General features: G+C 46.8%; 225 protein-coding genes, 2 pseudogenes and 1 other annotated feature. Of the genes and pseudogenes, 205 read left to right on the plus strand and 22 right to left on the minus strand.

Annotated features, from left to right (window positions below):
* Positions 1-88: 88 nt before the first annotated feature.
* From smc to MUG84_RS02330, 11 genes are all read left to right on the plus strand, one after another.
* On the plus strand, positions 89-3,658 hold the full coding sequence (gene smc / locus MUG84_RS02280) for a chromosome segregation protein SMC (protein WP_244719059.1): 3,570 nt from the start codon (positions 89-91) through the stop codon (positions 3,656-3,658).
* Between the two features lie 23 nt (positions 3,659-3,681).
* Positions 3,682-4,698 (plus strand): signal recognition particle-docking protein FtsY, encoded by a 1,017-nt coding sequence (ftsY, locus tag MUG84_RS02285; protein ID WP_244719063.1) that lies wholly within the window; start codon positions 3,682-3,684, stop codon positions 4,696-4,698.
* Positions 4,699-5,138: 440 nt separating this feature from the next.
* Positions 5,139-5,786 carry a PAQR family membrane homeostasis protein TrhA gene (gene trhA / locus MUG84_RS02290; RefSeq protein ID WP_244719066.1) on the plus strand — a complete coding sequence of 216 codons (648 nt, stop codon included), beginning with the start codon at positions 5,139-5,141 and terminating at the stop codon, positions 5,784-5,786.
* A gap of 162 nt (positions 5,787-5,948) precedes the next feature.
* Entirely contained in the window at positions 5,949-6,305 is a 357-nt protein-coding gene (locus MUG84_RS02295; protein ID WP_244719070.1) for a putative DNA-binding protein, read from the plus strand.
* A 24-nt stretch (positions 6,306-6,329) separates the two neighbouring features.
* Positions 6,330-7,712, plus strand: a complete 1,383-nt coding sequence (gene ffh / locus MUG84_RS02300; protein ID WP_244719073.1) for a signal recognition particle protein — start codon at positions 6,330-6,332, stop codon at positions 7,710-7,712.
* Between the two features lie 157 nt (positions 7,713-7,869).
* Positions 7,870-8,142, plus strand: a complete 273-nt coding sequence (gene rpsP / locus MUG84_RS02305; protein ID WP_127599456.1) for a 30S ribosomal protein S16 — start codon at positions 7,870-7,872, stop codon at positions 8,140-8,142.
* A 22-nt stretch (positions 8,143-8,164) separates the two neighbouring features.
* A complete protein-coding gene (locus tag MUG84_RS02310; protein ID WP_244719076.1) occupies positions 8,165-8,395 on the plus strand; it encodes a KH domain-containing protein in 231 nt (76 codons plus the stop codon).
* Positions 8,396-8,581: 186 nt separating this feature from the next.
* Positions 8,582-9,100, plus strand: coding sequence for a ribosome maturation factor RimM (gene rimM / locus MUG84_RS02315; RefSeq protein WP_244719079.1), 519 nt, complete (start codon positions 8,582-8,584; stop codon positions 9,098-9,100).
* Between the two features lie 4 nt (positions 9,101-9,104).
* The gene (trmD, locus tag MUG84_RS02320; RefSeq protein WP_244720891.1) at positions 9,105-9,848 is read left to right on the plus strand and encodes a tRNA (guanosine(37)-N1)-methyltransferase TrmD; all 744 of its coding nucleotides are present in this window, start codon (positions 9,105-9,107) and stop codon (positions 9,846-9,848) included.
* Positions 9,849-9,897: 49 nt separating this feature from the next.
* Positions 9,898-11,253 carry a dipeptidase gene (locus MUG84_RS02325; RefSeq protein WP_244719082.1) on the plus strand — a complete coding sequence of 452 codons (1,356 nt, stop codon included), beginning with the start codon at positions 9,898-9,900 and terminating at the stop codon, positions 11,251-11,253.
* A gap of 373 nt (positions 11,254-11,626) precedes the next feature.
* On the plus strand, positions 11,627-12,586 hold the full coding sequence (locus MUG84_RS02330; RefSeq protein ID WP_244719086.1) for a GNAT family N-acetyltransferase: 960 nt from the start codon (positions 11,627-11,629) through the stop codon (positions 12,584-12,586).
* A gap of 113 nt (positions 12,587-12,699) precedes the next feature.
* Here MUG84_RS02330 and MUG84_RS02335 read toward each other — a convergent pair whose 3' ends face one another.
* Together MUG84_RS02335 and MUG84_RS02340 are read right to left on the minus strand one after the other, a co-directional pair.
* On the minus strand, positions 12,700-13,251 hold the full coding sequence (locus tag MUG84_RS02335) for a winged helix-turn-helix domain-containing protein (RefSeq protein WP_244719092.1): 552 nt from the start codon (positions 13,249-13,251) through the stop codon (positions 12,700-12,702).
* Between the two features lie 97 nt (positions 13,252-13,348).
* Complete coding sequence (locus tag MUG84_RS02340) at positions 13,349-14,638, minus strand: MFS transporter (protein ID WP_244719095.1); 1,290 nt, start codon at positions 14,636-14,638, stop codon at positions 13,349-13,351.
* A 285-nt stretch (positions 14,639-14,923) separates the two neighbouring features.
* Between MUG84_RS02340 and rplS the strand changes: the two genes are divergently transcribed.
* The 9 genes from rplS to MUG84_RS02385 all read left to right on the plus strand — a co-directional run bounded on the left by rplS (position 14,924) and on the right by MUG84_RS02385 (position 23,036).
* The gene (gene rplS / locus MUG84_RS02345; RefSeq protein WP_127599436.1) at positions 14,924-15,268 is read left to right on the plus strand and encodes a 50S ribosomal protein L19; all 345 of its coding nucleotides are present in this window, start codon (positions 14,924-14,926) and stop codon (positions 15,266-15,268) included.
* Positions 15,269-15,418: 150 nt separating this feature from the next.
* Complete coding sequence (lepB, locus tag MUG84_RS02350) at positions 15,419-16,039, plus strand: signal peptidase I (RefSeq protein WP_244719098.1); 621 nt, start codon at positions 15,419-15,421, stop codon at positions 16,037-16,039.
* Between the two features lie 52 nt (positions 16,040-16,091).
* Positions 16,092-16,958 carry a ribosome biogenesis GTPase YlqF gene (gene ylqF / locus MUG84_RS02355; RefSeq protein WP_244719101.1) on the plus strand — a complete coding sequence of 289 codons (867 nt, stop codon included), beginning with the start codon at positions 16,092-16,094 and terminating at the stop codon, positions 16,956-16,958.
* A gap of 324 nt (positions 16,959-17,282) precedes the next feature.
* Complete coding sequence (locus MUG84_RS02360) at positions 17,283-18,452, plus strand: polysaccharide deacetylase family protein (RefSeq protein WP_244719104.1); 1,170 nt, start codon at positions 17,283-17,285, stop codon at positions 18,450-18,452.
* A 110-nt stretch (positions 18,453-18,562) separates the two neighbouring features.
* On the plus strand, positions 18,563-19,183 hold the full coding sequence (locus MUG84_RS02365; protein WP_244719107.1) for a ribonuclease HII: 621 nt from the start codon (positions 18,563-18,565) through the stop codon (positions 19,181-19,183).
* A gap of 78 nt (positions 19,184-19,261) precedes the next feature.
* Entirely contained in the window at positions 19,262-21,229 is a 1,968-nt protein-coding gene (locus MUG84_RS02370; RefSeq protein ID WP_244719111.1) for a hypothetical protein, read from the plus strand.
* The gene (locus tag MUG84_RS02375; protein WP_244719114.1) at positions 21,226-21,531 is read left to right on the plus strand and encodes an EscU/YscU/HrcU family type III secretion system export apparatus switch protein; all 306 of its coding nucleotides are present in this window, start codon (positions 21,226-21,228) and stop codon (positions 21,529-21,531) included. Before MUG84_RS02370 ends, MUG84_RS02375 begins: the two co-directional genes overlap by 4 nt.
* Positions 21,525-21,911, plus strand: coding sequence for a YraN family protein (locus MUG84_RS02380; protein ID WP_244719117.1), 387 nt, complete (start codon positions 21,525-21,527; stop codon positions 21,909-21,911). Before MUG84_RS02375 ends, MUG84_RS02380 begins: the two co-directional genes overlap by 7 nt.
* Positions 21,912-22,427: 516 nt before the next feature.
* Positions 22,428-23,036 carry a hypothetical protein gene (locus MUG84_RS02385; protein ID WP_244719120.1) on the plus strand — a complete coding sequence of 203 codons (609 nt, stop codon included), beginning with the start codon at positions 22,428-22,430 and terminating at the stop codon, positions 23,034-23,036.
* Between the two features lie 104 nt (positions 23,037-23,140).
* Here the strand turns inward: MUG84_RS02385 and MUG84_RS02390 are convergent, their stop codons facing one another.
* The gene (locus tag MUG84_RS02390; RefSeq protein WP_244719123.1) at positions 23,141-24,730 is read right to left on the minus strand and encodes a YifB family Mg chelatase-like AAA ATPase; all 1,590 of its coding nucleotides are present in this window, start codon (positions 24,728-24,730) and stop codon (positions 23,141-23,143) included.
* A 551-nt stretch (positions 24,731-25,281) separates the two neighbouring features.
* On the opposite strand from MUG84_RS02390, the gene sucC reads away from it, so the two are divergent.
* The 78 genes from sucC (at position 25,282) to MUG84_RS02775 (ending at position 105,434) form a co-directional block, all read left to right on the plus strand.
* Complete coding sequence (gene sucC, locus MUG84_RS02395) at positions 25,282-26,442, plus strand: ADP-forming succinate--CoA ligase subunit beta (protein WP_244719126.1); 1,161 nt, start codon at positions 25,282-25,284, stop codon at positions 26,440-26,442.
* A 257-nt stretch (positions 26,443-26,699) separates the two neighbouring features.
* A complete protein-coding gene (sucD, locus tag MUG84_RS02400) occupies positions 26,700-27,629 on the plus strand; it encodes a succinate--CoA ligase subunit alpha (protein WP_244719127.1) in 930 nt (309 codons plus the stop codon).
* Positions 27,630-27,741: 112 nt separating this feature from the next.
* A complete protein-coding gene (gene dprA, locus MUG84_RS02405) occupies positions 27,742-28,860 on the plus strand; it encodes a DNA-processing protein DprA (RefSeq protein WP_244719128.1) in 1,119 nt (372 codons plus the stop codon).
* Positions 28,861-28,907: 47 nt separating this feature from the next.
* A complete protein-coding gene (gene topA / locus MUG84_RS02410; protein ID WP_244719129.1) occupies positions 28,908-31,010 on the plus strand; it encodes a type I DNA topoisomerase in 2,103 nt (700 codons plus the stop codon).
* A gap of 34 nt (positions 31,011-31,044) precedes the next feature.
* A complete protein-coding gene (trmFO, locus tag MUG84_RS02415) occupies positions 31,045-32,391 on the plus strand; it encodes an FADH(2)-oxidizing methylenetetrahydrofolate--tRNA-(uracil(54)-C(5))-methyltransferase TrmFO (protein WP_244719130.1) in 1,347 nt (448 codons plus the stop codon).
* Positions 32,392-32,405: 14 nt separating this feature from the next.
* Entirely contained in the window at positions 32,406-32,948 is a 543-nt protein-coding gene (gene hslV / locus MUG84_RS02420; RefSeq protein ID WP_244719131.1) for an ATP-dependent protease subunit HslV, read from the plus strand.
* Positions 32,949-32,964: 16 nt separating this feature from the next.
* Positions 32,965-34,368 carry an ATP-dependent protease ATPase subunit HslU gene (gene hslU, locus MUG84_RS02425; RefSeq protein WP_244719132.1) on the plus strand — a complete coding sequence of 468 codons (1,404 nt, stop codon included), beginning with the start codon at positions 32,965-32,967 and terminating at the stop codon, positions 34,366-34,368.
* Between the two features lie 581 nt (positions 34,369-34,949).
* Positions 34,950-35,357: a flagellar basal body rod protein FlgB gene (flgB, locus tag MUG84_RS02430; protein ID WP_244719133.1), complete on the plus strand. Its 408-nt coding sequence runs from the start codon at positions 34,950-34,952 to the stop codon at positions 35,355-35,357.
* 6 nt (positions 35,358-35,363) lie between these two features.
* Entirely contained in the window at positions 35,364-35,816 is a 453-nt protein-coding gene (gene flgC / locus MUG84_RS02435; RefSeq protein WP_244719134.1) for a flagellar basal body rod protein FlgC, read from the plus strand.
* 42 nt (positions 35,817-35,858) lie between these two features.
* Complete coding sequence (fliE, locus tag MUG84_RS02440) at positions 35,859-36,167, plus strand: flagellar hook-basal body complex protein FliE (RefSeq protein ID WP_244719135.1); 309 nt, start codon at positions 35,859-35,861, stop codon at positions 36,165-36,167.
* A gap of 38 nt (positions 36,168-36,205) precedes the next feature.
* Complete coding sequence (fliF, locus tag MUG84_RS02445) at positions 36,206-37,789, plus strand: flagellar basal-body MS-ring/collar protein FliF (RefSeq protein WP_244719137.1); 1,584 nt, start codon at positions 36,206-36,208, stop codon at positions 37,787-37,789.
* A gap of 11 nt (positions 37,790-37,800) precedes the next feature.
* Complete coding sequence (gene fliG, locus MUG84_RS02450) at positions 37,801-38,817, plus strand: flagellar motor switch protein FliG (RefSeq protein WP_244719139.1); 1,017 nt, start codon at positions 37,801-37,803, stop codon at positions 38,815-38,817.
* Positions 38,810-39,658: a FliH/SctL family protein gene (locus MUG84_RS02455; RefSeq protein WP_244719154.1), complete on the plus strand. Its 849-nt coding sequence runs from the start codon at positions 38,810-38,812 to the stop codon at positions 39,656-39,658. The genes fliG and MUG84_RS02455 overlap by 8 nt, the downstream gene beginning before the upstream one ends.
* Positions 39,645-40,964, plus strand: a complete 1,320-nt coding sequence (gene fliI, locus MUG84_RS02460; RefSeq protein ID WP_244719157.1) for a flagellar protein export ATPase FliI — start codon at positions 39,645-39,647, stop codon at positions 40,962-40,964. The genes MUG84_RS02455 and fliI overlap by 14 nt, the downstream gene beginning before the upstream one ends.
* 9 nt (positions 40,965-40,973) lie before the next feature.
* Positions 40,974-41,417: a flagellar export protein FliJ gene (gene fliJ / locus MUG84_RS02465; protein WP_244719160.1), complete on the plus strand. Its 444-nt coding sequence runs from the start codon at positions 40,974-40,976 to the stop codon at positions 41,415-41,417.
* 47 nt (positions 41,418-41,464) lie between these two features.
* A complete protein-coding gene (locus MUG84_RS02470; protein WP_244719164.1) occupies positions 41,465-42,394 on the plus strand; it encodes a MotE family protein in 930 nt (309 codons plus the stop codon).
* A 39-nt stretch (positions 42,395-42,433) separates the two neighbouring features.
* Complete coding sequence (locus MUG84_RS02475; protein WP_244719167.1) at positions 42,434-43,798, plus strand: flagellar hook-length control protein FliK; 1,365 nt, start codon at positions 42,434-42,436, stop codon at positions 43,796-43,798.
* 18 nt (positions 43,799-43,816) lie between these two features.
* Positions 43,817-44,380, plus strand: coding sequence for a flagellar hook capping FlgD N-terminal domain-containing protein (locus MUG84_RS02480; RefSeq protein ID WP_244719170.1), 564 nt, complete (start codon positions 43,817-43,819; stop codon positions 44,378-44,380).
* The gene (locus tag MUG84_RS02485) at positions 44,377-44,760 is read left to right on the plus strand and encodes a TIGR02530 family flagellar biosynthesis protein (RefSeq protein ID WP_244719173.1); all 384 of its coding nucleotides are present in this window, start codon (positions 44,377-44,379) and stop codon (positions 44,758-44,760) included. The genes MUG84_RS02480 and MUG84_RS02485 overlap by 4 nt, the downstream gene beginning before the upstream one ends.
* 79 nt (positions 44,761-44,839) lie before the next feature.
* On the plus strand, positions 44,840-45,658 hold the full coding sequence (gene flgG / locus MUG84_RS02490) for a flagellar basal body rod protein FlgG (protein WP_244719177.1): 819 nt from the start codon (positions 44,840-44,842) through the stop codon (positions 45,656-45,658).
* A gap of 56 nt (positions 45,659-45,714) precedes the next feature.
* Entirely contained in the window at positions 45,715-45,939 is a 225-nt protein-coding gene (locus MUG84_RS02495; RefSeq protein WP_244719180.1) for a flagellar FlbD family protein, read from the plus strand.
* Positions 45,936-46,400 (plus strand): flagellar basal body-associated FliL family protein, encoded by a 465-nt coding sequence (locus MUG84_RS02500; RefSeq protein WP_244719183.1) that lies wholly within the window; start codon positions 45,936-45,938, stop codon positions 46,398-46,400. The genes MUG84_RS02495 and MUG84_RS02500 overlap by 4 nt, the downstream gene beginning before the upstream one ends.
* A gap of 33 nt (positions 46,401-46,433) precedes the next feature.
* On the plus strand, positions 46,434-47,432 hold the full coding sequence (gene fliM / locus MUG84_RS02505; RefSeq protein WP_244719186.1) for a flagellar motor switch protein FliM: 999 nt from the start codon (positions 46,434-46,436) through the stop codon (positions 47,430-47,432).
* Entirely contained in the window at positions 47,422-48,678 is a 1,257-nt protein-coding gene (fliY, locus tag MUG84_RS02510; protein WP_244719203.1) for a flagellar motor switch phosphatase FliY, read from the plus strand. Before fliM ends, fliY begins: the two co-directional genes overlap by 11 nt.
* 27 nt (positions 48,679-48,705) lie before the next feature.
* Positions 48,706-49,071: a response regulator gene (locus MUG84_RS02515; RefSeq protein ID WP_244719206.1), complete on the plus strand. Its 366-nt coding sequence runs from the start codon at positions 48,706-48,708 to the stop codon at positions 49,069-49,071.
* 6 nt (positions 49,072-49,077) lie between these two features.
* The gene (locus MUG84_RS02520; protein ID WP_244719228.1) at positions 49,078-49,614 is read left to right on the plus strand and encodes a flagellar biosynthetic protein FliO; all 537 of its coding nucleotides are present in this window, start codon (positions 49,078-49,080) and stop codon (positions 49,612-49,614) included.
* Complete coding sequence (fliP, locus tag MUG84_RS02525; protein ID WP_244719262.1) at positions 49,611-50,363, plus strand: flagellar type III secretion system pore protein FliP; 753 nt, start codon at positions 49,611-49,613, stop codon at positions 50,361-50,363. The genes MUG84_RS02520 and fliP overlap by 4 nt, the downstream gene beginning before the upstream one ends.
* A gap of 28 nt (positions 50,364-50,391) precedes the next feature.
* On the plus strand, positions 50,392-50,661 hold the full coding sequence (fliQ, locus tag MUG84_RS02530) for a flagellar biosynthesis protein FliQ (protein WP_244719267.1): 270 nt from the start codon (positions 50,392-50,394) through the stop codon (positions 50,659-50,661).
* 13 nt (positions 50,662-50,674) lie between these two features.
* Entirely contained in the window at positions 50,675-51,463 is a 789-nt protein-coding gene (fliR, locus tag MUG84_RS02535) for a flagellar biosynthetic protein FliR (protein WP_244719270.1), read from the plus strand.
* Between the two features lie 22 nt (positions 51,464-51,485).
* The gene (flhB, locus tag MUG84_RS02540; RefSeq protein ID WP_244719273.1) at positions 51,486-52,574 is read left to right on the plus strand and encodes a flagellar biosynthesis protein FlhB; all 1,089 of its coding nucleotides are present in this window, start codon (positions 51,486-51,488) and stop codon (positions 52,572-52,574) included.
* A gap of 26 nt (positions 52,575-52,600) precedes the next feature.
* Positions 52,601-54,634: a flagellar biosynthesis protein FlhA gene (gene flhA / locus MUG84_RS02545; RefSeq protein ID WP_244719276.1), complete on the plus strand. Its 2,034-nt coding sequence runs from the start codon at positions 52,601-52,603 to the stop codon at positions 54,632-54,634.
* Positions 54,631-56,025 (plus strand): flagellar biosynthesis GTPase FlhF, encoded by a 1,395-nt coding sequence (flhF, locus tag MUG84_RS02550; RefSeq protein WP_244719279.1) that lies wholly within the window; start codon positions 54,631-54,633, stop codon positions 56,023-56,025. Before flhA ends, flhF begins: the two co-directional genes overlap by 4 nt.
* Entirely contained in the window at positions 56,022-56,921 is a 900-nt protein-coding gene (locus MUG84_RS02555) for a MinD/ParA family protein (protein WP_244719282.1), read from the plus strand. The genes flhF and MUG84_RS02555 overlap by 4 nt, the downstream gene beginning before the upstream one ends.
* Before the next feature lie 34 nt (positions 56,922-56,955).
* Entirely contained in the window at positions 56,956-58,251 is a 1,296-nt protein-coding gene (locus tag MUG84_RS02560) for a protein-glutamate methylesterase/protein-glutamine glutaminase (RefSeq protein ID WP_244719285.1), read from the plus strand.
* Between the two features lie 33 nt (positions 58,252-58,284).
* Positions 58,285-60,393 carry a chemotaxis protein CheA gene (locus MUG84_RS02565; protein ID WP_244719288.1) on the plus strand — a complete coding sequence of 703 codons (2,109 nt, stop codon included), beginning with the start codon at positions 58,285-58,287 and terminating at the stop codon, positions 60,391-60,393.
* Between the two features lie 68 nt (positions 60,394-60,461).
* Positions 60,462-60,923, plus strand: a complete 462-nt coding sequence (locus MUG84_RS02570) for a chemotaxis protein CheW (RefSeq protein ID WP_244719293.1) — start codon at positions 60,462-60,464, stop codon at positions 60,921-60,923.
* A gap of 37 nt (positions 60,924-60,960) precedes the next feature.
* Positions 60,961-61,554, plus strand: a complete 594-nt coding sequence (locus MUG84_RS02575; RefSeq protein ID WP_280521165.1) for a chemotaxis protein CheC — start codon at positions 60,961-60,963, stop codon at positions 61,552-61,554.
* A complete protein-coding gene (locus MUG84_RS02580) occupies positions 61,547-62,044 on the plus strand; it encodes a chemotaxis protein CheD (RefSeq protein WP_244719298.1) in 498 nt (165 codons plus the stop codon). The genes MUG84_RS02575 and MUG84_RS02580 overlap by 8 nt, the downstream gene beginning before the upstream one ends.
* 2 nt (positions 62,045-62,046) lie before the next feature.
* A complete protein-coding gene (locus tag MUG84_RS02585) occupies positions 62,047-62,457 on the plus strand; it encodes a hypothetical protein (RefSeq protein ID WP_244719301.1) in 411 nt (136 codons plus the stop codon).
* A gap of 15 nt (positions 62,458-62,472) precedes the next feature.
* Entirely contained in the window at positions 62,473-63,264 is a 792-nt protein-coding gene (locus MUG84_RS02590) for a FliA/WhiG family RNA polymerase sigma factor (RefSeq protein WP_244719303.1), read from the plus strand.
* Between the two features lie 31 nt (positions 63,265-63,295).
* Positions 63,296-64,705 (plus strand): flagellar assembly protein A, encoded by a 1,410-nt coding sequence (locus MUG84_RS02595; RefSeq protein WP_244719306.1) that lies wholly within the window; start codon positions 63,296-63,298, stop codon positions 64,703-64,705.
* A gap of 62 nt (positions 64,706-64,767) precedes the next feature.
* On the plus strand, positions 64,768-65,073 hold the full coding sequence (locus MUG84_RS02600) for a hypothetical protein (RefSeq protein WP_244720892.1): 306 nt from the start codon (positions 64,768-64,770) through the stop codon (positions 65,071-65,073).
* Positions 65,074-65,138: 65 nt separating this feature from the next.
* Positions 65,139-65,729 (plus strand): DUF3450 domain-containing protein, encoded by a 591-nt coding sequence (locus MUG84_RS02605; RefSeq protein WP_244719309.1) that lies wholly within the window; start codon positions 65,139-65,141, stop codon positions 65,727-65,729.
* Entirely contained in the window at positions 65,726-66,343 is a 618-nt protein-coding gene (locus MUG84_RS02610; protein ID WP_244719312.1) for a hypothetical protein, read from the plus strand. Before MUG84_RS02605 ends, MUG84_RS02610 begins: the two co-directional genes overlap by 4 nt.
* Before the next feature lie 219 nt (positions 66,344-66,562).
* A complete protein-coding gene (rpsB, locus tag MUG84_RS02615; RefSeq protein ID WP_244719315.1) occupies positions 66,563-67,261 on the plus strand; it encodes a 30S ribosomal protein S2 in 699 nt (232 codons plus the stop codon).
* A 205-nt stretch (positions 67,262-67,466) separates the two neighbouring features.
* Entirely contained in the window at positions 67,467-68,117 is a 651-nt protein-coding gene (gene tsf / locus MUG84_RS02620) for a translation elongation factor Ts (RefSeq protein ID WP_244719318.1), read from the plus strand.
* Positions 68,118-68,434: 317 nt separating this feature from the next.
* A complete protein-coding gene (gene pyrH, locus MUG84_RS02625) occupies positions 68,435-69,163 on the plus strand; it encodes a UMP kinase (protein WP_036706960.1) in 729 nt (242 codons plus the stop codon).
* A complete protein-coding gene (gene frr / locus MUG84_RS02630) occupies positions 69,163-69,717 on the plus strand; it encodes a ribosome recycling factor (protein ID WP_244719321.1) in 555 nt (184 codons plus the stop codon). Before pyrH ends, frr begins: the two co-directional genes overlap by 1 nt.
* A 72-nt stretch (positions 69,718-69,789) precedes the next feature.
* Positions 69,790-70,557: an undecaprenyl pyrophosphate synthase gene (locus tag MUG84_RS02635; protein WP_244719324.1), complete on the plus strand. Its 768-nt coding sequence runs from the start codon at positions 69,790-69,792 to the stop codon at positions 70,555-70,557.
* 20 nt (positions 70,558-70,577) lie between these two features.
* Positions 70,578-71,378 carry a phosphatidate cytidylyltransferase gene (locus tag MUG84_RS02640; RefSeq protein ID WP_244719328.1) on the plus strand — a complete coding sequence of 267 codons (801 nt, stop codon included), beginning with the start codon at positions 70,578-70,580 and terminating at the stop codon, positions 71,376-71,378.
* Between the two features lie 18 nt (positions 71,379-71,396).
* Entirely contained in the window at positions 71,397-72,536 is a 1,140-nt protein-coding gene (locus tag MUG84_RS02645; RefSeq protein ID WP_244719333.1) for a 1-deoxy-D-xylulose-5-phosphate reductoisomerase, read from the plus strand.
* A 280-nt stretch (positions 72,537-72,816) separates the two neighbouring features.
* Positions 72,817-74,082 (plus strand): RIP metalloprotease RseP, encoded by a 1,266-nt coding sequence (rseP, locus tag MUG84_RS02650; protein WP_425313143.1) that lies wholly within the window; start codon positions 72,817-72,819, stop codon positions 74,080-74,082.
* Positions 74,083-74,112: 30 nt separating this feature from the next.
* Positions 74,113-75,561, plus strand: a complete 1,449-nt coding sequence (proS, locus tag MUG84_RS02655; RefSeq protein WP_244719358.1) for a proline--tRNA ligase — start codon at positions 74,113-74,115, stop codon at positions 75,559-75,561.
* A gap of 195 nt (positions 75,562-75,756) precedes the next feature.
* Entirely contained in the window at positions 75,757-80,073 is a 4,317-nt protein-coding gene (locus MUG84_RS02660; protein WP_244719361.1) for a PolC-type DNA polymerase III, read from the plus strand.
* A 229-nt stretch (positions 80,074-80,302) separates the two neighbouring features.
* A complete protein-coding gene (gene rimP / locus MUG84_RS02665; protein WP_244719364.1) occupies positions 80,303-80,764 on the plus strand; it encodes a ribosome maturation factor RimP in 462 nt (153 codons plus the stop codon).
* A gap of 247 nt (positions 80,765-81,011) precedes the next feature.
* A complete protein-coding gene (nusA, locus tag MUG84_RS02670; RefSeq protein WP_244719367.1) occupies positions 81,012-82,109 on the plus strand; it encodes a transcription termination factor NusA in 1,098 nt (365 codons plus the stop codon).
* A 27-nt stretch (positions 82,110-82,136) separates the two neighbouring features.
* Positions 82,137-82,445: an RNase P modulator RnpM gene (gene rnpM, locus MUG84_RS02675; protein ID WP_280521167.1), complete on the plus strand. Its 309-nt coding sequence runs from the start codon at positions 82,137-82,139 to the stop codon at positions 82,443-82,445.
* Positions 82,438-82,761 carry a YlxQ family RNA-binding protein gene (locus MUG84_RS02680; protein WP_244719373.1) on the plus strand — a complete coding sequence of 108 codons (324 nt, stop codon included), beginning with the start codon at positions 82,438-82,440 and terminating at the stop codon, positions 82,759-82,761. The genes rnpM and MUG84_RS02680 overlap by 8 nt, the downstream gene beginning before the upstream one ends.
* Positions 82,754-85,468, plus strand: a complete 2,715-nt coding sequence (gene infB, locus MUG84_RS02685; RefSeq protein WP_244719376.1) for a translation initiation factor IF-2 — start codon at positions 82,754-82,756, stop codon at positions 85,466-85,468. The genes MUG84_RS02680 and infB overlap by 8 nt, the downstream gene beginning before the upstream one ends.
* Positions 85,469-85,486: 18 nt before the next feature.
* Entirely contained in the window at positions 85,487-85,840 is a 354-nt protein-coding gene (gene rbfA, locus MUG84_RS02690; RefSeq protein ID WP_244719379.1) for a 30S ribosome-binding factor RbfA, read from the plus strand.
* Between the two features lie 22 nt (positions 85,841-85,862).
* The gene (locus MUG84_RS02695) at positions 85,863-86,840 is read left to right on the plus strand and encodes a DHH family phosphoesterase (protein WP_244719383.1); all 978 of its coding nucleotides are present in this window, start codon (positions 85,863-85,865) and stop codon (positions 86,838-86,840) included.
* Positions 86,837-87,754: a tRNA pseudouridine(55) synthase TruB gene (gene truB, locus MUG84_RS02700; RefSeq protein ID WP_280521122.1), complete on the plus strand. Its 918-nt coding sequence runs from the start codon at positions 86,837-86,839 to the stop codon at positions 87,752-87,754. Before MUG84_RS02695 ends, truB begins: the two co-directional genes overlap by 4 nt.
* Positions 87,755-87,794: 40 nt before the next feature.
* Positions 87,795-88,742 carry a bifunctional riboflavin kinase/FAD synthetase gene (locus MUG84_RS02705; RefSeq protein ID WP_244719386.1) on the plus strand — a complete coding sequence of 316 codons (948 nt, stop codon included), beginning with the start codon at positions 87,795-87,797 and terminating at the stop codon, positions 88,740-88,742.
* A 152-nt stretch (positions 88,743-88,894) separates the two neighbouring features.
* Positions 88,895-89,164: a 30S ribosomal protein S15 gene (rpsO, locus tag MUG84_RS02710; protein ID WP_244719389.1), complete on the plus strand. Its 270-nt coding sequence runs from the start codon at positions 88,895-88,897 to the stop codon at positions 89,162-89,164.
* 149 nt (positions 89,165-89,313) lie between these two features.
* Positions 89,314-91,410 carry a polyribonucleotide nucleotidyltransferase gene (gene pnp / locus MUG84_RS02715; protein WP_244719393.1) on the plus strand — a complete coding sequence of 699 codons (2,097 nt, stop codon included), beginning with the start codon at positions 89,314-89,316 and terminating at the stop codon, positions 91,408-91,410.
* Between the two features lie 190 nt (positions 91,411-91,600).
* Entirely contained in the window at positions 91,601-92,587 is a 987-nt protein-coding gene (locus MUG84_RS02720; RefSeq protein WP_244719397.1) for a polysaccharide deacetylase family protein, read from the plus strand.
* Between the two features lie 117 nt (positions 92,588-92,704).
* Positions 92,705-93,934 carry a M16 family metallopeptidase gene (locus MUG84_RS02725; protein WP_280521169.1) on the plus strand — a complete coding sequence of 410 codons (1,230 nt, stop codon included), beginning with the start codon at positions 92,705-92,707 and terminating at the stop codon, positions 93,932-93,934.
* Positions 93,903-94,355 (plus strand): dUTP diphosphatase, encoded by a 453-nt coding sequence (dut, locus tag MUG84_RS02730; RefSeq protein WP_244719403.1) that lies wholly within the window; start codon positions 93,903-93,905, stop codon positions 94,353-94,355. Before MUG84_RS02725 ends, dut begins: the two co-directional genes overlap by 32 nt.
* Before the next feature lie 241 nt (positions 94,356-94,596).
* Positions 94,597-95,496 (plus strand): dipicolinate synthase subunit DpsA, encoded by a 900-nt coding sequence (dpsA, locus tag MUG84_RS02735; RefSeq protein ID WP_244719406.1) that lies wholly within the window; start codon positions 94,597-94,599, stop codon positions 95,494-95,496.
* Positions 95,493-96,089 (plus strand): dipicolinate synthase subunit B, encoded by a 597-nt coding sequence (locus MUG84_RS02740; RefSeq protein ID WP_244719409.1) that lies wholly within the window; start codon positions 95,493-95,495, stop codon positions 96,087-96,089. Before dpsA ends, MUG84_RS02740 begins: the two co-directional genes overlap by 4 nt.
* Positions 96,090-96,480: 391 nt before the next feature.
* Positions 96,481-96,633 carry a hypothetical protein gene (locus MUG84_RS27585; RefSeq protein ID WP_425313118.1) on the plus strand — a complete coding sequence of 51 codons (153 nt, stop codon included), beginning with the start codon at positions 96,481-96,483 and terminating at the stop codon, positions 96,631-96,633.
* A gap of 76 nt (positions 96,634-96,709) precedes the next feature.
* The gene (gene dapG / locus MUG84_RS02745) at positions 96,710-97,927 is read left to right on the plus strand and encodes an aspartate kinase (protein ID WP_244719412.1); all 1,218 of its coding nucleotides are present in this window, start codon (positions 96,710-96,712) and stop codon (positions 97,925-97,927) included.
* A 54-nt stretch (positions 97,928-97,981) separates the two neighbouring features.
* On the plus strand, positions 97,982-98,863 hold the full coding sequence (gene dapA / locus MUG84_RS02750) for a 4-hydroxy-tetrahydrodipicolinate synthase (RefSeq protein ID WP_244719415.1): 882 nt from the start codon (positions 97,982-97,984) through the stop codon (positions 98,861-98,863).
* A 225-nt stretch (positions 98,864-99,088) separates the two neighbouring features.
* A complete protein-coding gene (locus MUG84_RS02755) occupies positions 99,089-100,768 on the plus strand; it encodes a ribonuclease J (RefSeq protein ID WP_244719418.1) in 1,680 nt (559 codons plus the stop codon).
* A 370-nt stretch (positions 100,769-101,138) separates the two neighbouring features.
* Entirely contained in the window at positions 101,139-101,561 is a 423-nt protein-coding gene (locus tag MUG84_RS02760; RefSeq protein ID WP_244719421.1) for a CBS domain-containing protein, read from the plus strand.
* Positions 101,562-101,730: 169 nt separating this feature from the next.
* Positions 101,731-102,486, plus strand: a complete 756-nt coding sequence (locus MUG84_RS02765; protein ID WP_425313119.1) for a ClpP family protease — start codon at positions 101,731-101,733, stop codon at positions 102,484-102,486.
* Positions 102,483-102,701 carry a YlzJ-like family protein gene (locus MUG84_RS02770; RefSeq protein WP_244719424.1) on the plus strand — a complete coding sequence of 73 codons (219 nt, stop codon included), beginning with the start codon at positions 102,483-102,485 and terminating at the stop codon, positions 102,699-102,701. The genes MUG84_RS02765 and MUG84_RS02770 overlap by 4 nt, the downstream gene beginning before the upstream one ends.
* Positions 102,702-102,779: 78 nt before the next feature.
* Positions 102,780-105,434, plus strand: coding sequence for an FtsK/SpoIIIE family DNA translocase (locus MUG84_RS02775; RefSeq protein ID WP_244719427.1), 2,655 nt, complete (start codon positions 102,780-102,782; stop codon positions 105,432-105,434).
* A gap of 89 nt (positions 105,435-105,523) precedes the next feature.
* On the opposite strand, the gene MUG84_RS02780 is transcribed toward MUG84_RS02775, so the two are convergent.
* Positions 105,524-106,366, minus strand: coding sequence for an aldo/keto reductase (locus tag MUG84_RS02780; RefSeq protein ID WP_244720896.1), 843 nt, complete (start codon positions 106,364-106,366; stop codon positions 105,524-105,526).
* A gap of 19 nt (positions 106,367-106,385) precedes the next feature.
* Positions 106,386-107,591 (minus strand): MFS transporter, encoded by a 1,206-nt coding sequence (locus MUG84_RS02785; RefSeq protein ID WP_244719430.1) that lies wholly within the window; start codon positions 107,589-107,591, stop codon positions 106,386-106,388.
* A gap of 136 nt (positions 107,592-107,727) precedes the next feature.
* Between MUG84_RS02785 and MUG84_RS02790 the strand changes: the two genes are divergently transcribed.
* From MUG84_RS02790 to MUG84_RS02935, 30 genes are all read left to right on the plus strand, one after another.
* Complete coding sequence (locus tag MUG84_RS02790; RefSeq protein WP_244719433.1) at positions 107,728-108,102, plus strand: winged helix-turn-helix transcriptional regulator; 375 nt, start codon at positions 107,728-107,730, stop codon at positions 108,100-108,102.
* Positions 108,103-108,293: 191 nt separating this feature from the next.
* Positions 108,294-109,109, plus strand: a complete 816-nt coding sequence (sleB, locus tag MUG84_RS02795) for a spore cortex-lytic enzyme (RefSeq protein ID WP_244719436.1) — start codon at positions 108,294-108,296, stop codon at positions 109,107-109,109.
* A gap of 133 nt (positions 109,110-109,242) precedes the next feature.
* Positions 109,243-110,526, plus strand: a complete 1,284-nt coding sequence (yfmF, locus tag MUG84_RS02800; RefSeq protein ID WP_244719439.1) for an EF-P 5-aminopentanol modification-associated protein YfmF — start codon at positions 109,243-109,245, stop codon at positions 110,524-110,526.
* 3 nt (positions 110,527-110,529) lie between these two features.
* Positions 110,530-111,810 carry an EF-P 5-aminopentanol modification-associated protein YfmH gene (yfmH, locus tag MUG84_RS02805; RefSeq protein ID WP_244719442.1) on the plus strand — a complete coding sequence of 427 codons (1,281 nt, stop codon included), beginning with the start codon at positions 110,530-110,532 and terminating at the stop codon, positions 111,808-111,810.
* 8 nt (positions 111,811-111,818) lie between these two features.
* Positions 111,819-112,583 (plus strand): elongation factor P 5-aminopentanone reductase, encoded by a 765-nt coding sequence (gene ymfI / locus MUG84_RS02810; RefSeq protein WP_244720899.1) that lies wholly within the window; start codon positions 111,819-111,821, stop codon positions 112,581-112,583.
* Positions 112,584-112,706: 123 nt separating this feature from the next.
* Entirely contained in the window at positions 112,707-112,958 is a 252-nt protein-coding gene (locus MUG84_RS02815) for a DUF3243 domain-containing protein (RefSeq protein ID WP_244719445.1), read from the plus strand.
* Positions 112,959-113,032: 74 nt separating this feature from the next.
* On the plus strand, positions 113,033-113,194 hold the full coding sequence (locus MUG84_RS02820; protein ID WP_244719448.1) for a hypothetical protein: 162 nt from the start codon (positions 113,033-113,035) through the stop codon (positions 113,192-113,194).
* A gap of 13 nt (positions 113,195-113,207) precedes the next feature.
* Positions 113,208-113,969 (plus strand): DUF3388 domain-containing protein, encoded by a 762-nt coding sequence (locus MUG84_RS02825; RefSeq protein WP_244720901.1) that lies wholly within the window; start codon positions 113,208-113,210, stop codon positions 113,967-113,969.
* Between the two features lie 28 nt (positions 113,970-113,997).
* Positions 113,998-115,053, plus strand: a complete 1,056-nt coding sequence (locus MUG84_RS02830; protein WP_244719451.1) for a RodZ domain-containing protein — start codon at positions 113,998-114,000, stop codon at positions 115,051-115,053.
* Positions 115,054-115,167: 114 nt separating this feature from the next.
* Positions 115,168-115,329, plus strand: a complete 162-nt coding sequence (locus MUG84_RS02835) for a hypothetical protein (RefSeq protein WP_244719454.1) — start codon at positions 115,168-115,170, stop codon at positions 115,327-115,329.
* Positions 115,330-115,491: 162 nt separating this feature from the next.
* Positions 115,492-115,983: a YajQ family cyclic di-GMP-binding protein gene (locus tag MUG84_RS02840; RefSeq protein WP_244719457.1), complete on the plus strand. Its 492-nt coding sequence runs from the start codon at positions 115,492-115,494 to the stop codon at positions 115,981-115,983.
* A gap of 165 nt (positions 115,984-116,148) precedes the next feature.
* Positions 116,149-116,736 (plus strand): CDP-diacylglycerol--glycerol-3-phosphate 3-phosphatidyltransferase, encoded by a 588-nt coding sequence (pgsA, locus tag MUG84_RS02845; protein ID WP_244719460.1) that lies wholly within the window; start codon positions 116,149-116,151, stop codon positions 116,734-116,736.
* A 118-nt stretch (positions 116,737-116,854) separates the two neighbouring features.
* The gene (locus MUG84_RS02850) at positions 116,855-118,129 is read left to right on the plus strand and encodes a competence/damage-inducible protein A (protein ID WP_244719478.1); all 1,275 of its coding nucleotides are present in this window, start codon (positions 116,855-116,857) and stop codon (positions 118,127-118,129) included.
* A 223-nt stretch (positions 118,130-118,352) separates the two neighbouring features.
* On the plus strand, positions 118,353-119,414 hold the full coding sequence (gene recA / locus MUG84_RS02855) for a recombinase RecA (protein ID WP_280521123.1): 1,062 nt from the start codon (positions 118,353-118,355) through the stop codon (positions 119,412-119,414).
* A 78-nt stretch (positions 119,415-119,492) separates the two neighbouring features.
* Complete coding sequence (locus MUG84_RS02860) at positions 119,493-120,221, plus strand: regulatory protein RecX (RefSeq protein WP_244719481.1); 729 nt, start codon at positions 119,493-119,495, stop codon at positions 120,219-120,221.
* Positions 120,222-120,499: 278 nt separating this feature from the next.
* Positions 120,500-122,044, plus strand: a complete 1,545-nt coding sequence (rny, locus tag MUG84_RS02865; RefSeq protein WP_244719484.1) for a ribonuclease Y — start codon at positions 120,500-120,502, stop codon at positions 122,042-122,044.
* 65 nt (positions 122,045-122,109) lie between these two features.
* Positions 122,110-122,904 carry a TIGR00282 family metallophosphoesterase gene (locus MUG84_RS02870; protein ID WP_244720907.1) on the plus strand — a complete coding sequence of 265 codons (795 nt, stop codon included), beginning with the start codon at positions 122,110-122,112 and terminating at the stop codon, positions 122,902-122,904.
* Positions 122,905-123,060: 156 nt separating this feature from the next.
* Positions 123,061-123,321, plus strand: a complete 261-nt coding sequence (locus MUG84_RS02875; protein ID WP_006286829.1) for a stage V sporulation protein S — start codon at positions 123,061-123,063, stop codon at positions 123,319-123,321.
* 178 nt (positions 123,322-123,499) lie between these two features.
* The gene (locus MUG84_RS02880) at positions 123,500-124,498 is read left to right on the plus strand and encodes a dipeptidase (protein ID WP_244719487.1); all 999 of its coding nucleotides are present in this window, start codon (positions 123,500-123,502) and stop codon (positions 124,496-124,498) included.
* Positions 124,499-124,730: 232 nt separating this feature from the next.
* The gene (locus MUG84_RS02885; protein ID WP_244719490.1) at positions 124,731-126,485 is read left to right on the plus strand and encodes a 2-oxoacid:acceptor oxidoreductase subunit alpha; all 1,755 of its coding nucleotides are present in this window, start codon (positions 124,731-124,733) and stop codon (positions 126,483-126,485) included.
* 2 nt (positions 126,486-126,487) lie between these two features.
* Positions 126,488-127,354 carry a 2-oxoacid:ferredoxin oxidoreductase subunit beta gene (locus MUG84_RS02890; RefSeq protein ID WP_244719492.1) on the plus strand — a complete coding sequence of 289 codons (867 nt, stop codon included), beginning with the start codon at positions 126,488-126,490 and terminating at the stop codon, positions 127,352-127,354.
* Positions 127,355-127,464: 110 nt separating this feature from the next.
* Positions 127,465-128,037: a phosphate propanoyltransferase gene (pduL, locus tag MUG84_RS02895; protein ID WP_244719495.1), complete on the plus strand. Its 573-nt coding sequence runs from the start codon at positions 127,465-127,467 to the stop codon at positions 128,035-128,037.
* Between the two features lie 218 nt (positions 128,038-128,255).
* Positions 128,256-129,818, plus strand: a complete 1,563-nt coding sequence (gene miaB / locus MUG84_RS02900; RefSeq protein ID WP_244719498.1) for a tRNA (N6-isopentenyl adenosine(37)-C2)-methylthiotransferase MiaB — start codon at positions 128,256-128,258, stop codon at positions 129,816-129,818.
* Positions 129,819-129,849: 31 nt separating this feature from the next.
* Positions 129,850-130,296 (plus strand): YlbF/YmcA family competence regulator, encoded by a 447-nt coding sequence (locus tag MUG84_RS02905; RefSeq protein ID WP_244719501.1) that lies wholly within the window; start codon positions 129,850-129,852, stop codon positions 130,294-130,296.
* 160 nt (positions 130,297-130,456) lie between these two features.
* Positions 130,457-130,930 (plus strand): GNAT family N-acetyltransferase, encoded by a 474-nt coding sequence (locus MUG84_RS02910; RefSeq protein WP_244719504.1) that lies wholly within the window; start codon positions 130,457-130,459, stop codon positions 130,928-130,930.
* A 39-nt stretch (positions 130,931-130,969) separates the two neighbouring features.
* Positions 130,970-131,371, plus strand: a complete 402-nt coding sequence (locus MUG84_RS02915) for a PaaI family thioesterase (protein ID WP_244719507.1) — start codon at positions 130,970-130,972, stop codon at positions 131,369-131,371.
* 201 nt (positions 131,372-131,572) lie between these two features.
* A complete protein-coding gene (locus tag MUG84_RS02920) occupies positions 131,573-132,367 on the plus strand; it encodes an NUDIX hydrolase (protein ID WP_244719509.1) in 795 nt (264 codons plus the stop codon).
* A gap of 53 nt (positions 132,368-132,420) precedes the next feature.
* Positions 132,421-133,872, plus strand: coding sequence for a nicotinate phosphoribosyltransferase (locus MUG84_RS02925; RefSeq protein ID WP_244719512.1), 1,452 nt, complete (start codon positions 132,421-132,423; stop codon positions 133,870-133,872).
* A gap of 92 nt (positions 133,873-133,964) precedes the next feature.
* Positions 133,965-134,960 (plus strand): acrylyl-CoA reductase family protein, encoded by a 996-nt coding sequence (locus tag MUG84_RS02930; RefSeq protein WP_244720912.1) that lies wholly within the window; start codon positions 133,965-133,967, stop codon positions 134,958-134,960.
* Positions 134,961-135,075: 115 nt separating this feature from the next.
* Positions 135,076-135,591 carry a hypothetical protein gene (locus tag MUG84_RS02935; RefSeq protein WP_244719515.1) on the plus strand — a complete coding sequence of 172 codons (516 nt, stop codon included), beginning with the start codon at positions 135,076-135,078 and terminating at the stop codon, positions 135,589-135,591.
* 50 nt (positions 135,592-135,641) lie between these two features.
* Here the strand turns inward: MUG84_RS02935 and MUG84_RS02940 are convergent, their stop codons facing one another.
* A complete protein-coding gene (locus MUG84_RS02940) occupies positions 135,642-136,157 on the minus strand; it encodes a MogA/MoaB family molybdenum cofactor biosynthesis protein (protein WP_244719519.1) in 516 nt (171 codons plus the stop codon).
* Positions 136,158-136,335: 178 nt separating this feature from the next.
* On the opposite strand from MUG84_RS02940, the gene MUG84_RS02945 reads away from it, so the two are divergent.
* The 9 genes from MUG84_RS02945 (at position 136,336) to MUG84_RS02985 (ending at position 146,525) form a co-directional block, all read left to right on the plus strand.
* On the plus strand, positions 136,336-137,352 hold the full coding sequence (locus MUG84_RS02945) for a CobW family GTP-binding protein (RefSeq protein ID WP_425313120.1): 1,017 nt from the start codon (positions 136,336-136,338) through the stop codon (positions 137,350-137,352).
* A gap of 170 nt (positions 137,353-137,522) precedes the next feature.
* Positions 137,523-139,439 (plus strand): OPT family oligopeptide transporter, encoded by a 1,917-nt coding sequence (locus MUG84_RS02950; RefSeq protein ID WP_244719522.1) that lies wholly within the window; start codon positions 137,523-137,525, stop codon positions 139,437-139,439.
* A 6-nt stretch (positions 139,440-139,445) separates the two neighbouring features.
* Positions 139,446-139,853: a PqqD family protein gene (locus tag MUG84_RS02955; protein ID WP_244719526.1), complete on the plus strand. Its 408-nt coding sequence runs from the start codon at positions 139,446-139,448 to the stop codon at positions 139,851-139,853.
* Between the two features lie 51 nt (positions 139,854-139,904).
* Positions 139,905-140,158, plus strand: a binding site (T-box leader).
* Positions 140,159-140,208: 50 nt separating this feature from the next.
* On the plus strand, positions 140,209-141,900 hold the full coding sequence (gene argS, locus MUG84_RS02960; protein ID WP_244720925.1) for an arginine--tRNA ligase: 1,692 nt from the start codon (positions 140,209-140,211) through the stop codon (positions 141,898-141,900).
* Between the two features lie 39 nt (positions 141,901-141,939).
* On the plus strand, positions 141,940-142,887 hold the full coding sequence (locus MUG84_RS02965; protein ID WP_244719529.1) for an ATP-binding cassette domain-containing protein: 948 nt from the start codon (positions 141,940-141,942) through the stop codon (positions 142,885-142,887).
* Positions 142,875-143,588, plus strand: coding sequence for a hypothetical protein (locus tag MUG84_RS02970; protein ID WP_244719532.1), 714 nt, complete (start codon positions 142,875-142,877; stop codon positions 143,586-143,588). The genes MUG84_RS02965 and MUG84_RS02970 overlap by 13 nt, the downstream gene beginning before the upstream one ends.
* A gap of 171 nt (positions 143,589-143,759) precedes the next feature.
* Positions 143,760-144,248, plus strand: coding sequence for a hypothetical protein (locus MUG84_RS02975; RefSeq protein ID WP_244719537.1), 489 nt, complete (start codon positions 143,760-143,762; stop codon positions 144,246-144,248).
* A gap of 91 nt (positions 144,249-144,339) precedes the next feature.
* Entirely contained in the window at positions 144,340-144,822 is a 483-nt protein-coding gene (locus MUG84_RS02980) for a protease complex subunit PrcB family protein (RefSeq protein WP_244719541.1), read from the plus strand.
* A 143-nt stretch (positions 144,823-144,965) separates the two neighbouring features.
* Positions 144,966-146,525, plus strand: a complete 1,560-nt coding sequence (locus MUG84_RS02985; protein ID WP_244719544.1) for an SAM-dependent methyltransferase — start codon at positions 144,966-144,968, stop codon at positions 146,523-146,525.
* Positions 146,526-146,600: 75 nt separating this feature from the next.
* Here the strand turns inward: MUG84_RS02985 and MUG84_RS02990 are convergent, their stop codons facing one another.
* Together MUG84_RS02990 and MUG84_RS02995 are read right to left on the minus strand one after the other, a co-directional pair.
* On the minus strand, positions 146,601-148,664 hold the full coding sequence (locus MUG84_RS02990; protein WP_244719546.1) for an ABC transporter ATP-binding protein: 2,064 nt from the start codon (positions 148,662-148,664) through the stop codon (positions 146,601-146,603).
* On the minus strand, positions 148,654-150,423 hold the full coding sequence (locus tag MUG84_RS02995) for an ABC transporter ATP-binding protein (RefSeq protein ID WP_244719549.1): 1,770 nt from the start codon (positions 150,421-150,423) through the stop codon (positions 148,654-148,656). The genes MUG84_RS02990 and MUG84_RS02995 overlap by 11 nt, the downstream gene beginning before the upstream one ends.
* 459 nt (positions 150,424-150,882) lie before the next feature.
* Here MUG84_RS02995 and MUG84_RS03000 point away from each other — a divergent pair, with 459 nt between their 5' ends.
* Both MUG84_RS03000 and MUG84_RS03005 read left to right on the plus strand, forming a co-directional pair.
* On the plus strand, positions 150,883-151,203 hold the full coding sequence (locus tag MUG84_RS03000; RefSeq protein WP_244719554.1) for a HesB/YadR/YfhF family protein: 321 nt from the start codon (positions 150,883-150,885) through the stop codon (positions 151,201-151,203).
* Positions 151,204-151,236: 33 nt separating this feature from the next.
* A complete protein-coding gene (locus MUG84_RS03005; RefSeq protein WP_244719557.1) occupies positions 151,237-151,686 on the plus strand; it encodes an NUDIX domain-containing protein in 450 nt (149 codons plus the stop codon).
* 84 nt (positions 151,687-151,770) lie between these two features.
* Here the strand turns inward: MUG84_RS03005 and MUG84_RS03010 are convergent, their stop codons facing one another.
* Positions 151,771-152,286 (minus strand): ADP-heptose synthase, encoded by a 516-nt coding sequence (locus MUG84_RS03010; protein WP_244719560.1) that lies wholly within the window; start codon positions 152,284-152,286, stop codon positions 151,771-151,773.
* 207 nt (positions 152,287-152,493) lie between these two features.
* On the opposite strand from MUG84_RS03010, the gene MUG84_RS03015 reads away from it, so the two are divergent.
* Positions 152,494-154,242, plus strand: coding sequence for an ABC transporter ATP-binding protein (locus MUG84_RS03015; RefSeq protein ID WP_244719565.1), 1,749 nt, complete (start codon positions 152,494-152,496; stop codon positions 154,240-154,242).
* A gap of 72 nt (positions 154,243-154,314) precedes the next feature.
* Here the strand turns inward: MUG84_RS03015 and MUG84_RS03020 are convergent, their stop codons facing one another.
* Entirely contained in the window at positions 154,315-154,758 is a 444-nt protein-coding gene (locus MUG84_RS03020) for a DUF441 domain-containing protein (protein WP_244719568.1), read from the minus strand.
* A 45-nt stretch (positions 154,759-154,803) separates the two neighbouring features.
* Complete coding sequence (locus MUG84_RS03025; protein ID WP_244719571.1) at positions 154,804-155,790, minus strand: YpdA family putative bacillithiol disulfide reductase; 987 nt, start codon at positions 155,788-155,790, stop codon at positions 154,804-154,806.
* Between the two features lie 209 nt (positions 155,791-155,999).
* On the opposite strand from MUG84_RS03025, the gene MUG84_RS03030 reads away from it, so the two are divergent.
* The 3 genes from MUG84_RS03030 to MUG84_RS03040 all read left to right on the plus strand — a co-directional run bounded on the left by MUG84_RS03030 (position 156,000) and on the right by MUG84_RS03040 (position 158,704).
* Complete coding sequence (locus MUG84_RS03030) at positions 156,000-156,593, plus strand: DUF2087 domain-containing protein (RefSeq protein ID WP_244719575.1); 594 nt, start codon at positions 156,000-156,002, stop codon at positions 156,591-156,593.
* 373 nt (positions 156,594-156,966) lie between these two features.
* Positions 156,967-158,058 (plus strand): ribosome small subunit-dependent GTPase A, encoded by a 1,092-nt coding sequence (rsgA, locus tag MUG84_RS03035; RefSeq protein ID WP_244719593.1) that lies wholly within the window; start codon positions 156,967-156,969, stop codon positions 158,056-158,058.
* A gap of 118 nt (positions 158,059-158,176) precedes the next feature.
* Entirely contained in the window at positions 158,177-158,704 is a 528-nt protein-coding gene (locus MUG84_RS03040; protein ID WP_244719597.1) for a hypothetical protein, read from the plus strand.
* A gap of 59 nt (positions 158,705-158,763) precedes the next feature.
* Here the strand turns inward: MUG84_RS03040 and MUG84_RS03045 are convergent, their stop codons facing one another.
* The gene (locus MUG84_RS03045) at positions 158,764-159,003 is read right to left on the minus strand and encodes a hypothetical protein (protein ID WP_244719600.1); all 240 of its coding nucleotides are present in this window, start codon (positions 159,001-159,003) and stop codon (positions 158,764-158,766) included.
* 364 nt (positions 159,004-159,367) lie between these two features.
* On the opposite strand from MUG84_RS03045, the gene MUG84_RS03050 reads away from it, so the two are divergent.
* The 12 genes from MUG84_RS03050 to MUG84_RS03105 all read left to right on the plus strand — a co-directional run bounded on the left by MUG84_RS03050 (position 159,368) and on the right by MUG84_RS03105 (position 172,401).
* Positions 159,368-159,679 carry a hypothetical protein gene (locus tag MUG84_RS03050; protein WP_244719603.1) on the plus strand — a complete coding sequence of 104 codons (312 nt, stop codon included), beginning with the start codon at positions 159,368-159,370 and terminating at the stop codon, positions 159,677-159,679.
* A 65-nt stretch (positions 159,680-159,744) separates the two neighbouring features.
* Positions 159,745-163,734, plus strand: coding sequence for a type VII secretion protein EssC (gene essC / locus MUG84_RS03055; protein WP_244719607.1), 3,990 nt, complete (start codon positions 159,745-159,747; stop codon positions 163,732-163,734).
* A 16-nt stretch (positions 163,735-163,750) separates the two neighbouring features.
* Positions 163,751-164,578 carry a hypothetical protein gene (locus tag MUG84_RS03060; protein ID WP_244719627.1) on the plus strand — a complete coding sequence of 276 codons (828 nt, stop codon included), beginning with the start codon at positions 163,751-163,753 and terminating at the stop codon, positions 164,576-164,578.
* 6 nt (positions 164,579-164,584) lie between these two features.
* Complete coding sequence (locus MUG84_RS03065) at positions 164,585-165,775, plus strand: WXG100 family type VII secretion target (protein ID WP_244719630.1); 1,191 nt, start codon at positions 164,585-164,587, stop codon at positions 165,773-165,775.
* A gap of 20 nt (positions 165,776-165,795) precedes the next feature.
* Positions 165,796-166,464: a hypothetical protein gene (locus tag MUG84_RS03070; RefSeq protein ID WP_244719633.1), complete on the plus strand. Its 669-nt coding sequence runs from the start codon at positions 165,796-165,798 to the stop codon at positions 166,462-166,464.
* Positions 166,465-166,527: 63 nt separating this feature from the next.
* Positions 166,528-166,809 (plus strand): DUF4176 domain-containing protein, encoded by a 282-nt coding sequence (locus MUG84_RS03075; RefSeq protein WP_244719638.1) that lies wholly within the window; start codon positions 166,528-166,530, stop codon positions 166,807-166,809.
* A 109-nt stretch (positions 166,810-166,918) separates the two neighbouring features.
* Positions 166,919-167,194 carry a WXG100 family type VII secretion target gene (locus tag MUG84_RS03080; RefSeq protein WP_244719642.1) on the plus strand — a complete coding sequence of 92 codons (276 nt, stop codon included), beginning with the start codon at positions 166,919-166,921 and terminating at the stop codon, positions 167,192-167,194.
* Positions 167,195-167,324: 130 nt separating this feature from the next.
* A complete protein-coding gene (locus MUG84_RS03085) occupies positions 167,325-169,385 on the plus strand; it encodes a hypothetical protein (RefSeq protein WP_244719645.1) in 2,061 nt (686 codons plus the stop codon).
* A gap of 41 nt (positions 169,386-169,426) precedes the next feature.
* Entirely contained in the window at positions 169,427-170,182 is a 756-nt protein-coding gene (locus tag MUG84_RS03090; RefSeq protein ID WP_244719648.1) for a vWA domain-containing protein, read from the plus strand.
* 13 nt (positions 170,183-170,195) lie between these two features.
* Positions 170,196-171,002, plus strand: coding sequence for a hypothetical protein (locus MUG84_RS03095; protein WP_244719651.1), 807 nt, complete (start codon positions 170,196-170,198; stop codon positions 171,000-171,002).
* 79 nt (positions 171,003-171,081) lie between these two features.
* The gene (locus tag MUG84_RS03100) at positions 171,082-171,888 is read left to right on the plus strand and encodes an SDR family oxidoreductase (protein ID WP_244719654.1); all 807 of its coding nucleotides are present in this window, start codon (positions 171,082-171,084) and stop codon (positions 171,886-171,888) included.
* A 129-nt stretch (positions 171,889-172,017) separates the two neighbouring features.
* A complete protein-coding gene (locus tag MUG84_RS03105) occupies positions 172,018-172,401 on the plus strand; it encodes a DnaJ family domain-containing protein (RefSeq protein WP_244719657.1) in 384 nt (127 codons plus the stop codon).
* A gap of 84 nt (positions 172,402-172,485) precedes the next feature.
* Here MUG84_RS03105 and gluQRS read toward each other — a convergent pair whose 3' ends face one another.
* On the minus strand, positions 172,486-173,466 hold the full coding sequence (gluQRS, locus tag MUG84_RS03110) for a tRNA glutamyl-Q(34) synthetase GluQRS (protein WP_244719660.1): 981 nt from the start codon (positions 173,464-173,466) through the stop codon (positions 172,486-172,488).
* 126 nt (positions 173,467-173,592) lie between these two features.
* Here gluQRS and hrpB point away from each other — a divergent pair, with 126 nt between their 5' ends.
* Together hrpB and MUG84_RS03120 are read left to right on the plus strand one after the other, a co-directional pair.
* Positions 173,593-176,088: an ATP-dependent helicase HrpB gene (gene hrpB, locus MUG84_RS03115; RefSeq protein WP_244719664.1), complete on the plus strand. Its 2,496-nt coding sequence runs from the start codon at positions 173,593-173,595 to the stop codon at positions 176,086-176,088.
* Between the two features lie 86 nt (positions 176,089-176,174).
* A complete protein-coding gene (locus MUG84_RS03120; RefSeq protein ID WP_244719667.1) occupies positions 176,175-176,744 on the plus strand; it encodes a general stress protein in 570 nt (189 codons plus the stop codon).
* A 74-nt stretch (positions 176,745-176,818) separates the two neighbouring features.
* Here the strand turns inward: MUG84_RS03120 and MUG84_RS03125 are convergent, their stop codons facing one another.
* The 3 genes from MUG84_RS03125 to MUG84_RS03135 form a co-directional block, all read right to left on the minus strand.
* On the minus strand, positions 176,819-177,958 hold the full coding sequence (locus MUG84_RS03125) for a stalk domain-containing protein (RefSeq protein WP_244719670.1): 1,140 nt from the start codon (positions 177,956-177,958) through the stop codon (positions 176,819-176,821).
* 206 nt (positions 177,959-178,164) lie between these two features.
* Positions 178,165-178,479 carry a hypothetical protein gene (locus MUG84_RS03130; RefSeq protein ID WP_244719674.1) on the minus strand — a complete coding sequence of 105 codons (315 nt, stop codon included), beginning with the start codon at positions 178,477-178,479 and terminating at the stop codon, positions 178,165-178,167.
* Positions 178,480-178,506: 27 nt separating this feature from the next.
* Positions 178,507-178,728, minus strand: a complete 222-nt coding sequence (locus MUG84_RS03135; RefSeq protein WP_244719677.1) for a hypothetical protein — start codon at positions 178,726-178,728, stop codon at positions 178,507-178,509.
* A 238-nt stretch (positions 178,729-178,966) separates the two neighbouring features.
* On the opposite strand from MUG84_RS03135, the gene MUG84_RS03140 reads away from it, so the two are divergent.
* Positions 178,967-179,353, plus strand: coding sequence for a DoxX family protein (locus MUG84_RS03140; RefSeq protein ID WP_244719680.1), 387 nt, complete (start codon positions 178,967-178,969; stop codon positions 179,351-179,353).
* Between the two features lie 165 nt (positions 179,354-179,518).
* Here MUG84_RS03140 and MUG84_RS03145 read toward each other — a convergent pair whose 3' ends face one another.
* The 4 genes from MUG84_RS03145 to MUG84_RS03160 all read right to left on the minus strand — a co-directional run bounded on the left by MUG84_RS03145 (position 179,519) and on the right by MUG84_RS03160 (position 183,569).
* Positions 179,519-180,856, minus strand: a complete 1,338-nt coding sequence (locus MUG84_RS03145) for a GntT/GntP/DsdX family permease (protein WP_244719683.1) — start codon at positions 180,854-180,856, stop codon at positions 179,519-179,521.
* Positions 180,857-180,886: 30 nt separating this feature from the next.
* The gene (locus tag MUG84_RS03150) at positions 180,887-182,239 is read right to left on the minus strand and encodes a D-serine ammonia-lyase (protein ID WP_244719686.1); all 1,353 of its coding nucleotides are present in this window, start codon (positions 182,237-182,239) and stop codon (positions 180,887-180,889) included.
* A gap of 63 nt (positions 182,240-182,302) precedes the next feature.
* Positions 182,303-182,677, minus strand: a complete 375-nt coding sequence (locus MUG84_RS03155) for a RidA family protein (protein WP_244719690.1) — start codon at positions 182,675-182,677, stop codon at positions 182,303-182,305.
* Positions 182,678-183,014: 337 nt separating this feature from the next.
* On the minus strand, positions 183,015-183,569 hold the full coding sequence (locus MUG84_RS03160) for a helix-turn-helix domain-containing protein (RefSeq protein ID WP_244719710.1): 555 nt from the start codon (positions 183,567-183,569) through the stop codon (positions 183,015-183,017).
* A 348-nt stretch (positions 183,570-183,917) separates the two neighbouring features.
* Here MUG84_RS03160 and MUG84_RS03165 point away from each other — a divergent pair, with 348 nt between their 5' ends.
* The 3 genes from MUG84_RS03165 to MUG84_RS03175 all read left to right on the plus strand — a co-directional run bounded on the left by MUG84_RS03165 (position 183,918) and on the right by MUG84_RS03175 (position 186,847).
* Positions 183,918-185,108, plus strand: a complete 1,191-nt coding sequence (locus MUG84_RS03165) for an acyltransferase (protein WP_244719713.1) — start codon at positions 183,918-183,920, stop codon at positions 185,106-185,108.
* Positions 185,109-185,439: 331 nt separating this feature from the next.
* Complete coding sequence (locus MUG84_RS03170; protein ID WP_244719716.1) at positions 185,440-185,799, plus strand: replication termination protein; 360 nt, start codon at positions 185,440-185,442, stop codon at positions 185,797-185,799.
* A 34-nt stretch (positions 185,800-185,833) separates the two neighbouring features.
* Positions 185,834-186,847, plus strand: coding sequence for a Gfo/Idh/MocA family protein (locus tag MUG84_RS03175; RefSeq protein WP_244719720.1), 1,014 nt, complete (start codon positions 185,834-185,836; stop codon positions 186,845-186,847).
* An 85-nt stretch (positions 186,848-186,932) separates the two neighbouring features.
* On the opposite strand, the gene MUG84_RS03180 is transcribed toward MUG84_RS03175, so the two are convergent.
* Positions 186,933-187,886, minus strand: coding sequence for a cation diffusion facilitator family transporter (locus MUG84_RS03180; protein ID WP_244719724.1), 954 nt, complete (start codon positions 187,884-187,886; stop codon positions 186,933-186,935).
* Between the two features lie 260 nt (positions 187,887-188,146).
* Between MUG84_RS03180 and MUG84_RS03185 the strand changes: the two genes are divergently transcribed.
* The 34 genes and pseudogenes from MUG84_RS03185 to MUG84_RS03350 all read left to right on the plus strand — a co-directional run bounded on the left by MUG84_RS03185 (position 188,147) and on the right by MUG84_RS03350 (position 223,550).
* Positions 188,147-188,524, plus strand: coding sequence for a DivIVA domain-containing protein (locus MUG84_RS03185; RefSeq protein WP_244719729.1), 378 nt, complete (start codon positions 188,147-188,149; stop codon positions 188,522-188,524).
* 881 nt (positions 188,525-189,405) lie between these two features.
* Positions 189,406-189,981 (plus strand): DMP19 family protein, encoded by a 576-nt coding sequence (locus MUG84_RS03190; protein ID WP_244719733.1) that lies wholly within the window; start codon positions 189,406-189,408, stop codon positions 189,979-189,981.
* A 781-nt stretch (positions 189,982-190,762) separates the two neighbouring features.
* Positions 190,763-191,329: a hypothetical protein gene (locus MUG84_RS03195; RefSeq protein WP_244719737.1), complete on the plus strand. Its 567-nt coding sequence runs from the start codon at positions 190,763-190,765 to the stop codon at positions 191,327-191,329.
* Between the two features lie 254 nt (positions 191,330-191,583).
* On the plus strand, positions 191,584-191,961 hold the full coding sequence (locus MUG84_RS03200; RefSeq protein ID WP_244719740.1) for a hypothetical protein: 378 nt from the start codon (positions 191,584-191,586) through the stop codon (positions 191,959-191,961).
* Between the two features lie 957 nt (positions 191,962-192,918).
* On the plus strand, positions 192,919-193,419 hold the full coding sequence (locus MUG84_RS03205; protein WP_244719743.1) for a dihydrofolate reductase: 501 nt from the start codon (positions 192,919-192,921) through the stop codon (positions 193,417-193,419).
* A gap of 241 nt (positions 193,420-193,660) precedes the next feature.
* The gene (locus MUG84_RS03210; protein WP_244719747.1) at positions 193,661-194,236 is read left to right on the plus strand and encodes a hypothetical protein; all 576 of its coding nucleotides are present in this window, start codon (positions 193,661-193,663) and stop codon (positions 194,234-194,236) included.
* Between the two features lie 278 nt (positions 194,237-194,514).
* A complete protein-coding gene (locus tag MUG84_RS03215) occupies positions 194,515-195,039 on the plus strand; it encodes a GNAT family N-acetyltransferase (protein WP_244719751.1) in 525 nt (174 codons plus the stop codon).
* Positions 195,040-195,346: 307 nt separating this feature from the next.
* Positions 195,347-196,102, plus strand: coding sequence for a DUF4085 family protein (locus tag MUG84_RS03220; protein WP_244719754.1), 756 nt, complete (start codon positions 195,347-195,349; stop codon positions 196,100-196,102).
* Between the two features lie 313 nt (positions 196,103-196,415).
* Positions 196,416-197,447 carry a phosphotransferase gene (locus MUG84_RS03225; RefSeq protein WP_244719757.1) on the plus strand — a complete coding sequence of 344 codons (1,032 nt, stop codon included), beginning with the start codon at positions 196,416-196,418 and terminating at the stop codon, positions 197,445-197,447.
* Positions 197,448-197,735: 288 nt separating this feature from the next.
* On the plus strand, positions 197,736-198,653 hold the full coding sequence (locus MUG84_RS27430) for a Sir2 family NAD-dependent protein deacetylase (RefSeq protein WP_244719760.1): 918 nt from the start codon (positions 197,736-197,738) through the stop codon (positions 198,651-198,653).
* Between the two features lie 249 nt (positions 198,654-198,902).
* Positions 198,903-199,475, plus strand: a complete 573-nt coding sequence (locus MUG84_RS03235) for a class I SAM-dependent methyltransferase (RefSeq protein ID WP_244719763.1) — start codon at positions 198,903-198,905, stop codon at positions 199,473-199,475.
* 251 nt (positions 199,476-199,726) lie between these two features.
* On the plus strand, positions 199,727-200,308 hold the full coding sequence (locus MUG84_RS03240) for a GNAT family N-acetyltransferase (protein WP_244719766.1): 582 nt from the start codon (positions 199,727-199,729) through the stop codon (positions 200,306-200,308).
* 344 nt (positions 200,309-200,652) lie between these two features.
* Positions 200,653-201,105, plus strand: a complete 453-nt coding sequence (locus MUG84_RS03245; RefSeq protein ID WP_244719770.1) for a VOC family protein — start codon at positions 200,653-200,655, stop codon at positions 201,103-201,105.
* 858 nt (positions 201,106-201,963) lie between these two features.
* On the plus strand, positions 201,964-202,758 hold the full coding sequence (locus MUG84_RS03250; RefSeq protein ID WP_244719790.1) for an alpha/beta fold hydrolase: 795 nt from the start codon (positions 201,964-201,966) through the stop codon (positions 202,756-202,758).
* A gap of 899 nt (positions 202,759-203,657) precedes the next feature.
* A complete protein-coding gene (locus MUG84_RS03255) occupies positions 203,658-204,254 on the plus strand; it encodes a GNAT family N-acetyltransferase (protein ID WP_244719795.1) in 597 nt (198 codons plus the stop codon).
* 364 nt (positions 204,255-204,618) lie between these two features.
* Positions 204,619-205,608, plus strand: coding sequence for a hypothetical protein (locus MUG84_RS03260; RefSeq protein ID WP_244719798.1), 990 nt, complete (start codon positions 204,619-204,621; stop codon positions 205,606-205,608).
* A 283-nt stretch (positions 205,609-205,891) separates the two neighbouring features.
* Positions 205,892-206,464 carry a GNAT family N-acetyltransferase gene (locus tag MUG84_RS03265; RefSeq protein WP_244719801.1) on the plus strand — a complete coding sequence of 191 codons (573 nt, stop codon included), beginning with the start codon at positions 205,892-205,894 and terminating at the stop codon, positions 206,462-206,464.
* 938 nt (positions 206,465-207,402) lie between these two features.
* Positions 207,403-207,851 (plus strand): annotated as a pseudogene (locus tag MUG84_RS03270) (hypothetical protein).
* A 229-nt stretch (positions 207,852-208,080) separates the two neighbouring features.
* Positions 208,081-208,830: a class I SAM-dependent methyltransferase gene (locus tag MUG84_RS03275; protein WP_244719802.1), complete on the plus strand. Its 750-nt coding sequence runs from the start codon at positions 208,081-208,083 to the stop codon at positions 208,828-208,830.
* Positions 208,831-208,995: 165 nt separating this feature from the next.
* The gene (comI, locus tag MUG84_RS03280; RefSeq protein ID WP_227011709.1) at positions 208,996-209,091 is read left to right on the plus strand and encodes a competence inhibitor ComI; all 96 of its coding nucleotides are present in this window, start codon (positions 208,996-208,998) and stop codon (positions 209,089-209,091) included.
* Positions 209,092-209,339: 248 nt separating this feature from the next.
* Positions 209,340-209,861: a DNA topology modulation protein gene (locus MUG84_RS03285; protein ID WP_244719805.1), complete on the plus strand. Its 522-nt coding sequence runs from the start codon at positions 209,340-209,342 to the stop codon at positions 209,859-209,861.
* A gap of 73 nt (positions 209,862-209,934) precedes the next feature.
* Complete coding sequence (locus tag MUG84_RS03290) at positions 209,935-210,339, plus strand: VOC family protein (RefSeq protein ID WP_244719824.1); 405 nt, start codon at positions 209,935-209,937, stop codon at positions 210,337-210,339.
* A gap of 133 nt (positions 210,340-210,472) precedes the next feature.
* On the plus strand, positions 210,473-211,657 hold the full coding sequence (locus MUG84_RS03295; protein WP_244719830.1) for an alanyl-tRNA editing protein: 1,185 nt from the start codon (positions 210,473-210,475) through the stop codon (positions 211,655-211,657).
* Positions 211,658-212,852: 1,195 nt separating this feature from the next.
* Entirely contained in the window at positions 212,853-214,382 is a 1,530-nt protein-coding gene (locus MUG84_RS03300; RefSeq protein WP_244719834.1) for a PucR family transcriptional regulator, read from the plus strand.
* Between the two features lie 129 nt (positions 214,383-214,511).
* Entirely contained in the window at positions 214,512-215,780 is a 1,269-nt protein-coding gene (locus MUG84_RS03305) for a cytosine permease (protein WP_244719838.1), read from the plus strand.
* Positions 215,777-216,880, plus strand: coding sequence for an S-methyl thiohydantoin desulfurase family protein (locus MUG84_RS03310; protein ID WP_244719841.1), 1,104 nt, complete (start codon positions 215,777-215,779; stop codon positions 216,878-216,880). The genes MUG84_RS03305 and MUG84_RS03310 overlap by 4 nt, the downstream gene beginning before the upstream one ends.
* Positions 216,873-218,423 carry a hydantoinase/oxoprolinase family protein gene (locus MUG84_RS03315; protein WP_244719844.1) on the plus strand — a complete coding sequence of 517 codons (1,551 nt, stop codon included), beginning with the start codon at positions 216,873-216,875 and terminating at the stop codon, positions 218,421-218,423. The genes MUG84_RS03310 and MUG84_RS03315 overlap by 8 nt, the downstream gene beginning before the upstream one ends.
* Positions 218,424-218,709: 286 nt before the next feature.
* A complete protein-coding gene (locus tag MUG84_RS03320) occupies positions 218,710-219,186 on the plus strand; it encodes a DHHA1 domain-containing protein (RefSeq protein ID WP_244719847.1) in 477 nt (158 codons plus the stop codon).
* 290 nt (positions 219,187-219,476) lie between these two features.
* A complete protein-coding gene (comI, locus tag MUG84_RS03325) occupies positions 219,477-219,572 on the plus strand; it encodes a competence inhibitor ComI (RefSeq protein WP_019639195.1) in 96 nt (31 codons plus the stop codon).
* Positions 219,573-219,798: 226 nt separating this feature from the next.
* Entirely contained in the window at positions 219,799-220,404 is a 606-nt protein-coding gene (locus tag MUG84_RS03330; RefSeq protein WP_244719849.1) for a zinc dependent phospholipase C family protein, read from the plus strand.
* Between the two features lie 244 nt (positions 220,405-220,648).
* Positions 220,649-221,068, plus strand: coding sequence for a GNAT family N-acetyltransferase (locus MUG84_RS03335; protein WP_244719852.1), 420 nt, complete (start codon positions 220,649-220,651; stop codon positions 221,066-221,068).
* A gap of 174 nt (positions 221,069-221,242) precedes the next feature.
* Positions 221,243-221,596 (plus strand): VOC family protein, encoded by a 354-nt coding sequence (locus MUG84_RS03340; protein ID WP_244719855.1) that lies wholly within the window; start codon positions 221,243-221,245, stop codon positions 221,594-221,596.
* Positions 221,597-221,677: 81 nt separating this feature from the next.
* A complete protein-coding gene (locus tag MUG84_RS03345; protein ID WP_244719858.1) occupies positions 221,678-222,160 on the plus strand; it encodes a GyrI-like domain-containing protein in 483 nt (160 codons plus the stop codon).
* Positions 222,161-222,464: 304 nt separating this feature from the next.
* Positions 222,465-223,550, plus strand: a complete 1,086-nt coding sequence (locus tag MUG84_RS03350; RefSeq protein WP_244719862.1) for a copper amine oxidase N-terminal domain-containing protein — start codon at positions 222,465-222,467, stop codon at positions 223,548-223,550.
* A gap of 276 nt (positions 223,551-223,826) precedes the next feature.
* Here the strand turns inward: MUG84_RS03350 and MUG84_RS03355 are convergent, their stop codons facing one another.
* Complete coding sequence (locus tag MUG84_RS03355; RefSeq protein ID WP_244719865.1) at positions 223,827-224,252, minus strand: PH domain-containing protein; 426 nt, start codon at positions 224,250-224,252, stop codon at positions 223,827-223,829.
* A gap of 279 nt (positions 224,253-224,531) precedes the next feature.
* Here MUG84_RS03355 and MUG84_RS03360 point away from each other — a divergent pair, with 279 nt between their 5' ends.
* From MUG84_RS03360 to MUG84_RS03405, 10 genes and pseudogenes are all read left to right on the plus strand, one after another.
* A complete protein-coding gene (locus tag MUG84_RS03360) occupies positions 224,532-224,885 on the plus strand; it encodes a VOC family protein (RefSeq protein ID WP_244719868.1) in 354 nt (117 codons plus the stop codon).
* 82 nt (positions 224,886-224,967) lie between these two features.
* Positions 224,968-225,384, plus strand: coding sequence for a cupin domain-containing protein (locus MUG84_RS03365; protein WP_244719871.1), 417 nt, complete (start codon positions 224,968-224,970; stop codon positions 225,382-225,384).
* A 108-nt stretch (positions 225,385-225,492) separates the two neighbouring features.
* Positions 225,493-226,194, plus strand: a complete 702-nt coding sequence (locus tag MUG84_RS03370) for a dienelactone hydrolase family protein (RefSeq protein WP_244719874.1) — start codon at positions 225,493-225,495, stop codon at positions 226,192-226,194.
* Positions 226,195-226,304: 110 nt separating this feature from the next.
* Positions 226,305-226,757 carry a hypothetical protein gene (locus tag MUG84_RS03375; RefSeq protein ID WP_244719877.1) on the plus strand — a complete coding sequence of 151 codons (453 nt, stop codon included), beginning with the start codon at positions 226,305-226,307 and terminating at the stop codon, positions 226,755-226,757.
* 51 nt (positions 226,758-226,808) lie between these two features.
* On the plus strand, positions 226,809-227,600 hold the full coding sequence (locus MUG84_RS03380; protein WP_244719880.1) for a class I SAM-dependent methyltransferase: 792 nt from the start codon (positions 226,809-226,811) through the stop codon (positions 227,598-227,600).
* A 75-nt stretch (positions 227,601-227,675) separates the two neighbouring features.
* Positions 227,676-228,389, plus strand: coding sequence for a class I SAM-dependent methyltransferase (locus MUG84_RS03385; protein ID WP_244719883.1), 714 nt, complete (start codon positions 227,676-227,678; stop codon positions 228,387-228,389).
* A gap of 35 nt (positions 228,390-228,424) precedes the next feature.
* Positions 228,425-228,559 (plus strand): annotated as a pseudogene (locus MUG84_RS03390) (arsenate reductase/protein-tyrosine-phosphatase family protein); the annotation flags it as partial.
* A gap of 165 nt (positions 228,560-228,724) precedes the next feature.
* Positions 228,725-229,423 (plus strand): SDR family NAD(P)-dependent oxidoreductase, encoded by a 699-nt coding sequence (locus MUG84_RS03395; protein ID WP_244719903.1) that lies wholly within the window; start codon positions 228,725-228,727, stop codon positions 229,421-229,423.
* Between the two features lie 57 nt (positions 229,424-229,480).
* A complete protein-coding gene (locus MUG84_RS03400; RefSeq protein ID WP_244719906.1) occupies positions 229,481-230,104 on the plus strand; it encodes a hypothetical protein in 624 nt (207 codons plus the stop codon).
* A 60-nt stretch (positions 230,105-230,164) separates the two neighbouring features.
* Positions 230,165-230,653: a cysteine hydrolase family protein gene (locus MUG84_RS03405; RefSeq protein WP_244719910.1), complete on the plus strand. Its 489-nt coding sequence runs from the start codon at positions 230,165-230,167 to the stop codon at positions 230,651-230,653.
* Positions 230,654-230,686: the final 33 nt, after the last annotated feature.

Below are 230,686 nucleotides of genomic sequence, written 5' to 3' on the forward strand. Positions count from 1 at the left end.
TTTTTGCTCTTTCTTCGTTGGATAACGGCTAATCCCCTGCAAGCCGCAGGGTTATGGTATTATAAGGTTTAGAGGTGATTTGGGAAATATGTTTTTGAAGCGGATTGAATTAGCGGGTTTTAAATCGTTTGCCGACAAAACTGAAATGGAGTTTGTCCGCGGCATTACAGCGGTCGTAGGTCCGAACGGCAGCGGCAAAAGCAACATTTCCGACGGCATCCGCTGGGTTTTGGGAGAACAAAGCGCCAAATCGCTGCGCGGAGGTAAGATGGAAGACATTATTTTTGCGGGAAGTGATGCGCGTAAAGCCGTCAATTTCGGTGAAGTTTCGCTGACGCTGGATAATGAAGACCATGCCCTGTCTCTGGATTTTAATGAGGTCACGGTTACGCGCCGGGTGCACCGCAGCGGAGACAGCGAATATTTTATTAACAGACAGTCCTGCAGGCTTAAAGACATTACGGAGCTGTTTATGGACACCGGCATTGGCAAAGAAGCCTACTCCATTATCGGACAAGGCCGGATTGAAGAAATTTTGAGCACGCGGTCGGAGGACCGCAGGGGAATTTTTGAAGAAGCGTCTGGAATCGTTAAATATAAATCTCGGAAAAAGGATGCGGTCCGCAAACTGGATGAAACCGAGCAGAATCTTCTACGCATCCACGACCTGGTTACTGAGCTGGAGGATCAGATTGGCCCCCTCAAGGAACAGTCGGAAAAGGCAATTCACTACAAACAGCTACGTGAGCAGCTGAAGAACAAAGAAATATCGCTTTATGTCTATCAAATTGAGCAAATCCATGCGGCCTGGAGCGAGGCGAACGCGAAGCTGAAGGTATTGCAGGAAGAGCAGCTTCAGCTTTCAACGGTGGTGTCGGCGCATGATGCCAAGCTGGAAAGCGATCGGGCCGCTCTTCGCAAGCTGGAAACAGAAGTCGAGACCTTACAGGGCGAGCTTCTGCAGTATAGCGAAGCGTACGAGAAAAGTGAAGGTTACGCAGAGGTGCTCCGTGAGCGTAAACGAAATCTGGAAGCTAACCGCGAGCAGCTTATGGGAACGCTCAGTGCAGGCGATGAACGATTCGAAGACAGGAAAGCGGAGATCGAGCTCCTGAAAACGAAGCTGGAGGCTTCTCAGGAGGAGCTGAAGCAGCTACGTGACCAGCTGTCGGTGGAAGAAGCGAAGCTTACAGGGTTAACCGGAGGCATCAGCCAGCAGCAGGAGGAAAGCCTAAAAGGCAACCTTCTAGAGCTCATGAACCAAATGGCACAGGCTAGAAATGAAATCCGTTATACGGATCAGCAGCAGGAAGCGCTGGCCCGCCGAATGAGTCGGGCGGATGAGGAAACCGGCAAATGGGAAGGCAAAAAGGAAGAGCTGATGGTGCGCAAACAGCAGCTCGATAGCGCGATTGAGAAGCTCGGTCAGGAGATCCGTGATCTTCGCGGCGGTTACATAACCGAAAGCGAGCGTTATCAGTCTCTGCAGCGTCTGCTAGACGAAAGCCAGGCGATGCTCCGCAAGTGGGAGCAGAAGCGCGAGGCGCAAATTTCGAGGCGCGATACGATGAAAGAAATGGCCGATGACTTCGACGGCTTTATGCTGGGTGTTAAGGAAGTGCTGAAGGCCGCACGCAAGTCGGTCTTAAGCGGCGTGCATGGTGCAGTCGCGGATCTGGTCCGCGTGCCTGAACGGCTGGAACTCGCTGTCGAGACAGCTCTTGGAGCATCGCTTCAGCATGTGGTTATGGACAATGAGGCGGTTTCCCGTCAGGCGATTGCTTTCTTGAAGCAGCGTCAGCTCGGTAGAGCCACCTTCCTTCCGCTGGATGTCATCCGCGCCCGGAATATTTCTTCCGGTGATCGTTCCATGGTTGAAGGCGTTGACGGCTTTGTCGGCATTGCGGCAGATCTGGTGCACTATGATGATCAGTATGCTCCGATTATTGGGAGCCTTCTCGGGAACGTTATACTGGCCGAAAGCCTGGAGGTAGCGAACAAAATCGCCGCCCGCTGCCAGTACCGGTACCGGGTCGTCACGCTGGAAGGCGATGTCGTGAACGCAGGCGGTTCAATGACAGGCGGCAGCCAGCACAAGAAAAACAACAACCTGCTCGGCCGTAAACGCCAACTTGACCAGCTGGACGAGGAAATCAAGGATACGGAAATTCAGCTGCAAAAGCTGGTTCAGAGCATCCAGGATGTAAAAGGGCAGCTGTCCCAGACACAAGATAAACTGGACGAGCTGCGCCAATCCGGCGATGAAAAGCGCATTGAAGAGCAGTCTCTCTCAAGCGATTTGAAGCAGCTGGAGCATGAGCTTCGCCATGTGCTGGAGCAGGCCGAAATGGCCGGTCAGGAGAAAAAGGGCTTTAACGAAGAAAGCCAGGATCTTCAGAAGACGCGTGATGAGGCCGTGAAAAGACTCGCGCAGCTGGAAGAGGAAGAGAAATCGACGCATCAGGCGATACAAGCGGCCGAGTTTGCCCGTAAGGCAAGCGAGTCTGCCAAGGAGGAGCTCCAAACTCAGCTGACCCAGCTGAAAGTTCGCGAGGGCAAGCTCGATCAGGAATGTTTCTCTCTGGAAGAGCAGCTGCGACGGATGCAAAGTGATTTCAATTCCCAGGATAAGGAGCTACGGCAGTCGAAGACATTGCTTGCCTCCATTGAAGCGGATCTGGAGATCAATGCGAAGGAATCCATCCAGCAGATCGAGGATCTCAACCGATACAAGCTGAAGAAGGAACAAGCTTCTGAGCAACTGGATTTCAAACGGGCAGCCCGGATGCAATTATCGAAGAAGCTGGAACAGGATGAAAGTGAAACGAAAGAGCAGCGGACCCGCCTGAAGGCTGTGGAAGATCAGCTACGTCAGACGGAGATTGGTGTAAACCGGCTTGATGTGGAGCTTGAAAATATACTCAAAAAGCTGAGCGAGGATTATGAGCTTAGCTATGAGCTGGCCAAGATGAGATATCCGATTCCAGATGACGTTCCCGCCATACAAGCTGAGGTTAAAGAGCTGAAGCGCAGCATTACGGCACTGGGTGACGTGAACCTTGGAGCCATTGAGGAATATCAGCGGGTCAATGAGCGCTACCAGTTCCTGAGCGAGCAAAAAGAGGATCTCGTTGAAGCGAAAACAACGTTGTACGAAGTGATCCGTGAAATGGACGATGAGATGTCGAAGCGGTTCAAACATACCTTTGACGCCATCCGCCATGAATTCGGCACCGTGTTCGTCAAGCTGTTTGGCGGCGGACGCGCCGATCTGGTACTGCTGGATCCGGAGCATCTGCTTGAAACGGGTATCGATATTGTAGCTCAGCCTCCGGGCAAAAAGCTGCAGAACCTACAGCTCCTCTCCGGCGGCGAACGTGCCCTGACAGCGATGGCTTTGCTGTTTGCCATTCTTCAGGTCAAGCCGGTGCCATTCTGCGTGCTTGATGAGGTTGAAGCGGCGCTGGATGAAGCCAATGTGGTACGGTTTGCCCAATATTTACGCGAGTTTTCAGAACAAACGCAGTTTATCGTCGTCACACACCGCAAAGGTACGATGGAGGAAGCGGATGTGCTGTATGGGGTAACAATGGAAGAGGGCGGGGTATCCAAGCTGGTATCCGTCCGTTTGGAAAATGATGAAGCTGAAATAGCCTAGGCGATTAGAGATGGAGGAGACATATGAGCTTTTTTAAAAAGCTGAAAGAGAGTATTTCCAGCAAAACGGAATCGGTAACGAGCAAATTCCGTGACGGACTGGAGAAAACCCGCAAAGGATTTGTCGAGAAAGTAGCGGACCTGATGGTGCGCCGCAAAAAAATCGACGAGGAGTTTTACGAGGAGCTCGAAGAGATATTGATCGGTGCTGACGTGGGTGTCAACACGGTGATGGATCTGATTGACGATCTGCGCGCCGAGGTGAAAAAACAGCGGATCGAGGATGCGTCTGAGCTGCAACCTATCCTCTCGCAAAAGCTGATGGAACTGCTGCGTGGAGATGATGACAATGCGATTCACATGAACCCAGACGGCATTACGGTCATTCTGTTCGTCGGCGTCAACGGTGTCGGTAAAACGACAACCATCGGCAAGATGGCTCACCGTTTTAAGCAGGAAGGCAAAAAGGTTATTCTCGCCGCAGGCGATACGTTCCGTGCCGGTGCCATTGAACAGCTGGAGGTTTGGGGTGAACGTGCAGGAGTTGAGGTGATCAAGCAGCATGCTGGGTCGGACCCTGCAGCAGTTATGTTTGATGCCGTTCAGGCCGCCAAGCAGCGTCAAGCGGATGTGCTGATCTGTGATACAGCTGGACGTCTCCAGAACAAGTCGAACCTTATGGAAGAGCTGAACAAAATTTTCCGCGTCATCCAGCGGGAAATTCCAGGCGCGCCGCATGAAGTGCTGATGGTGCTGGATGCGACCACAGGCCAAAATGCGCTGAACCAGGCGAAGCTCTTTGGTGAAAAGAGCGGAGTTACCGGACTCGTGCTCACGAAGCTGGACGGTACGGCCAAAGGCGGTATCGTGGTAGCGATCCGGCAGGAGCTTAATCTACCAGTGAAATTTGTGGGTCTCGGCGAGAAGATGGAAGACCTGCAGCCATTTGATTCACAGCAGTTTGTGCATGCTCTTTTTGCCGGATTGATCCAAGAGAATGAGGACACTGAATCCGGGAACAAGAATGATTCGGAGGAGTAATACCCCGGTCATGATTCGAATAGCTTTTTGTGAATAAAATAAAAAGACTCTGCCCTTGATCGGTTGTTTCTCTTGAAGAACACGCCGCTCTGCCGGTGCAGAGTCTTTTTTTTCGGTCGACCTAATCCTTGAGCGAATCCATTCCGGCAGAGCAGTCGCTAATACAGGCACACCTGCCGTTAGATTTTCATAAACTTTAGCAGAATTAGTTCCGGCACTTACATACCTCCTCTCTTGTGAGTCAATGTACAATATATGTTCTGCTGCTCGATTAGCTTGACTATAGCTGCCGTTTTGCTCGATTATATGACCAGCCTGTAAAAAGAATCCCGACCTTGACCTTCTACTAGACAGCTCTGTGCAGCCGGATTTACGAGAGTGGAAAAGGAAGGAGATGAAAGAGTATAATGATAAGAAAAGAAACAATGAGAGGATTACTCATGGCAAATACTCATACCTACAGCCGGAGAGAAGAAGTGGCCAACGCGATTACGCACGGTATCGGAGCACTGCTCAGTGTAGCTGCGCTTGTGCTGCTAATCGTCTTTTCAACGATGAAAGGGACAGCATGGCATATCGTTAGCTTTTCCGTTTATGGAACAACGATGCTGATTCTGTATTTGAATTCCACGCTAGTTCATAGTTTTAAAGAGGGTAAGGTTAAGGATCTGTTTGAAATTTTTGACCATTCCTCTATCTATTTGTTTATCGCAGGGACCTATACTCCGTTCATGCTGGTAGCCATTCGCGGTCCACTCGGCTGGTCCTTGTTCGGGACGGTATGGGGGATTGCCATTCTCGGATGTATATTCAAAGCCTTTTTCACGAAACGTTTTTTGTTTATGTCCACGATCTTTTATCTCCTGATGGGTTGGATGGTTGTTATAGCCTGGGGACCTCTTACGGCTGCGATCGCTCCGGGCGGGATCGTTTTGCTAGTAGTAGGGGGGCTGATGTACACACTGGGCACCATTTTTTACGTGTGGCGCGGATTCCCTTATCATCATGCAATCTGGCATTTATTCGTCCTGGCAGGTAGCATTGCCCACTTTTTCGCCGTATTGTTTTACTTGCTGCCATGGTCATAAATGCTTGCTTCGGTAGTGGTTGAAACGTCGTAGGAATTGACTTGAAAAATCAATGGAGAGATGACAAGGATAAATGCTTGACATCTTTCTTTGTTTTTTGTATGATAATGAACGTTAAATGAAGTGTAAAGTGTTTTTCCTTGACGAAGGGAGTGCCCCTGAATGAGTCAGGAGAATAGGCTCGAGAAAACGAACCGAATCAATTTGTTATTTGACTTCTATGAACTACTGCTGACAGAGAAGCAGCAGACGTTCCTTAAATATTACTTTCATGATGATTTTTCCCTTGGGGAGATCGCGGCCGAGTTTGAGATTAGCCGGCAGGCGGTATATGAACATGTTAAACGCGCAGAGCAGGTGCTTGAGCAGTATGAGGAAAAGCTTGGACTGTTAAAAAAGCATGAAGAGCGTGCACGGAAGCTCGAAAAGCTGCGTGAGTTGGTGAATGCCAGCGCAATGGAGCAGGATAAGAAATCTGCAATAAACGATATAATGGATGAGCTTGAAGCATCGGAATAAAGCAAATGAAGGAGGTGGCGGTCCATGGCATTTGAAGGATTGACCAGCAGGCTGCAGAATGTGTTCAGCAAGCTGCGCGGCAAGGGTAAGGTATCCGAAGACGATGTAAATGAGGCGATGCGCGAGGTGCGTCTTGCCCTCCTGGAAGCCGACGTCAACTTTAAAGTCGTCAAGGATTTCGTTGCCAAGGTGAAGGAGAAGGCCATCGGCACGGAAGTGATGGAGAGCTTCACGCCTGGCATGGTGATCATTGACATCGTCAACAAGGAGCTCACGGAGCTCATGGGTGGAAGCCAAGCGAAGCTGGCAAAAGCAAACAAGCCGCCTACCGTCATTATGATGGTCGGTCTGCAGGGTGCAGGTAAGACGACGACATCCGGCAAGCTGGCGAAAATGCTGCAAAAGCAAAATCACCGTCCGCTGCTCGTTGCAGCCGATATTTACCGTCCGGCAGCCATCAAGCAGCTGCAGGTGCTCGGCGAACAGATCAACGTGCCTGTCTTCTCATTGGGTGACAAGACAAGCCCGGTTGAGATTGCCAAGCAGGGTTTGCAGCATGCGAAGGATAATGGAAATGACTACCTGATCGTCGATACGGCCGGTCGCCTTCATGTCGATGAACAGCTGATGGAAGAGCTGCGGCAAATCCACGGCGAGATCAAGCCGGATGAAGTGCTGCTCGTGGTCGATGCGATGACAGGTCAGGATGCCGTCAATGTAGCGGATACCTTCAACAAGCAGCTTGAGCTTTCAGGGGTTGTGCTGACGAAGCTCGATGGCGATACACGCGGCGGTGCGGCCTTGTCCGTCAAAGCCGTAACCGGATGTCCTATCAAGTTCGCCGCACTGGGCGAGAAGATCGATGCGCTTGAGCCTTTCCATCCGGAACGGATGGCTTCCCGGATTCTCGGTATGGGCGACATGCTGTCTTTGATCGAAAAGGCGCAGTCCAATATTGATACTGAAAAAGCCAAGGAAATGGAGCGCAAAATGCGCAATGCCGAATTTACATTCGACGATTTCCTGGAGCAGATGGAACAGGTCAAGAAGCTGGGACCGATCGACCAGATCATGGATATGATTCCCGGCATGGGCAAGCTGAAGCAGGCGAAGGATCTGAAGGTCGATGAGAAGCAAATGGGCCGCATAGAAGCCATTGTTCAATCGATGACTAAAGCCGAAAAGCAGAACCCGGACATGATCAACCATAACCGTCGCAAGCGGATTGCAACAGGCAGCGGGACTTCGCTGGCCGAAGTCAACCGTCTCATCAAGCAGTTCGATGAGATGCGCCGAATGATGAAGCAGTTCTCGGATATGATGGGACCGAAAGGTCCGAAAGGCAAAGCGCTGAAACAGCTTAAAGGATTAGCCGGCAAAGGCGGAATGAAATTCCCGTTCCGTTAAACGCAAATTATAAATAATTCTTTAGATATAAGAAAGTATAGACTTCAAAGAGTCCACTTCCTTATATCGCAAGAAAAACTACCTCTAATCGCGGTCTATCATCTTTGAAAGTACTTCGATTAACGTTTTTCTTATTTTATTGAAGGAGGTGAATTTCGTGGCAGTACGTATTCGTCTGAAACGCATGGGTGCTCATAAAGCTCCTTTCTACCGTATCGTGGTATCGGATTCCCGTTCCCCGCGTGACGGCCGTTTTATCGAAGAAATCGGTTACTACAACCCGGTTCAACAACCGGCTGAAGTTAAAATCGATGAAGATAAAGCTCTTGCATGGCTCCAAAATGGTGCACAAGCTTCCGACACTGTTCGCAACTTGCTGAGCAAAGCGGGCGTAATGAAGAAGTTCCATGAGTCTAAGCAACAGAAATAATGACTGATTGTGAGGGTTATCTATGGAAGAATTAGTTGGTGTTATTGCTAAGGCTTTGGTGGATCATCCCGAAGATGTGGCCGTGAAGAAGCTGGAGAAGGATCACCTGATTGTCTATGAGCTGACCGTGCATCCGGATGATGTGGGCAAGGTTATCGGCAAGCAGGGCCGGATCGCCAAAGCGCTTCGCACGGTCGTCACTTCTGCAGCAGTCAAAATGGATAAACGTGTAACCGTGGATATTATATCTTAAAAGGTATACGACGAAGGGGGTTGGGATGCATTTCCTAGCCCTTTTTTGTGATATATTAAGGTAAGGATATAAGCTTATCCGCGGTTTTATATATTTGCATGAAACGGATAACGCCGATCAAGGGGCGGGACGTTTAATTTTTTAGGCCCGGGTGGGCCGGATCAAGCATCGAAGCAGGAGGAAACCATGCCGCAACAACTCATGAATGTAGGCAAAATTGTAAATACACACGGACTCAAAGGGGAAATCAAAGTACTGCCCCACACGGATTTTCCTGAAATCCGGTTTGCCAAAGGTAGCGAACTGCTGATTGTACCCGAAGACGGCAAAGCACCGCTGCCTATAACCGTTCAATCCTCCAGATTTCACAAGAACATGTACATTGTGAAGCTGGAAGGATACGATAATATTAATGACGTGGAGAAGTTTAAGGGGAGTATGCTGAAGGTCACGCAGGAAGACTTGGTGGAACTGCCGGAAGACGAGTTCTATTTCCACCAAATCGTCGGCTGTCACGTTGTGACTGATGAAGGTCAGGATCTTGGCGTCATTACCGAAATTCTTACTCCAGGCGCGAATGATGTGTGGGTTGTAAAGTCGCCGGCCGGAAAAAGCATATTGATCCCTTACATCGATGATATTGTGCTTGACGTCAACGTAACGGACAAGAAAGTCCTCGTTCATCTGATGGAAGGACTGCTGTAGCATGATGAAGGTCGATGTGCTAACTCTTTTTCCGGAAATGATGGATGGGGTGTTCCGCTCGAGCATTCTCGGAAAGGCGCAGGAAAAAGGGATCGTAAGCCTGAATGCCGTGAATTTCCGGGACTATTCGGGCAACAAGCACGGCACGGTAGATGATACTCCTTATGGCGGCGGGGGCGGCATGGTGCTGAAACCGGATCCGATCTTTGCCGCTGTTGAGGATTTGCTGTCCCGTTCTTCGGCAGCGCCCAGAGTTATTTTGATGTGCCCGCAAGGGGAGACCTTTACCCAACAGAAAGCGGAGGAGCTGTCCTCTGCGGATCATCTTATTTTTATCTGCGGACATTATGAGGGGTATGATGAACGGATCCGCGAGCACTTGGTCACGGACGAGCTGTCGATCGGCGATTATGTGCTCACAGGCGGAGAGCTGCCGGCTATGGTTGTGATTGATTCGGTCGTACGGCTGCTGCCGGGTGTGCTGGGGAATGAAACCTCGGCTGTAACGGATTCCTTCAGTACGGGGCTGCTCGAGTATCCACATTATACCCGTCCGGCTGAATTCCGGGGATGGAAGGTGCCGGATATTCTGCTGAGCGGCCATCATGCCAATATTGAGCTTTGGCGGCGCGAGCAGGCCCTGAAGCGCACGCTGGAGCGGCGCCCTGATCTGCTCGATAAGGTGGAGCTTACCGATCAGGACTGCAAGGTTATTAAGCGTTTGAAGCAGCAGGATAACGGCTGTTAAGCCGATACCTGCTGTTACATATGATGATTACTAATCAAGGAGGATACCCATGGATTACAAAGCTTATTTTCAGGAAAATAGAGACAAGCATTTGAATGAACTGAAGGAATGGTTATCCATCCCGAGCATTTCCGCTCTTTCCGAGCATAAACCTGATGTGAAGAAGGCTGCCGAGTGGCTTGCGGGCAAGATGACACAGGCAGGACTTGAGAATGTCAAGATTCATGAAACTAAAGGGCATCCGATTGTATATGCCGACTATATGCATGCCGAGGGCAAGCCGACAGTACTGGTTTACGGCCACTACGACGTACAGCCTGTGGATCCGTTGAATTTATGGCAAACGCCTCCTTTTGAGCCGGATATCCGCGACGGTAAATTGTTTGCCAGAGGCGCAACAGATGACAAGGGCCAGCTGTTCCTACATATTAAAGCGGTAGAAGCCATCCTTTCGCAGGAAAAGCAGCTGCCAGTTAACATCAAATTCTGCATAGAAGGTGAAGAGGAAGTTTCAAGTCCGAATCTCCCAGGATTTATGGATGCCAATCAGGATCTGCTAAAAGCGGATGTAGTGCTCATTTCGGATACCTCGCTGCTTGAAAAAGGCAGACCAGCCATCTGCGTCGGACTCCGCGGTCTCTGTTCGCTGGAAGTTGCACTGCATACTGCCAACACAGACTTGCACTCTGGATCCTATGGAGGCGGCGTTCCGAACGCTCTGCATGCCATGGTCAGCCTGCTGAATTCCCTCCATGATGAGAACGGACGCGTAAGCGTTGAAGGTTTTTACAAAGGCGTGATTGAGCTGACCCCGGAAGACCACGAAGAATTCAAAAAGCAGTCCATTGACGAAAACAAGCTGAAGGCAGATCTGGGACTGGATGAGCTGTTCGGCGAGGAAGGCTTCACGTTTGCGGAAAGAACTGGAGCCCGTCCTACGCTAGAGCTTAACGGCGTGTATGGCGGCTTCCAGGGCGAAGGCAGCAAAACGGTGATTCCAAAAGAAGCGCATGCGAAAATTACCTGTCGTCTGGTCGGACATCAAGATCCACAGGATATTCTCGATAAAATCGAAAAACATATCAACAGCCATGTGCCAACCGGTGCCAGAGTAACCGTCGTACAGATGGAAAAAGGCAATCCGTTTACGATTGATCCATCTACACCGATTCTGCAAAAGGCTGCTGAAGCCTACGAGCATGTCTATGGCACACGTCCGGTGTTTACCCGTGACGGTGGATCGATTCCAATCGTGGAGACGTTCTCGCGCGTTCTGGAAGCTCCTGTGGTCTGCATGGGCTTTGGTCTTCCGGATGAGAACCTTCACGCTCCAAATGAACATTTCAACCTGGAGAACTTTGATCAAGGTCTGCTGACGATCGTTGATTTCCTGAAAAGAGTATAATATTTCTTGAACCAAAACTGCTGGTTAGTAAAGTAAACCTTTGCTGGCCTGCAGTTTTTTTAAGATATAAGAAAGTATAAGCTTCTAAGAACATACATCCTTATATCGCAAGAAAAACGACCTCTAATAGCGGTCTGTCTTCTGAGAAAGTACGTCGATAGACGCTTTTCTTATTTTTTTAAGGAAAATCTTAAAGGAGTCAGCTGGGAATGCATGAGAGATGCGTGAATATGGTAAGGTGTTCTTCTTGGTTTATTTCTGCAAACGGTTGAAGAAAACGAAGAGATAAAATATAATTCAAGATATGAAATAAAATTTTATATATGATTATAATTTTTGAAATATTTATTCTAACTTTCGGGGAGGACTTATCGTGAACATTATTCCATTAAATGAAGAATGGCTGGCACCGATGTGTGAACTGTGGAACCAGGAGCTCGGCGATCAATTCCCAATGCGTGAGCAGCTAATGCGGCAAAATACGTTTCAAGATGAGAACGTTTACTTGGATGGCTCCAAACTGGCTGTCAATGAGCAGGGAGAGCTTGTAGGATTCGTGATCGCGAAAAAATGGCAGGAGCAGCAGCGGGAAATACGTCTTGGCGATGGCGGCGGCTGGATTCAAGCCATTCTGGTACGGAGTGATGCAAGAGGGAAGGGACTCGGCAGCCGTTTGCTGGAGCAGGCCGAACAGGCTCTGAAGGACTCAGGCGCGGAGCTGGCTTACATCGGAAGAGATCCTTGGCATTACATCCCGGGGATCCCGAAGGCCTTCCCTGAGGCAAAAGCGTGGCTGGAACGCAGGGGCTATGAGACGCTCTACGAGGTTTTCGATCTCGTGAGCCAAGCCGCAGGTGGGGAAACCATTCGCCAGGAGTACGTCGAAGGCGCCTTTTCCCGGCTGCTAGAGGAAAAGGACAAGGAAGAGATGCTGCGTTTCTTCAAGCGCTGCTTCCCCGGACGTTGGTATTATGAAGCCCTATGCTACTGGGAGCGCGGAGGCAAAGGTCGGGAGTTCGTCGGATTGTTCCTTGGAGAAGAGATGATCGGATTTTGCCGGGTAAATGATGGTGAGTCTCCTCTGATCGCTCAGAACACCTATTGGGCGCCACTCTTTGACAGCCCTCTCGGCGGCATCGGACCGCTTGGCGTGGACGACCGTTTCCGGGGCAAAGGTTACGGCCTTGCTATCGTCAAAGATGGTGTGGCGGAGCTGACGAACCGCGGCATCAAGAATCTGGTCATTGATTGGACGGAGCTGGTCGATTTCTACGCGAAATTGGGCTTTACTGTATGGAAAGGCTATGACCTCGCCAAGAAGACATTAAAATAAGTGAGAGGCCCTGCAGACAAGGCGAATGCAGTATGCTGCAGTTGGTGCTGAAGATGCCAAATAAACCTAAAAAAGAATCCCTATTGAAGGGATTCTTTTTTAGGTGGGCCAGTTTAATTTTCAATCGTTTTGGCAATCGTCGTAAAAATATCGTATTTACATTGCTCGGAATTTTTACGCGCGTGGTGCTCATCCACAAAATGATTGATCCATTCGAAGAACTCCTTGGCTTCCTCTTCAGTCAGATAAACCTCCGAATTCGACAGGTTGCCGTACGGTTTATCATTGTTTTGAGCGGTTAGAAATTTCCTTTTGTTCTCATCATACAGATCGGAAAGAAGCTTTTGCGTTTCCGAAATGAATATTTTCTTTGCAGCCTCGTCTGCGCCATCGTCGCGCTTAATCCGGACTGCACCTTTAAATGACTCGTAATATTTGGCGTTAATGCCGTTGATTTCCTTAGTACTAACTAAATAGATAAGGCCGATGCTTTCCAGCTTCTTTGCATGGTAATAAACCTTTGCTGGGACCTCTCCCATTTTATCCGCGATCTCTTTAATGGTCGCCGGGTGGTCCATCCGCTGAAAGTGGCTTAATATTTTCATCCGGTAGGGATCCGAATATATCCGTATTTCTTCGATCGTGCTTAGTTCCTTCGTCTCCAATACAAACGCACCTCATCATTTCTTGCATTTACACTAATAAGTCTATTATAAAGCCCTAAGGGATAAAGCACAAAATTATGTTTCATTCAAACCCCAATTATACACTCATAAAGCTTTTTTGCGACAAGAGTACAAGCCCAGGAATTATCATTAATAGTCCGAAGACCAAGAACACCATATTCGTGCTCATCCAAGTGCCTGCAAAGCCGGCGATCACGCCGCCAAGAGGGATGGTACAGGTGCTGACCATACTGGACAAAGCTCCGATGCGGCCGAGCATATCGCGTGGCGTTACCTCCATCATGTAGGTTGATACCGGGGTGTTGACAAAAGAAATGGCAAATCCCATTCCGAAGCAGAACACGGTTGCCGTATAAAGCGGATACAGGGAAAACAAGGACGGAACGTACAACAGGCTGTAGGTGACCCCGAGCAGCAGTAAGCCGAACACAATCAAAGAACTTTTTTTATAACGTGCCCCCTTTTGGCTGATCCAAATACCGCTGATAATCATGCCGACCGTTAGACTGATTCCAAGCAAGCTGAGCCCGAACGGACCGGAATGAAGAATCTCTTTGACATATACAGGTTCAAGGACGTTATATGGGGCAAGGCACAGATTGACGAACGCCGCAGCAAACATGGTGAGCAGGATGAGCCGCTCTTTTTTCACGAACTGCAGGCCAGAGAGAAATTCCTTCCAGTAGGTGGCTTTCTCAGCTTTTGCATCAGTCTCGGATGTCCTGGATTCGGAAACGGCTGGTTTATCCTCGTGGTTCAGGCGCATAAACAGAAACAAGATGGCAGCGATGATAAATGTAGCCGCGTCTATAATCATTGAACCGGAGACGCCGACAAGCGCGATCAGTCCGCCTGCTGCAGCGAGTCCGCCAAGCTCTGCGGTCCGGGCAACGGAGGAAGTAATGGAGTTTCCTGTCAACAGCAGCTCTTTCGGCAGGAGACGAGGGACTAGAGACATCTCTGCAGGTGTGGAAAAACATTCAAACGATGAATTAATAAATGTGAATATGAATAAATGCCAAGGCTGCAGGTATCCTGTAAAATAGAGCAGTGCTGTTAACATCACGATAATGCCGCGGCCTGAATTGGCGAGAATGATGATTTTTTTCTTGGACCATCGGTCCACCAAAACGCCGGTAAACAGACTGAAGGCAATGCCAGGAATGAAATTAAGCGCGAACAGCGTGCCCATCAGCACTTCCGATCCCGTCAGAACATACACCATCCAGCTGTAAGCGATCGAATCAACGGAATCTCCAAAGCGGGATATGATTTTGGCCGCCATCATGATTAGATAAGACTTATGTGCGCTTAATGCACGGATACCCTGCCGCGGCTGGGTTTGAACCAGAACCGTTTCACTCATCAGAGACAACTCCATTCAATATTTATTAACGTTAAAATAATTTTAATGATAAATTTATTTTATTTATATTTGGATAAATTGCAATAGGTTTTCCGGAAAGTCATTAAAAAAATTTTGACGTTGGGTTGATGAAGCTTGTTCAGTTTCTAGTTGCAAATCATAAAGCAGATGTGCTACAATTAACGCTGTTGTGTGGAATACGGTGGTCCGCTGCGGATGATGAGGGAGAACAATGGGTTTCTCCGGAAGAGGCAAGAACACCTGTACGGAAGGAGGGAGTCCTAGATGAATATCCTACAAGCGATCACTCAAGAACAGCTTCGTAAAGATATCCCAAGTTTTCGTCCTGGCGACACTTTGAAAGTGCACGTTAAGGTTATCGAGGGATCTCGCGAGCGTATCCAGTTGTTCGAAGGTGTTGTAATTAAACGTCGCGGTGGCGGAATCAGTGAGACTTTTACAGTTCGTAAAATTTCTTACGGTGTTGGTGTGGAAAGAACTTTCCCAATCAACTCGCCAAAGATCGAGAAAATCGAAGTGGCTCGCCGTGGTAAAGTACGTCGTGCGAAGCTTTATTATCTTCGTGAACTTCGCGGTAAAGCAGCTAGAATTAAAGAAATTCGCCGTTAATAAACGGACAACGTTGAAGGGCTTGATTTCAAGCCCTTTTCGTTTTAGGATAAAAAATGTTACGGCTCCGTATAGGAGCCTTTCTTTTCGGTAAAATATGAAAATGTCGTGTAATCTCATGCAAATGATGCGAGGAGAGGACGGTGAAGTATGGAGCAGGATATTCAGAATGATGGGATGGAGCTAATAGAGCAGGATCAAAAACCACCCAAAAAAGCGAAAAGTGAAGTTGTGGAATGGCTTAAAGCGATTATGATTGCTCTGATTCTGGTGGCTCTCATTCGCTGGCTTCTCTTTAAACCGTTTATCGTGGACGGACCTTCGATGCAGCCTAATTTCCATACGGGAGAGCGGCTTATCGTCAATGAAATTGTGTATGACATCCGGCCTCCACAACGTGGAGAAGTCATCGTGTTCCATGTTCCTTCCGAAGGGAAGGATTTCATTAAGCGGGTCATCGCTGTTGCGGGCGATACGGTCAAGGTGGAAGGCGACACGGTAACGGTGAACGGCAAGCCAATCGATGAACCCTACATAAAGGACGCGATTGAACAGAGTCATAAAAATGGCCAACTGTATAATGACAAGGATTTTCCGAACATCGCATTCCCTGATGATAAAGTGCCGGAAGGCCATGTATTTGTCATGGGGGATAACCGCTCCGACAGTACAGACAGCCGGATGATCGGATATGTGCCGCTTAGCGACATCGTAGGGCGCGCAGATTTGATATTCTGGCCTGTCAAGGATATAGAAATGATAAATCATTAAACAATCCACCGATGAAAGCGGCTGGTTGTAGGCAAAAAATGAGGTGATGACGGTGACGATTCAATGGTTTCCTGGTCATATGACAAGAGCGCGCCGCCAAATACAGGAAAAGCTGAAGCTGATTGACGTGGTTATCGAGCTGATCGATGCCCGTCTTCCGCTTTCCAGCCGCAATCCGATGATTGACGAAATATTGCAGGGCAAGCCGCGGCTGATCATTATGAACAAAGCGGATCTTGCGGATCCTACGGTCACGAAGCAGTGGCAGGAATATTTCAAGGAGCAGGGTCATACGGCTTTCCCGGTGGACGCTTCGACTGGCACAGGAGTGAAAGATATTCCGGGCCAGCTAAAGCTTTTGCTGAAAGAGAAAATTGACCGGCAAATCGCCAAAGGCATGAATCCAAGAGCGATCCGCGCGCTGATTGTAGGGATACCGAATGTCGGCAAGTCCACGCTGATCAACCGACTGGCCGGACGAAGTATCGCAGCAACGGGCGACCGTCCGGGCGTGACCAAAGGGCAGCAGTGGATTAAGGTAGGCGGCGAGATCGAGCTCCTGGATACACCGGGTATCCTATGGCCCAAATTCGAAGATCAGAATGTGGGCTACAAGCTGGCTGTGACGGGCGCGATTAAGGAAGAGATTCTGAATGCAGAGGATATCGCCTTTTTCGCGGTGAAATACTTGGTCAGATATTACTGGGGCGCATTCAGAGAGCGATTTGAGCTGGAAGAAAGCACCCCGCATAATCCGGATGAAAGCGACGAGATTGTGGCGATCATGGAAGCGGTGGGACGCAAACGGGGATGTCTTGTCAGTGGGGGAAGGGTTGATCTTGAAAAGGCCTCCCGTACTTTGCTGAGAGAGCTTCGTGCTGGCAAAATGGGACGTTTCTCTATGGAGTCCCCGTATTAATCGACTATAGTGAAGACCCGCATTCAAGATTCAAAACTGCATTAAATACGATTATAGAATGGTGCAGCTTCGCTGAGATTTATACATTCTATAGTCTTAAGAAAGCCGCCGAAAGGCGGCTTTTTTGCTGCTGCTGGCATATGTTGTCAGTATGGGAGAAAATGGATGTTAGCTGTATGATTATATGGTAATCTTAAATGTAAATAAGTTAGTCTCTTTTTCGAACTCTTCATGATTCATGCTGCGAAGCTCAGACAGTTTGTCTCAGCTGAGTTCGTTCTACGCAGCCCACTGGATTCAATTTATTGAAAAGGGGAGAAGAGCTTGAAGCGGAAATGGCTGATAACAACGGGGGTAGGGATCTTGTTGGCGGCAGTGGTAAGCGGGGTATTAATCAAGGGATTGACGCCCGGCGCAAATTCTTCCAAACAGCCGACCGATGTGAACAAGCGGTTCCCTATTCAGCCGTTAGGTCATGAAAGTCCTCCTCATAATGCCGCAAAAAATGGGAAAACAGGGGGAGGAGCGGGAAAAGGTTCCGCAAATTCAGGATTGGTGCTGCAAAAAGAAAGCACGTCACTTCAGGATACTTCTTTTCAAAATGAAAATCCAGACAGGATCTTCTATCGTAACAAAGTCATCACACTGATGTATCATGAGGTTACACCGGTTCAGGAAAATAAGAAAAGTTTGAAAAAGGCCAAGTTCGAGCAGCAGCTGGAACTAATGAAAGACAATGGATTTCAGTGGATTACGATGAACCAGTATGTCGATTTCGTTCTGCATGCCAAGCCAGTACCCCCAAATGCGGTGCTGATGACGTTTGATGACGGCTATGAATCCTTTTATGATGAAGTTTATCCGCTTCTGCTCCGGTATCATGTGCCGGCCACAAATTTCCTGATCGTAAATACGATCGATAATCCTAAACATAGCGGCATTTCCAAGCTAAGCTGGGAACAAATTCAGACAATGCATCAGCATGGTGTGGACTTTTACAGTCATTCCTACGATTCTCATTTTTATGCTCCTCTCGATGCGGAAGGTAAACGCTCGAAGGCGACTCTAAGGGGACCGATTTATCTGCAGAGTCTGGGCCGCAAAGAAACGAATGAGGAATACCTGGCGCGCGTGCGCAGCGACCTGGAAGAAGCTAATTCCATTCTCCGTGATAAGCTGGGCAACACCATGAACGTTATCGCCTTTCCTTATGGTGTTTTCTCTCCGGCTTTGCTCCGGGTATGCAAAGAGCTGGATACACCGGTTTCTTTCACGGTGCTTCCCGGCATCAATACACCTGGAAGCCTGAACGGTTACCGGGTGAATGCAGGCGGTGTGGATAATGATCCGGAAGCGTTGATCGCGCTGATGAAAGAAGGTGCTATCCCGACAGGGAAAAAGCAAAGCACTGGCAAATCGGGTTCAGGAGGGGTAATCGTAATACCGAAGCCGTTCCCGTTAGTAATAAACACAACACGCATCAGGGCTGATTAGCAGAAACTACTGGAAAAGCCATGCAGCAGTGCCCCGGATCAAGTATAATGTTCTGAGCAGGAAACACGGACTGGGAGAGAAGGGGTCCGGGGAGAGCAAGGGGGAACAACATGACAGATTTACTAATGCACGAAAAAGAAGGCTGGGCTCAATCTTATCAATATATTGCAGGCATCGATGAAGTAGGGCGGGGATGCTTATTCGGGGATGTGGTCGCCGCCGCCGTCATTCTTCCCGTTGGCTTGGTGCTGGAAGGCGTGGACGATTCCAAAAAGCTAAGCGAAAAGAAACGCGAAGCGCTGTACGATCAGATTATGGAGCAGGCCGTCGCCATTTCCGTTGGCTATGTGGGCGCCGAGACGATCGACCGGATTAATATCAAGCAGGCGGCAAGACTGGCGATGAAAAAGGCGGTTCAGGGACTGCCGGTAGCGGCTGATTATCTTCTTGTTGATGCGGAGAAGGTGGACGTCGAGCTTCCACAGCTGTCCATCATCAAGGGGGATGCGACCAGCCAGAGCATTGCCGCTGCTTCCATCATTGCTAAGGTAACGCGGGACAGGCTTTGCAAAGGGGAATGGGAAGCGAGGTATCCCGAATACGGCATTGCGATACATAAAGGCTATGCAACCAAATTGCACCGGGAGCAGATTCTTGCACTGGGGCCTACTCCGATGCATCGCAGAAGCTTTCTGAAGAATCTGGAAGTCGTTCAGGAAACCCTCTTCTAAGGCATTTATTCACTGTCGCAAGGCAGGTGCCGATAAAAAGAAAAAAGGGAATCGTACGATTGAAGGAGGAAGAGAGACGTGAATATTGGATCGTTGATCCGCGGTTTGATGGGTGAGACCAAGGCGGGGGATGCGAAACAGCTGGAAATGAAGACCGGCCAGGTGGTTAGAGGTGTGGTGCTCAGCGTCTCGGAGGACGGTCAGGAGGCAGTGGTGCAGATTCAAGGAGTTAAGGTGAAGGCAGCCCTTGAGTCACCAATGCAGGCGGGGCAGGCAACGCTGCTGCAGGTACAGCCGCCCGCAGCAAATGGGATGATGGTCCTGAAACCGCTCGCGGAGTCGCCATATACGGAGCTGCCATCCCAATCCATGGCGGATGTGCTGGATGCTCTGGGGCTTGCAGATACGGATGAAAACCGGACGATGATTCAGGCCATGAAGTCCGGAGGAGTGCCGCTTACGAAAGAGAATGCGGAACTATTCAGCCGGCTCTTGCAACAAAAGCCGGCGTCGGTACCGACCGAACAATGGGTGGAGTCTGCAGCGATCGCTTTGCAGCGCGGATTGCCAATCACGGCGGAAAGCGTACGCGGTCTGCAACAGGCCGTTTTCGGACCGCTTCTGCATGAGCTGCTGGCTGTACTGGATGAACAGCTGGAATCAGCGCAGTCAGTGGCTGGACAGGCCAAACCTGCAGGGACGGGTGAAGCAGGGGCAGCCAACAAGGCTTCTGCGAACGGTACTGCTTCAAATACTACACAGACTCAAACACAGGTGAATCCGCCGCAGGAGGCCGCCGCTAAGGGAGCGGCAACGTCTTCTCAGGCAGGAAGCGGTGTAGGTGCTTTACTAGAGGGGGCAGCCAGCGATAATGGGCTGCAGCCGCTGATGGCGAAGCTGCAGCAGGTACTGCAGCAGCTTCGAACCGTGCCGCTGACCGGCGCAGCTGTTCCTGCGCAGCAGGGAGGCACAGAGGCGGCCGGCTCCGCTCCGGCCGCAGGTGTCGCACCGCCGCAAGAGCAGGCGGTGCAGGCAAGCTCTGGCCGCCTAGCGGGGCCAGAGCCCTTGCCGCCCCAAACCCCCGGCGCAGAGCCGTGGGTGGGGCGGCTCTTGAAGCTGCTCGGTGCAGAGCACGAGCAGCAGGGCCTGCGCGGGGCCAGCACGCCCGCGCAAGCGCCTGAGGCCGCGGCGGGGAACGCGCGGCCTTCTCAGGCTGCACCGGCCATGGGCCAGGGTGCAGCGACGCAGGCAGCGGGCCAGGCGGAGCCCGCTGCCCCGGGCGGCGGCATGCCTAGCGCCGCCGCAGGCGCTGCGCGGCAGCCCGCGGCTTCGCCAGCGGGTGGGGCGGGCCCGCAGCAGCCTGCCGCTGAAAGCGCGGCCGGGCATGGGCAGCAGGCCCGCACGCTACAGGCTGCCGGCGTACAAGCGGCAGCCTCCTCCATCCCGGCTGCAGAGATTGCCGGGATACGTACGGAGCATGCCTTGCAGGGCACCGGCCCTCAGGATACGCTCAAAGGCATTCTGCTGCAGCTCGTAAACCATGAGGAGGCGCCGCAAGCGTTGAAAGAAGCGGCGCAGCAGCTGATTTCCCATCTGACGGGTCAGCAGCTGCTGCTCAATACTGACCGGACGGCGCCATTTGCCCAAGTCACTTTGTTTCTGCCTCTCAACGGGCCAGATGGACAGGAAACCGCATCCATACAAATTCAATCCCGGCGTGGTCCAAAAGGCGAGTTGGATGCTTCCAACTGCCGATTATGGTTTGACCTACACATGAAACATTTGGGGCAAACGCTGGTGGATGTGCAGGTCGTTGACCGGATCGTCAGCTTGAAGGTTCATAACGATTCGGATTGGGCCGGAGAGCTGATGACCAGCCATCGTGAAGAAATATCCGGCGCGATGGAGTCACTTGGCTATCAGCTGCTGTCGATGAAGGCAGAGCCGATGCCGGTGAGAGCAGAGGATCCGAAGCAGCCTCATACAGGTGCTACGGTGAATGATTATGTACCCCAGAGTTATAAAGGGGTGGATTTCAAGGTATGAGTGATAAACCTCAGGAGCCGACACTCTTAATGAAAAAGGCGGTTGCCCTTAAATATGCACCCGGTGAAACGGATGCGCCTGTGGTGGCCGCCAAAGGCCGGGGCAGAATAGCCGAGGCCATTCTTGATAAGGCCAAAGAACACGGAGTGCCCGTTCAGGAAGACGCCGCACTGGTGGAAGTCTTGTCCAAACTGGATCTGGATCAGCAGATTCCGCCTGAGCTGTACCAGCTTGTAGCGGAGGTACTGAGCTACGTTTACCGGGCAGACCGGTTGGCACGAGAAAGGGAAAACGAATGGTAGCACGGATGAACAGGCAAAAGGATAACCGCCGTGAGAAGGGGGCGGCAGCGGAACAAGCTGCCTGCCGCTACCTGGCTTCCCGGGGGTATACCATTATAGAGAGGAACTGGCGCTGCCGCAGTGGTGAGCTCGATATCGTAGCCGAGCTGGGACGAATGGTGGTTATCGTTGAGGTACGCAGCCGGAGTGTCGGTACGCGTTTTGGAACTGCAGCGGAATCGGTCGATTTCCGCAAAATTCGTCAGGTCAGAAACACGGCTCTTACCTATCTTCATTATAAACAGCTGGAAGAAAGGGAGCTCAGATTCGATGTTATGGCAATCGAGCTGGATGTAGACATGAATATAGCTTCTCTTCAGCATATCGAAGGTGCTTTTTAGTATACATAAGCTGTATTCCTCACAGCGGGAGCCTTCACAACAGTCTTGATGGCCCCGGCAAAGATTTGGGAATTTTAAAGGTGATTCAATATGTAAATTTAAAGAAGAAGTAAATTGCTTTTGAGGCTTAAAACGAAAAGATCCTGAAATACAGATGCCGTTCACCTTCAGTCCATGAAGGGGACGGCGTTTTCTGCTTCTTCAATCATGTCTAGATCATATTATTGACAGCGGATGACGAAGCTTATGATGATATAGACTGTCTTCCAGCCCTGCTTACATCGAAAAAATATAAAAATTTCGCAACGTGAACACATATGTCAGATGGGGTTCGATCGCTGCCTGCATCGCACTTGTAATAGGGCTTTCCATTTATAAAATTCCCCATGAGCCGCAGCCTGCTTCCCTGCAAATATCGCAGCAGTCTCCGGCCTCACAGGAATTCGGAAATTTTTTAATTACAACGGATATCGTTATGCATTCGTAGGCGATGGCGCTCAGTTTAAATTCACAGGAGTGGAGCCTGTAAAATCGCTTGGAACATTAGACATTGATATCAACCAAGAAAGCGACGAGAAGAACGATGAGGATAATTATGTTGAAAAGGATTATGCCACGACTTTTGCCGTAGATGGAATGCTTTATGAAATCCCGACTTATCCATCCCATTTCCGCATTGCGGTTAAATATGAGCAAAATTATTATCTGGCAGAAATCGTGGGGAAGGTAAACGGCTCTGCGATAACTGCAAAGGAATATCTGGATATGTCTAACCTGAAGGAGCATACGAAGGACATCGATATTCTTAATCATGTGGGGAATGATGAGCTTAAGAAAGTTACAGATCATGCTTCTATGGAGTCCATCATTGAGGGACTGTACAGCGCAAAAACGGCTGAATTAACGAACAAAGAATATGAAGCTATTGCAGAGGCCCAATCTCTTGGGAAATCGTATCAGCTGAAGTTCAATCTCAAGGACGGGACCCATATGGCTATGTATATCATTCCCGAATTAAAAGTCGTGTCTATGGGGGATGCTTATTATCAATTGCCCGATACTTTCTTTGATCAAACTGGCGATGTTTTTTCAGGTCTGAAACAAGAAGCGCTGCCGCTCTACTAAGTAAATGGCCCGAAGCTGAGCATTGCCGGAGAACACGAGTTCATATTCCATGACCAGTTGGATCAACATGTTGATCCAACTGGTTTTTTCAAGATGATTTCTTTTCAAGCGAACGTTTCAACCTGAGGCCTGTCGAGATTCCGGTACTGAATAGCCTCTGCAACATGAACGGATTTGATTTCTTCGCATCCCTCCAGATCGGCGATGGTTCGTGCAAGCTTCAAAATGCGGTCATATGCGCGCATGCTGAGACCTAGCGCCTCAATAGTCTGATGGAGCATGTGGGAGGTTTCTGCGTCCAGCTTGGTGAAGCGACGAAGCGCGCTGCCTGACAGCTCGCTGTTCCAGCCGATGTGATGCAGATGATGATAACGTCGTAATTGTCTTTCATGAGCATCGAGCACCTGGGCACGCATATCTGCAGAGGATAGGCTGAACTTCTCCCGCATCCATTCCTTCGGCCGCGGGACGTCAACCTGTAGATCGATCCGGTCGAGCAGCGGACCAGAGATTTTGGATCGGTACTGTGCGATCCGCGATAGGCTGCAGGTGCACTGATGTCCCGGATGATCGCTTCCGAGATATCCGCACGGACAAGGATTTAAGGATGCGGCCAGCATAAATCTGGCCGGGAAGGTATGCACGGCTCTTGCTCTACTGATGGTGACGGCCTTGTCCTCAAGCGGCTGCCTCAGTACTTCAAGCACCTGACGGTTGAATTCCGGGAGCTCGTCCAGAAACAGGATGCCGCGGTGGGCCAGGCTGACCTCGCCCGGCTTGGGAATCGTTCCGCCTCCGATCAGCCCTCCAGAAGATATTGTATGATGGGGCGCCCGGAAAGGCCGGGTTCGCAGCAGTCCCGCTGCAGGCTCCTTCAGCTTGCCTGCGGCGCTGAAAATTTTAGTGGTCTCCAAAGCCTCCTGCTCCGTCATAGGCGGGAGGATGGTAGGGAGGCGCTTAATCAGCATGGTTTTCCCGGTTCCCGGAGGTCCCATGAGCATGATATTATGCATGCCTGCCGCAGCGATCGTTAATGCACGCTTGACATGCTGCTGCCCCAGTACATCAGCGTAATCCTCAGTTGGGAGGCCTTCTTGTGCTTTTTCATAAGAAGGGGTTCGCAGCAGTCCGGCGAAGGATGATATGCTCAGGGGGCTGTTTTTTTCCTTGGCAGCAAGTCCTGCCTCATGCTGGCCGAGAGCAAACAGCTCTTTCAAATGTTCGATTGCATAAATATTCATATTCTCGATCAGGGCAGCTTCCGCCGCGTTCTCCTTCGGCAGCAGGACGGCCGTAAAGCCCTCGCGCTTGGCGCGGTCGACCATTGACAGAACGCCAGTAACGGGGCGCAGGCTTCCATCCAGGGCCATTTCGCCGATTAGAAGCAGCTTTTCTTCTGGCGGCAGGATCAGCTGTCCGCTAGTGCACAAAATACCAAGGGCGATGGCCAGATCGAAGGCGGAGCCCTCTTTTCTCAGATCCGCTGGTGCCAAATTAATGGTAGTCCGCTGTAAAGGGAATGCAAACCCACAGTTTTTAATCCCTGCCCGGACGCGTTCGACCGCTTCCCGGATCGCCGAATCTGGAAGACCGATAATCGAAGTTTGGGGAAGGCCGTTTGAAATATCGACCTCGACCTCAATCAACACGCCGTCAATTCCGTATAAACATGCGCTGTACATTTTGCCGTACATACGATAAAAAGCACCCTTTCTCACAGAATCAAGTTTGGCAGCAGCATGCTGCACTTCTTTTCCAGTAGAAAAAAGGTGCTTCCTTATTTTCATGTTTTTCAAGTATTGATTTTGACCACATTGTATGTTTGTGCACGATAAATGTCAAGGAGGCAATTCAATTGTGTACAGAAAGTTTGTGGATATTCAATATTTTTCGAACATTGTGATCATATTAGCGAATGAATGTGCCGGAATCTTTGCAAAATGAGGTATGCCTGAACGGGAATGAGTTTAACCGGCTGCTAGAAGAATTCAAGGACCTGCTGGAACGGGTTCACCAAATTAACGTGCAGAGGGATGGCAAATCCAGTTGGTTTGACGACATAATTGCTAATAAATTCCAAGCATTCTCTCAAACGGATGAAATCGATATCAAAAAGCTGTCGATATTAGTCCAGTTTATTAAGGTAAGCGTTTTAAAAACATGGTACAATAGCTTGGGTTTATATTATTTTCCAAGAGATGATAACCCGCCTTGTAGCAGTCATGTTGATAGGAGGATTCCGTAAATGAATATCCATGAATATCAAGGAAAACAGGTATTGAAGCAGTATGGAGTAGCCGTTCCGAACGGAAAGGTCGCTTATACGGTGGAAGAAGCTGTAGAAGCCGCAAAATCGCTGGGCAGCCAGGTTACGGTTGTTAAAGCACAAATCCATGCAGGCGGACGCGGCAAAGCAGGCGGCGTTAAGGTTGCTAAAAACCTTGATGAAGTACGCGCATATGCCGAAGAAATCCTGGGTAAAGTGCTTGTCACACATCAAACCGGTCCGGAAGGCAAAGAAGTGAAACGCCTCCTGATCGAAGAGGGCTGCGATATTCGCAAAGAATATTATGTAGGCGTTGTTGTCGACCGTGCTACCGGCCGCGTCGTCATGATGGGTTCGGAAGAAGGCGGTACGGAAATTGAGGAAGTGGCTGCGGCGACTCCTGAGAAAATTTTCAAAGAAGTTGTTGATCCGGCAGTAGGATTGCAGGTTTTCCAAGCCCGCAGACTTGCTTTCGATATCAACATTCCTAAAGAACTGGTAAATAAGGCTGTTCAGTTTATGATGGCCCTTTATACAGCTTTTGTGGACAAAGACTGTTCGATCGCTGAGATCAACCCTCTGGTTATAACAGGTGACGGAAATGTTATGGCGCTGGATGCCAAGCTTAATTTTGACTCTAATGCACTGTTCCGTCATAAGGACATTCAGGAGCTGCGCGATCTGGACGAAGAGAACGAGAAGGAAATCGAAGCATCCAAATACGACCTGAGCTACATCGCTCTCGATGGAAACATCGGCTGTATGGTTAACGGCGCAGGCCTGGCTATGGCTACGATGGACATTATCAAATACTACGGTGGCGACCCAGCCAACTTCCTCGATGTAGGGGGCGGTGCGACGACTGAGAAAGTCACCGAAGCGTTCAAAATCATTCTCTCCGACGAGCAGGTAAAAGGCATTTTCGTCAATATTTTTGGCGGCATCATGCGCTGCGACGTTATCGCTGAGGGTGTTGTTGAAGCAGCGAAGCAGCTTGGCCTGACCCGGCCGCTGGTTGTGCGTCTGGAAGGAACCAACGTGGATCTCGGTAAGAAGATTCTGGCTGAATCCGGCCTGAACATCGTTCCTGCTGATTCCATGGCCGATGGTGCACAAAAAATTGTCTCGCTCGTAAAATAGGTACCTTTAAGAGGTTGTTCAAAAATTCCGCTTTTGATCACGAAGTGAATCAGGAAGCGGATTCGGCATCGAATCTTGAATTCAGCCGGGCCTAAGCTGATGCTTACGAAGTGTGTTTCCTCCGAAACATTTAGGTGCTCACGTACCCAATCGTACGCTCCGCTCCTGAAGTCCCTATCTTCATTCAACCTTCTTGGTGCTGAAAACCGATCTTTTTGAACATTCACTTTAATAAGAACAGGGGATGTGAACGAATCGTGAGTATTTTGGTTGATAAAAATACAAAAGTGATTACCCAGGGCATCACCGGGAAAACCGCCCTTTTCCATGCAAAAGGCGCCCTTGATTACGGAACGCAAATGGTGGGAGGTACTTCCCCGGGCAAAGGCGGCACAACTGTAGATATTGAGCTTGAGAACGGAAGCTCCGTAAGCCTGCCTGTTTTCAATACTGTGGCAGAAGCTAAAAAAGCTACAGGAGCAACGGCAAGTGTTATTTACGTTCCACCGGCATTTGCTGCTGACTCGATCATGGAAGCTGTAGAAGCTGAGATGGAACTTGTCATCTGTATCACAGAAGGCATTCCGGTGCTTGATATGGTTAAAGTGGCTCGTTACATGGAAGGCAAAAAGACCGTATTGATCGGACCAAACTGCCCAGGTGTTATTACACCAGGCGAATGCAAAATCGGCATCATGCCAGGATACATTCATACTCCAGGACATGTTGGCGTTGTATCCCGAAGCGGAACGCTCACTTATGAAGCCGTTCACCAGCTGACAACCCGTGGTATTGGTCAATCCACTGCGGTAGGCATCGGCGGTGACCCTGTTAAAGGAACGGAATTCATCGACGTTCTGAAGCGCTTCAATGAGGATCCTAATACTTACGCGGCGATCATGATCGGTGAAATCGGCGGTACAGCGGAAGAAGAAGCTGCTGAATGGATCCGTGATAACATGACTAAGCCGGTTGTCGGCTTTATCGGCGGCGTAACCGCTCCTCCGGGAAAACGTATGGGCCATGCAGGCGCTATCATTTCCGGCGGCAAAGGTACTGCCAAAGAAAAAATCGCGAAGATGGAAGAATGCGGCATTAAAGTTGCTCCAACGCCTTCCGAAATGGGCTCTACGCTGGTCAGCGTTCTTGAAGAACGCGGCTTGCTAGACAAATGCTTGACACATTAATCCGTTTTCGGGTTATTATAGCTACAAAGGTAAGCAACCTTTTATTTCCTTTACCCGGGAATAAGAGGTTGCTTTTTTGTGTTTTATCAAATACGGCCAAGAGGTGATCAGAATGGATATTCGCTGGCTGCTTGTTGCATTGCATGAGACCACAGGTATAGGTAGAAAAAGCATTACCCGTCTTATGGCGGAAGGACTCCTGAAGGAGGAAATGATGGACTTTGGCTGCAGAGAGTGGGAAGAATTGGGCTTTAATGTCGAAATATCGGAACGTCTAGCGCAAAATTTGTCCAAACCCGCTATTTTAATGAAGAAAGAGGAAAAAGAACATGATCCGCTGGTTCAGACATTGACGCTATTGGACAGCAGTTATCCTGCGATGCTAAGAGAAAGTCCAGATCCACCACTGGTGCTGTATGCAAAAGGGAACACCGGTCTATTCAACCAGCCGGCTATAGCGATGGTAGGGACTAGAATCCCGACAGCCTATGGTAAGAAAATGGGCGGAGAACTCGCACAGGGGTTATGTTCAGGAGGATTAACCATTGTAAGCGGATTAGCCAGAGGAATCGACAGCATTTGTCACGAGGCTGCGTTATCATGCGAAGGAGGAACCATCGCGGTCATGGCTACGGGTATGGATGTCATTTATCCTCCCGAGAATAGAGCTTTGTATGTCAGAATGGTGAAAGAAGGCCTGATCATAACGGAATACCCGTCTGGCACCAAGGCCCACCCGGGTCTGTTTCCACAGCGAAACCGCATTATAGCAGGCCTATCGCTGGGTACGCTGGTCGTTGAAGCAGATGAACGAAGCGGATCGCTCATCACCGCGGATGCGGCGCTGGATGCCGGGCGGGATGTGTTCGCCGTGCCAGGTCCGGTGACTTCGCCGAAAAGTCGGGGAGCTCTTAATTTGATCCGCCAAGGAGCCAAAATGGTATGCGCGGCCGCAGACATTTTGGAGGAATATGATTCATGGTTGCCAAAGGGGCTTAAGAATACATACAATAGGGAACGTCAGGTAGATGAGAACACTGTAAACGAGGAAGGTCAATTGACAACGGATGAGCTGCGACTATACCATATACTGGAGCAGGGACCGTTCACACTGGATGAGCTGCTGCAGCACAGCCGGTGGGATTTTGGACATTTGCATTCAGTTCTGTTATCTTTAATCATAAAAAAGCAGATTACCCAATTACCTGGTGCTATATATAAGACGATTTAAGAAGAAATGTTTTAAGCTTTTGATTGTTGGAGGAGGAGGATGAACCGATGGCTGATTCACTGGTGATCGTGGAATCGCCCGCTAAGGCGAAGACGATCGGCAAGTATTTGGGCAGCAAATATATCGTAAAGGCTTCCATGGGCCATGTTCGCGATTTGCCAAAGAGCCAAATCGGGGTTGAAGTAGAAAATGAGTTCAATCCGAAGTATATTACGATCCGCGGAAAAGGTTCCGTGTTAAAGGAACTTAAGGATGCAAGCAAAAAAGTAAAAAAGGTCTATCTCGCAGCTGACCCCGATCGCGAGGGGGAGGCGATAGCCTGGCATTTGGCACACGCCCTGGAGCTGGATAACACTGAAAGCTGCCGGGTTGTGTTTAACGAAATTACGAAACAAGCGGTGAAGGATGCCTTCAAAACGCCGCGCAAAATCAATATGGACCTGGTGAATGCCCAGCAGGCGAGGCGTATATTAGACCGTCTGGTAGGGTACAAGATCAGCCCATTATTATGGAAGAAAGTCAAAAAGGGACTATCGGCAGGTCGCGTTCAATCGGTTGCCGTCAAGATCATTATTGACCGCGAGAACGAAATTGACGCTTTTATTCCTGAAGAATACTGGTCCATTACAGTCAAGCTTGCTAAGGGAAGCTCTGTCTTTGAGGCGAAATTCTATCAGCTTGATGGCCAGAAAAAGGATCTTTCCAAGGAAGCGGATGTGGAAGAAGTCCTTAAAGCGATCAAAGGAGCGACCTTTAAGGTTGCAGAAGTGAAGGAAAAGGAACGCCAGCGGCATCCGTCGCCGCCGTTTACGACCAGCTCCCTGCAGCAGGAAGCCGCGCGAAAGCTGAACTTCCGTGCCGCGAAAACGATGTCTGTCGCACAGCAACTGTATGAAGGCGTTGAGCTTGGCAAGGAAGGTACCGTCGGTCTGATCACTTATATGCGTACCGACTCCACGAGAATTGCTGCTTCCGCACAGGAAGAAGCGAAGGAGTACATTAACGGGAAGTACGGCAGCTCATTTGTACCGGAAAGTCCGCGCGAGTACTCGAAAAAAGCGGCAAATGCCCAGGATGCGCATGAAGCGATCCGTCCAACCTCGGTGCTGCGTGATCCGGAGTCTGTCAAATCTTTTATGAGCCGCGACCAGCTCAGACTATATAAGCTGATCTGGGAACGTTTTGTAGCGAGTCAGATGGCTTCGGCTCTCCTGGATACGCTGTCCGTGGATATTGCCGCTGGAACCGCTGTTTTCCGCGCAACAGGTTCGAAAGTACGTTTTCCCGGCTTTATGAAAGTGTATGTCGAAGGTAATGACGACGGCACGACAGAAGAGGAAAAGTTCTTGCCTGCTCTGACTCCGGGAGACAAGCTGAAGAAGGAAGAGATTGATCCGAAGCAGCATTTCACACAGCCGCCTCCGCGCTATACCGAGGCTCGTCTGGTGCGTACGATGGAGGAGCTGGGCATAGGCCGCCCAAGTACGTATGCTCCGACGCTGGAAACCATTCAAAAGCGTGGTTATGTAGCCATTGAGGAAAAGAAATTTGTTCCTACGGAGCTTGGCGAGCTTATCATTGAGCAGATGGAGCAGTTTTTCCCGGAAATTCTGGATGCGGAGTTTACCGCCCACATGGAGGAAGATCTTGACCATGTAGAAGAGGGCTCTGAGGACTGGGTTAAGGTTCTGAAGGAATTTTATGAATCCTTTGAGAAGCGTCTTGAAGTTGCCGAAGAGGAAATGAAAGAAATTGAGATTGAAGACGAGGTTTCGGATGAAATCTGCGAGAAATGCGGGAAACCATTGGTCTATAAACTTGGCCGGTTCGGCAAGTTTCTGGCTTGCTCTGGTTTTCCGGACTGTCGGAATACGAAGCCGATCGTCAAAGATATTGGCGTTACTTGTCCAAAGTGTAAGGAAGGTCATGTGGTGGAGCGTCGGAGCAAAAAGGGACGGATTTTTTACGGATGCGACCGTTATCCGGAGTGTGATTTCGTTTCCTGGGACCGCCCTTCAAACAAGCCTTGCCCGAAATGCAGCTCGTGGACGGTGGAGAAGCGGAATAAGCAGGGAGCGAAGCTCCAGTGCACATCCTGCGACTTTGTAGAGGAAATTGAAGAGAGCGAAGAAAACGAAGAGAATGTATAACAGCATGTTGCATGAAGCGTAGGAGGTAATGATTTTGACTGAAGTAAAACAGGTAACCGTGATCGGCGCCGGTCTGGCAGGCAGCGAGGCTGCCTGGCAGATCGCAAGCCGCGGCGTGCCCGTGAAATTATATGAAATGCGTCCTGTTGTAAAAACACCTGCACATCACACGGACAAGTTTGCCGAATTGGTGTGCACGAACTCGCTAAGAGCGAACGGTTTGACCAATGCTGTCGGAGTGCTTAAAGAAGAAATGCGGATGCTGAACTCCATTATTTTGGGATCGGCAGACAAAAATGCAGTTCCTGCAGGAGGTGCCTTGGCTGTAGACCGCGACGGATTTTCCGGCGATATTACAGATATTCTCCACAACCATCCGCTCATTGAGGTCGTAAATGAAGAAATTCAGCATATACCTGAAGATGGGATTGTTGTTATTGCTACAGGTCCTCTGACTTCGCCCTCACTCTCCGCAGAGATCAAAGCGCTGATGGGAGAGGAATATTTCTATTTCTATGACGCAGCGGCACCGATTGTAGAGAAAGATTCCATCGATATGAGCAAGGTGTATCTGGCTTCCCGTTATGACAAGGGCGAGGCTGCATATTTGAACTGTCCGATGAATGAAGAAGAGTTTAATGCATTTTACGATGCTCTGATTTCCGCCGAAGTCGCACAGCTGAAGGAATTTGAAAAAGAGGTCTATTTTGAAGGCTGTATGCCGATTGAAGTGATGATGAAACGTGGCAAGCAGACCGCTCTTTTCGGCCCGATGAAGCCGGTAGGTTTGGTAAACCCTCACACAGGAACGCTTCCGTATGCCGTTGTGCAGCTTCGTCAGGATAATGCGGCCGGAACGCTTTACAACCTTGTTGGCTTCCAAACGCACCTGAAATGGGGCGAGCAGAAGCGCGTATTCTCCATGATTCCAGGTCTTGAAAATGCCGAATACGTCCGCTTTGGTGTTATGCACCGCAATACATTTATCAATTCGCCGCGGCTGCTCAAACCTACATACCAGCTCAAAACGAATGAGAACCTGTTCTTTGCCGGTCAAATGACAGGAGTGGAAGGTTATGTAGAATCGGCAGCATCGGGGCTAATTGCGGGGATTAACGCTGCGAGAAAAGCTAAGGGTGAGGAGCTTGTGGTTCTTCCTGAGATGAGTACGATCGGAAGCATGGCTCACTATGTCACGAACGCCGATCCGGCGCATTTTCAGCCGATGAATGCAAACTTTGGTTTGCTGCCGGGGCTGGAAAAGAAAATCCGCAACAAAAAAGAGAAAAACGAGGCGCTCGCGGGCCGCGCATTGGCCAGCATTGCCGAATTCGTTAAAGTATACGGTGTATCTAGAGCAGAAGCAGGTAGTATAGAGTAGGAGGCTTGACGGAAATGGAGATGTCATTTCACGCAACTACGATTTGCGCCGTACGCCACAATGGAAAAGCAGCCATCGCCGGCGACGGCCAGGTGACGTTCGGTCAAAATATGATCATGAAGCAGACCGCGAAAAAGGTGCGCCGGCTATACAGAGGCCAAGTCGTAGCCGGATTTGCCGGTTCTGTGGCGGATGCCATCACATTGTTTGAAAAGTTCGAAGGCAAGCTGGAGGAGCATCATGGCAATTTGCAGCGTGCAGCGGTAGAACTGGCCAAGGATTGGAGATCGGACCGCGTCCTGCGCAAGCTGGAGGCTCTGATGATCGTCATGGACAAAAGCGGAATGCTGCTAATCTCAGGCGGCGGGGAAATCATTGAGCCAGATGATGATGTGCTCGCGATTGGATCTGGAGGCAGCTTTGCCTTGTCGGCAGCACGGGCGCTCAAGCGTCATGCACAGGATCTTGAAGCGAAGGATATCGCGCGCGAAGCCCTAAAAGTCGCTTCCGAAATTTGCGTATACACGAACGGAAATATCATCGTGGAAGAGCTGTAAAGGTAGGGGGATGTATATGGATAACCAGAACTTGACTCCGAGACAGATTGTTGCCGAGTTGGATAAATATATCGTTGGCCAGAAACAGGCGAAGAAATCGGTAGCCGTTGCTCTTCGTAACCGATACCGCCGTAATCTCTTGTCTGATGACGACCGCGATGAAATTGTACCTAAAAATATTCTCATGATTGGTCCTACCGGTGTGGGCAAGACCGAAATTGCCAGACGTCTGGCGAAACTGGTAAACGCCCCATTCGTCAAAGTCGAGGCGACCAAATTCACGGAAGTCGGCTATGTCGGCCGGGATGTGGAATCGATGGTACGCGATTTGATCGAAACTGCCATCCGGATGGTCAAATCCGAACGTACGGAGAAGGTGAAGGACCGCGCAGAAGAACTTGCCAATGAGCGGATTGTTCACATTCTGGTTCCTCCGAGTGGTAAAAATAAGAATCAGCGCAACCCGTTTGAAATGATTTTCGGAGGCGGCAGCAACGATCATCAGGAACCTGAAGAAGATAAGGAACAGGATAGCAACATTGTCGAACGTCGTCGGCAGGTCAAATTCAAGCTGCTCTCCGGCAGCATTGAGGATGACCTGATTGAGATCGACGTTGAGGATAATACACCGACCATGATGGATATGCTGGCTGGTCAAGGCAATGATCAAATGGGCATGAGCATGCAGGAAATGTTCGGAAGCCTTCTTCCGAAACGAACCAAAAAGCGCAAGCTGTCAATCAAGGAAGCACGCAAAGTGCTTACCCAGGAAGAAGCCAACAAGCTAATCGATATGGACGACGTGATTGCAGAGTCTGTAAACCGCGCTGAGCAGTCCGGCATTATCTTTATAGACGAGATCGACAAGGTGGCGAGCCAAGGCAAAGGAACAGGCCCTGACGTGTCCAGAGAGGGCGTTCAGAGGGATATCCTGCCAATTGTCGAAGGATCGACTGTCATGACCAAATACGGCCCTGTAAAGACGGATTTCATCCTGTTTATCGCGGCCGGTGCTTTTCATATCGCCAAGCCTTCAGATTTGATTCCGGAGCTTCAGGGGCGTTTCCCGATCCGTGTCGAATTGAACAGTCTTTCGCTGGATGATTTTGTGTCGATTTTGACGGAGCCTAAAAATGCGATTACGAAGCAGTACAAGGATCTTCTGAAAACAGAGAACATCGATATCAACTTTGCGCCGGAAGCGATCAGGGAAATCGCCAAGATTGCGGCTTCCGTTAACGACAATATGGAAAACATCGGAGCCCGCAGACTTCATACGATCCTGGAGAAGCTTCTTGAGGATCTCTCCTTTGAAGCCCCTGAGCTTACTCTGGAACAGATGACTATTACACCGGAATACGTGCGGGAGAAGCTTGCTGGAATTGCACAGGACCGTGATTTGAGCCAATATATCTTGTAATTGTCGAATCTACTGCAAATAACCCGATCAGAAGCCCTAGAGGCATTTATCTGATCGGTTTATTTTTTGATCCAGAAAGTATAACTTGTCGGGAAACGCATCCTGATAGCGCAAGAAAGACATCTGCTAAAAACGACCTCGCTTCTGTGAGAGTACGTAGATAGACGTTTTTCTTTCTAAAAGGCAGTAAAAAGGGATCATTTTGGGATGGTTACAGTTAATTCGACTTTTTTGCTTTCGCAAATCCGAAAAACCGGGACTATTTAGTTTTTATTTTGACGAAAAGAGGCGATGTGAAAGGAGGATATGAACCTCCAATCCCTTATCCCGAGCAGATTTAGGAATTTCTTAACATAAAATGAGAAAAAAGCCCTTCTTTCGACTAAAAGATAGGGCTTTTTTCTCATTGTAATATGGCCCAATCTTTAAGAAACTTAGGATATGCGACAAGTTAGTAAATTTTTCTACTTTAAGTCCTAGGAATATTGTTTATTTTGATTCCTTTTGTCGAAAAAAACAAATTTCAGAGCGACGGATATGATGAAGTCTTTATACATGATATGGAAAAGGGGGACAGCAAAATGGATTTGTTGAACAGCACCAGTTTTCAGCGTATGGAGGCTGGCCTGCAAGCGGCAAACATCAGGCAGAACGTCATTTCCAACAACATCGCGAATGCAGAAACACCTTACTTTAAACGGTCGGAAGTGTCATTTGAAAGTCTGCTTCAGCAGGAAATGAATGGAACAATGCCCGAGCTGCGGGGGAAGGTTACGGATTCCCGGCACTTTACCATAGGTCCTATAAGCTCCATAACTCAGCCGGTTGTTACGGTGGACCAATCCACAGCGATGAACAACAATCTTAATAATGTCGATATCGACAGTGAAATGGCCAATCTAGCAGCGAATCAAATTCAGTACAATTCTTACATCCAGCAAATCAACGAACAATTCAAAATGATGCGCGTAGCGGTCGAAGGGAGATAGGAATAAATGAATTTGAACAGCAGCTTTGGCATCAGTGCATCGGGTCTGACCGCGCAGCGACTTAGAATGGATGTTATTTCTTCTAATATCGCTAATGCGGAAACGACCAGAGCCTCTGTAGTCGACGGCAAAGCAGTACCATACCGCCGCAAGATGGTTGTATTATCACCAAATGAGTCGGATTTTGCGAATATGCTGCAGGCGCAAATGGGTGGGGAAGACAGCTCTGCGCGAGGCGTTAAGGTGACGGAGATTCAGGATGATTCAACTCCTTTTAAGCCTGTGTATAATCCGAATCATCCGGATGCGGATGCCGATGGTTATGTATATATGCCTAATGTGGACCTGACGAAAGAAATGGTGGATTTGATCTCCGCTTCGCATTCTTATAACGCGAATGTAACGGCATTAAACGCTTCTAAAGCAATGGTAATGAAAGCGTTGGAAATAGGTCGATAGTACCTTTTGTTAAAACCAAAATTATGTTAGGAGGGACGATTAATGATTCAGAACACCATGTTTCCTACACAAGCTGTACAACCGCTCAAAATGAAGGAAAGCAGTCAAAGCGATGCTACACCAGCTGAATCTCTTAACAAGTTTAGTTCATACCTGAAAGATGCCATCGACCAGGTCGCAGAGCAGGAAAATGCGTCCAAAGAGATGAACGATAAATTCACGCTCGGACAGGCGAACATTGACGAGGTTATGATTGCCTCGGAGAAAGCACTTTTGAGTCTACAATTAACGGCTCAGGTCCGAAACAAGGTCATTGAGGCCTATCAGGAAATCATGCGTACGCAAATATAATCGTAAATTGCTAAGATTCGGGTAGGGTGGGTGACGTTGTGAATGAAAGAATGGCCCAATATAAGGACAAGATTGTCCAATATTGGAATCAGTTCAGCAAAAAACAAAAAACATTATTTATAGCAACGCTGGCTTTAATCATCGTTGCTATTGTCGTGATGACCATGCAGCTTTCCAAAACGCAATACGAAGTCGCGTTCAAGGATTTGAACGCCAGCGACTCTGCAGGCATCATGAATTATCTGGACACCAACAACATTCCGTATAAGCTGGGTCCTGATGGTAAGACAATCTCTGTACCAAGTTCGCAAGCAGCACGCATTAAAGTGGATGTTGGTTCGCAAGGAATCATCCAGAACGGTTCGATCGGATTTCGAACATTTGACAATTCCTCGTCGATCGGGACTACGGACAGCGAGTTTAATGTCAAATACAACAATGCACTGAATGGTGAAGTCGAACAGTTGCTGATGCAGATGAATGGTATATCTAAAGCTAAGGTGCTTGTTACTTTACCAAAGGAAAGCGTATTTGCAGGAGCGGATGACCAAGAGAAAGGCAACGCATCTGTTGTTCTAACATTTAAGCCGGGATATCATCCAAATCAAGAGACCATCGATGGATATTTCAATCTAGTCAAAACGGCGGTACCGAATTTGCCAATTGAAAATATCACGATGATGGAAGGCGAAGGCGGCGCAGAATTATTGCCATCCGCACGTGGCGGACAAGGTAGCTTGAGCAGTTCCGTTGAAGAAAATTTTACATTGCAAAAGAAATTCGAAAATGAAGTTAAGCAAAATGTAAAGCAGTTTCTAAGCCAATTTATGGGGCCGAATAAAGTAGACGTGCTGGTCGCCTCCAAACTAAATTTCGACAAAGTTCAAAGTAAAGAAAACCTGGTAACGCCGGTAGATACCGAGAATATGAAGGGCATTGAAATCAGCGTACAGGAAATCTCGAAAAATTACACGGGTAAAGGTAATCCTAGCAGTGGAGTGGCAGGAACGGGACAAACCCAGGTACCTACCTATCCGAGTGCTTCATCAACGGGTGACGTAACATCCGAAGATTTGTCGAAAACAATCAATTATGAAGTGAACCGGATTACTAAAGATATTGTCTCCAGCCCATATTCTGTAAAAGATTTAACCATTAATGTGGCCGTTGAACCACCTAACGGACAAAAATCAGTAGATCAAGCGACATTAGATGCCATTCAAAATATTTTGGTGAATATCGTCAGAGCGTCTCTTTCAGATTCAGGTACTACATATACAGACGCTGAACTGGCGAAAAAAGTTGCGGTTTACTCACGACCATTTAATGGAGGAGATACTCAGACGAATGGTTTGAAACTTTCCAAAGGAGTTCTATGGGGCATTGGTCTCGCCGCGCTCGCCTTGCTCGCCGGAGGCGGTTACTTAATCTTCCGACGACGCAAACAGAGAGAAGAGCTGATGGAAGAAGATCTTCCGCTGCCGGCTCCGACAGAATTTCCATCCATTAATTTGGAGAGTGTGACGAATGAAAGTCAAGTACGCAAACAGCTCGAAACGCTGGCGAAGAAAAAGCCGGATGAATTTGTCAATCTGCTGCGTACATGGCTCGCTGACGAATAGAGGTGAATTCATTGGTAAAACCAAACAGCCAGGGACTGAGTGGGCGGCAAAAAGCGGCGATCCTGCTTATTACCCTGGGTCCGGAAGTTTCGGCTCAAATCTTCAAACATCTTAGAGATGAAGAAATTGAACAGCTTACATTAGAAATTGCGAATGTCCGCAAAGTGGACAGCGTGGAAAAAGATATGATTCTGGCAGAATTCCATCAAATCTGCCTGGCTCAGGAATATATATCGCAGGGCGGTATTAATTACGCCAAGGAAATTTTGGAGAAGGCGCTTGGATCGCAGAAAGCGGTTGAAGTGATCAACCGCCTGACAGCGACATTGCAAGTTAGACCATTCGATTTCGCCCGCAAAGCGGATCCGAATCAGATTTTAAACTTTATCCAGAACGAAAATGCTCAGACCATTGCGCTTGTCCTGTCCTATCTTCAGTTCGAACAGGCCGCTGCCATTCTGTCATCTCTGCCTCAAGAGAAACAGGCGGACGTGGCCAGAAGAATTGCAGTCATGGACAGCACTTCGCCGGAGGTTATTTCCCAGGTTGAAAGAGTACTTGAACAAAAGCTTTCAGCTACGGTCACCCAGGACTATACCAATGCTGGTGGTATCGAATCGATCGTTAAAATTTTGAATGGCGTCGACCGAGGTACAGAACGAACGATTCTTGATTCTCTCGAAATTCAGGATCCAGAGCTTGCCGAAGAAATCAAAAAACGGATGTTTGTTTTCGAAGATATTGTCAATGTGGACAACCGTTCCATTCAGAGGATTATCCGCGATGTGGAAAGTGCGGATCTGCAGCTTGCCCTCAAAGTGGCGAGCGAGGAAGTGCGGGATGTCATTTTCCGCAATATGTCCAAGCGGATGTCCGAAACGTTCAAAGAAGAAATGGAGTACATGGGGCCGGTTCGGCTGCGTGACGTGGAAGAAGCTCAAACCCGTATCGTAGGTACGATCCGCAGACTGGAAGAAGCTGGTGAGATCATTATTGCTCGCGGCGGAGGGGATGACATCATTGTCTAATTTGATTAAATCTTCCCAGTATGTTCCTGTTGAATCGCTCAAAAAGCTGGATTTGGGACATCGCTATGTTTCATTAGAAGAAAATGTTTGTTTGGATGAGCAGACATCAGGAGAAATGATAGAAATCCAGGCTGATGAGGAATCCAAGCGTCTTAGCAAAGAGATGCTTGAGGACGCGCGTGAATTCGCTGAACGTCAGCTGCGTTCGGCTTCTGAAGAAGCTGAACGCATACTGGCAGAGGCAAACGAGCAAATCGACAGCTGGTGGCAGGATCGCAGACTTCAGGATGAGCATCTCATAGAGGCTCTGAAATCTGAAGGATATGACACGGGATATCGGGAGGGTTCTGAAAAAGCCATCTCTGATCTGCAGGATGAAATATCCCGCATGATGGATGAAGCCCAAACGGTTTTGAAACAGGCTTATCTAATGAAAGAACAGATTATTCAAGAGGCTGAGCCGTTTCTTGTTGAACTGAGCTGTGCCATTGCCGAAAAGGTGATCGATAAACAGCTGACGGTTGAATCGGATTATGTGATTGATTTAATTAAAAGCAATCTATCCCGCAAGCGGGAACAGGGAGTCATTACGTTATGCGTTGCGGCCAAGCATTTCGCTTTTGTTCAAGCAGCGAGAGAAGAGCTTGCCGCGGCGATCGACTCCCAGGCCGAGCTGCAAATATTACCTGATTCTACAGTGCATGACCGCGGCTGCGTCATTCGTTCTTCCTTCGGAAGTGTTGATGCGAGAATTGATACGCAGTTGACCGAAATCAAGAAAGAGCTTATCCGGATCGCACTGGATGATGAGGAGCGGAGAGACCAGCATGAAGATGCTTAACAGCGGACGATACATGGAGCACCTGCGAAATTTGGATCCGGTCAGAGTCAACGGCAAAGTAACCCAAGTTATCGGCTTAATGGTTGAATCCGAGGGGCCGGATGCAAGTGTGGGAGATGTTTGCTACATCTATCCGACCAAAAGCACTAAGCCTCTTCAAGCTGAAGTTGTTGGGTTCAGGGACAATAAAGTACTGCTCATGCCGCTTGGCGAGCTTCATTCCATTGGTCCGGGCTGTGATGTTGTTGGTACCGGAAAACCGCTGAGTGTGCAGGTGGGCTCAGAGCTGCTTGGCAAGGTGCTTGATGGTTTGGGACAACCGCTAGACGGATCACTTATTCCAACACGAATGCCGTACAGTTCTACATACAACGAACCTTCCAATCCTCTGAACCGGCCGAGAGTCAAGGAGCCGATCAGCATCGGCGTAAGGGCTATCGATGGTCTGCTTACCATTGGCAAGGGGCAGCGGGTTGGTATTTTTGCAGGCTCAGGTGTCGGCAAAAGTACGCTGATGGGCATGATTGCCCGAAATACGTCGGCTGATGTCAATGTGATCGCACTCATCGGGGAACGCGGCCGCGAGGTTCTGGATTTTATTGAAAGAGATTTGGGACCGGAAGGGTTGCAGCGCTCCGTCGTTATTGTTGCTACATCGGACCAACCGGCGCTGGTGCGGATCAAAGGAGCGCTCATCGCCACGACGATCGCAGAATATTTTCGCGATAGAGGCATGAATGTCATGCTGATGATGGATTCCGTTACGCGGTATGCCATGGCACAGCGTGAAGTTGGTCTGGCTATTGGCGAACCACCGGCTATGAGGGGCTACACCCCTTCCGTATTCGCGAGTTTGCCCAAGCTGCTGGAACGAGCTGGAACTGGGCCGACAGGCTCCATAACGGCCTTCTATACGGTGCTGGTAGACGGTGATGATATGAATGAACCGATCGCCGATGCAGTGCGGGGGATTCTGGACGGTCATATTGTGCTGGACCGCAACATTGCCAATAAGGGCCATTTTCCGGCCATTGACGTTCTCGCCAGCATCAGCCGGGTGATGAAGGACATTGCACCGGAGGAGCAGATTGAAGCTGCCGACAACCTCAAGCGTCTGATGGCGGTTTACAGAGATTCGGAAGATCTTATCAATATCGGTGCGTATCAAAGAGGTTCGAATGAGCAAATTGACGAGTCGATGGATTATATACAAGGGATTTGGGATTTTACCAAACAAAAGGTGAATGAAAAGGTAACGCTGGACCAGGTGCAAGAACGTTTGATTTCTGAATTTTCAAGGAGATGACCTTAAGGAATGAGATTTCAGTATGCGTTCCAGAAAATAGTGGATTTAAAGGGCAATGAGAAAACACAGGCCGAATGGATGCTTTCCAGCGCAATTGGCAAATTGCAGGCGGAAGAAAAGTCGCTCGGAGAGCTGCTTCATAACAGGGAGCGGATGGCGAGCGAGCTTCAGGAAGCTGCTGAGCGGAGAGCGCCTGTGTCGAAAATTCAAGAGTTTCAAATGTATGTCGAACACCTGGAACAGTGCATCGAGAAGAAGCATTCTGATGTACAGCAGGCAAGTGTCAACGTTCATATGAAGAAAAAGCATTTGTCTCATAAGATGCTGGACGAGAAGGTCTGGCTCAAGGCAAGAGATAAAGCCAAAAGTTCCTTTCAGCAAAGCATGCTCCTGAGGGAACAGAGTGAACTGGATGAAATGGCAACAGTAAGGTTCGCCATGAAAGCGAAATAGAAGGAACCTGATTGAAAACAAGCTGTTGCCTCGGGGGTGGATCGATTGTGGCAGAGAAAGATTTTGAGATAGAAGAGGAATCCGCAGGGGGATTTGAGAGGTTTCTATTTTTTATGATACCTATCATTTTCACGGTTGTCCTGATTGGGGTTCTGCTTACCTTATTTAATGTAGATGTTCGAAACAATATGCTCGACTTCGCCAACAAAATTCCTGTCGTTAAAAATTGGGTTCCTGATCCGGTAAAGGATCCTGAAAAAACGAAACTTCAAAATGCAAAGGATCAGATCGATAGCGAGAAAGCCACGATTGATCAGCTGAAAAAGGATCTGGCAGCCAAGGACGCTGAACTTCAAAAAGCCAAGGAAGAAAAGGCTCAGCAGGAAGAGAAGCTGAAGAGCGCACAGGAGCAGCTTGACTCGGCGCAGAAATCCGCTTTCAATGCTTCGGCTAATGGGAATGACACGAATACGGACCCTTACGAGAAGCAGATCAAGGATCTGGCTAAAATGTATGCCGACATGAGCCCAAGCAAGGCAGCGCCTATTTTGCAGAATATGACAATGGATGAGGCTGTCGAGCTGCTTAGCGCTATGAAAAACGAAAACAGAATGGCGATCTTGGCCAAAATGGATCCAAAAATTGCGGCTGACATAACCGTGAAGCTCAAGGATACCGCTTCTTCAAGTGATTTAGCAATTGCCGCGCTGCAGTCTAGGATTGATCAGGATTCGGCAACGAAGCAGGCGACAACGTCTACCGGACTGGATAAGAACCAGATCAGACAGACTTTTGCGAGTATGCCTGCCAAAAGCGCAGCAGAATTACTGCTCTCGACCTATAAAATTTCACCTGAAAAAGTGCTGACGATTCTTAATTACGTGGACGATACAACTCGTTCAGGGATTCTGGATGCAATGAGTACGCAGGATGCGAAAACAACCGCCGTCATTTTAAATAAACTGATGAGCAAATGATTTTTACAGCCGATCATTCGTTGAAAGGAGGTGAAAAAAATGAGTCTCATATTTCAGAATATTGCCGGCGGGAATGCAGGGAGCGGTAAGACAACAGCAGCAGGTGCCAAACATACGGCTGCAGCGGCGGGTCCGGCAAATGCTACAACAGGTACGTTCAATCAATCGCTCGAGCAAACGATGGCCGGAGACGGAGCCCAGATCAATGCCAGTGCTATTATTGGTGCGGGCACTTTGCTGGAAGGGCTGATGAAGCTTGCAGGTCTGAACTCTACGGGTGAAGATGCGAAAGGCAGTGAACAGAATGTAATGAATCTGCTGCAAAGCATGCTCGGCGATACGGACAAGCTGGATGAAGCTATTGCGGCTGATCCGGGACTATTCGCAGCGCTTCAAGGATGGCTTCAGCAAATTCAAAGCCTGCTTGCTGAGCAAACAGACCTGGCGGTGAATAATGCCATGACAGAGAATGGAAATGCATTGACAGGGCTGCTTTCCGAAAACCCGGCGACAATACGCTTTGTGGTGCAGGACGGACTGGCACAGCTGGTTTCCATGCTGCAAAAATCAGAAGAAAATTGGAATGTGTCTCTCCCTGCTATGCAGCTTTTGAAGTCCTTTCAGGGCATTCTTGGTAAAGCGGCTTTGATTCAACCTAAACAAACAGGAGGAGCAAGCACGGCTGCTCCGGAAAGTGATGTTAAATCAGCTGCTGCCGTAACCGGAACTCTGATTAACAAAAACACGGTTTCTGGACAAACTTTGAGTTCCTTGATGAAGGTAGATCAGACTGCAGCAGGTGAACAAGCGCAGACTTCTGAGAAACAGGAGCCTGAAAGCGACGTGTTCAGTACCCAAAACACGGTAACAGCAGGACAGTTGGTCCTTAGACAAGGAATTAACTCTTCAGTGAAAAGTACCGCTCCGGTGCCGGTTGAAAAGTTTTCCGAGGAAATGACCGGTTTCGTTGTAAGCAAGCTGGATTTTGTTAAGCAGCATGGTATCTCAGAAGCCAGAATCACGCTGTATCCGGAACGTCTTGGACAAGTGGATATCAAACTGACGATGCAAAATGGACAGCTCGTAGCCCAGTTTACAGCAGAGAATGCGGCAACAAAGGATTTGCTCGAGCAGCAGATGAGTCAGCTTCGTTCTTCACTGCAGACGCAGGGAGTACAGGTTGAGAAGCTTGTTGTCACCCAAAATCAATCGCTTCACTCGCAAATGTATCAGGATGGCCGTCACCCAGGTCCTGGACAGCAGCAGTCAAACCGCCGTTCTAAGGAAAAAGAAGCTCCAACGGATGATGCGCTTAAAATCGCTGAGCTTGGAGATGAGCTGAACGAATGGCTGGCTGAACAGGAGCATGTCGAAGGCGGAAATACATTTACGGCAAAAGCTTAAAGATGGAGGTGAAAAGAGATGGCATCCGAAAACTTTTCCACAACCAACATTTGGCCTAACTATTCGGCTTCGAATGTGGCCAAAGCCAGTGCTAAAACGCAATCGCTTGGCAAAGACCAGTTTCTCAGCATTTTGATCACGCAGCTGCAGAATCAGGATCCGATGCAGCCGATGGAAGATAAAGAGTTTATCGCCCAGATGGCCCAGTTCTCGACGGTGGAACAGCTGCTCAACATTTCGAACCAGCTGACTGCAATGAGCCAGTCCCTAGGGAATGTTTCGGGTCTGATCGGCAAAGAAATCACCTGGTTAGATACCGGAAGCCCAGATAACATCAGCGACAGCGACACTGGAGAGCTGAAATCGGGCATTGTCGATTCTATTTTGGTTAAGGACGGAGTCCAGTACGCATCCGTAGGATCTGTGGCGATTCCTCTGACAAAGATTATTGAGATCAAAGAAGTGCAAAAAGAAGAGCCGACAGTACCTGAAGATCCAACAGCTCCTCCAACTAATGATAATCCGGATACAGTGCATGATCCGTCAGATAACAACACATCCGGAAGCGGTGAAACCAAATGAGCGAGCGATTGACCATCGGGCAGCTGTACCCATCCAAGATCTACCCTACTGCACAGAATGCAGCCCAGCGGAATTCGCAGCAGGAATCATCACAAGCTTCGTTTGACCAGCTATTTCAGGACGAGCTGCTTAAATTCAGCAATCATGCGGCCAAAAGGCTGGAACAAAGAGGCATTAAACTGAAGGGTGAACAATTGGCCCAAATCCAGAATGCAGTTGATAAAGCGGCTGCGAAAGGAAGCAAGGAATCACTGATCCTGATGAAGGATATGGCGCTCATTGTAAATGTGGCGAACCGGACTGTCGTTACAGCGATGGATGGCAGCTCGATGAAAGACAATGTGTTTACTCAAATTGATAGTGCGGTTGTCATATCTTGACTTGGCTGGCCCGACAGGAGAGCCAATGGACTGCTGAACGACTGATGCGGTCCATGACCTATAGAGGAGGAAATATTCAATGTTGAGATCCATGTATTCAGGCGTTTCAGGTATGCGCGGTTTTCAAACCAAGCTTGACGTTATTGGCAACAACATCGCAAACGTGAATACGGTGGGATTTAAGTCCGGCCGCGTGATGTTCAAAGATGTAATGAGCCAAACGGTTGCGGGAGTGACCCCGCCGAATGATACCGATCAGGGCGGTATAAACTCCAAACAAGTCGGTCTTGGCGTTTCGATTGGCTCGATCGATACGGTTCATTTGGGTGGCAGCGCTATGACGACGAATAACCCAACCGATATGCGGATTGACGGGGACGGATTTTTCCTGGTCAAGTTGAACGGGGATCAGGAAGTTCCATTCCTGACACGTGCCGGTGATTTCCATATCGATGCGGGGAAGCATCTGGTAACTTCTGATGGACTTTTCGTCTGCGACGCCGGAGGAGAGCCGATTACCCTGAATGACGATACAACAGCATTCTCCATCGCTCAGGATGGAACAGTTGTTCAGAAATTGGCAGATGGCACGACGGATACGGGAATCCAGCTGGGAGTGGCTAAAGTCATCAACCCGGAGGGTCTTGAAAAAATCGGCGGCAATCTGTACCGCATGACGGTTAACGCCAATCCGGACGGAGCGCTTGAACCGACAACAGCGAACAATGCCGAGACTGGAACAGGTGCGATCGTGTCCGGCCAGCTCGAGATGTCAAATGTAGATCTGACGAGCGAATTTACGGAAATGATCGTAGCCCAGCGCGGATTCCAGGCTAACTCGCGGATCATCACGACATCTGATGAAGTGCTTCAGGAAGTTGTAAATCTGAAGCGTTAATAGATTGAAAGCATGGGAGGGGTTTGCCTCTCCCCAATTCCCATAGGAGGCCCGCTATGATTTCTGTTACCCGGTTAAACGGATCACCATTATGGCTGAACGCTCTGCTTATCGAAACAGTGGAAGAAACGCCAGACACATATATCACATTGGTCACGGGCAAACGCATGATCGTTCTGGAGAAAGCAGCGGAGGTCATTTCCTTGGTGAAACAATATAATCAGGAAATCGGCGTTCATAATGCCACAATAAAAGTGCAACAATTGGAGGAAAACTCATGAAGAAAATGCTGCCTTGGCTGATCACTATGCTTCTGGCTATTACACTGATCGTGGTTGCTGTAGTTCTGCTTACGCCTCAGATGCTCGGAAAAAATAACAATTCGAATACTGCGGCGCAGGCGATCGAGGGTAAAAAATTATCAGCGGATGAACTTGTGAATGTGACATCTGAAATTACGGATATCAAGACCAATCTTGCAGATCAGGATTATATCGTATTGATGAGTTTTGCGTTCCAATTGAACGATAAGAAATCCAAAGAAGAATTCGACAAGATTAAAGAGTTCAAAATCAAGCCGATTATTATCAAAACCCTTGCCGATACCAAACCGGATGAGCTGAAAGGTTCAAATGGTAAGGACAATTTAAGCGCAAAATTGATCAATTTGATCAATAAGACTCTGACTGAAGGAAGACTGAATCAAATCGAAATTACAAATTTTGTTTTGACTCCGCTCTAAAACCCAAGACAATCCTACAAGGGGGTGAGATGATTGGTTGATGTATTATCGCAAAATGAGATTGACGCCCTGCTGGCCGCGCTTTCGTCCGGTGAAATGGATGCGGAGGAACTGAAAAAAGAGGAGACCCAGAAAAAGGTCCGATCTTATGACTTTAAACGGGCGGTCCGTTTTTCCAAAGATCATATCCGCAGCTTGACTCGCATTCACGAAAATTTCGCGCGTTACTTAACAACTTATTTCTCCGCACAGCTGCGGACCTTTGTACAGATCAACGTGGTTCAGGTTGAACAGCTTCCGTATGATGAGTTTATTCGCTCGATTCCTAAGATGACAATTCTGAACATTTTTGAAGCCGAGCCTCTAAAAGGAAGAATGGTGCTGGAAGTCCATCCGAACGTAGCGTATGCGATGCTGGATCGTCTGCTGGGTGGTCTAGGCAACGCTCCTACGAAAATTAACACGCTGACAGAAATCGAGACTACGATCATGGAACGGATATTCAGCCGCGCCTTCGATAGTCTTGCAGAGGCATGGAAGACTGTTTTGGACTTCTCCCCTCGGATGGAAGCGATGGAAACGAACCCGCAGTTCATGCAAATTGTATCGCCGAACGAAACGATTGCACTCATATCGCTCAGCACCAAAATCGGCGACACGACAGGGATGATTAACCTTTGTATACCGCATGTCGTGCTTGAACCGATCATGTCGAAGCTGTCGGCACATCAATGGTTCGTGTCAGAGAAGAAATCGAGTGTGCCTGAAGAAGCTGAATCTTTGAAATTCCGGATCAGCCAGGCCAAATTGAATATTATTGCTGAGCTTGGATATTCCCAAATTTCCATCTCTGAATTTTTGGGCTTAAGTGTTGGAGATGTGATCAGCCTCAACAAAACGGTAGAGACCGGGCTGCCGATCAAGGTGGGAGACAGACTCAAATTTATAGGAAGTCCAGGGACGCTCAAGGACCGGGTGGCCGTTCAAATAGACGAAATTGTCAGCGAAGGAGTTGAGGAATTTGACGAGTAACGAATATTTGTCACAAGAAGAAATTGACGCTTTGCTTAAACAGTCTGAACCGGATAATTCCGGAAGCGCTAGCGGAAGTACGGTTGATGATTATTTGACTCCTCTGGAGCAGGACGCTCTGGGCGAGATCGGAAATATCACCTTTGGAAGCGCGGCAACGGCTCTTTCAACTCTGCTAGGTAAAAAGGTAGATATTACAACTCCGAAAGTATCGATCATCACACGACAACAGTTTGAATCTGAATTTCCTAAACCGCATGTGGCGGTCCATGTTACGTATGTAGACGGGTTTGAGGGTATCAATTCGCTCGTGATCAAGACACGTGATGCACAGGTTATCGCGGACCTCATGCTTGGCGGAGAGGGGAATCCTGACGATCAGGAGCTAAATGAAATACATATCAGCGCCGTGCAGGAAGCGATGAACCAAATGATGGGATCCTCCGCGACCTCCATGTCCACGATTTTTAACCGGTTTGTGAATATATCTCCACCGGGAATTGATATCCTGGATGTGGCAAGCGGTGATGGAGTCAGCAGTCTTCCACCCGAGCAGACGCTTATTAAAATCTCGTTCCGGCTGACGATCGGGGATCTGATCGATTCTACGATCATGCAGCTTCTTCCAATCCAGTTCTCCAAAGATATGGTTAATACGCTGATTCACGGAACAGAGAATGCTGAACAAATGATTCAGGAAACTGCGGCAGCGGTTCAGGCTCAGGAAAGTCTGGCAGCGGCACAGCCTGCCCAAGCACCTCAGCAGCAGCCACCGGCTCAGCAGCAGCCACCGGCTTATCAGAATCCATATGGGGCGCAAGCTCAGGGAATGCCAACTGCAATGCCAGGCTACGGATATGATCCGAACCAGCAAATATCGCCGTACGGCAGTCCTCAGCACTATGGAACACAGTATAACCGCAACGTGAATGTTCAACCTGTACAGTTCTCCAATCTACAATCTGGAGCATTCGGTACAGTTGATCAAAATAATTTGAACTTATTGATGGACATTCCTCTTAAAGTGACCGTAGAATTAGGAAGGACCCAGAAGCAAATTAAGGATATCTTGGAAATGTCCCAAGGATCGATCATCGAACTGGACAAGCTTGCCGGAGAGCCGGTGGATATTCTTGTGAATAACAAGCTGATCGCCAAAGGCGAGGTTGTTGTTATTGATGAGAACTTTGGTGTGCGTGTCACAGATATTCTCAGCCAATGGGACCGAATACAAAAATTACAATAAGCAAAATTTAGGGAGGATTTTTAATCAATGGCTAACCGTATTCTTATCGTGGATGATGCTGCATTTATGAGAATGATGATCCGTGATATTTTGTCTAAAAATGGTTTTGAAGTTGTAGGAGAGGCTCAGGATGGAGCACAGGCAATCGAGAAATTTAAAGAGCTTCGCCCGGATCTGGTTACGATGGATATCACGATGCCTGAAATGGACGGGATTGTCGCTCTGAAAGAAATCAAGAAGCTGGATCCAAGTGCAAAAGTGATTATGTGCTCCGCAATGGGACAACAGGCTATGGTTATCGATGCGATTCAAGCAGGAGCTAAAGACTTTATCGTGAAGCCTTTCCAAACGGACCGCGTTATCGAAGCAATCAACAAAACGTTAGGTGTTTAGGTTTTCATGCTTATCGCCGATATGGAAACACCCCAAAGCCCAGGAAACTACACATTAGATTTGATGTATGTCATTGTTGTTTTGGCAGTCATCGTGACACTGATCGTTCTATTAATCCGTTTTCTGGGCAAGAAAAATAAAATTTGGTTTACCAGTCGTGCTGTTCGGACCTTGGGTGCTGTTGGACTTGGTCCGAACAAATCCCTTCAGATTATCGAAATCGGCAGCAGTCTGTATCTGGTCGGCGTAGGCGAAGACATCCGTCTCGTGGACAAGATTTCGGATCCGGAAGAAGTGAAGCTGATCATGAAGGCATTTGAGCAGGAATCAAGTGCCCAATCAGGTTCGCTTTCTCCACTGCTTGAGAAACTGGCTTCCAGACTCCGTAAACAAGGTCCGGTGTCGGAGGAGATTACACTTGAGGATACGTCATCTTTCCACGAGGTCTTTGACGAGAAGTTGCGAAAAATGTCGAGCCGTAAGGAAAAGATGGAGGAGCTTCTTCGCGAAGACAATACTACAGATCGGTTGAGGGATCCATGAAAAAGAAGGTTTTGCTAGCTTGCATCGTATTATCGGTTATTAGTTTGCTTGCAATGACAGCGGCTTTTGCTGATCCCATTCCGAATATCGATATCAAGGTGGGCGATTCAGGAGGCAAACCAAGTACCAGCGCATTGTCCATTATACTCCTGATTACTGTCATCAGCATCGCGCCGGCTCTGCTGGTGCTGACGACAAGCTTCACCCGGATTGTGGTCGTTTTGGGTTTTGTGCGAACATCACTCGGAACTCAGCAAATGCCGCCTAATCAGGTGCTGGTAGGTTTGGCGCTGTTCCTGACGCTGTTTGTGATGACACCGACGTTTTCAGCGATGAACGATGTTGCCCTGCAGCCTTATCTGAAAGGTGAAATTACCCAGACACAAGCGCTGGATAAAGCTGCTGATCCGATGAAAAAGTTCATGTTCTCGCAAACGAGAGAAAAAGATCTGCTGTTATTTATGAAGTACACCAAAACGGAAAAGCCAGAAACCTATAAGGACATTCCAATGTCCGTTATGGTGCCGGCGTTTGCAATCAGTGAATTGAAAACAGCGTTTCAAATGGGCTTCATGATATTCATACCATTTCTCATTATTGATATTGTCGTCGCCAGTACGCTGATGGCCATGGGGATGATGATGCTTCCTCCGGTCATGATTTCGCTGCCATTTAAAATTCTGCTGTTTGTGCTTGTGGACGGATGGTATCTGGTCGTCAAGTCACTGCTGATGAGTTTTAATACATGATGGATGAAAAAGGCGAAGGAGGCCGGTTATGAATTCTGATTTTATTATCGGACTCGCGGGACAGGCGGTTTATACCGTTCTCAAGGTAAGCGCACCGATGCTGCTGCTCGGTTTGATCGTCGGTCTGATCGTGAGCATATTCCAGGCAACGACGCAGATTCAGGAACAGACGCTGGCGTTCATTCCGAAGATTGTGGCAGTTCTACTGGCTATCCTGCTGTTTGGTCCTTGGATTTTGACGACATTGGTGGATTTTACGTTTAACATTCTTGACAATCTATACAAATATATCGGATAGGCGGTAGCTTCCTATGAACATGCTGCTTGATAGCCTGCCGGTATTTATGCTTATTTTTTGTCGAATTAGCTCTTTTTTTGTTGTAGCACCCGTGCTTTCTTCAAAAGGAGTTCCGAATACCTTTAAGATCGGCTTGTCTTTTATTCTGTCCATACTCGTGTATCTGACTTATGGGGTACACCAACAACTTCCGACTGATGCGACTTACATATTGCTGATTATCAGGGAAATCCTGATTGGGCTGCTGTTAGGTTTTGTGGCATTTATGCTGTTTATGGTCATTCAAACGGCCGGTGCGTTTATCGATATCCAGATTGGCTTTGGTATAGCGAATGTCATTGATCCCATGACGGGGATGTCTTCGCCCGTACTGGGCAATTTCAAGTATATGTTCGCCGTGCTTCTGTTTCTCACGATGAACGGGCATCATTACCTGATCGATGGCATTATTCGCAGTTATGACTGGGTACCTTTATCCAATGACTTTTTCACAAAACTGTATAACGGAAGCATCTCTGAATTTTTAATCAAAACATTCGGCCAATCTTTTGTACTGGCCTTTCAAATGTCGGCACCCATTGTCACCGCGTTATTTCTGACCGATTTAGGCTTAGGCTTTCTGGCCCGTACGGCCCCGCAGTTTAACGTGTTTGTCATCGGGATGCCGCTTAAAGTGATAGTAGGCTTGGTTGTGCTGCTGCTCATCGTACCCAGTTTCTCATATATATTCGGAGATCTATTCAACATTATGTTCGAATCGATGCAGAATCTGCTGGGGATTATGGGGCACAAGCCGACGTAAGCGGGATGGAGGAGCGACAGGAGTGTCCTACAGGTATCCACTGGATTTGCAGTTGTTTGCCGGCGAGAAAACAGAAAAAGCGACACCCAAGAAGCGGCAGGATACCCGTAAAAAGGGCCAGGTCGCCAAAAGCCAGGAACTGTCCGGTGCTGTTGTGCTGCTTGCCTCCTTTCTAAGTTTACTTATGTTTGGCGGGTTTATCAAAAAACATTTGGTGGGGCTGTTCAAGGATGTCTTCGTCAACCGTCTGAATACCGATGTGTCGATCGGTAATGTGATGAGTATGACGATGCATTATGTCATCCAGATTCTTATTCTGCTCGCACCCCTGTTTGTGACGACGGTTGTTGTGGCATTAGTCGCCAATGTGGCGCAGGTGGGATTCATGCTTACGGGTGAGACCCTGAAGCCTAAATTCAGCAAGCTGAATCCAATCAAAGGCTTTAAAAATATCTTTTCGGTACGATCACTAGTCGAATTTTTGAAATCTATATTTAAAATTACGATTATCGGGCTGCTGGTCTATCAGACCTTGTCAGGCGCCTTGCCGGAGATTGGCAAGCTTTCGGAGATGAACATTGAGAAAACCTTTCATTTCGTGGCCAGCATGACAATGAATCTGGGTCTGAAAATAGGAGCTGCCCTGTTTGCCATGGCTATACTGGACTTTTTATATCAGCGGTATGAATTTGAGAAAAGTATACGGATGTCCAAGCAGGATATCAAAGATGAGTACAAAAAAATGGAGGGTGATCCGCTGATCAAAGGCAAGATCAGGGAGCGCCAGCGCAGAATGGCTATGCAGCGCATGATGCAGGAAGTGCCAAAAGCGGATGTCGTCATTACCAACCCGACTCACTTCGCAGTGGCGCTGAGGTATGACGGTTCGCAAATGGAAGCCCCGCAGATTGTAGCCAAGGGACAGGATTTTGTAGCTCTGCGCATCAAGGAAATCGCCAAAGAAAACGGCGTCATTACAATGGAAAACAGACCTCTCGCCCGCGCCCTGTTTCAAAGAGGGGAGATTGGAGATTCCATTCCCGCCGACTTGTTCCAGGCCGTGGCTGAAGTTTTGGCATATGTATACAAATTAAAAGGCAAGGTTAAATAAATCAGGGATCGGAGGCAGTGAAGCCATTGAAAATGAAAGAGATTACGGTATTACTAGGTGTCATCGGCATCGTTCTCATGATGATTCTTCCGATCCCGACATGGCTTTTGGACATATTGCTTGTCATAAACATCTCGCTCGCTCTATTAATTCTGCTTGTGGCCATGAATACGAAGGAAGCATTGCAATTTTCGATTTTTCCATCATTACTCTTAATCACTACCTTGTTTAGACTTGCGTTAAACATCTCCACAACCAAATTGATTCTGTCTGAAGGTTTTGCTGGAACTGTGGTATCCACCTTCGGTAGCTGGATTGCAAATGGGCAGATCGCCGTCGGGTTTATCGTATTCCTGATTTTGGTGGTCGTTCAGTTTATCGTCATTACCAAGGGCTCTGAACGGGTTGCAGAAGTGGCGGCCCGTTTTACCCTCGACGCGATGCCAGGTAAACAGATGAGTATCGACGCCGATTTGAACGCCGGTCTGATTAACGAGCAGCAGGCTCGTGAGCGCCGTAGAAAAGTAGAACGCGAAGCCGACTATTATGGAGCCATGGATGGTGCCACGAAATTTGTCAAAGGCGATGCCATTGCCAGCATTATTATTTTGATCATCAACCTGATCGGCGGATTTATTATCGGGATGTCCATTCACGGTATGAGCTTTACTGACGCTTTGTCGACTTACTCGGTACTGACGATCGGCGACGGACTCGTAAGCCAGATACCCGCACTGCTGATTTCCACGGCATCCGGTTTGATCGTGACCCGTTCTTCTTCGGAAGGCAATTTGGCCAGTGATTTGACAGAACAGCTGATGTCTTATCCGAAGCTTCTGTATATCGTTGGCGGAACCATTGCACTGCTTGGATTTTTTACGCCGATCCACATCATTACAACAATGCCGCTTGCGTTTATCCTGTTGTATACGGCATACAAAATGCAGAAGAATATGGAACGCAAGCAGATCGAAGTAGAGCAGCAGGAAGAAGAACAGCAGATCGAAGAAGTCCGAAGTCCGGAAAGTGTTATCAATCTGCTGCAGGTTGACCCGATTGAATTTGAGTTCGGCTATGGACTCATTCCGCTGGCGGATGTTCAGCAAGGCGGCGACCTGCTGGACCGGATCATCATGATACGCAGACAATGCGCACTTGAACTAGGACTTGTTGTACCGGTCATCCGAATTCGCGACAATATTCAACTAAAACCGAATGAATATGTCATAAAAATTAAAGGGAATAACGTCGGCGGCGGTGAATTATTACTTAATCACTACCTAGCAATGAGTCCTGGGTATGATGACGAAAGCGTTTCTGGGATTGAAACACTAGAACCGGCGTTTGGTCTTCCGGCACTATGGATTGATGAAGCAACCAAGGAGAGAGCTGAGCTCTCGGGTTATACGGTTGTGGATCCGCCATCTGTGGTGGCCACGCATCTAACTGAGCTTATTAAGAAACACGCTCATGAGCTGATTGGGCGTCAGGAAACCAAAACGCTGGTCGACAATTTGCGGGAGAGTTATCCAGTGCTTGTCGACGAACTGATTCCAAGCGTTCTTGCGATCGGCGACGTACAGAAGGTACTTGCTAAGCTTCTGCGTGAGAAAATATCGATCCGGGATCTTGTTACGATTTTTGAAACGTTGGCTGACTACGGTCAGTATACCAAGGATCCGGACGTACTGACGGAATATGTGAGACAAGCTCTTTCCAGACAGATCACCCAGCAGTTCTCCCAGGAAGGAGAAACGCTGAAGGTGATTACGGTAGGACCAACGCTGGAGAAGAAAATCGCTGAAAGTGTGCAGCAATCGGATCAGGGAAGCTATTTGGCAATGGATCCGATGTCCACCCAGACGGTTTTTCAAAAGCTCAGCGAGCAGGTGAACCGTTTACTGCAGTCCGGGCAGCAGCCGATTTTGCTGACTTCACCCACAATTCGCATGTATTTGCGTCAAGTCATTGAGCGGACGATGCAGGATATTCCGGTACTTTCCTACAGTGAACTGGAACCTAATGTAGAAATTCAAAGTGTCGGAGTGGTGAATTTATGAGAGTAAAGCGATATCTGGTCGATACGATGCCTGAAGCGATGCTCCAGATCCGCAAAGACCTTGGCAGCAATGCCGTCATACTCAGCACGAAGGAGACCAAAATTGGCGGTTTTCTCGGCATGTTCAGACAGAAGAAAATTGAAGTGGTCGCGGCTGTGGAAAATGAAGAGCAGACCAAGCAAAGTAAACCGCAGTCTGCTCCAGTCCGTACGCCCATGGCCGTACCGCAAAGGGCTGTGCCTCAGGCCTACAAGAAAACGGCTGAATTAACCTCCGTAGCAGCCTCGGAGCAGGCTGCTGCGGCTTCTGTCGAGTCTCCACTGAAAATGGATGTGGCAGCGGAAATGACTGAGACAAAGGAAGGCTTGTATCCAAAAAACTTCGAAGATATTTTGGCAGCCCGGGAGGCTGAAGAAGAGCAGACTCAGGAAGCAGCAAATGAACTTTTTTTAGCGAAAACTCGTGAAGCTTCTCTACGATATGAAAGTGAGAAAAACCTAACGAGATCTTCCACAGAAGATAAGCTTCTGGAGGAGCTGCGCGAAATGAAGGCATGGATGGCAAAAATCTCGCGTCAGTCGGCTGTGCAGCAGACTCTTCCCGAAGTGCTCCAGAAGCTCCAAGATCGGCTGCTGCTACAGGACATTGAAACAGACATCATTCAGGAATGGATCGGAGCTGCTTTTGAGTATTGGGAAGAAAACGGCAGAGCGGCCGATGAGGCTGAAATGGAAGCTTTCATTCTCGGCCAGATCAAATCATTCCTTTCAAACCGTTTCGGCGGAGGCATTGCAGGCGATACCAAGATCGTATATGTTGCAGGCCCAACAGGCGTAGGCAAGACGACAACAATTGCCAAAATGGCGGCCGAGCAGCTGTTCAAATATCACCGGAAAGTAGGCTTTGTCACATCTGATACCTACCGGATTTCTGCGGTGGAGCAGCTCAGAACATACGCTTCGATACTGAACGTGCCGCTTGAAGTTGTTCAATCCCCAGGTGACATGCAGCGTGCTCTTCAGCGCCTGAACTACTGTGATCTTATTTTGATGGATACCGCGGGCCGCAACTACCGCAATGAGCTTCTTGTATCTGAGCTTCAGAGCTTGTTTTCCCCGGATGAGAAGAGTGAGACCTATCTGGTGCTCAGTCTTACGTCCAAAACGAGGGATATGAAGCAAATTACGGAGCATTTCAGCAAGTATGGTCTGAACAAAGTCATTTTCACCAAGCTGGACGAGACAGGAAGCTACGGTTCCATCATCAATCTGATCCAGGAGTACCCATTACTCCTCTCATATATGACCAACGGTCAAAATGTACCCGATGATTTGATGTTACCGGGAGACCAAACACTTGGCAGCTTGCTGCTGGGAGAAGAAGGAATATGACAGACCAGGCACAGACATTAAGAGATTTAGTTATGAAGCGTGAACATGAGCGTGCCAAACAAACATCAGGAACCAGCAAACAGAGAACCACAAAGTTTATTACGGTGACAAGCGGAAAAGGAGGCGTGGGTAAGTCCAATTTTACGTTAAACTTTGCCTTTACACTGCAGTCTTTGGGTAAACGGGTACTGGTTTTTGATGCCGATATCGGCATGGCGAACATTGATGTATTGATGGGGGTTTCGGCCAAATATAATCTGTACCATCTGCTGCGGCGTGAGAAACGTATCGATGAAATTATCGAACGGGGTCCTGGCTTTCTGTCTTTTATCGCAGGGGGATCCGGGATGTCCGATTTGTTTTCTCTGTCTCAGAGTGATCTGGACTACTTCTCGGAACAAATTGAGAGTGTTGCAGACGAAATGGATTATATTATTTTTGACACCGGAGCAGGATTGTCCAAGGCGAATTATAACTTTATCCATTCAGCGGACGAGTGTCTGGTCGTAACCACACCTGAGCCAACGTCAATCACTGACGCGTATGCTCTGATTAAAGTGGTAAGCTCGCAGGATGAAAGAACTTCCTTCAAGCTTATCGTCAACCGTGCAAGCGGTGAAAAAGAAGCTGTACATACAGCGGACAAAATTATGATGGCGGCGAAGAGGTTTCTAAACGTTGACATCTCTTTGCTTGGATACATCAGCGAAGACCACCATGTCGTGGAGGCAGTCAAAAAGCAAGTTCCTTTTTCAACGGCTTTTCCGAATTGTGTTGCGGCGCGTGATATACAGCGAATCGCTCATCGTTACATGACTGTGCCGGCTTCCCCGGAACCAGGTGCCTTGACGGGAATCAAAGGATTTATGCAAAAGTGGCTTCGTCGAACAAAATGATTCTTCTGTAATAGGGAGCAGGGGTGGAAATGGCATGACGCCATATAAAGTCGTAGTAGTAGATGACTCGGCATTTATGCGGAAGATTTTTTCGGACTTGATCGAAAAGGACCCCGCATTTCAGGTCATAGACACAGCCGAGAACGGAAGGGAAGCGGTTGAGAAAATAACGAGGCTGCAGCCTGATGTAGTGACAATGGATGTAGAAATGCCTGAAATGAATGGTCTAGAAGCTTTAAAACGGATCATGGCTGAACATCCTCTTCCGGTGATTATGCTCTCAGGGATCAACGAGGAGGGAATGAAGGAAACCATTATCGCTTTGGAATCCGGAGCTTTTGATTTTATCCGCAAACCATCGCTTACGTATTCCCAGCATATTGATCAGGTTGGGGACACGCTGCTAGAACAGCTGAAAGCGGCAATGGGCGCTCGTGAGCGAAGAGCCGCGTTCCGGGCGGAGGAAGAGAAGAGGAAGCAGCTTAAGGCAGAGTCCTTGGAGCCACTTCAGAGTTCTTTTACCGTATCCAAAGTGAGCATGGTAAAGGCGGAGCCAGCTAAACGTCAGACCGCTTCTCCTAAAAAAACAGAACCTGTTAAGAAGCAGGAGAGCCGGAGCCAGCCAAAGAAGGAAAAAGCCGCTTCGATGCTGTTCAAGCCTCAGCGAGAAACGGCAGCTACACAGGAGATTTCCTTGCCACCACCCGCTTTACCGCAAATACCTGTGGTAGCCGTGAATGAACACCTCGAGTCCTATAATCACATTGTTGCGATCGGCTGTTCAACAGGAGGCCCGAGGGCTTTGAAGGCTGTACTCGAAAAGATTCCGGCGGATTTGCCGGCTCCGGTGGTGATCGTGCAGCATATGCCGCCTAACTTCACGAAATCGTTGGCTCAGCGGTTAAATTCCTTCAGCCCTCTGGAAGTGACGGAGGCAGAGCATGGAGTGGTACTGAAAGCCGGCTGTGCCTATATCGCTCCTGGCGGCAGACACATGAGGGTCGCCCAGGGCTCCGCTGGCCGCTATTCACTGATTCTTTCAGATGATGAGCCGCAAAACGGCCACAAACCGTCAGTGGATGTCCTGTTTGAATCGCTGCTGCCGCTGACGCTACTAAAGCGCCATGCCGTGCTCATGACGGGAATGGGCAGCGATGGTGCACGTATGATGAAGCGCCTGTATGATGCGGGTGTATGCAGTACGTTTGCCGAGAGCGAAGAAACCTGCATTGTATACGGGATGCCTCGCTCGGCGGTTGAGCTGAATTGTGTAAGCCATGTTTTACCACTTCAAGAAATCGCAGCCGGTGTGATCCATGCTGTGAAGTAACGGAAAGTGAACTCATAAAGGAGGTGTCTCACAATGGACATGAACCAATACTTAACCATGTTTATTGATGAGTCCAACGATCATCTGCAATCACTAAACGAAAATATGCTACTGCTTGAAGGTAGTCCCAATGATCTTTCGATAGTGCAAGTTATTTTCCGTTCGGCACACACCTTAAAAGGGATGGCTGCGACTATGGGGTTTGAAGACCTGGCTGCACTTACCCACCAGATGGAAAATGTACTGGACCTGGTCCGGAATGAAAAGCTTACGATGCAAGACTTTATTTTTGATACATTATTCAAAGGTTTAGACGCCCTGGAATCTATGGTACAAGATATTACCGAAGGCGGGGATGGCAAAGCAGATGTATCGGAGATCGTAACATCGCTGCAGGCGATTGTTAGAGGAGAAGCTCCATCCACCAAAGGATCAGGGGAAGATGTTAAAGCTTCTACATCGACTTCCGCTGCAAAGATCAATACGGCCATACAACTGGATGAGTTCCAGTATTCCGTCTTGAACCAATCCATTGCGGATGGACATCGTGTTCTATATCTGGATATTCATATCCGTGAAAACTGTCAGCTCAAAGCCGTACGCGCCTATATGGTATTTGATCTGCTGGAAAGATCGGGTGAGGTTGTAAAGTCATCTCCATCCGCACAGGACATTGAACAGGAAAAGTTTGATCACAGCTTCTCTCTTTACTACATAACACTGAAAGATCCTGCAGAACTGGAAAGTCAAATTTTAAACGTGTCGGAGATCGATAAAGTCACTGTGATGAAGCTTGATCAGGAATCGCTGCTTCAGATGTGTCAACTCGGCTTGACTTCGCAAGAAGCTGCGGCAGCCGTAGAAGCGCCTTCCAAGGAGAATTCTTCCCAGGGGGCGGCGTCGCAAGCGGATGCTAAAGAGCAAACTGAACCGAAGCAAACAAGCCCTGCCGCTGAGGCTAAAACTCCTGCCAAAACCGGAGGGGCCGCACCTTCCCGCACGATCCGCGTAGATATTGAACGACTTGACGTGCTGATGAATTTATTCAGTGAATTATTGATTGACCGTGTTCGTCTGGAGCAGCTTGCCAGCGAGGTACAAAATCATGCACTGACGGAGACGGTAGAGCATATGAGCCGTGTTAGCTCTGATCTGCAGGATATTGTGATGAAACTTCGGATGGTTCCAGTTGATACGGTCTTCAACCGTTTCCCTCGGATGATCCGGGATTTGGCTAAATCGCTCGATAAAAAAGTGGATCTGATTATCACAGGTGCAGACACCGAGCTTGACCGGACGGTTATTGATGAAATCGGCGATCCTCTGGTCCATCTCTTGAGAAATGCCGTTGACCATGGTATTGAGCCGATTGCCGAACGGATCAGCAGCGGCAAGCCTGAGACAGGTACCGTTAATCTTCGCGCCTTTCACAGCGGCAACCATGTTTTCATCGAGATTGAAGAAGACGGACGTGGTATTTACCGTGATAAAATCCTGAAGACGGCCTTGAAAAAAGGCGTAGTTACAGAGGAACAGGCATCAGCGATGTCTGATGAAGAAGTACATCAGCTGCTGTTCGCTCCGGGTTTCAGTACCGCAGAGAAAATTTCCGACGTTTCAGGACGCGGGGTAGGCCTCGACGTGGTCAAAGCTAAGATTACTTCGCTTGGCGGACAAGTTACCATCTATTCCACACCGGGCAAAGGAACGAACTTCTCGGTTCAGCTCCCGCTTACCCTGTCGATTATCGCAGCGATGCTGGTGAAAATGGGATCAGAGAAATATGCGATTCCGCTGTCTTCGATTGTTGAAACGGGAATCGTACGCAAAGAGCAAATCCGTACGGTCCACGGCAACAGAATGATAGAGTTCAGGGGACAGCATATTCCGCTGATTTCGTTGAGCCGTATTTTCAATATCAAGGATTTTGACGAAAATGCAGAGGCAGAAACGGAGATCATCGTGATCCATAAATGCGAACGCCTGGCTGCTCTGGCGATTGATGAATTTATTGGACAAAACGAAATTGTTCTGAAAAGCCTTGGCAAATATCTGCCGCAGATCAAAGGCATTTCGGGTGCCACTATCCTTGGCGACGGTCAGGTTGCGCTCATCCTTGATCCAAATGTGTTTATAAAATAGACAAGCAAAGCTTCTATATAACGATCTCACCGCATCCGAGCCTGTATTCATAAAAGGAGGTTTTTCTCATGGGAGAAGAAATCAAAGTTATCGTTTTTAAACTGGGTAGCGAGGAATACGGAATTGAAGTAGACAAGGTTCAAACTATTGAACGTATGCTTTCGATTACAAGAGTTCCCAAGACATACACCTTTGTCAAAGGAGTCATTAATCTTCGCGGAGTGGTCATTCCGGTTATTGATCTGCGCGGACGATTCGGTTTGGAAGAAGCGGAATATACCGATCAGACCCGCATTATTATCGTTGCAGTCAATGAAATGGAAGTCGGCTTCATCGTAGATTCCGCTAATGATGTGATCGATCTTCATACGGACCGGATTGAAACACCGCCGGAAGTAGTTGGAGGCATCAAGGCGAAATATCTGGACGGGGTTGCCAAAATCGGCGATGATCGTCTGCTGATCATGCTGAATCTGTCCGAAGTGCTGAGCAAAAACGAAATCATCCAATTGGAAAGCCTAGAGGAATAGTCCTGTGGAGGTCTTTAAACATTTTAAAGAATTTAAAATGGATGTTTTAAAGGAAGTTGGAAATATCGGTGCCGGGAATGCTGCTACAGCATTGTCCCGGCTGCTGAATAAGCCCGTAGATATGGCCGTGCCCAAAGTGCAGCTTCTTCCCTTTGAAGATATTTCAGAAAAGGTCGGAGGTGCCGAGCAGGTCGTCATCGCCATCTTCCTGCGCGTAGAAGGAGATGCTCCGGGAAATCTGTTTTTCATTTTAAGCCCTGAGGTTGCCAAAAGTCTGCTGAAAAGACTGGTTGGCATTCATCCTGGGGCTGACGGTTTATTTAATGAAATGGAATGTTCGGCACTAAGTGAAATCGGTAATATTTTGGCTGGCTCCTATCTATCATCTTTGGCTGATTTTACGAATCTGTCCATGTCTCCTACCGTTCCCGCACTGGCGATGGATATGGCGGGAGCAATACTTAGTTATGGTTTGCTGCAGTTCGGACAAATGGGAGACGATGCCCTTTTGATCGACACAACGTTTATTGAGGGTGATCAAGAGGTCGAGGGTCAATTTTTCCTGATTCCTGATCCGGATTCGTTCGCCAAGATCTTTCAATCACTGGGAGTACCTGTAGATCATGATTGAAGAGCAAAGCATTGTGAAAGTAGGTATGGCCGACATGAATGTGGTGCAGCGTTCTGGAACCATCCGGACGGTAGGACTGGGCTCATGCATTGGACTTACGATGTATGATCCCCAGCTAAAAGTAGCCGGAATGGTGCATGTTATGCTTCCTTCATCGGATATTGCACGCGAAGGACAGCTCAATATCGCGAAGTACGCGGACACGGCTTTGCCAGCTCTTCTTGATAAACTTGTGCATTTAGGTGCATCCCCCTCGCGCATCGTCGCCAAAATGGCAGGAGGCTCGCAGATGTTCGCATTTGCCGGCACCGGGGACACCATGAGAATCGGACCGCGGAATGTGGAGTCCTGCAAACTGAAATTAGCAGAGCTTCAAATTCCGCTCATTGCTGAAGACACTGGCGGAAACTACGGGCGTACAATCGAACTGGATGCGAGTACGGGTATATTGTATATCCGCAGTGTACATACGGGTGTAAAGGAAATGTAGCCATGAAAGGAAATCTGCGGTTTAATCTGGTATTTGGTGTTATAGGGTTCGTATTAACCCTGTTGTTATCTCTGACAAATAATTTGTTCATGACAAGTATTATTCGCGGCCTGGTGTCGTTTGTCGTATGGTTTATTCTTGCGTTTTTGCTCCGGTGGGTATGGACTGTCGTCAGTGTCCCTCCAGGAGAAGCCGCACCTATGGGCGGAATAGAAGAGAACAATCAGACGGGTCACCGGCTGGACTTGACGACTCCTGATGAGAGTGACGAGCTGAACGAGCTGTTGAAGCAAAAACCCGACCTTTCCAATGAACGCGGCGCTGGTTTTACACCACTCAATCCGCCGAAACTGGTCTCGACAAAGGATCCTGAAGATTTGGCCAAAGCGGTTCGTCACCTGACAGAAAATTAAGGAGGGTGAGGATAAGTGAACGAGCGCAAAACAACCTCTCATCTGAATCACGCTGAACTTTGGGAACAGTGGAAAGAACATGGAAGTCTGGAAGCGAAGAAGAGATTGATTGAGAACTATCTGCATATTGTGGATTATGTATCCAGCCGTCTGGCGATTGGGCTTCCGAAAAATGTCTCCAAGGATGATCTAGCCAGTAACGGGGTTATGGGCTTGATTGATGCGGTAGACAAGTTTGACTACAAACGAGGTCTGCAGTTCGAGACCTATGCATCTTTCCGGGTCCGGGGAGCAATTCTGGACTCTTTGCGTCAGGGGGACTGGGTTCCTCGTTCAGTCCGCGAGAAGGCTAAGAAAATCGAAGACGCCTATCAACAGCTGGAGCAAAAGCATCTTCGTTCTGTAACGGATGCCGAAATGAGCGACTATATGAATGTCTCAGAAAAAGAGTTCCAGCATATGCTCCAGGAAGTGGCGGTCATGTCACTATGCTCTCTGGAAGATCCGATCCGGGAGGAAGAATCGGAAACCCGGCTTTCCTTCATGGTGGATGAAAAGGCCAAAAACCCTGATTATAAAGTCAATGAATTTTATTTGAAAGAATCTTTGGTTAAAGGGCTGGAAAAGCTCACTGAAAAAGAACGTACTGTAGTATCATTGCTATATTATGAAGATCTCTCACTTAGCGAGATTGCCGAAGTGATGTCTCTTTCGCCTTCGAGAATTTCTCAACTGCACTCCAAAGCGATTTTGCGACTGCGCGGGACGCTGGAAAAACATCGGGATTTGCTGATGCAAAACGATTAACATGCTGTAGAAATAGAGGGGAGGAAAAGGATTGTCAGCCCAATTAGCATTAGATACTTATTTAAGTGTTACATTTTCTGATGATAAGAGTGTTGCTTATTTACAATTTTCAAAGCGTGAAGATGGCTTTAAGTGCACAGAAGACGAATTGATGCTGTTTTTGCGCAGTCACCAGATTCAATATGGCATTGAACGAGATATTGTCAGTCGGATCGCCAGTCACCCAGAAGAGTATATGTTCGGCCGAACCCCTATTGCCATGGGGGAACAGCCAGTCAGCGGCAAGGACGGCTATATTGAATATGCTCTCAAGCTGCTTGAAGAACGGGAACAAAAGCCGCTTGAAACCTCGGACGGAAAGGTGGATTATAAGGAACTGTTGAGCTTGAATAACGTGATTAAGGGACAGCTAATCGCCAAGAAAATACCGCCTCAACCGGGAAAGCCGGGTACAGCGGTGACAGGTGGGCTTATTCCGTTCAAGCCGGGAAAAGAAGCCTATTTTAAAGTAGGGAAAAATGTAGTTCTGGATCCAGAGCAAATAGCCATGTATGCAGCGATTGACGGACTCATTGCAACAACAGACAAAGGGAAAATCAACGTATTTCCAGTCTATGAGGTCAATGGCGATGTCGATTACAGCGTAGGCAATATCGATTTTGTCGGCACTGTCGTCATCCGCGGCAATGTTCTGACCGGGTTCCGCGTGAAAGCGGCCGGAGATATTCGGGTTGTAGGCGGCGTCGAAGGCGCAGAATTGGATGCCGGAGGCTCCATCGAAATTACGAGTGGAATTATCGGATATAACAAGGGGTGCGTGAAAGCTGGCATCAATGTTAAAAGTTCGTTCATCCAGGATGGCAACGTCATCGCCAGGCAAGACGTTATTGTCTCCCAAAGCATCATGCATTCCAATATCCGGGCAGGAAAAAATGTAATCTGCAATGGAACGAAAGGCTTGATCGTTGGAGGGAGCATCCAGGCCGGTGAAAAAGTGACGGCACGAACCGTCGGAAACAGCATGTCTACAATGACCTCCATTGAAGTTGGGGTACAGCCGGAGCTGCGCAATGAGCTGACTGAACTACGGGTACGGATTAAACAGCTGGTCGAAGCACTGGACAAGACTGATAAAGCGCTTCATCTTCTAAACCAGCTGGCTTCTTCGGGCCAATTAAGCCCGGATAAGGTTGCACTGAGAGTGAAGCTCAATGTGACTAAAAAGTCGACTGAGCGCGAGCAAACTGAAGCCAAGGAGCGGATTCTTGAAATTGAGAAGACCTTGGAAGAAACGGTTATAGCGAGAGTAGATATCATCAAAATGATTTACGGAGGATCGAAAATCGTCATTGGGAGATATACGCGCTTCATCAAAGATCCGGCAGAACGTGTTTCGTTTTATTTCCATGAAGGCGATATTTCAATGGTTCCCTACATTTAAACCAGCAATCGCCGGGCTAATGAATCTCGGCTATCCTTTGCAGGCAGGTGATATTCGTGAGTATGAAATCGGTAGAAATGCAAATTGCCATTCCTCGTACAACGGAGGCCGGCAAGGTACAAAACGATGTTCACCACAGAACCTCCCAAGATCAGCAATTTATGGCGGGACAACAGCTGAAGGAAGATCAGGTGCACCGCCAGCGTAGCTCAGGAATCGACGAGACGGCGAATGCTGCAGTGCGGGATGACGGAAAACAGCATTCTTCTCATCATGAAGGCTCAAATTCCAAGAAATCCAAACAGGAGCCAGAGGAACATCATTCGGAGCATCCTTTTAAAGGGCACCATCTTGATGTTTCTCTCTAGCTTGCGGAATTTATAGCAGCCTAAAGGCAGATATGAAAATAAGTAGTTAAAGGGGAACAAAAGGTTTGAAACCGTGGATGATTGTCGCTATTTTAGGTGCTGCTGCCATTGTATATGCTCTTATGTTGCCTAAACGGCAAGTCGACAAGTCTTCTTTAGACAAAGATAAAATGGTTCAGGAAGTAGAAGCGACCTTGGAGCAGTACATGGCTGAGATCGAAAGAGAAAATGAGGAACTGGTCGGGCTGATCGCTCAAATGAAGCAGGAGACTGCATCCAGGCAGCTGGCACAGCAGGAGCAGCTTAGCGAAATGCGGCAGCGTCTGGTTCTGTTGGAGCAGCAAAATCTTCAGTATGAAACACGCTTAACAGCGGCAGAGCAAGGGAGCCAGCAAGCCGCATCTGTTATGCTGGCACAGGCTCAGGAAGCAGCCGCCGTACAGCAGATTGCTAGTAAGCAGCCGCCTCAGCCGCTTGAGCCCGATGCTGTTTCCAATACGCAGCCAAAGGAGCCGTCCATCCGTGAACGTTATCCGGATCTCTTTGAATTTCATACTCAAGGCAAATCCGTGGATGGCATCGCCAAACTGGTTGGCATGCAGAGAGGTGAGGTTCAGCTTATCCTTCAGCTTGCCAAACAGGAGGAATCGCTGTGATCAAAAATCGTTCATTTATGATTGGTCTAGGCAGCGGTCTGCTGGTTGGGGCTCTTTTGCTGCAGCTGATGAATGTGGGGACGGACCAGCAGGCTCATCAACAAACACCTGCGGTGGACAAGCTGACCAAAGAGCAGCTGCAAGAGCAGGCTGAAGCTATGAATCTGAAAGTTGTGGATCCTGATGATAAACTCATGACTGAAGCGGAATGGAAGCAGCAGATGATCGATAAAAGCTCCAAGCCTCAGGGAAGCGGTGTGAAGGCTCCGGCAGCGGGGGCTAAGACGGAAGCTCCAAAAACACCTCAGCAGCCAGCATCTCCGGATCCTAAGGCCGACGGCCAAACTCCGAAGACGGAAGAACATGCTGCCAGCAAAAGCCCCCAAGCACCCGCGTCGCCTTCGGTCAGCGTCAAGATCTCGAGCGGGAGCAACCTAACGGACGTGGCCGATACATTGAAAGAATCGGGGATTATTTCTGACGCAGCTTCTTTTGTTCAAGAAGGAAGAAGTCAAAAAAAGAGTACCAAGATTCTTACGGGTACGTACGAGTTTACTCCGGGAGAGGATTTTAACAGCATTATTTCCAAAATCACGACAAAACCGCCTAGCTGATGGACATACTGCCGGACGGTTTTTTTCGGTCTTTTTCATGGGCTTGTAAAACCCTTAGGATAGGCGTTGCATCAGTCATTCACTTATGGTATATTAAATGACGGTGTTAAAACACACGCTGTCGGATTTCGTAAAGGGTGCTTTCCTGATGGAGAGTCTTGACGGAAAATGAACACAGCGGAGGACACAAATAAAACCAAACTTAGGAGGTGTGTGAAGATGGCAGTTATCTCCATGAAACAGCTTCTCGAAGCTGGTGTTCACTTCGGTCACCAAACTCGTCGTTGGAACCCGAAAATGGATAGATATATCTTCACTGAAAGAAACGGTATTTACATCATCGACCTGCAAAAAACAGTTAAAAAGGTCGAAGAAGCTTTTAACTTTGTTAAGAGCGTAGCTGAAGAGAACGGAACAATCCTGTTCGTCGGCACGAAAAAACAAGCTCAAGACTCCGTGAAAGAAGAAGCTGAACGTTGCGGTATGTACTACATCAACCAACGTTGGCTCGGCGGAACTTTGACTAACTTCGAAACAATCCAAAAACGTATCAACCGTTTGAAAGAACTTGAGAAGTGGGAAGAAGACGGCACTTTTGCTGTTCTACCTAAAAAAGAAGTTATCCTTCTCCGCAAAGAGAAAGATCGTCTTGAAAAATTCCTTGGCGGTATCAAGAACATGAGAGGCCTTCCTAGCGCCCTGTTCATCATTGATCCTCGCAAAGAGCGTATCGCAGTTGCCGAAGCTCGCAAATTGGGTATCCCAATTGTAGGTATCGTAGATACAAACTGTGATCCGGACGAAATCGACTACGTTATTCCTGGTAATGACGACGCGATTCGTGCCGTAAAACTGTTGACTGGCAAAATGGCTGACGCAGTGGTGGAAGCTCACCAAGGCGAAGAGACAACTGCCTAAGTTCAGCAGGGAGCAAGTATAGACATGAATTAAATGAAAAGGGTGGTTGGTAGGTGTATAACCTCTCACTGCCCTTTTTTTAAGATATAAGAGGAGCGGCATCTGTATGATACTGCTTGGTTATATCTAAGAGCAAAGTACCGCGAAAACCGCGGCGCTGGCAAAACTAAAAATTAAATGAACAACTTTTTGGAGGGAATATTCCATGGCAGTTAGTGCTAGTGCGGTAAAAGAGCTTCGTGAAAAAACAGGCGCAGGTATGCTGGATTGCAAAAAAGCGCTTGAAGAAGCAAATGGCGACATCACCAAAGCAATTGAAGTTCTTCGTGAAAAAGGTCTTGCTGCAGCAGCTAACAAAGCTGGACGCGTAGCAACCGAAGGTGTTGTTGAATCTTACATCCATGGCGGCGGACGTATCGGCGTTCTCGTTGAAATCAACTGCGAAACTGACTTCGTGGGCAAAACGGATCAATTCAAAGAGTTTGCACGCGACATCGCAATGCATATCGCAGCTTCTAGCCCTCGTTACGTAGCGCGTGAAGAGGTGCCTGCAGAAGAAATCGAGAAGGAAAAAGAAATTTTGAAGGCTCAAGCTTTGAACGAAGGCAAGCCTGAAAAAATCGTTGAAAAAATGGTTGAAGGCCGTATCGGTAAATACTATGAAGAGTTCTGCTTGCTTGAGCAGCCATTCATTAAAGATCCGGACAAAACCATCGCTACGCTGCTGAAAGAAAAAATCAGCACGATCGGCGAAAACATCTCGATCCGCCGCTTTGTTCGTTACGAGCTGGGCGAAGGCATGGAGAAAAAAGTGGATAACTTCGTTGAAGAAGTTATGGCTCAAGTTAAAAACTAAGCATTTGATCGGCGCAGTTTATACGCCTGAATAAATAGTGTACAATAAAGAGCGGAACACGCCAGTGTTCCCTCTTTTTTCAGAGATCAGAAAGTATCGCTTTGCATGAAATGCCGCCTGATTTCTTAAGAAAAACATCCGCTGCAAGGCTATGTGCCGGCATCGGAAGTTTTTCTTAAGATATAAGAATAAGAATTTGTTAGAGTATGAGTAGTGACATCAGTTCTGGTAAGCTCTGCGCTTGCAGAGCAGAAAGCAAAGACGGTTTCTAAAACTGGCACCAGACAGGTGCTGTCTTAAAGTGGAGGGTAAACATTTTGAAAGAGCCTATTTTTAAACGAGTTGTCTTGAAGGTCAGCGGAGAATCTCTCGCAGGTCAAAACGGATACGGCATTGATGCGGCAACAATTGCATCCATTGCTGAACAAGTGAAGGAAGTTGTAGAACTTGGTGTTCAAGTCGCAATTGTTTGCGGCGGCGGCAACATTTGGCGCGGCATTGCCGGAAGCTCGAGCGGTATCGACCGTGCAACGGCTGATTACATGGGAATGCTTGCGACGGTAATGAACTCGCTGGCACTTCAGGATGCGCTAGAGCAGATTGATGTTCCTACACGTGTGCAGACTTCGATTGCCATGCAGCAAATTGCGGAGCCTTATATTCGCCGCAGAGCCATCCGTCACCTGGAAAAAGGCCGTGTCGTCATTTTTGCGGCAGGTACTGGCAACCCGTTCTTCTCGACGGATACGACAGCGGCGCTGCGTGCAGCTGAGATTGAAGCCGAAGTGATTTTGATGGCCAAAAACAAAGTGGATGGCGTGTATTCCGCTGATCCTTTCAAAGACAGCACGGCAGAAAAGTATGAGCAGCTGACTTATCTGGACGTACTGAATAAGAACCTGGGTGTGATGGACTCCACAGCATCCTCCCTGTGCATGGACAACAATATTCCGCTGATCGTATTTGCGATTACTGAGCAAGGAAACATCAAACGAGTCGTTCAGGGTGAGAAAATCGGAACGATCGTCAAAGGGAGTGTAGACTAATGCCCCAAACGGTAAAAAAGCACGCGGAAGAACGCATGGAAAAAGCAATCTCCGCTTTGAAAAGAGATTTGGTAACGCTGCGCGCCGGACGCGCGACTCCAGCCCTTTTGGACCGGATTCAGGTGGAATACTACGGAGCGATGACTCCACTGAACCAACTGGCTAACATTAATACTCCAGATACGCGTACGCTGATGATTCAGCCTTGGGATAAATCCTCGATGTCTGACATCGAGAGAGCGATCATGAAATCTGATCTTGGACTTACCCCTGCGAATGACGGGACTACCATCCGTCTTGTTATTCCGCCACTGACCGAGGAACGCCGTACGGAACTGGTGAAAATGACCAAGAAGTTCGGTGAAGAAGCAAAAGTGGCTATCCGCAATATCCGCCGCGATGCGAATGACGACATCAAAAAAATGGAAAAAACTGATATATCTGAAGATGAATCCCGTCGTCACCAGGACGATATCCAGAAAACGACGGATAAATTCATCGCGGAAGTCGACAAAGTGCTCGTAGCTAAAGAAAAAGAGATCATGGAAGTATAAGAGACTTGCGGCCCCTCCTATTATGGTGGGGTTTGTGTCTTTTTTTGCAGAAACCCGCATGGAGGAACTAGAATGATCAAACGAGTTCGATCGTGGTGGACACGTGAAAACAATATTCAGCCGCCAGAGCGATCAATGGACAATGTTCCTGAGCATGTCGCCATTATTATGGACGGTAATGGACGCTGGGCGAAAAGCCATGGACTGCCGCGCTTTATCGGGCATAGAAATGGAATGAAGGCCGTAAAACGGACCACGATTGCCGCCGATAAGCTGGGAATTAAGTATTTGACGATGTATGCCTTTTCGACAGAAAACTGGAAGCGTCCAAAGGATGAAGTCGATTTTCTGATGCGTCTGCCGCAGGAATTTCTGGCTATCGAGCTGGATGAACTGATCGAGAAAAATGTGCAGGTTCGGATGATGGGTGACCGTGAAGGACTGCCTTCCTATACCATAAGCGCCATGGAAGAAGCTGTGGAGCGCACGAAAAACAATGACGGGCTGGTGCTTAACTTTGCGCTCAACTACGGCAGTCGTAAGGAAATCACTGACTGCATGCGTGAGCTCGGACGTCAGATTCAGTCAGGCGCTTTGGACCCGGCCGACATTTCGCCGGAAATGCTGGATCGTTATATGCTTTCCAGCGGAATACCGGATCCAGACTTGATCATACGCACCAGCGGAGAGATGCGGATCAGCAATTTTATGCTGTGGCAGATGGCTTACAGCGAAATGTGGTTTACAGATGTTTACTGGCCTGATTTCAATGAACAACACTTATATGAAGCGGTCGCTGAATACCAGCGCAGAACACGGCGGTACGGCGGCCTTACTTAGCCTGATGGAGGAGAGAATCGTTGAAACAACGACTGATTACCGGAATTATAGCTGGAGTTGTTTTTTTGGGATTTTGCCTGCTTGGAGGGCTTCCTTACCATCTCATCGTACTGGCGATGGCGATGATCGGTTATTATGAATTCGTGCGAATGACTAAGATTTCTCCATTTGGCGGTACAGCGTTGCTTGGTTATCTTGGCGTTCTGATGTTTGTGTTTCCATGGAAGCTGATGGACGTAGAGTTCCCGCTGTCATGGGCTCAAGGGATCTGGCTGCTCATGTTTTTGTTCATGCTGGTGACGGTCTTAACGAAGAATAAAATCGGAATCCAGCAGGCAGCCATGCTGTTTTTGGGCGCAGTTTATATCGGAGTCGGCTTTTCTTATATCGCCGGCACCCGGACCACGCCGGACGGGCATGGCTTGTTCTGGACATTCCTGCTGCTTGTATCTATATGGGCGAGCGATGCGGGAGCTTATTTTGTCGGGAAATGGATTGGCAAAAATAAGCTCTGGCCTGCAATCAGTCCGAATAAGACCATTGAAGGCGCGCTTGGCGGCGTGGTCATTTCTATGATCACTGCAGTGGTGTTCTCTCTATTCTCCGGAGGCATTCTGGCCTTTGGACAGGCCCTGGCGATCGGACTTGCATGTGCGGTAGCCGGACAGCTGGGAGATTTGATACAATCCGCCTACAAACGCGTTTATGGCATCAAGGATTCCGGCACGCTGCTGCCGGGGCACGGAGGCATTCTGGACCGCTGCGATAGCTGGATCATCGTCTTTCCGTTTGTGCATATCGTGAGCTTGTTGCCTTATTAAAACGAGAGAAGGTTTGTCATGAAAAAGATTAGCGTGCTCGGTTCCACGGGCTCCATTGGTACACAGACACTGGATGTAGTGGCAAAGCATTCTGACCATTTTCAGATCGATGGTCTTGCGGCAGGAACGAACATATCTCTGCTCCTTGAGCAGGTAAGACAGTTCAAACCGCGCAAAATTTCCGTTGCAAACCGCGAATTGGCTGAACAGATTAAGCCGAATGTTCCGGAAGGAACCAAGGTGTATTATGGTGATCAGGGATTGATCGAAATCGCGGCCGGTACAGATGCCGAGATGGTCGTCACAGCCGTGATGGGCAGTCTCGGACTCCCATCTACACTCGCTGCGATTGAAGCCGGAAAAACGATTGGTCTTGCCAATAAGGAAACACTCGTCACAGCTGGACACATCGTCACAGAACTTGCGAACCAAAAAGGCGTGAAGCTGCTGCCAATCGACAGTGAGCATTCCGCTATTTTTCAATGCTTGAACGGAGAGAACCGCCGGGATTTGTCCAGCATTACACTGACCGCCTCGGGCGGCTCTTTCAGAGACCGGACTCGCGAGGAATTAAAGCACGTTACGGTCGAAGATGCCCTGAAGCATCCGAATTGGTCCATGGGAGCCAAAATTACGATAGATTCGGCGACGATGGTGAACAAAGGGCTCGAGGTCATTGAAGCCCACTGGCTGTTCGGACTGCCTTATGAGCAGATCAACGTACTCTTGCACCCTGAAAGTATTATTCACTCGTTTGTGGAATTCAGAGATACAAGCATCATCGCCCAGTTGGGCAATCCGGATATGCGGGTGCCTATTCAGTATGCGCTCACGTATCCGGAGCGGTGGGATTCTCCTTCGCAGCGCCTGTCGCTCGCTGAAGTGGGCAGACTCCATTTCCAAGAAATGGACTTTGAACGGTTCCCTTGTTTAAGACTGGCATATGAATGTGGTAAAATGGGTGGTACAGCCACAACTGCATTTAACGCTGCCAACGAGGTGGCTGTTGCGCGGTTTTTGCGCAGGGAGATTTCATTTTTGCAAATTGAGGATATTATCGAAAGAGTGCTTGATCAGCATCACAACATTTCAGTACCTGAACTTGCGGAGATCGAGGAGTGCGACAAGCGCACCCGGGAAGCCGCATCCAGGCTGTAAACAGCGCGCGGGGTCTTTTAACCGCAAGGACCCACTCTTCTCCCTTATCTAAAAATGACTCAAAAGTGATTCTCTTGTGCGGGGCCGGAGAATAATGATAATCTATATAGACTGAATTGAGAGACGAGCCTAAAGAGCAGCTGTGCTGAACAAAGGCGAGAGGGCTTAATCATCTATCAGAAGGACAATAATTCATTCTATAAGAATCAATTGCATGATTTGGTTCACAGATTAGGAAACTTCGGTCTCAGACAATAAAGGGGGATGCGACGAATTGGAAATGGTGCAGGTAGTATTCTTGACGGTACTCATGTTTTTCGTCATTGTGACGGTCCATGAGTGGGGGCATTATTATTTCGCCAAACGTGCCGGTATATTGGTACGGGAGTTTGCGATCGGTTTCGGTCCGAAACTGTTTTCTTATAAACGTGGGGAAACCCAATTCACGCTTCGCCTGCTTCCTTTTGGAGGCTACGCACGGATGGCCGGTGAAGATCCTGAGCTGGTAGAGATCCACCCGGGACAGACGATTGCCGTAAGGGTGAAAGACGGTGAAGTGAAGAAGATTTACCTGGATCAGCTGGATAACCGGAAGAACGTGATTCGTGGTGAAGTGGAATTCATTGACTTGACGGACAGCCTCAAAATCCGGATGGATGTTGACGGCGAAATCCAGCAGTATCCGATTCATCCGCAGGCGATGCTCGTAACGAAATCCAAAGAAACCCAAATTGCTCCGCGGGATCGCCAATTCGGCAGCAAGACGGTTGGACAGCGGGCGATGTCTATATTTGCAGGACCGCTGATGAATTTTTTACTGGCGTTTATATTATTCGGGGTTCATATACAGATGGCAGGCATTCCGCTGGAGAATCCGACGTATGTTCAAATCGGCGAAGTAACAAAAGGCATGCCAGCGGATGAAGCCAATCTGAAAAAAGGCGATATTGTCGAGACCATTGACGGCGTCAAGATCGGTGCGGATTACCAGAAGATGATCGATATGACTTCGAAATCTAAAGGCAAACCGATGAAATGGACAATCCGCCGTGGAGATGAAGTGTTTAATGTCACGTTGACGCCACGGGCCATGGAAGGCCAGGAAGGCGGGAAAGTAGGTATTACGCCTCAGCTTCCAACACGGAAGGCAGGATTCGGCGAGACAATCACCGGTTCGGGAAAAGCGATGGTTGATACGACCAAAATTATTTTCCAAGGCTTTGGTCAGCTGATTAAACAGTTCAATATGGACGACCTTGGCGGACCGGTGCGGACCTTTGAAGTGACAGGGCAGATTGCCAAGCAGGGGATTGAACAGCTTACGTATTGGGCTGCGATCCTAAGCTTATATCTTGGAATATTCAATCTGCTGCCTATTCCAGCAATGGACGGAAGCCGTCTGGTATTTCTGGGTGTAGAAGCTATACGCGGGAAACCGATTGATCCGAGCCGGGAAGGCATGGTCCATTTTGTTGGCTTTGCGATGCTGTTCTTATTAATGATTGCAGTAACCTACAATGATATATTACGATTAATCAACGGTTAATTGATGATACTTGGGAGGAAATCCATTTTTATGTCAAACGATAAACAATTTGTGACTGAGATTACACCGCAGGGAGAGGATTTTTCCCGCTGGTATATCGATGTTATTAAAAAAGCAGATCTTATGGATTACTCGCCTGTCCGGGGCTGTATTGTATTCCGTCCGGACGGGTATGAAATTTGGGAGCATATTCAAAAAGAGCTGGACCGCCGTTTCAAAGAAACGGGGCATCGCAATGCATATTTCCCGCTCTTCATTCCAGAAAGCTTCTTCCAGAAGGAAAAAGAGCATGTCGAGGGCTTTAATCCGGAGCTGCCTTGGGTAACCGAAGCAGGCGGAGACAAGCTGGAAGAGCGTCTGGCGATCCGTCCGACGTCCGAAACGATGTTTGGACATATGTATTCGAAATGGATTCAGTCCTACCGCGACTTGCCTGTACTGATCAACCAATGGGCGAACGTGGTAAGATGGGAAAAACGTACGCTGCCATTCCTTCGTACCAGTGAGTTTTTGTGGCAGGAAGGCCATACGGCTCATGAGACGGAAGAAGAAGCACGCGAAGAGACGATGAAAATGCTCGAAGTCTACCGTGACTTTGTGGAAGAATATCTGGCCATTCCGGTTATTACAGGTCAGAAAACGCCATCCGAGAAATTCGCCGGCGCCGTGGATACATTCTCCATTGAAGCCATGATGAAGGACGGACGTGCTGTACAGGCAGGTACCTCCCACTATCTCGGAACCAACTTCGCGGTTGCTTTTGACATCCAATACTTAAGCCGCGACAACAAGCAGGAATATGTGCATACGACCTCTTGGGGTACTAGCACCCGCCTAATTGGCTCGATGATTATGGTGCACGGAGATGACCGCGGTCTGGCATTGCCGCCGAAAGTGGCTCCGACTCAGGTTATTATGGTTCCGATTGGACCGCCAAAAACCTGGGAAGCTGTCGTTGGCCGTACGGACGAGTTGTTTGCTGAACTGAAAAAAGCAGGCATCCGCGTTCGCGTTGACGACCGCAGCGATGTGCGTCCTGGCTGGAAATTCAACGAGTATGAAATGCGCGGTGTGCCGGTACGTCTTGAGATCGGACCACGCGATATGGAAAACGGTGTGTGCGTGCTCGTATCCCGGATTACCGGTGAGAAAAAAGTGGTGCAGCAGGCGAATCTTGTTGAAGAGGTTAATACCATGCTGGATCAGGTACAGCGCGAAATGTTCGACCGTGCCAAGCAGTTTATGACGGATAACTTCTATTCAGTAGATACGCTGGAAGAAATGAAGGCAAGCATGGAAGAAAAACGCGGCTTCTCTTTGGCTGGTTGGTGCGGCTCTTCCGAATGTGAGAGCAAGGTTAAGGAAGAGACCGGGGCAACAAGCCGGAACATTCCGTTCAGCCCTGCGGAAGAAAAACACACCTGTCTGGTATGCGGTCAGCCTGCCAAGCATACGGTTGTTTTTGCCAGAGCTTATTAAGAAAAAACGTGTTAATATCTGTTCATGTCTGAAGACATGATTTCAGGAATAGAAAATGAGGAGCTTCTGCCAGAAATAGGCCCGGTGTGCTGAGAAACCCGGAAGTTATGACTGGATTCAGAAGCTTTTCATTTTTAAAAATAAATTTCGTCGATAAATGTTTCATACGCATTAGGGAGCAAGGGGGAAGAGAGCATGGACAAGTCCGACGAGAAGAGAAAACGGTTTGAACTTCTGATGAAGCAGGGTGAAATCCCCCCCGCACTGATTGATCCTTATTTTTTGGATGGTTATATTGAGCAGGTCGAAACGAGCCGAAGCAATCAGGAGTGGATTATCTCCATTATGAAGGAGACGCTGGTGCCTGCCGAGGTGTATCGGAACTTTTGCCTGAAGCTTCGGGATAAGCTGCAGCACATCGCCAAGGTTTCATTTATCTTCAAATATGCCCCTTCCGTGGATCCTGAGGAAATTATTCATACGTACTGGAACTTGTTTTTGGAATGGATTCACAGGGAAATTCCTTCGGTAAACGGATGGATGGCCCGGGCATCGCATACGCTTGATGGGGATACCCTCATGGTAAACATGACCGATAATACATCTCTTGAGCTTGCACGCAAGAAGCAGATTGATCAGGCCATTATCCGTTTTTTCAACCAGTATTTTGCCCTTCCACTGCGTGTCAAAGTTCAAGCCGGTGAAGTTAGCCGGGATGCGTATGAGGAATTTGAACAGAAAAAGCTGCAGGAAGAGCGCGAAGTAATTCAGAAGATGATCACCAGCATGGAAGCTGAAGCTCGCAGTGCAGAGGATGACGGTGAAGAGGTACGGCTTCAAGTTGGTTATGACATCAAGGAACAGCCCGTGCCGATTCAGCAAATTCAGGATGAAGAGAAGAAGATTACGATCCAGGGAACGATATTTGGACTGGATAGCAAAGAGCTGCGGAATGGCAGCACGTTGTTCATGTTTAATCTGACCGATTTCAGTGATTCTCTACAAATGAAAATGTTTGCGAAAACGAAGGAAGATTTGAAGATCATTAGCCTGCTGGCGAACGGCAAGTGGGTGAAAGCCCGCGGACGAGTCGAGTATGACCGCTTTATGCAGATTCCCGAACTCGTGATGATTCCTTCGGATCTGGTGGAAGTACAGGCTCCGCCTGTGCGAAAGGACAATGCGCCTGAAAAACGCGTGGAGTTCCATTTGCATTCCACCATGAGTACGATGGATGCGGTGACACCTGTCGACCAGTATATTAAGACGGCAGCCAAATGGGGACACAAAGCGATCGCGATCACCGATCATGGCGGCGTGCAGTGTTATCCTGACGCGGCCAAGGCGGCGAAAAAGAACGGCATCAAAATGATCTACGGCGTGGAAGCCAATGTGGTGAACGACTCGGTACCCGTTGTGCTGCAGCCGCAGCCTATTGAGCTAAAATCGGCTACCTACATTGTATTTGACATTGAGACCACGGGTCTGTCGATTACGAATAACAAAATTACCGAGCTTGCTGCGGTCAAAATGCGTGAAGGCCAGGAAATTGACCGGTATGCCACATTCGTCAATCCACATGAGAAGATTCCATATCATATCCAGCAGTTGACGAATATTACAGATGAAATGGTCAAGGATGCTCCGGATCTTGAACCGGTCCTGCAGGAGTTTGTTAAATTTATCGGCGACGGCATACTCGTAGCCCATAATGCGCGGTTTGACGTAGGCTTCATACAGGCATCATTGAAGGAATACGGCATGCCGCTACTGGAGAATCCGGCGCTTGATACCCTTGAACTCGCCCGCTTGCTTCATCCGGGAATGAAAAATCACCGGCTGAATACCCTTGCGGATAAATATAAAGTACTGCTCGAGAGCCATCACCGGGCAATTGACGATACCCTTGCGCTCGCAGGTATTCTGAACGGACTTTTGGCTGATGCCGAGAAGCTCAAGGGGCTCACAATGCTCGACCGGTTAAATGACTACGTCGGCACGGATCTTTCCAACACCCGCCCGTTCCACTGCGGTATCTATGCGCTCAATATGACGGGCAAGAAAAATCTCTTTAAGCTCATCTCCATGTCGCATACGGAATACTTTAAGCGCGTGCCCTGCATTCCGAAATCCAAGCTGGTTGAGATGCGCGAAGGTCTTCTGGTTATTTCAGGCTGCGAGAAGGGCGAGTTCTTCGAAACCGTATTGAACAAAACGGTGGAAGAGGCTATGGAGGTTGCCGAGTTCTACGACATATTGGAGATTCAGCCGCTGACCATGTATATGCATTTGGTGGACAAAGGACTGGTAGGAAGTCCGACTGAACTGAAGACGGCAATGAAGACTGTTTGCGATATTGGTGAAAAGCTGAATAAGCCGGTCATTGCCACCGGCAACGTGCATTATCTGGATCCACGGGACAAGCTATTCCGTGATATTACGATCCATGGCATTACCGGGTTCAGCCCACTGAAGGATATCCGCAAGCCGGATGCGCATTTGCGTACCACGGATGAGATGCTGGAGGAATTTGAGTTCCTGGGTAAGGAGAAGGCCATGGAGGTTGTTATCAAAAACACCAATGATCTGGCTGACCGCTTTGAGGAGCTGGAATTGTTCCCTGACAAGCTCTTTACTCCGATCATTGAGGGCGCGGATGATGAAATTCGTAATACCTGCTATGATACGGCCAGATCTATATACGGCGAAGAACTTCCTGAGGTGGTTGTTGCACGCCTGGAGAAAGAACTTGAGCCGATTATTAAATACGGCTTCTCGGCCAACTATCTGATCTCGGAACGCTTGGTTAAGAAGTCGAACCGAGACGGCTATCTGGTAGGCTCTCGGGGTTCCGTCGGTTCTTCTGTCGTCGCGACGTTCCTTGGCATCTCGGAGGTTAACCCGCTTCCGGCGCACTATATATGCAAGAATGAGGAATGCAAATACAGTGAGTGGTTCCTTGACGGCAGCGTGCCGAGCGGATTCGACCTTCCGGACAAAACCTGTCCAAAATGCGGAAGTAATTTGAAGGGCGAAGGCCAAGATATACCTTTTGAGACCTTCCTCGGCTTTAAAGGGGACAAGGTCCCCGATATCGATCTTAACTTTTCGGGTGAATACCAGCCGCATGCGCATAACTACACCAAGGAGATTTTCGGCGAGAAATGCGTGTTCCGTGCTGGGACGATCGGTACGGTGGCAGAGAAAACGGCCTTTGGTTATACGAAAAAGTATGAAGAAGACCATCATCAAAGTTGGCGCGGAGCCGAGCTGAGCCGCCTGGCGGCAGGATGTACCGGCGTGAAACGCAGCACCGGCCAGCATCCCGGCGGTATCGTTGTCGTTCCGGACTATATGGAAGTGGAAGATATTACTCCCGTTCAATATCCGGCAGACGATACCAATGCAGAATGGAAAACCACTCACTTTGATTATCACGCCTTCGATGCGAATCTGCTCAAGCTTGATATTCTGGGTCACGACGATCCGACGATGATGCGGATGCTGCAGGATTTAACGGGCGTGGATCCGACAACCATTCCGATGAATGATCCGAAGGTCATGAGTATGTTCAACTCCACAGAAGCGCTTGGCGTCGAACCTTCGCAAATCCGGACACCGGTCGCGACTTACGGAGTTCCGGAAATGGGTACGAAATTTGTACGCCAGATGCTGATTGAATCGAAGCCTTCATCCTTTGCCGATTTGCTGCAAATCTCAGGACTGTCCCACGGAACGGGTGTATGGCTCGGTAATGCCCAGGAACTGATCAAGAATGGAACCTGCAACATCAAAACCGTGATCGGCTGCCGGGATGACATCATGCTCTTCCTGATTTATAAAGCAGGCATGGATGCCAGTCTGGCCTTTAAAATTACAGAGAGTGTCCGTAAGGGTAAAGGTCTGTCCCAGGAATGGATCGATGAAATGAAAAGATGCAAAGTGCCGCAGTGGTACATCGATTCATGCCTGAAGATCCAGTACATGTTCCCGAAAGCCCACGCGGCTGCATATGTTATCTCTGCGGTGCGTACGGCATTCTTCAAGCTTTATTATCCGATTCATTATTACGCTACCTACTTCTCGGTCCGTGCAGAGGACTTCGACATTGAGCTCTGCTGCCAAGGGTATGAAGCGATCAACCGTCAGATCGACGAGGTTGAGCAAAAAGGATTCCAGGCAACAACCAAGGAGAAAAGCATGCTGCCGGTGCTGGAAATGGCGCTGGAGATGACGTCACGGGGCTTCAACTTCAAGAATTTGGATCTGTACCGTTCGGAAGCTACCCGATTTATCGTGGATGGCGATTCATTGATCCCGCCGTTCTCGGCCATGCAAGGAATTGGTGAAAATGCGGCCCGCAATATAGCGGCAGCGCGTGAACATGGGGAATTCCTCTCGATCGAGGACTTCCAGCAGAAGTCCAAGGCAAGTAAGTCCATTATTGAGCTGCTTACGCAAATGGGCTGCTTCCGTGGTCTTCCGGAAAGCAATCAGCTCTCATTATTCTAGAATTTCCGGGGAAATAAGACGGTTTCCATCAGCACTTGACAAGGCGAAAAAGGACGCGCATCCCTTGCCGTGTCTGGAAGCAGTCAAGGAGAGATACTTGTCAGTGTTGGCAGACTATGTTATAATTTTTTTGGCAATCATGGAGATAAAACCGTTGTTTAAAGAGTGGGGCGACCCACTCTTTACTCTTTGGTATATAGGATATTGAAAGTCTTGGAGGTAATAATCTTTGAGCACACCGAAGATCAAGGGAATTGTAGAAGAAATGGTCCAGCCTTTTCTGGATGAGCATAACTTTGAACTTGTTGACGTGGAATACGTTAAAGAAGGCAGCAATTACTTTCTGCGCGTATATGTTGACAAGGAAGGCGGCATTGACATCGATGACTGCGGCATGGTCAGCGAATACCTAAGCCAGAAGCTGGATGAGAATGATCCTATTCCTACCGCTTATTTTCTGGAGGTATCCTCCCCTGGCGCCGAGCGTCCGCTGAAGAAAAACGAAGACGTGGCCAAAGCTGTCGGCAAAGATGTGTTTGTGACAGTGTACGAGGCGGTTGACGGCCTGAAGGAATTCGAAGGCCGGCTTCTTTCGTTTGAGAATGAAGAGCTTGTGATCTCTGCGGGCAAGAAGCAATACACCATTCCGTATGCTAAAGTTGCCAGTGCCAGACTGGCCATTATTTTTTAAGATTATAGAATTTATAAGTTTTCAGCGAAGCTGAACAATTCTATAATCGCAAGAAAAACTACATCTAGACGCGGTCTGTCTTCTGAGAGAGTACGTCGATAGACGTTTTTCTTAAAATCCAGGAATTGATAAGACTTGCACCAATTGCAAATTCCTGGATTTCTGTCGCGAAACGTAAGCTTCACTTGTAAAGACAGCGAAGCCGTTTACGCTTGGGTGCATGTGATGAAAGGGGGACTGATTTCCAATGAGTATGGATTTTATTGAAGCAATGAATGAACTGGAAAGAGAGAAGGGAATCAGCAAGGATATTCTGTTTGAGGCTATTGAGGCAGCGCTGATTTCCAGCTACAAGCGCAATTTTAATACGGCACAGAATGTACGTGTCGACATGAACCGGAATACGGGGGTTATTAAGGTATATGCCCGTAAGCTGGTTGTGGAAGAGGTGCTCGATCCGCGCACTGAAATCTCATTGCCTGCATCTAGGGAGATCAACCCTCATTTTCAACTTGAGGATATCGCTGAGATTGAGGTGACACCTCGAGATTTCGGCCGTATTGCTGCACAAACGGCAAAGCAGGTTGTTACACAGCGGATCCGTGAAGCGGAACGCGGTCTGATCTATAACAAGTTCGTGGATAAAGAGGAAGATATCGTAACGGGTACTGTACAGCGTCAGGACTTGCGTAACTTCTATGTGGATCTCGGTAAAGTTGAAGCGGTTCTGCCGCTTGGCGAGCTGATGCCAAATGAGAAGTTTAAGCATGGTGATCGGATCAAAGCCTACATCACCAAAGTGGAAAACACGACGAAGGGTCCGCAGATCATGCTTTCCCGTACGCATCCGGGTCTCTTGAAGCGTTTGTTCGAGCTCGAAGTGCCTGAGATTTTTGACGGCGTGGTTGAAATCCGCTCGGTGGCTCGTGAAGCGGGCTTCCGTTCCAAAATTGCGGTATATTCCCGCAATCCGGAAGTGGATCCTGTAGGTTCTTGTGTTGGACCTAAAGGCCTCCGTGTGCAGACCATTGTCAATGAGCTGCGCGGAGAAAAAATTGATATTGTTCGTTTCTCGGAACAGGTTGAGGAATATGTGGCGAATGCTCTGAGCCCATCCAAGGTTCTGGAAGTGATCGTGTTCGAAGAAGAAAAAATGGCACGCGTGATCGTGCCTGATTACCAGCTGTCTCTAGCTATTGGTATCAAAGGCCAGAATGCACGCCTTGCGGCCAAGCTGACCGGCTGGAAAATCGATATTAAGAGCGAGAGTCAGGCGGAACAGGAATTCGGCAGACCGAAAACTTCCTCGACTGAAATGCATCAGGATTCCGTCTCTGTCGATTAATATTACAAGGACGGGGGTCACGCCATGATGAAGCAAAGAAAGGTACCGCTGCGCAAATGCGTGGCGTGCCAGGAAATGATGCCGAAGAAAGAACTGATCCGCATTGTGAAGACGCCGGAAGACGAAGTGCTGATTGACCTGACTGGCAAGAAGTCGGGACGCGGAGCTTACCTGTGCGGTAAAGTTTCATGCTTTAAGCTGGCACAAAAAAACAAGTCACTGGATCGTGCCCTGAAGCATCATGTGAAACCGGAGATTTACGCACAACTCGCCGAAGATTTCATTTCGGTGGAGGATGAATTCCTGGCGGTCAAGGAAAGTTCGGTTGATGAATAAATTCTTCTCCCGCCTAGGTCTTGCCATGCGTGCGGGAAAGGTTCAGACCGGTGACGAAATCGTGCTGAAAGCGATACGGTCTTCAGAAGCAAAGCTTGTTATACTTGCGGGTGACGCATCAGCAAATACACAGAAAAAGTTCCGCGACAAATGTGGAACATACAACATCCCTCTGGTGATCGGATTTGACCGCGAAAGTTTGGGCACAAGCATAGGAAAACCCGAAAGAGTTGTGCTCGCAATTACGGATCAAGGGTTCGCAGAAATGATCTCCAAAAGCTTGGAGATAATGTCGGAGGTGGAGTATATTGAGTAAACAAGACAGTAAAGATAAACTGCGTGTGTACGAATATGCCAAATCACTAAATATGAGCAGCAAAGAAATTATTACCATTTTAAAAAGACTGAACATTCCCGTGAACAATCATATGAGCGTTATGGAGAATGATTCGGTTTCCAAAGTGGAACAATTTTTTCGAGATATCAAATCGAATGCCGCTGCGAAAAGAGAAAGCGGGGAAATTCAAACGTCAGCGAATACATCTTCTATAAAAAATGACAATCGGGCAGAGAGCAATCAAGGCAGCCGGCCAGAAGGCCAAAGCCAATCCCAAAAACAACAGGAAAAGCAGGTAGGTATGAATAATAAATCTAATCAAACCACAACAAATGGTTCCCAAAGAACCCAGGGCGGGCAGGATTCCCGTAGAAGTCACAGCACAGGCCAAGGTGGACAATCAAGTGGCAGACCGCAAGGGCAGCATAACGGAACAGGCGGACGCAGCCAGGGTACTGGTTCCAATACGGGCAACCGCACCCAAGGTACTGGTTCCAATACGGGCAACCGCACCCAAGGATCATCTCAAGGCGGACGTCCGCAAGGTTCAAACCAAGGCGGGGCAAACCGCGGTCCGGGCGGACAACAGTCCGGCGGCCAGCGTTCGAACAATAACCAGGGACGCCCACAGCAATCCGGAGGTCGTCCACAGCAATCCGGAGGTCGTCCGCAGCAGTCTGGATCCCGTCCTTCTCAAGAAGCCGGTTCAAGCAATAACATCTCTAGACAAAACGACAACCGCGGCGGCCGTAACCAAAACCAGAATCAGAATCAGAATCAGAATCAGAACCGCGGCAAGGGTGGAAACTCCAAACGGTTTGAAGACGGTAACGGCAAATCCGGTTCTTTCAATCGTAATAACAACCGCGGCGGCAAAAACAACAGAGGCAGACAGCAGCAAAATCAGCCTCCTCGCGAAAAAATCGACAACACGCCGAAGAAAATCATTGTCCGCGGCAATATGACCGTAGGCGAAACAGCCAAGCTGCTTCACAAGGATGCTTCTGAAGTCATCAAAAAGCTGATTCTGATGGGTGTCATGGCTACAATTAACCAAGAGCTTGATATCGATACCATCCTTCTTCTTGCCGGAGAATTCGGTGTTGAAGTCGAAGTGAAAATCGTGGTTGAGGATGACCGTTTCGAAACGGTTGAGGAAAATGACGATCCGGCGGATCTGAAATCCCGTCCTCCAGTTGTTACCATTATGGGTCACGTTGACCACGGTAAAACCACTTTGCTCGATGCGATCCGTTCAACGAACGTTACCGGCGGAGAAGCTGGCGGCATTACGCAGCATATTGGTGCATATCAGGTTGAGATCAACAACAAGAAAATCACGTTCCTGGATACACCGGGTCACGAAGCCTTTACGGCCATGCGTGCGCGCGGTGCACAAATTACAGATATCACGATTATTGTGGTTGCAGCCGATGACGGTGTGATGCCGCAGACGGTGGAAGCCATTAACCATGCGAAAGCGGCAGAATTGCCGATCATCGTAGCGGTGAACAAAATCGACAAACCGTCGGCAAATCCGGACAAAGTGAAGCAAGAGCTGACCGAATACGGTCTCGTTCCGGAAGAGTGGGGCGGGGACACCATTTTCGTCAACGTTTCAGCGAAACAAAGAATGGGTCTCGAAGACCTGCTGGAAATGATCCTGCTCGTTGCCGAAGTCAACGAATACAAAGCTAATCCGGATAAACGCGCACGCGGTGCGGTTATTGAAGCCGAGCTGGATAAAGGCCGTGGTCCTGTAGCCCGGATTCTGGTACAGCATGGTACCCTTAAAGTCGGGGATGCCTTTGTTGCAGGTAACTGTTTTGGGCGTGTACGTGCCATGGTCAATGACAAAGGACGTCGTCTGAAAGAAGCAGGACCATCCACTCCAGTGGAAATTACAGGCTTGACTGAGGTGCCTCAAGCAGGCGATCCGTTCATGGTGTTCGAAGACGAGCGCAAAGCTCGTTCCATCGCCGAAAAACGTTCCATTACCCAGCGTCAATCCGATTTGGGCAGCAATGTGCGCGTAACGCTGGATGATTTGTTCCAGCATATCAAAGATGGAGAGATCAAAGACCTGAATGTCATTATCAAAGGTGACGTTCAAGGTTCCGTTGAAGCTTTGAAAGGCTCCTTGGCCAAAATCGAAGTGGAAGGCGTGCGCGTGAAGATCATCCATAGCGGTGCCGGTGCAATTACCGAATCCGATATTATTCTGGCTGCCGCATCCAATGCGATCGTGATCGGCTTTAACGTCCGTCCGGATCCGCAAGCCGGTGCAACCGCAGAGCAGGAAAAAGTGGATATCCGTCTGCATCGTGTTATTTATAATGTTATTGAAGAAATCGAGCAAGCTATGAAGGGCATGCTGGATCCTGAATATAAAGAAGTGGTTATCGGCCACGCTGAGGTCCGCAACCTGTTTAAGATCAGCAAAGTGGGCACCATTGCCGGCTGTATGGTCACTCAGGGCAAAATTGCACGCAACGCCGAAGTTCGCCTGATTCGCGAAGGCATCGTTGTTCATGAGGGCAAAATCGATACGCTCAAACGCTTCAAGGATGATGCCAAGGAAGTTGCCCAGGGCTATGAATGCGGCATTACGCTTGAAAGCTATAATGACCTTAAGGAAGGCGACATTATCGAGGCATTCATCATGGAGGCCGTTGAGCGCAAGTAGGTAAAGAGGTGAACAGATATGGCTAAAATTCGTGTTGGACGTGTTGGCGAACAGATCAAGAAAGAACTGAGCCAGCTCATTCAGACTGAACTTAAGGATCCGCGCATCGGTTTTCTTACCGTTACCGGTGTGGATGTGACCAACGATTTATCCCAAGCCAAAGTTTATCTCAGCGTGCTTGGAGATGAAGAACAGAAAGCAAACTCGCTGAAAGCTCTGGACAAAGCCAGCGGTTTCCTCCGCTCGGAGCTTGGCAAGCGAATCCGTCTTCGCCATACGCCGGAGCTGATCTTTAAATTCGATGAGTCGATTGCCTATGGCAGCCACATCGAGAAGCTTCTCGGCGAAATTGGCAAGAACGAATCGCATTAAATACGTTTTAAAGGAGAAGGCAATGCAGACCTATGAACAGTCGCTTGAGCAGGCCAAAGAGTTTCTGCTGAAGCATGATGATTTTCTAGTAGTGTCGCATATTCAGCCAGATGGAGACGCAGTCAGTTCCACCGTTACAGTGGGCTGGCTTCTCTCATGTCTGGGCAAAAAATTCACGCTGATCAATGAAGGGCCTATTCCTGAACGAATGCGCTTTTTGCTGATGTCCGATCAAATTGTGAATATGGAGCAGCAGCCGCCAAGCCGCACCTTTAAGCATGTGATTTGTGTGGATTGCGCCGATTTTGGAAGAGTGGGACAGACAGCGCAGTATTTTGAAGAGGATGCCCTGATTCTGAACATCGACCATCATCCAACCAACAACGGATACGGCAGTGCAACACTGATCAAGCCGGATGCCGCTGCGACTGCGGAAATTCTGTATGATTTGATTTCCACTTTCGAATTTAAATGGACGACTGACATTGCATCGGCAATTTATACGGGGCTTTTGACAGATACCGGAGGATTCCGCTATTCGAATACTTCTCCCAAGGTAATGCAGATTGCATCCGAGCTGCTCGGATATGGTGTCAACGGACCTGAATTGTCTGAAAACCTACTCGAAGCCATGACGTATCCACAAATGAAGGTACTCGTCAAGGCGCTTAACACGCTCGAAATGACGCCTGACGGCAAGGTGTGCTGGGTTTATGTCACGCCGGAGCATATGGCGGAAACCGGAGCGGCAAATGAGGATTTGGAGGGGATCGCCAACTATCCCCGCAACATTCATGGCGTGGAAGTCGGCATTTTATTTAAAGTCATTCATGACAATGCGGTGAAAGTAAGTCTTCGTTCGGCAGGAAAAGTCGATGTGGCGGCTCTTGCACAAAGCTTTGGCGGGGGCGGACATGTTCGCGCGGCAGGCTGCCGTATAGAAGGATCTCTGGAAACCATAATTCAGCAGGTAGTAGAGCGGGTGAAATCACAATTATGAGTCTTGAAGGGGTTTTGGCCGTTGATAAGCCGGCAGGTATGACTTCTCATGATGTCGTAGCCAGAACACGCCGGATTTTGAAAATGAAACGGATCGGCCACACCGGAACATTGGATCCGGAAGTGACAGGCGTTTTACCTCTTTGTCTGGGCAGAGCGACAAGAATCGTGGAATATATGCAGGAGCTTCCCAAAGAATACGAGGCGACGCTTCGGCTTGGCATGGCTACAGATACCGAGGACTTAACGGGCAGTATTATCGAGCAGGTAGATGAGGTATCTGTTACTCCATCTGCGGCTCAGAAGGTGCTTGAATCTTTCATGGGCACCATCTCCCAGGTTCCTCCGATGTACTCTGCAGTAAAGGTTGATGGAAAACGTCTTTACGAGCTTGCGCGTGAGGGTAAGACCGTGGAACGCAAGAGCCGTGAAGTGACCATATACGAGATTGAAATGAAGGGCTTTGAGTGGAACGGCCCGTTTCTGGACATATCGTTCAGAGCACTTTGCTCCAAAGGAACCTACATCCGGACGCTTTGCGTGGATATTGGACGTGCTCTTGGGCTTCCTGCAACGATGGTCAAGCTGACAAGAACGGTCTCCGCGGGAATTACGTCCTCGGAATGTCTGACGCTTGAGCAGATTGAACAATTGATGCAGGCTGGCGAGCTTCAGAAACATTTGATCAAAGTGGACCATGCGATCCGGCATCTGCCCGCCCATATCGTTTCGGATGATAAATCCGCTGCGGCTGTACAGGGTCAGAGACTTTCCAGCAGGGCAGTAGAACCTGAGGTTAAGGCTCCGGGCTGTATCCGGCTTTATAATAGTGCAGGCACGTTTCTGGGTATCTTTGAAAAGCAGGAAGACACAGGGGCAATCGCTCCCGTGAAGGTATTTTTGCCGGAAGTGTAAGCTTTCGGGATATCAAAATCGAATTGCAGGTGAGAACGCTGTGAAGACTGTACATTTATCCTATCCTCTGTCCGCCAGCATAATCGAAGAGAATGCGGGTCCGCAAATTGCTGCGATCGGTCAATTCGATGGTGTGCACCAAGGGCATGTGAGTGTTATTGCCTCAGCTGTGCGGCTCGCGAAACAGCAGGGAATGCCATCCGCAGTCATAACCTTTCATCCTCATCCGAAGGATGTCATGAAGAAAGGGAATTACGAAGGAAACCTGACACCGCTGCAGGAAAAGCAGGACCTGCTTGCCGGTATGGGTGTAGATAATCTCTATGTGGTGGAATTCAGCGAGTCGTTTTCCGAGTTGAGTCCGCAGGCTTTCGTGGAAGGGATGCTGCTGGCTTTGGGCGTACAAACGGCTATCGTTGGTTTCGATTTCCGTTTTGGTTACAAGGGTGAAGGGCATGCTGAAATGCTACGTGAGCTTGGAAACGGCCAAATGAAAGTGATGATTATCCCGCCTTTCGAGCAGGACGGCGAGAAGGTCAGCAGTTCGACGATCCGCAAAGCGCTCCAGAGCGGAGAGCTTGAAAAAGTGAATAAGCTGCTTGGTCATCCTTACCGCCTTCGGGGTGAGGTGGTCGATGGAGATAAACGCGGTAGAACCATCGGATTCCCAACCGCAAATCTGCGGCTCGACGGGAAATTCGTGGTTCCTGCCAAAGGCGTATATGCCGTGCGATCTCTCGTTGAGGGGAAATGGCTGCAGGGCGTAATGAATGTGGGTGTAAAGCCGACTTTTCAAGAAAGTGTAACTACTCCGAGCTTTGAGGTTCATCTACTGGATTTCAACCGTGATATATATGGAGAGCAGCTGATCGTAGATTTGATCTCTTATATCCGGCCGGAACGGAAATTCCCTTCCATCCAGGAGCTGGTCGCTCAAATTCAGACGGATGCTGACACGGCCGGACGGATTTTGGGCTCGTCCGAATAATCCGTTTGGCGAACATTTACTTTTCTCTGCGAAGTATGCTATACTGATAGACGTCGCTGGGAACAGCGGCAAATAACCTTAGCTTGGTTACACGATCTCACCGACGGTAACGAGGCTAACGGCGATTATCTATTTTTAAGGAGGTGAATAGGATGGCACTAACTCAAGAACGCAAACAACAACTGATTGAAGAGCACAAAACTCATGAGTCCGATACAGGATCCCCAGAGGTGCAAATTGCTATCCTTACGGAGAACATTACGAACCTGACTGATCACTTGCGTACGCACAAGAAAGATCATCATTCCCGTCGTGGATTGTTGAAAATGGTTGGTCAACGCCGTAAGCTGTTGGCATACTTGAAAAACAAAGATGTTAGACGTTACAGCGCTCTGATTGAAAAACTCGGATTGCGTCGTTAATATCCGTATGGTCTACTTAAAGCAGCCTGGTTGTTCACCGTTTGTCCTTTTAGGAGTGACAGCGATGGCAACCGGGTTGCTTTTTATGCAGGCCTTATATGAATTTACCCATAGCTGGGAATAATGTGTGATGAAAAGGAGGGATTTCCATGGAAAGTCGTGTAGAAATGCAGTTGGGCGGAAGACCCCTAATCCTTGAAACGGGACGTCTCGCCAAGCAAGCCAATGCAGCTGTGATGGTCCGTTATGGGGAAACCGCTGTTCTATGTACTGTGACTGCTTCAAGTGAACCAAAAGATTTGGATTTCTTCCCGCTGACCGTAAACTACGAGGAAAGATTGTATGCGGTAGGCAAAATTCCAGGAGGCTTTATCAAACGTGAAGGTCGTCCGAGTGAAAAGGCGATTCTCGCAAGCCGTCTAACCGACCGTCCGATCCGCCCGCTTTTCCCGGAAGGATTCCGTAATGATGTACAAGTCCTTAACCTTGTCATGAGCGTGGATCAGGACTGCTCTCCAGAGATCGCAGCCATGATTGGAACATCGGCAGCACTCAGTATTTCTGATGTGCCGTTTAATGGACCAATTGGCGGTGTTGTAGTTGGCCGCATCGACGGACAATTCATCATCAACCCGAACATCGCACAGCAGGAAATCAGCGATGTGTATGTGGTTGTTTCAGGCACTAAAGATGCGATTATGATGGTTGAAGCCGAAGCGAATGAAGTACCGGAAGAAATCATGCTTGAAGCGATCATGTTTGGTCATGAGGAAATCAAGAAAATTGTTGCTGTCATTGAGGAATTGGTAGGAAAAGCCGGCAAGCCTAAAATGGAAGTTAGACTCCATTCGGTTGATGCTGAAGTGAACAAGCAGGTTCGTGCTTATGCGGAATCTCGTTTGGTTGAAGCTGTCCGCATTGCCGAGAAGCATGCCCGCCAGGATGCCATCGATGCCATTAACGATGAAACGGTAACTTACTTTGAACAACAATACATAGAGACGCCTGAGCTCTTGGGTGATGTCAAAGAAGTGCTGCATGATATTGTAAAAGAAGAAGTCAGACGTTTGATCACGCATGACAAAGTCCGTCCTGACGGCCGTAAGCTGGATGAAATCCGTCCAATCGAATGCGATACCAGCATTCTTCCGCGGACGCATGGTACAGGATTGTTCACACGTGGACAAACACAGGCGCTTAGCGTATGTACGCTCGGAGCTCTTGGTGACGTGCAAATCCTTGATGGGATTGATCTGCAGGAAACCAAGCGCTTTATGCACCACTATAATTTCCCTCCGTTCAGCGTAGGCGAAGCCCGTCCGCTTCGTGCACCAGGACGCCGCGAAATCGGCCATGGCGCGCTTGGCGAAAGAGCGCTGTCGAAGGTTATTCCTTCGGAAACGGAATTCCCGTATACGATTCGTCTGGTTTCAGAAGTTCTGGAATCCAATGGTTCGACTTCCCAGGCAAGTATCTGTGCAAGTACGCTGGCCATGATGGATGCGGGTGTACCGATCAAGGCACCGGTAGCCGGTGTGGCTATGGGTCTGATCAAGGATGGAGAGCATGTGTCCATTTTGACGGATATTCAAGGCATGGAAGACCATCTCGGCGACATGGACTTTAAAGTAGCCGGTACCGCAGAAGGCGTAACCGCAATTCAAATGGATATCAAAATTGACGGTATCGACCGCCAAATTTTGCAGGATGCGCTGAAGCAGGCCAAAGAAGGACGTATGTTCATTCTGGGCAAAATGATGGATGCGATCCAGAAGCCAAGAGAATCCTTGTCTCCTTATGCGCCTAAGATCATCGTCTTGAACATCAATCCGGACAAAATCCGTGATGTCATTGGTGCTGGCGGTAAGATTATCAACAAAATCATCGAAGAAACCGGCGTGAAAATTGATATTGAGCAGGATGGCCGCGTATTCATTGCTTCTTCGAATGAAGAAATGAATCAAAAAGCACGTTCGATTATCGAAGGCATCGTCCGTGAGGTACAGGTTGGCGAAATTTACGTCGGCACCGTGAAACGGATCGAGAAGTTCGGAACATTCGTGGAAATTTTGCCGAACAAGGAAGGTCTTGTTCACATTTCCCAATTGTCCACCGAACGCGTGGCTAAGGTTGAGGACGTTGTAGCCATCGGTGATTCGATTACCGTGAAAGTTACTGAAATCGACCAGCAGGGCCGGATCAACCTGTCCCGCAAGGCTGTTCTAACGGCTGAATCCAAAGCGTAAGCTGTTCAACATTCAATTGAATACGTAGTTTTAAAGGCCGAACCTGGTCTTGCAAAAGAGGCAGAACGTAACCACTTCTGGCTCTTTTTTTTCAAATTTCCGGTTAGCTATTCTGTTCCTCCTCCTATTCATATTCCGCTGGACTTGTTCATATGATGGGACAAAGCGGGTAAGGGAGATGAGCGGAGCTATGAACGGAAGAAAGAGTGTGATATTGCTGGCCTGTCTTGCGACCGTGGTCGGAATTGGGAAAACCGGAGTGGTCGGCGAGTATATTCAGGTAGCCAGACAGCAACCTGCGGCAGTTAGCACATGGGATCCCAAGGCGGTTGAACCTCAGCAGGATCCCCTTTATAAGCAGATCCTTGAGAAAAGGGAGCAGACCCGGATACAGCCTGTAGACGCGGTGCTAGACCGTGTGTGGAAGGCGATTCCCGGGTATAACGGACTGGAAATTGACGCGGAGGAGACCTACAAGCAGGCGAAAGCGGCCGGGGCCTCATCTCCGATTACATATGTGTACAGACAGATCCCCCCGAAAGTCAACCTGGAGGATTTGGGTGCAGAGCCGATTTACAGGGGGAATCCGAAGAAGCCCATGGTTGCACTGATGATCAATGTGGCCTGGGGCAACGAGTTTATCGTTCCGATGCTTGATATATTGGATCAGGAGAAGGTAAAGGCTACCTTCTTTTTTGATGGAAGCTGGCTGAAGAAGAATCCAGAGTTGGCAAAAGAAATTCAAAAGCGTGGCCATGAGCTGGAAAACCATGCATACACCCATCCCAATATGAGCCAGCTTAGCGAGTACCGGGCTTCAATGGAAATCAGCAAAACGCAGAAGCTACTGAAGGAGAGCCTCGGGGTGGACAACACCTGGTTTGCGCCGCCTTCGGGCGATTTTAACCAGCAAACAGTCCGGATCGCCCATGGTCTTGGCTTGAAGACTGTTCTCTGGACGTTGGACACGGTGGACTGGCAAAATCCTTCCCCGGAGTCAGTCGTGAATAAAATCTCGAACAGGGCTCAAGCTGGCACCCTGATTCTGATGCATCCAACGGCATCCTCTTCCAAGGCGCTGCAGGGAATGATCCAGGTCATCAAGAAGAAAGGGCTGATACCGGGAACGGTTGGTCAGACGCTTTCTCCTGAGCGTATCATCCCGCCAAGTGGTTGAGTGGAATCATGTTTTTTGGTAGGATAGGGAATGCGTTAAATGCCAGTGGATTGATATCTTTTTAGGAGGGCCTTTCACGTGAAAAAAATAAAGCTAACCAACGGCCTCAGAGTAGTGATGGAAAAAATACCGACATGTCGGTCGGTTTCCTTTGGTATCTGGGTAAAAACAGGTTCGCGGCACGAAACACAAGAGAATAACGGCGTCTCACATTTTATTGAGCATATGCTCTTTAAAGGGACGGAGCGGTTTGACGCCAAAGACATAGCTGAGCAATTCGACGCCATCGGCGGCAATGTGAATGCATTTACGTCGAAGGAGTACACATGCTATTATGCCAAGGTACTGGATGAGCATTTACCGATTGCGGTAGATGTACTCTCCGATATGTTCTTCCGCTCCACGCTGGATGAGGGAGAGCTTGCCAAAGAGAAAAATGTCATTCTTGAGGAAATTTCCATGTATGAAGACACGCCGGATGATCTGGTGCATGATTTGATGGCTAGAGCCGTTTACGGCGACCATCCGCTTGCATATCCGATTCTCGGTACGCAGCAGCAGCTTGACCCGATGGGGCCGGCGGAACTGCGGGCATACATGAAGGAGCATTATACCATTGAAAATACGGTCATCAGCGTGGCCGGCAATATCAACGACGATGTCGTTGAATTGCTTGAACGCCATTTTGGCCAATTTGACAACCACAGTGAGGTTAAGGATTTACAGGCTCCGGGGTTCCATAGCAACCTTTTATATCACAAAAAGAAGACGGAGCAGAACCATATCTGCCTGTCTCTGCCCGGCTGCTCGATTCATGACCCGCTTCAATATGCCATGATCCTGCTCAACAACATCATCGGTGGGGGAATGAGCTCCAGACTGTTCCAGGAAATCCGGGAAAAAAGAGGTTTGGCTTATTCCGTATACTCTTATCACAGCTCCAATGAAGACAGCGGATTGTTCACCGTTTATGCGGGTACAGCTCCGAAACAAACCAAGGATGTTCTGGACTTGACCAAAGAGGTTCTATCCGACATTGCCCAGAACGGGATTACGGAAGATGAGCTTAAAAAGGGTAAAGAGCAGTTGAAAGGAAGCCTGATTCTCAGTTTGGAAGGAACCGGCAGCCGGATGAACCGTCTTGGCAAAAACGAGCTGATGCTTGGCAAGCATCATTCACTGGATGAAATGATTGAAAAGATAGAGAAAGTCAGCATGAAGGATGTCGACGCCGTGCTGGACCGCATGTTTAGCGAACCTTTTGCACTCGCTATGGTAGGGGCATCAGACAAAGTAATAGCTGGACTTAGAAGGGATGATTTCATTGCACTACGTTCAAATTCATAAGCTTCCGGGGCATGATGATGTGAAGCTCCCCGAAAAAATGTCTTCTGCCGCTTCGGGCTACGACTTGTACGCTGCCGTAGAAGAGCCTATTGTACTGCACCCTGGTGAGCGTAAACTGATCCCAACGGGTATTGCCCTCGCTATGAAAGAAGGCCTGGAAGCACAAATTCGTCCGCGCAGCGGACTGGCACTGAAGCATGGGATTACATGCCTCAACACACCTGGGACGATTGATGCGGATTATCGCGGCGAGATTAAGGTACTGCTCATTAACCTCGGACAGGAGCCGTTTGCAATTGCGCGCAACGAGCGGATCGCCCAGATGGTATTCCAAGAGGTGCCTACAGTTCAATTCGAGCAAGTAGAGACACTCTCGGAGACCGTTCGAGGTAGCGGAGGATTCGGTCATACAGGTAAATAATCAATACAGAAGGTCTGCCGGGTTCCAGAAATGGAACCAACGGCAGGCCTTTTTTGATCTGTTAGAATTTATAATTTCCGGGGCCCCCACAAAGTACCTGAATCAGCTTCGAAGTAAAGTCCCCACTTTGTGGGGTTATTTTGTCTTTTTCAAGCCATCTTTGTTCAGGCGTTTTCACCGAATGATAGGCTTCAGCATAAGATGCTCCATAACAGTGCTTTTTGAAAGGAGTGACATCCTTATGCTGACAGGAGTTCAAATTGTCTTCCTAGGCGGGGATGCGCGTCAGATCGAGGTGATCCGCAAATGTTCGGAGATGGATGCCACCGTCAGCGTCGTCGGCTTTGACAATCTGAAGCAGAAGCTCCTGGGAGTGACCAGAGATCATCTGACGGCTGAGCTGCTTGCCACCGCGGATGTCCTGGTCCTTCCTGTTGTGGGCTGTGATGACAATGGTGTCATCCATACGCAATTCTCGAATGAAATGCTTAAGCTCCAGGATGAACATATGGCGTCACTGCGCAAGGGCTGCAAGGTATATACCGGCATGGCCAAACCTTATCTCCGCAGTCTGTGTGCGCACCATGAAATCAAGCTGGTCGAAATGTTGGACCGGGATGAGGTGGCAATCAGCAATTCCATCCCAACCGCTGAGGGCGCGCTGGTTATGGCTATTCAGAATACAGATTTTACGATACATGGATCGGATTGCATGGTGCTCGGTCTGGGTAGAACCGGCTTTACGATGGCAAAAAGTTTGCAAGGTCTGGGAGCGAAAGTCAAGGTGGGGGTACGTGCTGAAAAGGATGTCGCCAGGGCAGAGGTCATGGGCTGGAAGCCTTTTCTGATAAGGGATTTAGCGGATCATGTGAGCAATATTGACTTGATTTTTAACACGATTCCGACTATGATAGTCACAGCACAAATCCTGTCTAAAACGCCTCAAAGCACCGTCATTATTGACCTTGCTTCCGCTCCCGGAGGAGTCGATTTCCGGTATGCAGAGAAGCGGGGGATCAAGGCGCTGCTTGCACCTGGTCTTCCCGGAATCGTAGCTCCCAAAACGGCTGGTCTGATTATCGCGAGCACGCTGATACAGTTGATTTCGGATGAGTTTAAGACTCGGGGGGATGTAGAATGAATTGGCAGGGTAAGACGGTAGGCTATGCAATCACAGGATCTCACTGCACGCTCGAAGAAATCATGCCGCAGGTGAAGCGGTTTGTGGATGAAGGCGCCAAAGTGGTGCCGATTGCATCCAATACGGTGCAGGTGACGGATACGCGTTTTGGAACGGCACAAAACTGGCTGCAGCAGTTGAGAGATATTACGGGGAGTGATATTATTTCAACCATTGTTGAAGCCGAACCGCTTGGGCCGTCTAAACTACTTGATGTACTTGTGATTGCCCCTTGCACCGGAAATACGACAAGCAAGCTGGCAAACGCGATGACCGATACTCCGGTTCTCATGGCCGCCAAGGCTCAAATGAGAAACCTCCGTCCGCTTGTGCTGGCTATTTCCACAAATGACGGGCTCGGGCTGAATGCAGCCAATATCGCGAAGCTTCTTGTAACGAAAAATATTTATTTTGTTCCTTTCGGCCAGGATAATCCTCACCAGAAGCCGAACTCTCTGGTAGCTCAAATGGATTTAATCCCTGAAGCCTGCTATGCGGCACTGGAAGGACGGCAGCTTCAACCAATGATTCTGCAGCGGATATTCTCAGCATAATTGTTTACTAATACTAGAGAAATAGTCCCTGAAGGTTTTGAAGGTATGGATATTGCCTGTTTATATTATTATTTACACTAATCTGGCCGTTACCGGTGTAGGCAGTGAGCCATCGACGAATTGCTTCGCTAGAGCAAAACGGTTCTCGAAGGTACTGAGGCTAACCCTGATATTACCTGAGACTCGCTGCCCTTGAAGCACCAGATTGCATTTGTTGCAATACCGAAAACCAAAAACATTTTACAGGAAAAGATTCCACCCGACGTTACATCAACCTGTGTCCGTATTCCTGTTGTTTACGTTCACTTTGAGTCTGTAAATTTCGAACTTAAGAAAGACTATGAACTGAAGACGAAAGAAAGCTTTTGGCGGAAGCGCTTGGGTTATACTTGTGGATGACCCTGCTTCCCCAATCTATCCGCTTGCGACCGATGCCGCAGGAGAGCCGGACGCTTTTTTTGGGCGTTTGTGCCGCGATCTTGGTCAGAACAAGTCCCTTAACATATGGATTGTATCCGATAATCTGATGAAGAGTGCAGCATGAAATGCTGTACAAATTACTGAGATTACTGCAGCCAAACAAACGTTCTGACCGTTCTTAGTCGTATGGAGGAATGGAAATGAGCATTTTAGTTCAAAAATTCGGCGGTACGTCACTTTCAACACCACAGGCAAGAGAACTTGTCATCAAACACATCAAACGAGAGCTATCCGCCGGATATCAGCTCGTTGTCGTTGTGTCCGCTATGGGGCGCAGAGGCGAGCCGTATGCTACAGATACGCTACTGGAATGGGCAGCCCAGAACGGTGATGCTCTGCCTGCACGCGAGAAGGATTTACTGCTGTGCTGCGGTGAAATTATTTCTGCGGCGACGATGTGCACCCTTCTGGAACATGAAGGTATCAGATCGATTGTGCTGACAGGAGCCCAGGCGGGCTTTGTCACCGACGATCATTTCGGCAATGCCCGTATTAAAGACGTTCGTCCGGAGCGGGTGATTAGAGAACTGGAAACACATCAAGTCGTCATCGTCACCGGCTTCCAAGGACAGGCGGTATCAGGTGACTTCACGACACTTGGAAGAGGCGGCAGTGATACATCGGCTACGGCACTCGGTGCTGCACTTCACGCCGAGATGGTGGATATATATACAGATGTGAACGGTATTCTAACCGCGGATCCAAGAATTGTGGAAGATGCCAGACCCCTTTCATACGTCAGTTATGCCGAAATATGCAATATGGCGCAAAATGGGGCTAAGGTTATTCATCCAAGGGCAGTTGAAATCGCTATGCAGGCCCAGATTCCGGTCCGGGTACGTTCTACTTTCTCCGAGGATGAAGGTACTCTGGTTACTCAGCCTGAGGGCTTTAAAGACGTTCAGCAGGACATTATGGACCGATACGTTACTGGTATTGCCTATGTAAGCAATGTGACACAGATTACGGTGGGCTGTGAGGGCGGAGGGCATAACCTTCAGCTGAAGGTCTTCAAAGCGATGGCTGAAAATTCCATCAGTGTTGATTTTATTAATGTAACCCCAAGCGGGGCCGTCTATACCGTGTTTGACTATGATTCGGACCGTGCCATTACGGTTCTTCGTGATCTTGGATTCAGCCCGAAAGCTCTTTCCGGCTGCGCGAAAGTATCAGTCATTGGCGGGGGCATTAATGGAGTACCCGGTATCATGGCCAGAATTGTAGAATCACTTAGTGAACAAAATATACAAATCCTGCAATCTGCGGATTCAAATACGACGATATGGGTGCTTGTTCAGAAAGAAGATATGGTGCAGGCTCTGCGTGCGCTTCATACCAAATTCGAACTTCATCGTTAATTAGCAAAAAAAGCTGAATGATGAGCGAGTCCTATCGTTTGAGGAGGTAAAAAAGTGGATTTCGGAAGATTAATAACAGCCATGATCACGCCTTTTGACGAGCAGGGAAAAATCAACTGGTCGGAAACGTCTAACATCATTAATCACCTGATTGAGGTGCAAAAATCGGATTCAATCGTCATTTGTGGTACCACAGGCGAATCGCCTACGCTCCACGAGAAAGAGAAGCTTGAGCTGTTTGCATTTGCGCTCGAGCAAGCCAAGGGACGCTGCAAAATCATCGCGGGAACAGGCAGTAACAGCACCGAGCATTCGATCCATCTGACCAAGGAAGCTGAAAAGCTGGGCGTCGATGGAGCTTTGCTGGTTGTGCCTTATTATAATAAGCCCAGCCAGGAAGGGATGTACCGTCATTTCGAAGTAATCGCCCGCAGCACGAGTCTGCCGATTATGCTCTATAACGTGCCTGGACGCACTGTAGCGAGCATTAGCGCCGCTACGACGCTGCGTCTTGCCGAAATTCCTAATATTGTGGCGACGAAAGAATGCGCGTCACTCGAACAGGTTACGCAAATTGCTGCAGGCGCTCCGGAATCCTTTAGAGTATATTCGGGTGATGATTCAGTAACGTTGCCGGCACTAGCTGTTGGAGCCTACGGAATCGTAAGCGTAGCGAGCCATCTGATCGGTGCTTCCATGCAGGAAATGATTCAGGCTTATTTGAATGGCGAGGTCGCCAAAGCGGCCCGGCTGCATCAGAAACTGTTCCCGGTATTTAAGGGATTATTTGAATGCCCGGCTCCAGTGCCTAATCCTTCTGCACTCAAATATGCGCTTAATTTGATGGGTCATTCGGTGGGCGGTGTCCGTCTGCCGCTGGTTGATCCAAGTGAATCGGAAGCCGCATTTATCCGAGAACTGGTCGCATCTTTGTGATTTTGAATAACTTATAAATTGCCTAAACAGCGCCTTTAATGGCGCTGTTTTTGTACAAATAGCGCCTACTTTTTTGGGGTACGATAACTCTTACTTAAAGGGTGACTTGTGTTTTCCGTTTTTAATCATGTATAATGGGGTCAAGTGACTGGGTGCGGTATATTTTTGAAATATAAATACTATAAAATGGTACGACGTCCAAAACCATAGGAGGTTTAGATTCATTTGTCTAAAAAAAATAATAACGATAAATTGACGATATTTGCTTTGGGCGGCGTCGGTGAAATCGGGAAAAATATGTATGTCGTTCAATACGCGAATGATATCGTTGTCGTAGATTCCGGCTTGAAGTTTCCAGAAGAGGACATGCTTGGTATCGATATCGTCATTCCCGATATCAGCTATCTGACGGAAAACCGCGACAAAGTAAGAGGCATTTTGTTGACACATGGACACGAAGATCATATTGGCGGATTGCCTTACGTTCTGAAACACCTGAATGTTCCTGTATACGGAACCAAGCTTACCCTCGGTCTTGTAGAGAACAAGCTGAAGGAAGCCAATTTGCTTGGAGAGACCAAGCGGATCCTGATTAAAGAAGATTCCGAAATCGAGCTGGGTTCAACCCTGAAGGCGACGTTCTTCAGAACGAACCACAGTATTCCAGATTCCGTGGGTATCTGTATTGCAACACCGGAAGGCAATGTTGTTCATACAGGCGATTTCAAATTTGACCATACGCCGGTTAACGGGCAATACGCAAATCTGCAGCGTATGGCAGCAATCGGTGAAGAAGGCGTTCTTGCTCTCATGTCGGACAGTACAAACGCTGAGAAGCCAGGATTCACACCTTCGGAGAAAAATGTCGGAGTAGTGCTTGAGGATATTTTCCGTAAAGCATCGCAGCGCGTGGTTATTGCGACATTTGCATCGAATGTTCATCGCATTCAGCAGGTTGTTAACGCAGCTGAATCGACAGGCCGTAAAATTACGGTTATTGGCCGCAGCATGGTGAATGTGGTTTCCATCGCTTCCGATCTGGGTTACCTACATGTACCGGATGGCATGCTGATCGAACCGGAAGAAGTCAACAAAATGGCTGCTGACCGAGTCGTTGTATTGTGTACAGGAAGTCAGGGCGAACCGATGTCAGCTTTGACACGCATGGCCCGTTCCACCCATCGTAAGGTTGATATTCTACCTGGTGATACCGTTATCATTGCCGCAACTCCGGTACCAGGCAATGAAAAATATGTAGGACGCACCATTGATGAACTGTTCCGTTTGGGTGCTGAAGTTATTTACAGCGGATCCAACTCCGGCGTTCACGTTTCGGGACACGGCAGTCAGGAAGAGCTCAAGCTCATGCTGAACCTGATGAAACCGAAATTCTTCCTTCCGATTCACGGTGAATACCGTATGCAGCGCAAACATGCGCTGTTGGCTGAATCGGTGGGCGTAGATCCTGACAACATTTTTATCACTGATATTGGTGAAGTGGTTGAAATTCAAAACGGTGCAGCACGTAAAGCCGGTAAAGTCACTGCCGGAAACGTACTGATCGATGGTCTGGGCGTTGGCGACGTAGGCAACATTGTACTCCGTGACCGTAAGCTGCTTTCGCAAGACGGCATTCTGGTCGTTGTTGTAACCTTGAGCAAGCAGGACGGAACCATCATGTCCGGTCCGGATATTATCTCCAGAGGTTTTGTATACGTGCGCGAATCCGAAGGGTTGCTGGATGAAGCAAACCGCATCGTATCGAGTACTTTGCAAAAGCTGATGAGCGAGAATGTCAATGAATGGGCTTCCCTAAAAACGGGAGTCAAGGATGCGCTGGGACGCTTCCTGTATGAACAGACCCGCCGCAGACCAATGATTCTACCAATCATTATGGAAGTGTAACTTTACAAAAATGAAGTGGCAAATGCTTTATATACCAGCACTTTCCTTTACCGTGTTCGTCACTTGATCACAATTTGACCACATTCACTCAGCTGATTTCCTATCATTGCAAGATTAAAGTTATGGACGAGACTTTTTTGCATGTAAGAAAGAACATGAGATAAGGATTAATTGAAAGAAATCGCATCGCGAGCGAAGTAAGGCGCAGTTCTCCAGTGTTGGAGGCTGTGCCTTTTTGTATCCAATTCTTTCTTTTCCCGGATATTGCCTTAGAATCTTTTGGTGACCCCTGCTTTTATGAAATTGGAATGAATAAAGGATCGTAAGGAAACAATACGGGGGATCATTCCATGAGGAGGTAGTAATTCAAATGACAATGGTTCGCGAAGTAATGACAATGGAAGTAAGGGCTTGCTCACCTCATGATCCGGTGACAGAAGCTGCGAGAATCATGCGCGATATCAACTGCGGGTCGGTTCCAGTCTGTGAAGGGAAAAAAATCGTGGGCCTCATTACGGACCGTGATATTGTCCTGGACTGCGTTGCCGCAGGTAAAGATCCTAACCAGGTTCACTGCCATGATTGTATGACGCAAAGTGTGATTACCTGCTCACCGGATACGCATGCACATGAATGTGCTCGAATGATGGCGAATCACCAAGTTCGTCGTATTCCCGTTGTGGAAAATGGTGAATTGGTAGGGATTTGTGCCATCGGTGATTTGGCAACGATGAATATTCACATCAACGAAGCAGGCGAGGCTTTGAGTCGTATTTCCGAGCAGCTTCACTAATGACTGACTTTACTTATCAGCACTCCAGTTGTAAAAGCACCCTTTAAGGGTGCTTTTTTTGCAAAATTCAAAGCAAAAGGAATGAATGAAAGGAATAATACCCATCTTCTAACCGCCATACTAAACAGAATGAAAATAAAATGGTTTAGTGAAAGGATGGGTAATAAGCATGTCGCATGATCAAAGACAATTCCATATGGAAGAGGCGGAACAACCCGAGCAACAGCAGGAGAATCCAACAAAGGCTGCACTCGACGCGATTTCACAGCTGGGACAGATGAATGTACCCGCGGCGAACGAGTCCAACATTTTTTGCTTGACCATTGTCGGTCAAATTGAAGGGCATATGGTATTACCTCCGCAAAACAAAACGACAAAATATGAGCATATCATCCCTACCTTAGTCGCTACCGAGCAAAACAAAAACATTGATGGTATCTTGATCATTTTAAATACAGTAGGCGGTGATGTGGAAGCGGGGCTGGCCATTGCCGAAATGATCGCTTCGCTTACCAAACCGACGGTAACTGTGGTAGTAGGCGGCGGTCACAGCATCGGTGTGCCGATTGCGGTCTCCTCCACCTATTCGATTATTGCGGAAAGCGCGACGATGACCATTCATCCGATCCGCTTAAATGGTTTAGTCATTGGTGTGCCGCAAACCTTTGAATACATGGAGAAAATGCAGGAACGGGTCGTCCGATTTGTCACTACCCATTCCCGGATTACAGAATCGCAGTTTAAGGAGCTTATGTTCCGTACAGGTGAATTGAATCGTGATGTAGGTACACCTGTTGGGGGAATAGATGCGGTCAAGTATGGGCTGATGGACGAGGTTGGGGGGATTGGCCAAGCGCTGGCCAAGCTGAACCGGCTTATTGATGACCGGAAAAGAACACAGGATGCGGAGGGAATCAAACAATGACGCTGCACACCGTAATGCCCCTTGAAGCCGTATGGGAAAAGCAGGGGGAAGCAAGTATGTCAGCTGAAGTGCGTATTCAAGGAGTATTGATGGAAGTTAGACCTTTGGATTTTAACAGGGTTCAAGTTATTCGGCTGCTGGATGGGCCACTGGATAGCTATCTGAATTCTGCCTTTGCTCCAGGACAAATTATTCAGTATGTTCCCGCACCATAAAAACAGATCTGAATTAAAAAAGAGAACATAGGTGCCCACGGTATTATATGGTATAATGGGAATCCGGGGGTGACATTCTTGGCCAAACGCAAAAAAAGGAAAAAGGCTTTGTTGACCAATGTTCTAAAATACGAAATTTACGGTATTATTCTGATCACCCTTTCTGTCATCGCCTTATCCGGTGAAGCGACGGTAGGGTGGTCATTATCCAAAATGTTCGGGCTTTTGCTTGGACGATTCTATTTTGTGATTCCATTGATAGGTATCTACTTCGGACTCAGCGTGATGATTGGGCGGAAATGGCCGAATCGGTGGAGTACGCGAAAAAGTGGGATTGTCCTGCTGGTGCTGGCCTTAACGTTGATGAGCAGCGTTTCATCTTTGGAAAAGAAGCTATCGCATGTGCCGGGCCTGAGCGCCGGACATATCATATCACAAGTACATAATGATTTGGAGGGAGCACTGCTTTCACCAGCGGCTTCCAAAGACCATTCTATGATGAATAAGGATATCAGCGGCGGTTATGCGGGTGCTCTTCAGTACGCCGTATTGTTCTGGCTGTTCGGAAATCCTGGAACCAAGCTGATGATGATTGTGATGTTTATTATCAGCTTTATGCTAATTACCAATCTGTCTTATGTCGATCTGATGCGGATTATACGAAAACGAGTAGTTCAAGCGGGAAGCAACATGCAAAAAAGAATGGCGACCCAAAAGCAGCAGGCTGTCGCTTCCGCTCCGAAATCTTCTTCCCGCAAAAGACAGCCGTTACAGCTACCCGATGAAGATGAAGAGGACGAATTGGATGACTTTGTGGCACCAAGGGCCAAACGTTCAACACCCGTATTTTTTCAACTGTTCGGGAGCAAGTTTGCGAAGACTGCACAGGATCAGGTTTCTGATGCAGATGATGAGCTGGACGGAAGCGATATTCTGGAGCCGGTCAGCAAGCACTCTGGCAATGCTGCAGCTCATGCTCCGGTATACAACTCTGAGGCAGAGCAGATCGCTGGATCTCATCCGCAGGAGCAATGGGATCAGCATGAAGCGAATGAACATCCACCATCTCCGATTATCCGTGATTTCTTTGAACAGGTGAAATCCGAAGGGAATGCTGAGGATGAAGATTGGGATGAGAACGAACCCATGACGGAACTGCCTCCAGATGGTCTTGATCATGGCGTTCAGGATGAATCGGCTCTACAATCCGCTGCAGATAGCATGGGAGACATAGCTGCCGGAGAGCCTGCAGAAGGTGATGGGGCGGTAGAAAACCTGGAAATGAAACCGCCGGCTCCTCCTCCTAAGCCTTATAAGCTGCCTCCTTTCCGTCTGCTTGCGAAGCCGCAAAACGGCGGTAAAGCAGGAGATCAGAACGATTATATGCAGACGGCACGCAAGCTGGAGGCGACGCTGGAGAGCTTTGGCGTCCGTGCTAAGGTGCTGGAGGTTGTTCGTGGACCTGCGGTAACACGGTATGAAATACAGCCAGATATCGGTGTTAAGGTTAGCCGGATTGTCAGCTTGACCGATGACATCGCGCTTGCGCTTGCAGCAAAGGATATCCGTATGGAAGCGCCGATTCCAGGAAAGTCAGCGATCGGGATCGAGGTTCCGAACAACGAGGTGTCTCTGGTTACGATGCGTGAAGTTATGGAAACTCCCATTTTTCAGGATGCCCAGTCCAAGCTGTCTATTGCTTTCGGCAGAGATATTTCCGGGCAGACGATCGTCGGCAATTTGGCCAAAATGCCCCATTTGCTTGTAGCTGGAGCTACCGGCTCAGGTAAATCCGTATGTATTAACGGGATCATTACGAGTATTTTGTACAAAGCCAAGCCGGATGAGGTTAAGTTCCTGATGGTCGATCCGAAGATGGTAGAGCTTAATGTATATAATGGCATTCCACATCTGATGGCACCTGTGGTAACTGACCCGAAAAGGGCATCCCTTGCACTGAAGAAAATCGTTGTTGAAATGGAAAAACGATACGAGCTGTTCTCCAAGTCAGGTACGCGTAATATCGAAGGCTACAATAATTTGATGAAGGATAACCTGCCGGCAGTGCTGCCTTATATTGTTGTTATCGTGGACGAGCTTGCCGATCTGATGATGGTTGCCGCCCATGATGTGGAGGAAGCCATCACCCGTCTTGCGCAAATGGCGCGTGCGGCTGGTATCCATTTGATTATCGCAACCCAGCGGCCTTCTGTAGACGTTATTACCGGAGTTATCAAGGCCAACATTCCTTCACGGATTGCCTTTGGCGTATCTTCTCAGGTGGACTCCAGAACCATTTTGGACATGGCGGGTGCGGAGAAGCTTCTGGGACGAGGTGATATGCTCTTTATGCCAATGGGCTCCTCCAAGCCAATTCGTGTACAGGGTGCGTTTATGACCGATCAAGAAGTAGAAACGATCGTTAATTATGTACGAGAACAAGGTGAGGCGAAGTACGACGAGACGCTTGTTCCTGAAATTGATGAAAGTCATCCAAGTGATGAAGAAGAACTTGATGAGCTGTATGATCAGGCCGTACAGATTGTTCTAGAAGCCAAGCAGGCATCGGTATCGCTGCTGCAGCGGAGAATGAGAGTAGGATACACGCGTGCCGCACGCCTGATTGACTCGTTGGAGGCTAGAGGCATTATCGGTCCATATGAAGGCAGTAAGCCGCGCGAAGTGCTTGTCACGATCGAGCAGTATCAGCAGCAGAATCGCATCAGTTCATGAGCATAGCAAAAAGCAGCCAAGAGTTGGTTCTTGGCCGCTTTTTTTTTGTGCTTCGTTTTTGTTCTTTGCAACAGATGGTAGAATATCCGTTAAAAATCGAAATTGTCGGGATCCGGACCTACACGGCGGTTTTGATTCAAGACATCGATGCGTTTCATCTCGTCGTTCGTTAGCTCAAAATCGAACACCGACGCGTTCTCGATAATGCGATGCTCCTTGGTCGACTTCGGAATCGTAACGACGCCGTTTTGAAGATCCCAGCGCAAAATGACTTGGGCGACGGATTTGCCGTGCTTGGCGGCAATCTCCTTCAGTAGCGGTTGGTTGAGCAGCTCGCCCTGCATCAAAGGAGACCAGGCTTCCAGCTGGATTCCGTGCTCGCGGGTGAACCGAAGTAAATCCCGCTGCGTCAGGTAAGGATGGTATTCGACCTGGTTTACGGCAGGCTCTACACGGGCGTCCTTAAGCAAATCCTCCAAATGGTGAACCTGGAAGTTGCTGACGCCGATGGCTTTGACGCGGCCTTCTTCGTAAAGCTTTTCCATCGCTCTCCAGGTGTCTTTGTATTTGCCCGCGACCGGCCAATGGATCAGATACAGGTCCAGGTAATCCAGTCCCAGCTTGGAAAGGCTGGCGTCATAAGCCGCCAAGGTTTCTTCGTACCCCTGATCGCTGTTCCATACTTTCGACGTCACGAAAAGATCTTCTCTGCGCAGGCCGTTTGCCTCCATCGCTTCGCGGATGCCTTGCCCGACGCCGCTCTCGTTGCCGTAGATGGCCGCGGTGTCGATGCTGCGGTATCCATGCTTGATCGCTGCTTTAACGGCTTCCACAAGCTCGGAGCCCTCCTCGACCTTGAATACGCCGAGGCCCAGCCACGGCATGTCCATGCCGTTGTTCAATTTGGTCGTACTTTGCAGTTGTAAATTCATCATCGTTTCCTCCTTAAGGCTACATGTTATTTTGTGCTGCCGATGCAGCGTCCTTTCTTTCCAATCGTTGGCTTATGCCGGTAAGCAGCGCGGCTGCAGCCACCATGGCGGAGCCGACCAGGCCGGTGTATCGAAGCCCGATCAGGTTCGCAACGATACCGCCCAAATACGCGCCCAAGGCGATCCCCGCATTGAACGCGGCAATATTGACGGCCGAAGCGACGTCGACGGCTTTAGGGGCAAAGCGCTGCGCGAGCATAACCACATAAGCTTGCAATCCCGGTACGTTCATGAATGCCAGCAGGCCCAGTAGAAAGACGGAGATCAAGGCCACCGTCTTGTACGGCGCCGTCCAAGCCATCAGCGCCAACGCCGCGGCCTGCAGGATAAACATGACAAGCAGGGCGGAGAGCGGGTTGCGGTTGGCCACCCTGCCTCCGATTCCGTTTCCGATGGCGATGGCAATGCCGTACAGGAACAAAATGAAAGCGACAGTCGACGCTTTGAATCCTGTTATTTCATGAAGCAATGGGGATAAATAAGTGAAGACGACGAACGTTCCGCCATAACCGAGCGCCGTGATCAAAAACGCGAACAGCAGCCGGCCGTTCGTGACAAGTTTGACCTGCTCCCGCACTGGCGTCTTCGCTCCCTTGTGAAGATGACCGGGGATCCATATCGCGTTGGCAGCCAAGGCAACGATGCCGACGACGGTGATCGCTAAGAACGCTGTGCGCCATCCGAAATGCTGGCCGATCAAGGTACCAAGCGGCACACCGGTCACCGTGGCGATGGTCAGTCCGCTGAAAAGGGTGGCGATTGCGCCGGCCTTGCGGTTCTCCGGCACCATATCGGCGGCGATCGTCGTCCCAACGGACATAAACACGCCGTGAGCCAGCGCCGAAATGATCCGTCCCGCAAGCAGCATTGCGATGCCGCTCGCCGAAGCGGCCATGCCGTTTCCAACAATGAAAACAAGCATGACTGCGATGAGCAGCGTTTTGCGCGACATGCCCATCGTGAGCGAGGTCAGCACGGGAGCTCCAAAGGTAACGCCCAAGGCATACAGCGTAACCGTCAGCCCCGAAAGAGTCACGGATATATTCAAATCCCCCGCAATGAGGGGAAGCAGTCCAACACTGATGAATTCGGTCGTTCCGATGGCGTAGGCACTGATGGCCAATGCCAGCAGGGCGAAGATGCTTTTTTTGTTTTCTTGCTGCAATTGGCGTTCACTCCTATCTGTTCAAACCGGCCGGTGAGTGCTATTATGAAGGCCGTCGACCCAAAAGAACAGTACGCACTTAAAAGTACCATAGGTACTGGAAAGTTCCCATCAATCGTTAACGGAGGCATGCAGAATGAAAAAATACAACATTTCCGTGGAAGCGACCCTTGAAGTCATCGGAGGCAAATGGAAGTGCGTCATCTTGTGCCATTTGACGCACGGGAAGAAACGGACCAGCGATTTGCGCCGGCTCATGCCGGGCATTACCCAAAAAATGCTGACCCAACAGCTGCGGGAATTGGAGAATGACGGGATCGTGAACCGGATCGTATACAACCAGGTGCCGCCAAAGGTGGAATATGAGCTGAGTGAATACGGCTGGAGCCTGAAATCCATACTGGATTCCCTGTGCGCATGGGGGGATCAACATATTGTCCGCAATTATGGAGATAAATTTCTCGTTCTGGAGGATAACATTTTGAACAAGCCTGGAGAGCCGGATTCATAAACCGCGAACTTAGAAAGGAAATCTCCATAGCGATAACTTCAACAGGTAAATAACATGAATAATCAAGACCTGCTGTACACCCCGATGGTGCGGCAGGTCTTTTTTTGCATTGTGCATAGTTAATGGTGGCTCTTGTCATAATAACCGTAGCCATCCTAGTCAAACTCACAAGAGAAAGGTAGAGCTGCCATATGAAAAAAGCGAAATTATGGATGACATTTGGACTACTGGTCCTTTTGTCAGTTTCGGTATTTGCAGGTCTTCAGCCAAGCCCAGAGGATAAGGCCCGATCCGATAAACAGCCTGTTACAGATGAATCCGTTCCGACATTCGGGACAACGACCCTGAAGTATGGTTCCTCCGGACAGGACATCTATGAACTGCAGGGACGCTTGAAATTTCTCGGATTCTATAACGGCAAGATTGATGGTCAATTTGGGGACTCTACATTAAAGTCGGTCAAATGGTTCCAGTCGGAATTCGGCATGAAAGTAGACGGTACGGTAGGTGCAAAGACCAAGTTGAAGCTTTATAACGCTACGAAGAACTGGAAGCCATCCGAGTCTGCTGCAGGCAAAGGTCAAGCGCCTTCGAACAAAAATGGCGGAGGCGACAAAGGTGAACACATGGCTTCCGCCAATTCGATGGGATTATCGGAAAATGATCTGAAGATCATGGCTAACGCTGTTTATGGGGAATCAAGGGGCGAGCCTTTTGAGGGCCAAGTGGCGGTGGCTGCCGTTATTCTAAACCGTGTCAATTCGCCAAACTTCCCGAATACGGTTCACGGCGTTATTTTTCAGCCGGGGGCGTTTACGGCAGTAGCAGACGGTCAAATCTGGCTTGAACCAAATGACACCGCACGAAAAGCAGTCCAGCAGGCTTTAAACGGATGGGATCCAACAGGAGGCTGCCTGTATTACTTCAACCCGAAAACGGCAACCTCGAAGTGGATCTGGTCCCGGCCGCAGGTCAAAACCATCGGGAACCATATCTTTTGTATGTAAGGTTTTTCTGGCCGCAAAAACAGCAACCGGAGAGTTTGTCTTCGGTTGCTTCTTGACTTTGTAATGGTATAGAATGGAACATATTCACACGGGTAAGCGATAGACAAATTCATGGCTAAAGGAGTTTTGGACCTTGAATAAAACAGCATTTCAACATGGTAACGCGGGGCGTATGCGGATACACGTACTGCCTACGAAACGCTTTAAAACATTTGCCATATCGCTTTATGCAGGCATTCCGCTTGCAGAGGATACGGTTACGGCAACGGCTCTGACTCCATTTGTGTTGCGGCGCGGAACGGAATCCTTTCCTGAAACGAGACAATTCCGTGAGCAACTGGAGCAAATGTACGGAGCGGGTTTTGGCTTTGATGTATATAAACGCGGCAACTACCAGATGGTACAATTCCGCATGGATACCATTAATGATTCTTTTGTTAAAAATGAGGGCAGTTTGCTTGAGGCTTCCTTTGCATTCCTTGGTGAAGTGGTTACGCGCCCTGCGCTGGAAAACGGTCATTTCCGCAGTAGCTATGTGCAGGCCGAGAAGGAAAATGTGCGCAAAAAGCTGGATGCCATCGTGAACGATAAAATCAGATACGCTTCGGAGCGCTGTATCGAGGAAATGTGCCGGAATGAGCCTTACCGTCTGCATCCGCTCGGACAGCGCAAGGATCTTGACGGCATTACACCGGAAAGCCTGTATAGTTCTTACCAGAAGTGGCTGGATACGGCGAGCATGGACTTGTATGTTGCCGGTGATACGACGCTGGAAGAAGTGGAGAAGCTCGTCAATAAGCATTTTTCGTTTGGCTCTGGTTCGAATGAGGTATCATACAAGCAGGAAGTATCTACTCGCAAGGCGGATGAGGTACGAACTGTGGTTGAAAAGATGGAAGTCAGCCAGGGCAAGCTCAATCTGGGACTCCGCACATCCCTTACATATGCCGATGAGCAGTATGCCGCCGTGCTTATGTATAACGGAATATTGGGAGGCTATCCGCACTCCAAGCTCTTTATGAATGTACGTGAAAAGGAAAGTCTGGCCTATTATGCCTCCTCCCGTTATGACGGACATAAAGGCATCGGTACGATTCAGTCGGGTATCGAGATTCAGAACTACGAGAAAGCGCTTGAGATTATTAAGAAGCAGCTGGACGATATGCGTGCAGGTAACATTACCGATCTTGAAATGTCGCAAACCAAGGCGATGATCCGGAATCTGCTGCTCGAGATCGATGATTCAGCCTTTGAAATGATTGCGTATGATTTTAACCGTCAATTCTCAGGGAAGGACCGCCCGCGCGCAGAGCTGCTGCAGCAGGTGGAAGCGATTCGGATTGAGGACGTGAAGGCGGCTGCGGCTACCTTTGAGCTGGATACGATCTATTTCCTGAAGGGGCAAAAGGAGGAATAATCGGTGGAAAAACTTCAGTTCGATAACTTGCAGGAAACGCTATACAAGGAAGTTATGGACAATGGACTTCATGTGTATGTGCTGCCTAAACCGGGCTTCCAAAAGATGTATGCAACTTTTGCAACAAAATACGGCTCAGTAGATAACCATTTCCGCGTGGAAGGACAGGAAGAGATATCCGTTCCGGACGGAATCGCGCATTTCCTGGAGCATAAGATGTTCGAGGAACCGGAAGGCGATATCTTTGCGACGTTTGCCTCCAATGGGGCGTCAGCCAATGCTTTTACAAGCTTTGATCAAACGGTCTATCTGTTCTCGGCTACAGAAAATATCGAGAAAAACCTGGAGACCCTGATAAACTTTGTTCAGAATCCTTATTTTACGGATCAAAATGTGGAAAAGGAAAAAGGGATCATCGGACAGGAAATCAATATGTATCTGGATAATGCCGACTGGCGGGTGTACTTCGGTCTCATCGAAGCGATGTACAAAATTCATCCGGTTCATATTGACATTGCAGGTACGGTAGAATCGATCGGCACCATTACAAAAGAAACCCTTTATACTTGCTATAATGCGTTTTACCATCCAAGCAACATGCTGCTGTTTGTCGTAGGCGGCGTTAACCCGGAGGAGATTTTCAAGCTTGTACGATCCAATCAGGCAGCGAAGGACTATAAGCCGCAGGGCGATATCGAGCGCATTTTCGATCCGGAAAAGGTGGAAGTGGCAGAGAAACGCCGCATAGCCAAACTGGCCGTATCCATGCCCAAATGCCTTTTTGGCTTTAAGGAAAAGACTGTAGGAGCCACCGGTAGTGATCTGCTTCGCCGCGATCTGACGAGCAAGCTCATGCTTGATCTGCTATTTGGTTCGAGTACGGAGCTGTATCAAAAGCTGTATGATGAGGATCTGATCTCCGACAGCTTCTCACACGAATATAACAGTTCCGCTCAGTATGCTTTCTCGGCCGTCGGTGGCGACACTCCAGATACAGATAAACTGCTGGCGAGAGTACGTGAAGAAGTCGACAAGATCCTGCAAAACGGTTTTAAAGAAGATGATTTTGAACGGGCCCGGAAAAAGAAAATCGGCGGATATCTGCGCACGCTCAACTCGCCTGAAAATATTGCTCACGAGTTTACTCGATATCAGTTCCGCGACAGCGATTTCTTCTCCGTGATTCAGGTTTACGAATCGATTACATTAAAAGACGTCAATGACCGTTTGCAGGAACACGTAGACTGGAATCAGTTGGCGGTTTCGATCGTGGTGAATCCGTAATGGGTAGCATGGGAGAGGGAGGTTTTACAAAAGCCTTAAGCGATACAACGGTTCTGGTCACAGGCGCGAGCAGGGGAATAGGCGCTGCGATTGCCGAGCGCTTTGCACAGGCCGGAATGAATGTTGTTATCCATTACGGAGCTTCGCATGAAGCGGCTAATGATGTGGCCCGTCGCTGCATGCAGCATGGAGCGAAGGTATTGACGGTATCAGCGGATTTGAAAGACCATCAGCAAATCCTGCGAATGCGGGATAAGCTTGAGAGTCACGGCCTTTTGCCAGATATCCTGATCAATAACGCTGGCATCTCGCATTACGGGATGCTGGCGGATGTGACGGAGGAGAAGTGGGATGAGGTCATGTCAGTGAATTTAAAAGGATTGTTTCTCTGCACGCAGGTGTTTATGCCTTACATGATTTCGCAGCGATATGGACGGATCATTAATATGTCTTCCGTATGGGGAATATCAGGTGCTTCTTGTGAAGTACTGTATTCCACAACCAAAGGCGGAATCAATGCCTTTACCAAAGCATTAGCCAAGGAATTGGCTCCTTCGGGAGTAACGGTAAATGCGGTTGCGCCGGGCGCCGTTAATACGGAAATGCTCGGACATCTCGATGCGGATGAGAAGCGGATGCTGGAGGAGGAAATACCTGCAGGCAGGTTAGCCACGCCAGATGAGATTTCATCCTTGGTGTATTTTCTGGCACTCCCTGAATCCGGGTATATCAACGGTCAGGTGATCAGTCCCAACGGGGGCTGGGTCACCTGATTGCCTTGTATTTCGCACTGGGTACGGCTGGATGATTCCGCCTTGTATAGGTATAGGCCATTGAGGTTATATTACAATTGTTGATTTTAAATCTCATGCGCCAAGCCAAGGGAGGACTTATCAATGACTGTAATCAAAAATTTTGATTCCTGGAAAAAATTTCTGGGTGAGCGCGTTCTGCAAGCCGAGAAAATGGGAATGAGCGAAGATACCATCGCCAGACTCGCTTTTGAAATTGGTGACTTCTTGGAACAGAAAGTGGATCCGCAAAACTCCTCTAACCGCGCACTGAAGGAGTTATGGGAAGTCGGCAACAAAGAAGAGCGTCATACCATTGCGCACCTGATGGTCAAGCTCGCGAAGAAAAACGTTTAGTCATCTGGATTGAATAGAAGACAAGCTAGTTCATACTTTTAGGAAAAAGCTCCCGGGTAGGGGGCTTTTCTCTAATGGTTACAGTATTGAACTTGTTTTTCACTATTATTTTTTATATCATTAACGTGACCCAACATTATGGCAGTGAAATTTTTAAGCCTCTCCCGCAAGGGCAGCAGGTTTATTTTGTCGAAATCATGGGAAAAGTTCAGATGAGGTGTCAAGGTGGAAGCTAATCAAACGAAGCAAATGAAACAATGGTACATGGAATACAGGATACATAAAAACCGTCCAGGTCTACTGGGTGATATTGCATCCTTGCTCGGTATGCTGGAGGTTAATATATTAACGATTAACGGGGTAGAAGGTAAGACACGGGGAATGCTTCTTGAAACGGATGACGATGAGAAGGTCAACCTGATGGGCGCGATGCTTAAAAAGGTGGACAACATTACAGTTTGTGCGCTTCGGGAACCTAAGCTGGTGGATATTCTTGCTGTACGGCACGGGCGTTATATCGACCGGGATTCGGATGACCGCAAGACATTCCGTTTTACCCGGGACGAACTCGGATTACTTGTCGACTTTTTGGGTGAATTATTTAAGAAGAACGGAAATCAGGTCATCGGTCTTCGTGGAATGCCGCGTGTCGGAAAAACCGAGTCGATTATTGCCGGTAGTGTATGCGCAATGAAGCGCTGGACTTTTGTATCCTCGACCCTGCTTCGTCAAACGGTCAGAAGTCAGCTCTCCGAAGATGAAATGAATCCGGGCAACGTATTTATCATCGACGGCATTGTAAGTACGATCCGCTCCAATGAACGCCATTATAATTTGCTGCAGGATATTATGGGGATGCCTTGTACCAAAGTCATTGAGCATCCGGATGTGTTCGTACAGGAATCGGAATATACGTATGATGATTTTGATATTATTGTCGAGCTTCGTAACAATCCGTCTGAAGAAATCATTTATGATACTTTTACCAGTTCCTACAATGACGACATTTAAATAATACTTACTATGAGGAGGTGATGGTATGTCTGAACTGGGACAACAGTTAAAAGAAGCCAGACTGCAGAAAGGCATGAGTCTGGATGATGTACAGGAAATGACAAAAATACGAAAAAGATATCTGGAGGCCATCGAAGCTGGAGATTATAAGGTGCTTCCCGGAAGCTTTTACGTGCGGGCTTTTATTAAAACATACGCTGAAACGGTAGGTTTGGATCCCGATTTACTGCTCGAAGGTCATAAGCAGGAGGCTCCGTCCGAGCCGGAACCAACGATGGAGCCGGTCATTCAAAAACGCAGCAGCACCCGTTCTTCAGAGCGTAACGTCAAATGGCTGTCCACGACACTGATGTGGATTTTTCCAATTTTGATCATCGCTGTTATTTATTTGTATGCAAGCCATTCGATCAATACAAAATCGGTGAATGTCGACCAATCGAAGGTTACCGATAATCAGCAGGATCCAACCAAAACTCCGGCTGATACGACTCCGCCGGCAACCACTGATCCAGGTCAAACAGCTGAAGGTACCGGAACGACGACTCCTGGTGATACCCCTAGCGGAGGAACGGCGGGCGGCGATCAAACCACTACAACGCCTCCAGACAATGGCACGAATACAGACGGCACTACGACGGATAACGGCACAACCACGCCGTCAGGCGAACAGACCGTTTCGGTTCAGCAGACAGGTAAGAAGGGCAAGGATACAATTTTCACAGTATCTGCTCCTCAAGGTACTACGGTTTCCGTTGAAATCAAAGCTACCGGCAAGAGCTGGCTGGAAGTATACAAGGGTGAAAATAGCCATGGAGAAAAGCTCTCGTACGGCAGTACAAAAGATGGAGATGTTTTAAACTTTCCAATCGACTCTTCCGGTTTGTATATTAAATCCGGTTATTCGCCGGCTACCACCATTACTGTGGGCGGCCAGACGATTACAGATGGCAAGTCGACTTCCCGGATTGAGCTGAAATTGGCTGATCCAAACAGCCAGGCCACAACCGGAGACCAGTCTAACAGTACCGGAACAAACAGTACGGATACGAACAGTTCATCTGTCAGCAACAACAACGGCTAATTCAGCACGAGGCTGAAGAGCGAATATGCCGGCGCCTTTATGGAGACAATAAGGACTGGCTTCAAATTGAATCCAGTCTTATATCTCTGGCAGATGAAATGAGGTGTATCGATTATGGTAGTCAACTGGATCGTGGTCGGTCTTGGTATCATTGTCAGTCTCCTCGGTTATTATCTGACTCCCAATGCATGGGGGTACGGCATATTGGGCTTTGGACTTGCGCACATTGTGCTCGGAATTCTGGGCATGTTCAGACAACCAGAACGCAGCCGCTAATGTGGCCGGGTTCTTGCCCATAAGAGACATTCCTAAGATCGGATTTATCCGCCCGGGAATGTCTTTTTGGTGTGTTAGCAGCATTTTGTGAAGTTTCGATTAGACTTGTACGCAACATTTTCATATAATATGACATGGAGTTTTAAGAAAGGACGTGTATACATGAGTTCAGAAAGTTCATTCGATATCATTTCCAAGTTTGATTTGCAGGAAATGAACAATGCCATCAATCAGGCGGAGAGAGAGATTGAGACCCGTTTTGATTTTAAAGGCAGCAAAAGCAGCCTGAAGCTGGAAAAGGAAGCGCTGGTCATCGTTTCGGACGATGAATACAAGCTGAAATCCGTCATTGATATTCTTCAAACCAAAATGATCAAACGAGGGCTTTCGCTTAAAAATGTAGATTACAGCAAAATCGAACCAGCTTCGATGGGAACGGTTCGTCAGCGCATTACTTTAAAGCAGGGGATTGATCAGGAGAATGCGAAGAAAATCAATGTGCTGATCCGCGATTCCAAACTGAAGGTCAAAAGTCAGATCCAGGGTGATCAGATTCGTGTAACTGGCAAGAGCAAGGACGATCTTCAGGCTGTTATGCAGCTTTTGCGCAAGGCGGATTTGCCGCTTGATCTGCAGTTTACGAATTTCAAATAAAACGCATCTAGACGCGGGGTTCTGAACGGGAGATTCCTGTTAACCGCTCCATGCGTGTTTTTGACAGGTGATAAAACGTTATATTATACTTGTGAAGATAAGTGTAGTAAGGGACGTTTTTACATATTTTACTTCAAGATTTGTTTTATCCGGGGAGGGTGTACATTGAATTTGCCCAACCGTATTACCATTGCAAGAATTTGTCTGATTCCGATTATGATGGTCTTTCTTCTGGTAGACTTTAGCTTCTACCCCGATCCTCTAGTCTGGAATTCTTACGAGCTGCCCATGAATCAGTTGATTGCGGCAATTGTTTTTATTGTGGCAGCCAGCACGGACGGTATAGACGGTTATTTGGCACGCAAGAACAACATGGTTACAAATCTGGGCAAGCTGCTTGATCCTTTGGCGGATAAGCTGCTTGTGGCGGCGGTGCTGATATCTCTCGTCGAGATGGGCAAATGCGATTCATGGATCGCGGTTGTCATCATCAGCCGCGAATTTGCAGTGACCGGGCTTCGGCAGATCGCGCTTCTGGACGGCTCTGTTGTTGCGGCGAGTAAATGGGGGAAAGCCAAGACAGTGGTGCAGATCATCGCCATTGTATTGATGCTTCTCAACAACTTCCCATTTGAAATGATTGGAGTACCGCTCGATACGATCGCCACATGGGCGGCTGCTTTGATTACCATTTACTCAGGAATCGATTATTTTGTGAAAAACAAACATTTGCTGCGGTTAAACAACGCATAAACGGCAATAGGGCTATCCTATTGCTTTTTCTTTCTTCGGTTCTTTGATTGTACCCGGCCTGAATTGTGTTAATGATAGCTTGATCTGAAAATGCGCATCATTTAGGAGGAATAACACCATGAAAGCGGAAATTATTGCAGTGGGAACCGAGCTGCTGCTTGGGCAAATTTTGAATACGAATGCACAGTATTTGTCCCAGGAACTTGCGGGAATGGGAATTAACGTCTATTACCAAACGGTTGTCGGCGATAATATGCAGCGTTTGCAGCATGCCATCGAACATGCCGCCCAGCGCGCGGATATCCTGCTCCTGACTGGCGGCATAGGACCCACACAGGATGATCTGACGAAGGACGCACTAGCAGCTGTTCTGGGCCGTTCTCTTCACATTGACCGTCCGGCCATGGATCAGGTGGAGAAGTTCTTTGTCAACCGCGGAATAAGCATGACCGAAAATAACCGGCGCCAGGCGCTTGTTATCGATGGAAGCACGCCGCTTCCGAATGAAACAGGTTTGGCTGTAGGCATTGCGATCGCACAGGATGAGAAATTCTATATCGTGCTACCGGGTCCACCGAAGGAAATGAAGCCGATGTTTGACGGTCAGGCTAAACCTTGGCTCTTGCAGCATGCGTTGACGAATGAAATGCCGATCTATTCTAAAATGCTGAAGTTTGCGGGGATCGGGGAATCTTTACTCGAGGATAAGCTACTGGATTTAATCCAGGCTCAGAGCGACCCGACCATCGCCCCTTATGCCAAGGAAGGCGAGGTATCTGTCCGCATCTCGACAAAAGCGGGCAGCGAGCTTGAAGCCATGAAGAAGCTGGAGGCTCTGGAAGCCCAAATCCAAAAACGACTGCCTAAGCATATGTATGCGAACACGGATGTTCCGATTGAGAACATGATTGTGAACATCATGGCGGATCGTGGACTTACCCTTAGTGCGGCCGAGAGCTGCACAGGTGGACTGCTGATGGAGAGCATTACGGCGGTTCCTGGCAGCTCAGCGATGTTTCAGGGAGGAATCGTATGCTACTCCAATCAAATGAAGGAGAGGCTTCTGCATGTGCCTCATGCGCTGCTTGAAGGCGAAGATGCCCCGGGTGCCGTGAGCCATGAAGTGGCTGAAGTGCTTGCGGAGCAAGTCAGAAACATTACGGACAGCGATTTCGGCCTTTCGGTCACTGGGGTTGCCGGACCTGCCTATTCTGAACGCAAGCCTGTTGGTCTGGTTTATATCGGACTCGCGGAACGCGGGAAGAAAACAGAGGTGTTCGAGCTCCGTCTCAGTGGAAACCGCGAGACGATCCGCATTCGTTCGGTCAAGACTCTGCTTCATCATCTGTGGCTGAGATTGATTACGCATGAGGCGGATTCCGCATCGGTCTAAGACGAAGTTGTACAATAGCTCTTCCAAGAGGTATAATATAGATATACGGAAGAACCGTGCAAATATAAATTTTGCTGCGGTTCTTTTCTTTTCCGGGAGCTGCGGCGAATGCCGGAAGGAGAATGGTCGGGATAAAAAAACGAATGTATGTTCGAAAAAATGCTTGGCAAACGTTTCAAAACAAGGTATGATATGAGTATAAACGGTGAAGGATGTGAGTTTATTGTCAGATCGTCGTGCTGCGCTGGAAATGGCGCTTCGTCAGATAGAGAAACAATTCGGTAAAGGTTCAATTATGAAGCTGGGTGAGTCAACTCACATGCAGGTGGAAGTCGTTCCCAGCGGTTCCTTGGCTTTAGATATAGCGTTAGGTATTGGCGGTCTCCCGAGAGGCCGTGTAATAGAAGTATACGGACCGGAATCTTCCGGTAAGACGACAGTGGCTCTCCATGCCATTGCTGAGGTTCAAAAGGCGGGTGGACAAGCCGCATTTATTGATGCGGAGCATGCGCTAGATCCTCTTTATGCAAGCAAGCTTGGTGTCAACATTGATGAACTGCTGCTTTCCCAGCCGGATACGGGTGAACAGGCGCTGGAAATTGCTGAAGCGCTTGTACGCAGTGGAGCAGTAGACATTATCGTTGTGGACTCGGTAGCTGCTCTCGTGCCGAAAGCCGAGATTGAAGGCGAAATGGGTGATTCCCACGTAGGTCTTCAAGCTCGTCTGATGTCTCAGGCGCTCCGTAAGCTGTCCGGTGCGATTGCTAAGTCCAAGACCATTGCCATCTTCATTAACCAGCTTCGTGAGAAGGTTGGTGTGATGTTCGGTAACCCTGAAACAACGCCCGGCGGTCGTGCCCTGAAATTCTATTCCTCCGTGCGTCTGGATGTTCGCCGGATTGAAAGCATCAAGATGGGTAATGATGTTGTAGGTAACCGTACACGGATCAAAGTTGTGAAGAATAAGGTAGCCCCTCCTTTCAAACAGGCTGAAATTGATATCATGTATGGAGAAGGCATTTCTAAAGAGGGCAGCATTATTGACATCGGAACGGAACTTGATATCGTGAACAAGAGCGGTGCCTGGTATTCGTACGAAGGCGAACGGCTGGGTCAAGGCCGTGAGAATGCCAAGCAGTTTTTGAAAGAACACACGCAGATTTCCGAAGTGATTGAAAACAAGATTCGGGAAGCTAGTAATCTTACGACCCTGGTTCCTGCTCCTACATCCAGTGAACTGGAAAAAGAGCAAAAGGAAGAAGAGGAATTGCTAGAGCTTGAATAAACGTTAACCTATATAAAGGCGCCCTGGTGAAACCTGACTAGGGTGCCTTTTCCATTAGATATAAAAGGGGTTGAATCCATGCAAATGGAAGAACTACATAGGCAGCAGGAGATGACGGATATAAATCATTTTCCTGACGGTATGGATTTGGAGATTACGGCTATAGAGAGACAGCCGAAGCAGAAAGGGCGTTATCTGATTTCATTTGGTGAATATACGCTGTCCATTCATGAAGATGTCATGATTAAATACCGCATGCTGAAAGGGAATCTCTTCACCAAGCAGGAGCTTGAGGAAATCATTCTGGCTGATGAGAAGCAGCGCGCCTATGTGCAGGCTCTGAAGTTTCTGGAACGAAAGCAGCGTACGCGGAAGGAGCTCGCGGACCGGTTGCGTGAGAAAGAGCATGCCCAAACGGTGATCGAGCATGCCCTTGAGCGCTTGGAGAAGGAAGGGCTCATCAATGACGAGCTGTATGCGAAGCAGTGGGCTGAGCAGCGGATTTCAAGCCAGCGGAAGGGTAGAGCATGGGTTAAGCAGGAGCTTCGCCAGAAGGGCGTAGACAAGACGGTGATCAGCGAGGCGCTTGCAGAAGTGAGTCAGGAGCAGGAATATGAAAGCTGCCTGGTAGTCGGAAGGAAGAAATGGAACCAGACACACGGAGAAGTCATGGACAGAAAGCGGAAAACGGGTGCCTTTTTAATGAGAAGAGGGTTTTCCGGCGAACAGGTTCGACAAGTAATTAATCAGCTGATCCGCGAAACAGGCGAGTCAGAAGAAGATATGGAGCATTTTTCATTCGAATGAGGGAAAAGTTAACATATTATGAAACGCACTCTCTTGACAATATCTTTTCACAAATACTAAAATGAATATGAATCTTGTACCGAAAAGCCCTTTTTCCTTCCAAAAAAGGCTCGTTTCTGTAAGATTCAGAAGCGCCAATTCATATGGATAATGCCCGTATTTCACGGGAGATAAGAATCGTTGACTTACGATTTGTGTATGATGATGAACGTGTTGATTGAACGACTGTACAAAAATCCCAAGGAATACCTTGGAGGAACCAACGAGGGGGTGAAACTATGATACCTTTATGGCTATCGATCATTCTCGTTGTTGCCGGATTGTTCTTGGGGTTCGTGATTGGATATTTTATTCGCAAATCTCTTGCAGAAGCTAAAATTTCTAGTGCTGAAGAAGCTGCATTGAACATTGTTGAAAATGCGAAGAAAGAAGCTGAAGCACTGAAAAAAGAAACGGTATTGGAAGCCAAGGATGAAGTCCACAAAATCCGTACCGAAGCTGAAAAAGACACTCGTGAGCGTCGGAATGAAATTCAACGGCAGGAAAGACGATTGTTGCAGAAAGAAGAGTCGCTGGATAAAAAGATTGAATCGCTGGAACGTAAAGAAGAACAAGTGGCTAACAAAGAGAAGCGTATTGAAGAGACGCAACAGCAGATTGATCTGATTTATAAAAGCCAGGTCACTGAATTGGAACGCATTTCCAATCTGACGATGGAGGATGCAAGAAGCATCATTTTGAGCAATGTGGAACAGGAAGTACGGCATGAAACCGCTCAAATGATCAAGGACATTGAGCAGCAGGCCAAGGAAGAGGCAGATAAGAAGGCACGCGAAATCGTAACACTTGCCATTCAGCGCTGCGCTGCCGACCATGTGGCTGAGACTACGGTATCTGTAGTGACATTGCCGAACGAGGAAATGAAAGGACGGATTATCGGTCGTGAAGGCCGTAATATCCGTGCACTGGAAACCCTTACTGGTATTGATCTCATTATTGATGATACGCCTGAAGCTGTTATTCTGTCAGGATTTGATCCGATCCGCCGCGAAATCGCCCGTACCGCTTTGGAGAAGCTGGTATCTGATGGCCGAATTCATCCGGCCCGGATCGAGGAAATGGTGGAAAAATCACGCAAAGAGGTCGACGAACGCATTCGAGAATACGGCGAACAGGCGACCTTCGAGGTGGGAGTTCACGGACTGCATCCGGATCTTATCAAGATCCTGGGCCGTCTGAAATTCCGTACCAGCTATGGTCAAAATGTGCTGAAACACTCCATGGAGGTTGCTTATCTCACAGGCCTGATGGCTGGAGAGCTTGGAGAGGACATCGTTCTCGCCAAACGTGCTGGTTTGTTGCATGACATCGGTAAAGCGCTGGATCATGAAGTGGAAGGATCACACGTTGAAATTGGCGTGGAACTGGCGAAGAAATACAAGGAACATCCGGTGGTTATCAACAGTATCGCATCCCACCATGGCGATGTAGAGGCAACTTCAGTTATCGCTATGCTGGTTGGCGCGGCGGATGCACTTTCCGCAGCAAGACCAGGAGCACGTCGTGAAACGCTCGAAACGTATATCAAACGTCTAGAAAAGCTGGAGGAGATCTCCGAATCCTTCGAAGGTGTCGAAAAATCGTTCGCGATTCAAGCCGGACGCGAGGTTCGCGTCATGGTGCAGCCTGAGAAGATTGACGATGCGGAAGCTTTCCGTCTGGCAAGGGATATCACGAAAACGATCGAAAATGAACTGGATTATCCGGGGCATATTAAAGTTACCGTTATTCGGGAAACCCGAGCGGTTGAATACGCTAAATAATAGTTTGAAAAGTGGCCGCGCAAGGGGCCACTTTTCATATTTTTCCGTACAAGGAGGGGAACGTTATTAACGTTTTATTTATTGGAGACATCGTGGGAAGTGTAGGCAGAAAAGCGTTAAAGGATACGCTGCCTTCCCTGAAATCAAAGTATAACCCGCATATTATTATTGTGAACGGGGAGAATGCCGCATCTGGCAGAGGCATCACCGAATCGATCGCCAAAGAATTTTTTGAGTGGGGTGTTCATGGCATTACGATGGGCAACCATACGTGGGATAACAAAGAAATTTTCGATTTTATCGATGATGAGCCGCGCATGATCCGTCCTGCCAACTTTCCTCCGGGCACGCCTGGACTTGGGCACACGATTATCAAAGCAAACGGCAAAGAGCTCGCGATCGTCAATCTGCAGGGCCGAACATTTCTGCCCCCTATTGACTGTCCTTTCCGCAAAAGCGATGAAATTATCGACCAGCTGCGCAAGAAGCATAAGCATATCCTGGTTGACTTTCACGCGGAAGCTACGTCCGAGAAGATCGCCATGGGCTGGCACCTGGATGGACGTGCATCGATCGTTGTAGGTACGCATACTCATGTGCAGAGCAATGACGATACGATTCTGCCCGGCGGAACGGCCTATCTGACGGATGCAGGTATGGTAGGGCCCAAAGAAGGGATTCTGGGTATGGAACGTGAAGCGGTGCTTCGTAAGTTCAAGACCCAGCTGCCGGTCCGGTTTCAGGTGGATAAAGGGAAGTGGCAATTTCACGGCCTGTTTGTACAGCTGGATGATGCCACAGGCATGGCGAAGAAGATGGAGAAAATCCGCTTGCTTGAAGACGACTGGATTATGGACTAAGTATCTTTTCGTATAGGGAATGAGCAATGGAAGCCTAAGACTATTGATGTATTTTTATAGGCAAAATTGACAAAAAGAAGGAATTATTTTGCCATTCACGAATAACATCTAGTATGTGGAAGCTAACCATCATCATTCCCACGGGAGGTACTTACCATGGAAGTATTAAAAGTTTCAGCAAAGTCCAATCCAAATTCTGTTGCCGGTGCTCTAGCTGGCGTGCTTCGTGAACGTGGTGCTGCTGAACTGCAGGCGATCGGAGCGGGTGCACTTAATCAAGCCATTAAAGCAGTTGCCATTGCCCGGGGATTTGTCGCACCAAGTGGAGTTGATCTGATCTGTATTCCAGCTTTTACGGATATTGTAATTGATGGGGAAGACCGGACTGCAATCAAGTTGATCGTGGAACCTAGATGAGTTGATGGATGTTCAATGTTGTTGAAACCTGTTTATTGATATAAGCTGAATAAAGCCGGCGATATTGAGGGAGCTGTTTTCCTCGGGCTTGCATTCAGTTTATATGGGATAGACAGGTTTTTTGCATCTAAGGGGTGTCATGGCCCGTTTATAATATACCAGATGGGAGAAATGAAACATGAGAATTCCCGTTATTGATTTTCACTGCGATGTACTGAGTAAGATGAGGGAGAACGTGGGTATATCCTTTCTTGACGATCCTAAACTTGATGTCACCTATGACCGCATGCGGCAGGGAGAAGTTCAGCTGCAGTGTTTTGCTATATATTTGTCCGAACGGTGGGGAATCCCGCGTTATGAATATATTTTGGATCAGATTGATGCGTTCAAGTCCAGAGTCATGACAACCGCTGAGGGGATGCGCTGGCTGCGGTGGAAAGAGGATGCTGCAGAGCTGGAACAGGCGATCCAGGGATCAGTTCAGGCCTTGAAAAGCGCCCGCCAGCTTCCTTGGGGACTTCTCTCGGTCGAAGGGGCAGACGGATTTGAGGGCAGTTTGTTTTATGTAAAGATGTGTTATGAGCTTGGTGTCCGCTTCCTGGGCATTACCTGGAATTACGCGAACTGGGCGGCAGATGGTGTGTTGGAGAAGCGGAATGGAGGATTTACCGAAAAAGGGAGAAAGCTTATTCAGCTGAGTAATGAGATCGGTCTGCTGCTCGATGTGTCGCATTTGTCTCAGGCCGGATTTTGGGAACTGACAGAACGAACGGTGAGACCGTTTATCGCCTCTCATTCCAATGCCAAATCCATCTGCCCGCATCCTCGGAATCTGACCGACGAGCAAATCCGGGCGATCATTGCCATGGACGGACGTATTGGAATGACCTTTGTTCCGTGGTTTGTACGGGAAGGCGGAGAAGGGCCGGTTCGTCCAGAGGAGCTGCTACCTCATATCGAACACTTCTGCACGCTGGGTGGGGAGAACAACCTGATGATCGGATCGGATTTTGACGGAATCGACTCATGGATTCAAGGCCTGGAGCATCCGGGAAGGTATCCTGAGTTCGCCGAGCTGCTGTGCAAGCATTATTCGGAGGAACTGGTACGGAAGTGGTTTTCAGGCAATGCGTTGTCCTATCTGAACAGCCATCTGCCTGAAAAAGGGGCTTGCTAGCAGCAAGTAGATAGTCCTCTGCTTGGTATTCCATAAAAAATGTCACACAAAAAAACCTTGCTATTTGTCCCTGTTGCTCATAAACTTTTACATAATTATTAAGACTCGTCATGGTAAGCCTGAACTAGGTGTAATGGGCACGCCGTGACGAGCCGTTTTATTGCAAAATAGTGCCATGGTGAATGGGGAATTTGGCGCTAGCACTATGAGCGGGAAAGAAGGAGTGGGCTTTTTGATCAGTCAATTGTCATGGAAAATAGGTGGACAGCAAGGGGAAGGCGTAGAGAGCACGGACCGGATTTTTTCGACGGCTCTGAACCGACTTGGCTATTATCTGTACGGTTACCGGCATTTTTCGTCACGAATTAAAGGTGGACACACCAATAATAAAATTCGCATTAGTACGCAGCCGATTCGCGCCATTGCGGATGATTTGGATATTCTGGTTGCATTCGACCAGGAAAGCATTGATTTGAACGCACATGAGCTGCGTCCGGGAGGCGTCGTGATTGCGGATGCCAAGTTCGTGCCAACGCTGCCTGAGGGGGCTGACGCCCGTTTGTTTCCTGTGCCGATCACGGCCATTGCAGAGGAACTAGGCACATCCTTGATGAAAAACATGGTTGCTTCCGGTGCGTCGTGGGCGCTCCTGGGCTTACCTATGGATGTTTTCAATAAAGCGGTTCAAGAAGAGTTCGGGCGTAAGGGTGCAGCTGTCGTTGAAAAGAATATCGAAGCGGTGAAGCGCGGAGCTGATTATGTGCTGGAACTGGCGGGAGGTCCGCTTGAGGACTTCAGACTTGAGCCGGCAGACGGCAAGCAGAAGCTGTTTATGATCGGCAATGATGCCATCGGGCTTGGGGCACTGGCAGCAGGCTGCCGGATCATGAGTGCTTATCCGATTACGCCGGCTTCGGAAATTATGGAATATCTCATTAAGAAGCTGCCGAAGTTTGGCGGTACCGTCGTGCAGACTGAAGATGAAATTGCGGCCATCACAATGGCTATTGGCTCGAGCTATGCCGGAGTTCGCTCTATGACGGCCTCAGCAGGCCCTGGATTGTCGCTCATGATGGAAGCCATAGGTTTATCGGGGATGACTGAAACACCGGTGGTTATCGTCGATACACAGCGCGGTGGACCAAGTACGGGGCTGCCAACCAAGCAGGAGCAAAGTGACATCAATGCGCTGATTCACGGGACGCATGGGGAGATTCCTAAAGTCGTGCTGGCGCCAAGCTCTATTGAGGAATGCTTTTACGATATGATCGAAGCATTTAATCTGGCGGACAAGTACCAGCTGCCTGTTATTGTGGTGACGGATCTTCAGCTGTCTCTTGGCAAGCAGTCCTGTGAGCTGCTGGATTATGGAAAGGTCAACATTAACCGCGGCAAGCTGGTACAGGAGGCACCGGAACTGGAAGCCGGCGGATTGTTCAAGCGTTATGAACTGACAGAAGACGGCGTATCACCAAGAGTGCTGCCTGGCCAAAAGCATGGTATCCACCACGTTACAGGAGTGGAGCATGATGAAAGCGGCCGCCCGTCAGAAAGCGCTGTTAACCGGAAGCAGATGATGGATAAGCGTCTTGGTAAAATGGAGCGGATTACGGTAGAAAACCCGATCCATACGGATGCACCTTATGAAAATCCTGATCTGCTGATCATCGGTATGGGGTCAACCGGGGGAACTATCCAGCAGGCAAGAGAAATCCTTGGAAATGAAGGAATCACTACGAATCAGATGATGATCAGACTGCTGCATCCATTCCCGGCAGAAGCCGTGAAGCCATATGTGGAGCAGGCGAAGCAGGTGATCGTCCTTGAACATAATGCTACAGGCCAGCTGGCTGATCTGATCAAGCTTCATGTCGGAAGCAGGGAGAAAATCACAAGCGTGCTGAAATACGATGGGAACCCATTCCTGCCATCCATTGTGGCTGAAGAATGCAGAAAAGCCTGTCAGGCAAGTAAGGAGCTGGTATAGTCATGGCTACATTCAAAGAGTTTCGCAATAACGTCAAACCCAACTGGTGTCCGGGCTGTGGAGACTTTTCCATTCAAGCGGCCATTCAGCGGGCAGCCGCGAATTCCGGTCTGGAGCCGGAACAACTCGCCGTCATATCTGGGATCGGCTGCTCTGGACGGATTTCTGGATATATTCATGCTTACGGATTCCACGGAATTCACGGCCGTTCACTTCCCATCGCGCAGGGGGTAAAGCTGGCCAACCGGGATCTTACGGTCATTGCTACCGGTGGTGATGGGGATGGCTTCGCCATCGGGATGGGTCATACGATCCATGCCATCCGCCGCAACGTTAACATCACATATATCGTCATGGATAACCAAATTTACGGGCTTACGAAAGGCCAAACTTCGCCGCGCAGTGCAGAAGGGTTCGTGACCAAAAGCACGCCGCAAGGCTCTGTCGAGACTACACTCTCACCGCTGGAGCTTGCCTTGTCGGCAGGCGCAACCTTTGTGGCGCAGTCCTTCTCAAGTGATATCAAGCAGCTGACGGCGCTGGTAGAGGAAGCGATCAAACATGAAGGTTTTTCCTTCATCAACGTGTTTAGTCCTTGCGTAACATTCAATAAGATCAATACGTACGAGTGGTTCAAAGACAATATCGTTCCACTGGATTCGATTCCGGATTATGATCCGTCCAATCGGATTGCGGCCATGACAACACTGATGGAGACAAATGGAATGGTGACCGGACTGATCTATCAGGACAAAAACAAGAAGAGCTATGAGAACCTCGTTCCCGGTTTCCGCGAGGAGCCGCTTGTTCAGCAGGAGCCACTCCTGTCGCGCGAACAATTTGACAATCTTGTAGCGGAATTCAAATAAAAAACGGAAAAGGTGCCCGCATTTGCGGTTGCGCCTTTTTATTTTTGGGTAAAAGGATGTATAATGAGTTGGCGTACAGATCATAGAGAAAAAAATAAGGAGTGATCCACGTGAGTAAAACTGTACCTGTAGGAGTATCCGCAAGACATATTCATCTAACGCAAGAACATATTGAGGCTTTGTTTGGAGAAGGCTATCAATTGACTGAGTTTAAACCTCTGTCCCAGCCGGGCCAGTTTGCCGCCAACGAGACGGTAGCTGTCATTGGTCCGAAGGGTCAATTCGATAAGGTGAGAATTCTGGGTCCTGCGCGCAAAGCGAGCCAAGTGGAAATTTCCCGTACCGATTCCTTTTCGATCGGCGTGAAAGCACCGGTTCGTGAATCCGGTAAAATTGAGGGAACCCCAGGAGTCAAAGTAAAGGGTCCGAAGGGCGAAATTGAATTGGAGCAGGGCGTTATCGTTGCTGCACGCCATATTCATTTTCATACCTCCGATGCTCAAAAATGGGGAGTTGCTGATCAACAAATGCTGAAAGTGCGTGTTGGGGGCGAACGCGGCGTCGTATTCGAAAATGTCATCGCACGCGTGTCGGATTCCTTTGCACTGGACATGCATATCGATACCGATGAAGGAAATGCTGCCGGAGTCAAAACCGGTGACATGGCTGAAATCATCGACTAGTATGCTTTTTTGTGGCAAAGTAAAGAAGGATGGAGAAGGCTTAGATGGCCTTTTCCATCCTTCTTTACTTTATTTAGAATTTATAATTTTCGGGGTCCCCACTTTGTGGGGTTATTTTGAGATATAGATAACCCTGAAAGTTCATGTTATAATTTATTGTAATGCCTTTTTAGGCATGATGTGCTGTCCCCAAGGGAATTGAAGGAGTGATCAACAGCATGACCAAGGAAACAAAGGATTACTCCAAATATTTTGATTTTTCCGACGCTAAGGTCCTGTCCGAGGATGAACACGGCAAGACCGTTCGAATCAAAGGCCGGGAAATTCATATTATTTCGGAGCCTAACCATAGACAAAGCAAGAAGCGCCGCCGGGAAGACGTGGAGGTGCTGTATGATACCGCGATACCGGCAGAGCTTCGGGAGATTGGAAAAGGAAAGCATTATATCGTATATACCTTCGGATGCCAGATGAACGAGCATGATTCGGAAACGATTAAGGGCATGCTGGAGGAAATGGGTTACACGTCAACGGAAGACCGGAAGGAAGCGGACATTATTCTGCTGAACACCTGCGCGATCCGTGAGAACGCTGAGGACAAGGTGTTTGGCGAGCTCGGCCATCTATCCCACTTGAAGAAGGAAAAGCCCGGTATGCTGCTAGGTGTGTGCGGCTGTATGTCCCAGGAAGAAAACGTGGTTAGCCGCATCATGCAAAAGCATGGCTTCGTGGATCTGATCTTCGGCACCCACAACGTGCACAGACTTCCGCATCTGATCAAGGAAGCTTTGTTCAGTAAGGAAATGGTGGTAGAGGTGTGGTCCAAAGAGGGCGACATCATCGAGAATCTGCCGAAGAAGCGGGAAGGACTGCGCGCCTGGGTGAACATCATGTATGGCTGCGACAAGTTCTGCACCTATTGCATCGTTCCCATGACCCGCGGTAAAGAACGGAGCCGACGTCCGGAGGACGTGATTGCTGAAGTGCGTGAGCTGGCCCGCCAGGGCTTTAAGGAAGTGACACTGCTCGGGCAGAACGTCAATGCTTACGGCAAGGATTTTACAGACATCACATACAGCTTTGGCGATTTGATGGATGATATCCGGAAAATTGATATTCCTCGCATCCGCTTTACAACGTCCCATCCGCGGGATTTCGATGACCGGTTGGTCGAAGTTCTTGGCAAAGGCGGCAATCTGGTGGAACATATCCATCTGCCGGTTCAGTCAGGAAGCAGCGAAGTTCTTAAAATCATGGGACGGAAGTACACAAGAGAAGTTTACTTGGAGCTTGTCGGTAAAATTAAAGCCGCAGTTCCCGGTGCCGTTTTGACTACAGATATTATCGTCGGCTTCCCGGGTGAGACGGAAGAGCAATTCGAAGAAACGCTGTCGCTGGTTCATGAGGTTGGCTTCGATTCCGCGTACACCTTTATTTATTCGCCGCGTGAAGGCACACCTGCAGCAAGCATGGAAGACAATGTGCCGATGGAGGTCAAAAAAGAGCGCCTGCAGCGTTTGAACCGCGCCATCGAGGTGCACAGCCGCAAGAGCCACGAGAACCTCTGTGGAGAGATTGTCGAAGTACTGATCGAGGGTGAGAGCAAGAATAACGCCTCCGTACTGGCAGGACGTACCCGTACCAATAAGCTGGTCCATTTTGAAGGCGATAAAGAGCTGATTGGCAGCTTCGTCCATGTCAAAATTACGGATGCGATGACCTGGTATATCAAGGGCGAGATCGTAACCGAAACTAATGCAGCTTCAGCAATAACCATGTAGAATCAATTAATCGGAATAGGGGTAATGTAAGATGATAGAAAAAGGCCACCTTAACAGTTTGGGCATGATGTCTTACGATACGAAAGATTTGATTATCCGCGATGATATTATGGCAAAGGCCAAGGAATTGGCAGAGCTGATCTCTAGCAGCGAAGAGGTTCAGCAGTATCAAAAGGCGGAAGAAAAAATCCGCAACCATGAGCATGTGCAAAGCCTGATTACTACGCTGAAGAAACGCCAAAAAGAAATTGTAGCCTTTGAATCCTTCCAAAATCCGCAAATGGTCGCGAAAATTGAGAAGGAAATGGAATCGCTCCAGGATGAAATAGATGCTATTCCGCTCGTGGTTGAATTCCAGCAGAGCCAAAGCGATATCAATTATCTTCTGCAGCTGGTCATGTCGGTTATTCGTGATACCGTATCCGAGAAGATCGATGTGGAAGCGGGAACGGACGCCCCACCTTCAAACTGTGGTTAAGATCTAAAGAATTAAGGCTGTGGATCATGTATCCGCGCCTTTTTTTGATCTATTAGAATTTATAATTTCCGGGGGTCCCCGCAAAGTACCTGAATCAGCTTTGAAGCAAAGTCCCCACTTTGTGGGGTTATTTTGTGGAGACTTCAAAGGAGGCTTGCTTGTGAGCGCCCAAGTGTTAATGAGAAGAAGGAAGCCGGAAGAATTCCTTCCGAAAGAATTGCTGATGCTGGCAGACCCGGAATGGTCGCAAGTAGAGAAATATCTGGATCAATCGAGCTGGATGGTTGCTGAATGCGAAGGCCGGATTATCGGTGTCTGCGGGTTCATGGCTGTGGATTCCTCCGCAGGGGAGATCATGAACGCAGCGGTTGATCCGGCTTATCAGGGGAAAGGCTTTGGTAAAAAATTAATACTGCTTACGCTGGAGCAAGCCCAAAATGACGGTTATAAGAAGGTAATCGTCCGAACGGGTAATTCGAGTCTGGATCAGCTGGCTCTGTATCAAAAATGCGGATTCCGGATGGTCCGGATAGAGCAGGACTATTTTGTGAACAACTATCCTGAACCAATTTATGAAAATGGCATTCAGTGCCGGGATCAGGTCATCTTGGAAATGTACACTCGAGAGAGATAATCAACACTATATTCAAAAGACAGCATTGGGGGAAGCAGAATGAATGCATTGGAAGAAATGATATCACGCGGCGAGAATACGTTTTGGTCTTATTTGGGCTGTGAATTTGTATCGGCGGATGAAGAGAAGATCATTATTGCCCTAGATGCTAAGGAGCACCATACTAATTCCTTGGGAATCATCCACGGCGGTGTGCTGACCTCGCTTATGGACCAGGCTATGGGGATGGCGGCAACGGCTGCCAAGAATTCGGACAACTGCGTAACGACCAATATCAACGTTCATTTCATGTCCGCCATGACTACCGGAAGATTGATCGTAACAGCCCGCGTGATTCATATGGCAGGACGTTCCATGACGACGGAAGCGCGCATCCATAACAGTGAAGGAACGCTTGGATGCTTGGCTACCGCTACATTCCGTGTTGTACATCGCAAATAGCGAAGATACCTGCCTGATTTTATAGGAAAAACGTCTATCGACGTTCTTTCACAGAAGACAGACCGCTTTTAGCAGAAGTTTTTCTTGCGATATCAGGATACTTTTCCTGAAGTTTATACTTTCTGATATCTTAAAAATACTTGACTTTTTTTGTTAATAATTCATAATGAAAGTATCAAAAAGAAGTTATGTGGTGATGAGATGAACGAACATGGTAAACAAGGTGATTCCTCACCTGAAGCACAAGCTTATTCGGCTAAAAAATACCGAACGCCGGACGGTGTGCCGGCGGATATCGTCATGTTTACGCTGACCAAAAGAGAAAGAAAGACCGTGACCAAAACGTTACCGATCCGCGAGCTTAAGGTCATGCTCATTCGGCGCAAATCCTGGCCATGTGCTGGCATGTGGGCGCTGCCTGGGGGCTTTTGTCAGGAAAGCGAATCAATATATGATGCCGCGACCCGTGAGCTTAAAGAAGAAACGGGAGTCGATGGTGGACATTTGGAATATTTGGGTGTGTACAGCACACCTGGAAGAGATCCGCGCGGCTGGATTATCAGCCATGCTTTTTTTGCCCTGGTAGAGGAATGGATGCTGGAAAGCAGACAGGCGGCGGATGATGCCGGCGAGGTCGGATTGTTTGGCATCGAAGAGGTCTTGAACGGACTGGAGCTGGCGTTTGACCACCGTGAGATCATACAGGATGCCTATCTCCGGATTCAGCAGCAGATGCTGCATTCCACGATCGCACGCCAGTTTTTGCCGGAGCAGTTTACGCTCAGCGAGCTGTACCAGGTCATTCAAACCGTTGTTCCGGAATTCAGCGAGCCCAATTTTATTCGTAAAATCACATCCACTCGCAGCAGACAGGGGATTTTGGAAGAAGTCAGAGACGAGACAGGCAAACCGCTCAGCTCCAACCAGTACTCCCAGCGCCCGGCTCAATTGTATAAGTTCACGGACTATGTGCCGCTGTTTTCCATCTACACTTAGAGTTGGAGGAAAGAAACGGCCCAAGGCTTAAGGTACAAAGGAGGAAGCCCGCCATGCAGACAGCAGGACTGGCATTACATACCGATAAATATCAAATTAACATGATGTATGCGCATTGGGTTAACCGTTCGCATCAGCAGAAGGCCGTATTTGAAGCGTATTTCCGCAAGCTTCCATTCGGGAACGGTTTTGCTGTATTTGCAGGTCTTGAACGGATTGTTCATTATATCGCCAACCTGCGATTTACGGATGAAGACATCCGGTATCTATCTGCTCAAGAAGAGAATTATGATTCCGCATTTCTGGAGGAACTGAAGCAGTTCCGCTTCTGCGGAAACCTCTACTCCATGAAGGAAGGGGCGCTTGTGTTCCCTAACGAGCCTCTTATCCGTGTGGAGGGAACCATCATGGAAACGCAGCTGGTGGAGACGGCGATGCTTAACTTCATGAACTTCCAGACCTTGATTGCCACCAAAGCATCGCGTGTGAAACAGGTAGCCACAGGCGATATCCTGCTGGAATTCGGAACCCGGCGCGCTCAGGAAGAGGATGCTGCCGTTTGGGGCGCACGCGCTGCTTATGTTGCGGGCTTTGACGCCACTTCCAACATGCTGGCGGGTCAGAAGTTCGGAATCCCTACCAAAGGTACACATGCGCATTCTTGGGTTCAAAGCTTTCCTTCGGAACAAGAAGCATTTGATACCTATGCCAGAGTCATGCCTGATGACGTGACGCTGCTGGTGGATACATTCGATACGCTGAAAAGCGGGGTGCCTCATGCGATCGAGACCGCGAAGAAGCTCGAGGCAGCAGGCAAGAAAATGTCTGCGATCCGCCTCGACAGCGGCGACTTGGCTTACTTGTCCATAAAGGCCAGGGAAATGCTTGATAATGCAGGCTTTTCCTATGTTAAAATCGTTGCCTCGAATGATTTGGATGAGAACACGATTTTCAACTTGAAGGCTCAGGGGGCACGTATAGACACGTGGGGTGTAGGTACGCAATTAATCACGGCTGCGGATCAGCCGGCTCTTGGAGGCGTATATAAGCTCGTCGAGCGTGAAGTCAACGGCGAAATGATTCCGACGATCAAGATTTCAGGCAATCCGGAAAAGGTATCCACACCTGGTAAAAAAGATGTATTTCGCATTGTGGACCGCGTCAGCGGCAAAGCGATTGCAGATTACATTATGTTTCCGGATGAAGAGAAGCCGCATGACGGCATGCGCCTAAAGCTGTTTAACCCACAGCATCCTTATCTGCAGAAATTTGTGAAGAATTATGATGCCATACCGATGCTGGAACAGATATTCAAAAATGGGCTGCAGGTATATACTCTGCCATCGCTGGATGAAATCCGGCAGTATCATCGTGAGCAGATGGATCTCTTCTGGCCCGAGTATCTGCGCAAGATGAACCCAGAAATCTACCGCATCAATATTAGCGAAAAAGTCTGGAACCTGAAGCAGAAACTGATGGCGGAATACATGCAGGTCGAAGAATAAACAGTCAAGAGATTCAGTATGAATAGCTGGATCTCTTTTTTATATAACCGTATAATGAACATGAATTCATACCAAGGGAGGGGAACCTCATGATGGACCCGTTTCAAGCGTTTATGATTCGTCAAGAAGGGGAAGAACTCAAGAGTCAGGTGGAGGAGTTGACGCTTGATCAGCTGCCTGAGGGTGATGTGCTGGTCAAAGTTCATTTTTCAGGAGTGAATTATAAGGATGGACTGGCGAGTACGCCTTATGGCAAAGTCGTACCGAAATATCCCATGATCCCCGGCATTGATCTCGCTGGAGAGGTAGTGCACTCAGAGCATCCTGACTTTCATGAAGGGGACCGCGTACTGTGTACCGGTTATGGTCTGGGTACATCACATTACGGAGGCTTCAGCCAATTTGCGCGACTTTCTGGTGAATGGCTTCTGCATCTTCCTGACGGGCTGACTCTACGGGAAGCAATGGGAATCGGAACAGCCGGATTTACCGCAGCGTTGTCTGTCGATCGATTGCTTCACTGCAATGTTACACCTGATATGGGACCTGTACTCGTAACGGGGGCTACTGGCGGGGTTGGCAGCTTTGCAGTTGATATTCTGGCTCGGGCAGGGTTTGATGTAACGGCAAGCACGGGGAAAATAAATGAGCAAAAAGAATGGTTGAAAGGCTTGGGCGCCGCCCATGTGATCGGAAGGGATGACATTGAAGCTGCCCCAGCAGGTCCGCTTTCCAAGCAGATCTGGGCAGGAGTTGTTGACCCGGTCGGAGGACCTCATCTCCAGAACATGTTAAAAAGCATCTGTTACGGCGGTGCTGTAGCGCTGTCGGGTCTAACGGGAGGAACTGCCTTTGAGAGTACCGTTCTTCCATTTATATTGAGGGGTGTTCAGCTGATCGGCATTGATTCGGTGTTCTGCCCCAAGGAATGGAGAACAGGCATTTGGAGCAAGCTGAGCCAGGATTGGAAGCCGGAGAGAGCACTGGGGCAAGGAATCAAAGAATGTTCGCTTCAGAAGCTGCCTGAGGTGCTTGAGGATATTTTACAAGGGAAAGCCGTCGGAAGAACGATTGTTCGTATGGAATAAAGAGTCAGAAGGCGGCTGTACTGCATAAAGCGTTTGAAATGTTGGCATTCTAACCCCATAACAGGCTGTCTTCCGCCTTGGCGGCAGCAGGGAAATCTGGAAGGGATGAGCCGACATGTACAAATCGTTAGCATTGCTGCTGGCCTGTGTGCTGCTAATCGCCGCGGTTGGCTGTAATAAGCATACCGTTATTAAGAAAGAAACCAAATTGTATAATTTCGATTCTTATTCTGAAGGTAATATCAGGGCACAATCACAGGGAAAAGGACTCAACGGCCAATTGCTGAATGAGCTTAAGCTGGCTTTTGAAGCCAAAAATATACCGCTCACTCATGAAACGTATGCCGAGGATGGACGGGGAAATATCAGCTACATGTTCCACATTAGGGGTAACCCGCAGCAGTACATCAATTTGCATGTGTTTACGGATGAACAGGAACGGATCAAACGGATTCATAACTGGTATGGAGACCAGCACCAAATCGATACGCAGAACATGCACACAGTAATATACAGTCATAACAGAGCCTCATTGATTTATACTTCATCCGGGAAAGACAAGGGTATCTATGACAAACAGGTTCATGAGATTTTTAATTCGCTGATAAGCCGTATGAATTTTCAACCATAGTATACCAAATGCCGGAGCAGCATTATAAGCTTCCCGGCATTTTTTTGTAACTATTCTTTTTTATATATCTCTCTCATCACATGTCCGAGCTCTGGGACGATGATCCGTTCCAACGCAAGCTTGACTGCTCCCTTGGAGCCCGGAATCGAAAAGACAGCAGTGCTGCCGGAAACACCCGCAATAGCCCTGCTCAGAATGGCTGCCGCTCCGATATCTTCGGTGAAGCTGAGATACCGGAAAATCTCTCCGAATCCGGGCAGCTGTTTATCAAGCAATGAAGAAACGGCCTCGTACGTTGTATCACGCGGTGAAATGCCCGTACCTCCGGTTAAGATGACAGCCTCCACCTCGGGATTGCTAGAAGCTTCGTGAATCAGCTCTCTTATGCCCTCGTAATCATCCTTAACAATCTCATACGCGACAATCCGGTAACCGGCCTTTTCCAAAAGGGATTTCATTAATTGGCCTCCGGTGTCGGTCTCCGGAGTACGTGTATCGGACACGGTCACGATCATGCAGGATACGGTATCCGGCGCCTCGTTGCGATGTTGGTCTACTGATCTCATCGTTCTAATCTCTCCTCCCTTTTAGAGTGTCTTTATAGGATAGTCCTTTGTGGGCCAACTTGCAAATCCTTGCTTAGTCTGGAATTATGGATCATCCAGCACAGTTGTGATACTGTTAGGGGTGTAGTACACTTTGCTAAAAACGGCTTGAACAGAGCAAGGAATGAAGAGGAGAAGAATGATGACGACACAAAAGGTAACACCTATTTACATACTATCCGGTTTTCTAGGAAGCGGAAAAACGACTTTGCTTCAGCGGTTGGTGAATTACTGGCAATCGCAAGGACTGCTTCCGGCCGTTATTATGAATGAGATTGGCGATGTAAATCTGGATGGGCTGCTGGTAGAGGAGCGGGTACCGATGACGGAGATGCTGAGCGGCTGCATTTGCTGCTCGATCCGGGGGGATTTGAGCATGGAGATCGCCGGACTGATCCAGAGAGAAGCCCCAGATGTCATCGTCGTTGAAGCAACGGGGATTGCGAACCCCTTGGAGATATTGGACGGGGTCACGGAAGCCGCTTTGTATATCAAAATTGATCTCAAGGGTGTCATCACGGTTGTCGATTCCGCCCATTTACTTGAACTATACCGGAATCAAAAAGGAAAGACATTTAGGCTGATGCAGGAACAAATTCGGGCAGCTTCCTGCCTGATCCTGAATAAGACGGATCGGGTTGATCATGATGAGCAGGAACTGCTGGCTGGCGTCATTTCACGCTGGAATGCTTATGCCCCTGTGCTTTCTACAGTCCGGTGCGATGTTGAAATCCCAGATGTGCTGGAGTCGCTTGGGAACGATTCACGTTTGTCTGCTGTTCTGCAGGCATCATCTCAAGAGGAGGAGGAAGTCGGTGGTAATAATCCCCATGCTCATCAACATTCACATGAACATGGCCATACGCATACGCATCATGATCATGTCATGGTCTATACGCATTATTTGAGCGGCCCTGTGGACAGCGGGGAATTCGAAAGCTTCATCGCGAATCTGCCGCGTGAGGTTTATCGTGCGAAGGGGGTCCTGACCTTCAGCGATACGGCAAGCCGGTTTCTGTTCCAGTATGCTTTCCGGGAGCCCGATTTTCTGCGAATTACGCCTCAGGGAGAGGTTCCTGATGTCGTCGTTTTTATCGGAGAGCATTTCTCGAAATCCACTCTTGAACAAGGCATGCGGGCGCTGGAGAAGGCATAGCCACTCATAAATACTCAAGATCAAGCCTGAACGCTTCTTGGCTTCCAAGAGGCTCAGGCTTTTTTTTGTTCTGCAAGCCGGAGCGCGTCCTTTAGTTTGAATTCCATTGGAATGGGGTACTATATGGTTGTTTACCATGAGCCTCAGACATAATGGAAGGAGAGACGCTAGTGAAAACACAAGAACACAAAGAAGCAGCTGACTCATTTGTACCGTACATACCAGCATCGAAATCGCTGCCCGAATTGACGCTGCTGTCCATCATCCTGGGGGTCATACTTGCAGTGGTGTTTGCAGCTGCAAACGCATATCTGGGACTGAAAATCGGCTTAACCGTCAGCGCTTCTATTCCTGCAGCCGTCATTTCACTGGGCGTGCTTCGCGGAATATTCAAACGCAAATCCATTCTGGAGAACAATATCGTCCAGACGATGACCACTGCGGGAGAAGCGGTCGCTGCGGGGGCCATTTTTACAATTCCTGCACTGTATATGTGGCATGAGATACCTTCAATGGGTACCGTCAGTTTCATTGTTTTGGTAGGCGGATTTCTGGGCGTGGCAATGATGATTCCGCTTCGGAGACTGCTGATTGTAAATGAGCATGAAACCCTGCCATACCCTGAAGGAACGGCCTGTGCGGAGGTGTTGATCTCCGGTGAAACCGGCGGGAAAAGCGCCAAAATGGTTGTGTTCGGCTTTCTGGCCGGTGGCTTGGTGAAAGCTCTAGGAGACGGATTTAAATTATTCAAGACGGAAATTGAGACAGGCATCTATAAGTTTAAAAATTCACTGATTGGTATGGATACGTATCCAGCGCTGCTGGGTGTCGGATATATTATTGGACCCCGCATCTCGGGACAAATGCTTGCCGGGGGGATTTTGGCTTGGCTCGTCCTGATTCCCATGATCGGATTTTTTGGTGCAGGAGAAACTTCTGTGCTTCCCCCAGGAACTATACCAATTCCGAGACTCGATCCTTGGGGAATCTGGGAGGGATATATCCGGTATATCGGCGCAGGAGCTGTTGCAGCAGGAGGGATCATCACCTTGGTCAAATCGCTTCCTATGCTGTACAGTTCGCTCGCTGCTACACTCTCGGGGCTGAGAAAAAAAGATTATGCGAAGGTCACCCTTGAGCGAACGAATATCGATATTCCGGGATTTTGGGTGACGGTCATGATTGCCCTGCTTATCGTTATCATTGCTTTTTCCCCTTTAACGGATGTTGGGATTGTCGGGGCTATCGCCATTACGATCTTTGGTTTTCTATTCGTTACCGTGGCTTCACGGATCGTCGGACTGGTTGGCAGTTCATCTTCGCCGGTATCCGGAATGACGATTGCGACGCTGCTTATCGTAACGATTATTTTTAAGCAGACGGGGTTCACCGGAATGAACGGGATGATCGCCGCACTGACCGTCGGAGCAATCGTATGTGTGGCTCTTGCGGTTGCGGGAGACATTTCCCAGGATTTGAAAACAGGCTATCTTGTAGGCGGAACACCGTGGAAGCAGCAGGTGGCGATGATGATCGGAGTGCTGGTAAGCGGACTTGTCATCGGGTTTATTCTGTCCGTGCTGAATGAGAGCTATGGTCTGGGCTCCGAAGCTCTACCAGCTCCGAAAGCCGTGCTTATGAAGTTAATCGTCGAAGGGATTATGTCCGGCAATCTGCCATGGGATCTCATTTATATCGGCGTTGCATCAGCTGTTGCTTTTGAATTTTTGGGTTTGAATTCCTTGACGATTGCGGTAGGCATTTACCTTCCGATTCATGTCAGCACACCGATTATGGTTGGCGGAATTGTACGATGGTTTATCGAATGGCGTTCACGCAAAAATGAATTCCTGCTGAAAAGTCGGTTGGAAACGGGAGTCTTGCTCGCATCTGGTTTGATTGCCGGAGAGTCATTGATCGGCGTTATCATTGCCATTCTCATCTGGATGAATGTGCCAATTCCAGGAAAGGTTTTAATCGAGAATAACTGGCTGCCGCTCATCATTTTCATGCTTGTCGTGATCATGCTAACCTGGATGTCCATGGGCCGGAAAGACAGGTCCGTTGTAACCAAACGGGAGGTGTAGAAACGAATGCTAGGATCCAAGTTCAGAAAAAAACGGCCTGCCGCCGAACCTCGGAATTTGCTTGATATGGTCCCGATATTAACCGACCGCATTGCGTCAGTAGAAAAAAACGAAGAAAGGGTCACGCTGCTGCTACCCAGACGAAGCTGGCTCGAGCGCCAATCCGTCCAATGGCTGAAGCAGCCCGCCACCATTCAAATTCATTTAGATGTTCTAGGAAGTGCAGTGGTGTGCCGCTGCAGAGGGAATCATACCGTCGAAGAAATTGCGGATGAGATTCACAGGCGTTTTGGCGAAGCGGCCGAGCCTTTGCTTCCACGCTTGGCTAAGTTTATGGAGGTTCTAGAGGCCAATGGGCTGTTGACTTGGCTGCCGGAAATAGAAAGAAAAAATGACGGCTTAGCGTCACAATAAACGAATCAGCCCTTGCTTCTCGGTCAAACGGTGTGTATAATGTTAAAAAATTGAACGTCAGAGATCGGGAGAGTAAGGAAGGGAGAACATGGACAGCGAGCCGGAGATGGTGAAAGCCGGTACATGTTCCTTCGTGAAGCGCACCCGTGAGATGGCTGATCCAACGTTTATCCGCCCGCGATAGCAAGTAGATCAGTCCGGTTGGCCCCGTTAAAGGTTTTGAAGAGAAATGACAAGATGGCTGTGAACGCCTCTTTTCATTTACTTAGAGTGGTACCGCGGGAAGTTCAGCTCTCGTCTCTATATAGAGACGGGGGCTTTTTTGTTTTCCAATGTGAAGGAGAGGTTGAGAATGATGTTATACCAATGGGCAGCAGAAGTGCTCAAGGCTTATGTTCCGCTGGAAGTAGAGCAATTGATGGAGCTGCTGGAGATTCCGCCTTCAGCCAGCATGGGGGATATGGCTTTCCCTTGTTTTATTCTGGCTAAACAGTTCAAAAAGGCGCCGCAGGCAGCGGCCAAGGATATTGCTGATGCATTCAGTCATCCATATGTTCAAGCGGAAGCCGCGGGTCCATATATCAATTTAAAATTTGACAGACAACATTACGGCAGCTTGATGATGAACGAGCTCACGACGGGCAATGTACCAGAGACAGGGAATGGAATCAAGGTCGTGATCGATATGTCCTCACCGAATATCGCGAAGCCTTTTGGCATCGGACATCTTCGTTCCACCATGATTGGTGCCGCTCTGTACAACATGTATAAACTGGCGGGCTACGACGTGCTGAGTGTCAATCATCTCGGCGACTGGGGAACGCAGTTCGGCAAGCAGATCGCGGCTTATAAGCGCTGGGGGAATGATCAGGCCCTCTCCGAGAACCCAATTCAGGAATCCCTGCAGCTGTATGTACGTTTTCATGACGAGGCTGTGCAGGATAACACTCTTGAACAAGAAGCCAGAGATTGGTTCCGCAAGCTAGAGGAGGGTGATGAAGAAGCACGGAAGCTGTGGGCATATTTTGTGGAAGTGAGCATGAAGGAGTTCGACCGGATGTATGAGCGTCTCGGCGTCCATTTTGACTATACGCTCGGAGAGAGCTTTTATAATGACAAGATGCAGGCAGTCGTCGATACTTTGAAGGAACAAGGTCTGCTTGAGGAAAGCGACGGGGCGCTCGTCGTCCGTCTGGATGAAGAAGGGATGCCGCCATGTCTGATCATCAAGAAGGATGGAACGACCATTTATCCGACTCGGGATTTGGCGACGGCTATTTACAGACATGATGTGATGCAAGCGGACCGTCTTCTATATGTGGTGGGAAGCGAGCAAAGGCTGCATTTCGGGCAGGTATTTACCGTGCTTCGCCGGATGGGCATGGCATGGGCAGATAGCTGCACCCATGTGCCGTTTGGACTCATGAAATTTGAAGGCAAAAAAATGTCTACGCGCCGCGGCAAAATTGTCGTTCTAGAGGATGTGCTGGACGAGGCGGTAGCCCGGGCTATGGATATTATTAATGAAAAGAATCCGGAGCTGGATAACAAGCAGCAGGTTGCAAATGCGGTAGGGATCGGCGCGATCATATTCGGAGATCTCAAGAACAACCGTGTGAATGAAGTAGATTTTTCGCTGGAGGATGCGCTGAATTTTGACGGGGAGACGGGTCCATATATTCAATACACCTATGCCAGAACGCAAAGCGTGCTCGCGAAGGGAGACGCGCTCCAAGCAGAGAATGACAAGGCTGCGGATATGCTCGCGAGTGGCGACGTTCTTGGGGATTCAGGCTGGGAGCTTCTGAAGCTGCTGACGAAATTCCCCGAGCAATTGCAGCGTGGTATCCGTAATAATGAGCCTTCGGCACTGGCGCGTTATGCACTCGATGTGGCACAATCCTTCAATCAATTTTATAATAAGGAAAGAATTGTCACGGATGAGTCGTCGACGCGGCATGCAAGACTGCGGTTGACACGTCTGGCAGGGCTGTCCTTAACCCGGACCATGCACCTGCTTGGACTTCAAACACCAGATCGAATGTAAACATAATGGTTGCAATAATCCGGAGAGGGGAAACCAGGCTTGGCTATAGAAGATTTAACCGGGGAAGAAGCCTGCGAGTTGGTAGCTTTGTATGATGCTGACAAAATATATGGCAAGCGCAAGGTTCTACAGAACCTTACGCTTGCCGTTGTGGCGGGGCAATGCACTGCACTGGTAGGCAAGAACGGATCAGGCAAAAGCACGCTGCTGCGGATGCTGGCGGGGCTAACTCGCCCGACATCCGGAAGGCGTTGGGTGAGAAGCGAAAAGCTGGTTACCGGATATGTCCCGGAGCGCTTCCCGCCTTTTTCTTTTACTCCAGCGGAGTTTTTGCTCAGCGCGGCAGAGGTCCGCGGGATAGATAAAGCTGCTGCCGAGAAGGAAATGAACGGCTTTCTGGAACAGCTGGGGATGGATCGTTTTGTGCATGTCCGGATGACTCAGTTCTCCAAGGGGATGCTTCAAAAAATCAATTTGATCCAGGCCATGATGGGTGGTCCGGAGCTGCTTTTGCTGGACGAGCCGTTGTCAGGACTTGACGTTAAGGCACAGGAGGACCTGCTTCGGGTACTCGTTTCCTTGAAGCGAGACGGAACAGCGATTGTGATGTCGGTCCATGAATCCACGTTGATCGAACAGATTGCAGACCGTGTGCTTCTAATGAAGAACGGACAGGTCGTTCAGGAAACGCGTGGAGACCGCTTGGCGGCACCAGCCGTTACCCGGATTGTCCTTCGCGGACTTGATCCCGCCGCTGTCAGAGAAATTTCCGCACATTCGGGAGTTGCTAACTATGAAATAAGGATGGACGTTTGTGAGATGGAAGCTTGGTCCGATTCGACTGACTTAATAATACGAGAAATCCTGGACAGCGGCGGTTCGATTGTATCGGTGATTCCGCAAGAGGGAATGGGCATTCACCTGCGTGAATGGCTGCAGCCCTCTGAACTGCTAACGGAAGGAGATCTATATAAGTGTTTGCCTTAGCCCGTTTTTTACTGAGAAGCTATACCCGTAAGCACGCATACTTCGCGCCGCTTGCGGCCAGCTTGATCGCGATGTTCCTACTGTATTCCTATAAACCGAATCCTGTTATGGACAGCTACGCTGTGACTTCGGTATTTTTGTTTATCGGCGCGGCCTGGATGGGGAAGACTTTTCTGAATCATGGAAGCCCCCAGCAGGAGCAGCTGCATATCATACATATCGGGAGCATGAAGAAGTACTTGCTCAGCCAGCTTCTGGCGCTGATTCTGCCTGTTGTATTTTGTACGGTTATTTTTATCCTTTTTCCGATTCTGACACATATGTTTGCGGAACCGGTGAGTTTTCATATGCTTCTATTGGCTATTTCCGGGCATTTGATCATGGGGCTGCTCGGGATCATGCTGTCCCTCTTTTTTCAAACGGCCTGGATGCCAAACGGAGCTCGGGCTACGGCGGTTCTGCTGATTGTGGTCATTATTTCGATCGGGGCAAAATCCATCATCACTTTGCTTCCGTCATGGCTTGCATGGCTTCGCTGGATCCTGCCCCCGGTATCGCCGATCATGGATGGTCTTCTAAATACGAACAAAACCTTTACTTTCCTGGAAGTCTGGGGATTTCTGGGATATGGACTGATGTATTTCTTGGCGGCAGGCGCTTTGTACATGTATCTATCAGCCCGTAGAGATGCCCGAACCTAACCTATGCGCTTTGTGTTCATGAAGCCGTTGTCGTTTCTGCTATTATTTTACTGGTTGATGATTGGAAGCACATCCTTTAACATGGAACTATATAAAATGAACTAAACCAGAAAAGTACTTTAGTTCATTTTATACATATAAAGTTATCACGGTTTGAATGGGTAGGAGGGTATGATGAAACAGACACGGCTCTTGGATAGCGAACATTCCAAAGAATTATTTGCCTATTTCGGACTCGCGGTATACTATTCACAGGCACTTGAGCAGCAGCTGGTCAACTTGTTAATGCTGATGAAGGTTTCGCAGGGGAAAGTCCCGACGGAGGAAGATCTTGCCGATCTGTACCACCAGAAACTCAGCAACTCACTTGGACAGCTGGTGAATGAAATTCAGCATCATTTTCCCTTCACGGAAGAAGAGACAGAGCAATTAAAAGAGGTTTGGAAACAGCGGAACTACATTGTTCATGACTATTTTAAGGAGCGTATTCAGGAAACCTTCAGCCCGGCAGGCCGGTCGAGAATGATCCGGGAGCTTACGAACTTCAAGCAGCAGGCACAGGATCTGGAACGCAAGCTTCAAAAATATACGAGTGAGCTTTACGAAAAGCTTGGTTTGGATCAGGAAACGGAAAAGGGCGGAACGCCAACGCAAGTATAATGAAGAAACGAGAATGAGATGCTTTTCATTTGCCAATCATATGAAACATATATGAAGCCGTCTCCGTTAGAGAGAGTGGAGGTGATCGTTTATGCGAAATAAGAAAAAAATGGCCGCAGCTCTGCTGGCCGCTTGCTGTCTTGCAGCTACGTCATCGGCGTATGCATTGTCGGCTATTCAAGATTCCGGGCAGGATAAAAACGCTTCGTCCGTGCATCCCCAAGGCCAAAGCAACAGTAACTCGCAGAATTCTGATGAATCGAACGATGAGGTTTCCATTCAAGTGGAAAAAGTCAATGATGAAGTCAATAAAGTTATCATTTCAAAATCCGGAATGCCGAATCCGGGATACGGACTCGTGGTAGACCGCATTGAATTTCTTTCGGGACATAAGGCCGTAGCCTACTATCATTTCACAACGCCGGAGCCAGGGAAAATGTATCCTCAGGTCATCTCGACCGCAAAAGCTTCATTCTTTCTGGACAGCAAATATAAGGTCATCGTCAAAAAGAGCCCGGGACAGAATGGATTAAAAATACCAAATCCCGGTGGCGATCAAAATTCTCTTAAATGATGAAATTAACTAATGAATAGAGTCCTTTTCTGGATAACCAGGGGAAGGGCTCTTTTTATGTTATCTATGTAAAGTTTTGGCGGACACTGCTAATATGGTACGATATACTCTAATGAATAGTGGAGAGCAGGTATTAGAATAGAATGACAGAACATAGAGAACAGCGTTTCCGTTTCAGTGAAGCCCCGATTTGGGAGCTGCAGCGGAAGTATTTTGAAGAGCAGGGGCTCAAAGCATGGAACAACGACCAGGTACCGCAGTATATTACGAGCAACCCCATGATTGCGACAGCCTATGCCGAGATGATTTTTGGTTTTCTGCAGGACCGGGCAGGCCAAGGTGAAATGACGGAGACTGTGACTATTTTGGAGCTGGGAGCGGGTGCAGGACGTCTCGCATTCCATGTGCTGCATAAACTGTGCGAGCTGCGTGATTACGCGGGAATTCCGCTGCCCCCTTTCCGGTATGTTATGACTGATCTGCCGATCAAAAATGTGAAGAGCTGGGAGCAGCATCCCGCGCTGCAGAGCTATATCGCACAAGGACTGCTGGACTTTGCCAGATTTGATGCCGTGGAGGATCATGAGCTGAACCTGACCGTATCAGGTACGACGATCCGGCCGGGGGATCTCACTCAGCCGCTGCTTATTGTGGCTAATTATTTCTTTGACAGCATTCCGCAAGAGCTGATCTATGTGGATGAAGGTCATATTTTTGAATGTGATGTCATCATCAATTTGCCGGACCGGGCGGATACGCTTACCCCTTCTGAAGCGCTGGAAAGCATGAGCCTAAGTTACATGCACCGCCGGGCTTCTGCCTATGAGGAGGAGACTTTTCCATACCGCAATGTAATTGATCTTTATCGTCAGGAATTGGAAGACTCGCATATTTTGTTCCCAGCAGCCGGATTGGAATGTCTTGAACGGCTGAACCGCATGTCACAGGCGGGCTTCTTGCTCCTGACTGCGGATAAAGGCGATCATCGCCTAGAAAACTGGAAGTTTGCCGAACCGCCGGAGTTGATCTTGCACGGGAGCTTTTCGTTGACAGCCAATTATCATGCCATTCAGCATGTGTTTGAGCAGAGAGGAGCACAATCTCTTTTCACGACGCATTATTATAAAAATCTGAATGTTGGCTGTATCCTCATGCTGGACGGGCCAACGAAATATGCCAATACCCGATTAGCCTATCGGCGGTCGATTGAGCGCTTTGGGCCGGATGAGTTCTTTTCGATGAAGGAATGGGTGGATCGGAATCTGGATACGATGGGGCTGCAGCAGCTTCTGGCCTTTTGGCGGCTCGGCGGGTATGATGCGGAATTTTTCATCCATAGTACCAATCGGATCTCAAGCCTGCTGCCAGACGCGAGCGATGAAGAAATGTTGGATATTCAGCGGGGCATACACAGAATGTGGTCTTCGTTTTATGTCATGGAGCAGCGTTATGATCTGGCTCTGGATGCTGGTCTGCTGCTGTTCGAGATGGATATGTTCGAGGATGCGAAGTATTTCCTGGAAGCATCTCTGGAGGCGGATGAGGACGAGCCGGTTCCGACGGTTCTCTACTGCCTTGCGATCTGCAGCTATGAGCTGGGTATGATGGATTCGGCACTCGCATACACACGCGAGGCGCTGGTTCTGGAGCCGGATCACGAGGAAGCGCTGGATTTGCTGCATGCGTTGAGCGGCGGAGAGTAGTTAAAAAAAGACCCGTAAGAATTCACTTTTTGACAAGTGATCATCTTACGGGTTTTATCATTTGTTCGTAAAATTCTATGCAAGTGAAGGCATAGCAGGCTGTGCTTGACTGTCAGCCGTTTGCGCAGAGCCTTGCTGCAGCTGATACATTTGATAGTAACGTCCGCCAAGCCGCATGAGCTCATCATGCGTGCCGCGTTCGACAATTTCGCCGCGATGCAGAACGAGAATCTGATCGGCACTGCGAATCGTCGATAGTCGGTGCGCGATGATAAACGTCGTACGGCCTTTTTTCAGCACTTCCAGCGCGGATTGGATCAGGCTTTCCGTTTCGGTATCGATATTGGCGGTGGCCTCATCCAGGATGAGAATCGCCGGATCATAGGCGAGCGCACGCGCGAAGGAGATCAGCTGCCGCTGTCCGGCGGATAGCGTACTGCCCTTTTCGACTACCGGCTCGTCAAAGCCCTGCGGCAAGTGAGCAAGTATCCGTTCTGCTCCGACATCACGGAGTGCTTTTTCAACCTGCTCACGGGATATTTTCTCGTCGCCAAGACTTACATTTGAAGCAATGGTACCCGTGAACAGGTAAGGGTCCTGCAGCACGATGCCCATATGATGGCGGATCCACTGCTTCGGCAGATCCTTGACATCCTGGCCGTCGATCGTAATGGTGCCCTTTTGCGGGTCATAGAAACGGAACAAGAGATTGATAATCGAGCTTTTGCCTGAACCTGTGTGTCCGACCAGCGCGACCGTCTGTCCTTGTTCGGCTTCAAAGTTAATGTTTTTCAGCACATAGTTTTCTTTTTTATAGGCAAAAGATACGTTCTTGAACTCGACATTTCCTTTGTAACGCGGCATCGTACCGTCCGTAACGTCTTCGCCTGGCTCATCCATCAGCGAGAAGACGCGTCCGGCGGATACTATCGAGGAGTCGAGTGCGGCCAGCTGATTCACCATACCGGTAATCGGCTGGAACAGACGCCCGAGAACGTCGACGAAGGCGTAGAGAACGCCAAGGGAAACAGCCGATCCGCCTGACAGGGTTCCAAAGCCAAAGTAGGCGAGAATGATTGCAAAAGATAAGCTTCGGAGCACATTAACCAGGTTATGTGATGTAAAAGCATTCAGATTCAGCATTTTGTTCTGATGCTTCATATAATCATCATTCAAAGCTTCGAATTCTTCCCGAGTCTGCTTATGCCGGCGGAAAACGCGGATAATCGACATCCCTTGGATGGATTCATTGATGATGGCGTTGATTTCACTAAGGCGTGACCGGATGATCGTATTGTATTTGGTAGCGATTTTCCGGTAAAAGATAATCCACACGATCAGCAGCGGGATAACGAACAGGCACACCATACCCAGCCTGTAATCCAGCAGGAAGAGCGCGATGTATACACCTGTTATATAGATTACTCCTGAGCTGAAGTTGGCTAGAACAGCCACAAACAGATCCTTGACTGCTTCCGTGTCATTGGTAATCCGGGATACGACCTTACCTGCAGGCAGCGTATCAAAGAAATAAACCGGGAGCCGCTGCAAATGTGCATATACATCGTTACGAAGCTTCTGTATAACCTTGTTGGCTGAAGACTGAAACCAGTAAGTTTTGCCGAATTCCGTGAAGATGCTGATGAGCAGGAAGAAGCAGTATAGCCCGACTAGCTTCAGAATCCCCGGAATTTCCGGCTTGTAAAAGGAATAGAGTTCAGCTGCGGAGAGCTTCTCTGCCGGGTACTGGGACACATTATCGCCGTATTTGATGGTCATTTGACCACCCTCAACACTGCGTTCGCCTTCCGGTGCAGCAACCGGCTGATTGATGAAGTAAAAGCTGCGGCCGGACTGCAGCAGCCGGATCTCGGCGCCTTTGGTCTCACCCGCTTCAAAGCGGTCGCCCCGCTTGTAATAATGCCCTTTATATTCTGCGGCTTGGTCTGCCGATGTCGTTTCATAATAAGGCCGCTCAATGCCCAGCATATGATCGTCGATCATGCTTTTGGCAATAAAAGGTCCGGCCAGCTCCGCCCCTACGCCGATGGCCAGGGCAATAAAGGCGGCTATGAATATGCCTTTGGCAGTTAGGGCGTATTGAAATAAACGTTTGGCCGTCCTGGGATTAGGAGTCATAGGATGATTCCTCCTCGCTTGTCAGATTGTTTTCGACCTGCTGGCGTTCAAATTGCTCGCGGTACCATCCGCCCAGGTCCAGCAGCTCGGTATGGGTGCCTTCTTCGATGATGCGTCCTTCGTCCAGCACCACGATCCAGTCCGCATGTTCGATAGCGGAAAGGCGGTGGGTTGAGATGAGGGTGGTTTTGCCGGAGCGCTGCTCACGGATGTTATCCACGATACGTGCTTCCGTCCGGGCGTCCACAGCGGAAAGGGCATCGTCCAGGATCAGAATCTCCGGATCGGAAATAAATGCCCGTGCCAGCGATACACGCTGCTTCTGTCCGCCGGACAGGGATACGCCTTTTTCCCCGACGAGGGTATCAAGTCCGTCGGAAAGCGTATGCAGGTCCTTATCGAACGAAGCCGTTGCGATAGCCTGCATAATGATCTCGTCATCAGCCTTGTGCTTGCCGAACTGAATATTTTCGCGGACCGATTTGGAGAAGAGAATTTGCTCTTGCGGTACATACCCGACCCAGCTGTGCAGCTGGTCCTTGGCGATCAGCTCAATGGGTGTGTTCGAGATCAGAATATCGCCGGTGCCTGTCGGATATTCATGGAGCAGCTGCTTAAGAAGTGTCGATTTGCCGCTGCCTGTACGTCCTACCACACCCAGTGTTTGCCCGCGGTGCAAGGTCAGATTAATATGCTTCAGATTATCCACCGTAGAGGTTGGATAACGGAAAGTGACATCTTTCAATGCGATCGTCTCCGGCGAATCTACGTGGGTTGGATTCGGAACATCCTGTACATCGGGAACAACGGACAAAGTTTCATCCACACGGTCCAGAGATGCGTTGCCGCGCTGCATAACGTTGATCAGTTCACCGATAGCGAACATCGGCCAAATCATCATACCAAGGTACATGTTGAACGATACGAGATCCCCGAGGGTAATCTGATTTTTGAATACGAGATAGACGCCAAACGCCAAACCGATTACATAGCTAAGGCCTACGCACAGGCGGATGGTTGGTTCGAACAACGCATCCATTTTGGCCACGCGCATATTTTTGCGGTATACATCATCCGCGATTTCCTGAAACCGGCGCTCATCGGAGCGTTCTTGTACATAGGCACGGATAACGCGTACGCCGGCTACCGATTCCAGAACCTGATCGTTCATGTCGCCGAAGGCGTCCTGCGCTTCCGTATAGCGTTCATGAACCTTTTTGCCGTAAATTTTCATGGCTAGCGCTATGAACGGTAGCGGAAGGATGGCTGCCAGCGTCAGCTTCCAGCTAATCAGAAATCCCATGGCGAACAGGATCACGGTCAGGTAGGCTGTCGAATCGGTCATGACGAGCATGCCGAATCCGGCCGTATTGGCAACGGCACGCAGGTCATTGGTTGCCCGCGCCATCAGGTCGCCGGTACGGTTCCGCTCGAAGAACGGGGGAGTCATGCGCAGCAGCTGGTTCATGTAGCGGGAGCGAAGGATGCGCTCCACCAGATTCGCTCCGCCAAACAGCTTGTGCATCCAAATGTACGTGATAATATAAATCAGAATCAAGGTTATGACCATCAGGACAATGTACTTCGTGAGTGAAGCCCAGGTAATGGAGCCGCGTACGATTTCATCAATCGCGCTTCCGAGCAGCCGTGGCGGAAACAGCTCACCAATGCCGCATATAATCAGCATGAACAGGCCGATCAAATAACGTTTCTTTTCCTGGCGGAAGAACCAGCCGAGGTTTTTAAGTACGGAAAACAAAACTTTCACTTCCTCTCTTGTTGGGTAATGCCGGTAAACTTAGGGAGAACAAAGATATTAAAAAAGGCATACCGCCCGTATACGGACGATATGCCTTGTATTCCTGACAAATATCATGCGCACGGTTGATGCGTAAGCAACCGCGCCTGAATGAAAGGTTAATATTCCATGGCTCCTTGAAATTTGTTCCAAAATCTCAAAAGTCAGTTCCACCAGCAGGGCTGCTTAGGTATTCAATTGTTGTTTGGTTATGATTATCGAGAATGAAATTGAACACAATGCTCACCCTTCCTTTGGTAATAATTTGAATTTTGACCTCGTATGCTGAGAATTTTATCACCCCCCTGACAACTCTGTCAATTTATATTTTCAGGATTTGGGTCATTAATGTTATGATATATTGTACATAGGCTAATTGTTGATCTTGCCTAAAAATCGCTTTGAAGGGAATGAAGCCTGATGAAACTTCGGATCAGTAACGAAGCGGCAAAATGGTACATCAAGGAACTGGGACTGCAAAAAGGCAGCGCGCTGCGCTTCTTTCCCCGTTACAGCTCCGGTGGGGGGCTCCATCCCGGTTTTTCGCTCGGCATTTCGGTTGAAGAACCAGATCGTCCGCTTTTGAAGGAGGAACTGGAAGGTATTATCTTTTTTCTGGAGGAGCAGGACGGCTGGTACTTGAGCGGCTATGACCTGGTCGTTCGTTATCTGGAATCCCAGGACGACATTGAATATATTTATGAAGAGGATCAGAAAAATACGACTTCGAACGCCGGGTAATTAAAAATAGGTTTGCGAAAAGGAGGGAGAAGCTTGTCTCATTTGGATCGTGATTACCGCCAATACATTAAAAAAACGTCCAAAATTACCGTACAGGTAGCCATCCTTGTCAAGAACAGTAACGGGGAAGTGCTGTTGCAGCAGAGGGCGGGGGCTGGGGAATGGGGGCTTCCCCTCGGTTCGATGACACCCGGAGAATCGCTGGAAGACGCCGCCCGTAGGGAGCTGTGGGAGGAAACCGCGCTGACCGCGCAGGACATGACTTTGCTGAGCATGTTTTCCGGTCCCGAGTTCAAAAAGACAAGCGGCGCTGGAGACGAAGAGTTTCTGGTCATTGCGCTGTATGAAGCCAAAGGGCTTCAAAGTGAACTGAATTTCGAGGCGGTCGTAAACAAAGCACTGCGTTTTTTCGCCGAACCCTGGCCGTCTGTGGATTTGCTCTCCATGGCTCTGTTAGGGTGGTTCCGTCCGCAGAAGGATTAGGTTCCATAGCTGTGAAATGCCGCAAAAAACTCCTTTCCAGAAGGGAAAGGAGTTTTTGACTGCTTATAGAACCCTAAATCGGGCTTAGATATGATGTGTGAAATGGTCGCCTTCCACAGCGAATTGAAAGTCGTCGATGTCAAATACCTGTATCGATATTGCAGCATCGATAATACGGTGAATTAGCTCTGGCTGATCGGTCAGAAGCGGAACCTGTTCCCGCTGGGAGACGAGTAGAAGCTCGGTTTCGACCGGGTCAAAAAACTCGCCGTACGGCGCGGTGTCCATGGCATTCACTACCATGATGCGCGTGCTTTCACCGATTAGGATATAAGGGCTTTTCGCCCACGGCATGCCCAGCGCCTTCTGGATTTTTTTCTTGTTCAGTGGCTCATCGAGATAATCCAGCAGCTCACGGACCTTTTCTTTGACATGCTTATCATCCTCGTCATTGCTCATTAACGGCTCTTCGCTTGATATAAATTCATAAAGCTCAAGCAAGCTGGTATACGGTACCATATATTCAACCGGCACGGGAGTCAGCAGCAGTTCTCCGTATATTGCCAACATGACCGCTTCCGTAACGAATTGTCTTGACATCTAGGGCCTCCTGAGTTCCCTGCGCGGCGGCAGGGTCTTTGGTTACAACGTTTCGGGTTTTCCGTAAGAACGAGTGTTGCAGCTTAAAAATATATAATCATTGTAAGGAGGAAATGTCAACCGGGTGAACCTTCAGGTTTACCTGTGTAATATGAATATATGCTTGATAAGGTTTGTGTACAACATAGAAAGGGGAGTCGCTAGTCATTGAATCACTGGAAAGCTTATTTTCAATTTGTTAAACCCTATACGAAATGGATTGTCCTGACGCTGATCATCGGGATGGTGAAATTCGGGATTCCGCTTACGATGCCGATGATTATGAAATATGTCGTGGATGATCTACTCATGAATCCCGCAATGACCATACAGGAGCAGGTGACGCAGCTGTTTCTCATTCTGGGAGGAGCCTTTATTCTATTCGTTATCATCCGGGGACCGGTCGAGTATTTTAGGCAATATTTTGCACAGCAGATTACCAGCCGGATTCTGTTTGATATGCGGAACAAGCTGTATGCCCATTTGCAGCGTCTGTCGATGCGTTATTACCAGAATACGAAGGTCGGTGAAGCAATATCACGATTTATCAATGACGTAGAACAGACGAAAAATATTGTAGAAGTCGGCATGATGAACATATGGCTGGATATGTTTACGCTGCTGTTCGTTCTTGGCGTCATGTTCTATCTCAATCCGGTGCTGACGCTCGTATCGATCGCTATTTTGCCTTTATACGGCATTGCGGTCAACATGCTGTACAAAAGGCTAAAAAAGCTGACCAAGGACCGTTCTCAGGCACTGGCGGGCATTCAGGCATACCTACATGAACGTATACAGGGTATATCCGTTATCCGCAGCTTTACTCTGGAGCGCCATGATCACCAACAGTTTAAAAACATTAACCAGAACTTTCTGAACAAGGCGCTTGCACAGACCCGCTGGAATGCGCTGACGTTCTCGATTATTAATACATTAACCGATATTGCTCCGCTGCTCGTGATCGGTTACGGCGGATATTGCGTGATTCATCACAATCTGACGCTGGGAACGTTTGTCGCTTTTTTCGGTTATTTGGACAGGCTGTATGCACCTCTCAAAAGGCTGATTAACTCTTCGACCGTGCTGACCCAAGCATCCGCTTCCCTGGAACGGGTGATGGAGCTGATGAATGAGCCGTATGATATCGTCGATGCGCCTGATGCCAAGAAGTTGACTGCGCCGGCGTGCAATATTACCTTTGACGGGGTATGGTTCAAATACAACGATGAAGCGGATTGGGTGCTGAAGGACGTCAATCTCGAAATCAAGCAGGGACAGACGATTGCTTTTGTCGGCATGAGCGGCGGAGGCAAATCCAGTCTGATCTCGCTCATTCCGCGGTTTTACGATATTCAGCAGGGCAGTGTGCGCATTAACGGCGAGGATGTGCGTGAGCTGACGATGGAGAGCGTAAGGGGTTCGATCGGAATGGTTCTGCAGGACAACTTCCTTTTCAGCGGTTCCGTACGGGATAACATTCTGGTCGGCAATCCCCATGCAGACCTTGCTGAGGTAGAGGCGGCTGCAATTGCTGCCAACGCCCATGAATTTATCAAGAATCTGCCGCAAGGCTATGATACAGAGGTAGGGGAGAGAGGCGTAAAGCTTTCCGGCGGACAGAAGCAGCGGATTGCGATCGCACGCGTATTTCTGAAAAATCCGGATATTCTCGTTCTGGACGAAGCAACTTCGGCGCTTGATCTGGAGTCCGAGCATTTGATCCAGCAAGCGCTGCAGACTCTGACCGTGAACCGCACGACTTTGATCGTTGCCCATCGGTTGTCGACCATTACCCATGCGGATCAGATCGTAGTTATGGAACATGGCATGATTACCGAGCAGGGAACCCATGCCGAGCTGATGGCGATCGAAGGCAGTTATGCCCGGTTGTTTAATGTGCAGCATCTTGAAGTGTAATCATCTTTCTCATAGCATAACGAAGAGCCCCGGCCGAAATGCCGGGGCTCTTCATGTTTTAGAGTATTCGTATTAAGTCCTGCCGATGAGTAGAGACAAAATGCCGGCTGCAATCAATGGACCGACAGGAACGCCCCGGAAAAAGGCAACTCCAAGTACAGTGCCGACAAGCAGTCCTGCGACAATCGTCGGATTCGACGACATCAAGGCTACCCCGCGGCCTCCGAGATAAGCAACCAGCATTCCCACGGCAATGGCAAGCAGCGATTTCCAGTTTAAAAATGATTCACCGATGGTTTGAAGGCTCATCTTTCCGCTGGCGATCGGCGTCATCACACCAATCGTCAATATGATGATGCCAACAGTTAATCCATACTTCTCAAGCCAAGGAAATACCTGCTGTAGATTGAGCACTCGCAGCAGGAGCAGCACAATCATCGCTACGGTAATCGGTGTATTGCTGCTGATAACGCCCAGAGCCGCCAGTAGCAGCAGAATCAGTGACGTCATATCCATCCGGCTTCTCCTCCCGCAATCAAATTCCGTCCTGACAATAAATACCTACAATACAGCATTAGAGGCGATAATATGCTCGGCGATCAGAACTCCGTGATTGCGTCCTGTTTCGATGAACACTTCGTTTGCATTCCGTCCGGAAGCAATAACGCCTGCAACATACAGTCCAGGGACGTTGCTTTCCATCGTTTCAGCGTTGTACAGCGGTTTTTCCATATCGCCATCAAGCTCTACACCGCAAGATGTGAGCAGCTTTCGGTCAGGCCGGAAGCCAGTCAGAGCCAGCACAAAATCATTTTCTATACTGCTTGTTGTACCGTCCTTGCCCTGGATGGTGAAGGAGTCTTCCGTGATTTCCGTGACATGGGACTGGACATGTACCGTGATTTTGCCTTTCTGTACCATGGCTTCGAACACGGGACGGACCCAAGGCTTAATATTCTCGGACACCGTTTCACCACGATAGATCATGTCGATTTGGGCGCCGACACGGATCAGCTCCATGGCCGCATCCACCGCGGAATTGCTGCCTCCAATGATGGCAACCTTCATGCCGCTGTATGGATGGGCTTCGCGGAAATAGTGTGTGACTTTATCCAGGTCTTCCCCGGGAATGCCGATGAAGTTGGGATGATCGAAATAACCAGTGGAAATGACCACATTACGGGCTTCATATTGATGATGTTGTCCCGAACGGTCTACGGTTTCAACGATAAACGTCTGATCTTCCTTCCGTTCCATGGTAAGGGCTTCCTCATACTGGGAGATAGCAAGCCCGTAATGCTCCGCCACCTTTCGGTAATAGGCCAGCGCTTCATAGCGGAATGGCTTATCATTGGAAGTCGGGAACGGAATGTCCCCGATTTCCAGCATCTCTGCCGTACTGAAAAATTGCATATGGGTCGGATATAAAAATATGGAATGCACAAGGCAATGCTTCTCGATAATCCGCGTGGATAAGCCTCTCTTCTGGCATTCAATGGCGGCCGATAGTCCGCAGGGGCCGGCTCCGATAATAATGACGTCTTGCATGTTTCGTTCCTCCTCTGGCTATAAACAATTCACTTACCATCGTATCGTAATTTACTGACAAAAACCAGCAGCATACCCGGTCCTTTGAGGTTGTCAAAAATGTGAATTGACAATTCTGATTCGATAAACATATAATTAGACAAATATTAAATTAGATAATCATCTAATTAGTATCCAATTCATTTTTTAAAGCAAAAGGATGTGACGAGATGCAGCTTGAGAAAATCGTGAACTACCACAAAGCGCTGGCTGATCCGACACGGCTCCGTATTCTATTGCTGCTGTCGGAGGGTGAGATGAATGGCCAGGCTCTAGCGGAGAAGCTGAATATCTCCCAGCCAACGGTCACTCACCACGCAGCGAAGCTGAGGGAAGCGGCGCTGATCACGGAACGGCGCGAGAAGAATACGGTTTATTTTGCCCAAAATCACTATTTTATCCAGCAGCATGCCCAGGCATCACTGAACTTTATTTTCAAGGAAGGAGGAAAAGAGATGTCAGAACCTGAGAATGAAAACGTCAAAGCGGCGGTGATCCGCAACTTTTTTGCCAAAGACGGCCGCATGCGCCAAATCCCATCTCAATACAAGAAGAAGCTTATTGCGCTTGAGCATTTGGTGGAGCAGCTGGAACCGGGCCGAAAGTATTCGGAAAAGGAAATCAATGAGTTCATTAAGCAGTATCATGAGGATTATGCAACGATCCGGAGAGAGTTTATTATGCATCAGTTTATGTACCGTGAAGACGGAATTTATGAGCTGAATCCACGAGAGCTATGGACGCATTGGGAGAACGTAAAGTAAAAAAAGGGCTTGACATTAGTCCGAGTAACTGGTTATGATGTCAATATATGACAGGAAAGGAGTCGATAAATCATGAAAAACAAAACATTATTTGTATCCGTCGTTCGTTATGATCTATCGGTCTCCTTTCATCGGCCTAAGCAGGTTCCCATGTTCTAATCCAACATGATGGACCCTAGTTTGCACATGCCGCGGAGACCACCAGTCTCCGTGGCTTTTTTGTTGCTGCTGTGTGCATGCAATAACCCCGGAGCCTTTTGCTTCGGGGTTTTTTCTCCGCTAAACGCGGCCCTAACTGCTGTGAAAATACGTCGACAGACGTTTTTCTATATTAAACGATTTAATCAAATACCAATTACTAGGGGGATTTTATTTGAACAAACTGACGCAATATGGCTGGAATACAAGCTGGGATCATGAATGGAGCAAAGAAGACCGCAGTCTTCTGAAGCCGGGAAGAATCACCGCTGATTTCGGTCAGATGTACCGGGTGTATACCAGTGAAGGAGAAGTTTGGGGCGAATTGTCCGGTAAAATGAAGCATACTCTCCAAAGCGGTGATCCATCCCCCGCCGTGGGCGATTGGGTGGAACTGCAGCTGCTGGAAGGAGAGGGGCGCGGCATTATTCACGGAATTTTGGACCGAAAGACGAGTATTTCAAGACAGAAGGCAGGAGCCAAATCGGCGCAGGAGCAATTGATTGCCGCAAACGTCGATATCCTTTTCCTCGTGACTTCGCTCAATGATGATTACAATCCGAGAAGAATGGAAAGGTACCTTATTATGGCGTGGAACAGCGGCGTAAGTCCGGTCATTTTGCTGAGCAAAGCGGATTTGTGTGATGATGCTGAGGTGAAAGCCGCAGAAATGGAGCTCATTGCCCCAGGCGTTCCTGTCCATGCGATTAGCGCGCTGGAGGATCTGGGGAAAGATGCGGTAATCGGCTATTTAAAAGAAGGGGTCACCGTTGCGCTTACAGGCTCTTCCGGCTGCGGCAAATCAACGATTGTCAATTGGCTGGCGGGGACAAGCGAGCAGCGGACGCAAGGAATCCGCGAAGATGATAGCCGTGGGCGCCATACGACGACCCATCGCGAGCTGTTCCTCCTTCCGCAGGGCGGACTTATGGTAGATACGCCAGGGATGCGGGAGCTTCAACTGTATGATGATGACGGAGGAGGCTGGGAGCAGGTATTTGCTGATATTGAAGCGATTGGTGAAGGCTGCCGGTTTGCAGACTGCCAGCATATAAATGAGGCGGGATGCGCGGTTCGTGTGGCTGTTAATGCCGGCGAGATCGATGAAAAAAGATTGCTGAATTACCGCAAAACCCAGCGGGAGCTGCAATTTCAGATGAAAAAAGAAGCGCGGAGCCAAAGGAAAATGAACCGGAAAGACCGCTCCGTCAAGGAACCGGTTCGCCGTAAATCCTCTTTTTGGAACAGCCGATTGAATGAGGAATAAGAGAGGACGTGCTCGAAAAAACAATTGCTGCTGACCGCATGCAAAGGCTTTCTTTTGAGTTATATTTAGGCTTGCCCTATCAATATATAATAGAAAGAAGCTGCGGGAGGTGGAGGGTGTGGGTTTTTTACACTTGTTTTGGGGATTTCTGTTTCTGATTGACATCCGCATTAACGGCTTTGACATTCTGCCGGATGTGATTGGATATGTGCTCTTCTTTCTCGGTATGGCGAAGCTAGAAAGCAGGTCCGAGCATTTTCACAGGGGTAGAAATATGTCGGCAGTGATGATTGTTTTATCCTTGGTGTCACTCGTGATACAAGGTGCTTCGCCTCAATCATGGTTGTTTTACTTTTTGTTTAACACGCTGATTTATATTCTTGAGTTGTACATTGTGTTCCATATTTGTTATGGTATCAGCGATATGGCAGGAAGAAGAGGTCTTCATGAGTTCCAGAACAAGGCAATCCAGCGCTGGAGATGGTTTTTCGGCCTTTCCATCGCTTTGTTAATCGTCTTGTTGATTGCTCCGCTCGTACCGCTGCTGACGATTTTTATGGGCATTGTTCTGATTATCGCTTCGCTCGTCATCTTTGTTTTGATGATGCTTTTGATGCGGGAGGCTGAGCATATGCTGAGCAGGTAAATGTCATCATGGGGAGTCTCCTCTGCAGACTCCTTTTTTGTTGCAAAACAAAGTCCCTCTTAATAGAGGGACAGTGCCAATGTGTCGTTTTCGCTTTTGCTGTGCAGAATGGCTTCAGAGCCTTCGATTTCAATGCTGATTAAGGAGTCCAGACACTTTTTCAATGCTCTTTTACCATTTTGAATCTTATTTTCTAAGGTGCCGCTGAGCAGCTTTAATATTTTTTGGACGGATTGTTTGTTTTCGTTTGTGAAGTAGACTGGGACCATTTTGTTTTGGAAACTAATTAGCATTTTCATAGAAAAATCACCTCGTTTGTGTTATTCCATATTTGTATTCTAACCGCCGATTATTAAAAAAACCTTAAAGTAATCTTATAAATACTTAAATTGCGCACAATTTTTAGAGATTATATAGATTCTTTTCGTCATCCTGATTTGCTGAAAGCTTTATTAAATATTACACGAAAAAGGATATTTTATCATGAATAGGAATGAAAAACATCTGGAAATGATTCTCTTGGACTATTCTATTTTGAATTTTAATGATTTAAAATAGTTAATTTGTCACAAATTGACATGATTATGAACGAGTGATACATTATCATAGAAGTTATTAATTCCTATGAATCATAGATTTACAGAGGATAAGAGGTGTAAAATAATGATTCTCACCGTCTTAATATGCCGCCATGATAGAGACTGGTTTGATATAGACGTCCCGGGTGATTATCCCGTCATTCAATTGAAAGAAATGCTGGGTATGAGGGTATACGGCGAGTCCCCCCGCGCGGGACAGCAATATATATTGGAAGGAAAATTTCCGGATGGGCTCTGGTTCACGATCCGTGATTCTCAGGACATTGTGGAAGCGGGTCTTCGGGAGGGCTCCCTTGTAAGGCTTCAACGCGCATTTTCCACAACGGATGAGGAAGCTCCCGTATTTGGGAAAAGGAGCCTGTTTCAAAATGATTAAAACGGGATGCACAAATACCCAAAATGAATGAATGTTTGGAAAAGTAGAGGAGGAGCTGACGCATCATGAATGTGTTGTATCAACGCTCGCCAAGAATTAAGCCGACGCTGAAGGAAGAGGACATAGAAATTTTAAGACCGCAGAATGAGCCTAACAAGCCTTCATTCTCTCTGGTCTCGATATTGCTTCCGGCTGTGATGACGATATTCAGTCTTGGGTTTTATATATATATGAATCTATCCGGAAAAATGGGCAATAGCAATTTAATTATGTTTCAGATGGTTTCCGTTATGATGATGCTGACGTCCTACACGATTCCTTTCTTTGTTTATCTTGGCAGCAAGAAGAAATACAAGGAACAGGTGAAGGAGCGCGTCCGTCAGTATCATGCGGAGCTCGACAAACACAGGGAAGAACTGACCGTAGGACATAAGGAACAGGTGAATGTGCTTTTTGAAGTTCACGGTGATCCGGATGTCTGTTTTCATGTTGTCAAAAACCGCAGCAGTGTTTTGTGGGAACGTTCTTTCGAGGATGATGATTTTCTGCATACGCGTATAGGAACCGGGAATCTTCCTTTTTATATGAAAGTGAAGGTGCCCCGATCGGATGGTTATGTCAAGGATCCCTTGATTGAAGCGGCGCAGGAGCTGGCGAATGAATTCGAGACGGTTCCAGATGCTCCGGTTGCCTTGCCACTGTTTCAAGCCAAGGTCATCGGTATCGTGGGAGATCGCGAGTCGGTTATGAATTCGCTGCGCGTCATCATTGCCCAGCTGACGGTAAGACACTCGCCGGACGAAGTGAAGCTGGCTGCCTTTTACGAGGAAAAGGATGCTAGGGACTGGGACTGGATGCGCTGGTTCCCCCATACATGGGATGAGCACCGCAGTCTTCGTTATTTGTCGGACCGGCGGAGCAGCGCCCATCTGCTGGCAGATGAGCTCTTCCAACGACTGATGCGCCGTAAAACCTCAAGGCACGAGCATAAGAAAAAGACGGCCGAGCTGCCGGTTCAGGTTGTACTGTTATCGAACGGGCAATTGATTGAGGAGGAGCCTCTACTGCCGCTGCTGCTCGAGGATGCGGCGGAGATTGATGCCTGCACTATCATTGTATCCGACCGCAAGGAAACCCTTCCGATGCAATGTCATTTGATCGTGGATGTGAGCCAGAATCAAGGGCATTACTCTTTGAAACAGGAAGACGGAACATTCAAACAGATGAGCTTTGTGCCGGACCTGCTTGCACTGGATCGGGCTGAGGCTCTATCACGTTACATGGCCCCAGTCCGGCTGAAACGGTCTTTGGCATCGGACGTACCGGATATGCTGACGCTGTTTGAAATGATGAACATTAAAACGATAGCAGATCTGGACGTGAAGCAGCGCTGGAGAAACAACCGTTATCCGGACAGCCTGCCGGTACCCATTGGCGTACGTGCCGGCGGCAAAAAGATCAATTTGAACATCCATGATAAAATAGAGAGACAAGGGCATGGGCCCCATGGTCTGATAGCCGGGACGACCGGTTCAGGCAAAAGCGAGGTTATCCAGTCGATCGTGGCTTCCCTTTCCGCCGAGTTCCATCCGCATGATCTGTCTTTCATGTTGATCGATTACAAAGGCGGAGGGATGTCGAATACATTCACCAATCTGCCTCATGTGGTAGGGACGATTACCAATCTAAGCAGCGGCCTGATGGAGAGAGCCAAGATATCGCTTAAGGCTGAGCTTGTCAGACGTCAAAAGATATTAAACGATGCCGGAAATCTGCAGCATATCGACGAGTATTACAAGCTGCTGAGACGGGAGGGCGGAGAACCTCTACCGCATCTGGTCATCATTATTGACGAATTCGCACAGCTCAAAAAAGATCAGCCGGAGTTCATGGATGAATTGATCAGCATCGCGGCTATAGGCCGTACGCTGGGTGTCCATTTGATTCTTGCGACTCAGAAACCGGCCGGCGTGGTTGACGATAAAATATGGAGTAACGCCCGTTTCCGCATCTGCCTGCGCGTGCAGGACGAGGGCGACAGCCGGGATATGCTCAAAATACCGAATGCGGCCTGGATCAACAACCCGGGACGGGGATATTTACAGGTGGGCAGCGACGAAATTTTTGAAGAAATGCAGTTTGCATGGAGCGGCGCGCCTTATGTGGAGCAAACCGATTCCCCGGGACGTATCGTTCCGACGGAGATTGCATTAAACGGAAAGCGTGAGAATTTGCTGACTACCAGCATGTCCGCTGCGAATCTGCAGATGGAACAGCCGCCGAAGCAGCTCCAGGTCTTTATCGACAAGCTTGCCGAAACGGCAAGAGAAGCCGGAATTCCGGGTCTTCAAGGACCATGGCTGCCTCCGCTTCCAGAAAGACTTGAGCTGGAGGAGTTGGCCGGTTATAAAGAAAATACACAGCTGCAGGAGATTGAGGGTATCGTCGGCATTATTGATGATCTGTCTAATCAAAGCCAAAGGCCGCTCCATATCTCCGTACAGCAGGGCCACTGGGCTGTATATGGGATGCCTGGACTCGGCAAAACAACATTCGTGCAGACTCTGCTGATGTCCTTGGCTGGAAGCTATTCTCCGCTGTCATGGAATGGCTACATCGTGGATATGGGCCGCATGATGCGTGACTTCACAGGACTACCGCATATCGGCGGCGTGATGATGGCTGAAGAGGATGACAGGATCAAACGGCTGTTCCGTTTTTTGGTGAAAACGGTATCCAGGCGCAAGGAAATGTTTGCCGAGGTGGGTGTAAAAACCGCTGCAGCTTTCCGCCGTTCTCAGACGACCGTTCTACCGCAAGTTCTCGTTGTCATCGACGGGTATTTGAATTTCCGGAATGCATTTCCGGAAGAAAACGAAATGCTGGAATTTATTTTGCGTGAAGGCGGTAATCTTGGTATTACGTTTATCATTACATCGAACCGCATCTCTGATATTTTTGAAAAAGTACGCAGCAATATTGTGAATGCAGCAACGTTCGAGCTCGCGGATGCATCGGATTATTATTATGCCGTTGGCAGACCTGCCAGAAATCCGGGTTCCATGCCGCCAGGAAGAGGGCTTGTGAAGGGACATATTCCACCGCTTGAGTTTCAAGCCGCGATGCCTGCATCCGGTGATGACGAGGCAGAGCGTTCCATAGCGCTCCGTTGCCGGATTCAGAACATTGCTCAGCACTATCCGAACGAATATGTGCCAAGGATCGAAAAGCTTCCCGAACAGATTCAGCTTCATGAGCTAATGCCGCATGCGGCGAGCTACAAGCCATTCCTTCCGGGGAATTCCTCCTTTAAAGTACCTGTCGGACTGTATACGGATGATTTGGAGCCTTTTGAGGTCGATTTGCAGGAAGGGCCGCATTTCATTGTTGCCAGCCCGATGGAGGGCGGTAAAACCTCTTTTATGCTTGCGTGGATGCTGTCTTTGGCCTATCATTACTCTCCGGAACAGCTGCATATATATACGGTGGATTCCCGTTACGGCAGCCGTGGTTTGTCCCAATTGAAGGAGCTTCCTCATGTGCAGGGATGTGCCTCAAGAGAGGAAGAGCTGCCGATGCTGATCGGACATGTGCATGAACAGGTTCAGCGGCGTGGCAGCGGGGAGAATGAAGAGCCTGCGATTTTGTTAGTGATCGATGATGCTGACATATTGGCTAAACAGTTAGTCGACTTTACAATTAAAGAACAGCTGGGAGCGATTGTGCGCCTAGGACGTGACCGGAATGTTCATGTTCTGTTGTCAGGAGTTCCAGCTGATTTTCCAACCTTTGGGGTTGACTGGTTCAATGATGTGAAATCTAGCCAAAGCGGGTTTCTTTTCGGGACTTTAGACCCTAATGATTTATCGTTCTTTCGAATTCCTTTTTCGGAATCGAACAATTCCCCTGGCGGCTTGAAGCTTCTTCCACCAGGACAGGGGTACTACATAAAGCGGAAATATGCCAGGGTGAAAGCTGCAATTCCGTTCAATGACCAATGGAACAGCGATTACTGGGTCACAGAAATTCGTGACCGATGGCATGTTGTTGTTTGAGGGGAGGTGGCTCATAATGTTGACGATTCATGCTTCCAAACAGGATACGATCACACTTGATAATAAAGAATTCTTTTTTCTGGCAGGGATATTAGGTTCAGACCGCCTGCTGGGCGTAGAAGACCCTTTTCAGGGATATCTAGCAGAGGAAATTGCCGAAGAATGGGATGTCGTCAAAGCGTCTCTCCTGAAAAAGGGGTACCTTTTACAGGAAGACAACGGTGTTGAGCTGGCAATGCCTCCTAAGATATTCTCAAGAGTGGCTATTGCAGGTTTAGCTGAGCGGTCCTGCTGGTTAAGTTATAAGCACAACAATGAAGTATTTGAAGGTTATTTGCATGCAACGAATGAACGTGTCATTCAAGTGTGCAAAGCCGAAGAGGATTTCCAGTATAAACTCGATGAACTAGGGACCGTGGATGAAGCATGCGGCAAATTGGTTGAAGAAATGGACCTAAAGAATTATGCTCCTGACGATACCCCTGCCTTGCTGCTCTCCAAAAAGAAATTCGGTGAAATTTACAGCCGCGTTTCCACACTCTCACTGGATGATCTCAGTGATGAGCTGGCTGCAGCTACGAATGATATGGAGGGCTCCATTGCGCTTGCCCGGTGTCTGAAATTCCGGACGGCTGAAGGCGAAATGCGATTTTCAACATGGACCGGAAGCGGGTGGGAGACGCAAAATGCGGCCTTTATAGTTAATGATTCAATGAACTGGCTTGTCCGCATGAGCATGAGCGGGGATCAAGACTGGTTGACCGCAAGTCCTACCAGTAAACAACAATTTCAAGAAATGCTGCTTCTATGGCTGAAGCAGCCCGCAGAATCAGATGGAAGGTGATGATCCATGCGTATTTCTGTAGAACCGGAAGCACTCCGGGCATTAAGTCGTCAGTTGGAACAGAGTGGAGAGCAAATCCGCCAAATGACTGCTTCTTTAAACCAGGCTTTAGGATCGTTAGTATGGGAAACTTCTATCCGCCAATCTATCTTGAATCAATGGCAGTCCGCTAACCAACAGGGAGAGCGGCTCTATGCTCAGCTGAGCGAATTGGGTAGAAACGTGCAACAAAAGGCCGGGCAATTCCAGACCGCGGACCAGCAGCATAACTCCATTTTGGACAGTTCAGCATTCTATCATTCTCCGGTTGCCAGCTTCCGTGCTTCTTGGATCCAGGGCGGCAGTCCGATTCTTCCGGGATACGGTGGGCTCAATGACCCGATCTCAAATCCATCTTCAGCAGTCATGGCCGTTCAAGGTCAAGGCACAAATGAGAATGGAGTTGACGTCGGTTGGGGCTACCAAGGACCAACCCCTGCAGGCTGGTCTACTCTTGGTTATGGTGCTCTGATGGTGGGTACGATGGTCAAAAGCGGCTTTAATGTCAATATGAGAAACAACGGCTCAGTTGCGACGATTAAGGGGGCACGTTCACCTTTTGCACTGAATGAAGGCATCAGGGGGACGAGATACACTCTGAATAATGCGGCAAATAATCCTCAGGTTTGGAAATTCGTCGATCCGAAAATTGCGGCGAAGGAGTCCCTTTCCATCAAAGGAATCGGGGGAAAGCTGGGCTACGCCGGGTTGCTGTTTGATACAGGTGTTTCCGGCTATCAGGATTACAAGCAGGGAGGAGCTAGCCGAGCGACCGCTAGTGTTCTAGTGAACGGTGGCTTGGGACTTGGGACTATGGCCAGCAGTGCCGCCATCGGTGCAGCAGTAGGCTCCGCTGTTCCGGTAGCAGGAACGGCCGTCGGAGCAGTTGTCGGCTTAGTTTCAGGTGTCGTGATTTCGGCAGTCACGGATATTGAAATTAACGGTAAATCCCTGAAGACCTATGCCGTAGATGGCGTTGATGCGGCCATTGACGGTACAGTCGAAGGAGCAAAGGTGGCAGCGGAAGGGATCAGTCATGCGGCCCAAGAAACCTTTCACGCCGTATCGGATTCCGTCAAGGCAGTCTCCCACGGAGCAAGCGAGCTTGCAGACCAGGTGAAAAGTAAAATCGGCAGTTTGGGCAAGATGTTTACCTGAAACGAAGGAGTGAGGGATCGATGAACAGCAGTGTACCCCAGCAAAAGCAAAGTTTCATAGATGATTTTACCGGGGTGTATCCACTCCGTATCATACGGTCACAGACGGTAAGCCTGCTCCTGCTTCCTAATATACTTCTGCTGATTTTGGCTTTTGCGGATCCTTACCAGCCGTTATGGGCTTGGGTGCTTCTAACCCCACTGGCTGTTCTGGATATCTTGGGTCTCATGATTGTGCTTTTTCCTGCCAGAATGCAGGCATTTCATTTGTTTTTTCTCGGAGTGCTCGGCATACTGGGATCGGCCGCCTTCACGGCTGCAGCGAACAAGCTGGCTTACGCAACGCTCGGAATGTCATCTCCTTGGTTTCTGATCGTTACCGGAGCAGGGTACATCATCGTATTCGGACTGCTGTACAGCATTCATATCAAACTATTATACGGTGGCTACTATTCACGGGAGGACAATGATATGCCAAGTGAAAATGGCAGCGGGCTTAGAAAATCGCAAGGCATTATTCTGGCCTTCTCAGGTGCAGGGGTTCTGATTGGGAGCTTGCTGGTCAAAGCCTTTGGAGGCTACAGCATGAAGATCATGCTAATCATACTGCTGCTGCTTATTATTGCTCTGGCATACATGATGCTTGCCGGTAATATTCATAAATATATTTTACTGAAAAGAAGACACTAGCTTCCTAATTTTTAACCCAGAAAAGACATACATATTGTCAATAGAGAGGATGGTTGAACAACGATGGAAGAACGGGATCACGCGAAATCATTGCTTCCGCTCGGATCGGTAGTTCTGCTCAAAGGCGGCCATAAAAAGCTGATGATCTACGGACGCAAGCAGATCCAAATGGAGAGTAACACCTTATATGATTATTTGGGTGTTGTCTATCCGGAAGGATATATCGACCCTAACTATACTTTTTTGTTCAATCATGAGGATATCGACAAAATCGAATTTACCGGTTTTTCCAATGATGAGGAAGAAAGGTTTCAAAAACTCCTGGAAGATGTTTCGATAGGCTGAAAAACGGGTACTAGGAATCAGGACTTGCGACTTTTGATGGAACTGGGAATTTATAGTATAGTCTAAAACGATGTTGAAAGAAATCAATCGAATTTGAAGGAGGCACATTATGGCAGGTCGTATTTTAATTACCCCCGAGCAGATCGATACAGTAGCTAATCAGTTTAAGCAAAGCGGCGAGCAAAGCCAGCAAATTGTTAGCGGCTTGACGCAGGCCATTCATGGCATGGAAGGACAATGGGAAGGGATGACCAAACAGCGCTTCTTCCAGGAGTTCCAGGAAGCCAGCAAGCAGATGCAATCATTCGTACAAACGCTAAACAGCATCAGCCAAGAGCTGACGGCAATCGCTCAGAAGTTCCGCACTGTCGACGAATCCCGTTAAGGTGTAATACAATAGCACCATAGTATAAGGAATGGAACTGCATTCTGATATAAGCGTAGAAACCGGGTGTTCGTGAACTCCCGGTTTTCTTGCAGTCTATTTCTGTTTTGGATAAAGAGAGGGGATGTCTATGTCTTATCAGCCTAATCCGGGAGAATTGATCCGCATCAACGGAAAAGTTTATACGGTGGGCCAGCATCCAGCCGCACCCGGTTTGGCATATGCCCAAGCAGGAAGGCAGGGGATTGTCTATCAGCTGATTCCTACAGAAGGCGGGCCGCATGAGGCGAAGGCCCTAAAAGTGTTTTTTCCAAAATTCCGTATTCCCGCCATGGTCTATCAGTCTGAAACGATGGAAATGTACAGTCAAAGTCCGGGCTTGCAGGTCTGCAGTCGAGACGTGCTCACTCCCGAAAGAAACGGAGAATTAATTGCCGAACATCCGGACCTGCTTTATGCCGTGCTCATGCCTTGGGTCTACGGATTCACCTGGTTTGACATCATTGCCGACCAGCGGCAGCTGAAACGCACGGAAAGCCTATCACTCGCCAAAGCGCTTTCCAGCATCGGTTCGGGAATGGAGCAGCGTGGCTTGGCCCATTGTGATTTGTCCGCTCCGAACGTCATGCTTCCGTTTTTTTCTGAAGTCGATCTACCGGACAAGAGCTCGGCAGTCGAATTAGTTGATGTTGAGCAGATGTACAGTCCCAAAATGGATCGTCCAGACGTCCTGTTGACGGGTTCTCCTGGATATGCCGCTCACAGAACCGTACAAAGCGGGCTGTGGAGCGCATATGCAGACCGGTTTGCCGGAGCGATCATCCTTGCTGAAATGCTGGGATGGTGCGATCCGCTGGTGGTGGATAAAGCATGGGGAGAGAGCTATTTTGATCAGCATGAAATGCAGAACCCGTGCGAGCGTTATTTCATACTGAAGAAATCACTGGAACATAACTGGGGTGCAAAGGTTGTAGAACTGTTCACCCGTGCATGGGAGAGCCAGGATGTCAGCAGCTGTCCGACGTTCGGAGAGTGGCTGGTAACCTTATCCTCCATAAATGAGGATCTGCTGCAGGATGAAATGATTTCTATGGCAACAGTGGACGTGAAGGGCGAAGAAGCGCCATCCATGCCGCCTCAAGCCGCGTTGGAGGAAGCTGCAGCGGCGGCTGCGCCGAATCGGATGGAGCAGACCACTCAGCATGCCGAACCTAGCCATAACGGCAGGGATATTGTTAACCGTCTTTTCCTACAGGCCAGAGAAATGGAGCAAAAGGGGAATCTCAATGGTGCGCTTGAGGTCTACCGGTCGGCGCATCATTTTGTGTCTTCAGGCTCGCCGATGCAGATTGAACTGGAGGCTGCAATCTCAGGCCTTGAAGAATCGCTGAATCCGAAGCAGGAAGAAAAGGTGGCAAGCAGCCTTCCGTTTTACCGTTCCCGCAAATGGCTGACGATTGGAATCGCGTCCTTGATACTTATCGGAGGCTCCGGTATTACTGTCAGCCAGATCTTGGCAGACCGGGCGGAAAACCGACAAATGGAAGCTGCAGCGACTGAAGTGGTTGCCAAGCAGCAGGAAGAGGCCAGGCTCGCAGCGCTCCAAAAGCAGGAGGAAGAAAAACGCCGGAAGGCTGATGCGGATCAAAAGCGCAAACAGGACGAAGAGAGCAAAAAGCTCGCCCAGCAGAAAGCTGAAAAGCAGAAGCTGCAGGATCAGTATAATAAACAGGCCCAATATGAGGCGTATCTAGCTCAGCAAAAGCTTATTCAGGAGAAAAAAGATGCGGAAAAGAAACAGCTTCAGGATCTGTATGACAAACAGGCCCAATATGAAGCTTACCAAGAGCAGCTGAAGATCCAGAAGGATAAGGAAGAAGCCGCACGCGAAGAAGCTGATCGTAAAGAAGCTGCACGCAAAGAAGCCGCTCGCAAAGAGGCTGAAACCAAAGCCAAGGAGCTGCAGAAAAAACGTTCGGACCAGGTAGTTCAACTGATTGCTTTCTATAACCAAGCCTATAATGCCCAATTGGCTGGCAATTCTGCAAAGGCAAGATGGTATGCAATGAGCTTTATCAACCTGTATGAGCAGGACGTGGCGTATTTTAAAACGGTTGGGAAAGTAAGTACCCGCGCGAACGCAATCTATAAGTTTTTAGCCAATGAAAAGTATAAACTGCCTAACGTTTAATCATGACTTAAATAATACCAAAAGGGGAGTTGAACGAAAAGATGAATTATACGATTCAGGCTTCCCAGCGCACTCCCGCGCTCATTATCTACTTAATTGATATCAGTGCATCTATGAATATGCTGATGGACGACAAACGGCGTATCGACGTCGTATACGAAGCCTTATCTCTCGCAATCCGACAAATGGTGTTCCGTTCAACGAAGGGGAACCGGCTTACCCCCCGTTACCGGATTGCCATATTGGCATACAGCGACGATGTCTACGACTTGTTAAACGGAATCAAGGGGATCGACGAAATTGCCGCTGTCGGATCTCTTCCGGACCTCACGCCCAAAAGATTCTCAGATTCCGCGAAGGCTTTCCGTCAGGCTGAACGAATCCTGCAATCGGAGATTCCACATATGCAGGATTGTCCTGCTCCACTGATATGCCATATGACCGATGGCGTAGCAACTGGAGATGATCCGGAACCAATCGCCAAGCGGATTATGAGCATGAGCGTGCCGGACGGAAATGTGCTCGTGGAAAATATTTTTATATCCGATCATATGTTGGACCAGCCAATTATGCAGCCACGTCGCTGGAAGGGGATACTTCCCGAAACCGAGCTGCAGGATGAGCATGCGGTGAAGCTGCGGAATATGTCCTCACCTCTGCCGGAGAGCTACAGGGAAATGCTGGCCGAGGCTGATTATCTACTTGCGACCGGGGCCTTAATGATGCTGCCGGGAAGCTGTGCAGAGCTTGTGTCTATTGGATTCCAGATGTCAGCGGCAACGCCTGTCAGAGCGTAGAAAGGGGGAATCTATGAAATCCAATACGGCTGCAATGAGCGATAAGTTCACTTTTGTCAGTTCCCAGTCTTCTGATCATCAGCTTTCTACATACCAAGGACGTTTTGTCTGCAGATACGCTTATGGACGTGCGAAGGAAACGATGCTGCAAGGGGAGAAAGGGCAGGATTTTGTTGCTGTTCATATTGAAGGAGATACATGCAATTTTGTTCTTTGCGACGGAGTGGGACAGAGCTATCAAGGTGATTTCGCAGCGCGGTTTCTGGGGAATAGGCTGATGGGTTGGCTGGGAACTACCCGCGAGTGGTCATCCTCTGCATTTGCCGCCTTTTTGAGTGAGATTACCGTGGCAGCCTCGGAGCAGCTTAAGCAGTTAACGCCTCCCGAGGAAGTGCCTTCTCTCTTGCGGGAGGTGCTCGAAGTCAAGCAGCGCCTTGGCAGCCAAACGATGTATATTTGCGGCCGCATTGAGCTACCTTCATCAAGGAAGAAGCACGGGAGAATATGGATGGCATGGCAGGGTGACTCAAGACTGCGGTTCTGGAAAAATGATGCGGAAATCAGCGAACATTTCCAGACTACGATGCTGACAAGCGAACGCTGGTCCACATTAAAAGGACCGATCGGAGGATTACCGCATGTGTACCAGACCAGACTGGAGTACGGTCTTCCCATGCGTCTTCAGCTATACACGGATGGTCTGGATGATCTGGATCCAATCCGTCAGGTGTTGCCTGGTGAACAGGTCCAATTGCTACTGAATGCGCCGCATACCGGCGGGCTTCAGGACGATGCAGCTTTTCTGGAGCTTCAGTGGTAGAAAACTTCCTCTCTTTGGGTAATCTTGATACAAATGAAACATACTAGTATCAGGATATTCATCCAAAGGAGAGATACGAATGAGCCAGGAGCAGATAAATAAACTACGTTTTTCAGGAAAGACAGCGATTGTAACGGGAGCCGGTTCCGGCATTGGAAAAGCGACTGCCATTAAGATGGCAAAGGAAGGAGCCAATGTGGCTTTATTCGATCTAAAAGATGACCGGACGGCCGAAACAGAAAAAGAAATCAACGCTATTCGTCCAGGTGCCGCGCGTGCTTTTGATGTGGATACTGCGGACTCGGCCCGTATGGAAAAAGCGGTTCTTGAAACGGCAGAGTTGTTTGGCTCGATTGATGTGGTTTTTGCCAATGCGGGGATTAACGGGGTGCTTTCACCTATTGAGGACATGGAACTGGAGGACTGGCAGCATACGCTGAGCGTGAACCTGAATGGTACCTTTCTGACCGTCAAGTATACCATTCCTCATCTGAAAAAGCAGGGCGGCAGCATCATCATTAACAGCTCTATCAACGGCAACGCGACGTTCACCAGCTTCGGAATGTCCGCATACAGCACCACGAAGGCGGGGCAGGTAGCCTTTACCAAAATGGCGGCGCTGGAACTGGCGAAGTCTAAAATCCGAGTCAACGCTATTTGCCCGGGCGCCATTTCGACCAATATCGATCAAAGCACGGTGAAGACGGACGAGCTGAAGGAAATCGTGATCCCGATACAGTTCCCTGAAGGCAGCCAGCCGCTGGAGTGTGGACCCGGCTCTGCGGAGAATGTCGCTGACCTTGTAGCGTTCCTGGGTTCTGATGAGTCCAGTCATATTACCGGCGCTCAAATCGTGATTGACGGAGCGGAATCGCTTCTTCATTAGTGCATTTTTGTGGAAAACGACCGTTCCTGCAGCTGCGGGAACGGTTTTTCTATGGTTTGACATCAACCAGCGGTACATGGTCAAATAGGATGGAGTATACCTTTTACCGATAAAGGAGGATGCCCGTAAATGAGTATCATGTCTTGGCTTGCTGAACAGCGTATAAATCAAGCGATGGATCAAGGGAAATTCAAGGATCTCGCCGGAAAAGGAAAACCGCTGCAGCTTGAGGATATGTCACAAATTCCCGAGGATCTTCGGATGTCATATAAAATCATGAAAAATGCGGGATTTATCCCGGAAGAGATGCAATTGCAGAAGGATCTGCTGAAGCTGCAGGATTTAATCCACGCATGCGAGAACGCAGGTGAAAAGGAAAAGCTGAAGAGAACGTTGACTGAAAAGAGGCTGCGCTTTCAAATGCTGATGGAGCAAAGAGGCTTAAGCGGCAGTACGGCGTTTCTGGAATATGAGCACAAGATGCGTGAGTGGCTTGAGGACTCTCGGGATTAAATTGATTTGCGGGTAATCGAACTTAAAAAACCTCTATCTTTACCTTCTGGTCAAGGCAAAGATAGAGGTTTTTTGCTAGAGATTTCAGCTACCATGTAGTCTCGAAAGCTTCTCATCCGTAATGAGGATCGATTCAGAAGGCAGCTTGTCCATGTCAAACAAGGGGATGCACTCTTTGGCGGTTAATGGTACCAGCTCTTCTGTCAGTCCGGCAATCCACATCAGCCATCCGACGAGCTGCTCCGGGGCAGTTCCCATTTCGCGGAGGGCTGCGAGGCTGGTTCCGCCATGCCGTTTGGCGAGACGTTTGCCGTCAGGACCCATAAACAGCGGAACATGGGCGAAAGCCGGAGCATGCATTCCAAGCGCCCGGTACAGCATGAGCTGCCTTGGCACGGAATCCAGCAGATCAGCTCCCCTGAGGACATCGGTGATATGCATATGGTCATCGTCTACGACCACAGCCAGCTGATAGGAAATCATTCCGTCGGCTCTACGAACGATAAAATCGCCGCCACTGGCTGTATCAAATTGCTGCCGGCCGGCAATGCCATCCTGAAACGAAAGGAGCTCATGGTCAACCTTGAACCGCAGTGACGGCTGTTTGACCAAAGATTTGCACGCCGCTTCATCAGGAGTTAGAAGACGGCAGGTTCCCGGGTATGCGGGCCCTTCCGAGGACAGGCCATGGGGCGCGCGTGCTGCAGCCAGCAAATCTGCCCGGCTGCAGTAGCAAGGATACAAGCAGCCCTGGTCTTCAAGCTGCTTGAGGGCTTCTTCATAGTATTCAATCCGTTCGCTCTGCGTATATGGACCGTATGGACCGCCGACGTCGGGACCTTCATCCCAATCGAGTCCCAGCCAGTACAAATCATCAAGAATTTGGCTAGCGAGATGCGGTCTCGCGCGCTGGGTATCGATATCCTCCATCCGCAGCACGAAGGTTCCATCCAGGCTGCGGATCTGAAGCCAAGAGAGCAAAGCTGCCCAGGCATTGCCGATATGCAGCTCGCCGGATGGCGTGGGTGCGAACCGACCTCGCACCAGACGTGTGTTTGTGCTCAAGTGAAATCGTCTCCTTTGTACAGCTTCGTACATTTTATAGCAAACCGGCGTGGATATCCAGTACGGTAAAGCTCTATAATGAGTAAATAAACAAGTATATACCGGAAAGACATGGTGAGAAGAGAAATGAATGAATTGCCGATTCAGCGGGTGCTGCAAGGGCTGCTTGAACGGCTCGGCTCCGGTACATCCGCGGTCCTTATTGCTGAGCCGGGAGCGGGCAAAACCACGCAGGTTCCGCTAGCCTTCCTGAATGAGCCCTGGCTTGAGGGCCGTAAGATCATTATGCTGGAACCGCGCCGGCTCGCGGCACGCTCCGCTGCAGAATATATGTCCCGGATGCTCGGAGAGCAGACGGGAGAGACGGTAGGATATCGTGTAAGAATGGATAGCAAAGCAGGCAGGAATACAAGAATTGAAGTGGTAACAGAGGGCATTTTAACCCGGATGATCCAAAGTGATCCTGAGCTGGATCACGTCGGGATGATCATTTTTGATGAATTTCATGAACGCAATTTGCAGGGAGATCTTGGGCTCGCTCTGGCTTTGGAATCCAGAGCCGTCCTGAGAGAGGATCTGCGGCTGCTGGTAATGTCGGCGACGCTTGAAGCCGAACCGGTAGCGGCTCTCATGGGAGACGCTCCTATCATAAACTGCCCTGGCCGTCAGTTCCCTGTGGAAACGATATATAAGCCAATGGCTGCCGGATACAAACTGGAGCAGCATATGGCGGCGGTCATCAGTGAAGCTGCGGTGGCACATCCCGGCGATGTGCTTGCCTTTCTACCCGGAGCCGGGGAAATCCGGCGGGTTCAAGCGGAACTAGAAAGAGGCGGCCTTCCGGCAGATTCCGTCATTAGGCCGCTGTATGGACAGCTTCCGCAAAAAGAACAGGATGCAGCGGTCCGCCCTGATCCTGAAAACCGGAAGAAGATTATTTTGTCCACTTCTATTGCGGAGACAAGCTTAACGATTGAAGGAGTCAGGATCGTTGTAGACAGCGGACTCATGCGAACACAGCTGTTTTCTGCCCGGACAGGCATGCCTTATTTAGCAACGGGACAGGTCTCGCGCGCTTCTGCGGATCAGCGCAGAGGTCGTGCGGGAAGAACGGCTCCAGGAGTGGTCTACAGGCTGTGGAGCCTTGAAGTTCAGGATCACTTAAGGCAGCGGAATCTGCCTGAAATACTGGAGACGGATCTGACGCCGCTTGCGCTTGAACTTGCGGCGTGGGGAGTGACGGAGCCTGAGAGCATGCTGTGGCTCGATCCACCGCCGGAAGCAGCCTATGAGCGGGGCAGAGAGTTATTGTACCGGCTCGGGGCCGTGAACGAGAACGGTACGATTACCAGCCGTGGAAAGCGGATGGCCGGGCTTGGCATGCATCCTCGGTTGGCCGGCATGCTGCTTCAGGCCGCCGAAATCGGTCAAGGCAGTCTTGCGTCCACCATTGCCGCCTTGCTGCAGGAAAGGGATATATTCCACTGCGGCTCCTTGGACAGGGATGCGGATATCCGTGGCCGCCTTGAAGCGGTCATCTTATGGGAGCGAAGAGGCATCGCTGCAGCGAATACCGATGAAGCGGCTTTGAAGCGTGTTGCCCAGGAGAGCAGGCATATCCGTAAGCTATTAGGAATTTCGGATGGAGAAGATATGGATATCGAGAAGAGTGGACTTCTATTGTCTTTTGCATATCCAGACCGCATCGGCCAAAGCCGCGGGGACGGCAGGTTTCTGCTTACTTCGGGCAGGGGAGTGGAGTTTCCGCGGGCTCAGTTGCTGAGCCGTTGCGCTTATCTCACGGTAGCAGAAGTGGACGATCAGAAAGGAGCAGAGGGGAAAATTTTACTGGCTGCTCCGCTAAGCATCGAGGACCTTTATCGTTATCATACGGAAGAAATCGAAGAAGAGCTGATTGTGGAATGGGATTCCACTTCAGGAAGTGTGAAAGCCCGGAATCAAACGAGACTGAGTGCAATGGTACTTCGTGAGTCCAGCGCTTCGCAGCCATCATCAGAGTTGGTAGCTGAAGCCTTGCTCACAGGCATCCGTTCGGAAGGGCTGGGGCTTCTGCCTTGGACCAAACAGGCTAAACAGCTGCGCCAGCGTCTGCAGCTGATGCATCTGGCTGATCCGCAGTGGCCGGATATGTCCGATGAAGCTCTCCTGGAATGCATGGAGGATTGGCTGTTTCCTTACATCCTAGGTATGAGAAACCGTGCAGATCTGCAAAAGCTTCAGCTTACGTCGATTTTGGAACATATGCTGGGCTGGGATAGGAAGATTCGACTCGATCAAGAGGTTCCAACACATATCACCGTTCCAAGCGGATCCAGAATCGCTGTGGATTACAGTGATCCCGCACAGCCCGTCCTGGCGGTCAAGCTGCAGGAGATGTTCGGACTGTATGAAACGCCGAGAATCGGCCATGGCAAAATACCGTTGACGCTCCATCTGTTGTCTCCCGCGCAGCGCCCGGTCCAGATTACTTCCGATCTGGCTAGCTTTTGGAAAGATGGCTATTTTGATGTGAAAAAAGATTTAAAAGGCCGATACCCTAAGCATTACTGGCCGGATGATCCGATGGAAGCTGTTCCTACAAAACGAACCCGTCCGCGATAAGTGAATGAGGGCTCCCTTTCTCTGTCTGTATGTTTTCAGAATGAAGCGGGCAATATGAGAACAAACAGTGAAATGGAGGAAAAGGCATGGATGAGAAGAAGATTGTAGGCGTGTTCGAATCAGAGAGGGAGGCTACCCGGGCCATTGAAGACTTGCAGCGTTATGGCTTTTCTACCAATGATATTTCTGTAGTTACGAAGAATCGCGAGGATATGGATTTGATTACGGCGGATACTGGCACCAAGGGACCAGAAGGTGTAGCGGCAGGTGTTGCCGCAGGCGGTATGATTGGAGGCTTAACAGGCATGCTAGCAGGCATCGGCGCTCTTTTCATTCCTGGGGTCGGCCCTATTCTGGCTGCGGGTCCAATCCTGGCAACACTGACCGGTGCTGCAGTAGGCGCTGGTGCTGGGGGTATGGTGGGTGGCCTGATTGGCCTTGGAATTCCGGAGGATGAAGCAACGGACTATGGAAACTATGTGGACAAAGGAAAAATCCTGGTCATCGTAAATGCAGGGGGACGAGATTGGGAAATTATAGATATATTTAGGGACAACCGGTCGCTCAACGTGGAGCGGTATAACAACAACATCGGGCTGATTTCAGATGATACAACGACGATTCTTAAGGATGATGATGAGTATAAGCTTTATTGATATTGTAAGCCCAGCATGATGTTGTTATAAAAAAGCCGATCAAGACTGTTGATACAGTCCCGATCGGCTCATTTTTAATTGGTGACAGGCTCGCCTTTGGAAAACTGCCCTTTGTGCAGGATTTTTCCGTTCTCATCATACAAGGTTCCTTGACCATCGTATTTATCGTTAATAAAATCACCTTCATACACGAGGTTACCGGATCGATCATATGTCTTGCCGTATCCGTGACGTAAAAACTCCTTAAAGCTTCCTTCGTGTTTGATTTTGCCGTTGTCGTAATAGTTTATACCTTGTCCTTCATATTTTCCATTCTTACACTCTCCGACATACATTTTCATACCATCAGGATAATAGTATGTACCTTTACCTCCCGGATTGCCGTCTACCAAATCGCCCTCATATGCAATCCGACCCTTACTGTCAAAATATTTTCCTTTTCCCTCCGGGATCCCGCCCACCAGATCACCTTCATAGGTTTGCTTAATTTCTGGCGTATCATCATACTGAATATAGAAGTACAACTTACCTTTTCCCGTCGCTTCATCATCTACGAAATCCGATTCGTACCAAATCAAGCCGTCCTCGCGGTAGAGCTTGCCTTTGCCATGCATGGCGCCATTGAGCATGTCACCTTTATATAGAGGCGACCCGTTAGGATAATAGATCGTGCCTTTACCTTCTGCAATCCCATTGACGATATCGCCTTCATATAGAAGCAGTCCGTATGGATCATAGATCTTGTCGGCTCCCATGAGGTTAACCGTAATTACTTTCGCGGCGTCATTCCACGTAACCTGCCGGCCTGCAGCTTCCCCGACGAATCGAAGAGGAACGAACGTGCCTCCATCGCGAATAATCGGCGCGACGGGAAGCTTCACTTTCTTCCCATTGACGGTAGCGTAGGAGTTACCAATTACTAGACGGATTTCAAGCGATTGGCTTTTGCCGGTTACAGCTTGCGCTTTGGGATCCCATTTTACTTCCAGGCCGAGCTGTTCAAAAATCGGTCGGAAAGGGACGAGCGTAGTGCCCTTCACCAGGATCGGTGCTCGATCTAACGAGGCCAGCCTTCCGTCGATGATGACCGCAACTTCTGAAGATGGTTCCGCTTTCGAATCAGATGCTGCCTGGAGAACGGTGGATTGGCATAAGAAGAAGGCCAGCACGATGCCCATAGTCCAGATGAGTTTGCTCGTTTTTCTTTTTAACAAAATGATTCCTCCTGGTTGTCATTTTTTACCCAAAACTATATATCGGCTAACAACGCAAAAAGTTAATATATGGGGTTTGAAGTGGTTGTCTATTTATATCGTGAGGGGGAATAGGGAGTAACCATGTGCTTCAAAGAAAAAAGCCCCGGTTAACGGGACCTCGTGAAATAATATGGAATGCGCGACAACACAGCTAATAAGGGTGACTAGCCGCTTCCTCCTACCCGATTGGGAATCATATGCGGAGCCTTCTGCGCCCGTTTCAGATCTCTGCCGAGCTGCTCCAAAGGGTCTCCGGTCAACCAGTCTTTATCCAGACTGAGCTTAAGCAGGCGCTGTTCCAGCTCAATGGAGGATTGGATCTGATGCATGATTTCAATCATGATTTGTTCCTCGGAAGAAACTTGCAGACAATCCAGGAGTCGTTCCATCCGCAGCCGATTATCCTGCAGCAAGTCTTCAGCGATGAACTGGTCATTAAATGCTTTTATACCGAGCAGGCTCTCCACGATGGGGTTCATAACTTCACCTCAGTAAGACGCGGAAGTTTATGGAATGCGAGTACGTAAACGTTGATGAAGCAACTGTAACATTTCATTGTTCATGGCAATGCTGTGCATTAACAGATCAGATAGTTCGGGGCAATGGACCAGCTGTAAGAAGGTGCCGGATTTTATCATTTGCAGCGTTTCATGTCTCAGGAGTGCCTGCCATGCGATGAGATCGGCATCACTTGGAAGCTGACCGGATTCTGGAGACGTAGTTTCCATAAAAAGACTCCATTCTTTTCGGCATAGTATAAACGGAAACATGAGCAAATATCCGCTTCTAAAAAAAGTGTTGACTAAAATCTAAAAATAATATATCTTTAAATCAAGATAAAAACACGAAGCACAGGAGAGGGATATACAATGATACGGTTAACGAAAGCATAGCAAATTTTTTTGGGTATATATCTCTAAATAAAGCTAAGTTAAATCAAGAATATTAAAAATGGAGGAATTTAAAATGATAGCATGGGGTTTGCTGATTATCAGATTGATCGTTGGATTGACTTTTGCAGGACATGGAGCTCAAAAATTGTTTGGATGGTTTGGAGGTCCCGGTATCAAGGGCACGGCTGGCTGGCTTGGTTCCATGAACGTGAAGCCGGCGCTTCCGGCAGCAATTGTCACTGGATTGTTTGAGCTGCTGGGCGGTCTTCTCTTCGCAGCGGGCATATTGACACCAGTGGCTGCTCTGATGATCACTGTGACCATGATTGGTGCAATTGTTACGGTTCATGGCAAAAATGGTTTCTGGGCTACGGCCAACGGTTTTGAATACAACTTGATTCTGATCGCTGTAGTTATAGGCGTCGGATTAACAGGACCTGGAGCTTATCACCTGTTTTAATTCTGTTTATTTGTGCATTGGCTATTCCTAGCTTCGCAAGTAGCTAGAGATGAAAAAGGTACTTTAATGACATGTTGTAGTAAGCATGTCATTAAGTACCTTTTTATTTCCGTATCTCTCCATGGCGAATGGCGAATGGCGAGGACGGTGTAATAATAGTATTTATTAAATGACTAGATTTAAAAGTAGTATACCGCCTAGAGAAACAAATGATGCAATAAGGCAGGCTGCAGTGAAGCTCTTAAACATATCCGGTAACGATAATCCTAAATATTCTTTGACAAACCAGAAACTCGAATCGTTGACATGGCACCAGCCAATCGCTCCGGAACCAATGGCGAGAACGATGATTTCCGGACTCACACCAGGGTAAGCAGCCAGCATAGGTGCTATCATGCCTGCAGTACTAATCATGGCTACCGTGGCGGAACCGATAGCAAGGTGCATAAGCCAAGCTATTAGCCAAGCAAGAATAATGATGTTCATATTTAGCGACATCAAAACCTTAGACAATTCATTACCTAACCCACTGTCAACTAATATCTGATTAAATGCTCCACCGCCGCCAATAATCAGCAATATGCCGGCAATCGGTCCAAAGCATTGTTCTGTAAGCGTTAACAGGTTTTTCATTTTTAAACCACGGGAAAGGCCTAATGTATAATAAGCTACAAATACCGAAATGAGAAGTGCTATCATTGGATTGCCTAGGAACGTAATAATAGGCAAAAACGCAGAATCTTTTGCGAGAAACAATGTACTAACCGTTTTTCCTACCATAATGATTAGAGGCAATAGGATCGTAAATAGGGTAATGCCGAAACCTGGTAGATTCTCAGATGGTGTTTCAGAACTCGGCTCTGATTCTTTTATTACCCCAGTCTTGCACTTCTTACTGATAAACTTGGCCCAAATTGGACCAGCTAAAATGGCCGTAGGTGTTCCTACAAGAAGAGCATACAGAATGACCTTACCTACATCAGCCCCCAAAGTTGTAGTAATTGCAAACGCTGCCGGATGTGGAGGCACCATCGAGTGAACGACCATCAGCGATACTGCCAAAGGAATTCCAACACGGAGCAACGACATCTTAGCTTGTTTGGCGACTATGAAAACCAAGGGGAAAAGTAAAACAAATCCTACTTCAAAAAATACAGGGATGCCGCAAATTAACCCGACAATTGTCATTGCCCAGGGAGCCCTTTTTTCTCCCATTGTTTCTAGTAATGTTCGTGCAAGGCGCTCGGCGCCGCCAGATACTTCCAACATTTTCCCTAAAATCGTACCAAGACCGATAACGGTGGCCAGAAAACCTAACGTTCCAGCCATTCCGTTTTCAATAGAAGTAGCAATCTTAGGAAGAGGCATACCTGTAGCAATTCCCACAAATATACACACTAATATTAAGGATAGAAAAGGATGTATTTTAACTTTAAGAATGAGAAAGATGAGAATTGCTATAGATGCGACTAATACCAGCATCATCATTGTTGCAGTGTCCATTGTCTTAACCTCCCTATGCTATAGAGTAAATTAGCTCATTGCACCTTTACGGTAGAAATCATCCATAACATCTTTAGGAACCATACCACCGCCAGTAGCCCAAAGAATGTGCGTGGCATTTTGCATCTTCTGTTCAAGGTGATTATTTTTCAAATAATCTTGTCCCATGGAAGAAGCGTGCAGTTGAACGGGTCCGATAAATCCTGCAACTGCCGATGGTTCTAAGAATATTCCTTCTGAATCGGCTAGCTTTCTAAGGATTCGATAGAGACATTCGTCTTGAACAGTAAAGACACCACTAATATCTTTCTCTAGTGCTTTGCCGACAAAGCCTGATGGTCTCCCTACGGCAAGCCCATCTGCTGCAGTCATATTATCAACGCCAAATTCCTGAGCGGATACCTCGCTATGCTTACGTGTCATTAAACCTAGCAGCATTGCCGGTGAATGGGTTGGCTCTGCATAGAAGCAATGAACATTGTCTCCAAATACGGTCCGCAATCCGAAAGTAATTCCGCCAGGAGCGCCGCCTACACCGCAAGGGAGATAGACGAAAAGCGGATGATCCTGATCGACTGCAATCTTCATGTCACTCAGTTGCTTTTGGAGCCGTTTAGCTGCTACGGCATAACCAAGGAATAGCGTTGTAGAATTTTCATCATCAACGAAGTGGCTATTGGGATCTTTCTGGGACTCTTGTCTGCCTGCTTCTACGGCTTTCCCATAGTCGCTATTGTGTTCAACGACGATTGCGCCTTTTTGCCGCAATAAATCTTTTTTCCATTCTTTAGCGTCAGTAGACATATGCACAACAACTTTGAAACCTAATTGGGCACTCATAATACCAATACTAAGACCTAGATTACCGGTTGATCCGACCACAATCGAATAGTTCGAAAATAGCGTCTTGAATTTTTCATCTGCCAGAATGGAGTAGTCATCGGTTATTGACAGCATGCCGTGTTTAAAGGCGATCTCTTCGGCCACTTTTAATATTTCGTAAATTCCTCCACGAGCCTTTACAGAACCGGAGATGGGCAGGTGACTGTCACATTTAAGATATAAATTCCCCGCTATTTCCTGATTGAACATTTCTGATAACTGCTGCTGCATTTTAGGGATGTTGACTAATTCAGATTCGATGATTCCGTTTTTTTCCTTGGTCTCCGGGAATACTGTTGCTAAATAGGGAGCGAAGCGAAGCAGACGTTGTTCCGCATCTTCGATATTAGCGATCCCTAATTCCGAGTTAATAATTCGGTTGTTGCAGCTCTCAAGCTGCGAGTTTACCCAGAAAACTTCCTTAGTATCAATGATTTCCTGCAGTAGTGGTAATTCATTCTTCCATTCTTCGATCGTTTTTCCAGCAATTTTGTTAGTCATGGTTACCTCCGTACTAAAATGGATATATTTTAAATCCAAAAGTTGATTTGGGTGATTTAAATTTTATTTTTCTGCGATGAATTCGATTTCAACTTTGGCTCCCTTAGGAAGACCTGCAACCTGGAAGCAGGAGCGTGCGGGCGTGCTAGACTTGAAATAAGAGCCGTAGATTTCATTTAAACTAGTAAAGTTGGCCAGATCGGTCACAAAAATAGTCGTTTTTACAATGTCCTCGAAATCGTATCCTGCTTCGTTCAAAATTGCGGAGATGTTTTCCATCACTTGTTTTGCTTGTATTGCAAAGTCATCATTCATTTCACCTGTCTGGGGATTAATTCCAAGTTGTCCAGACGCATACAAACGTGAAGCGCTTACAATTGCTTGCGAATAGGGTCCAATAGCAGAGGGAGCTTTATCAGTCATAATTGTTTTTTTCATATAAATTTTCTCTCCTTGTTTTGAAGTAACATTCCCATATATATCTAATTGCAGTTCTAATTGCAGTGTATTAATATATGGGCACCTCCATTGTTAATGATATTTCCATCGGAAGTTTAAAAGTTAAATCAGATTTAATAAATTAAGTACAGTTAAAGAGTAGCATTTTACGTTTATTAATTCAAGCTTAATATTTATCGATTTTTTCGAAAAAAAACCGCTTCTGTATTTACTAGTGTGAAATACACTTGTAAATACAAAAACGGTCTAAACAAATTTGCCTATGTAATTAGAGGATTTGTCCGCTTCATCTCTTAAAATGATTATCATCTGTTTTCTAAAATGTCGGAGGCGTAATAGCAAAAATAACGTTTGCTTCTTGATCCGATTTATTTTCCCACTTATGTTCTACCCCAGGTGGTATTTTTACGCTGTCCCCATGATATAAAGTCTCCACATCGTTCCCAATAAATAATACGACCTCACCCGACAATACATAAGCGACTTCTTCACCAATGTGTCGCATAGGTTTTTCGGCAGACTGGGAATCAGGTGGCAATTTCATCAAAACCATCTCAATGGAGCCGCTTAAATCCGGAGACAATAATGAATACTCCCAATTGTTCGATGATGGAAATATGACTTTTTTTCGGGAATCTGCTCTGGTGATTAAATCTTTAGTTTGCACAAATTCAGTAAACAAACTAAATAAAGGAACTTCTAATGCATCGGCAATCACGCGCAGAGTATTCAGTGACGGACTGGAAAGTCCTCTTTCAATTTGGCTTAACATGGATGAAGTTACATTCGTTATTTCTGATAACTGTTTAATCGTATAATTCTTGTTTTTGCGATATTTCGCTATTGTTTTACCTAATTCTAGATTATCCATAATTTATCATACCTCTGATAAAAATACCTCAAAATGAATTAATATGCCGTTCCAGAACTTAATATCCTATAAATATAAAGATATCATAAATCTTAGAAATATTAAAGTTTGTTTAGATTTTTTAGTTTCAGAGCATTACACTGCATGCAGGCGAAAAAGTCGTTCGTTTGCTCCTTATTGAAGTGCCAGAAGGTGTAAACTATGGGCTTATCCCCAAAAAATATTAAAAAAATTTGTCAAAAGAGCGCGTCAGATGATATATTCTGGCTGGCGCTCTTTTTTCGTTTAGTTGAACCTCGGGTGGTTTATACTGTATAAAGCTTTTTTTTCTAAGACAGGAGTGAGGTTATGCCGAAAAAAGCGAGGATTCATGAAATCGAACTACTGCGCGGGATGGCCTTTTTGGCCGTAGCGCTTCAGCATGCCATTGCCCATTATTCCATTGTGGACGGCGCCAAGATGGAGGACGGGGTACTCATGACCGTTCTGCTATTGGCAGCGAAATTTGCCGTTCCGGTGTTTATTTTTATCACGGGTTTAGTGCTTTTTTATAATTATGATGGACCTATTCACTATGGATCTTTTCTGCGCAAAAGGTTTTCTGATATTCTGGTCCCTTATATATTTTGGTCTGCCTTTTATTACGTCATGAGTCCCGCCTGGAACCATCCGGATCTCGGACAATGGGCGCTCATGCTTGTGACGGGGAAGAACAGCTATCATCTGTGGTATATCGTCATGATTTTCCAGTTCTATCTGCTGTTTCCACTGTTCCGGTATGTGATGCGGTTATGTGCCGAGAAGATTCCTTTCCGGTGGCGCGCTTGGGCGTTAACGGGGGCGGGAGTCGTTTGTTTGCTGCTGGTTTATAAGCTGTTCCGGATCGGAGACTTGATGACGGCTGCGAATATTCCGTTTCTAACACCATTTTTTACGACGTATGCCGACCGTAATTTTTTGTATTTTCTCTTTTATTTCCTGCTCGGGGCTGCGGCCGGCATGTACCGGGAACGCTGGTATGTCTGGCTTCAAAAAGGGAAAATTGTCTACTGGACCGTCTTTATCGTGCTTTTCGGGTATTATACGTATGTGACGGTCCGAAGCTTCGGGCTTCCGCCGGAATTTCATATTAATTTCAACCAGCTTAGCCTGCTACGGCCGTTGATTACATTGTTTCTTGTCAGCTCCGTCTTCGTCTTCTATTCATGGTCGAAAAAGTGGACAGAGGCGTCCGGCCCTGCCGGCCTGAAGGTGATGAACCTGCTCGGACGTTATTCGTACGGAGCCTATCTGGCGCATGCTTTCATGCTGAAAATGAGCTACAAGGTGGACGACTGGTTGTTCGGGGATTGGAATGTAACGCTGCGGATGCTGATGTCCTTCCTGATTTGCGTCGTATTATCCTATGGGGTGACAATCGCGCTGTCATATCTGCCTCTTGGAAAATGGACGGTTGGCGTGTCCTCGCGCAAAAAACGTCACCGGCCTGCGCCCATACAGGGGCAACCTCCGGTACAGTCTGTTGATGGAAATAGATGAAAAAAAACGAAGAAACTTGTCCTGCTTATGCCATTCGCGTTATAAACGAGTGATGCTACAAAGCAGCGGCAGGTTCTTTTTTTTATACAGTATTATTATTTCAACATATGAAAAATTCATATTAGTTAGTATAAGCACTGCTGATCTACATACTGGGAAGAAATCATATGCCGTTCTCGCATTGTACTTATTCACGTTTAAAAAGTGACTTTCAGCCTATGTCATGTCAAGATTTTGCGATGAAGATTTCATGTTATGCAATTTGGAAAATAGTCGTTTATAATGGATTTAAATTGGTTATTGTAGGAAAAGAAGCAAAGGGGGAAACGGTGTGGCTTTTATGATTGCACAGCGTGCTTTTATTAAAACGTATCTAATTACCATGGTTGAACAGCACAGGGGTTACGGGTATCAAATGCTGGAGGAGATGAGACAGGAATTTAAAAGCTACGGATACTCTCCTCCGCAAAGCGAGATATACCGGGCACTGCATGAACTGGTTCAGGAGGGTGTATTGTACCGGACCAAACAGCTGAAGGGGAATGATCCCCGCGTGGATTTTCAGGAGATTGTGCTGTATAACTTCACCGAAGACGGTCCGGAAAAGGCGAAGCTTTACAAAAAGCAGGTCAAAACGGATTTGGACCGCTGCTTAGGGATGTTAAATAAGGCGGTTAAGGATAATTACTAATAGACTTCCAAAGGCTGAAGGAGGTTAAGGCGTCATGGAAAAGAAGCTTCGCTGGGGAATACTGGGCACGGCCAGCATCGCACAAACTGCTTTTATACCAGGTGTTCAGAGTTCGCAAAAATGCATGGTACAGGCTATTGCAAGCCGCCATCCGGATAAAGCGGCACAAGCAGCAGAGAAGTTTGATATTCCGGCCTCCTACGGCAGCTACGAGGAGCTGCTTCAGGATCCTAAAGTCGATGCGGTATATATTCCGCTTCCGAATCATTTGCATAAGGGATGGACCCTAAAAGCCGCACAGGCGGGCAAGCATGTGTTATGTGAAAAGCCTGCGGCACTGGATGCCAGGGAGGCTAAAGACATGGTGGAGGCGTGCCGCAAGGCGGGCGTAATTTTCGCCGAAGCGTTCATGTATCGCTATCATCCCAAGCACCGCCGAGTCCATGAGATTGTGGAGAGCGGCGAGATTGGCACTATCCGGGCCATCCATGGAAGCTTTACCTATAACAATATAAAGGATACGACGAATGTCCGTTATCAGAAACATATGGGCGGCGGCTCCATCTACGATGTAGGCTGTTATCCGATTACCGCAGCGCGCATGATTCTGGGTAAAGAGCCGGTTGCGGCGTCAGTGCATGCTTTATTTTCGCCGGAGCATGAGATTGATCTGATGGCGACCGGGCTGCTTGAATTTCCAAATGATGTCGCACTTTCGTTCGATTGCGGCATGTCAGCCTCACCGCGCTGTAAACTGGAGGTGCTCGGCAGCGAAGGACGGATCGAACTACCGCTGGCTTTTGGCTGGGAACATGACGATGAACCACCGCAGCTGATCGTGTTCGCAGGGGATACGCAGAGGGAAGAGCGCCTTGGCGTATTCAATTCCTTTTCACTCGAAGCGGATGCCTTTGCCGATGCGGTGATGGATGATGAAATGCTGCCATTTGGTCCTGAGGATGCTATTTACAATATGAGAATCATTGATGCCTGCATAGAAGCTGCCAGGAAAAAGACTCGGGTTGTCATCGAGCAGGAGCAGTCTTGATATGCGCACCCAGATCAGCATGAATCCAACGCTAAATCCCCGTCTCTTTATGAAGAGAAGCGGAGATTTATTTTGCTGGAACGAATTAGATCATGTTTTCGCCTGCCAAACGGCAAGGAAAGGTCCCATTCTCAATCTGCAGTGTCGGATGCTCAATGCCGAATCGCTCGTGAAGCTCATGCGTCACCTGCTGAATGATCCGATCATTGCTTCCGGGTTCCGGGATCACCAGATGTACCGTCAGAGCGGTTTCCGTGGTGCTCATGCCCCAGATATGAAGATCATGGACGTCCGTAACGGACGGAAGAGATGCCAGATAACTCCGGATGGCGGCCGCATCGATTTCCGGTGGAACACTGTCCAGAGCCATGTTGAGCGAGTCCTTGAGCAGATTCCAGGTGCTGACGAAAATAACGACCACGATCAAGAGGCTGACGACAGGATCCAACCACTGCCAGCCGGTGAACATAATAAGAACTCCAGCAATCACCACACCAAGCGAAACACCCGCATCGGCTGCCATATGAAGGAAAGCGCCGCGAACGTTGAGGTCGCCTTTTCTGCCGGATAGAAAAAGCAGCGCTGTCGCGGTATTAATGGCAATACCCACAGCAGCCACCCATATGACAGTCGAACCGGTAACAGGCTCGGGACTCGCAAACCGCTGGATGGCTTCCCATGCGATGATGAACATGGCAGCCAGCAGAAAAATCGCATTCAATAATGCGGCTAAAATGGACGAACGGCGGAAACCATAAGTTCGACGTTCGGTTGGAAGCTTTTTGGAGAGAACACTGGCTGCCCAGGCGAGAACAAGTGCGAGTACGTCACTCAAATTATGACCGGCATCCGCAACCAACGAAAGAGAATGGCTGAGATAACCGTATGTGGCTTCCACGATGACAAAAACCGTATTTAGTATGATACCGAACATAAAAGCGCCATTGTAGCTGGCTGGACCGTGCTGGTGGTTGTGACCATGACTATGACTATGGTTGTGGCCATCGTGCGAATGATGATGGGAATGAGAAGCTGACATGATAAATACCTCCTATGCTCTTGATGTTGATACTTCAAAAAAACATATGAATATGTACTCATATATTGATAATAACACAATACATCAGTAAGTCAATGTCTGGAAAAAACAAGTGGAAAGGCGCGATTTCTTTGGAATATCCTCCAAAAAAACACCGGACTATTTTCATATTAACTCAGGTTGTGATATAAAAAATAAAGGGGATGTATATATTTAAATGATCACCCGTTTGAGTAGCAACCGATTTGGAGGTAATGGCAATGGATGAACATATGCAGCGCCGACTGGATAAACAGAGAAAGCTGTTTAAGCAGCTGGGTATACAATTGGACGCTCTTTCGATTCACGAAAAAGTGTTCAACACCAAGCTTAGGGGGTACGATCCAGAAGAGGTGGACTCCTTCCTAGATGAAATTATTAGCGATTATGAACGTTTTTACGCGACCATCTCTGATTTGATGGATAAATGGCAGGAGCAGCAGCTCGCACTGCGCGAAATGAAATCAACCTCCCGCCCCGAACCTGAACGTTTCACGATCGATCCGAAGCAAGTCGAAGAAATCGTCCTCAAAATGGAGTACAATCTTAGACAGCTCAAGAGCAAGATCAGGCCCGAACCCGATTTTTTCGTTGATTGATCAGCAGGTTACATATGCAGCGTTAAAACTCCCTTGGGAAAAGCGAAAGCTTTTCCGGGGGAGTTTTGTATTGAGTGGAGAAAAATTTAGGGGATTGGGTTGAAGGGTGGTAAAATATGTATTGGGTGAATGAGGTTCGTAAAGTGTGTTAGAACTGGGGGGATATGTGAGATTCGTAAAGCAGGACTGGATATGGGATATAAGATGCTGTAAAGGTAGAGTTTGTGGTATTCGTGGAATGGGAGTTATAGGACAGAACTTAAAGGACACAATTTAAAGAACAGAATTTAAAGGGGCAATTATGAAATACAAAATCCACAAAGATATTGAAAAAAACTAAAATAAGACACTATCTACCTCCAAGATTTTTAACAACACTACCTAATACATGGCCTAACAAGTGCACAATAATTGTTTTTAAGTGCGGAAGAAATGATGTCATTTTATCAAATATAGTCGAAGATGCAATTAATTCTGAATTACTAATTGATCAAAGAAATACTATTGCTTTCGGAGGTTGCTTTACAATCGAATCTGAAAATTTATTAAAGAGTAAAGGAATAAGTTATATAGCTTTAAGTTATTTTCCATGGACCGATGAAAGATATAAAGAAATAAAAGGAAATATGAAATGAATTATTTGCGGGAGCATTCGAAGAAGAAGTTCCGTCGTATAACACCGTATTCATGCATCGGGCCATTCGGCCCTCGGTCCGCCCGAGGCAGTTTCGAGAAGCTGGTTCAGGCGGACAACCCTGCGAACCTAACCGCATCGCGACCGGCAGCTGAAGCTGCCTTAAGGTTCTCTGATTCGTGAATACAAGAACGTTAGATGAAACCACTCAAAGAGTTTTATTGGTCGTATTTCAGGGAGGATAAGAATGAATAAAATTCGATTTATCGTACGGAAAATGTTTCCGAGTAATACGGATTTATCTAGTATTTTAGCCAGTGAGATAGTTGAGAATATATGTGCACGTATTTACCAAGAAGAAACATATTTACTTAGGGATAAAGAGGTTCTTGATAGTATTCCACAAGTGATTCGTGATTGCGTATTATTAATTGATTTAGATACTGAAATTAATATGAATGGTATCATCGGATATTTAGAAAACTCAACTGGGAAATTCATGGATGAGACAATTGAGGTTCTGGAGAGAATAGGAGCTGTAAGTGATGCAATAACCCTAAATAATATTAAGAAGAGCTTAGCTGAATATGGATTGAAAACAAGTAATTTACACGCTAATGTTCAAAACTTAAAAGAATATCAAATTAGTAATAATAGTCAAACCCATGGAAATATTGATAGTGAATTGCTTAAAAGGATCGAACAATTAGCTACGAACTTATATATTTATAACCAGGAAGAGAATATATTCGACGATTTGTATGACTATATTGAAGCCAACAAACAGCACTTAATTAATGAATTAAAGGAATTTTGTAAGTAACTCGAGGATGTTCGTGGCATCATCTAACACAGTATTCACGCGGCGGGCCTGACGCCCCTTGGTCTGCAAGAGGATTTTCGAGGAAGTGGATTCAGCAGACAACCCTGCACTGGCTAAGTCCGTCGGACCCGGGGCTAACGCCCTTCGGTCGCAATACAGATTTGTTTGAGAATTTTCCTACAGAAGTTAAATGGTATAATGCGCTTTTTCAGAAGCAAGATCTAAACGAAGTAATGTACATCAACTATAGTTATTGGAATGAATTATCAAGTAATACTAGACTTCCTATGCAGGCATCGAAGAATATCCAGAATCAAATTGAAGTCTTTGGAGTTAGTAACCAGGGGTTTCTAGATATTAACTTAGCGATCAAGAAAGGAAAAGTATTTCCAAAACTAATATTTGTGTCGATGAATGAGAATTCGCGAGTAGTCGTATTAGAAGGTCACGCGCGGTTGACGGCTTATTATATTGAGAGTGAATATATACCTGATGAACTTGAAGTAATAATCGGGTTCTCTGATAAGTTTAGCGTATGGGACTTATATTAAGAAAGTTTTGTAGGTTGTTCATAGAAGGTGCTGACATCCTATAACAAAATATCTACGCCTCGTCGCGTTCGCTCCTTGGTCCGCCGAGGTTTTTCGAGGAAGCGGAATCAGCAGACAACCCTGCATTACCTAATCGCATCGCGGCCAGTCGCTATCGCTCCTTTAAGGTAGTGAGGGTTCGTAGATACAACAACGTTATCGGCAATACCCTAAATTACTAGAAGGGAAATATGTCAATGCAAATTCAAAGAGGTACAATTACACAATTTATAAATAATATAGACACAGGGATATCTAATATTCGCAATCAAATGCTAAATCAAACTAGTGCAAATGGTAAATTATGGCTTTATGATCTTAAATTCAATAAAAGTTATCCTGATCCATTATTCAATACTCAGCAAAATTTTGGTGAGATTATTGATCAAGCTTTTACTTATTATGTTTCAATGCGTGCTGCTGAAGAGCTCTTTAACAAATTTCCTTGGATAACATACTTTGATATGAATATTGGAGCAAATAATGGTACAGATATTGAAAGTAATATCTCTTCGAATGGAGAAGTAGTTTTGGTTGAAGTATTTGCAGTTGTTAGACCATCAAATAATGGAAAACTTTCTAAAGAAATCAGGAATATCAGAAAACGAAAACCAAGTAAGGCAAAAGCAAGGAAGATTCATAGGTTTGTCTTTTTTTATTGTCCCGATCCCAATAATTACTATATAAATGCTTATAACTATTTGAATAAAGTTCAAAAAAACAAGGCTACTGTTCAAGTCAAGTGGATCAATATTTAGAAAGTTGCTCAAGAAGAGGGTACAGCCGATAACACCATGTTCACGCATTGGGGGACAAGCCCCCTCGGTCTGGCAGAGGAATTTCGGGGGAGTGATAGCAGCCAGACACATCCGCACCGACTAAGCGCATCGCGCCCGGGCCTTTGGCCCTTAAGTCGGTGGGACGTCGTGAACACACCAACGTTATCGGAAATTCCTGAGAAACATTCATAAATCAATAAATAAATCTTTCAAAATAGAGTGAAGGTGTCAAAATGAAAAACAAGTATAAATGGATATTTTCCTCAGTAGGAGGATTACTTCTTGTTGCTTGCTCACTTTATTTTTATTACTTTATCTACGGACAAGAAGTTAGGTCAGATTCGATAATTATAAACGAGATCAATATTAAAAAGAACGGAATACATATTTCAGGGGATACAACAAATTCAGCTATAGGATTTTCAGGTTATGAAACGGAACTTGTTGGTGTACAATTGTTAATTAAACCACGATATAGTTTTGTTTCACCGTTTAATAAATATGGTAGATTTGAGATAGAATACGATACAAAAGGTACACGGATAAGCGAAATATATATTGTTGGTAAGGAGAAGAACGATAAAAAGAAGATATGGCCACTACATAAATAATTTAAGATATTGAAACAAGACAAGTTATAGTATTTCGAAGAAGTCAGGAACTTCCTATAACATTGCATTCAACACGGCGGGTCGAGACAAGCTCGACCCTTGGTCCGGAAGTGGCATTTCGAGGAAGTGGAATCACCGGACACAATCAACCGGCTAAGTGGCAGAGCCACCCGGCACTACGTGCCTTAAGTCGCTTGAACGTCGTGAATGCGGGAACGTTAGACGAATGTACTGCAAACAAAAAGGACAATTGCTGTTGGGATTCTTCACGATGGAACCATAACTTCAATTAAAAGATATAATGATAATCTAAAAATAATAGTTCACATACCCTATCTAGCAGAAATGATAAACAGAAAATTTGAGTATTTTACATATAATTTTATAAATTGTACTAATTGGTTTTTTATGTTGTGGGACTCCGAAATAAGAATTGATACTTCTGAGTTGACAAATTTATGTTTAGAAATAAATGAATCAAATGAAGAAGATGAATTTATAAAGATAGCTTGTTTATGTGATAAGCCAGGAGTGGAAGGAGGATTCTTATATATAGATTCTGATCAACTAATAATTTATGACCAAGCGAATAACGAATTAACATTTGAAGATATGAAGTTATTAGCCAAACGATACTGGAACAAGATTTGATAGTAAATCAAGAAGGCAGTACCTTCGTCTAATGCATCGGGCATTCGCCCTCGGTCCGGCAGAAGTAAGATGAGGATTCGGGGATGCAATTGGCAGTAGCAAGGAAGCATATCCAACCGGACACACCCGCACCAACTAACCGCATCGCGGCCGTCCCTTCAGGACTTAAGGTGGTGGGGCGTCGTGAATATATAACGTTAGACGCAATTGCCTAAATACTATATTTGTTACACCCCATAATTCAATGGGTGTAACTGAAATTTTTGAAGAACATAAAAATAAAAAGTCATTTAACGGGGGGATCTCATGGTAGTCTCAATAATTGCAGCTGTTTCAATTAATCGAGTGATTGGAATGGATGAAGTAATTCCTTGGAATATACGAGGCGAACAAAAACGATTTAAGGATTTAACCTTAGGCAATTCAATTATAATGGGGAGAAAGACTTATGAATCGATTGGTAAACCATTACCTAACAGACAGACAATAATTATCACAAGAAATCAAGAATTAATTATTGATAATTGTAAAACTGTCAGATCACTTGAAGAAGCTTACAGATTACTGAAAGATGAGGAAGAGATATTTATTGCTGGTGGTGGAGAGATATATAAAGAAGCTCTGCAGTATGCGGACAAAATTTATCTAACAGTAATTGATAAACATATCGAAGGAAATATTTTTTTTCCAGAATTTAATGCAAGCGATTTTAACATTACTTACCAAGAGCAAGTTCAGGCTGAAATTCCTTATACATACTACACATTTGAGAGAAAGACATTTGAAAAGGAACACAGAAAGAGTTAATTGCAATTTGTAGGGAAACTCGAAGAAGAGGCAACTACGTCTAACACTGTATCTACGCTGCGGGGTTTATGCCCCTTGGTCTGCAAGAGGGATTTCGGGGAAGATTATTCAGCAGACAACCCTGACTGCCTAACCGCGCTCGCGGCCGGATCTACGGTCCTTAAGGCAGTAAGGGTTCGTAGATACAACAACGTTATAGGAAATCAACGCAAGATCATAAAGCCCTTTGTGGAGGAATTCGATGATGTTTGCATTTGTTACTCATTGTTATAATACAGTTCCCTTTAGAAGTTTGTCTGCATTATCTAAATCTGAAGCATTGAAAGTAATGGCAAATTTGTGCGATGACTCACCTTTTTTTGAAAGGTTCAAAGAACCACATCAATATTGGGAGAATCGCATAGAGGCTGAAACATGGTTAAGAACTGAATTTATCCATAAAGGAGGTAAACCTAAAGCTAGATATCCGTTTTATTCATTGCTTGGGCCAGCAACTTGGATAATGAATTATTCAATTACTTCGGGTATAACAGTTGACACACTCGAAATTCCAATCTCTATTTTTAATGAAGAAGATATTAGTTTTACCGTGCCGGATAGTATGGTTTCTTATTGGATAGGTCGAGACAAGCCCGAAGCTTATTATCAATCGAAATTTCATGGACAAGTATTTACACTATCTGAGATAAGATCACTAGTAACAATTGAGTTTATGAATAGCATTGAATCAATGCATCCCATAGGTACAATACCTTATGTTGAAGCACAAATATGGAACCATGAAATTGCTATTGATTTTTATAATAGAAAGGCATAACACCGTTAAGTCCTGAAGAATATTCGAAGAAGGCGCTGACATCCTATAACATCATATCTACGCTGCGTCGCTACGCTCCTTGGTCTGCCCGGAGAAAATTCGGAGAAGTTGAATCATGCAGACAACCCTGTAAGGCTAAGTGCTGAAGCCACCCAGTCGCTGCGCTCCTTTTAGCCTTTCGGGTTCGTAGATACAACAACGTTATAGGAAATCAGCGCAAAACGTAAAATTATTTATTTCATTTATAACTATATCATTGATTAGAGGGAGAATTATTCATGAAAGTTGAGCTGAAACCCCCAACATTTGAAGAAAAGGAAATATTAAAGAATTTACTTGAACATTATCTATATGAACTAAGTTGTTATTCTGATCAAATCGATATAAATAAAATTGGTCAATATGGCTATCGATACTTGGATCATTACTGGACAGATGAAGATAGACATGCTTTTTTGATCTTATTGGAAGATAAATTAGTCGGTTTGGCGATGGTTAGGAAATTTGATTATAGCGGGAATAGTAAAGATTACAGATGGTTAATGTCTGAGTTTTTTATCTTGAGGAAGTATCAAAACCAAGGAATTGGCAGAATGGCTGCTCATCAACTTTTCAATTTATTTTCGGGTCCATGGATCGTTGCTCAAATGGAGAATAACATTCCATCACGTAGATTTTGGGAGAAAGTAATATTCGAGTTTACGAATGGAGAATATCAACAATCTAAATTAGGGAAACAACCAGCACAGGAGTTTGTATCTAAAGAGAATGTCACAGGTAAGGAAAGTAGATATATAATCTGAATCATTTGGGTGCAATTCAAGAAGGCGCTGACATCCTATAACACCGTATCTACGCTGCGTCGCTAACGCTCCTTGGTCTGCCCGAAGATTTTCGGAGAAGTGAAGCCAGTCAGACAACCCTGCACCACCTAACCGCGCCGTGGCCAGTCGCTAACGCTCCTTTAAGGTGGTGAGGGTTCGTAGATACAAGAACGTTATAGGAAATACGGGAGTGAAAATAATTATGTATGTTATTTCGGAGATGATAGATTGAAACTTAATTGTAAAAGTTTTAATTTTTAACGGGCAGAGAGGAGATATTTATTTAATGAGATATTTTACGAAAGAATGGTACGAACTTAGTCAAAGAACAAGTTTTCATTTACTTTTAGAGGAAGAAAGTCAAGCGGAAACATTCTCAGAAGCATATTTCCAACAACTCTACAGTGCCGAATTAAACAAATGGCTTCATCTCCACGAAGAAGTGGCTTCCATTATGCAAGCGAACGGAACAAATGAGCCTTTCAATAAAGATAAAGAAACGAAACAATTTTATGAATCGATCATTTATAATCAAGAGCATTTAAAAAAGTCATTACCAGAAACTATTTTGAATCAGATTGCTGATCTAAGGGTTTTTGCCTTAAATAAAGCAACACGTGATGTTATAAATACTGTATCTCAATTTTGTGAGGATAATAAGAGGTCTGTAGATACAACAATTGATAATTACAGAAAATATCATACAGAAGCCTCATTATCCATGGATAGAGAAATTGTTGATAATTTCAGATTTCATGATTGTAGGATTATCAAATCAATTCTGAATGATAAATCCATAACATTACTTCTTGACAACACTGGTGGTTTTACAGACATCGACGAACTTATCTTTGAGAATGTTACGATAATAAAACAAGACGCTGGATTGGAAAATTCATGGTGGTTATATGAGGAAGTATATAAAGTGAATGACAAATACGAATTTCACATGTTGCTTCAGAATCAGGATACAGGACTAATTAATTTTATCATCTCAGCCGAGCAAGCCTTTTTTAGAAGGCTGGGGTCCGATGTTGATTAAGTTAACGGGGAAATTTGGTATGTCTCAACATGTAAATGAAAAAATAAGTAAAAGAATAAGACAAGAATAAAAATTGAGGTATTTCAAGAGGCCCCGTACTTCCTATAACACTGTATCTACGATGCGTGGGACAAGCCCCCTTGATCTGCCTGAAGTGATTCGGAGATGTGAGGATCAGGCAGATAACCCTGCAAGGCTAAGTCCTGCGGACCCAGTCGCTGGCGCTCCTTTAAGCCTTTCGGGTTCGCAGATACTGAAACGTTATAGGAAATCAGCGCAAAACTAAAAAGTAAAAATGAAAGGAACAAATCAAATGAATAATCAATACAATTTACAATTTGAAAAATTGAGTAATATATTAAAACTTGGTGAAATAGTTGAAACACCCAAAGAAATATCGGGTGGACTGTTACACAGGATGTTTGAAATAGAAACTTCAAAAGGGAAAATTGCTATTAAAGTATTAAACCCACAAATTATGGCAAGACCAACAGCTCTACATAATTTTATCAGATCAGAAAGAATCGCCAATATTGCAGCCAATAGTTTACCTGCTAAACCGGCAAAAACAATTGATGGCAAGTCCATTCATAACATAGACAATCATTTTTACCTTATTTTCGATTGGATCGATGGAAATAGTCTGAAATCTCATGAAGTAAATATTGGTCATTGTAAGAAGATTGGATCGATTCTTGCGGACATTCACAAGACAGATTTCTCTCAAATAGAAAATAGAAATAATTATGATAATTTTGATAATACGGGAGTAACGGATTGGAATTCCTACTTAACTAAAGGGGAAGAGATTAATTCTGTTTGGGTGAATCTGTTACAGGAAAACATTAAACAACTTTTTGTCTGGAGTGATAAGGCAAAGAAATCTTCTAGAATGTTAGCAGCCGAACAGGTCATAAGCCACGGAGATCTAGAACCCAAGAACGTTATGTGGTTTCAAGAAAATCCAGTAATAATAGATTGGGAGTCGGCTGGGTATATAAATCCAATGCACGATTTGGTTGAAACAGCTATTTATTGGTCTGTAAATGAATCAAGGAGTAATGACAAAGAGAGATTTTTAGCTTTTATTAGCGGATATCAAAAACGATTTGGCATTCTACAAGCCGATTGGAGAATGGTTTTAGAACACGGTTATTTAGGCAAGTTAGACTGGCTGGAATATAGCTTAAAGCGATCATTGTGGATTGAATGCACAGACGAAAAAGAACAGCGGAGGGGAACTTTACAAGTGGCAGATACAATAAATGCATTAATACAATATGAAGAAATGGTTTCAGAAATAGAAAACTGGCTAAAGAATGATATAAACAAAGACTTTAATTAAATCGAAGAGGGCGCTGACATCCTATAACAAAGTATTCACGCTGCGGCTACGCCTTGGTCTACAAGAAGTGATTCACGGAATTAATTCAGCAGACAACCCTGCGATCCTAAGTCTGTCGACCCGTTGCGCTACGCTTCACTTAAGGCTCTCGGGTTCGTGAATACAATAAAGTTATAGGAAATCAGCTTAAAAACAAAAAATCAAAATCTATTAATCCGACTTGTTTATATCTAGAAAGTCAGAATGCAATAAAATTATACATAATATATGGATGTAGGTGATTTCTTAGTGGATATTATCTTTAGTATAAATGAGTTGGATCATGGGGGATATTTCATTGAACGCGGTGCTTATATTCGCGAAGGTGTTATCGGACTTTATTTTGGGTTAATAACTGAAAAGCAACTCCCTAAATCAATTTCTAATTTATCATCCGAGTTAATTAGGCGGAATGTCGCCTGCAAGGAATATGAAGATGGAAAGAAACATTGGTATTTTCCGAATCATGAGAGTATTGATAAACGTACTTTTGATTCTTATTTTCAAAAAAATAATCAAAATCCAAAAAATATAGTAGAACAGGTTGTTCATCAGAATTCATCATCTAATAGCCCCCAGAGCATTAATGTAAATAAGCTTGCAGAATTATTGATGGGCAAGAAGGTGTTAATGTTTACTGGAGCTGGAATATCCGTATCTTCAGGCGTACCCGATATGTTTCATCTTGAACAGCTTATTAATGAAGCATTTAATCCAATGAATGATTATGTAATAGAACTTATCGAGAACAAATCAGAAAATCGACTGGCGCAAGTAAAAAAGTTACATGGGCTTTTTGTATACTCTGAACCGTCAATTTCTCATTTGAGAATTGCTGATTTATGTAACTTATACAGCTATGATTTAATCACAGGAAATCTTGATGGTCTTCATGAAAAAACTGGTATTACCCCCCAATACTATACCGAGGAAAAGCATGTAGTGGATAATTTGGGTGGATATGAATTATTGCTTACCATTGGTCTTGGAGATGAAGGGAATATTAATCTAACCGATAAGTATCGTAAAGCTAACCCCTTAGGTAAAGTTATTGCTATTAATAAAGAACGTCCACAATACTTAGGCTCTAACGATTATCTAATTGCTGGTGATAGTGATGAAATTTTAGAAAAACTATGTAATCAGTTAAATGACAATGGAGATTAAAATAGTTGTAAGTATTCGAAGAAGACGCTGACATCATTTAACACCGTATTCCCGCTGCGATCCTGTCGGCTCTTGGTCGCCTGAGGGATTTCGGAGAAGCAGATTCAGACGACAACCCTGCACTGCCTAACTGCGTCGCGGCCGCTCCCTTCGGTCGCTTAAGGCAGTGAGGGTTCGGGAATACAAGAACGTTATATGAAACCACCCTAAAACCAAATTGTAAAACATAAAAGAAAGGGGAAAGACAATATGATTGATCTTACAAATCTATCTCCAACTCAATCAATTAAAATCATCGTTGGAGCCTCATCACAATCATATCCGGGATGGATACAAACTCAAGAAGAAGAATTAAACTTGATTGTAAGACAGGACTGGGTGAATAGTTTTGGAGATAGGAAAATAGATACTATTTTATGCGAGCATGTTTGGGAACATCTAACTTATGAAGAAGGGGTAAGAGCAGCTGAAATATGTTATGAGTTTTTGAAGCCAGGGGGATATATACGCTGTGCGGTTCCAGATGGATTTTTCCAGAATGAATGGTATCAGAACATTGTTCAGATTGGCGGACCGGGACCTTCCGATCATCCTGCTGCTAGTCATAAGATCGTACACAATTACCGGACATTACGAGGGATGTTCGAAGAAGCTGGATTTGAAGTAAAATTACATGAGTATTGTGACGAGACAGGGAAGTTTCATTATAACGAGTGGGATCCTGAAGGAGGCTTTATATATAGGTCTTATCGATTTGATCATAGAAATAAAGACGGAGAATTAGGGTTTGTTTCATTGATTGTAGATGCAGTGAAGCAATAATATTTCGTGAGAAAGTCGAAGAAGCGGGTGGTATCATATAACACCATATCTACGCTGCGGGCCATTCGGCCCTTGGTTCGCAAGAAGAGGTGGGCAGAGAAGCGGAATCAGCTCACAACCCTGCGAGGCTAAGTCCGTCGGACCCGGCGCATTCACGCCTTAAGCCTCTCGGGTTCGTGAATACAAGAACGTTATCTGCAATAGCTGCAATACATAAAAAACTTATCACAATCAAGTATCAGGAGGCGCTGATGATTAAAACTAACAAGTCCTTGATATTACTCTATCCCTCTGATCAAACTCTCTCTGATATATCTTTACCGGATGGATACATATTAAGAAACTACAACAATGACGATAAGGATCAGTATAACAAGTTATTAGAATTGGAAGGCTGGAATTTGAATGATGAGGGATTTAAAGTGTTCTACGATGCTGTACTCCCTAATGGAATATTTATTATAGAAGATGAAGGGACTGGGCAAATCGTTTCCACAGCAGCTGCCATTCATAACCCAAATTGTTCGCACCATTACTTTCCGTTCGGTGGAGAGGTTGGTTTTGTAATTACACGGCCAGAGCACAGAGGAAAGGCAATTGGAACATTTATAACATCAATAAGCGTAAAGAGATTAATAAGTGGAGGATACTTCTCTATCAGGGCAGTGACACATGATCATCGATTGTCTGCAATAAAGACCTATTTGAATATAGGATTCCAACCATTTATTTACCAGGAAGATATGGAGAGTAGATGGAATGAAGTGATAAAGCAATTAAATTTATATAATAAACATGTAAACTACATAAATAAGGGCGATTTTGAGGGTTGATTCGAAGAAGGCAGCTACAACAGATAACACTGTTTTCCTGCTGAGGGGCTTACGCCCCTTGGTCTGCCCGAGGAATTTCGAGGAAGCTTAGACAGGCAGACACACTTGCACTGACTAACCGCGTCGCAGCCGCCCCTACGGGGCTTAAGTCAGTGAGGCATCGGGTACACAATAACGTTATATGACATACCCGCAAATCCAATTTCACATTTTCCTATACTATGACTTCTTATTGTTGTCAACAATTGTTACAAAGCATTATTTTTAGAATAATATAATTATTCTTGATTTGAACAATATTGAAGATGATCAGGTAGAAAATTTGTACACGAGGAGATAAAACTATGACAAAAAACAAATTACTAAGAATGGACAATGTCGGCATCGTTGTAGAATCCCTTGATAACGCAATCTCTTTCTTCGAGGAGATTGGCTTGAGCCTCGAAGGGCGAGCCAATGTCGAAGGTGAATGGGCTGGTTGCGTAACCGGACTAGGTTCTCAGTGTGTAGAGATTGCTATGATGGTTACCCCAGATGGCCACAGCCGACTTGAACTTTCGAGATTTCTCACCCCACCTACTATATCAGATCACCGGACTGCTCCTGTAAACTCCCTCGGTTATCTACGCGTCATGTTTACAGTTCAAGACATTGATGAAATGGTATCCAGACTCAGTAAGTATGGTGCTCAGCTCGTTGGCGAAGTGGTTCAGTACGAGGACTCGTATCGGCTCTGCTACATTCGTGGAATTGAAGGACTTCTAATCGGTTTGGCGGAACAACTCGGTAACAAATAAGTAAGTGACGGTTTATAAAAAGCCTTTACTGAAATATACTTTAATAGAGTAAAAATAGAAACAGTAAGGCAGTGTGAAAGTAACTCGAAGAAGTCGAGTGCGTCATAAAACATCGTATTCACGCGGCGGGCTGACGCCCTTGGTCCGACCGAAGTTAAGAAGCCAGGAAGCATATTCAGCCGGACAACCTCTGCGAGGCTAAGTTTTCGCCCCGGCGCTATGCGCCTTAAGCCTCTCGGACTTGTGAATACAAGAACGTTAGGCGACATCCTTTAAAAACTTATTATCTGAGGTACTTAAAAGATGATCAATATATCCCTTTCTTTAGAGCATAAGGGTTGGGCGAATATTAAATTCTGGAATAATAATGATGAAATTAGCATACCAGGGTCATTTTTAACAGATTGTATAGATGAATTAATTACAAAGATTGCAGAATAGCCGAAGGTGCATCTGAAGTCGTGATCAGACTGAACCTGGTGAGTATAGAATTCAAATCATTCAACAGATGAATGGAAATAGTCATTTAAAGATAATTGAAATGGATGACAATTTTCAGGGCAGAATTTGATTGAGGGTAAGTGCCTCTTCGAAGATGATATCCAACTAAAAAATTAATTAATAATTTAAGACATTTGAAGGTAGCCGACTTTTTCTTCAGCTGCTTTTTCTTAACTAGTGGAAAGTTATTTGCGCAACGAACATAAAAAGAAGTCCCTAACCCTCTTGCACCTTACGCGACGTCACGCTTTATACTACAGATACTAATAAATAGCTAGCATCAAAGAAAGGGGAGGTTTTTGAAAACAGACTAATGGTCATTCAGAAGTGAATTATAAATCTCAGGAGGCAAATACAATGAAAAAAATACTTTCGAAAGATGGAACCACCATTGCGTTTGATATATCCGGGAATGGACCGGCGATCATCCTGGTATGCGCTGCATTCCAAACTCGTTCGGATCAGATGATGTTGCAGCTTGCTTCGCTTCTGTCACCCCACTTTACCGTATTCAACTACGATCGTCGGGGTCGAGGGGATAGCGGCGACACGGCGCCGTACGCAGTTGAGCGCGAAGTCGAAGATATCGAAACTCTTATCAACGAGGCTGGTGGATCGGCATTCGTATTCGGCATGTCTTCCGGAGGAGTTCTTGCCCTAGAAGCAGCTCGCAAGCTTGCTATCACGAAGCTGGCATTGTACGAGCCACCGTTCGTCGTTGACAATTCGCGTCATCCTCTGCCGGAGGATTATTTAAAGCAGCTCAAAGAGCTGACAGCATTGGGTCGCCGAGGCGACGCAGTTGAGTATTTCTTGACGAAAGCAGCAGGCGTTCCTGCCGATTTCGTTGCTCCGATGCGAAGTGCGCCATTCTGGCCTGCGATGGAAGATGTAGCGCACACATTGGTCTATGATGGCATCATCATGGGTGACACCATGTCGGGCAACCCATTGCCAGCCGAGCGGTGGTCTTCCGTCTCGATCCCTACGCTCGTGGTGGGTGGAGGGACAAGTCCTGAATACCAGCAAAATGCGGTAAAAACGCTCGTGGACAGACTCCCCAATGCAAAGTGCCACATCTTGGAGAGTCAGGATCATAACGTGGCTCCGGATTTCCTCGCTCCTGTTTTGACTGAATATTTCTCCAAGTAAAATTAAAGGAGCTGCCTCGGCGGCTCTTTTTTCACGAAAAAAACAGCAACATAATTGACTAACAGAATATCTTTTTCCATCATTTTACCGATCGACAACAGATTGAAAGTTTTCAATTAGATTTAATTTCGTGCACTTTTGCTGTTCCACTGATCCGAAAGAGATTGAATAATATGGAATATTCGCATAACATACTTCGTAAAGGGTTAATTACGAATTTCGCAATTATATTTCTGGGAGCAAGGATTGCGAAATTTATAGAATATGAGTTATGTGAAATCTCCGGTAAAGCTTATTGATAAATGAAAGGGAGGTATGCAATTGTGCCGGATCATAAAGATAAATTTAGTCAGTATGCTCTATGTGCTTTGTTTCCTTTCGAGCTAATGGTTAACGTGTTTAGAATTAGTAGGCAGACAGGTTGGGATATTGGCACGGTAAACAATTTAAGTTCAGCAATTTTTTATTACTGAATTGGTATTGGGGACAATCACATTCTATTTACTATAATTAATAGAGTATATCGAGAAATAATAAAATTAAGAAATTTAGGACAAGAATATAAGAGATTATGGGGAATAGAATTCCCTCAAACATCTTTTGAAAGATTAGAAAAAGCCAAAGAATGAAAATTCAGGATAACAAATGAAAGTTTGTTCAAAGAAGAAAGTACGTCATATAACAACGTATCTACGCCACGGGGCTAACACCCCTTGGTTTGCCCGAAGATTTTCGAAGAAATGGAATCAGGCAAACAACCCTACACCACCTAACCGCGCCGCGGCCAGTCGCTAACGCTCCTTTAAGGTGGTGAGGGTTCGTAGATACAAGAACGTTATCGGAAATCAATGCAAACAATTTTTGTATTAGGTAAAAAGAAAATCGAGGAGGAACAAGCGATGGAGGAAAATTCAATGAAAATAGATTATAGTGAATACTTTTGGCAGGATGATAAAGTCAGATTACGTGCAATACTTCCAGATGATTGGAAAGGAGATTATGTTAGTAAATTTGATACTCCTGCACGTCGTCTTCTAGAATGTTCGACAGAATTGCCGCCAACTACTGCGGATTCAAAGAAATTTGCAGAGGAAAATGCTGATTTTTCATCAACAAATGGAAGAATCATGTTTACTCTTGAGACCTTAGAAGGTGAAAGCATAGGAGGTATCAATCTTAATAGTATTAATGAAAGAAATGGTACGTTCAGTATCGGAATAGTAATAGATAAAGAATATCGTGGTATGGGTTATGGCACAAGAGTGATGAAGATTCTGTTAAGGTACGCATTCCTGGAACGAAGGCTTAATAAATTCAACGACTCTGTTCTTGAGGGAAATGAAGCATCTGCAAAGATGATGGAGAAACTCGGATGTATTCAGGAAGGCATACGGCGACAGGTGGTCTATATTAATGGGAAATTTAAAGACTTCATATTGTATGGATTAACGAAAGACGAATTTGTTGAAAAGCATAGAGAAGAGTTAAACCTCTAGCACTGACTTCCGACGGACAAATGTGAGTTAAATCGAGGAAGGCATTGAAATCCGATAACAATATATTCAGGCATTGGCTCCTTACATCAAAAGACAGCAGAGCGGTGTAGAAAGGAAGTAGAAACGGCAGAGGGAAATGCGAAGAGTTCGGAGCTAGAGTATATGATGAAGAGCTTGCTGGTTCCTTCATGATATTAGTGCTGTATTTCCAAACGAAGTAAGAATTGAAGTTTCAAGAAGTCTTGGGATTAATGTACTATTCGAGGACAGATTCTCCGGAATTCTTCAAGGAAGATCAATTACGCTCGCTTTGGGTTTTAGTTAGATTAAAATCATCGTTTCAAGTGAGGTGGAGTTGAAAATTATGAATGCAAATCAAGATCAGCCAATTCCCTATGCGGTTTTCGAGAATGATATTCAATTTCCGATATTGGATATTACTCATCCCCTTTTCAACGGAAGTATTGATGAACAGGCGTATCATTTGAGCTGCCTCAAGTCAGCCCGGAGCATTGAATCATTAAAGAAGATGCCTGGCTTTATCCGGAACATCTTTGTGAAAATGTCGAATGTTGACAATTCTTATCTTAGCGGCATGCGTACCTTGTTGTACAAACTTGGCCCCGACTTAAGCCGGGGGATAAAATTAGGTTTCCGGGACAAGTGGGCGGTAAAGCAAACCTCTTTCATGGGACTTCGGATCAGGCTGAGGGATCTTTGCCGGCGCCAGTCGAAACTTTTGCAGATCCAGCTTAAACAATTCCCTGAACGGAACCTTTGTTTCTTCAATATCGCTGGGGGGGCCGCCACCGACAGTATCAACACCCTGATTCTAATTCAGGAATCGGATCCGGAATTACTCAAGGGACGGAAGATTGAGATAAACATTTTAGATATAGATACCTACGGACCCAATTTCGCAAAACGGTGCATCGATGTTTTGAAGCAGCCGGGGGAACGCTTCCATGGCCTAGACATTACCCTCAATATCATTCATTATGACTGGAGCCAATCGGAGGCATTACTAAAGATGAGTTTGGAACGATCCGGCTGGACTCAGCTCTGTTCATCGGAGGGAGGGCTTTTTGAGTACGGTTTGGATTCAGATATCATTGAAAATTTAAACCATTTCTTTACTAACTCCCCGGCGGACGCCCGGGTTACGGGTTCCTTAATATTCGACCGGTCGCATGTAAATCCGGGATATCTGGGATTTACAGAGTTTATTGGCGTGCAAATCCGATATCTTGGGCTGGAGGGGTTGCAGAGAATATTATCTCAAACCTCGTGGGTTTTGGAAGAATCCCATGAAATTGATACGATCTATATTCTGTTTTCATTGAAGAAAGCGTGACTTAAGTCACCATGGTTGAAGGAAGTATATTTTTAAATTGAAAGAACAAGTGGTTTGCTGTATCAAAGATGGCATTAACATCCAATAACACCGAATTCAAGCTACGGAGCTAACGCCCCTCGGTCCTGGAAGTAAGGGTGACGGGACACATCCGCACCGACTAACCGCATCGCGGCCGGCCCTGAAGGGCCTTAAGTCGGTAGGACGTCGTGAATGCAAGAACGTTATAGGAAATCCCCGCTAAGACATAAATGCAAACAAAATATTTTAAGGAGATGTTTTCTTGAATCCAATATTATTAGATTTCCCAAGTCAATTTTTTACTGAAAGATTACTGATCAGAAGTCCTTTACCTGGAGATGGAAAGGTAGTTTATGAATCGATTATGGCTTCGATAAATGAATTGAGAAGATGGCTTCCTTTTGCACAGAAAGAGCAGTCAGAACAAATAATAGAGGCCAATTTAAGGGAAGCACATTTGAGATTCTTAAAGAGAGAAGATCTTAGATTTCTTGTCTTTCATAAGGAAACCAATCAATATATTGGGTCCTCAGGTCTACATAATCCCAACTGGAACATACCTAAATTCGAAATTGGATATTGGATAGACTCACGTCATAGTGGACAAGGATACATGACCGAAGCAGTACAAGGTATTTCAGACTTTGCATTTTATGTATTAAAGGCTCGAAGAGTAGAAATCCGTTGTGACACATTAAATGATAAGAGTAGGTCAATTCCAGAAAGATTAGGATTTACATTGGAAGGGACATTAAGAAATGAAGATACATCTGTTGATGGAAGTACATTAAGGGATACATATATTTTTGCAAAGATTGATGTGAATAGCTTGTAAGTAATTCAAAGAAGGCGTTGACATCATATAACACCATATTCACGCACTGGGATAACACCCCTGGTCTGCAAGAGTGTGAGGGTTCGTGAACACATGAACGCTAGCAGAAATTCCTTGGACAAAGACAAGAAATGTGAGGGATAGATATTTCAAACCTAATTTCAGTAATTCGAAGAAATCTATTTACACTTAATATTATTCCTATAGTTTTGTTTCATTTCGTTTTGTTACCTATTTGGTTTCTGGTAAATGTAGTTGAAGAATTGTGGGTAATAACAATATTTTCAGCAATTGGAACAACAATTATTTTTCCATATTATCAGGTTGTTGTTAATGGAAGATATAATAGAGATCATAATAATTATCGTTTTATAGAGAACGGGATATTAATATCATCTGCAACTTTAGTATCACATGCCTTGAACTACTTAAATTGGGGCCTATCGTCTCGAAGCTTACTGAACCCTGATTCAGAAACACTATTAATATTGAAATGGGAAATTATTATATCTTTATTAATAGTTTTTATAATGAGTTGTGTACAACTGATTGAATTGAAGAATATACAAAAAGGTAAAAGCAATAATATTTAGAGCTATAGATTAAAAGTAATTCGAGAAGAGGGAACCTCTGCTAACACTATGTTCACGTTTCGAGGGCATTCGCCCCTCGGTCCGGCAGGAGTCCGATGTGTGTTCGAAAAAGTAATTGGCAGGAGCAGGGAAGTGGAATCAGCCGGACACATCCGCACCGACTAACCGCATCGCGTCCGCCCTTCGGGCTTAAGGCGGTGAGGCGTCGGGAAAACACAAACGTTATAAGAAATCAGCGCAAACACAGAATGTCAAAGGCAATTTGTATAAACGGGTATTTTTATTTGAGATGGCAATATGGGAAATATAATTTGTTGTAGAGGACAAGAAAAGGAGTAGAAGTCAATGGTTCAATCACTCATCTTTGATATGGATGGAACACTTTTTCAAACAGATAAGATTTTAGAAATATCACTCAAAGATACTTTTAATCATCAGAAATCACTAAATAAATGGGATAAAGAAACTCCTATTGATAAATACATTTAGTTGCGATTGTAAATTTTTATAATTTGGATAACTGGGTTACTGAAACATTTAGTATCTAGCAAATAGAATCGTTGAATAAATCAGATTTAGTGAAGACTATTATAGATAAGTATGGTATTACTCATGGTGCAGTAGTAGGGGACCGAATTTCGGATATAAATGCAGCTAAGGATAATGGTTTGGTTGCAATAGGATGTAATTTTGATTTTGCACAAGAATATGAACTTTCTCAGGCTAATGTAGTTATAGAAGACTTAAATGAACTAAAATTAATTGTATCTCAGTTAAAGACTAACGGATATTGATAGTGTAGAGTCAAATTGTATGTATCTCGAAGAGGGCGATGACATCGTATCTACGCTGCGGGCTTTGCCCTTGGTTCGCAAGATGTGGTAAGCAGAGAAGTTGAATCAGCTCACAACCCTACGAGGCTAAGTCCGTCGGACGCGGCGCTGAGCGCCTTAAGCCTCTCGGGTTTGTAGATACAAGAACGTTATCTGAAATTCATATGAAAAAAAACTAAGAGGTGATTGAATGAATATTTCACTTAATGAAGGTCTGACTATTAATAAAGATAGCTGGGACGCTGCAGCTGAAAGATTTTTCGGTAGAACGGCATTGCCTGTCTATGGACCACACTCTCCATCAGAAGAGGAACTAAATCTCTTTGGAGATATTACAGGTAAGAGAGCTTTGGAAATTGGTTGCGGAAGCGGTCACTCTATCATGTATATGCTTGAACAAGGAGTTGAAGAGATATGGGGTCTTGATCTCTCGACTGTGCAGATCCAGACTGCGCAAAAGGTTTGTGGGTACAATGAAAAAGTGAAATTATTAGAGTCTTCTATGGAACAAGACCCTGGAATTCCCCATTGTTATTTTGATTATGTTTATTCAATTTATGCCTTAGGGTGGACGTTGGATCTTAAAAAGACACTTCATAACATACATTCATATTTAAGACCAGGTGGGACGTTTATTTTTAGTTGGGAACATCCAATACATAGCCGAGTAATACTTGATAATGAAATCATAAGATTTAATGCTTCATATAACGAAGAGAAACCGGCACTTCATGAGGCATGGAAGCCTCGGCCAGCTGTTTTCTTTCATCGTAAAATAAGTACATATATTAATGAATTGATTGAAGTAGGTTTTATTATTGAGAAGGTCTTGGAAGAAGTGAAGATAGATAGAGAAACTAAAAATGAGAACTCTTGGTACTCAAGTATTAAGGCTGAATTATATCCTGCAACTTTTATTATAAAGTGTAAAAAAATTTAACGAATATTCAAAGAAGCCAATGAACTTCGGATAACACCACAATGCAATTGCAAAAACTTATAAAAACTATATGAGAACACTTGTACGTATGTGTAAATAAAGGTAAAATATAGATACAATTGAATCTTGGGTGGGCAGGGTTTCCCTTCGAAAGGAGGTGAAGCCATGGAAGTTAAGGATGCATTAACGATTATGTTCCTATTTGGATCGTTCATTCTTGCTCTTTTAACCTACATTAATAATAACAACAAGAGAAAGTAAAAACCCACCCTAAGATTGGAAGTCGAAGGTGGGTTTGTTCCGCACTGACCAAGAAGGGAATACCCATCCAAGCCAATTGTATGGACCAAGTGTTAGCGCACTTGGTCTTTATTAACTATATAATAACACATGTAAAAACATGTATCAATTGATGATTGAAGATGATCGAGAAGCCATAAGTCAGTAGGACGTCGTGAATGCAGAAACGTTAGATGAAATCGTCGAAGAGCGAAAGGAGGATGAACTTAATGAATCGAATAATTGTAATAGGATCAGCTGGCTCGGGTAAATCTACCTTATCTCAAAAACTCAGTGAACTTTTAGCGTTACCGGTTATTCATCTAGATCGATTTTATTGGAAACCCAATTGGACTCCAAGCCCAAACGACGAATGGGATGAATTTCTTTTAGATGCTGTAAGCAAAGATAAGTGGATTATGGATGGAAATTACTCAAGAACACTAGAAATCAGATTGAATGAAGCAGATGCAGTGATATTTTTAGATATGCCTAGACTCTTATGTATCTATAGGATATTAAAAAGAAGAATAATATATCATGGAAAAACACGACCTGACCTGAATGAGGAATGCCCTGAAAAACTGGATTGGGCTTTTATTATTTGGGTCTGGAATTATAAGAAGAGAAGTAAACCAAAGGTTATTACAGCGCTTGAACAAGTAAAAGATCGAAAACAAGTTGTAATATTAAAGTCAAGGAAAGAGGTAAGGGGTTTTTTGGATCAAGTTGAGGATAATGGAATATTTTGAGGTTATCATGTTTCGGGACATTCGGCCCTCGGTCCGCGAGAAACGATCGGCTAATAAAGGAGATGGTTAATTGATGGATAGAATCATAGGTTTCCACTGTTTACATTTGCCAGTGAGTAATGTTGAAAAATCTGTAGATTTTTTTGTTAAACAGCTTGGATTTGAACTCGTTCGTGGGCAAGAGAAAGGGAAGTATACAAATGCATTGATTAAGATTGGAAACAGTCCAACCATTTTTTTAAGTCCTGTTATGAAGGTTGAAAACGCACTAAAATTTGAATCAGTAAATCAGAAAGAACATGCAATATTTGAAATAGGAACCAAGGACATTGATAGTTTATATAAGCAACTCAAAGAAGAAGGAGTAAGAGTAACAGACCGATATGATAACCCAGGATGCGGTAAGTATTTTGAAGTCTATGATCCGGATGGACATATGTTTTGTGTATGTCAGGACTGGTATAACAGATTTGAATAATGGCTATTTGACTGTGCTGTTAGCATCGCTGGCAGGCGGTCTTTTTTTATTCCGGAGATTTGGCACTGTAGGACCGTTTTGTAGTAAGCTGATACTAAAGTAAATTTAACCAGAGAACAGTGAGGACATGAAGATGACGAAGAAGCTATATTATGAATCCGCTTATATACGGGAGTGGGAGACACGAATCACACGTAAACTGGAGCGGGAGGACGGAATATTTCTGGTAATGGAGGAGACGGCCTTTTATCCGCACGGCGGAGGGCAGCCCTGTGATTTGGGGTGGATCGATAAAATTCCGGTTCTAGATGTCGTTCATGAGGAAGGAGAAATTCTCCATAAAGTCGAGCGTTTTCCTGAGAAGGAAGAGGTTCGCTGCCTTTTGGATTGGGGTAGAAGGTTCGACCATATGCAGCATCACAGCGGCCAGCATCTGCTGTCAGCCATGTGTCTGGAGGTATGCCAGGCGGAGACGCTCAGCTTCCACTTGGGTCAGGATTACGCCACCATTGATATCGCCCGATCTGATCTGCCGCAGGACCAGCTGATGATGCTGGAGCTCAAAGTCAATGATCAGATTTACCTTAACCGAAAGGTAACGAATTATTTTGTGAGCCGGGAGCAGGTGGCCGTCCTGCCGCTGGTAAAGCAGCCGAAGGTAACTGACGATATCCGGATAGTTGAAATCGAAGGTGTCGAATATAACGCCTGCGGCGGTACACATGTCTCCGCAACGGGTGAGATCGGAATGATCAAACTGCTAAGAGCAGAGAAGCAGAAGGGGCATTTGCGTATCTATTTTAAATGCGGACATCGTGCGTTGAAAGAATTTAATACCGGATTGGAGATCCTAAGCAAACTATCGGCCAGGTTCAATACCGCAAAGGAAGAGATCCTGGATCGGATCGCGAAGTGGGATGAGGAGCAGAAGCAGCTTCAGGTTGAATTGAACGCCGTGAAGACCGAGAATGACTCTTACCTGGCCGGGAAGCTGTTGGCTAAGCGTCAGGGCAGCCTGATCAAGCATGCATTTGCGGACAAGCCGCTAAAGGATATGCAGAACCTGGCGGCCAATCTCACCGACCAAGCTGACGTTAGCGTGCTCTTCGTGTCCAACAAAGGCAATAAGGTGCTCCTCGCCCAAGGAGGAGAGAGCGAACTCGCATGCGGTGCGTTCTTCAAGCAGCATCTGGCCGATTATCGCGGTAAAGGCGGAGGCAGCGATAAGATGGCACAGGCTGGTTTTGCCACCGAGGAGGATGCCATGGCGTTTTATCATTTTACGGCGGAGTCATTAAAAACGCTTGAAGAAAAGTAAGAGATCCATAAGCTAAAAGCATTCAAACTTCTTCAGCACGCTTTTTATGATGATATAGAGCATGAACGGAGAATTCAATATTTTATGCAGGGAACCGGGAGAGCATCGAACGTAGTCTTTTCAAGCAGTGATTTAAGCTAATCGTAAGAACCAGAAATGAGCAACACTAGTCAGTCCAGAAAGCGGCTACTGGTGGTTGAGCTTTACCTTGAAAGGTTGGAAATTAAGTGGTCGTGTATTGGCTAAGTTTATTGTTATTCTCCTCACTCGGAAGTTTTATTCTCTGGATTTTCCTCTACAAAATTGTATGGGAAACTTGGAAAAATCGAAAAATAAATCCACGAAAAAAGAGAATCAAAAAGGTTAGGCGGACGGTTTTCGGCAAAGTGAAACATATTTTCGGGATTGGATTATCTTATGTTTTCACGTTAGTTTTATTTATTGGCATACCTACCTTCTGTTTCTATGTTGCAGTTCCGACTTGGTTAGACCTACCTGCTGTGATTACAGGTAACTATGCCGAGGTGACAGGTCATTTAACTAACAGTGTCACTGTTGAGATGTCAGGTAAGTCATGGGGTTACCCATACTACGCTTATATTGATGGAGAATTCTATTATTCTCTAATACCGCTTGATTCTTTTGAGGATCTAACAATTACTGTGAATTATCTACCTCACACGAAAGTAATTATGGACATACTGTAACCACAAAAATAATGAATTCGATCTCGGTCGCTAGGAGTATTTGGCAGGGGAGAGGCTTCAGCGGCCACCACTTGCACCTACTAACCGTAGCGGCTGGCTCCTCGCGGATCCTTTATAAGAAATCCTTAACAGGGGATGAATATTTGTACGAGTCGATTTTTGATCCTCAGCATCATAGTGGACCAAGCCGAGTAATTCCAAGTTGGCAATGGAACTTATTTTATCATAACGAGGGTTATACTAATATTAATGAAACCTATCTTAGGATGCTGCGTTATGCCGAGCATCCTAGCTTGGTTTTAACAGGCTATTTCTACGAGGATCTCCTTCTGGATGAATTATCTATTAAAGATGTAGAGAAGTATATATGAGCAAGATATCGTACAGATTGAAGAATAGGAGCAGCTTGAATCGAACAAAAAAGTGGTGGTTGAATTGGGGTAACCGTTAAAGATTTACTGCAGCTGCCTTCGTTTAGAGGAGCTCAGGTGGTCACTGGAACAAGCAGGCTTCATCAGACCGTTTCCTCTTTATCTGTTTTAGAGGTGGCGGATGTCAATTTCTTCTCGCAAATTATTCAAACCGTTCAAGAAGAGTGGTATGCCGAAGAGCTGGTCATTAGCTCTTTTTATTCCATTAGGGACAGCGTGGAGCAGCAGTGCAAAACGGTTCAATATTTGCATGACCTTGGTGAAGTGGGATTGATTTTGTACTATGTTGGCATTGTAATGCCAGATATAGCCGATGAAGTGCTCGAGCTGGCCGAATCTCTGGATTTTATTATCATTTGCATGCCGAGAAACGATTACTCTCTTAGGTATAATGAAGTCATTTATGAAGTCATGGAGGCGATCGTAAGCAATCAGAATGTGAATGAGCATTTCGTGAATGAATCACTGGAAAAGGTCTCGCTGCTGCCGGAACATTTGCGGAGTGTGGAAATCACCCTTAAACTGCTGTCGGATCGGATGAAAGCGAACATCGTTCTGACAAACAGCAATCTGGATATCATCAATCGTGTCATGTGGCCGCGGAATTCATCGCTCCAAGTTGCGAATCTGATTCAGTCCATGGCGCCTTCCATTTTGAACGGCAGAATGGGAGAAGGAGAGCTGGATTCGTCCTGCTTTGTTGAATACAAACGTGTTCATCAAAAAAACGGGGAGGCCCTTTACCTGTTTCTCATTAAAGAAAATACGAAGCTGCCTCCGAAGACGATGGATCAAATCAGCGAGGTTGTGCAGGTGGCCATCAATTTGTGGGGAGATAAGCATAACGAGGTCAGCGAATATGCTCTGGTTAAAGCCATCGTGAATGATGAAAGCGAAAAAATGCGCAGATTGGCCAGTTTGCTTTATATCGACGTTTCCGCCATCCAAATGATGTGGCTCGTTTACATTCAGGATTTGTCGGAGGAAAGAAGGATAAGGGAAGACTTAAAAGCGCATCTCTCGCAATATTATAAAACCGCGGTCATTCAAACGATCGATCACTGCATTGTAGTTTTGCTAGGGAATTGTTCCTATAAATACAATGAGTTTGAAATCGCAGCAGAATATATCGAAACCACGAGTCTCATCGCTGAAATATCAAGCATCGTTTATTCTCCGAAGATGCGGAACACACAGGATGTACGCCGAATGTACCAGCTCGTAAACGAAGCCTCTAAAGAGGTTCACCGCATCTATCATAACCGCAAACTATACACCGCGGCTGAAGTCCGTTCCATGAAACGGGCCATCGACATCAGCAAACAAGGGGAAGAGATCACGGAAGAATGCTTGTCCGTCCTGGAGCCGATGTTGGACGACCCTGACGCTTTGACAACCCTGATGACTTTTCTTCTAGATGCGAAGGGAAACATGGATGACTGCAGCAAGCTGTTGTTCGTCCACAAAAATACGGTGAAATATCGCATTAAAAAAATTTGCGAGCTCATAGGATATGATGTAACCATCAATTCGGAATCGTACGATGTTTATACCGCCTGCATGGTCTACCGTCTCATCCATAACTAAAAAGTTCCGATGTTTTGTCCAATAAGACAAAAACATCGGATTTTTTTTTGTTTTCTGAAAAAGACGCTGACCTATTTCATCTTTTACAATAAGAAGAAAATATTCGAACGAAGGAGGTGGGGGGATCATATGAAAGCCGTTAAAGAGCATCAATCCTGGTTCAGTCTCGGGATCATTTGGGCTGGCGCGGTCATCAGCATCCCGAGTTTGTTGGTAGGGAATGCACTTATTGCAGGCATGGGACTATTGAAGGCATTGCTTGTCACGTTAGCAGGTTACTCCATTATTGTGCTGCTCATGATTTTGCAGGGTATTCAAAGTACGGATTTAGGAAGGCCGACGGTTCAGGTTGCAGGTCAGGTGTTTGGCAAAAAAGGATCTCGGACGATTATTTCAATCATCCTCGCCATTGCGTGCCTCGGATGGTTCGGAATTCAGGCGAATGTCTGCGGTGCGGCCTTGGCCAATTTGTTAGCCGTATGCGGAATGAGTGTTCCGGTTCCGCTGGCTTCTCTCATCTGCGGTCTTGTGATGGTGGTCTCGGCGATCTATGGCGTTAAAGTGCTGCGCGTCATCAGCTATATTGCCGTTCCTTTATTGATTGGGATCAGCGTATTTGGTCTTATCGAAGCTTTGACCGGTGACTCCCTGCAGACGATTCAGAATTATAAGCCTGAGGCCGCTATGAGCTTTACGGACGGGCTGGCGGTAACCCTGGGTTCATTTGCTCTGGGCTCGGTCATCGCGGGGGATTATTCGCAATTTTCAAGAAAACGGTCCGATGTCCTGAAGGCCGCTCTTTTCGGGATTATTCCAGCAGGTTTGCTAATGATCGGTGCAGGAGCTGTCCTGACTATTGCTTACCAGACCAGCGATATTACAGCAACCTTTTTGAGCATCACGACTCCGTTTCTTGGCGGTGTGGTTTTGATCCTGGCTACATGGAAGACGAACCTCGTGAACGCTATTTCAGGCGGTATTGCCTTAATTAACGTGTTCAACGTATCGAAGGAAAAGGAAAAGTGGGCCGTCGGCATCGCGGGAACCATGGGGACCATATTAGCTGTCGTCGGCATACTCAACTACTTTACTCCGATTATGTCCATCCTGTCGGCCATGATTCCGCCGGTGGCAGGCGTGATGATCGCATCTTACTGGGTGCTTGGCAAAGGGGATAAGAGCCGCTGGCATGAGGTCGAAGGTGTGAATACACTGGGCGTCGTTTCCTGGCTAGTGGGCGCGGTTATTGCTAGTACTCCTGTTGTATTATCCTTGTTCCCAAGCTTGCCGCAGGTACCGAATCAGCCGTTGATCGGGATTGTTATTTCTTTTGTAGTATATTATGCAGGCTGTCGTTTATCGGCTCAGAAGACAGTCATATTGGAGGAAAGTAAATGAGATATTTAGATAAAGCAGCTGTTGATAACATCGCCGTCGGCGCAGCATTTCTGGGAACCGGAGGAGGGGGAGACCCTTATATCGGAAAATTGATGGCTCTCTCGGCCATTGAGAAGTTTGGACCTGTAAAACTATTCTCGATTGATGAGATTAAGGATGAGGACTTTTTCATTCCGGCAGCGATGATGGGTGCGCCTTCCGTATTAGTGGAGAAATTCCCTAAAGGGGACGAGTTTGTTAAGGTTTTTCAAAAATTAGCGAATTACTTGGGAAAAGAACAAATCGCCGGCACGTTTCCGATGGAAGCGGGGGGAGTCAATTCCATGATTCCCATCGTCGTTGCGGCGCAGCTGGGATTACCTCTGATCGACTGTGACGGTATGGGACGGGCGTTTCCGGAGCTTCAAATGGTGACGTTTAACCTGGACGGCATTCCGGCGACACCGATGGCGATTTCGGATGAAAAAGGGAGTGTCGGCATCTTTGAGACCATTGATAATACATGGACGGAACGGCTCGCCAGGGTGGCAACGGTAGAAATGGGAGCGAGTGCACTAGTAAGCCTGTATCCGGCAACGGGTGCTCAAATGAAGCAAAGCGGAGTTCATCATATTGTGACCCTCTCCGAACGGATTGGAGAAATCATTACATCGAAGAATCGGGACGCCAAAGATAAGCTTCAAGAACTGCTGAATCTTGTATCCGGCTATGAACTTTTCCAAGGTAAAATCGTGGATGTCATCCGTGAAACCAAGGGTGGATTTAATCTCGGCCGAATGCATCTAGAAGGAATCGAGGCATTTAAAGGCGGAGAGATGAAGGTTCATTTTCAAAATGAAAACCTGGTTGCTGAAAAGACCGGTCAAGTGGTAGCGATGACCCCGGATTTGATCTGTCTGGTCGATTACGAAACCTTGTCGCCTGTAACCACAGAGAGCCTGAAATACGGTAAACGCGTACGGGTTATTGGACTGCCCGCTCATGAAAAGTGGAGAACGGAAAAGGGAGTCCAGACTGTAGGACCAAGATACTTTGGATATGATTACGATTATGTTGCTATTGAGGAACTGGTGAAAAAGGCGGTGGCTGAGAATGTATAGAATCGGGATCGATGTAGGCGGAACCAACACAGATGCCATCATATTGGATGAGAATCATCATTTGATTCATGCGGTAAAATCTCCGACAAGCCTGGATATTAAAACGGGGACTGAAACCTCGCTCCGGGATTTGCTGCAGGGGGCGAATATAGATACAAACCAAATTACGCATGCCATGTTAGGTACAACACAGTGCACGAATGCCATTGTTGAACGTAAAAAGTTGGCCCAAGTCGGTGTCATTCGTCTGGGTTACCCCGCAACGGCTTCCGTTCTTCCGTACACGTCCTGGCCTGAGGATATGGTTCAGAAGCTGTCGGGTAAATATGCTCTCGTTCACGGTGGATATGAATACGACGGCCAAGTGCTTGGAGAAGTCGATGAAACTGAAATTACAGCTCTTTTAGAGAAATGGCGCGGCAGTATTGAATCCATTGCGGTCATCGGCGTGTTTTCTTCTATTAAAAATGACCAGGAATTCCGAGTTCGCGATCTCATCCATGAAGTGTATGGCGAAGAGTTTCCGGTTTCCTGCTCTTCCCTGATCGGTTCGGTCGGTTTAATTGAACGGGAAAATGCAACCATACTCAATGCAGCATTGTGCAAGGTCATTGAAACGACAACCCAAGGATTTGTACAGGCGTTAGAAGAAGAAGGCATCACAGACGCAGCGGTGTTTTTATGCCAAAATGACGGTACCTTAATGTCGATTGATTACGCTAAACAGTTTCCAATCCTAACCATTGCATGCGGGCCAACGAACAGCATACGAGGTGCTTCTTATTTGGCGAAAATCAAAGATACGATGGTTCTCGATGTGGGAGGGACGACATCGGACATCGGGGTTTTACAGGACGGCTTCCCGAGAGAATCCTCGGTTGCGGTCGAGGTTGGCGATATCCGCACGAATTTCCGCATGCCGGATATTATCTCCGTTGGGCTGGGCGGCGGAAGTATTGTGCGCTCGGAGAACGGAAAAATTACGGTTGGCCCTGACAGCGTAGGATACAAGATCGGACAGGAAGCGCTGGTCTTTGGCGGGAATACACTAACGACAACAGACATTGCCGTTCGGCTCAGTCTCGCGGATGTCGGGGATAAGAGCTTGGTAGCGCATCTGGATGAAGACTTCGCTAAACATGTGCAAGCCGAAATTGCATCCATCATAGAGCAGGCCATTGATAAAATGAAGACATCTTCAGGCGATGTTGAGCTTGTTTTGGTAGGGGGCGGCAGTGTCGTTATTCCGGACACGATTCACGGGGTATCCCATATGATTAAGCCTGAGAACGGGGGTGTAGCCAACGCCATCGGCGCATGTATTGCTCAAATCAGCGGACAATATGAACAAATCTACATTTATTCTAAAGAGCCGCGTGAGGATTCATTAAGAGATGCGCAAGAAAAAGCCGTGAAGCAGGCGGTACTGGCTGGCGCTGATCCGGCTACGGTGGAGCTCGTGGAAGTGGAAGAAACCCCACTGGCCTATCATCCGGGAAATGCAACGAGACTGAGAGTGAAAGTAGTAGGAAACATGAAGTAGAAGAGAGGCTTCACATGAGTTCATACCACTCATGTGAGGCTCTTTTTTTGTTATCGGTGAGGTTTGCCAGGCGGAGACGCTCAGCTTCCACTTGGGACAAGATTACGCCACCATTGATATCGCCCGTTCTGATCTGCCGCAGGACTGATGATGCTGGAGCTCAAAGTCAATGATCAGATTTACCTTAACCGAAAGGTAACGAATTATTTTGTGAGCCGGCGGCCGTCCTGCCGCTGGTAAAGCAGCCGAAGGTAGCTGACGATATCCGAATAGTTGAAATCGAGGAATGGAGATCCTAAGCAAACTATCGGCCAGGTTCAATACCGCAAAGGAAGAGATTCTGGACCGGATTGCGAAGTGGGATGAGGAGCAGAGGCAGCTCCAGGTTGAATTGAACGCCGTGAAGACCGAGAATGACTCTTACCTGGCCGGGAAGCTGTTGGCTAAGCGTCAGGGCAGCCTGATCAAGCATGCATTTGCGGACAAGCCGCTAAAGGATATGCAGAACCTGGCGGCCAATCTCACCGACCAAGCTGACGTTAGCGTGCTCTTCGTGTCCAACAAAGGCAATAAGGTGCTCCTCGCCCAAGGAGGAGAGAGCGAACTCGCATGCGGTGCGTTCTTCAAGCAGCATCTGGCCGATTATCGCGGTAAAGGCGGAGGCAGCGATAAGATGGCACAGGCTGGTTTTGCCACCGAGGAGGATGCCATGGCGTTTTATCATTTTACGGCGGAGTCATTAAAAACGCTTGAAGAAAAGTAAGAGGTCCATAAGCTAAAAGCATTCAAACTTCTTCAGCACGCTTTTTATGATGATATAGAGCATGAACGGAGAATTCATATATTATATGCAGGGAACCGGGAGAGCATCGAACGTAGTCTTTTCAAGCAAACAGATTATACCATCGGGGCTCAGCTTGTCATAATTGTCATCGCTGCCGTTTGTCAAATAAAACGACCAGGAACGCTTGTACGCAGATGTGATAAAAGGTAGAATATAACTACAATTGAATCTTGGGTGGGCATGGTTTCCCTTCGAAAGGAGGTGAAGCCATGGAAGTGAAAGATGCATTAACGATCATGTTCCTCTTTGGAACGTTTATTCTTGCTCTTTTAACATACATCAATAATAACAACAAGAGAAAGTAAAAACCCACCCAAAGGTTGAGGCCAGAGGTGGGTTTTGTTCCTATACGACTTAGAAGGGAATAAACAAACCATCCAAGCCAATTGTACTGACCAAGTGTTCGCTGCACTTGGTCTTTATTACATATATAATAACACAAAGAAAAAAATGTATCAAAGCGTGAAATGAAACTCGAAATAAATAGAAAAGATATGTTAAAGGAAATAATATTAATTTGAGGTGATATTATTGGGGTCTAGAATTATGCATTTGATTATCGGGAATAGAATTGCTGATAGATTAAACATTGAAGATCGAACTTCCTTTTTACTTGGTAGTATCGCTCCTGATGCTGTTCAAACAAAAGATGAGTCACATTTTTACAGAGGAGAACATCGAGATTATACTAGACACATTGACTACCGTGAATTTTTAAAAAAATATATGTCACTTTCTGATAACTTATATGTGCTTGGATATTTTACACATTTGATTGCTGATGAACAGTGGATGAAGGGATTTTATATGCCATGGTTGAGGAACCGTATGGAGGAAGACGCGGGAGTATATCCACTCTATCATAATGATTTCAGGTTACTGAATGGAAAGCTCTTAGATCACTATGGTTGTTCTGATGAAATGAGGAAAGCAATTATAAATTCACCGGATGTCATTGATCTGCAAGAGGTAAAGTCTAGTGATGTTGTAGAATTTGTTCCCTATGTTCTTGGTGATATGGATTATGAAGAACAAGTATTAAATGAACCACTAAATGTCTTTAGTTTTATTCAGATTGAAGGCTATATTGAAACATCAGTGAACATAGGAGTTTTGAATTTACAACAATTAATCTAAGATCTAAGGGCGAGATTGTTAGGGGATTCAGTGAAGGTAGCTACATCATATAACACCGCATTCAAGCATCTGAGCCTGAAGGCTCCTTGGTCCGCGAGAGGCATTTCGAAGAAGTGGCAGCGGACAATCCTGCACTGACTAACCGCGTCGCGACCGTTCCTTCGGGACTTAAGGCAGTGAGAGTTCGTGAATACAAGAACGTTAGGCGAAATTAATGCAGTGAATGAGGAAACAGGAGGATCTTATGTCGAATATCCCTAAGATAATTCAAAGCACAAATGATGAAGCAAATTATGTTAGAAATAAACTTATTGAATTCAATTCTAAAAATGTACCAACCGGCATTTATGAAGAAATTAATTTATGTTTGAAGAATGAAAAAGAAGAAATTATTGCTGGTCTCAATAGTGCAATATGTTGGAATTGGATGGAGATCGATATTCTGTGGGTAGATGAAGACCATCGTGGACAAGGACTTGGTAAAAGATTATTAGTCGAAGCAGAACAAATAGCAAGAGCAAAGAATTGTACATTCATTAAGTTAAATACATTCAGTTTTCAAGCTCCTGAATTTTATAAGAAATATGGGTACGAGGTAATGGTAATCATCGAGAATGCACCTTTAGGGAGTAAACACTATTATTACAAGAAGGACCTCAACTAGTTCTTGAAACGGAAAATATTTGAACCCCTAAAGATGAAGGATACTGGATGTGACAATCATCATGAAATAATTGCTTATAGAGCATCTGGCTATGAATATAGGGATAAGTTAGTCAATGCTGAATATATCGACATGACTCAAAGTTAATTTTTGAAGAATAAAGGAGAATGACAAATGAGTGAAAGATTTATTGAAAGAATCGATGCTGTCTTTTTACCAGTAAAAAATCTCGAAGAATCATTACAATGGTATAAAGAAATTTTTGGTTTTCCCCTTCGTTGGAAAAATAAAAGAATGGCAGGACTTTCGATAGCTCCTAACTGTGGATTTCATATCGTAGAAGTGAAGGACTATGAACCTCAAAAGGGTTACACCCCATTTAATTTTGTAGTTAAGAACATCGAAGAAATCAGAAAAAAGCTTAAAGAAAAGAAAGTAAAAGTATCTGCAATTAAAACAAGTGAACCCATTAGATTTGATTTCATTGATATTAACGGAAATGCTATAAGTGTAATACAACTGAACTAAAAATATTAAAAGTCGGTAGGGTATAGCGAATATAGGAACGTTAGGCGAAACCGCCAGAAGATCATTTATGAGGTGATTTCAATGAAGGTAGAAATCGTAGAAACCAAAAACATCACGACCTATGTTGGTATTAGAGCAACAGCATATTTTTCGAATCTTGGAGAAAGTATTAATCATGCATTCATTGAATTGACGAGAAGAAAAGACGAAATTCTTAACATTAAAAACCTGAATGTCACTTATGGAATTACACCGCCGAACTATAAAGGGAACACGGGACTCGTGGACTTCTATTGCTGTTATGAAGTAGAGCCGATCTTCAATGTACCACAAGGGATGGTTCATATTCATTTATTACCTCGAACGTATACACTAACACACTATGTTGGTCCAGCAAGTCAGACAGGAACAGCATATGATTATACTTCAAATTGGATGAACGAAAACGGGTATACATATGATGATGTAGCTTATTACTTCGAGAGATACGACGAGAAAACAATCATAAAAGATGATAACGAGAAGAATGAAACGAAGATTTACTGTCCAGTAAAGAAGATATAGTGTGGGTATTCAAGATTTTATGATTTATACAGAAATCGATTTGATGTTTGGTCGGGATGGATTTGAATTAGGGGTCTTTTAGTATATTCAATAAAGACGCGGCCGGCTCCTTCTGAGCCTTAAGCTTCTCGGGTTCGTGATGCAAGAGAGATTATGGGAAATTAGCGTAATAATCAGAGGTATCATTACGAATACCGATGATGTCATTATCGAGCTGGAGGAACTCATACAGCAGATCCTTCGGCATGTTTGGCTAGAGCATCTCGGTTTGCTGCAAAAACAAAAATCGAGGGGAGTTTAGGATATGAATAAGTATATTAAGAGAAGCGGAATCATCATGACGGTCATATTCCTGTTTTTTTCATTAATGAATGTATGTGGGCAAACGGTGAAGGCTGATTCACCACTTACATCAACTACTTTTTATCAAGCCTATATGGATATCGACTTTGTGGCTGAGGCACATCAATCTGGACTTAACCAGGAGATTGCCAAATTCTTATCATCAAAGGAAAGCCCGTTGGATCAGCGTGCTGCAGTGATTAATGCTATCTATTCTAACTGGAATGAATGGAATGATCGAAATGTAACGGATGAGTATAGTAAAGCTATATATGGGAAGCCTGCAGCGCTGCTTGAGCTTAAAAATCTTCGAGGCGATGAATTGTTTGTCCTTGGTTATTTGAAGGCACTGGATCATTACATGTATCCCGACCCATACTGGCTTGGTTTAGCAAGAGAAGCCCTACCAGATAGTATGACTGTCGAGCTTATTTACTCACTCGTTAAGTCACAGGAATCTCCGGAGGCTGTTTGGTGTTATATGGAGAGGCTATTTGATGATGATTTAAACAAAGATATTAGGCAAGAGGCCCTCGATATTATCGCAGATTATATCTACCTGTATAAGCATGATCAGCCTTGTCAGGATGCAGTATCCGAACTTATCAGTAATTCGATTGCCATGATTATTAATCAGCCTGAAGCGTTAATCTATGGTCAATTAAAAGTTGTGGATCCGGATAATTCTACTGTTGCGCCTTACGTGAAGAATGGAACAACCTATGTACCTCTGACCTTTATCTCTAAGTCTTTTGGGGCTACTGTGTATTATGATAAGAAACAAGAGGAGGTTACAATCGCTCATGAAAATTTGAATTATCCATACGGAAAAATAGTGTTTGGTTTAACGGGTACCAAAACCAAGTTTGAGGTGCGAAATGGACGTGCTTTTGTTCCACTTCGAGCTATTGCTACGCAGTTTCGGATGCAAGTGTATTATCATCAGGGACTCATCATCTTATCTAAAGGGATAACCCTAAATCCCAAACTTGAATATGATCAATTTTTGGCGAACAAGGTTAGAGAGAAAATTCAGCCAAATAAATGATTTTTTAGCTAAAAAATAAAAATTGATAATGAATAATAGATAAACCTTGTTAATTTATCCAACGAGGCCGCTGACATCCTATAATATTTTATTAACGCATCAGGTCTATCGTCCCTCGGTTGTCAGATGTATAATCATGGAAGAGGCTCAGACAACAAATGCCCCAGACTAAGATAGGAGCTATCTAAGGCTGGGGCGTTTCGTTAATACAAACATGTTAGCGGAAGACCCTACAAATGTTGAAAGACGAAAACCACCCAATTGGGGGCAAAGTTATTAAGAATTTAATTTTTTATTGTTTTGCTGCGCAATTGATACTAAAGCAACATAGATTGGCTTTACGTTAAACCTTTTCCCAAACTCAAATGTGTATGTCGAAGTCTGAACATTATTGGATTTATAGTAAGGCGATGAAATATAGTGTATTGTTAATTCACTATCCTCAAATCCGGTACCAGCAGTTTCCATAGTAACTTCATAAATAGAATCTAAATGAATCGAAGCAACCCTTGTTTTCTTCCCAGTAACTCCTTGATGATCAATTAGAATTAATCGATCATCAGTAAAGATAAAGGTATCTCGAACTAACTTGAAACCCATTTGTATTTTTTCTTGAGGCATTAAAAAAGATCCATACTGATTGTGAAGTTCCTGAACTGATACCTCAGAATAATTTCCTAGTAAACCGTTTAATAAAGCCATATTTTTCACTCCTTGTTATTGTCGAAAAGAATCGACAAAAGTATTATCTAGTTAATAATTCTTTACTTATTATAAATTATACCTCATAAATGAATTTGACTCTAATCGAGAAGGGTGGCATCTGCTGCACCATGTTCACGCTTCGAGCCACTCGGCCCTCGGTCAGGCAGAAGTTTTGAAGTAGATTTTAGCGGGGCCTTTCAGCAGCAGTGATGTAATTTCATCCATCCCGCACCACTTACCACTTACAAGTTGAATTATTTTAGGAGGTTGTTAATTGTGAAAGTAAAACGAATTGTTGCCAATATTGATACGAAGGATATTGGCTTAGCTAAAATCTTCTACCAAGATGTGTTAGGACTCGATTTATTGATGGATCATGGCTGGATATCAACTTACGGTTCAAGTCAGGAGATGAAGATTCAAATTAGCTTTGCTTCGCAGGGAGGTTCAGAAACCCCTACCCCGGATTTATCGATTGAAGTGGATGATGTGGATTTTGTATATGATCGAATGAAAAGAGCAGGATTTCAGATTGAATATGGTCTAACAGAAGAACCATGGGGTGTTCGACGTTTCTATGTTCGGGATCCTTTCGGCAAGCTGATTAATATTCTCTCCCATTCTCTGTGATCTAAAAGAAAAGCATTACTTGGGAAAGGCAAAATTAAAAATAAATACTTCAGATATATTTTTTTAAGGAGGATCAGTTAGTATGACACAAGTAGACTTTTTCGCATCACTTGTTAACGGTCAACCTTTAGAACCTGAAGGCTCACGGTTGGCAATTGCTGAATGGACAGCTTTAGGTACAGCCCTGGGTGACACACCCCAACTTATTGCACCTTTACATATTCATCATAACGATGATGAAGCTTGGTATGTGTTGGAAGGCACACTTGGCTTTAAAGTTGGAGATATGATAGTTGAGGCTAACGCTAACCAAGCAGTGGTCGTGCCCCGAGGAACTCCTCATACATATTGGAATCCAAAGCCAGCTACAGCGCGTTATATCATTATTATGACTTCGCAAATTAGATCATTAATTGATGAAATCCATGCAACCGAACAACGTAATATAGAAACATTGAAGGAAATCTTTAGAAAGTACGAATCCGAACTGCTTGAATAATGACGGAATGTTGTATCATTTAAAAGTATAAACTTGATGGAACGAGTGATATTATTTTGATCAGATTAATTCCTTCCACAAAATGATTACAGTAGATGAAACAACAACTTGGTCATATTGGATAAGCGGTATTATTATGCAGATAATATAACTGCTAGAAAACTCTATGGAAAAATTGGATTCTCTGCAAATTATATTAAGAAAGATGGAATTCCTATGAACAAAGATAATTCTAGTAACTCTTTAGTGATTATCCTTCACGAAATCTATGGAATAAATGATCATATAAACTTTTTTAGTGACTTGATGATCAAGGAAGGTTTTGATGTACTATGTCCAAATCTAATAGATCGGGAATCATTTTCTTATGATCAAGAAGATAAAGCATATCATTATTTTATGAATGAAATTGGATTTACCAGAGCATTAAATGAAGTATTAAATATTGTAAATCTGAATAGAGAGAAGTATGAACATATCTTTATTATTGGATTTAGTATTGGTGCAACAATTGCATGGATGAGCAGCGAGTATGGGGTTGATGGAATTATTGGATTTTATGGATCAAGAATTAGAAACTATGTAGAGATAGAACCAAGTTGCGCTACCTTATTGTTTTTTGCAAGGCATGAGAAATCATTTAATGTATTAGACTTAGAAGAAAAATTAAGGAATAAGAAGAACACATCTTTAGAAATTATTGAAGCTGAACATGGATTTATGAACCCTTTTTACAACACATATAACTTCAAAGAGTACGAGGAATGTATAAAGAAATGTAGAACTTTTCTGAATCAAATCGAAGTATAAACGAAATTGTTTATCAACATATTAAGTAATAAGTAGTAAATTGGTTAAACTCATTTTCTATGGAGCACTTTAGGAATCTGATTTTTTTAGAAGTCTAAGGGGTGAATCTATTGAATTTTTACTCTAAGAGTAGTGAAAATAAAACATTTTCAAAAAAAGTTTTTATTGTTTATTCTATTTTAATGCTCATTTCTTACTACAGTTATGTTCTGTTAGACTATTATCGATTAAATAAATCGCAATATTGGTTATCAAAAGATCTTGATGCAATCACCCAGCTTAATAGATGGGTATTTATATTTGAAGCATTGCATTCTATTTTATTCGTGGTAGCGGTATTGACTATCCATATTCTTTTTCGAAAAAATATTAAAGTTTTAACACATTTCTTATTATTGAATATTGCTTTATTTGTAGGAATGGCACTCGTAAACTTTATTATTTCTCTTGCCACTTCCTTACCTAGTAGTAATCTTATTAAACCATTAATAAGTATGATAATAGTGTTTTCTATCGATGTGTTATTGGTGCAGATGAAAGATAAGGCTGGCTTTTATACTTAGAATAAGGTAAATCCCCGGAAAATCATTAAACATAGGAAGGAAGTGTTCCTCATGTCAGAATGGAAAGAACTTATAGAAGAATCTAAGCAAAGATGGGAAGAAAATGCTTATATTTGGGATGACTACATGGGAAATGAGAGCAATCGATTTCATCGAGAATTGATAAGGCCTTTTACAGAAGAGTTATTACATATTGAAAAGGGAATCAAGGTCTTAGATATTGCTTGCGGGAATGGAAATTTCTCAAGAAGGTTAATCGAATTGGGAGCTGATGTAACTGCTTTTGATTTCAGCTCGAAGTTGATCGAGAAAGCCAAGCTTCGAACAAAAGACATGAATAATATTACTTACCATGTAATCGATGCTACAGACTATGAGTCCATTATAAGTTTGGGTAAACAGAATTTTGATCGTGCAGTAGCGAATATGGCATTAATGGATATTGCAGATGTGACTCCTTTAGTGCGTGCCTTGTCGGAAGTGCTAAAACCGGGAGGAATCTTTGTGTTTTCTATTACGCATCCTTGTTTCCAAACGCCTGGGATGAGAAAAGTACAGGAAACGGAAGATGTTAACGGTCGAGTGATTACTAGGAATAGCATTCAGACTTTTGATTATTTGAATTCAGGATCTTATGAAGCATTAGCGATTAGAGACCAGCCCATTTCTCATTTTATGTTCCATCGAACCTTTTCGTACTATTTTCATTTATTTTTCTCATCTGGATTTGTCCTTGATGGTTTTTCTGAGCCAAGTTTTAAGAAGGAAGAGGAGAATAGTAGATTTGACTGGTATGATATACCTCCTGTAGCTATTTTTCGATTTAAGAAAATAATGGCCTAAATGCTCTCGGTTCTTGAATACAATAACATTTGTGCAATAGTAACAAGAGGATCTAAATGAGGAGGTTAGTCGGTATTGGAAAAAACAATTAAAAATGTAGAAGACTTATACGCAATGTTAGATTCACAGTTTAGAGCATCGGAGCAATTTTGGGATCCATTTTATTCAGACAGGGAACGTCCAGTTCCATTTTTTCATAATAAACCCGATGAGAATCTGCAGTCCTACTTATCTCGAGGATTGATTCAGCCGGGGAGAGCAATGGAGTTAGGTTGTGGTCCTGGAAGAAATGCTATTTTTCTTCATCGGAACGGTTTTAAGGTAGATGCATTCGATATTTCTCAAGTAGCTATTGATTGGGCTAAGGAAAGAGCCAGTGAATTAACATACAATATTCATTTTCAATGTCAATCTGTCTTTGAATTGAAGCCTAATGAAGAGTACGATTTAGTATATGATTCGGGATGCTTGCATGGAATATTACCTCATCGCAGAATACAGTATTTAAAGATGATATATTCCGGATTGAAGCCGGGAGGGTATTTTGGATTAACATGCTTTGCCCCGGGATTTGGGGATGTAGGAGGGCCCGAGTTTAATTTATCTGATTGGGATGTTTATGAAGTGAATTCCATGAAGGGCGGACTAGCCTTTACAGAAGAAAAAATTCGATATTTATTATCTGATTATTTCGAATGCATTGAATTAAGAATGATGAATGAAATGGATAAGGATAGCGATCTCTTTGGAGTACCATTTCTATGGACCTCCTTATGGAGAAAGAAATAATTAGAAACAAACTCTAATGGGATAGGTGAGAAAATATTAAATTACTCTTTATTTGTAGTCGTAACAAGTGGCGGAGTTTAACAGCGGAGAAGATTTTTAACGGGTACAATGGCTATGAAGTGCGTTCAGCCGGTACTGAAGAGGGTGCGAGGATTAAAGTTACCGAAGGACATGAATCAACAGTATCTGAATATATAGAAGTGCCTGAATAACTCAGCCAACAAATGCCCCAGCCCAAGATAAGAGCTATCTAAGGCTGGGGTTTTTCGTGAATACAAGAACGTTTATCAGCAATCACATGAATACTTTTAATAATACAATTGGAGGTTATATTGATGAAATACTTTATTATCACAGGATCATCCCGTGGCATTGGTGAAGCAATAGTCCAAAAATTACTGAAACCAAATCATCACTTAATTTGTATTTCGAGAAGAACAAATAGTGAGCTCATTGCTTTAGCGAATTCCAGGAATATTCCATTAAATTATTTTGAGTTTGATCTAAATAACGTTCATAAAATTGAAGAATTGATGGAAAAAATTATGCAAACGATGGATGAAGCTAGTGTAGAGTCGATTTATTTAATAAATAATGCAGCGGTTGTCAAACCGGTTGAATTATTAGATCTGAGTGACGCAGATGATATTATACAACATATGAATATTAATTTAATTGCACCGATGATTTTATCATCAAGCTTTATTAAAAACACAAGACATCTCGAAGTAGACAAACGTATTTTGAATATTTCTTCAGGATTATCATTTAATTTAAAGGCGATGTTAAGTTGTTATTCAACTTCTAAAGCAGGACTTGAAACATTTACGAAAGCGGTCGGTGTCGAGCAAAATAATGTTAAAATTATGGGAGTTAGGCCGGGGGCAGTAGATACTCAGATGTACGAAGATTCGATAAGTACTGATGAACAGGCATATAAAGTAAAGTTAGCAAAGCCGAGCTATGCCGCCGATAGAATATTATCGTTCCTATTTGATCGATTTGAACATGGTAAAGTGGTTAAAGGTTGGTAGTGCAACAATGTTAACCGAAATTCCCCTAAAACCTAATAATAATTAAGGGGTGGAAATTTGAAACTAGGACAATACTTTTTAGATCATCGCTATAAGACATTTAGAGATTTTAGTCTTGAGACGGACTCAGATCAAGTTATTTGTAATGAAGGGAATTTTACTTTTTTTCATTATACACATTTAGGTAAATTATCCATGATTCTGAAGGAAGAAGGTGGATTGTGGGCAAGACGGAGAGTCGCTTGTCCTTACCCACCGGAAGAATTTATTGAGTCTTATCTAGTTGAAGGATTTCTTAGCCCGTTACCTATGTGGCTGAAAACCAGTACATATTATAATGACCTGGGATATGAATTGACAAAGAAGTTTATTGGTAATCTTTTGCTTGAAGTTACAATACCCATTGATAAATTTAATATTTATATATCAGATTATTCGCATATATTAGAATGTAAAACTCTAGAATATAGCAGTAAAAAAGGTATTCCCTTGGGATATGATTGTAGTAATGGCAGGGAATGCACTCAAGCTTATGTGAATTCCTATATACCGATTCAGGATTATTCTGGGCAACACCATGCTCCTATAGTTCAAGTGCTTAGAAAGGGAGAAGGAATAGCGATACCCAAAAAGTATATTATGATATGTGAATTACAACCTCTTAAGGTTCTCAAAGAATAGAATGGCATCATATAAAACCGTATTCAAGTTTTTAATCCATTTGAGGGAGTGGTGACTTGTATGAAAACAGGTTTTTTAATTATTGATATGCAAGCAATCCATCTGGAGAATCTGGAAAAGAAAATAATAGATAGAGCTTGCGAGTATATCAATTATGTGTCAGATGTGCTTCGTTCTAATGATCAGGTTGTTATCCATGTTCAAGACATTGAAGGGCTTAACGAATCAAATAGAGATCTATATCATACGATTCCAGAAATTCAAATCAAAGATAAAGACATGATATTGACCAAAGAAAATTCGAATGCATTTTGGAAGACTGATTTAGAACAAATTTTATTGAATGAAAGCATAGAGCTTATAATCATTTCAGGTTTTGCTGCAGAGCATTGCGTCTTATTTACCTATAACGGAGCCATTGAAAGAGGATTTAAACCTGTACTATTACAAAATGGAATATTAAGTAATAATAGTGATGTGATAACTTCAGCATATAGAGATAGGAACTTGATCTCTTATTCTGTTATTGAATATTTAATAAATAAGTGAAAGCAGAAATGCTACTCAAGGAAGGTCTTTAGT

It is taken from the genome of Paenibacillus mangrovi (assembly GCF_022898935.1).
Taxonomy (GTDB): domain Bacteria; phylum Bacillota; class Bacilli; order Paenibacillales; family Paenibacillaceae; genus Paenibacillus_AQ; species Paenibacillus_AQ mangrovi.

What these genes read in the sequence shown, in the direction of transcription:
- MUG84_RS02570 (WP_244719293.1), top strand. Translation starts at nt 60,462, where the DNA reads ATGGGAGAAGAAATCAAAGTTATCGTTTTTAAACTGGGTAGCGAGGAA.
- rny (WP_244719484.1), top strand. Translation starts at nt 120,500, where the DNA reads ATGATACCTTTATGGCTATCGATCATTCTCGTTGTTGCCGGATTGTTC.
- MUG84_RS03130 (WP_244719674.1), bottom strand. Translation starts at nt 178,479, where the DNA reads ATGAACCCCATCGTGGAGAGCCTGCTCGGTATAAAAGCATTTAATGAC.
- argS (WP_244720925.1), top strand. Translation starts at nt 140,209, where the DNA reads ATGTTATACCAATGGGCAGCAGAAGTGCTCAAGGCTTATGTTCCGCTG.
- MUG84_RS03235 (WP_244719763.1), top strand. Translation starts at nt 198,903, where the DNA reads ATGATTGATCTTACAAATCTATCTCCAACTCAATCAATTAAAATCATC.
- dapG (WP_244719412.1), top strand. Translation starts at nt 96,710, where the DNA reads ATGAGCATTTTAGTTCAAAAATTCGGCGGTACGTCACTTTCAACACCA.
- MUG84_RS03145 (WP_244719683.1), bottom strand. Translation starts at nt 180,856, where the DNA reads ATGGACACTGCAACAATGATGATGCTGGTATTAGTCGCATCTATAGCA.
- fliR (WP_244719270.1), top strand. Translation starts at nt 50,675, where the DNA reads ATGAACATGCTGCTTGATAGCCTGCCGGTATTTATGCTTATTTTTTGT.
- MUG84_RS03095 (WP_244719651.1), top strand. Translation starts at nt 170,196, where the DNA reads ATGAAATCCAATACGGCTGCAATGAGCGATAAGTTCACTTTTGTCAGT.
- MUG84_RS03340 (WP_244719855.1), top strand. Translation starts at nt 221,243, where the DNA reads ATGAGTGAAAGATTTATTGAAAGAATCGATGCTGTCTTTTTACCAGTA.
- MUG84_RS02770 (WP_244719424.1), top strand. Translation starts at nt 102,483, where the DNA reads ATGACGCTGCACACCGTAATGCCCCTTGAAGCCGTATGGGAAAAGCAG.
- MUG84_RS03180 (WP_244719724.1), bottom strand. Translation starts at nt 187,886, where the DNA reads ATGTCAGCTTCTCATTCCCATCATCATTCGCACGATGGCCACAACCAT.
- MUG84_RS03250 (WP_244719790.1), top strand. Translation starts at nt 201,964, where the DNA reads ATGAAAAAAATACTTTCGAAAGATGGAACCACCATTGCGTTTGATATA.
- MUG84_RS03220 (WP_244719754.1), top strand. Translation starts at nt 195,347, where the DNA reads ATGAGATATTTTACGAAAGAATGGTACGAACTTAGTCAAAGAACAAGT.
- MUG84_RS02495 (WP_244719180.1), top strand. Translation starts at nt 45,715, where the DNA reads ATGATTTCTGTTACCCGGTTAAACGGATCACCATTATGGCTGAACGCT.
- sleB (WP_244719436.1), top strand. Translation starts at nt 108,294, where the DNA reads ATGAAAAAAGCGAAATTATGGATGACATTTGGACTACTGGTCCTTTTG.
- MUG84_RS02515 (WP_244719206.1), top strand. Translation starts at nt 48,706, where the DNA reads ATGGCTAACCGTATTCTTATCGTGGATGATGCTGCATTTATGAGAATG.
- MUG84_RS02935 (WP_244719515.1), top strand. Translation starts at nt 135,076, where the DNA reads ATGTACAAATCGTTAGCATTGCTGCTGGCCTGTGTGCTGCTAATCGCC.
- MUG84_RS02720 (WP_244719397.1), top strand. Translation starts at nt 91,601, where the DNA reads ATGAACGGAAGAAAGAGTGTGATATTGCTGGCCTGTCTTGCGACCGTG.
- dut (WP_244719403.1), top strand. Translation starts at nt 93,903, where the DNA reads ATGATTTCATTGCACTACGTTCAAATTCATAAGCTTCCGGGGCATGAT.
- MUG84_RS02645 (WP_244719333.1), top strand. Translation starts at nt 71,397, where the DNA reads ATGAAAAAGATTAGCGTGCTCGGTTCCACGGGCTCCATTGGTACACAG.
- MUG84_RS03135 (WP_244719677.1), bottom strand. Translation starts at nt 178,728, where the DNA reads ATGGAAACTACGTCTCCAGAATCCGGTCAGCTTCCAAGTGATGCCGAT.
- MUG84_RS03225 (WP_244719757.1), top strand. Translation starts at nt 196,416, where the DNA reads ATGAATAATCAATACAATTTACAATTTGAAAAATTGAGTAATATATTA.
- MUG84_RS02390 (WP_244719123.1), bottom strand. Translation starts at nt 24,730, where the DNA reads ATGTACGGCAAAATGTACAGCGCATGTTTATACGGAATTGACGGCGTG.
- MUG84_RS02880 (WP_244719487.1), top strand. Translation starts at nt 123,500, where the DNA reads ATGAGAATTCCCGTTATTGATTTTCACTGCGATGTACTGAGTAAGATG.
- MUG84_RS03275 (WP_244719802.1), top strand. Translation starts at nt 208,081, where the DNA reads ATGAATATTTCACTTAATGAAGGTCTGACTATTAATAAAGATAGCTGG.
- MUG84_RS03150 (WP_244719686.1), bottom strand. Translation starts at nt 182,239, where the DNA reads ATGACTAACAAAATTGCTGGAAAAACGATCGAAGAATGGAAGAATGAA.
- MUG84_RS02765 (WP_425313119.1), top strand. Translation starts at nt 101,731, where the DNA reads ATGTCGCATGATCAAAGACAATTCCATATGGAAGAGGCGGAACAACCC.
- MUG84_RS02820 (WP_244719448.1), top strand. Translation starts at nt 113,033, where the DNA reads ATGGTTACAGTATTGAACTTGTTTTTCACTATTATTTTTTATATCATT.
- MUG84_RS03310 (WP_244719841.1), top strand. Translation starts at nt 215,777, where the DNA reads ATGAGATATTTAGATAAAGCAGCTGTTGATAACATCGCCGTCGGCGCA.
- MUG84_RS02955 (WP_244719526.1), top strand. Translation starts at nt 139,446, where the DNA reads ATGCTAGGATCCAAGTTCAGAAAAAAACGGCCTGCCGCCGAACCTCGG.
- MUG84_RS03305 (WP_244719838.1), top strand. Translation starts at nt 214,512, where the DNA reads ATGAAAGCCGTTAAAGAGCATCAATCCTGGTTCAGTCTCGGGATCATT.
- ymfI (WP_244720899.1), top strand. Translation starts at nt 111,819, where the DNA reads ATGGGAGAGGGAGGTTTTACAAAAGCCTTAAGCGATACAACGGTTCTG.
- MUG84_RS02340 (WP_244719095.1), bottom strand. Translation starts at nt 14,638, where the DNA reads ATGAGTGAAACGGTTCTGGTTCAAACCCAGCCGCGGCAGGGTATCCGT.
- MUG84_RS02560 (WP_244719285.1), top strand. Translation starts at nt 56,956, where the DNA reads ATGACGCCATATAAAGTCGTAGTAGTAGATGACTCGGCATTTATGCGG.
- MUG84_RS03315 (WP_244719844.1), top strand. Translation starts at nt 216,873, where the DNA reads ATGTATAGAATCGGGATCGATGTAGGCGGAACCAACACAGATGCCATC.
- MUG84_RS02990 (WP_244719546.1), bottom strand. Translation starts at nt 148,664, where the DNA reads ATGACTCCTAATCCCAGGACGGCCAAACGTTTATTTCAATACGCCCTA.
- trhA (WP_244719066.1), top strand. Translation starts at nt 5,139, where the DNA reads ATGGCAAATACTCATACCTACAGCCGGAGAGAAGAAGTGGCCAACGCG.
- MUG84_RS03240 (WP_244719766.1), top strand. Translation starts at nt 199,727, where the DNA reads ATGATTAAAACTAACAAGTCCTTGATATTACTCTATCCCTCTGATCAA.
- MUG84_RS02930 (WP_244720912.1), top strand. Translation starts at nt 133,965, where the DNA reads ATGGACCCGTTTCAAGCGTTTATGATTCGTCAAGAAGGGGAAGAACTC.
- MUG84_RS03030 (WP_244719575.1), top strand. Translation starts at nt 156,000, where the DNA reads ATGCAGCTTGAGAAAATCGTGAACTACCACAAAGCGCTGGCTGATCCG.
- MUG84_RS02375 (WP_244719114.1), top strand. Translation starts at nt 21,226, where the DNA reads ATGAGTGATAAACCTCAGGAGCCGACACTCTTAATGAAAAAGGCGGTT.
- topA (WP_244719129.1), top strand. Translation starts at nt 28,908, where the DNA reads ATGGCTGATTCACTGGTGATCGTGGAATCGCCCGCTAAGGCGAAGACG.
- ffh (WP_244719073.1), top strand. Translation starts at nt 6,330, where the DNA reads ATGGCATTTGAAGGATTGACCAGCAGGCTGCAGAATGTGTTCAGCAAG.
- essC (WP_244719607.1), top strand. Translation starts at nt 159,745, where the DNA reads ATGAATGTGTTGTATCAACGCTCGCCAAGAATTAAGCCGACGCTGAAG.
- MUG84_RS03260 (WP_244719798.1), top strand. Translation starts at nt 204,619, where the DNA reads ATGAATGCAAATCAAGATCAGCCAATTCCCTATGCGGTTTTCGAGAAT.
- hslV (WP_244719131.1), top strand. Translation starts at nt 32,406, where the DNA reads ATGGAGATGTCATTTCACGCAACTACGATTTGCGCCGTACGCCACAAT.
- trmD (WP_244720891.1), top strand. Translation starts at nt 9,105, where the DNA reads ATGAAGGTCGATGTGCTAACTCTTTTTCCGGAAATGATGGATGGGGTG.
- fliJ (WP_244719160.1), top strand. Translation starts at nt 40,974, where the DNA reads ATGAGATTTCAGTATGCGTTCCAGAAAATAGTGGATTTAAAGGGCAAT.
- MUG84_RS02635 (WP_244719324.1), top strand. Translation starts at nt 69,790, where the DNA reads ATGATCAAACGAGTTCGATCGTGGTGGACACGTGAAAACAATATTCAG.
- MUG84_RS03070 (WP_244719633.1), top strand. Translation starts at nt 165,796, where the DNA reads ATGAACAGCAGTGTACCCCAGCAAAAGCAAAGTTTCATAGATGATTTT.
- MUG84_RS03085 (WP_244719645.1), top strand. Translation starts at nt 167,325, where the DNA reads ATGTCTTATCAGCCTAATCCGGGAGAATTGATCCGCATCAACGGAAAA.
- MUG84_RS02835 (WP_244719454.1), top strand. Translation starts at nt 115,168, where the DNA reads ATGGTAGTCAACTGGATCGTGGTCGGTCTTGGTATCATTGTCAGTCTC.
- smc (WP_244719059.1), top strand. Translation starts at nt 89, where the DNA reads ATGTTTTTGAAGCGGATTGAATTAGCGGGTTTTAAATCGTTTGCCGAC.
- rseP (WP_425313143.1), top strand. Translation starts at nt 72,817, where the DNA reads ATGGTGCAGGTAGTATTCTTGACGGTACTCATGTTTTTCGTCATTGTG.
- MUG84_RS02565 (WP_244719288.1), top strand. Translation starts at nt 58,285, where the DNA reads ATGGACATGAACCAATACTTAACCATGTTTATTGATGAGTCCAACGAT.
- MUG84_RS03205 (WP_244719743.1), top strand. Translation starts at nt 192,919, where the DNA reads ATGGTAGTCTCAATAATTGCAGCTGTTTCAATTAATCGAGTGATTGGA.
- MUG84_RS02585 (WP_244719301.1), top strand. Translation starts at nt 62,047, where the DNA reads ATGAAAGGAAATCTGCGGTTTAATCTGGTATTTGGTGTTATAGGGTTC.
- MUG84_RS02905 (WP_244719501.1), top strand. Translation starts at nt 129,850, where the DNA reads ATGATAGAAAAAGGCCACCTTAACAGTTTGGGCATGATGTCTTACGAT.
- truB (WP_280521122.1), top strand. Translation starts at nt 86,837, where the DNA reads ATGAGTCTTGAAGGGGTTTTGGCCGTTGATAAGCCGGCAGGTATGACT.
- MUG84_RS02975 (WP_244719537.1), top strand. Translation starts at nt 143,760, where the DNA reads ATGATGAAACAGACACGGCTCTTGGATAGCGAACATTCCAAAGAATTA.
- MUG84_RS02940 (WP_244719519.1), bottom strand. Translation starts at nt 136,157, where the DNA reads ATGAGATCAGTAGACCAACATCGCAACGAGGCGCCGGATACCGTATCC.
- MUG84_RS02815 (WP_244719445.1), top strand. Translation starts at nt 112,707, where the DNA reads ATGACTGTAATCAAAAATTTTGATTCCTGGAAAAAATTTCTGGGTGAG.
- MUG84_RS02875 (WP_006286829.1), top strand. Translation starts at nt 123,061, where the DNA reads ATGGAAGTATTAAAAGTTTCAGCAAAGTCCAATCCAAATTCTGTTGCC.
- MUG84_RS03285 (WP_244719805.1), top strand. Translation starts at nt 209,340, where the DNA reads ATGAATCGAATAATTGTAATAGGATCAGCTGGCTCGGGTAAATCTACC.
- MUG84_RS02825 (WP_244720901.1), top strand. Translation starts at nt 113,208, where the DNA reads ATGAAACAATGGTACATGGAATACAGGATACATAAAAACCGTCCAGGT.
- flgG (WP_244719177.1), top strand. Translation starts at nt 44,840, where the DNA reads ATGTTGAGATCCATGTATTCAGGCGTTTCAGGTATGCGCGGTTTTCAA.
- MUG84_RS03140 (WP_244719680.1), top strand. Translation starts at nt 178,967, where the DNA reads ATGATAGCATGGGGTTTGCTGATTATCAGATTGATCGTTGGATTGACT.
- MUG84_RS03065 (WP_244719630.1), top strand. Translation starts at nt 164,585, where the DNA reads ATGCGTATTTCTGTAGAACCGGAAGCACTCCGGGCATTAAGTCGTCAG.
- MUG84_RS03365 (WP_244719871.1), top strand. Translation starts at nt 224,968, where the DNA reads ATGACACAAGTAGACTTTTTCGCATCACTTGTTAACGGTCAACCTTTA.
- MUG84_RS02380 (WP_244719117.1), top strand. Translation starts at nt 21,525, where the DNA reads ATGGTAGCACGGATGAACAGGCAAAAGGATAACCGCCGTGAGAAGGGG.
- MUG84_RS03050 (WP_244719603.1), top strand. Translation starts at nt 159,368, where the DNA reads ATGATTCTCACCGTCTTAATATGCCGCCATGATAGAGACTGGTTTGAT.
- MUG84_RS02760 (WP_244719421.1), top strand. Translation starts at nt 101,139, where the DNA reads ATGACAATGGTTCGCGAAGTAATGACAATGGAAGTAAGGGCTTGCTCA.
- MUG84_RS03395 (WP_244719903.1), top strand. Translation starts at nt 228,725, where the DNA reads ATGAAATACTTTATTATCACAGGATCATCCCGTGGCATTGGTGAAGCA.
- pnp (WP_244719393.1), top strand. Translation starts at nt 89,314, where the DNA reads ATGGAAAGTCGTGTAGAAATGCAGTTGGGCGGAAGACCCCTAATCCTT.
- MUG84_RS02600 (WP_244720892.1), top strand. Translation starts at nt 64,768, where the DNA reads ATGAAATCGGTAGAAATGCAAATTGCCATTCCTCGTACAACGGAGGCC.
- MUG84_RS02915 (WP_244719507.1), top strand. Translation starts at nt 130,970, where the DNA reads ATGAATGCATTGGAAGAAATGATATCACGCGGCGAGAATACGTTTTGG.
- MUG84_RS02680 (WP_244719373.1), top strand. Translation starts at nt 82,438, where the DNA reads ATGAATAAATTCTTCTCCCGCCTAGGTCTTGCCATGCGTGCGGGAAAG.
- MUG84_RS02575 (WP_280521165.1), top strand. Translation starts at nt 60,961, where the DNA reads ATGGATGTTTTAAAGGAAGTTGGAAATATCGGTGCCGGGAATGCTGCT.
- fliP (WP_244719262.1), top strand. Translation starts at nt 49,611, where the DNA reads ATGAAAAAGAAGGTTTTGCTAGCTTGCATCGTATTATCGGTTATTAGT.
- MUG84_RS03195 (WP_244719737.1), top strand. Translation starts at nt 190,763, where the DNA reads ATGTCAATGCAAATTCAAAGAGGTACAATTACACAATTTATAAATAAT.
- rnpM (WP_280521167.1), top strand. Translation starts at nt 82,137, where the DNA reads ATGAAGCAAAGAAAGGTACCGCTGCGCAAATGCGTGGCGTGCCAGGAA.
- MUG84_RS03405 (WP_244719910.1), top strand. Translation starts at nt 230,165, where the DNA reads ATGAAAACAGGTTTTTTAATTATTGATATGCAAGCAATCCATCTGGAG.
- rplS (WP_127599436.1), top strand. Translation starts at nt 14,924, where the DNA reads ATGAATATCCTACAAGCGATCACTCAAGAACAGCTTCGTAAAGATATC.
- hrpB (WP_244719664.1), top strand. Translation starts at nt 173,593, where the DNA reads ATGAATGAATTGCCGATTCAGCGGGTGCTGCAAGGGCTGCTTGAACGG.
- MUG84_RS03120 (WP_244719667.1), top strand. Translation starts at nt 176,175, where the DNA reads ATGGATGAGAAGAAGATTGTAGGCGTGTTCGAATCAGAGAGGGAGGCT.
- MUG84_RS03155 (WP_244719690.1), bottom strand. Translation starts at nt 182,677, where the DNA reads ATGAAAAAAACAATTATGACTGATAAAGCTCCCTCTGCTATTGGACCC.
- MUG84_RS03320 (WP_244719847.1), top strand. Translation starts at nt 218,710, where the DNA reads ATGGAGATCCTAAGCAAACTATCGGCCAGGTTCAATACCGCAAAGGAA.
- sucC (WP_244719126.1), top strand. Translation starts at nt 25,282, where the DNA reads ATGAATATCCATGAATATCAAGGAAAACAGGTATTGAAGCAGTATGGA.
- MUG84_RS02310 (WP_244719076.1), top strand. Translation starts at nt 8,165, where the DNA reads ATGGAAGAATTAGTTGGTGTTATTGCTAAGGCTTTGGTGGATCATCCC.
- MUG84_RS03080 (WP_244719642.1), top strand. Translation starts at nt 166,919, where the DNA reads ATGGCAGGTCGTATTTTAATTACCCCCGAGCAGATCGATACAGTAGCT.
- MUG84_RS02890 (WP_244719492.1), top strand. Translation starts at nt 126,488, where the DNA reads ATGGCTACATTCAAAGAGTTTCGCAATAACGTCAAACCCAACTGGTGT.
- comI (WP_019639195.1), top strand. Translation starts at nt 219,477, where the DNA reads ATGGAAGTGAAAGATGCATTAACGATCATGTTCCTCTTTGGAACGTTT.
- MUG84_RS03060 (WP_244719627.1), top strand. Translation starts at nt 163,751, where the DNA reads ATGTTGACGATTCATGCTTCCAAACAGGATACGATCACACTTGATAAT.
- rimM (WP_244719079.1), top strand. Translation starts at nt 8,582, where the DNA reads ATGCCGCAACAACTCATGAATGTAGGCAAAATTGTAAATACACACGGA.
- MUG84_RS02555 (WP_244719282.1), top strand. Translation starts at nt 56,022, where the DNA reads ATGACAGACCAGGCACAGACATTAAGAGATTTAGTTATGAAGCGTGAA.
- miaB (WP_244719498.1), top strand. Translation starts at nt 128,256, where the DNA reads ATGACCAAGGAAACAAAGGATTACTCCAAATATTTTGATTTTTCCGAC.
- flgC (WP_244719134.1), top strand. Translation starts at nt 35,364, where the DNA reads ATGAATTTGAACAGCAGCTTTGGCATCAGTGCATCGGGTCTGACCGCG.
- MUG84_RS03175 (WP_244719720.1), top strand. Translation starts at nt 185,834, where the DNA reads ATGGAAAAGAAGCTTCGCTGGGGAATACTGGGCACGGCCAGCATCGCA.
- fliQ (WP_244719267.1), top strand. Translation starts at nt 50,392, where the DNA reads ATGAATTCTGATTTTATTATCGGACTCGCGGGACAGGCGGTTTATACC.
- MUG84_RS03100 (WP_244719654.1), top strand. Translation starts at nt 171,082, where the DNA reads ATGAGCCAGGAGCAGATAAATAAACTACGTTTTTCAGGAAAGACAGCG.
- MUG84_RS02695 (WP_244719383.1), top strand. Translation starts at nt 85,863, where the DNA reads ATGCAGACCTATGAACAGTCGCTTGAGCAGGCCAAAGAGTTTCTGCTG.
- dprA (WP_244719128.1), top strand. Translation starts at nt 27,742, where the DNA reads ATGGATATTCGCTGGCTGCTTGTTGCATTGCATGAGACCACAGGTATA.
- MUG84_RS03105 (WP_244719657.1), top strand. Translation starts at nt 172,018, where the DNA reads ATGAGTATCATGTCTTGGCTTGCTGAACAGCGTATAAATCAAGCGATG.
- frr (WP_244719321.1), top strand. Translation starts at nt 69,163, where the DNA reads ATGCCCCAAACGGTAAAAAAGCACGCGGAAGAACGCATGGAAAAAGCA.
- MUG84_RS03020 (WP_244719568.1), bottom strand. Translation starts at nt 154,758, where the DNA reads ATGGATATGACGTCACTGATTCTGCTGCTACTGGCGGCTCTGGGCGTT.
- MUG84_RS03165 (WP_244719713.1), top strand. Translation starts at nt 183,918, where the DNA reads ATGCCGAAAAAAGCGAGGATTCATGAAATCGAACTACTGCGCGGGATG.
- MUG84_RS02480 (WP_244719170.1), top strand. Translation starts at nt 43,817, where the DNA reads ATGGCATCCGAAAACTTTTCCACAACCAACATTTGGCCTAACTATTCG.
- MUG84_RS03045 (WP_244719600.1), bottom strand. Translation starts at nt 159,003, where the DNA reads ATGAAAATGCTAATTAGTTTCCAAAACAAAATGGTCCCAGTCTACTTC.
- MUG84_RS03215 (WP_244719751.1), top strand. Translation starts at nt 194,515, where the DNA reads ATGAAAGTTGAGCTGAAACCCCCAACATTTGAAGAAAAGGAAATATTA.
- MUG84_RS02365 (WP_244719107.1), top strand. Translation starts at nt 18,563, where the DNA reads ATGACAGATTTACTAATGCACGAAAAAGAAGGCTGGGCTCAATCTTAT.
- MUG84_RS03010 (WP_244719560.1), bottom strand. Translation starts at nt 152,286, where the DNA reads ATGTCAAGACAATTCGTTACGGAAGCGGTCATGTTGGCAATATACGGA.
- MUG84_RS02925 (WP_244719512.1), top strand. Translation starts at nt 132,421, where the DNA reads ATGCAGACAGCAGGACTGGCATTACATACCGATAAATATCAAATTAAC.
- MUG84_RS03255 (WP_244719795.1), top strand. Translation starts at nt 203,658, where the DNA reads ATGGAGGAAAATTCAATGAAAATAGATTATAGTGAATACTTTTGGCAG.
- MUG84_RS02475 (WP_244719167.1), top strand. Translation starts at nt 42,434, where the DNA reads ATGAGTCTCATATTTCAGAATATTGCCGGCGGGAATGCAGGGAGCGGT.
- MUG84_RS02860 (WP_244719481.1), top strand. Translation starts at nt 119,493, where the DNA reads ATGCAAATGGAAGAACTACATAGGCAGCAGGAGATGACGGATATAAAT.
- MUG84_RS02980 (WP_244719541.1), top strand. Translation starts at nt 144,340, where the DNA reads ATGCGAAATAAGAAAAAAATGGCCGCAGCTCTGCTGGCCGCTTGCTGT.
- MUG84_RS02660 (WP_244719361.1), top strand. Translation starts at nt 75,757, where the DNA reads ATGGACAAGTCCGACGAGAAGAGAAAACGGTTTGAACTTCTGATGAAG.
- MUG84_RS02295 (WP_244719070.1), top strand. Translation starts at nt 5,949, where the DNA reads ATGAGTCAGGAGAATAGGCTCGAGAAAACGAACCGAATCAATTTGTTA.
- MUG84_RS02840 (WP_244719457.1), top strand. Translation starts at nt 115,492, where the DNA reads ATGAGTTCAGAAAGTTCATTCGATATCATTTCCAAGTTTGATTTGCAG.
- MUG84_RS03200 (WP_244719740.1), top strand. Translation starts at nt 191,584, where the DNA reads ATGAAAAACAAGTATAAATGGATATTTTCCTCAGTAGGAGGATTACTT.
- MUG84_RS02920 (WP_244719509.1), top strand. Translation starts at nt 131,573, where the DNA reads ATGAACGAACATGGTAAACAAGGTGATTCCTCACCTGAAGCACAAGCT.
- MUG84_RS02740 (WP_244719409.1), top strand. Translation starts at nt 95,493, where the DNA reads ATGAATTGGCAGGGTAAGACGGTAGGCTATGCAATCACAGGATCTCAC.
- MUG84_RS03245 (WP_244719770.1), top strand. Translation starts at nt 200,653, where the DNA reads ATGACAAAAAACAAATTACTAAGAATGGACAATGTCGGCATCGTTGTA.
- rbfA (WP_244719379.1), top strand. Translation starts at nt 85,487, where the DNA reads ATGGCTAAAATTCGTGTTGGACGTGTTGGCGAACAGATCAAGAAAGAA.
- MUG84_RS03075 (WP_244719638.1), top strand. Translation starts at nt 166,528, where the DNA reads ATGGAAGAACGGGATCACGCGAAATCATTGCTTCCGCTCGGATCGGTA.
- MUG84_RS02790 (WP_244719433.1), top strand. Translation starts at nt 107,728, where the DNA reads ATGAAAAAATACAACATTTCCGTGGAAGCGACCCTTGAAGTCATCGGA.
- dpsA (WP_244719406.1), top strand. Translation starts at nt 94,597, where the DNA reads ATGCTGACAGGAGTTCAAATTGTCTTCCTAGGCGGGGATGCGCGTCAG.
- MUG84_RS03355 (WP_244719865.1), bottom strand. Translation starts at nt 224,252, where the DNA reads ATGGCTTTATTAAACGGTTTACTAGGAAATTATTCTGAGGTATCAGTT.
- tsf (WP_244719318.1), top strand. Translation starts at nt 67,467, where the DNA reads ATGGCAGTTAGTGCTAGTGCGGTAAAAGAGCTTCGTGAAAAAACAGGC.
- MUG84_RS02780 (WP_244720896.1), bottom strand. Translation starts at nt 106,366, where the DNA reads ATGAATTTACAACTGCAAAGTACGACCAAATTGAACAACGGCATGGAC.
- MUG84_RS03190 (WP_244719733.1), top strand. Translation starts at nt 189,406, where the DNA reads ATGAATAAAATTCGATTTATCGTACGGAAAATGTTTCCGAGTAATACG.
- MUG84_RS02500 (WP_244719183.1), top strand. Translation starts at nt 45,936, where the DNA reads ATGAAGAAAATGCTGCCTTGGCTGATCACTATGCTTCTGGCTATTACA.
- MUG84_RS03380 (WP_244719880.1), top strand. Translation starts at nt 226,809, where the DNA reads ATGTCAGAATGGAAAGAACTTATAGAAGAATCTAAGCAAAGATGGGAA.
- ftsY (WP_244719063.1), top strand. Translation starts at nt 3,682, where the DNA reads ATGAGCTTTTTTAAAAAGCTGAAAGAGAGTATTTCCAGCAAAACGGAA.
- MUG84_RS02850 (WP_244719478.1), top strand. Translation starts at nt 116,855, where the DNA reads ATGAAAGCGGAAATTATTGCAGTGGGAACCGAGCTGCTGCTTGGGCAA.
- MUG84_RS02830 (WP_244719451.1), top strand. Translation starts at nt 113,998, where the DNA reads ATGTCTGAACTGGGACAACAGTTAAAAGAAGCCAGACTGCAGAAAGGC.
- fliE (WP_244719135.1), top strand. Translation starts at nt 35,859, where the DNA reads ATGATTCAGAACACCATGTTTCCTACACAAGCTGTACAACCGCTCAAA.
- MUG84_RS03335 (WP_244719852.1), top strand. Translation starts at nt 220,649, where the DNA reads ATGTCGAATATCCCTAAGATAATTCAAAGCACAAATGATGAAGCAAAT.
- MUG84_RS03350 (WP_244719862.1), top strand. Translation starts at nt 222,465, where the DNA reads ATGAATAAGTATATTAAGAGAAGCGGAATCATCATGACGGTCATATTC.
- comI (WP_227011709.1), top strand. Translation starts at nt 208,996, where the DNA reads ATGGAAGTTAAGGATGCATTAACGATTATGTTCCTATTTGGATCGTTC.
- MUG84_RS03290 (WP_244719824.1), top strand. Translation starts at nt 209,935, where the DNA reads ATGGATAGAATCATAGGTTTCCACTGTTTACATTTGCCAGTGAGTAAT.
- MUG84_RS02945 (WP_425313120.1), top strand. Translation starts at nt 136,336, where the DNA reads ATGATGACGACACAAAAGGTAACACCTATTTACATACTATCCGGTTTT.
- MUG84_RS03000 (WP_244719554.1), top strand. Translation starts at nt 150,883, where the DNA reads ATGAAACTTCGGATCAGTAACGAAGCGGCAAAATGGTACATCAAGGAA.
- MUG84_RS02725 (WP_280521169.1), top strand. Translation starts at nt 92,705, where the DNA reads ATGGAAAAAATACCGACATGTCGGTCGGTTTCCTTTGGTATCTGGGTA.
- nusA (WP_244719367.1), top strand. Translation starts at nt 81,012, where the DNA reads ATGAGTATGGATTTTATTGAAGCAATGAATGAACTGGAAAGAGAGAAG.
- MUG84_RS02985 (WP_244719544.1), top strand. Translation starts at nt 144,966, where the DNA reads ATGACAGAACATAGAGAACAGCGTTTCCGTTTCAGTGAAGCCCCGATT.
- proS (WP_244719358.1), top strand. Translation starts at nt 74,113, where the DNA reads ATGTCAAACGATAAACAATTTGTGACTGAGATTACACCGCAGGGAGAG.
- MUG84_RS03295 (WP_244719830.1), top strand. Translation starts at nt 210,473, where the DNA reads ATGACGAAGAAGCTATATTATGAATCCGCTTATATACGGGAGTGGGAG.
- fliI (WP_244719157.1), top strand. Translation starts at nt 39,645, where the DNA reads ATGAAGATGCTTAACAGCGGACGATACATGGAGCACCTGCGAAATTTG.
- MUG84_RS03025 (WP_244719571.1), bottom strand. Translation starts at nt 155,790, where the DNA reads ATGCAAGACGTCATTATTATCGGAGCCGGCCCCTGCGGACTATCGGCC.
- MUG84_RS02580 (WP_244719298.1), top strand. Translation starts at nt 61,547, where the DNA reads ATGATTGAAGAGCAAAGCATTGTGAAAGTAGGTATGGCCGACATGAAT.
- MUG84_RS02520 (WP_244719228.1), top strand. Translation starts at nt 49,078, where the DNA reads ATGCTTATCGCCGATATGGAAACACCCCAAAGCCCAGGAAACTACACA.
- flhF (WP_244719279.1), top strand. Translation starts at nt 54,631, where the DNA reads ATGAGAGTAAAGCGATATCTGGTCGATACGATGCCTGAAGCGATGCTC.
- MUG84_RS02485 (WP_244719173.1), top strand. Translation starts at nt 44,377, where the DNA reads ATGAGCGAGCGATTGACCATCGGGCAGCTGTACCCATCCAAGATCTAC.
- MUG84_RS03185 (WP_244719729.1), top strand. Translation starts at nt 188,147, where the DNA reads ATGGATGAACATATGCAGCGCCGACTGGATAAACAGAGAAAGCTGTTT.
- MUG84_RS03090 (WP_244719648.1), top strand. Translation starts at nt 169,427, where the DNA reads ATGAATTATACGATTCAGGCTTCCCAGCGCACTCCCGCGCTCATTATC.
- MUG84_RS02325 (WP_244719082.1), top strand. Translation starts at nt 9,898, where the DNA reads ATGGATTACAAAGCTTATTTTCAGGAAAATAGAGACAAGCATTTGAAT.
- hslU (WP_244719132.1), top strand. Translation starts at nt 32,965, where the DNA reads ATGGATAACCAGAACTTGACTCCGAGACAGATTGTTGCCGAGTTGGAT.
- lepB (WP_244719098.1), top strand. Translation starts at nt 15,419, where the DNA reads ATGGAGCAGGATATTCAGAATGATGGGATGGAGCTAATAGAGCAGGAT.
- MUG84_RS03210 (WP_244719747.1), top strand. Translation starts at nt 193,661, where the DNA reads ATGATGTTTGCATTTGTTACTCATTGTTATAATACAGTTCCCTTTAGA.
- rpsO (WP_244719389.1), top strand. Translation starts at nt 88,895, where the DNA reads ATGGCACTAACTCAAGAACGCAAACAACAACTGATTGAAGAGCACAAA.
- MUG84_RS03345 (WP_244719858.1), top strand. Translation starts at nt 221,678, where the DNA reads ATGAAGGTAGAAATCGTAGAAACCAAAAACATCACGACCTATGTTGGT.
- rpsB (WP_244719315.1), top strand. Translation starts at nt 66,563, where the DNA reads ATGGCAGTTATCTCCATGAAACAGCTTCTCGAAGCTGGTGTTCACTTC.
- flgB (WP_244719133.1), top strand. Translation starts at nt 34,950, where the DNA reads ATGGATTTGTTGAACAGCACCAGTTTTCAGCGTATGGAGGCTGGCCTG.
- MUG84_RS03160 (WP_244719710.1), bottom strand. Translation starts at nt 183,569, where the DNA reads ATGGATAATCTAGAATTAGGTAAAACAATAGCGAAATATCGCAAAAAC.